This is a genomic window from Flavobacterium sp. CFBP9031 (assembly GCF_034044945.1).
GTDB lineage: Bacteria > Bacteroidota > Bacteroidia > Flavobacteriales > Flavobacteriaceae > Flavobacterium.
The window spans coordinates 1-230,686 of sequence record NZ_JAXCWF010000010.1 but is presented as its reverse complement, the minus strand read 5'-3'; the positions used below and the strand labels follow the sequence as shown (position 1 = coordinate 230,686).

At 34.0% G+C, this 230,686-nt stretch carries 201 protein-coding genes and 3 tRNA genes (1 of these 204 cut by a window edge); 116 read left to right on the top strand and 88 right to left on the bottom strand.

What is annotated here, in order from left to right; all coding sequences use genetic code 11:
• Window positions 1–266, bottom strand: partial view of a tetratricopeptide repeat protein gene (locus SOM12_RS17640; protein WP_320494633.1) — the beginning only. It extends 703 nt beyond the left edge of the window; only the first 266 of its 969 coding nucleotides appear in the window; it begins with the start codon at window positions 264–266; its stop codon lies beyond the left edge, outside the window.
• Between the two features lie 253 nt (window positions 267–519).
• Here SOM12_RS17640 and SOM12_RS17635 point away from each other — a divergent pair, with 253 nt between their 5' ends.
• Window positions 520–957, top strand: coding sequence for a retropepsin-like aspartic protease (locus SOM12_RS17635; protein WP_095929782.1), 438 nt, complete (start codon window positions 520–522; stop codon window positions 955–957).
• Window positions 958–1,012: 55 nt separating this feature from the next.
• On the opposite strand, the gene SOM12_RS17630 is transcribed toward SOM12_RS17635, so the two are convergent.
• From SOM12_RS17630 to SOM12_RS17605, 6 genes are all read right to left on the bottom strand, one after another.
• Window positions 1,013–2,263, bottom strand: coding sequence for a TCR/Tet family MFS transporter (locus SOM12_RS17630; RefSeq protein ID WP_320494632.1), 1,251 nt, complete (start codon window positions 2,261–2,263; stop codon window positions 1,013–1,015).
• A 318-nt stretch (window positions 2,264–2,581) separates the two neighbouring features.
• Window positions 2,582–5,758, bottom strand: coding sequence for an efflux RND transporter permease subunit (locus tag SOM12_RS17625; RefSeq protein ID WP_320494631.1), 3,177 nt, complete (start codon window positions 5,756–5,758; stop codon window positions 2,582–2,584).
• Between the two features lie 92 nt (window positions 5,759–5,850).
• The gene (locus tag SOM12_RS17620; RefSeq protein ID WP_320494630.1) at window positions 5,851–6,918 is read right to left on the bottom strand and encodes an efflux RND transporter periplasmic adaptor subunit; all 1,068 of its coding nucleotides are present in this window, start codon (window positions 6,916–6,918) and stop codon (window positions 5,851–5,853) included.
• A 12-nt stretch (window positions 6,919–6,930) separates the two neighbouring features.
• Window positions 6,931–8,265, bottom strand: a complete 1,335-nt coding sequence (locus tag SOM12_RS17615; RefSeq protein WP_095929671.1) for a TolC family protein — start codon at window positions 8,263–8,265, stop codon at window positions 6,931–6,933.
• A gap of 92 nt (window positions 8,266–8,357) precedes the next feature.
• Complete coding sequence (locus tag SOM12_RS17610) at window positions 8,358–8,957, bottom strand: TetR/AcrR family transcriptional regulator (protein WP_095929670.1); 600 nt, start codon at window positions 8,955–8,957, stop codon at window positions 8,358–8,360.
• Window positions 8,958–9,065: 108 nt separating this feature from the next.
• Window positions 9,066–9,587, bottom strand: a complete 522-nt coding sequence (locus SOM12_RS17605; protein WP_095929669.1) for a YceI family protein — start codon at window positions 9,585–9,587, stop codon at window positions 9,066–9,068.
• Between the two features lie 266 nt (window positions 9,588–9,853).
• Here SOM12_RS17605 and SOM12_RS17600 point away from each other — a divergent pair, with 266 nt between their 5' ends.
• Both SOM12_RS17600 and SOM12_RS17595 read left to right on the top strand, forming a co-directional pair.
• Window positions 9,854–10,828: a polyprenyl synthetase family protein gene (locus tag SOM12_RS17600; protein WP_320494628.1), complete on the top strand. Its 975-nt coding sequence runs from the start codon at window positions 9,854–9,856 to the stop codon at window positions 10,826–10,828.
• Window positions 10,829–10,876: 48 nt separating this feature from the next.
• Entirely contained in the window at window positions 10,877–11,230 is a 354-nt protein-coding gene (locus tag SOM12_RS17595) for a hypothetical protein (RefSeq protein ID WP_111286231.1), read from the top strand.
• A 28-nt stretch (window positions 11,231–11,258) separates the two neighbouring features.
• On the opposite strand, the gene SOM12_RS17590 is transcribed toward SOM12_RS17595, so the two are convergent.
• Both SOM12_RS17590 and SOM12_RS17585 read right to left on the bottom strand, forming a co-directional pair.
• Window positions 11,259–11,594 (bottom strand): hypothetical protein, encoded by a 336-nt coding sequence (locus tag SOM12_RS17590; RefSeq protein ID WP_320494624.1) that lies wholly within the window; start codon window positions 11,592–11,594, stop codon window positions 11,259–11,261.
• 133 nt (window positions 11,595–11,727) lie between these two features.
• On the bottom strand, window positions 11,728–12,279 hold the full coding sequence (locus SOM12_RS17585) for a hypothetical protein (RefSeq protein ID WP_320494622.1): 552 nt from the start codon (window positions 12,277–12,279) through the stop codon (window positions 11,728–11,730).
• Between the two features lie 117 nt (window positions 12,280–12,396).
• On the opposite strand from SOM12_RS17585, the gene SOM12_RS17580 reads away from it, so the two are divergent.
• From SOM12_RS17580 to SOM12_RS17550, 7 genes are all read left to right on the top strand, one after another.
• Complete coding sequence (locus SOM12_RS17580) at window positions 12,397–15,171, top strand: 2-oxoglutarate dehydrogenase E1 component (RefSeq protein ID WP_320494621.1); 2,775 nt, start codon at window positions 12,397–12,399, stop codon at window positions 15,169–15,171.
• A gap of 75 nt (window positions 15,172–15,246) precedes the next feature.
• A complete protein-coding gene (gene odhB / locus SOM12_RS17575) occupies window positions 15,247–16,491 on the top strand; it encodes a 2-oxoglutarate dehydrogenase complex dihydrolipoyllysine-residue succinyltransferase (RefSeq protein WP_320494620.1) in 1,245 nt (414 codons plus the stop codon).
• Window positions 16,492–16,709: 218 nt separating this feature from the next.
• Window positions 16,710–19,190 carry a TonB-dependent receptor gene (locus tag SOM12_RS17570; RefSeq protein ID WP_320494618.1) on the top strand — a complete coding sequence of 827 codons (2,481 nt, stop codon included), beginning with the start codon at window positions 16,710–16,712 and terminating at the stop codon, window positions 19,188–19,190.
• A 60-nt stretch (window positions 19,191–19,250) separates the two neighbouring features.
• Window positions 19,251–19,583, top strand: a complete 333-nt coding sequence (locus SOM12_RS17565) for a hypothetical protein (protein ID WP_250834461.1) — start codon at window positions 19,251–19,253, stop codon at window positions 19,581–19,583.
• A 13-nt stretch (window positions 19,584–19,596) separates the two neighbouring features.
• Window positions 19,597–19,896, top strand: coding sequence for a hypothetical protein (locus SOM12_RS17560; RefSeq protein WP_320494617.1), 300 nt, complete (start codon window positions 19,597–19,599; stop codon window positions 19,894–19,896).
• A gap of 5 nt (window positions 19,897–19,901) precedes the next feature.
• Window positions 19,902–21,452: a PepSY-associated TM helix domain-containing protein gene (locus SOM12_RS17555; protein ID WP_320494616.1), complete on the top strand. Its 1,551-nt coding sequence runs from the start codon at window positions 19,902–19,904 to the stop codon at window positions 21,450–21,452.
• 64 nt (window positions 21,453–21,516) lie between these two features.
• Window positions 21,517–22,629 carry a PepSY-associated TM helix domain-containing protein gene (locus SOM12_RS17550; protein ID WP_320494615.1) on the top strand — a complete coding sequence of 371 codons (1,113 nt, stop codon included), beginning with the start codon at window positions 21,517–21,519 and terminating at the stop codon, window positions 22,627–22,629.
• 58 nt (window positions 22,630–22,687) lie between these two features.
• On the opposite strand, the gene SOM12_RS17545 is transcribed toward SOM12_RS17550, so the two are convergent.
• Complete coding sequence (locus tag SOM12_RS17545; protein ID WP_095929657.1) at window positions 22,688–23,035, bottom strand: toxin-antitoxin system YwqK family antitoxin; 348 nt, start codon at window positions 23,033–23,035, stop codon at window positions 22,688–22,690.
• Between the two features lie 210 nt (window positions 23,036–23,245).
• Window positions 23,246–24,241: a TlpA family protein disulfide reductase gene (locus SOM12_RS17540; protein WP_320494614.1), complete on the bottom strand. Its 996-nt coding sequence runs from the start codon at window positions 24,239–24,241 to the stop codon at window positions 23,246–23,248.
• A 157-nt stretch (window positions 24,242–24,398) separates the two neighbouring features.
• Here SOM12_RS17540 and aspS point away from each other — a divergent pair, with 157 nt between their 5' ends.
• The 18 genes from aspS to SOM12_RS17450 all read left to right on the top strand — a co-directional run bounded on the left by aspS (window position 24,399) and on the right by SOM12_RS17450 (window position 44,585).
• Window positions 24,399–26,150, top strand: a complete 1,752-nt coding sequence (gene aspS, locus SOM12_RS17535) for an aspartate--tRNA ligase (RefSeq protein WP_320494613.1) — start codon at window positions 24,399–24,401, stop codon at window positions 26,148–26,150.
• A gap of 309 nt (window positions 26,151–26,459) precedes the next feature.
• Window positions 26,460–26,654, top strand: coding sequence for a cold-shock protein (locus SOM12_RS17530; RefSeq protein ID WP_007137066.1), 195 nt, complete (start codon window positions 26,460–26,462; stop codon window positions 26,652–26,654).
• 242 nt (window positions 26,655–26,896) lie between these two features.
• A complete protein-coding gene (locus tag SOM12_RS17525) occupies window positions 26,897–27,262 on the top strand; it encodes an NADH-quinone oxidoreductase subunit A (RefSeq protein ID WP_095929654.1) in 366 nt (121 codons plus the stop codon).
• Window positions 27,263–27,412: 150 nt separating this feature from the next.
• Window positions 27,413–27,961, top strand: coding sequence for an NADH-quinone oxidoreductase subunit B (locus SOM12_RS17520; protein WP_320494593.1), 549 nt, complete (start codon window positions 27,413–27,415; stop codon window positions 27,959–27,961).
• A gap of 1 nt (window position 27,962) precedes the next feature.
• A complete protein-coding gene (locus tag SOM12_RS17515; protein WP_095929652.1) occupies window positions 27,963–28,484 on the top strand; it encodes an NADH-quinone oxidoreductase subunit C in 522 nt (173 codons plus the stop codon).
• A gap of 21 nt (window positions 28,485–28,505) precedes the next feature.
• On the top strand, window positions 28,506–29,744 hold the full coding sequence (locus SOM12_RS17510) for an NADH-quinone oxidoreductase subunit D (RefSeq protein WP_095929651.1): 1,239 nt from the start codon (window positions 28,506–28,508) through the stop codon (window positions 29,742–29,744).
• Window positions 29,745–29,948: 204 nt separating this feature from the next.
• A complete protein-coding gene (locus SOM12_RS17505; RefSeq protein WP_095929650.1) occupies window positions 29,949–30,479 on the top strand; it encodes a complex I 24 kDa subunit family protein in 531 nt (176 codons plus the stop codon).
• A 1-nt stretch (window position 30,480) separates the two neighbouring features.
• Complete coding sequence (nuoF, locus tag SOM12_RS17500) at window positions 30,481–31,851, top strand: NADH-quinone oxidoreductase subunit NuoF (RefSeq protein WP_320494589.1); 1,371 nt, start codon at window positions 30,481–30,483, stop codon at window positions 31,849–31,851.
• Window positions 31,852–31,944: 93 nt separating this feature from the next.
• Entirely contained in the window at window positions 31,945–32,973 is a 1,029-nt protein-coding gene (locus SOM12_RS17495) for a 2Fe-2S iron-sulfur cluster-binding protein (protein WP_095929648.1), read from the top strand.
• A gap of 6 nt (window positions 32,974–32,979) precedes the next feature.
• Window positions 32,980–34,032 (top strand): NADH-quinone oxidoreductase subunit NuoH, encoded by a 1,053-nt coding sequence (nuoH, locus tag SOM12_RS17490; protein ID WP_095929647.1) that lies wholly within the window; start codon window positions 32,980–32,982, stop codon window positions 34,030–34,032.
• 86 nt (window positions 34,033–34,118) lie between these two features.
• Entirely contained in the window at window positions 34,119–34,664 is a 546-nt protein-coding gene (locus SOM12_RS17485; protein ID WP_095929646.1) for a NuoI/complex I 23 kDa subunit family protein, read from the top strand.
• The gene (locus tag SOM12_RS17480; RefSeq protein WP_095929645.1) at window positions 34,665–35,204 is read left to right on the top strand and encodes an NADH-quinone oxidoreductase subunit J; all 540 of its coding nucleotides are present in this window, start codon (window positions 34,665–34,667) and stop codon (window positions 35,202–35,204) included. It abuts the gene before it with no gap.
• Window positions 35,204–35,524, top strand: coding sequence for an NADH-quinone oxidoreductase subunit NuoK (nuoK, locus tag SOM12_RS17475; RefSeq protein WP_008466103.1), 321 nt, complete (start codon window positions 35,204–35,206; stop codon window positions 35,522–35,524). Before SOM12_RS17480 ends, nuoK begins: the two co-directional genes overlap by 1 nt.
• Window positions 35,525–35,530: 6 nt before the next feature.
• The gene (nuoL, locus tag SOM12_RS17470) at window positions 35,531–37,414 is read left to right on the top strand and encodes an NADH-quinone oxidoreductase subunit L (protein WP_320494587.1); all 1,884 of its coding nucleotides are present in this window, start codon (window positions 35,531–35,533) and stop codon (window positions 37,412–37,414) included.
• Window positions 37,415–37,424: 10 nt separating this feature from the next.
• Window positions 37,425–38,864 carry a complex I subunit 4 family protein gene (locus tag SOM12_RS17465; RefSeq protein WP_320494586.1) on the top strand — a complete coding sequence of 480 codons (1,440 nt, stop codon included), beginning with the start codon at window positions 37,425–37,427 and terminating at the stop codon, window positions 38,862–38,864.
• Window positions 38,865–38,930: 66 nt separating this feature from the next.
• Window positions 38,931–40,322, top strand: coding sequence for an NADH-quinone oxidoreductase subunit N (locus SOM12_RS17460; RefSeq protein WP_320494584.1), 1,392 nt, complete (start codon window positions 38,931–38,933; stop codon window positions 40,320–40,322).
• 164 nt (window positions 40,323–40,486) lie between these two features.
• Window positions 40,487–41,257 (top strand): Bax inhibitor-1/YccA family protein, encoded by a 771-nt coding sequence (locus tag SOM12_RS17455; RefSeq protein ID WP_095929641.1) that lies wholly within the window; start codon window positions 40,487–40,489, stop codon window positions 41,255–41,257.
• 478 nt (window positions 41,258–41,735) lie between these two features.
• Window positions 41,736–44,585 carry a T9SS type A sorting domain-containing protein gene (locus tag SOM12_RS17450; RefSeq protein ID WP_320494582.1) on the top strand — a complete coding sequence of 950 codons (2,850 nt, stop codon included), beginning with the start codon at window positions 41,736–41,738 and terminating at the stop codon, window positions 44,583–44,585.
• A 58-nt stretch (window positions 44,586–44,643) separates the two neighbouring features.
• Here the strand turns inward: SOM12_RS17450 and SOM12_RS17445 are convergent, their stop codons facing one another.
• From SOM12_RS17445 to SOM12_RS17420, 6 genes are all read right to left on the bottom strand, one after another.
• Window positions 44,644–45,060, bottom strand: a complete 417-nt coding sequence (locus tag SOM12_RS17445) for a hypothetical protein (protein ID WP_320494581.1) — start codon at window positions 45,058–45,060, stop codon at window positions 44,644–44,646.
• Entirely contained in the window at window positions 45,029–45,592 is a 564-nt protein-coding gene (locus SOM12_RS17440; RefSeq protein ID WP_320494580.1) for a LemA family protein, read from the bottom strand. Before SOM12_RS17440 ends, SOM12_RS17445 begins: the two co-directional genes overlap by 32 nt.
• 6 nt (window positions 45,593–45,598) lie before the next feature.
• Window positions 45,599–46,642, bottom strand: coding sequence for a hypothetical protein (locus tag SOM12_RS17435; RefSeq protein WP_320494579.1), 1,044 nt, complete (start codon window positions 46,640–46,642; stop codon window positions 45,599–45,601).
• A 30-nt stretch (window positions 46,643–46,672) separates the two neighbouring features.
• Window positions 46,673–47,485: a leucine-rich repeat domain-containing protein gene (locus tag SOM12_RS17430; protein WP_320494578.1), complete on the bottom strand. Its 813-nt coding sequence runs from the start codon at window positions 47,483–47,485 to the stop codon at window positions 46,673–46,675.
• A 131-nt stretch (window positions 47,486–47,616) separates the two neighbouring features.
• On the bottom strand, window positions 47,617–49,170 hold the full coding sequence (locus SOM12_RS17425; RefSeq protein WP_095929635.1) for an aldehyde dehydrogenase family protein: 1,554 nt from the start codon (window positions 49,168–49,170) through the stop codon (window positions 47,617–47,619).
• A gap of 65 nt (window positions 49,171–49,235) precedes the next feature.
• The gene (locus SOM12_RS17420) at window positions 49,236–49,859 is read right to left on the bottom strand and encodes a hypothetical protein (protein ID WP_095929634.1); all 624 of its coding nucleotides are present in this window, start codon (window positions 49,857–49,859) and stop codon (window positions 49,236–49,238) included.
• A gap of 113 nt (window positions 49,860–49,972) precedes the next feature.
• On the opposite strand from SOM12_RS17420, the gene SOM12_RS17415 reads away from it, so the two are divergent.
• Window positions 49,973–50,929, top strand: a complete 957-nt coding sequence (locus SOM12_RS17415) for a 3',5'-cyclic-nucleotide phosphodiesterase (protein ID WP_320494577.1) — start codon at window positions 49,973–49,975, stop codon at window positions 50,927–50,929.
• Window positions 50,930–51,047: 118 nt separating this feature from the next.
• On the opposite strand, the gene SOM12_RS17410 is transcribed toward SOM12_RS17415, so the two are convergent.
• Both SOM12_RS17410 and SOM12_RS17405 read right to left on the bottom strand, forming a co-directional pair.
• Window positions 51,048–51,587, bottom strand: a complete 540-nt coding sequence (locus tag SOM12_RS17410) for a 3-hydroxyanthranilate 3,4-dioxygenase (protein ID WP_286971470.1) — start codon at window positions 51,585–51,587, stop codon at window positions 51,048–51,050.
• A gap of 104 nt (window positions 51,588–51,691) precedes the next feature.
• On the bottom strand, window positions 51,692–52,789 hold the full coding sequence (locus tag SOM12_RS17405; RefSeq protein WP_320494574.1) for an endonuclease/exonuclease/phosphatase family protein: 1,098 nt from the start codon (window positions 52,787–52,789) through the stop codon (window positions 51,692–51,694).
• Window positions 52,790–52,917: 128 nt separating this feature from the next.
• On the opposite strand from SOM12_RS17405, the gene SOM12_RS17400 reads away from it, so the two are divergent.
• The 12 genes from SOM12_RS17400 (at window position 52,918) to SOM12_RS17345 (ending at window position 72,265) form a co-directional block, all read left to right on the top strand.
• Window positions 52,918–53,994, top strand: a complete 1,077-nt coding sequence (locus SOM12_RS17400; RefSeq protein ID WP_320494573.1) for a serine hydrolase domain-containing protein — start codon at window positions 52,918–52,920, stop codon at window positions 53,992–53,994.
• Window positions 53,995–54,148: 154 nt separating this feature from the next.
• Window positions 54,149–55,048: a S66 peptidase family protein gene (locus SOM12_RS17395; RefSeq protein WP_095929630.1), complete on the top strand. Its 900-nt coding sequence runs from the start codon at window positions 54,149–54,151 to the stop codon at window positions 55,046–55,048.
• 180 nt (window positions 55,049–55,228) lie between these two features.
• On the top strand, window positions 55,229–55,600 hold the full coding sequence (locus SOM12_RS17390; protein ID WP_095929629.1) for a YraN family protein: 372 nt from the start codon (window positions 55,229–55,231) through the stop codon (window positions 55,598–55,600).
• Window positions 55,601–55,721: 121 nt separating this feature from the next.
• The gene (locus SOM12_RS17385; RefSeq protein WP_008466087.1) at window positions 55,722–56,378 is read left to right on the top strand and encodes a hypothetical protein; all 657 of its coding nucleotides are present in this window, start codon (window positions 55,722–55,724) and stop codon (window positions 56,376–56,378) included.
• Window positions 56,379–56,767: 389 nt separating this feature from the next.
• A complete protein-coding gene (locus SOM12_RS17380; RefSeq protein WP_320494569.1) occupies window positions 56,768–57,331 on the top strand; it encodes an RNA polymerase sigma factor in 564 nt (187 codons plus the stop codon).
• Window positions 57,332–57,890: 559 nt separating this feature from the next.
• Window positions 57,891–59,069: a FecR family protein gene (locus SOM12_RS17375; protein ID WP_320494568.1), complete on the top strand. Its 1,179-nt coding sequence runs from the start codon at window positions 57,891–57,893 to the stop codon at window positions 59,067–59,069.
• Between the two features lie 191 nt (window positions 59,070–59,260).
• A complete protein-coding gene (locus tag SOM12_RS17370; protein WP_320494566.1) occupies window positions 59,261–62,482 on the top strand; it encodes a TonB-dependent receptor in 3,222 nt (1,073 codons plus the stop codon).
• A gap of 8 nt (window positions 62,483–62,490) precedes the next feature.
• Window positions 62,491–63,984, top strand: a complete 1,494-nt coding sequence (locus SOM12_RS17365) for a RagB/SusD family nutrient uptake outer membrane protein (protein ID WP_095929624.1) — start codon at window positions 62,491–62,493, stop codon at window positions 63,982–63,984.
• Between the two features lie 95 nt (window positions 63,985–64,079).
• On the top strand, window positions 64,080–65,159 hold the full coding sequence (locus SOM12_RS17360) for a SusE domain-containing protein (RefSeq protein WP_320494564.1): 1,080 nt from the start codon (window positions 64,080–64,082) through the stop codon (window positions 65,157–65,159).
• A 122-nt stretch (window positions 65,160–65,281) separates the two neighbouring features.
• Complete coding sequence (locus tag SOM12_RS17355; protein ID WP_320494562.1) at window positions 65,282–66,679, top strand: alpha-amylase family glycosyl hydrolase; 1,398 nt, start codon at window positions 65,282–65,284, stop codon at window positions 66,677–66,679.
• Between the two features lie 73 nt (window positions 66,680–66,752).
• Complete coding sequence (locus tag SOM12_RS17350; RefSeq protein WP_320494664.1) at window positions 66,753–68,900, top strand: glycoside hydrolase family 97 protein; 2,148 nt, start codon at window positions 66,753–66,755, stop codon at window positions 68,898–68,900.
• A 248-nt stretch (window positions 68,901–69,148) separates the two neighbouring features.
• Window positions 69,149–72,265 carry an Ig-like domain-containing protein gene (locus SOM12_RS17345; RefSeq protein WP_320494560.1) on the top strand — a complete coding sequence of 1,039 codons (3,117 nt, stop codon included), beginning with the start codon at window positions 69,149–69,151 and terminating at the stop codon, window positions 72,263–72,265.
• A gap of 58 nt (window positions 72,266–72,323) precedes the next feature.
• On the opposite strand, the gene SOM12_RS17340 is transcribed toward SOM12_RS17345, so the two are convergent.
• From SOM12_RS17340 to SOM12_RS17330, 3 genes are all read right to left on the bottom strand, one after another.
• Window positions 72,324–72,878 (bottom strand): DUF5683 domain-containing protein, encoded by a 555-nt coding sequence (locus SOM12_RS17340; RefSeq protein WP_320494559.1) that lies wholly within the window; start codon window positions 72,876–72,878, stop codon window positions 72,324–72,326.
• A 163-nt stretch (window positions 72,879–73,041) separates the two neighbouring features.
• Entirely contained in the window at window positions 73,042–76,407 is a 3,366-nt protein-coding gene (gene mfd, locus SOM12_RS17335; protein WP_320494557.1) for a transcription-repair coupling factor, read from the bottom strand.
• Window positions 76,400–77,008 carry a hypothetical protein gene (locus tag SOM12_RS17330; RefSeq protein WP_250834491.1) on the bottom strand — a complete coding sequence of 203 codons (609 nt, stop codon included), beginning with the start codon at window positions 77,006–77,008 and terminating at the stop codon, window positions 76,400–76,402. Before SOM12_RS17330 ends, mfd begins: the two co-directional genes overlap by 8 nt.
• Window positions 77,009–77,329: 321 nt before the next feature.
• Between SOM12_RS17330 and SOM12_RS17325 the strand changes: the two genes are divergently transcribed.
• Window positions 77,330–78,268: an L-threonine 3-dehydrogenase gene (locus SOM12_RS17325; RefSeq protein WP_095929615.1), complete on the top strand. Its 939-nt coding sequence runs from the start codon at window positions 77,330–77,332 to the stop codon at window positions 78,266–78,268.
• Between the two features lie 174 nt (window positions 78,269–78,442).
• The gene (locus SOM12_RS17320; RefSeq protein ID WP_320494555.1) at window positions 78,443–79,639 is read left to right on the top strand and encodes a DUF418 domain-containing protein; all 1,197 of its coding nucleotides are present in this window, start codon (window positions 78,443–78,445) and stop codon (window positions 79,637–79,639) included.
• Window positions 79,640–79,729: 90 nt separating this feature from the next.
• On the opposite strand, the gene SOM12_RS17315 is transcribed toward SOM12_RS17320, so the two are convergent.
• The 5 genes from SOM12_RS17315 to SOM12_RS17295 all read right to left on the bottom strand — a co-directional run bounded on the left by SOM12_RS17315 (window position 79,730) and on the right by SOM12_RS17295 (window position 85,601).
• Complete coding sequence (locus tag SOM12_RS17315) at window positions 79,730–80,788, bottom strand: SDR family oxidoreductase (RefSeq protein WP_320494553.1); 1,059 nt, start codon at window positions 80,786–80,788, stop codon at window positions 79,730–79,732.
• Window positions 80,789–80,882: 94 nt separating this feature from the next.
• Window positions 80,883–81,467: a Crp/Fnr family transcriptional regulator gene (locus tag SOM12_RS17310; protein WP_320494551.1), complete on the bottom strand. Its 585-nt coding sequence runs from the start codon at window positions 81,465–81,467 to the stop codon at window positions 80,883–80,885.
• Between the two features lie 136 nt (window positions 81,468–81,603).
• Entirely contained in the window at window positions 81,604–83,484 is a 1,881-nt protein-coding gene (locus SOM12_RS17305) for a M1 family metallopeptidase (protein WP_320494549.1), read from the bottom strand.
• A gap of 64 nt (window positions 83,485–83,548) precedes the next feature.
• Window positions 83,549–85,186: a S8 family peptidase gene (locus tag SOM12_RS17300; protein WP_320494548.1), complete on the bottom strand. Its 1,638-nt coding sequence runs from the start codon at window positions 85,184–85,186 to the stop codon at window positions 83,549–83,551.
• A 238-nt stretch (window positions 85,187–85,424) separates the two neighbouring features.
• Window positions 85,425–85,601 (bottom strand): hypothetical protein, encoded by a 177-nt coding sequence (locus SOM12_RS17295; protein ID WP_172426692.1) that lies wholly within the window; start codon window positions 85,599–85,601, stop codon window positions 85,425–85,427.
• 259 nt (window positions 85,602–85,860) lie between these two features.
• Here SOM12_RS17295 and SOM12_RS17290 point away from each other — a divergent pair, with 259 nt between their 5' ends.
• Window positions 85,861–87,687: a T9SS type A sorting domain-containing protein gene (locus tag SOM12_RS17290; RefSeq protein WP_320494545.1), complete on the top strand. Its 1,827-nt coding sequence runs from the start codon at window positions 85,861–85,863 to the stop codon at window positions 87,685–87,687.
• Window positions 87,688–87,768: 81 nt separating this feature from the next.
• Here SOM12_RS17290 and SOM12_RS17285 read toward each other — a convergent pair whose 3' ends face one another.
• On the bottom strand, window positions 87,769–88,626 hold the full coding sequence (locus tag SOM12_RS17285) for an MBL fold metallo-hydrolase (RefSeq protein WP_320494544.1): 858 nt from the start codon (window positions 88,624–88,626) through the stop codon (window positions 87,769–87,771).
• 78 nt (window positions 88,627–88,704) lie between these two features.
• Window positions 88,705–89,619 (bottom strand): hypothetical protein, encoded by a 915-nt coding sequence (locus tag SOM12_RS17280; RefSeq protein WP_320494542.1) that lies wholly within the window; start codon window positions 89,617–89,619, stop codon window positions 88,705–88,707.
• A gap of 318 nt (window positions 89,620–89,937) precedes the next feature.
• Here SOM12_RS17280 and SOM12_RS17275 point away from each other — a divergent pair, with 318 nt between their 5' ends.
• The 5 genes from SOM12_RS17275 (at window position 89,938) to sufD (ending at window position 94,509) form a co-directional block, all read left to right on the top strand.
• On the top strand, window positions 89,938–90,267 hold the full coding sequence (locus SOM12_RS17275; RefSeq protein ID WP_068841559.1) for a HesB/IscA family protein: 330 nt from the start codon (window positions 89,938–89,940) through the stop codon (window positions 90,265–90,267).
• Between the two features lie 85 nt (window positions 90,268–90,352).
• Window positions 90,353–91,801 (top strand): Fe-S cluster assembly protein SufB, encoded by a 1,449-nt coding sequence (sufB, locus tag SOM12_RS17270; RefSeq protein WP_320494539.1) that lies wholly within the window; start codon window positions 90,353–90,355, stop codon window positions 91,799–91,801.
• A 120-nt stretch (window positions 91,802–91,921) separates the two neighbouring features.
• Window positions 91,922–92,668, top strand: a complete 747-nt coding sequence (gene sufC, locus SOM12_RS17265) for a Fe-S cluster assembly ATPase SufC (RefSeq protein WP_008466070.1) — start codon at window positions 91,922–91,924, stop codon at window positions 92,666–92,668.
• An 87-nt stretch (window positions 92,669–92,755) separates the two neighbouring features.
• Window positions 92,756–93,145: a four helix bundle protein gene (locus SOM12_RS17260; protein ID WP_229353334.1), complete on the top strand. Its 390-nt coding sequence runs from the start codon at window positions 92,756–92,758 to the stop codon at window positions 93,143–93,145.
• Window positions 93,146–93,192: 47 nt separating this feature from the next.
• On the top strand, window positions 93,193–94,509 hold the full coding sequence (gene sufD / locus SOM12_RS17255) for a Fe-S cluster assembly protein SufD (protein WP_095929604.1): 1,317 nt from the start codon (window positions 93,193–93,195) through the stop codon (window positions 94,507–94,509).
• 62 nt (window positions 94,510–94,571) lie between these two features.
• On the opposite strand, the gene SOM12_RS17250 is transcribed toward sufD, so the two are convergent.
• The 4 genes from SOM12_RS17250 to SOM12_RS17235 form a co-directional block, all read right to left on the bottom strand.
• On the bottom strand, window positions 94,572–94,955 hold the full coding sequence (locus SOM12_RS17250; protein WP_320494534.1) for an ASCH domain-containing protein: 384 nt from the start codon (window positions 94,953–94,955) through the stop codon (window positions 94,572–94,574).
• Between the two features lie 103 nt (window positions 94,956–95,058).
• Window positions 95,059–96,549: a PIN domain-containing protein gene (locus SOM12_RS17245; protein ID WP_320494533.1), complete on the bottom strand. Its 1,491-nt coding sequence runs from the start codon at window positions 96,547–96,549 to the stop codon at window positions 95,059–95,061.
• Window positions 96,549–97,073: an ATP-binding protein gene (locus tag SOM12_RS17240; RefSeq protein ID WP_320494532.1), complete on the bottom strand. Its 525-nt coding sequence runs from the start codon at window positions 97,071–97,073 to the stop codon at window positions 96,549–96,551. Before SOM12_RS17240 ends, SOM12_RS17245 begins: the two co-directional genes overlap by 1 nt.
• Before the next feature lie 48 nt (window positions 97,074–97,121).
• Window positions 97,122–98,471: a serine hydrolase domain-containing protein gene (locus tag SOM12_RS17235; RefSeq protein WP_320494531.1), complete on the bottom strand. Its 1,350-nt coding sequence runs from the start codon at window positions 98,469–98,471 to the stop codon at window positions 97,122–97,124.
• A 221-nt stretch (window positions 98,472–98,692) separates the two neighbouring features.
• Here SOM12_RS17235 and SOM12_RS17230 point away from each other — a divergent pair, with 221 nt between their 5' ends.
• From SOM12_RS17230 to SOM12_RS17205, 6 genes are all read left to right on the top strand, one after another.
• Window positions 98,693–99,907 (top strand): aminotransferase class V-fold PLP-dependent enzyme, encoded by a 1,215-nt coding sequence (locus tag SOM12_RS17230; protein WP_095929601.1) that lies wholly within the window; start codon window positions 98,693–98,695, stop codon window positions 99,905–99,907.
• Between the two features lie 11 nt (window positions 99,908–99,918).
• A complete protein-coding gene (locus tag SOM12_RS17225) occupies window positions 99,919–100,344 on the top strand; it encodes a hypothetical protein (protein ID WP_320494530.1) in 426 nt (141 codons plus the stop codon).
• 2 nt (window positions 100,345–100,346) lie between these two features.
• Window positions 100,347–100,772 (top strand): SufE family protein, encoded by a 426-nt coding sequence (locus SOM12_RS17220; RefSeq protein WP_095929599.1) that lies wholly within the window; start codon window positions 100,347–100,349, stop codon window positions 100,770–100,772.
• Between the two features lie 89 nt (window positions 100,773–100,861).
• On the top strand, window positions 100,862–101,185 hold the full coding sequence (locus tag SOM12_RS17215) for an SUF system Fe-S cluster assembly protein (RefSeq protein WP_012023258.1): 324 nt from the start codon (window positions 100,862–100,864) through the stop codon (window positions 101,183–101,185).
• Window positions 101,186–101,267: 82 nt separating this feature from the next.
• Window positions 101,268–101,777, top strand: a complete 510-nt coding sequence (locus SOM12_RS17210; RefSeq protein WP_095929598.1) for a DUF2480 family protein — start codon at window positions 101,268–101,270, stop codon at window positions 101,775–101,777.
• A gap of 78 nt (window positions 101,778–101,855) precedes the next feature.
• Window positions 101,856–102,806, top strand: a complete 951-nt coding sequence (locus SOM12_RS17205; RefSeq protein ID WP_320494524.1) for a DUF3078 domain-containing protein — start codon at window positions 101,856–101,858, stop codon at window positions 102,804–102,806.
• Window positions 102,807–102,963: 157 nt separating this feature from the next.
• Here the strand turns inward: SOM12_RS17205 and hflX are convergent, their stop codons facing one another.
• The 14 genes from hflX to SOM12_RS17135 all read right to left on the bottom strand — a co-directional run bounded on the left by hflX (window position 102,964) and on the right by SOM12_RS17135 (window position 119,188).
• Window positions 102,964–104,199 (bottom strand): GTPase HflX, encoded by a 1,236-nt coding sequence (gene hflX / locus SOM12_RS17200; RefSeq protein WP_320494522.1) that lies wholly within the window; start codon window positions 104,197–104,199, stop codon window positions 102,964–102,966.
• 166 nt (window positions 104,200–104,365) lie between these two features.
• A complete protein-coding gene (locus tag SOM12_RS17195) occupies window positions 104,366–105,223 on the bottom strand; it encodes a hypothetical protein (protein ID WP_095929595.1) in 858 nt (285 codons plus the stop codon).
• A gap of 136 nt (window positions 105,224–105,359) precedes the next feature.
• Complete coding sequence (locus SOM12_RS17190; protein WP_320494519.1) at window positions 105,360–106,697, bottom strand: DUF5689 domain-containing protein; 1,338 nt, start codon at window positions 106,695–106,697, stop codon at window positions 105,360–105,362.
• A gap of 11 nt (window positions 106,698–106,708) precedes the next feature.
• On the bottom strand, window positions 106,709–109,528 hold the full coding sequence (locus SOM12_RS17185) for a carboxypeptidase-like regulatory domain-containing protein (RefSeq protein ID WP_320494518.1): 2,820 nt from the start codon (window positions 109,526–109,528) through the stop codon (window positions 106,709–106,711).
• A gap of 215 nt (window positions 109,529–109,743) precedes the next feature.
• Complete coding sequence (locus SOM12_RS17180) at window positions 109,744–110,964, bottom strand: MFS transporter (RefSeq protein ID WP_095929588.1); 1,221 nt, start codon at window positions 110,962–110,964, stop codon at window positions 109,744–109,746.
• A 515-nt stretch (window positions 110,965–111,479) separates the two neighbouring features.
• Complete coding sequence (locus tag SOM12_RS17175; RefSeq protein WP_320494517.1) at window positions 111,480–112,523, bottom strand: Gfo/Idh/MocA family oxidoreductase; 1,044 nt, start codon at window positions 112,521–112,523, stop codon at window positions 111,480–111,482.
• 186 nt (window positions 112,524–112,709) lie between these two features.
• Window positions 112,710–113,780: an NADH:flavin oxidoreductase/NADH oxidase gene (locus tag SOM12_RS17170; protein ID WP_320494515.1), complete on the bottom strand. Its 1,071-nt coding sequence runs from the start codon at window positions 113,778–113,780 to the stop codon at window positions 112,710–112,712.
• A gap of 116 nt (window positions 113,781–113,896) precedes the next feature.
• A complete protein-coding gene (locus tag SOM12_RS17165) occupies window positions 113,897–116,047 on the bottom strand; it encodes a peptidase domain-containing ABC transporter (protein ID WP_320494513.1) in 2,151 nt (716 codons plus the stop codon).
• Between the two features lie 6 nt (window positions 116,048–116,053).
• Window positions 116,054–117,112, bottom strand: a complete 1,059-nt coding sequence (locus SOM12_RS17160; RefSeq protein ID WP_320494511.1) for an HlyD family secretion protein — start codon at window positions 117,110–117,112, stop codon at window positions 116,054–116,056.
• Window positions 117,113–117,220: 108 nt separating this feature from the next.
• On the bottom strand, window positions 117,221–117,466 hold the full coding sequence (locus tag SOM12_RS17155) for a putative signal transducing protein (protein ID WP_095929584.1): 246 nt from the start codon (window positions 117,464–117,466) through the stop codon (window positions 117,221–117,223).
• An 11-nt stretch (window positions 117,467–117,477) separates the two neighbouring features.
• Window positions 117,478–118,050 (bottom strand): DUF3267 domain-containing protein, encoded by a 573-nt coding sequence (locus SOM12_RS17150; RefSeq protein WP_095929583.1) that lies wholly within the window; start codon window positions 118,048–118,050, stop codon window positions 117,478–117,480.
• Window positions 118,051–118,524: 474 nt separating this feature from the next.
• Window positions 118,525–118,665: a hypothetical protein gene (locus SOM12_RS17145; RefSeq protein WP_320494506.1), complete on the bottom strand. Its 141-nt coding sequence runs from the start codon at window positions 118,663–118,665 to the stop codon at window positions 118,525–118,527.
• 20 nt (window positions 118,666–118,685) lie between these two features.
• Window positions 118,686–118,838: a class IIb bacteriocin, lactobin A/cerein 7B family gene (locus SOM12_RS17140; protein WP_141248136.1), complete on the bottom strand. Its 153-nt coding sequence runs from the start codon at window positions 118,836–118,838 to the stop codon at window positions 118,686–118,688.
• A 65-nt stretch (window positions 118,839–118,903) separates the two neighbouring features.
• Entirely contained in the window at window positions 118,904–119,188 is a 285-nt protein-coding gene (locus SOM12_RS17135; protein ID WP_320494504.1) for a hypothetical protein, read from the bottom strand.
• Window positions 119,189–119,561: 373 nt separating this feature from the next.
• On the opposite strand from SOM12_RS17135, the gene rseP reads away from it, so the two are divergent.
• The 5 genes from rseP (at window position 119,562) to SOM12_RS17110 (ending at window position 121,907) form a co-directional block, all read left to right on the top strand.
• A complete protein-coding gene (rseP, locus tag SOM12_RS17130) occupies window positions 119,562–120,905 on the top strand; it encodes an RIP metalloprotease RseP (protein WP_320494502.1) in 1,344 nt (447 codons plus the stop codon).
• 83 nt (window positions 120,906–120,988) lie between these two features.
• Window positions 120,989–121,062: transfer RNA gene (locus tag SOM12_RS17125), tRNA-Asn, on the top strand.
• Between the two features lie 39 nt (window positions 121,063–121,101).
• Window positions 121,102–121,175: transfer RNA gene (locus SOM12_RS17120), tRNA-Asn, on the top strand.
• A gap of 53 nt (window positions 121,176–121,228) precedes the next feature.
• Entirely contained in the window at window positions 121,229–121,513 is a 285-nt protein-coding gene (locus SOM12_RS17115) for a GIY-YIG nuclease family protein (protein ID WP_095929580.1), read from the top strand.
• Window positions 121,514–121,622: 109 nt separating this feature from the next.
• Entirely contained in the window at window positions 121,623–121,907 is a 285-nt protein-coding gene (locus tag SOM12_RS17110; RefSeq protein ID WP_320494500.1) for a GIY-YIG nuclease family protein, read from the top strand.
• A 1,152-nt stretch (window positions 121,908–123,059) separates the two neighbouring features.
• Here SOM12_RS17110 and SOM12_RS17105 read toward each other — a convergent pair.
• Window positions 123,060–123,740, bottom strand: coding sequence for a hypothetical protein (locus SOM12_RS17105; RefSeq protein WP_320494499.1), 681 nt, complete (start codon window positions 123,738–123,740; stop codon window positions 123,060–123,062).
• Window positions 123,741–123,860: 120 nt separating this feature from the next.
• Window positions 123,861–124,139, bottom strand: a complete 279-nt coding sequence (locus SOM12_RS17100; RefSeq protein ID WP_320494498.1) for a hypothetical protein — start codon at window positions 124,137–124,139, stop codon at window positions 123,861–123,863.
• 176 nt (window positions 124,140–124,315) lie between these two features.
• Between SOM12_RS17100 and SOM12_RS17095 the strand changes: the two genes are divergently transcribed.
• The 3 genes from SOM12_RS17095 to SOM12_RS17085 all read left to right on the top strand — a co-directional run bounded on the left by SOM12_RS17095 (window position 124,316) and on the right by SOM12_RS17085 (window position 127,979).
• On the top strand, window positions 124,316–124,714 hold the full coding sequence (locus SOM12_RS17095) for a helix-turn-helix domain-containing protein (RefSeq protein ID WP_320494497.1): 399 nt from the start codon (window positions 124,316–124,318) through the stop codon (window positions 124,712–124,714).
• Between the two features lie 221 nt (window positions 124,715–124,935).
• Window positions 124,936–127,089 (top strand): NACHT domain-containing protein, encoded by a 2,154-nt coding sequence (locus SOM12_RS17090; protein WP_320494496.1) that lies wholly within the window; start codon window positions 124,936–124,938, stop codon window positions 127,087–127,089.
• Window positions 127,086–127,979 carry a hypothetical protein gene (locus SOM12_RS17085; RefSeq protein WP_320494495.1) on the top strand — a complete coding sequence of 298 codons (894 nt, stop codon included), beginning with the start codon at window positions 127,086–127,088 and terminating at the stop codon, window positions 127,977–127,979. Before SOM12_RS17090 ends, SOM12_RS17085 begins: the two co-directional genes overlap by 4 nt.
• Before the next feature lie 75 nt (window positions 127,980–128,054).
• Here SOM12_RS17085 and SOM12_RS17080 read toward each other — a convergent pair whose 3' ends face one another.
• From SOM12_RS17080 to SOM12_RS17010, 15 genes are all read right to left on the bottom strand, one after another.
• Window positions 128,055–129,251: an aminopeptidase C gene (locus SOM12_RS17080; protein ID WP_320494494.1), complete on the bottom strand. Its 1,197-nt coding sequence runs from the start codon at window positions 129,249–129,251 to the stop codon at window positions 128,055–128,057.
• A gap of 220 nt (window positions 129,252–129,471) precedes the next feature.
• Window positions 129,472–130,632: a BamA/TamA family outer membrane protein gene (locus tag SOM12_RS17075; RefSeq protein WP_320494493.1), complete on the bottom strand. Its 1,161-nt coding sequence runs from the start codon at window positions 130,630–130,632 to the stop codon at window positions 129,472–129,474.
• Between the two features lie 57 nt (window positions 130,633–130,689).
• Window positions 130,690–131,658 (bottom strand): SphA family protein, encoded by a 969-nt coding sequence (locus tag SOM12_RS17070; RefSeq protein WP_320494492.1) that lies wholly within the window; start codon window positions 131,656–131,658, stop codon window positions 130,690–130,692.
• A gap of 71 nt (window positions 131,659–131,729) precedes the next feature.
• A complete protein-coding gene (locus SOM12_RS17065) occupies window positions 131,730–132,905 on the bottom strand; it encodes a helix-turn-helix domain-containing protein (RefSeq protein WP_320494491.1) in 1,176 nt (391 codons plus the stop codon).
• A 129-nt stretch (window positions 132,906–133,034) separates the two neighbouring features.
• The gene (locus SOM12_RS17060; protein ID WP_320494490.1) at window positions 133,035–133,613 is read right to left on the bottom strand and encodes a DUF4136 domain-containing protein; all 579 of its coding nucleotides are present in this window, start codon (window positions 133,611–133,613) and stop codon (window positions 133,035–133,037) included.
• A gap of 289 nt (window positions 133,614–133,902) precedes the next feature.
• On the bottom strand, window positions 133,903–135,303 hold the full coding sequence (locus SOM12_RS17055) for a DUF2252 domain-containing protein (protein ID WP_320494489.1): 1,401 nt from the start codon (window positions 135,301–135,303) through the stop codon (window positions 133,903–133,905).
• 39 nt (window positions 135,304–135,342) lie between these two features.
• Window positions 135,343–136,155: a hypothetical protein gene (locus tag SOM12_RS17050; protein WP_320494488.1), complete on the bottom strand. Its 813-nt coding sequence runs from the start codon at window positions 136,153–136,155 to the stop codon at window positions 135,343–135,345.
• 103 nt (window positions 136,156–136,258) lie between these two features.
• Window positions 136,259–137,881, bottom strand: a complete 1,623-nt coding sequence (locus SOM12_RS17045) for an arylsulfatase (RefSeq protein ID WP_320494487.1) — start codon at window positions 137,879–137,881, stop codon at window positions 136,259–136,261.
• A 78-nt stretch (window positions 137,882–137,959) separates the two neighbouring features.
• Window positions 137,960–138,982: an HAD family hydrolase gene (locus SOM12_RS17040; RefSeq protein ID WP_320494486.1), complete on the bottom strand. Its 1,023-nt coding sequence runs from the start codon at window positions 138,980–138,982 to the stop codon at window positions 137,960–137,962.
• A gap of 61 nt (window positions 138,983–139,043) precedes the next feature.
• Window positions 139,044–140,723, bottom strand: coding sequence for an arylsulfatase (locus SOM12_RS17035; protein WP_320494484.1), 1,680 nt, complete (start codon window positions 140,721–140,723; stop codon window positions 139,044–139,046).
• A 604-nt stretch (window positions 140,724–141,327) separates the two neighbouring features.
• The gene (gene pyk / locus SOM12_RS17030) at window positions 141,328–142,761 is read right to left on the bottom strand and encodes a pyruvate kinase (RefSeq protein WP_095930693.1); all 1,434 of its coding nucleotides are present in this window, start codon (window positions 142,759–142,761) and stop codon (window positions 141,328–141,330) included.
• A gap of 5 nt (window positions 142,762–142,766) precedes the next feature.
• Window positions 142,767–143,255 carry an IPExxxVDY family protein gene (locus SOM12_RS17025; RefSeq protein ID WP_095930692.1) on the bottom strand — a complete coding sequence of 163 codons (489 nt, stop codon included), beginning with the start codon at window positions 143,253–143,255 and terminating at the stop codon, window positions 142,767–142,769.
• 125 nt (window positions 143,256–143,380) lie between these two features.
• Window positions 143,381–144,121: a ribonuclease III gene (gene rnc, locus SOM12_RS17020; protein ID WP_095930691.1), complete on the bottom strand. Its 741-nt coding sequence runs from the start codon at window positions 144,119–144,121 to the stop codon at window positions 143,381–143,383.
• Between the two features lie 10 nt (window positions 144,122–144,131).
• A complete protein-coding gene (gene fabF, locus SOM12_RS17015; RefSeq protein ID WP_111368511.1) occupies window positions 144,132–145,385 on the bottom strand; it encodes a beta-ketoacyl-ACP synthase II in 1,254 nt (417 codons plus the stop codon).
• A gap of 237 nt (window positions 145,386–145,622) precedes the next feature.
• Window positions 145,623–145,859, bottom strand: coding sequence for an acyl carrier protein (locus tag SOM12_RS17010; RefSeq protein ID WP_007137004.1), 237 nt, complete (start codon window positions 145,857–145,859; stop codon window positions 145,623–145,625).
• A 175-nt stretch (window positions 145,860–146,034) separates the two neighbouring features.
• Here SOM12_RS17010 and purN point away from each other — a divergent pair, with 175 nt between their 5' ends.
• Entirely contained in the window at window positions 146,035–146,598 is a 564-nt protein-coding gene (gene purN, locus SOM12_RS17005; RefSeq protein WP_320494398.1) for a phosphoribosylglycinamide formyltransferase, read from the top strand.
• 66 nt (window positions 146,599–146,664) lie between these two features.
• Window positions 146,665–147,141 (top strand): ribonuclease HI, encoded by a 477-nt coding sequence (gene rnhA / locus SOM12_RS17000; RefSeq protein ID WP_095930688.1) that lies wholly within the window; start codon window positions 146,665–146,667, stop codon window positions 147,139–147,141.
• Between the two features lie 51 nt (window positions 147,142–147,192).
• Here rnhA and SOM12_RS16995 read toward each other — a convergent pair whose 3' ends face one another.
• A complete protein-coding gene (locus SOM12_RS16995; protein ID WP_095930687.1) occupies window positions 147,193–147,540 on the bottom strand; it encodes a DUF6249 domain-containing protein in 348 nt (115 codons plus the stop codon).
• Window positions 147,541–147,857: 317 nt separating this feature from the next.
• Between SOM12_RS16995 and SOM12_RS16990 the strand changes: the two genes are divergently transcribed.
• The 5 genes from SOM12_RS16990 (at window position 147,858) to SOM12_RS16970 (ending at window position 152,949) form a co-directional block, all read left to right on the top strand.
• A complete protein-coding gene (locus tag SOM12_RS16990) occupies window positions 147,858–148,445 on the top strand; it encodes an RNA polymerase sigma factor (protein WP_095930686.1) in 588 nt (195 codons plus the stop codon).
• Window positions 148,429–148,833 (top strand): hypothetical protein, encoded by a 405-nt coding sequence (locus SOM12_RS16985; protein WP_095930685.1) that lies wholly within the window; start codon window positions 148,429–148,431, stop codon window positions 148,831–148,833. The genes SOM12_RS16990 and SOM12_RS16985 overlap by 17 nt, the downstream gene beginning before the upstream one ends.
• A gap of 8 nt (window positions 148,834–148,841) precedes the next feature.
• A complete protein-coding gene (locus SOM12_RS16980) occupies window positions 148,842–149,750 on the top strand; it encodes an alpha/beta hydrolase family protein (RefSeq protein WP_320494396.1) in 909 nt (302 codons plus the stop codon).
• A gap of 293 nt (window positions 149,751–150,043) precedes the next feature.
• A complete protein-coding gene (locus SOM12_RS16975) occupies window positions 150,044–150,967 on the top strand; it encodes a PfkB family carbohydrate kinase (protein ID WP_320494395.1) in 924 nt (307 codons plus the stop codon).
• An 83-nt stretch (window positions 150,968–151,050) separates the two neighbouring features.
• Complete coding sequence (locus tag SOM12_RS16970) at window positions 151,051–152,949, top strand: amidophosphoribosyltransferase (RefSeq protein WP_248728938.1); 1,899 nt, start codon at window positions 151,051–151,053, stop codon at window positions 152,947–152,949.
• An 899-nt stretch (window positions 152,950–153,848) separates the two neighbouring features.
• Here the strand turns inward: SOM12_RS16970 and SOM12_RS16965 are convergent.
• From SOM12_RS16965 to SOM12_RS16950, 4 genes are all read right to left on the bottom strand, one after another.
• A complete protein-coding gene (locus tag SOM12_RS16965) occupies window positions 153,849–154,460 on the bottom strand; it encodes a superoxide dismutase (protein WP_095930681.1) in 612 nt (203 codons plus the stop codon).
• Window positions 154,461–154,600: 140 nt separating this feature from the next.
• Window positions 154,601–155,278, bottom strand: coding sequence for an aminoacyl-tRNA hydrolase (gene pth, locus SOM12_RS16960; RefSeq protein ID WP_095930680.1), 678 nt, complete (start codon window positions 155,276–155,278; stop codon window positions 154,601–154,603).
• A 668-nt stretch (window positions 155,279–155,946) separates the two neighbouring features.
• On the bottom strand, window positions 155,947–156,558 hold the full coding sequence (locus tag SOM12_RS16955) for a 50S ribosomal protein L25/general stress protein Ctc (RefSeq protein WP_026727205.1): 612 nt from the start codon (window positions 156,556–156,558) through the stop codon (window positions 155,947–155,949).
• A gap of 106 nt (window positions 156,559–156,664) precedes the next feature.
• Window positions 156,665–157,606, bottom strand: coding sequence for a ribose-phosphate pyrophosphokinase (locus tag SOM12_RS16950; protein WP_095930679.1), 942 nt, complete (start codon window positions 157,604–157,606; stop codon window positions 156,665–156,667).
• Window positions 157,607–157,892: 286 nt separating this feature from the next.
• On the opposite strand from SOM12_RS16950, the gene SOM12_RS16945 reads away from it, so the two are divergent.
• Window positions 157,893–157,972: transfer RNA gene (locus tag SOM12_RS16945), tRNA-Leu, on the top strand.
• A 36-nt stretch (window positions 157,973–158,008) separates the two neighbouring features.
• Here the strand turns inward: SOM12_RS16945 and SOM12_RS16940 are convergent.
• From SOM12_RS16940 to SOM12_RS16870, 15 genes are all read right to left on the bottom strand, one after another.
• The gene (locus tag SOM12_RS16940) at window positions 158,009–158,479 is read right to left on the bottom strand and encodes an OsmC family protein (protein ID WP_320494391.1); all 471 of its coding nucleotides are present in this window, start codon (window positions 158,477–158,479) and stop codon (window positions 158,009–158,011) included.
• A 76-nt stretch (window positions 158,480–158,555) separates the two neighbouring features.
• Window positions 158,556–159,434 carry an alpha/beta fold hydrolase gene (locus tag SOM12_RS16935; protein WP_320494390.1) on the bottom strand — a complete coding sequence of 293 codons (879 nt, stop codon included), beginning with the start codon at window positions 159,432–159,434 and terminating at the stop codon, window positions 158,556–158,558.
• Between the two features lie 171 nt (window positions 159,435–159,605).
• The gene (locus SOM12_RS16930; RefSeq protein ID WP_320494389.1) at window positions 159,606–160,790 is read right to left on the bottom strand and encodes an aldose epimerase family protein; all 1,185 of its coding nucleotides are present in this window, start codon (window positions 160,788–160,790) and stop codon (window positions 159,606–159,608) included.
• A gap of 140 nt (window positions 160,791–160,930) precedes the next feature.
• Complete coding sequence (araA, locus tag SOM12_RS16925; RefSeq protein WP_320494388.1) at window positions 160,931–162,439, bottom strand: L-arabinose isomerase; 1,509 nt, start codon at window positions 162,437–162,439, stop codon at window positions 160,931–160,933.
• A gap of 136 nt (window positions 162,440–162,575) precedes the next feature.
• On the bottom strand, window positions 162,576–163,277 hold the full coding sequence (locus SOM12_RS16920; RefSeq protein ID WP_320494387.1) for an L-ribulose-5-phosphate 4-epimerase: 702 nt from the start codon (window positions 163,275–163,277) through the stop codon (window positions 162,576–162,578).
• Window positions 163,261–164,952: a ribulokinase gene (locus SOM12_RS16915; RefSeq protein WP_320494386.1), complete on the bottom strand. Its 1,692-nt coding sequence runs from the start codon at window positions 164,950–164,952 to the stop codon at window positions 163,261–163,263. Before SOM12_RS16915 ends, SOM12_RS16920 begins: the two co-directional genes overlap by 17 nt.
• Window positions 164,953–165,266: 314 nt before the next feature.
• Window positions 165,267–166,379, bottom strand: a complete 1,113-nt coding sequence (locus SOM12_RS16910) for a family 43 glycosylhydrolase (protein ID WP_320494385.1) — start codon at window positions 166,377–166,379, stop codon at window positions 165,267–165,269.
• Window positions 166,380–166,420: 41 nt separating this feature from the next.
• Window positions 166,421–168,400 carry a glycoside hydrolase family 127 protein gene (locus SOM12_RS16905; protein WP_095930672.1) on the bottom strand — a complete coding sequence of 660 codons (1,980 nt, stop codon included), beginning with the start codon at window positions 168,398–168,400 and terminating at the stop codon, window positions 166,421–166,423.
• Window positions 168,401–168,412: 12 nt separating this feature from the next.
• Window positions 168,413–169,393 (bottom strand): arabinan endo-1,5-alpha-L-arabinosidase, encoded by a 981-nt coding sequence (locus tag SOM12_RS16900; RefSeq protein ID WP_320494384.1) that lies wholly within the window; start codon window positions 169,391–169,393, stop codon window positions 168,413–168,415.
• Window positions 169,394–169,482: 89 nt separating this feature from the next.
• Window positions 169,483–170,427 carry a glycoside hydrolase family 43 protein gene (locus SOM12_RS16895; protein WP_320494383.1) on the bottom strand — a complete coding sequence of 315 codons (945 nt, stop codon included), beginning with the start codon at window positions 170,425–170,427 and terminating at the stop codon, window positions 169,483–169,485.
• A 172-nt stretch (window positions 170,428–170,599) separates the two neighbouring features.
• Window positions 170,600–172,222, bottom strand: a complete 1,623-nt coding sequence (locus SOM12_RS16890) for an arabinan endo-1,5-alpha-L-arabinosidase (protein WP_320494381.1) — start codon at window positions 172,220–172,222, stop codon at window positions 170,600–170,602.
• An 11-nt stretch (window positions 172,223–172,233) separates the two neighbouring features.
• Window positions 172,234–173,772, bottom strand: coding sequence for an alpha-N-arabinofuranosidase (locus SOM12_RS16885; protein ID WP_320494380.1), 1,539 nt, complete (start codon window positions 173,770–173,772; stop codon window positions 172,234–172,236).
• A gap of 54 nt (window positions 173,773–173,826) precedes the next feature.
• Entirely contained in the window at window positions 173,827–174,834 is a 1,008-nt protein-coding gene (locus tag SOM12_RS16880; protein WP_320494379.1) for an arabinan endo-1,5-alpha-L-arabinosidase, read from the bottom strand.
• Between the two features lie 127 nt (window positions 174,835–174,961).
• Window positions 174,962–176,524 (bottom strand): RagB/SusD family nutrient uptake outer membrane protein, encoded by a 1,563-nt coding sequence (locus SOM12_RS16875; RefSeq protein WP_095930666.1) that lies wholly within the window; start codon window positions 176,522–176,524, stop codon window positions 174,962–174,964.
• A gap of 28 nt (window positions 176,525–176,552) precedes the next feature.
• Entirely contained in the window at window positions 176,553–179,609 is a 3,057-nt protein-coding gene (locus tag SOM12_RS16870) for a SusC/RagA family TonB-linked outer membrane protein (protein ID WP_095930665.1), read from the bottom strand.
• A 573-nt stretch (window positions 179,610–180,182) separates the two neighbouring features.
• Between SOM12_RS16870 and SOM12_RS16865 the strand changes: the two genes are divergently transcribed.
• Window positions 180,183–180,872, top strand: a complete 690-nt coding sequence (locus SOM12_RS16865; RefSeq protein ID WP_095930664.1) for an NUDIX hydrolase — start codon at window positions 180,183–180,185, stop codon at window positions 180,870–180,872.
• An 87-nt stretch (window positions 180,873–180,959) separates the two neighbouring features.
• Here SOM12_RS16865 and SOM12_RS16860 read toward each other — a convergent pair whose 3' ends face one another.
• Complete coding sequence (locus SOM12_RS16860) at window positions 180,960–181,958, bottom strand: GntR family transcriptional regulator (RefSeq protein ID WP_320494376.1); 999 nt, start codon at window positions 181,956–181,958, stop codon at window positions 180,960–180,962.
• A gap of 102 nt (window positions 181,959–182,060) precedes the next feature.
• Between SOM12_RS16860 and SOM12_RS16855 the strand changes: the two genes are divergently transcribed.
• From SOM12_RS16855 to SOM12_RS16835, 5 genes are all read left to right on the top strand, one after another.
• Window positions 182,061–183,113 (top strand): aldose epimerase family protein, encoded by a 1,053-nt coding sequence (locus SOM12_RS16855; protein WP_095930663.1) that lies wholly within the window; start codon window positions 182,061–182,063, stop codon window positions 183,111–183,113.
• Window positions 183,114–183,148: 35 nt separating this feature from the next.
• Window positions 183,149–184,309, top strand: a complete 1,161-nt coding sequence (gene galK, locus SOM12_RS16850; RefSeq protein ID WP_095930662.1) for a galactokinase — start codon at window positions 183,149–183,151, stop codon at window positions 184,307–184,309.
• 15 nt (window positions 184,310–184,324) lie between these two features.
• Window positions 184,325–185,383 carry a UDP-glucose--hexose-1-phosphate uridylyltransferase gene (locus tag SOM12_RS16845; RefSeq protein WP_095930661.1) on the top strand — a complete coding sequence of 353 codons (1,059 nt, stop codon included), beginning with the start codon at window positions 184,325–184,327 and terminating at the stop codon, window positions 185,381–185,383.
• A gap of 250 nt (window positions 185,384–185,633) precedes the next feature.
• Window positions 185,634–187,319 (top strand): sodium/sugar symporter, encoded by a 1,686-nt coding sequence (locus SOM12_RS16840; RefSeq protein ID WP_320494373.1) that lies wholly within the window; start codon window positions 185,634–185,636, stop codon window positions 187,317–187,319.
• 218 nt (window positions 187,320–187,537) lie between these two features.
• Window positions 187,538–188,317, top strand: coding sequence for an SDR family oxidoreductase (locus tag SOM12_RS16835; RefSeq protein ID WP_057115557.1), 780 nt, complete (start codon window positions 187,538–187,540; stop codon window positions 188,315–188,317).
• Window positions 188,318–188,612: 295 nt separating this feature from the next.
• On the opposite strand, the gene SOM12_RS16830 is transcribed toward SOM12_RS16835, so the two are convergent.
• Window positions 188,613–189,503 (bottom strand): AraC family transcriptional regulator, encoded by an 891-nt coding sequence (locus SOM12_RS16830; protein ID WP_320494368.1) that lies wholly within the window; start codon window positions 189,501–189,503, stop codon window positions 188,613–188,615.
• Between the two features lie 172 nt (window positions 189,504–189,675).
• On the opposite strand from SOM12_RS16830, the gene SOM12_RS16825 reads away from it, so the two are divergent.
• The 4 genes from SOM12_RS16825 (at window position 189,676) to SOM12_RS16810 (ending at window position 193,561) form a co-directional block, all read left to right on the top strand.
• Window positions 189,676–191,331 carry a UxaA family hydrolase gene (locus tag SOM12_RS16825; RefSeq protein WP_320494367.1) on the top strand — a complete coding sequence of 552 codons (1,656 nt, stop codon included), beginning with the start codon at window positions 189,676–189,678 and terminating at the stop codon, window positions 191,329–191,331.
• 37 nt (window positions 191,332–191,368) lie between these two features.
• Window positions 191,369–192,133, top strand: coding sequence for an SDR family NAD(P)-dependent oxidoreductase (locus SOM12_RS16820; protein WP_095930657.1), 765 nt, complete (start codon window positions 191,369–191,371; stop codon window positions 192,131–192,133).
• 230 nt (window positions 192,134–192,363) lie between these two features.
• On the top strand, window positions 192,364–193,221 hold the full coding sequence (locus SOM12_RS16815; protein WP_320494365.1) for a fumarylacetoacetate hydrolase family protein: 858 nt from the start codon (window positions 192,364–192,366) through the stop codon (window positions 193,219–193,221).
• Between the two features lie 4 nt (window positions 193,222–193,225).
• A complete protein-coding gene (locus SOM12_RS16810) occupies window positions 193,226–193,561 on the top strand; it encodes an L-rhamnose mutarotase (protein ID WP_320494364.1) in 336 nt (111 codons plus the stop codon).
• Between the two features lie 222 nt (window positions 193,562–193,783).
• Here the strand turns inward: SOM12_RS16810 and SOM12_RS16805 are convergent, their stop codons facing one another.
• Window positions 193,784–195,034 carry an NAD(P)/FAD-dependent oxidoreductase gene (locus SOM12_RS16805; RefSeq protein ID WP_320494362.1) on the bottom strand — a complete coding sequence of 417 codons (1,251 nt, stop codon included), beginning with the start codon at window positions 195,032–195,034 and terminating at the stop codon, window positions 193,784–193,786.
• A gap of 101 nt (window positions 195,035–195,135) precedes the next feature.
• On the opposite strand from SOM12_RS16805, the gene SOM12_RS16800 reads away from it, so the two are divergent.
• From SOM12_RS16800 to SOM12_RS16635, 34 genes are all read left to right on the top strand, one after another.
• Window positions 195,136–196,656 (top strand): HAL/PAL/TAL family ammonia-lyase, encoded by a 1,521-nt coding sequence (locus tag SOM12_RS16800; RefSeq protein ID WP_320494361.1) that lies wholly within the window; start codon window positions 195,136–195,138, stop codon window positions 196,654–196,656.
• Between the two features lie 40 nt (window positions 196,657–196,696).
• Window positions 196,697–197,923 (top strand): WG repeat-containing protein, encoded by a 1,227-nt coding sequence (locus tag SOM12_RS16795; RefSeq protein ID WP_320494360.1) that lies wholly within the window; start codon window positions 196,697–196,699, stop codon window positions 197,921–197,923.
• A 95-nt stretch (window positions 197,924–198,018) separates the two neighbouring features.
• A complete protein-coding gene (fabG, locus tag SOM12_RS16790) occupies window positions 198,019–198,750 on the top strand; it encodes a 3-oxoacyl-ACP reductase FabG (RefSeq protein ID WP_201999149.1) in 732 nt (243 codons plus the stop codon).
• Between the two features lie 166 nt (window positions 198,751–198,916).
• Complete coding sequence (locus SOM12_RS16785) at window positions 198,917–200,152, top strand: beta-ketoacyl-[acyl-carrier-protein] synthase family protein (RefSeq protein ID WP_095930650.1); 1,236 nt, start codon at window positions 198,917–198,919, stop codon at window positions 200,150–200,152.
• On the top strand, window positions 200,145–200,399 hold the full coding sequence (locus tag SOM12_RS16780; protein ID WP_008465907.1) for an acyl carrier protein: 255 nt from the start codon (window positions 200,145–200,147) through the stop codon (window positions 200,397–200,399). Before SOM12_RS16785 ends, SOM12_RS16780 begins: the two co-directional genes overlap by 8 nt.
• Window positions 200,400–201,299, top strand: coding sequence for a lipid A biosynthesis acyltransferase (locus tag SOM12_RS16775; RefSeq protein ID WP_320494358.1), 900 nt, complete (start codon window positions 200,400–200,402; stop codon window positions 201,297–201,299).
• Window positions 201,300–201,437: 138 nt separating this feature from the next.
• Window positions 201,438–202,340 carry a dialkylrecorsinol condensing enzyme DarA gene (locus SOM12_RS16770; RefSeq protein WP_320494357.1) on the top strand — a complete coding sequence of 301 codons (903 nt, stop codon included), beginning with the start codon at window positions 201,438–201,440 and terminating at the stop codon, window positions 202,338–202,340.
• 17 nt (window positions 202,341–202,357) lie between these two features.
• Window positions 202,358–203,491 (top strand): beta-ketoacyl-ACP synthase III, encoded by a 1,134-nt coding sequence (locus SOM12_RS16765; protein ID WP_320494355.1) that lies wholly within the window; start codon window positions 202,358–202,360, stop codon window positions 203,489–203,491.
• Complete coding sequence (locus SOM12_RS16760; protein ID WP_095930646.1) at window positions 203,491–203,919, top strand: hypothetical protein; 429 nt, start codon at window positions 203,491–203,493, stop codon at window positions 203,917–203,919. Before SOM12_RS16765 ends, SOM12_RS16760 begins: the two co-directional genes overlap by 1 nt.
• Before the next feature lie 9 nt (window positions 203,920–203,928).
• Entirely contained in the window at window positions 203,929–204,396 is a 468-nt protein-coding gene (locus SOM12_RS16755; protein WP_095930645.1) for an ABC transporter permease, read from the top strand.
• A 322-nt stretch (window positions 204,397–204,718) separates the two neighbouring features.
• A complete protein-coding gene (locus tag SOM12_RS16750) occupies window positions 204,719–205,123 on the top strand; it encodes a hypothetical protein (RefSeq protein WP_095930643.1) in 405 nt (134 codons plus the stop codon).
• On the top strand, window positions 205,124–206,122 hold the full coding sequence (locus SOM12_RS16745) for a BtrH N-terminal domain-containing protein (RefSeq protein WP_095930642.1): 999 nt from the start codon (window positions 205,124–205,126) through the stop codon (window positions 206,120–206,122). It abuts the gene before it with no gap.
• 63 nt (window positions 206,123–206,185) lie between these two features.
• Window positions 206,186–206,884, top strand: coding sequence for an ABC transporter ATP-binding protein (locus tag SOM12_RS16740; protein WP_008465897.1), 699 nt, complete (start codon window positions 206,186–206,188; stop codon window positions 206,882–206,884).
• On the top strand, window positions 206,874–208,157 hold the full coding sequence (locus SOM12_RS16735) for an ABC transporter permease (RefSeq protein WP_172426930.1): 1,284 nt from the start codon (window positions 206,874–206,876) through the stop codon (window positions 208,155–208,157). The genes SOM12_RS16740 and SOM12_RS16735 overlap by 11 nt, the downstream gene beginning before the upstream one ends.
• Window positions 208,132–208,581 carry an acyl-CoA thioesterase gene (locus tag SOM12_RS16730; protein WP_111423009.1) on the top strand — a complete coding sequence of 150 codons (450 nt, stop codon included), beginning with the start codon at window positions 208,132–208,134 and terminating at the stop codon, window positions 208,579–208,581. The genes SOM12_RS16735 and SOM12_RS16730 overlap by 26 nt, the downstream gene beginning before the upstream one ends.
• A gap of 20 nt (window positions 208,582–208,601) precedes the next feature.
• Window positions 208,602–209,318 (top strand): hypothetical protein, encoded by a 717-nt coding sequence (locus SOM12_RS16725; protein WP_320494348.1) that lies wholly within the window; start codon window positions 208,602–208,604, stop codon window positions 209,316–209,318.
• Window positions 209,315–210,454, top strand: a complete 1,140-nt coding sequence (locus SOM12_RS16720) for a beta-ketoacyl-[acyl-carrier-protein] synthase family protein (RefSeq protein WP_320494347.1) — start codon at window positions 209,315–209,317, stop codon at window positions 210,452–210,454. The genes SOM12_RS16725 and SOM12_RS16720 overlap by 4 nt, the downstream gene beginning before the upstream one ends.
• Before the next feature lies 1 nt (window position 210,455).
• A complete protein-coding gene (locus SOM12_RS16715; protein WP_095930638.1) occupies window positions 210,456–211,139 on the top strand; it encodes a hypothetical protein in 684 nt (227 codons plus the stop codon).
• A gap of 20 nt (window positions 211,140–211,159) precedes the next feature.
• Window positions 211,160–211,777, top strand: a complete 618-nt coding sequence (locus SOM12_RS16710; RefSeq protein WP_320494346.1) for a 3-oxoacyl-ACP synthase — start codon at window positions 211,160–211,162, stop codon at window positions 211,775–211,777.
• 2 nt (window positions 211,778–211,779) lie between these two features.
• Window positions 211,780–212,037 carry a phosphopantetheine-binding protein gene (locus SOM12_RS16705; protein WP_095930636.1) on the top strand — a complete coding sequence of 86 codons (258 nt, stop codon included), beginning with the start codon at window positions 211,780–211,782 and terminating at the stop codon, window positions 212,035–212,037.
• Window positions 212,038–212,175: 138 nt separating this feature from the next.
• On the top strand, window positions 212,176–213,375 hold the full coding sequence (locus SOM12_RS16700; protein WP_320494344.1) for a beta-ketoacyl-[acyl-carrier-protein] synthase family protein: 1,200 nt from the start codon (window positions 212,176–212,178) through the stop codon (window positions 213,373–213,375).
• Window positions 213,375–214,436 (top strand): beta-ketoacyl synthase N-terminal-like domain-containing protein, encoded by a 1,062-nt coding sequence (locus SOM12_RS16695; RefSeq protein ID WP_320494343.1) that lies wholly within the window; start codon window positions 213,375–213,377, stop codon window positions 214,434–214,436. The genes SOM12_RS16700 and SOM12_RS16695 overlap by 1 nt, the downstream gene beginning before the upstream one ends.
• Complete coding sequence (locus SOM12_RS16690; protein ID WP_095930633.1) at window positions 214,433–215,209, top strand: polysaccharide deacetylase family protein; 777 nt, start codon at window positions 214,433–214,435, stop codon at window positions 215,207–215,209. Before SOM12_RS16695 ends, SOM12_RS16690 begins: the two co-directional genes overlap by 4 nt.
• Entirely contained in the window at window positions 215,199–215,831 is a 633-nt protein-coding gene (locus SOM12_RS16685) for an outer membrane lipoprotein carrier protein LolA (RefSeq protein ID WP_320494342.1), read from the top strand. Before SOM12_RS16690 ends, SOM12_RS16685 begins: the two co-directional genes overlap by 11 nt.
• The gene (locus SOM12_RS16680) at window positions 215,797–216,432 is read left to right on the top strand and encodes a hypothetical protein (protein ID WP_250834587.1); all 636 of its coding nucleotides are present in this window, start codon (window positions 215,797–215,799) and stop codon (window positions 216,430–216,432) included. Before SOM12_RS16685 ends, SOM12_RS16680 begins: the two co-directional genes overlap by 35 nt.
• Before the next feature lie 37 nt (window positions 216,433–216,469).
• Window positions 216,470–217,066, top strand: a complete 597-nt coding sequence (locus tag SOM12_RS16675; protein ID WP_095930630.1) for a porin family protein — start codon at window positions 216,470–216,472, stop codon at window positions 217,064–217,066.
• A 2-nt stretch (window positions 217,067–217,068) separates the two neighbouring features.
• On the top strand, window positions 217,069–217,680 hold the full coding sequence (locus SOM12_RS16670) for an outer membrane beta-barrel protein (RefSeq protein ID WP_095930629.1): 612 nt from the start codon (window positions 217,069–217,071) through the stop codon (window positions 217,678–217,680).
• A 5-nt stretch (window positions 217,681–217,685) separates the two neighbouring features.
• Window positions 217,686–218,057 carry a 3-hydroxyacyl-ACP dehydratase gene (locus tag SOM12_RS16665; RefSeq protein ID WP_320494340.1) on the top strand — a complete coding sequence of 124 codons (372 nt, stop codon included), beginning with the start codon at window positions 217,686–217,688 and terminating at the stop codon, window positions 218,055–218,057.
• 2 nt (window positions 218,058–218,059) lie between these two features.
• Window positions 218,060–218,545, top strand: coding sequence for a hypothetical protein (locus tag SOM12_RS16660; RefSeq protein WP_008465871.1), 486 nt, complete (start codon window positions 218,060–218,062; stop codon window positions 218,543–218,545).
• 16 nt (window positions 218,546–218,561) lie between these two features.
• Entirely contained in the window at window positions 218,562–219,737 is a 1,176-nt protein-coding gene (locus SOM12_RS16655; RefSeq protein ID WP_320494337.1) for a DUF2062 domain-containing protein, read from the top strand.
• A gap of 279 nt (window positions 219,738–220,016) precedes the next feature.
• The gene (locus SOM12_RS16650; protein ID WP_320494335.1) at window positions 220,017–223,694 is read left to right on the top strand and encodes a 1-acyl-sn-glycerol-3-phosphate acyltransferase; all 3,678 of its coding nucleotides are present in this window, start codon (window positions 220,017–220,019) and stop codon (window positions 223,692–223,694) included.
• The gene (locus SOM12_RS16645) at window positions 223,691–225,208 is read left to right on the top strand and encodes an NAD(P)/FAD-dependent oxidoreductase (protein ID WP_320494333.1); all 1,518 of its coding nucleotides are present in this window, start codon (window positions 223,691–223,693) and stop codon (window positions 225,206–225,208) included. Before SOM12_RS16650 ends, SOM12_RS16645 begins: the two co-directional genes overlap by 4 nt.
• A gap of 7 nt (window positions 225,209–225,215) precedes the next feature.
• Window positions 225,216–226,880, top strand: a complete 1,665-nt coding sequence (locus SOM12_RS16640) for a C45 family peptidase (protein ID WP_320494332.1) — start codon at window positions 225,216–225,218, stop codon at window positions 226,878–226,880.
• On the top strand, window positions 226,877–228,175 hold the full coding sequence (locus SOM12_RS16635) for a phenylacetate--CoA ligase family protein (protein ID WP_320494331.1): 1,299 nt from the start codon (window positions 226,877–226,879) through the stop codon (window positions 228,173–228,175). Before SOM12_RS16640 ends, SOM12_RS16635 begins: the two co-directional genes overlap by 4 nt.
• Window positions 228,176–228,224: 49 nt before the next feature.
• Here the strand turns inward: SOM12_RS16635 and SOM12_RS16630 are convergent, their stop codons facing one another.
• On the bottom strand, window positions 228,225–229,352 hold the full coding sequence (locus tag SOM12_RS16630) for a hypothetical protein (protein ID WP_320494330.1): 1,128 nt from the start codon (window positions 229,350–229,352) through the stop codon (window positions 228,225–228,227).
• Between the two features lie 197 nt (window positions 229,353–229,549).
• Between SOM12_RS16630 and dusB the strand changes: the two genes are divergently transcribed.
• A complete protein-coding gene (gene dusB, locus SOM12_RS16625; RefSeq protein ID WP_095930621.1) occupies window positions 229,550–230,542 on the top strand; it encodes a tRNA dihydrouridine synthase DusB in 993 nt (330 codons plus the stop codon).
• The last annotated feature ends 144 nt before the right edge of the window (window positions 230,543–230,686 follow it).

Here is a 230,686-nt window from a genome sequence, read left to right as displayed (position 1 = left end):
TTTAGCCAGCGTCTTTTACAGAGCAAGAAAAAATAAGCATCAAATGGACATGTTAGGTGAAGTTTTCCTGCTTTCGCCTGATTAAAAAGCAAAACCATGATTTCGTGAACCACATCCTGCGCTTGATCTTTGTCTCCAGAATTATTGGTTATAAACTGGACCACTTTGGGCGCAAACTTTTTATATATCATTTCAATTACTACCGAGTCATTTGCAGCAAGTCCGTCGATATATTTTTGATCAGGATGAATTGTATTTAGATCCATAAAAAAGCATTTTATAGCTAATTTAAAAAAAAGAATCCTAAAAATCTTAAAAAACAAAAGGTAACCACATTATAATCAACTGCATATAATCAAAAAAACTTCATTAAAAAGCTAAAAAAAAGAAAGGAATAAAATGAGAAACGACCTACCGTATATTTCGGAACTCCTAAAAGGCTTGCAATTATATCTTTTGCATATCATTAGTTTTTTGGGTTTAATTGCTTTATTTTTGAGTTTCAATCAATACGTAGGAATGGAAAATCTTCACGAAATTCTCAAAATAGAGAAGTACAAAAAAATAAAGTTTAAAATAACCAAAACACAGCATTTACTAATTAAAGCTAAAATTAATGGCTATTCTGGAAATTTTATTTTAGATACAGGCGCATCAAATACTTGTGTAGGTTTTGAGTCTATTGAACGTTTTGAACTTGCTGCAAAAAATTCTAAAACAAAAGCTTCTGGAGCTGGCGGGACTGGAATGGCAACACAGATTTCGTCTCAAAATAAACTGCAATTAGGCAGCTGGAAAAGTAAAGATTTTAGCATTGTCATTTTTGATCTTTCGCATGTAAACGAAGCATTAGAATCGTACAAGGCAAAACCGGTTCACGGTATTATTGGTGCCGATGTTTTATTGCAAGGAAAAGCAATTATTGACTATTTTAACCATTATTTGTACCTTAAGTAGAAAAATTCCAAGTTCTAAATAAAAAAGTCTCCATTAAAATGAAGACTTTTTAGATTTATACTGTTTCTCGATTATTAATTTCTATTTTTGGAGTGACATGTTTTTTCAATGAAAAATAAGCAACAACTGTACTTAGCAACATTAAAACTCCTCCTAAAATAAAAGGCGCTCCAGCAAATTTAAACGGTGCATCATCGTGCGTGAAAAAGTAAAATGTATTGGCCATCATGGGCGGACCAATAATAGAAGAAGCACTCATTAAACTGGTTAAAGTTCCTTGAATTTCTCCTTGCTCGTTTGGTTCGACTTTACTTGCTACAACAGACTGTAATGCTGGCCCAGCAATTCCGCCAAGACAATACGGAATTAAAAACACAAACATCATCCAGCTTTCTGTTGCAAAAGCAAATAATAGCATTCCGATTGTATATAAAGCTAAACCGATGTAAATACTTTTCTCGTTTCCAATTTTCGGATTGATGTATCTAACCAATCCGCCTTGCACAACTCCTACCAAGAGACCGATTATTCCTAATGAGATTCCGATCATTCTTTCGTCCCAATTAAATTGATAAATGGTAAAGAAACTCCAATTGCTTTGTACGGCATGCGAACCTACATACAACAAAAATATTGCGGCAATTAAACCAATTAAAGTTGGGTATTTTCTCAAACCTAAAATAGCTCCAATTGGATTGGCACGTTTCCAATCAAAAGGTCTGCGGTTTTCTTTTTTAAGGGATTCTGGTAAAATAAAAAATCCATAAAGAAAGTTTACCATACATAAAATGGCTGCAGCATAAAAAGGAACTCGTGATCCGTATTGTCCTAAAAGCCCTCCAATAACTGGTCCGATGATAAATCCTAATCCGAAAGCAGCACCTACTAATCCAAAATTCTTAGCTCTATTTTCAGCAGTGCTAACATCGGCAATATAAGCCGAAGCGGTTGTAATACTCGCGCCAGTAACTCCAGCAATAATCCTTCCGATAAAAAGCCAGATAATGGTTGGCGAGAACGCCAGTAAAATATAATCTAAAGAAAATCCGAAAAGGGAAATTAAAATGATTGGTCTTCTTCCGAATTTATCACTTAAATTTCCAATTACAGGAGCAAATACAAATTGGGTTATCGCATACGCGAAAGTTAACCAGCCACCAATTTTTGCGGCTTCGCTGATGTCTCCATGAATCAATTCTTCGATTAATTTTGGTATTACAGGAATAATAATTCCCCATCCTGTAATGTCTATTAACATGGTTATGAAAATAAAACCAATAGCTGCTGACTTATCTTTTTGTAGCATAATTATTTTAGTAAGGTGATGCAAATAAACATATTTTTCAATTAACAATAGAAAAATTCCAAATCTCAACGTTCAAATTCCAAAAATCAAATTCCAAATTGCAATGTAAAGTGCTATTTTTTTCACGCAGATTTAATAAAGATTTGAGCAGATACACGCAGATTTCTTTTAATTTAATCTGCCAAAATCTGTACAATCTGCGTGAACTATTTTAAGTCTGAATTAAAAAAATCCCAAATTCCTAATTGAAGGAACTTGGGATTTTAATGGGGAAATTCCAATTTCGGACTTTGGAATTTCTATTGAAAATCAAAACTATTAATGTGTATGTTTCGGATTAAAACCATCTTCGCTTAATTCTGTATGCTCATAATCGGCATGCATTTCAGCTTCGTAATCGATTTTTTCTCCTTTAGAGAACTTACGGATAATTTTCTCCATAATGTCGTAGATAACTGGTACAACAATCAAAGTAAGGAATAATGATGAAATCAAACCTCCAATGATTACCCATGCTAATCCGTTTTTCCATTCAGCTCCTGCTCCAGATGCTAATGCAATTGGGAACATACCAAACACCATCGCAATTGTTGTCATCAAGATCGGACGTAAACGAGCGTGGTTTGCTTGGATTAGGGCATTTCTAATTGATTCTCCCGCTGCTCTTCGCTGATTGGTATAATCGACAAGCATGATCGCATTCTTACACACCAGACCAATCAACATGATTACCCCTAAGATCGTAAAGATATTTAAAGTGTTGTTTGTTAATGCTAAGGCAAATAAAACTCCAATGAACGAAAGCGGAATAGCAAATAATACGACAAACGGGTGAACGAAACTATCATATAATCCAACCATTACAAGGTAAACCAAGATAATAGCTGCTAATAATGCGATTCCTAAAGTACCAAATCCTTCAGATTGGTTCTCTTGGTCACCACCCCAGATGTAGTTAACTCCAGTTGGTTTTTGCAATTTATCCAGTTTTGCTTGCCATTGCTGAACGATTGTTCCTGCTGGAACCCCAACGTTCTGACCTTGTACAGTTACAGAAGCTGTTTTATCTCTACGCTCTAATTTACTTGGTCCAGAACCTTCAGTAATTGTTGCGAATTGATTTAATTTAATTTGCTGACCAGCATTGTTGATGAAAATCAAATTACTAACATCTGTGATGTTTTTTCTATCAAATTCGTTGTATTTAATGTTGATGTCATATTCGTATTCACCAGCTCTAAATTTACCGTCTGTATTACCACTATAAGCTGTTTGCATAGTTAAACCAACCGTTTGAAGTGTTAATCCTAAAGCAGCCATTTTATCTCTGTCAACTTGAACGTTGATCTCAGGGTTTCCGTCCTCAACTGTTAATTTAATCTCAGTTGTTCCAGGAATAGTACGTAATTCAGCTTCAGCCATTTTTGCAAATTTCATCGCGCTTTCTACGTTTGGACCTGTTACAATCAAACCTAAAGTTGCATCCTCAGCAGTTCCTAAAATACCTACCGGAACCGTTTTTACTTTTGCACCAACTAAAACTTTTTCTAATTTACGTTTTACTTTTGCAGCGTATACGTTGGCGTCATCTGTACGATCTTTTTGCTCAATCATTTTAACGTCAATCTCAGCTTTATAAGCAGTTGCCTGAGCAGCTCCTAAACCTTCACTGGTTTGTCCTACAGTTGTAATTTGGCTGAAAACATATTTCTCTCCTTTTAAGAAAGCTTCTGCTTTTTGTGTCATAAAGTTTGTTTGCTCCAACGAAGCATCTTTTGGCATCTCAATTTGAACTAAGAACTCACCACTATCAGATGATGCAAAGAACTCTCCTCCAATATATCCACCTCCCATTAACCAGAAGATCGTACCAAAAAACAATACCAGAATAACTCCCATTGTTTTAATATAGTGATCTAAACACCAGTTTAACAAGTTAGATACCCAGTTAGTAAAACGAGTTAAGTAGCTTTCAAATCCTAAAATGATTTTTCCGAAAATGTTTTTACCTTCTATGTGTTCTAATTTTCCAAAACGAGAAGACAACCACGGAATAATAGTAAACGAAGCCAATAATGAGAACATCGTAGAGATAATTACCGTAACACAGAATTGTGTAATAATGTTCGATACTAATCCTGTACTCATTGCAATTGGCAAGAACACTACCACAATTACTAATGTAATCGAAGTTACCGTTGCACCAATTTCGGCAGTTCCATCATAAGCTGCACGGATTCGGCTTTTACCCATCTCCATGTGTCGATAAATATTCTCCAATACCACAATCGCGTCATCCACAAGAATACCAACAACAAGAGATAAACCAAGTAAAGACATTAAGTTAAGCGTATAACCTAATAAATAAATTCCGATAAATGTTGCAATCAAAGATGCTGGAATAGACACCATTACGATTAAGGAGTTTCTAATACTGTGCAAGAAGAACAACATTACGAAAGCTACCAGAATAACCGCAATTAATAAATCGTGTACAACAGAATCTGCTGCTTCAAGAGTAAAGACTGTACTGTCTTTTGCTACTTCCAATTTCAATTGAGCCGATTTATAATCGTTCTCTAAAGTCTTAATTGTCTTAATCAATTGCTCACTTACCGCAACGGCATTAGCATCTGACTGTTTTACAATTTGAAGTACAATCGCACTTTTTTGATCTACACGCGCAATTTTCTCCGCGATTTTTTGTGTATCCTGAACATCAGCAATATCTCCTAAACGAACTTGGATTCCGTCTTGTGAAGAAACTACTAAGTTTCTTAATTCATCTACGTTTTTATATTTACCCGCTAAACGAATTAATATTTTTTGGTTACGAGTTTGAATGTTACCCGTTGGGAAATCCAGATTCGAAGTTAAAATAGTCTGCTGCACCTGAGGAACTGAAAGTCCGTAACCTTGCATTTTTACTGCGTCAAGGTTTACTTGAATCTCACGCTCTTGACCACCAATAATGTTTACCTGAGCAACCCCTTGTACACGAGATAAAACTGGAGCAATCTTTTTATCGATCAAATCGTAAAACGCTGCTTCGTCCATTTTTCCATTCGCACCAAGCGTCATAATTGGTAAATCACTCAAAGAGAATTTAGTCAATGACGGTGGATCTGCATCGTCTGGAAGATCACTTAAAATGGCATTAATTTTACGCTGCGCATCGTTCATCGAAATATCAACATTTGCATTTGATGTCAATGTAATCGATACTACAGAAAGAGATTCATAAGATTTAGAATCAATTTTCTTGATATTTTCCAGAGACGCAATCGCATCTTCAATTTTCTTTGTTACTGTATTTTCAACCTCACTTGGAGAAGCTCCAGGATATACAGTTGAAACCGTAATAACGTTGGTTTCGAATTTTGGGATCAGCTCGTAGCCTAATTGGCTGTAGCTGAACAATCCACCAAGAGTCAGAATTGTAAACAATACAATTACCAACGACGGACGTTTTATGGATATTTCGGCTAATTTCATATATCTTATTTTTGGCTATAAGCTATATGCTGTAGGCTTTAGGCTTTTATTAAAGGCTTAAAGCTTATGGCTTAAGGCTTAGAGCGGTATAATTATTTAATAATTTCTACTGTATTTCCGTCTTGTAAGTTGATCTGACCTGTAACAATTACTACTTCTCCGTCATTTAAACCATTAATGATTTCAACTTTATCTCCTAAAATTCTTCCAGCTACAACTTTTTTCAATTTAGCAACATTGTTTTCTACAACAAAGATTTCGTTGCTGCTCACACTTCCAACAAAAGCATTTCTAGGAACCACTTTCAAGTTTTGTTTTTGGTTTTTAGCACCAAAGTTTGCCGTTCCATACATACCCGCTTTTAGGTCATTGTTCGCATTGTTTGTAATTTCAATTTCTACAGGGAAATTTAAAGACGCGTCTGCTTTTGCAGCGATGAAAGTAATTTTTCCACTAAACGATTTATCAGGATAAACACTTGCTGTAATGTCTACAGTCTGTCCTAATTTTAAACTAGCAACTTGCGTTTCGTTTACAGTAACAGCCAATTTTAATTTAGAAACATTTACAATATCAAATAAAGCAGTTGCAGGCATTCCAGCTAAAATAGAACCTGGTTCGATATATTTTTTATTGATGTATCCGTTAATTGGAGCTTTTACTCTTGTGTCTCCAACATTAATTTTAGCTTGAGTATAGTTAGATTGTGCATTAGTCAAAGCCAATTTTGCTTGATCTAATTGTTGTTTTGTAACACCGCCTGTTTTGAAAGCATTTTCATATCTAGCATAATCAGATTTTGCGTTTTGATATGCTGCTTCTGCTGCTTGAGCATTTACATTGATAACATCGCCTCTTACTGTTAAAAGAGTTTGTCCCACTCTTACATAGTCACCTTCTTTAACTAAAACACTAATTACTTTTCCAGATTTTTCAGCAGAAAAAGTCAATTCCTGAATCGGTGCGAAGTTTCCGTTTGCAGTAAAACCTAAGTTAACATCTTCTGTTTTAACTGTAGCTACTTTTACAGAAACTGCTGCATTTTTTTCTGCTACAATTGCAGTTTTCGCTTCGTTTTCTGTTTTGTTCTTATTTAGAATGTAGTTAATCCCGACAATAGCCACGACTATGATTACGATTGTTATAATTATTTTCTTCATTGTAATAATTTGTTATTTAGTAAGAGATTTTAGTTCGCCTTTCGATTTGATTAGAGATATTTCGGCAATTTTATAATTTAAAACTGCTCTTGTAAAATTATTTTGAGCTTCAAGTGATGCATTTTCTGCATCTAGCAAATCGGTTAAAGATGCTAAACCTTGAAGGTAATTGTTTTTAGTATTTCCTAAAATTTCTAACGCTAAACGCATGTTTTCTCTCTGATTCTCAATAGTCACAAGATTATTATTAATCTGCGTCATTGCATTTCTATAATCTAAATCAAGAGAAAGTTTAGTGTCTTTGATATCTTCTTGAAGAGATCTGATTTCAACATCAGCTTGTCTTACTCTAGAACGAGTTCCAAAACCTGTAAAAATCGGTACTCTCAAATTTAATCCGATTCCAGAGAAATCTGACCAGTATACTCCAGATGATGGTTTTGCAAACCAAGGAAATTCTGGACCTTGACCTATATAGTTATATCCAGCTGTCAATGAAAGAGTAGGATAATATTCTGCCTGAATTGCCTTTTTATTAAATACTAAAAGCTCTTCTTGTTTCTTTAAAAGCAGGTATTCTGTTCTGTTTTCAACATTTGGCTCTTCTGTTAAAGACGTTGGAACCACTTCAAATTCTTCTTTAGGCATCACAAATTGAGATTCGATAGGCATACCCATGTAGAATTTCAATGCATTTTCCTGCAGTTCAATTTGATTTTTAACTTGCTGACGATCTGTATCAATGTTAGACATTTTTACAATAATACGGTCTAAATCTATTTTTTTAGCCAACCCATTATCAAATTGTCCTTGCACAATATCACGAACCTTTTGAGTATTTACATAGTTACTGTCTAACAATATCAGTCTTTCACGCTGTACATAAACAGAATAGTAGTTATTTGCAACTCTTTCAATAACTTGTTCGTCTGTCAATTGACTATTAATCTGATAAAATTCACGTGTAGACTGTGCTGCTCTTAAACCTGTAAAAACCGCCTGATCAAATATTGCCTGAGTTAAAGAAACCCCAGCTGTTGATGTCCATTTCTGACCAAAAGCAGCTTGAATTGTCGTTCCTGGCTGTCCAAATCCCGCACCATCAATAACTGTTGTTTGAATGATAGGATTATAAGTTAAGTTACCATTTGCAGTTATTTGCGGTAATGCTCTCGAGCGTATTTCTTGAATTTTATATTCGCTGTTTTCGACCTGAAGTTTTGCCTTCTTAGCATCGGCTTTATTTTCAAGTGCATATGTAACAGCCTCTTTCAAGGTTAAGGTTTTGACTTGTGCGCCAGCAGTTATGCCTAGTGTACACAAAACTATAAGAAAGATTCTTTTCATAAGTAGTTACTATTTATTTTAAAAATTTGAGATGGCATCGTCATTTCCTCTTTTACAACTCTCCCAGAATAAAATGACGACAATTTGGATAATTAATTATTTATTTTTTTTAATTGCTTTTCTAATTCCTCTACTCCTTTTTCGGTTGCCATTGCACGAGTATGATACTCCAAGGCCTCCAACTCTATTCTTTGCGCTTCACTTTCAGAAACCGTATTTTCGTTTATATGAAAAACTAGAGTGTAATAAAACTTAACATATACCTCTACATTTAAATCACTTCTATATAGGCCTTCACGAATTCCTTTTTCGATATTTTCTCTAAAAAGTTGCGTACACTGATCAATTTCAAAAGACAAAATGTTTTGATAAATCTCTGGATAGTGTTTTTTCAACTGATAGATTGGCGAAGTGTCAATGTTGTTTTTAAACATATCACGAAACATTTCTCTAATCTCAAAATTCTCATGAATAGCGTTATAATTCTTTGCTATAATCGTGTCCATGATTTCGTGCACTTGGCCATGAACTAATGATGTGCTTTCCTCAATCAAAACTTCTTTGTTGCAGAAATATTTGTAAATCGTTTTTTTCGAAATACACATTTCACCTGCAATATCATCCATTGTAACACTCTTAAAACCAAGCTTTAAAAATAACTCGCTTGCTTTTGCTATAATCTTCTCTTTCATTTTAAATTCTCGAATTGCCTTACAAATATACTTTGGAAACTAAAATCAAAAAAATAGTTTCCGATATTTTTGTAATAATTTTACATTAATTTATTCTTTTAGTAAGATTTATATGCTAAATTCTAAATTTGCTATAAGTTTGATGTCTTTACCCAAAGCGGCGCCAGAAGAATGATTAAAAGAGCTAAAATCTAAACCAAAGTCTTCTCGTTTGATGTTTCCTTTAATTTCAAAAGCTACTTTCTTTTCTCCGTTATAAATATTTTCTCCCAGAAATTCAGCATCCAATTCAACTACTCTTGTAATATCTTTTATGGTTAAATCTCCTTTGAAGAAATTGATATTCTGATTTACTTTTTGAAATGAAGTCGATTTGAAGCTAATAATTGGATGCTCATCTTCTTCAAAAAAGTCTTGAAGCTGTAAATAAGCATCTATAGATTGGAAACTTTCATTTTTGTTATTGATATCCAAAGAGAATTCAACCGAAGCATCTTCAATCTCATTATCTTCAATGTTTACATAACCATCAAATTTATTTGTGCTTCCACCCATATAAGCAGTTCTCGATCTTCTCATTTCTAATAAAACATCTGACTGACTAGAATCTAAGGTCCATTTTGTTTTCATAAATACTTGATTTAATTGAGTTTATAAATCATTCAAACTCTTATGGAAACTTTTACAGTGTTCTTAGTTTCCATTATAACGCTGCAAATATAGACAGGAAACTCTAAATACCAAAAAAGTTTCCAAGTTTTTTAGAAAAAATTTTAACATCTTAGAAATGAGAATGGTTAAGAACCCTTTCTAATTCTTTAAAGAGCTTTTAATCATTTCAATAATTGAAATTCATATTTGAATTGTATCTTTGAGCCTCGAAATCAGAATTTATTATGCACGATATAAGTCAGTACCAAGATTTTTTCATCAATTATCTTCAAAGCCAAAACATACATAAAGAGCCTAAAAATCTTTACGAGCCTATAGAATATATTTTAGGACTTGGCGGAAAACGCATCCGTCCTGTTTTAACTTTAATGGCCGCAGAGGTTTTTGATACTGATTATTCGATTGCGCTTCCGGCAGCAATGGCGGTGGAAGTTTTTCATAACTTTTCGCTGGTTCATGATGACATTATGGATGATGCGCCTTTGAGAAGAGGACAAGTTACCGTGCATGAAAAATGGGATTTAAATACTGGGATTCTTTCTGGAGATGCCATGCTTATTTTGGCTTATCAGTATTTTGAACAATATGAACCGACTGTTTTTAGAAATCTAGCCAAATTATTCAGCAAAACAGCGCTTGAAGTTTGCGAAGGACAGCAGTGGGATGTAGATTTTGAAACTCGTAAAGATGTTACGATTCCGCAATATCTTAAAATGATTGAATACAAAACAGCTGTTTTGGTTGCAGCTGCCATGAAAATGGGCGCAATTGTATCTAAAACTTCTGAAAAAGAAGCCGATTTAATTTATGATTTCGGATTGAATTTAGGATTGGCCTTCCAGCTTCAAGATGATTATTTGGATGCTTTTGGAGATCCTGAAACTTTTGGAAAACAAGTAGGAGGAGATATTATTGAAAATAAAAAAACGTATTTGTATCTAAAAGCATTAGAATTTTCTACTGACGAAAAAGCTTCAGAATTAGAAAAATTATTTACGCTTCAGCTAGAAGATAATGTAGAAAAAATAGAAACTGCCAAAGCAATTTTTAACCAATCTGGAGCATCAAAAGCAACTCAGGAAGCAATTGAAATGTACACTTTTAAAGCTTTTGAAACATTAGAAAAAATGGAAATCGGCGATGAAAAGAAAAACGTTTTGAGGACTTTCGGAGAAAATTTAATGGGACGTAAAGTTTAGTATTCAGAAAAAAAAATCTACAATCAGCAATCTAAAATCTAAAATCACATGTTTGTAGCACCCGTAAATACCGAATCATTATTAGCGCAAGCGCAGGCAGAGACTTTATATTTGAATCTTATTGAGCAGATTAATAAAGACTTCAATCTTGCCAATGAAGGAATCGATTTTCCGTTGAGCATTTCGCCAGACGAATTAAAGATTCAGCTTCACGAAAAAGTTTACCGAATGATTCAGTACAAATTTGCTGAATACTTAAATTTGCTGTACATCATTGACGTTCCCGAAAACGAAATCAAACAACTTGACGGTTCAGATTTGGTGATTCTAGCTGAACAAGTTGCTTTCTTGATTTTAAAAAGAGAATGGCAGAAGGTTTGGTTTAGAAATTATTATAAATAAGATTCTGAGGTTCTGAGATGCTAAGATTCTAAGGTTTTTGCTGATCTATTAAAAACTCTCTCATAAAAACGCTAATTTTAAAATAATCTTCTATATCTTCAGTACCAAAACATGCCCAGTAATAAATTGTATATTCATGAATATGGAAATCTATTTCCAAAAAAATTTTAACTATATTCAAATAGTTTAAGAATAATTTTTCCCCATTCTGCTCTTCTGTCGCCTGGATTATAGTTTCCATAAGAACAAACTTTTCTTCTTCATCTCTTAAATTCTTGTATAATTCAATATACTTTTCAATTTCATTTGGATTTGCAATTTCATAGGACCAATCCTGCATAAAATCATTATACTCTACATCCAATTTCTTAGCTAAGAAAGCTATTGCCTTTCCTGTTCCGCATCTAAATTCTGGCTCAACTACTATTAAAATATATTTTTAAATTATCTTGTTGCTAAAAAACTTAGAATCTTAGCATCTCAGAACCTTAGCAACTTCAAAAATAAACCCTCACAAAAGGCATAAACCCTGAACCGTAAAGACTTTTATTAGGATCGTATAAAACATCGTAACGTGCACCAATTGTCACGTTTCCTGTTCTATAACCTGCTCCTAGATATAATGCGGTATTCCAATAAGAATCGGAAAAACCGGGATGATAATAATTTTCATCGTAGTCGGTATCGACCTTAACTTGTTCCAATTCTGCAGATAATTGAAGTTGCGGAATCGGGTTTACAAGCGTTATAAAACTTCCGCCGTAAACAAATGATTCGTAATAATTCTTTTGATATAAATAACCAAATTGCAATCCAACTCCAAGGGCAACAATTTCGTTGACATTGTAAATGGCGCTTGGCATTACAGAGACATTCGTGTATCCTGAACCAAACCCAAGACCTAAACCGCCTCCAAATTGAACTTTTTCCCAAAAATGGTTACTGTTGTCAATGACATATTTTTGTTGTGCAATACTATAACTTGAAAATAAGACGGCCAAAATCACAAAAAAATATCTGCAATCGATTGAAAATTGAATTTTATTCATAGTTAACGTTTATTTTAACAAATTTTTACGTAAAAGTACGTAAAAAAAAGATTTAAATAAATGTGATTGTTGTACTTTTGCCTTTCTATATAACAAAAAAGTATATTCACTCATATTATGGATAGGTTTTCATTTTTAAACGCAGCGCATACCGAGTTTTTTGCACAATTATACGATCAATATTTAGTTAACCCAGACAGCGTTGAGCCTAGCTGGAGAAGTTTTTTTCAAGGTTTTGACTTTGGACAAACAACTTATAACGACGAAAATCCAGTGCAAACGATCGTTGAGTACGTGACTAGCGATAACGCAGACTGTAGTTTGGTTTCAGAAAAACTGCAAAAAGAATTCAATGTACTAAAATTAATCGACGGATACCGTACGCGCGGGCATTTATTCACGAAAACAAATCCTGTTCGTGACCGTAGAACTTCATCTCCAACTTTGGATATTGAAAACTTCGGATTAACAACAGCTGATCTTTCAACTGTTTTTGATGCTGCTCAAACAATCGGCATGGCGCCTTCTTCTTTACAAGATATCGTAAATCGTCTTAAAGCTATTTACTGCCAGCATATCGGTATTGAATATATGTACATTAGAAATCCTGGTGTTGTAAAATGGATTCAGGACAAATTGGCTGTAAATGTTAATCAGCCAAATTTCTCTACAGAAGAAAAGAAAACAATCTTAAATAAATTAAACGAAGCTGTTTCTTTTGAAAACTTCCTTCATACTAAATATGTTGGACAAAAACGTTTCTCATTAGAAGGAGGAGAATCTATCATCCCAGCTTTAGATGCTTTGATCGAGCAAGCTGCTGAAAAAGGTGTTGAACAATTCGTAATGGGAATGGCTCACCGTGGTCGTTTGAACGTTTTGGCAAACATCTTCGGAAAATCTACTCAAGATATCTTTGGTGAGTTTGACGGTAAAGATTACGATCAAGAATATTTTGACGGTGACGTAAAATACCACTTAGGCCTTACTGCCGACAAAAAAACAAGATCTGGAAAAAGCATCAACATCAATTTAGCACCAAACCCTTCTCACTTAGAAACTGTTGGAGCTGTAATTGAAGGTATCACAAGAGCTAAACAAGATAAATACTATGCTGACGATTTCTCTAAAGTATTGCCAATCGCAGTACACGGAGATGCTGCAATTGCAGGTCAAGGTATTTTATATGAAATCATTCAGATGGCTCAACTTGATGGTTACAAAACTGGAGGAACAATCCACATCGTAATTAACAACCAAGTTGGATTTACAACAAACTACTTAGACGCTCGTTCTTCTACTTATTGTACAGACGTTGCTAAAGTAACCCTTTCTCCAGTATTACACGTAAATGCTGATGATGCAGAAGCTGTTGTACACGCTGTATCTTTTGCATTAGACTACAGAATGCAATTTGGACGTGACGTATTTATTGACTTATTAGGATATAGAAAATACGGACATAATGAAGGTGACGAACCTCGTTTTACACAACCTGTTTTATACAAAATCATTGCTAAACATAAAAACCCAAGAGACATCTACGCAGATAAATTACTTTCTGACGGTGTAATCGATGCATCTTATGTTAATGCTTTAGAAAAACAATACAAATCTGCTTTAGAAGAAAACTTAGAAGCTTCACGTAAAAAAGACTTAACAATCATTACTCCATTCATGAAAAACGAATGGGACGGATTTGTTCAAGTAACAGATACTCAAATGCTTCAAAAAGTTGATACTACTTTTGCTAAAGAAGGATTAGATTCTATCATTAAGACAATCTCAACTTTACCAGAAGACAAAAAGTTTATCAACAAAATAAGTAAAATTGTTACAGACAGAAAAGCTGGTTACGATAACAATACCATCGATTGGGGAACTGCAGAAGCATTAGCTTACGGTTCTCTTTTAACAGAAGGATTTGACGTTCGTATTTCTGGTCAAGACGTTGAGCGTGGTACATTCTCTCACCGTCATGCTGTTGTAAAAGTAGAAGATTCTGAAGAAGAGGTAATCTTATTGAACGCTATTGAAAACAAAAAAGGAAACTTTGGCGTATTCAATTCACTTTTATCAGAATATGGAGTTTTAGGTTTTGATTATGGATATGCATTAGCAAACCCAAAAGCCTTAACAATTTGGGAAGCACAATTTGGAGATTTCTCTAACGGTGCTCAAATCATGATTGACCAATACATTTCTTGTGGCGAAGATAAATGGAACAACCAAAACGGTATTGTTTTATTATTGCCTCACGGATATGAAGGTCAAGGTGCAGAACACTCTTCTGCAAGAATGGAACGTTACTTACAGCTTTGCGCAAGACACAACATGTATGTTGCCGATTGTACAACGCCAGCTAACTTCTTCCACTTATTAAGAAGACAAATGAAAACGAATTTCCGTAAACCATTGGTAGTTTTCTCTCCAAAAAGTTTATTGCGTGATCCAAGATGTGTATCTACAGTTGAAGAAATTGCAAATGGAAGTTTCCAAGAAACAATTGATGACAATACAGTAGACAAAAAAGGTGTAAAAACTTTAGTTTTTGTTACAGGTAAATTCTACTATGATATCGTAGCAGAAAGAGAAAACAACGGAAGAAATGATGTTGCAGTGGTTCGTATCGAACAATTATTCCCTTTCCCTGTAGATCAAATCAAAGAAATTATTGCACAATATCCAAATGCTGACGATTATGTTTGGGCGCAAGAAGAGCCTAAAAACATGGGAGCTTACAGCTTTATGTTAATGAACTTCGATCTTGTAAAATGGAGATTGGCTTCATTAAAAGCATATTCTGCTCCAGCATCTGGAAGCTACACACGTGCAAAACGTCGTCATGCAGATGCAATTAGAATGGTATTCGATAAAAATTTATTCAGATAATAAAAAAATGTTTCAAGTTTCAATCCCGATAGCTATCGGGAATGAAACCATAAAAACCTTAAACAAAGAAATAAGATGATTTTAGAAATGAAAGTCCCATCACCAGGGGAATCAATAAAAGAAGTTGAAATTGCAACTTGGTTAGTAAAAGACGGAGATTATGTAGAAAAAGATCAGGCGATTGCTGAAGTTGATTCAGATAAAGCTACTCTTGAATTACCTGCTGAAATGAGCGGTGTAATTACACTAAAAGCTGAAGAAGGTGATACAGTAGCTGTAGGTGCTGTAGTTTGTTTAATTGATACAGATGCTGCTAAACCAGCAGGTGGCGCAGCTCCAGCGGCTGAAGCTCCAAAAGCAGAGGCGCCGAAAGCGGAAGCTCCAAAGGTAGAAGCACCAAAAGCTGAGACTCCTAAAGCAGCTCCGGCAGCAACAAGTTATGCAGCTGGAACTCCATCTCCGGCAGCAAGAAAAATATTAGACGAGAAAAATATTGCTCCAGCAACAGTTTCTGGAACTGGTAAAGGCGGAAGAATTACTAAAGATGATGCTGTAAATGCAGTGCCTTCAATGGGAACTCCAACTGGTGGAAGCCGTGGAACTGAGCGTACAAAATTATCAATGTTACGTCGTAAAGTAGCAGAAAGACTAGTTTCAGCTAAAAACGAAACGGCTATGCTTACTACTTTCAACGAAGTAAACATGACGCCAATCAACCAAATTCGTAACGAATACAAAGATGCTTTCAAAGCAAAACATGGTGGTCTTGGTTTAGGTTTTATGTCATTCTTTACAAAAGCAGTTACAAGAGCTTTACAATTATATCCAGATGTTAACTCTATGATGGATGGTGATTACAAAATCGCTTATGATTTTGCTGACATCTCAATCGCAGTTTCTGGACCAAAAGGATTAATGGTTCCTGTTGTTCGTAATGCTGAATTATTGACTTTCCGCGGAATTGAAGCTGAAATCAAAAGATTAGCTTTAAGAGCTCGTGATGGTCAAATCACAGTTGACGATATGACTGGAGGAACTTTTACAATTACTAACGGTGGAGTTTTTGGAAGTATGTTATCTACTCCAATCATCAACCCTCCGCAATCAGGAATCTTAGGAATGCACAACATCATTGAGCGTCCGATTGCTGTAAACGGAAAAGTTGAAATTCACCCAATGATGTATGTTGCTCTTTCTTACGACCACAGAATCATCGACGGACGTGAGTCTGTTGGTTTCTTAGTTGCTGTAAAAGAGGCTTTAGAAAACCCAGTAGAATTATTGATGAATGGCGACGCTAAACGTGCTTTAGAGCTGTAATTTTTAAGTAATTTTCGACAATATAAAAGCCTGTTCTTTCATTAGAACAGGCTTTTTTTTGCTTAAAATTAACTTAAGATTAGCTTAAGATGTTAATTTTTTGAATTAATGAAAATTTTAACCTTTAAAAAGTATTTAATTTAGAATAAATAAGAATAACTTGTTTAGTTGCTATCCAACAATTAAATTTGCACTATCAAAATTAATTCTAAATAAAAATGAAATTAAAATTTACAATTTCTTTTTTGAGTTTTTGTTTTGCTTTAATGACCAGCGTATCAGCTTTGGCTCAAGAAAAAGCAACTATTAAAGGTCAAATAAGCTTAACAAATAATCAGGCTGCAGATAATGTATCTGTCACATTGAAAGGAACAAAAATAGGAACTAACACAGACGCAAACGGTTTCTATGAAATTAAAAATATTAAACCAGGTAACTATGTGCTAAAAGTTTCTGGAATTGGCTATTCTTCTAAAGAAAAAAGCGTTAGTCTTAATAGCGGCGATTCAATTATTGAAGATTTTAGAATTAGTGAAAACTCTCAAGAATTAAATGAAATTGTTGTAAACGGAAACAGAAAAAATCCGCTAGCTCGCAAAGAAACACAACAAGTATCAAGATTACCTCTTAAAAATCTTGAAAACCCACAAGTTTATACTACAATTACTGCTGAGTTATTAAAAGAACAAGTAGTTACCAATCTTGATGATGCGCTTAAAAATGCTCCAGGATTAACACCTCTTTGGGCTTCTACAGGTCGTGGAGGTGATGGTGCAGGTTACTTCTCTTTAAGAGGATTTGCTGTACAACCAACAATGACTAATGGATTGCCAGGTTTAACAAACGGAGGTTTAGATCCTGCTAACATAGATAAAATTGAAGTAATTAAAGGCCCTTCTGGTACTTTATTCGGAAGCAGTTTAATCTCTTACGGAGGTTTAATCAACTTAACTACAAAAAAACCTTATGATCGTTTTGGAGGAGAAGTTAGCTACACTGCCGGAAGCAATGGTTTAAACAGAGTAACAGCAGATGTTAATACTCCTGTGGACGAGGAACACAGAATTAATTTCCGCGTAAATACTGCTTATCATACAGAAAACAGTTTCCAAGATGCTGGATTTAAAAAGTCATTCTTTTTTGCTCCATCATTATCTTACCAAGTAAATGACAAACTTTCGTTTTTCATTAATACAGAATTCATGAACAACAAACAGACAAACGCTACTATGTTATTTTTAGACAGAGCTGCTCCGTTGAGAGTTCACAATATGAATGAATTAGGTTATGACAACAAACGTTCTTACACTAGTAATGAATTGGCAATCGAAACTCCTTCATACAATTTACAAGGTCAAATGATGTACAAATTCAATGACCAATGGACTTCACAAACTGTAGTTTCAAGAGGTTCTTCTTCATCTAATGGATACTATAGCTATTTATACGAAGGAACCCAATATGCACCAACTGAAATAAGTGAAGGAATTGTTTTAGGACGTTCTATGAATTATCAAAATTCAACAACTCTAACAACAGATATTCAACAAAACTTTATTGGAGACTTTAAAATAGGAAGTCTAAGAAACCGTCTTGTTGTTGGTTTAGACTACTTCAACAGAGGCATGGTTGACAATAGCTCTAATTATGTAAGAAATGGTAATGTTTACATCGGTAATCTAGATGTTGCAACTGTGAATCAATATCTTTATAATATCACAGATCCTACTAAATACATCACTAATGGAGATAATGGAAACTTAACTAAAGCTGGAACTGATGCTCTTATTGCAAGTGCCGGAATTAGTATGAACAAAACAAAACAAGAAGTTTACAGCGCCTATTTCTCAGATGTAATCAATTTTACACCTGCTTTATCAGCAATGGCAAGTTTACGTGTTGACCGTTTTGTAACTGCTGGTGATTTATCAACAAATGCTGATGATTTCAATCAAACTGCATTTTCTCCTAAATTTGGTATCGTTTATCAGCCAATTATAGATAAAGTTTCGCTTTTTGCAAACTATATGGATGGTTTTGCTAATTCTGCTCCAGTAACAGAAATTTTAGGTGACGGAACTACTCGCCCAAGAACTTTCAAACCAGAACATGCTAACCAATTTGAAATTGGTACAAAATTAAACGTGTTTAAAGACAAACTTTACGCGACATTTAGCTACTATGACATTCAGGTAAAAGACCAAGTTTATGTAGTTTATACGGCAACATCTCAAACGCCTTACCAAGATGGAGCACAAAGAAATAAAGGTTTTGAAGCAGAATTCGTTGCAAGCCCTATTGATGGTTTAAACATCGTAGCAGGTTACAGCTATGTTGATGCTGTCTTAAACGCTGGAGATCCTTCTTTTGTAGGACGTAGACCAGAGAGTTCAGGACCAAGAAACTTAGCAAATCTTTGGGCAAGTTATAAATTCCCAGAAGGAGATTTAAAAGGTTTTGGTTTAGGATTTGGAGGAAACTACGCCGACAAAAACTTAATCATGAACAGAAACGGTGTTGGTCAATTTACAATCCCTTCTTATACTGTTTTAAATTCTTCTATTTTCTACGGAACAGAAAAATACACATTGACATTAAAATTAGACAATATTGCTAATGTTGATACATATGATGGTTGGTCAACAATTCATCCAAGAAATATGAGAACTGTTGCGGCGAACTTCTCGTACAGATTCTAATAAAAAACAGCAAAAACACCTTTCTCATAAAAGAAAGGTGTTTTTTAAATTTTAAAGATTATGATTACAACTGCCAGCGTTATCGTTTTTTTAGCTTTTTACACTCTTTATTATACTTCAAAAAGAGCTGTATTGTCTTATGATTTAGGTTTTGAAAAATGGATGCAGAAAAATCCAAAACAAACTAAAATCATTGGCTTAATGCTTTTGTTATCTGCTTACATGATGTGGCTTTTTACACAATCATTAGGCTGTGGCACTTTGATGTTTTTTATTCAGCTCATGACAGTTGGAAGTTTAATCATTATCCTTACACCATTAAAAAAAATAAACAGTAAGTTACTTTTGGCATTACTGGTTTTTATTGCACTAACAGAATTCTACTACCAGTAATCATTATCAAATTATGCCAGCAAATTCAAAATATCTAAATCCCTCTTTTTGGCCACGCTTTTCCAAAATTACTGCTGCAATTTTAGGAGGATACTTTGTTTCTGTTACTTTTCATTTGGCTTTAGCTTCTTGGTTTAACCGTGCCAATGTATTAATCACAATGGCCTTTAGCGGTTTTATTCTATGGGTCGCTTTAATGATCATCGCATTTTTAGCCAAAAGTGGTTGGAAAATATGGGGAATTTACATCTTGCTTTCTTTACTTTTTTGTCTTTTTATCTATCTGGGTCAAACCTATAATACGGCACAATAATATTTATGAATAACCGTCATTACAATATCTATTTTCACACACATACTGTCAGCGGAATCGTTATCAGTGTAGTTCTTTTTGTAATTTTCTTCGCTGGGTCTTTTTCTTTTTTTAGAGATGAAATCATCAATTGGGAAAGAAGTGAATCTACAGTAATCACAAGAGAAATTCAATTAGATTACAATAACGCACTGCAGCATCTGGACAAAAAATATGTTTTGCACGGAAGAAATATCACTATTTCTAAACCTTCAGTAGAAAATCGAGTAGCTGTTTATATGGAAGGAACCAAAGATACCTTGGCTCCAAAAAAACAGCAAGCAGGAGAGTTTTTTTATTTAGACAACAAAAATTACAAAGGCTATACTTATGAAGAATCGTATTCATTAGGTGAGCTTTTATACCGTCTGCACTTTCTGGCACAAATTCCATATCCTGTGGGATATTATTTATCTGGATTTACAGCTTTGTTTTTTTTATTCGCAATCATAACAGGCGTTTTGTTGCATTGGAATAAAATTGTTTCTAATTTTTACATGTTCCGTCCAAAAGAAAAATTAAAAACACTTTGGACAGATGCACATACAGCTTTAGGAATGATTGGTTTGCCATTTCAATTTGTATATGCAGTTACAGGAGCATTTTTTATGATTAAACTTTTAATTGTAGCACCAGCCGTAATGGCTTTATACAAAGGAGACCAAGATAAACTATACAAGGAACTGGAATATACAGATCCCGATTATAAATTTGAAAATAAAAAACTGGCCAATCCATTTAATATTAATGAGCTGGTTGCCAAAACCAAAAAGAATTGGGCCGATTTTGAAATTACCCGTGTTTTTATCCAAAATTATGGAGACGCAAATATGCATGTTCTGGTAGAAGGCGAACTTTTAAGCCATAAAAAGTTTACTGGAATTGGAAAAGTAGTTTACAGAGTTGCCGACGGAAAAGAAATTGCCAAAAAAGACCCAATTGCACAAACCAGTTATTTGGATGTTGTAAAAAATGTTTTGTATAGAATACATTTTGGCGATTATGGCGGATATGCTTTAAAAATTGTAAGCTTCATTTTAGGAATTATAACCTGTTTTGTCATTATTTCTGGAGTTATGATTTGGCTTGTTGCCCGACAAAAAAACAATATGCCAGAAAAGAAAAGACGTTTCAATAACGCCGTTGTTCGCATTTATCTGGCCATTTGCTTGAGCATGTATCCAATTACAGCACTAGCTTTTATAGGAAGTAAAATTTTCTATCCGTTAAGTCAGTCTAATTTGTATGCACTTTATTTTGGAGGCTGGCTATTGCTAACTATTTTCTTTATTATTAAAAAGAATGATGCTTTTACCAACAAATTCTGTCTGATTTCAGGAAGTATTTTAGGATTCTTAATTCCAATTACCAACGGAATCGTTTCTGGAAATTGGTTTTGGACTTCATTTATGGAAAACAAATTTCAGATTTTCTTTATTGATGTTTTCTGGATTTTCCTAGCTGGAATTTCATTATACACCGCTTATCATTTAAAGCCAAAAAAAGCAGTTTCTTAAAAATTAGCTTAATTTATTTGCCCTCTATTGGTTTTGCGTATACTTTTACGCTTTTAATCAAAATATGGGATTCAAAACCAAAATACGTTTTATACACAAATGGCTCGGATTAATTTCTGGGCTTATTGTTTTTATAGTTTGTATTACGGGCTGCATTTTTTGTTTTCACGACGAAATAAAAGACATCACAAGAAAAGAATGGCGTTTGGTTGAACCTCAAAACAAACCTTTTCTATTACCATCTGAATTACAGAAAAAAGCAAAGAAAGTTCTTCCAGCAAACAAAACTAGTATGGTTGCTTATTACGGAAAAAACAGATCGGCAATTGTTTACACTTATTCAGATACAGAGAATTTATATCTCTATTTTAATCCCTATACAGGCAAATATTTAAAAACAGAAAATCCAAAAACCGATTTCTTTATTATTGTAGAATACATTCATTTGTATCTGCTCCTGCCAGATTACATTGGAAAACATATTATTGGTGGCGTAACCATTATTTTTATTCTATTATTAATTTCGGGAATTATACAATGGTGGCCGAAACGAAAAAGCGACATTAAAAGAAGTTTCACCATTAAATGGAATGCAAAATGGCGAAGAATCAATTACGACTGGCACAATACTACCGGTTTTTATATTTCATTAATTGCCTTAATTCTTGCTATAACTGGACTTACTTTTACTTACGAATGGGTTGGCGACGGAATTTATAAATCTTTCAATTTTGGTGGAGACAAAGCTGCCGAAACCAAAATACCTGTGATTGACACAACCACTTACAAAGCAAATTCAGTTACTGCAATTGACAAAGCATTTACTCAAACCTTAAAATTACAGCCAAAAGCAGAAATGTTCTTTGTAATGATTCCGCAACAAAAAGGCGATATTGTGAGTACAGGTGCCTATCCGCATACCTTACGTTACGATCAGCAAAGCAATTATTATTTTCATCCGTCAAGCGGAAAATTGATTCAGAGCCAGACATTTGATAAAAAGACTTTAGGATTACAGGTTGTAGAAATGAATTACGGAATACATACAGGGCAAGTTCTAGATCTTCCAGGAAAAATTATAGCCTTTACCGTGAGCTTAATTGCCGCCATACTTCCTATCACTGGATTTATAATTTGGTTTGGAAGAAACAAGAAATCTAAAAAAGTAAAAGCATAAAAAAACCGTCTCGTTTTTAACGGGACGGTCTTTTTATAATTGGACTGAAATTATGTGATTAATTTCTGTTTGCTAAAGCATTTTTCTGTAAATTTTTAACCGAACTTACTTTGTTGTCAACATAAGCAACTTCTTTCAAGCTGTCTTCATTAAAGTAAATCCATTTTCCAGTTTTAACTCCGTCTGCGTATTCTCCAACGGCTTTTTTGTTTCCATTTTCGTCATAAGATACCCAAACACCGTCTAATTTACCGTCTTTAAAAAAGCCTTCTTGCTGCACTTTACCACTTTCATAGTAATACGTTGCTTTTACCTTGTTTCCAGCAGCTTCTAATTCAGGCTTTCCTTCTTGTGCAACTACAATTCCAGAGAACAATATTGCAGCTAAAATTACACTCTTTTTCATATCTTTAGGTATTAATGTTAAGAAATCTTTATCAAATATAGTCAATAGTTTACATTAAAAAAACTTTTACTTAACAATTTGGTAACATTGATTAAAAACTTAACATTGGAAAAATAGACCTAATAAAAAAACCAGCGCTCAGGCACTGGTTTTACTGGTATTTTAGAAATATTTAAACTTTACGATAACGTTGTAAATTTCGTAAATAAATTAGTTCAATAATGCTGTAAGCTGCTTATCCAATTCTGGGTCTGAAGGTCTCGCCGCATCATATTTTACAATATTACCACTTGGATCTAGCAGAATAAATCTTGGAATTCCAGTTACATTATAATTAACAATAAACTCAGATTCCCAATCTTTATCGGCTAAAAGTTGTGTACCGCCAAGGCTTTTATCGGCAACAAATTTTCTCCATTTCTCACTGTCTTTCAATTTATCAATAGAGATACTTACAAACTCGATATTTTTTCCATGATACTTTTCTTCTAACTTTTTTAAATACGGAATCTCAGCTCTACAAGGTGCGCACCAAATTGCCCATAAATCAATGTAAACATATTTCCCTTTAAAATCAGAAAGTTTAGTTTTTCCTCCTTTATAATTTTCATAATCAAAACTCGGAGAAGCTTTTCCTATAAATTTATTTGATTTTAAAACTCTCTCGTAATCTTGCGCTACATATTGATGAAAACTTTCAAAACTGCGCTTTAAAGCCGTTTTAAAGTCTGCCGAAAAATCACTCTTCTCTATTTTTTCTGTATCCGATTTCAATTTGCCATCTAGTAAAGCAGCAAATTCATTCGGTTCTTTAGTAAAAGCCTCTTTAGTAAAGTTTTCATCCCTTAAGGCCTGTTGCGCTAAAAAGTTACTTTCCTCTACTCCTTTACCTTTATATACAATCGTTTCATCAAATTCTTGCGCGTTTAATGTTAAATTGACTTCAGAATTTGGTTTTAAATACAAATTAGAAGATTCCTTCCCATCATACAATACATAAAATCCTTGAGGAGCATTAAAAGTGGTTGCAAAAACTCCTTTTTTATCAATTGGGATTATTTTCTCAAAATTATCTCTTCCTTTAATTATTAAAGTATCACTATTTCTATTGGCAATTGTAGCCGTAAACTTAATAGAATTTGTGTCTTGGGCGACTATGTTTAAAGCATTAAAAATTACTAATCCTGCAACAAAGAGTTTTTTCATAGGTATTTCAATTAGTTTTTAGATAATCAAAACTAAAGAAATTAAAGCTTCCACTTTTTGGAATTAACAAAATATTTAAAATTATTCTGCATCAACTTATCACTTTACTATATTATCTTGAATTTTGTATTTACTTTTGCAGTCTAAAATTTTGATTATGTATAGAAGTCATAATTGTGGCGAATTAAACGCTTCAAATATTAATACCGAAGTTACACTTGCGGGCTGGGTTCAAAAATCACGCGATAAAGGATTTATGAATTGGGTCGATCTACGTGACCGCTACGGAATTACACAACTTATTTTTGACGAAAGTCGTACTAATAAAACTGTTTTTGAATTGGCAAAAACACTTGGACGTGAATTTGTAATTCAGGTAAAAGGAACTGTTATTGAACGTGAAGCTAAAAACAAAAACATCCCAACTGGTGAAATTGAAATTTTAGTTTCAGAATTAACGATTTTAAATAATGCACTTACTCCTCCTTTTACAATTGAAGATGAAACTGACGGTGGAGAAGATATCAGAATGAAATATCGTTACTTGGACATCAGAAGAAATCCAGTAAAAAATAGTTTATTATTCCGTCACAAAGTGGCAATGGAAGTTCGTAAATATTTATCTGATTTGGATTTCTGCGAAGTTGAAACACCTTACCTAATCAAATCGACTCCAGAAGGAGCAAGAGATTTTGTTGTGCCAAGCCGTATGAACGAAGGTCAGTTTTACGCTTTACCGCAATCTCCGCAAACTTTCAAACAATTGTTGATGGTAGGTGGAATGGATAAATATTTCCAAATTGTGAAATGTTTCCGTGACGAAGATTTACGTGCAGACCGTCAGCCAGAGTTTACTCAAATTGACTGCGAAATGGCATTTGTAGAGCAAGAAGATATTTTGAATATTTTCGAAGGATTGACAAGACATTTATTAAAAGAAATTAAAGGCATTGAAGTAGATAAATTCCCAAGAATTACTTACGACTACGCCATGAAAACATACGGAAACGACAAACCGGACATTCGTTTCGGAATGAAGTTTGGAGAATTGAACGAATTTGCACAACACAAAGAATTCCCTGTATTTAATGCGGCTGAATTAGTTGTCGGAATTGCGGTTCCTGGAGCAGGAAATTACACTCGTAAAGAAATCGACGGGTTAATTGATTGGGTTAAACGTCCACAAGTTGGAGCGTCAGGAATGGTTTATGTAAAATGTAACGAAGACGGAACTTACAAATCGTCTGTAGACAAATTCTACGATCAAGACGATTTGACAAACTGGGCAAAAGCAACAGAAGCAAATCCTGGAGATATGATTTTTGTTCTTTCTGGTCCAGCAAACAAAACACGTGCTCAGCTTTCTGCTTTACGTATGGAATTAGCAACTCGTTTAGGCTTACGTAATCCAGAAGAATTTGCTCCATTATGGGTTGTTGATTTCCCATTATTGGAACTTGACGAAGAAAGCGGACGTTATCATGCAATGCACCACCCATTTACTTCTCCAAAACCAGAAGACATGGCTTTACTAGAAACAGAACCTGGAAAAGTTCGTGCAAACGCTTATGATATGGTTTTAAACGGAAATGAAATTGGAGGTGGATCTATTCGTATTCACGATAAAGCGACACAACAATTAATGTTTAAATATTTAGGATTTACTGAAGAAGAAGCAAAAGCACAATTCGGCTTCTTAATGGATGCTTTCCAATTTGGAGCACCACCTCACGGAGGACTTGCTTTTGGTCTTGACAGACTTGTGGCAATTCTTGGAGGTCAGGAAACAATTAGAGATTTCATCGCTTTCCCTAAAAACAATTCAGGACGCGATGTAATGATCGATGCTCCTGCTGCAATTGACGACGCACAATTAAAAGAACTTCGAATTAAAGTAAATATTGCTTAATTTGAAGTAAATTATTCATAAAAAAATAAAAAGCCGCTGAAATTTCAGCGGCTTTTTTAATTTAACCAAATACTAAGAAAAATCTTAAAGGCTATTTTTTTTAGAATTATCATATTCCTACAAACGTAATGTTTTTATATTCCTACAATTAATGATTCGCAAATTATGGTATTTTATAAACAAATTGACGCAATAAACCGCGTAAAAACACTGTAAATCAATAATTTTTACAAAAAATTAACACGTATATGTCTTTTGTATGATTTTAAATATTACATTTGTTTATTATAAATTATTATTACATTACAAATGCGTACAGGTACAGTAAAATTTTTCAATGAATCTAAAGGTTATGGATTCATTACAGACGAAGAAACAGGAAAAGACATCTTCGTTCACGCTTCAGGAATTAACGCGGAAGAATTACGCGAAGGTGACCGTGTAAGCTATGAAGAAGAAGAAGGAAGAAAAGGGAAAGTTGCTGCTAAAGTAGCAGTAATCTAAGAAAAATATAGCAATTTATTTTTTTTGCCTCTGAATGGTCTCAGAAGACGTCCCGAAGTATCGGGACGTTTTTTTTTACCCATTTCTTAAAAAAATATTAAAATAACGCAATGTTATTTATAATCAATAAAAATTAGACATAAACGCGGTTTACTACCCTACTTAAATCCTTTTTTAGCTTGTGTTTTACAGAGTTCCAAGTTATCTTTGTGGCTCATTTTTTAAGTAAAAAATCGAAGTTTATGCAATCTGATCAATACAGTTACATTCCTATTTTAATGCAGTTTATTCTAGCTGTTGGTTTTGTGGTAGGAACAATCATTATTTCTGGAAAATTAGGACCAAGAAGAACCTCTGAAGTTAAAGATAAAAACTTCGAGTGCGGTATCGAATCTGTTGGTAATGCCCGTATTCCATTTTCTGTAAAATACTTCTTAGTTGCCATTTTGTTCGTATTATTCGACGTAGAGGTTATTTTCCTTTATCCTTGGGCAGTAAACTTTAAAGACTTAGGAATTGAAGGAATGCTAAAAATGTTAGTTTTCATGTCTTTGCTTTTAGTTGGTTTCTTTTACATCATCAAGAAGAAAGCATTAGAGTGGGAATAATAATTTTAGATTTTAGATCTGAGATTTTAGATTTATCTAATATTGAGATTTAAAATTTGAATTCAAATTTAAAGTACTGATTTAAAAAATTGATTTTACTTTTTACGATTTCAATGAATCTAAAATCTAAAATCAGAAATCTAAAATAAAATGAGCAATTCAAAAGTAAATATGGTTGCGCCGCCAGAAGGAGTTACGGGTGAAGGTTTCTTCGCTACAAAACTTAGTGATGTTGTTGGTTTAGCAAGAGCTAACTCATTATGGCCGCTTCCTTTCGCGACTTCATGCTGTGGTATCGAATTCATGGCAACAATGGCATCTCACTATGACTTAGCTCGATTTGGTTCTGAGCGTGTGAGTTTCTCGCCAAGACAAGCCGATATGTTATTAGTTATGGGAACTATTTCTAAAAAAATGGCCCCAATTTTAAGACAAGTATACGAACAAATGGCCGAGCCTCGCTGGGTTATTGCTGTTGGAGCATGCGCTTCGTCAGGAGGAGTATTTGACACTTACTCTGTTCTTCAAGGAATTGACAAAGTAATTCCTGTTGATGTTTATGTGCCAGGATGCCCGCCAAGACCAGAACAAATTGTTGATGGAGTTATGAGACTTCAAGACCTGGTAAAAAGCGAATCTGTGAGACGAAGAAGCTCACCTGAATACCAAGAATTATTAGCTTCATATAATATCTCATAAGATGGCTTTAGAAAACACCCTGATCCAAGATAAACTTACTGAAACATTTAATAACGATGTTTTCAATTTTCAGCAAGAAAGAGATATTTTTTCTTTAGAAGCTTCGGCTGATAAAATTACGCCCCTGATTCTATTCCTTAAAAATGATCCTGAATTACGCTTTCACTTCTTAACAGATTTGTGTGGTATTCATTATCCAGATAACGAAACAGAACGCCAGTTTGCAGTTGTTTATCATTTACACAACTGGTACGAAAACAAAAGATTGAAAATCAAAGTTTTCTTAAACGGCGAAAAACCAGAAATTAAATCGGTTTCAAACATTTTCTTGTCTTCTAACTGGATGGAAAGAGAAACTTTCGATTTCTATGGGATTGACTTTATAGGACATCCTCAATTGAAACGTATTTTAAATATGGATGAAATGTTGTCTCACCCAATGAGAAAAGAATTCCCATTGGAAGACAGCGGAAGAACAGATAAGGATGACCGATTCTTCGGAAGAACAACAACAAATTGCTAAAAAATAATTCAACATTATAAAATGTCAGAACTATTATTACCACCAGAGCATCGATATGCTAAAATAATTAAGGAGAGACTAAACGAAGACGGAAGCGAACTTTCTGTACTGAATTTAGGTCCGACTCACCCTGCTACACACGGTATTTTTCAAAATATCTTGTTGATGGATGGTGAAAAAATTCTTGAGGCTGAACCAACTATTGGTTACATCCACAGAGCATTCGAAAAAATTGCCGAAAATCGTCCTTTTTATCAAATTACACCTCTTACAGACCGTATGAACTATTGTTCATCTCCTATCAATAATATGGGATGGTGGATGACTGTAGAAAAATTATTAGGCATTGAAGTTCCAAAAAGAGCTCAATACTTAAGAGTTATCGTTATGGAGCTGGCTCGTATTACAGACCACATTATCTGTAACGGAATTCTAGGGGTTGATACTGGTGCGTATACTGGTTTCTTATACGTTTTTCAATTTAGAGAAAAAATCTACGAAATCTACGAAGAAATTTGTGGAGCTCGTTTGACTACAAATATGGGAAGAATTGGTGGTTTTGAAAGAGACTGGTCTCCAGAAGTTTTCAAAAAACTAGATAAATTCCTTGAAGAATTCCCACCAGTTTGGCAAGAATTCCAAAACTTATTCGAGAGAAATAGAATTTTCCTTGATAGAACTGTAAACGTAGGTGGTATCACTGCCGAAAAAGCAATGGCTTACGGATTTACAGGCCCAAACTTACGTGCTGCTGGAGTTGATTATGACGTACGTGTAGCACAACCTTATTCATCTTACGAAGATTTCGATTTTATTGTACCTGTTGGAAAATCAGGAGATACGTACGATCGTTTCTGTGTTCGTAATGCTGAAGTTTGGGAAAGTTTAAGCATTATTCGTCAGGCGTTAGAAAAAATGCCTCCCGGAAACGAATATCACGCTGAAGTTCCAGATTACTACCTTCCTCCAAAAGAAGACGTTTACACTTCTATGGAATCTTTAATTTATCACTTTAAGATCGTAATGGGAGAAGTTCCTGTACCAGTTGCAGAAATTTACCACCCAGTAGAAGGAGGAAATGGAGAGCTAGGTTTTTATTTAGTAACAGACGGAAGCAGAACTCCATATAGATTACATTTCAGAAGACCATGCTTTATTTATTATCAAGCATTCCCAGAAATGATTAAAGGTGCCATGCTTTCTGATGCAATTATCATCTTATCAAGTTTGAACGTAATTGCAGGAGAATTAGACGCCTAAATAATTGTTGATTTTAGATTGTAGATTTTAGATTGCTGATTGAGAATGCAGATTTTAGAATTTAGGTTTAAAATTATAATTGAGAATTGAGAATTGAAAATTCAGATTGAAGAATCTAAAACTTAAAACAAAGATTGCAGAATAAGGATTGTAGATAAAGATTTGAAAAAATCTAAAGTCTAAAATCTAAAATCTAAAATAAAAATGGAACGTAAACATTACAAACAAGAAATAAACATGACTGAAGCATTGATCGCTCGTATCAATGAATTGATCAGTCATTATCCTGAGGGCAAACAAAAATCGGCTTTATTGCCTGTTTTGCACGAAGTTCAGGATGCACACAACAACTGGCTTAGTATTGAACTGCAAGATAAAGTTGCCGAGATTCTTCAGATAAAACCAATTGAGGTTTATGAAGTGGTTACTTTCTATACGATGTTCAACCAGAAGCCAATTGGAAAATACATGTTTGAATTTTGCCAGACCTCTTGTTGTTGTTTAAACGGTGCCGAAAATTTAATGGATTATACATCTGAAAAATTAGGCATTAAAATGGGCGAAACAACTCCAGACGGAATGTTTACCATTGCTGGTGTAGAATGTTTAGGTGCTTGCGGATATGCTCCGATGATGCAATTAGGTGATTTCTACAAAGAGAAATTGACAGAAGAAAAAATCGATCAGATCATTGCTGATTGTAGAGATGATAAAATAATATTACACGATAAATAAGATGTCACAAAAAATATTATTAGATAAAATCAATATTCCTGGAATTAAAACCTACGAAGTGTATCGCCAAAATGGTGGTTATGCTTCTGTAGAAAAAGCTTTAAAAACACTTACTCCAGACGAAGTTACGGAAGAAGTAAAAAAATCAGGATTACGTGGACGTGGTGGAGCAGGTTTCCCTGCGGGAATGAAATGGAGCTTTATTGATAAAAAATCAGGAAAACCAAGACACTTAGTTTGTAACGCCGACGAATCAGAGCCAGGAACGTTCAAAGACCGTTATTTGATGGAATTTATTCCTCACTTATTGATCGAAGGAATGATCACTTCAAGCTATGCTTTGGGCGCTAACCTTTCGTATATCTACATTCGTGGAGAATATATGTGGGTTTTCAAAATTTTAGAAAGAGCAATCGCCGAAGCTAAAGCTGCTGGCTGGTTAGGAAAAAATATATTAGGTTCGGGTTACGATCTTGAACTTCATGTTCACTGTGGAGCTGGAGCTTATATCTGTGGAGAAGAAACTGCATTGATCGAGTCTTTGGAAGGTAAAAGAGGAAATCCTCGTATTAAACCACCTTTTCCAGCGGTTTCTGGTCTTTGGGCAAATCCAACTGTGGTAAACAATGTGGAAACAATTGCGACTGTGCCTTGGATTGTAAACAATTCTGGTGATGATTATGCTAAAATTGGAATTGGACGTTCTACTGGAACTAAATTAATTTCTGCTTCAGGGCACATTAAAAATCCTGGTGTTTACGAAATTGAATTAGGTTTGAGTGTTGACGAATTCATGAATTCTGATGAATATCTAGGAGGAATGTCTTCAAGCAGACCTTTGAAAGCATTTGTACCTGGAGGTTCTTCTGTGCCAATTTTACCAGCTGAATTGATTTTCAAAACAGCAAATGGCGAAGATCGTTTAATGACTTACGAATCTTTAAGTGATGGTGGTTTTGCTACTGGATCTATGTTAGGTTCTGGAGGATTTATTGTGTACAATGACACTGCTTGTGTGGTTAGAAACACTTGGAACTTTGCTCGTTTTTACCACCATGAGTCTTGCGGACAATGTACTCCATGCCGTGAAGGAACTGGATGGTTAGAAAAAATCTTATGGAGAATCGAAAACGGTCAAGGCCGTGAAGAAGATATCGAATTATTGTGGAGCATTCAGAGTAAAATTGAAGGAAACACAATTTGTCCGCTTGGTGACGCTGCTTCTTGGCCAGTAGCTGCAGCGATTCGTCACTTTAGAGATGAATTTGAATATCACGTTCGTTTCCCAGAAAAAATTAAAAATAGAGATCACTTTGTTGCCGAGCCTTTCTCACAAGTTAAGCATTTAATTGGCAGTAAAGTAATCGTTTAAAAAATATATAGCAGAAAGTTATAAAGTTAAAAATATTAAAAGGACAGCAACTCTTTTGAATATTCCGACTTTCAACATTCAAATCATAAAGAGATGAAAGTAACCATAGACGGTCAAAGTATAGACGTAGAACCAGGAACAACGATCCTGCAGGCTGCACGTATGATTGGAGGGGATTTAGTACCACCAGCCATGTGCTATTACTCAAAATTAAAAGGCAGCGGCGGTAAATGTCGTTGTTGTTTAGTTGAAGTTTCTAAAGGAAGTGAAGCTGACCCACGACCAATGCCAAAATTAATGGCATCTTGTGTAACAGGATGTATGGATGGTATGGAAGTAAACAGTAAATCGTCTGCAAGAGTAACTGAAGCCCGTAAATCTGTAACAGAATTTTTATTAATCAATCACCCATTAGATTGCCCTATTTGTGATCAAGCTGGTGAATGTGATTTACAGAATTTAAGTTTTGAGCACGGAAATCCGAAATCACGTTACATTGAAGAGAAAAGAACATTTGAACCAGAAGATATTGGTCCAAATATTCAACTTCACATGAACCGTTGTATTTTATGCCAAAGATGTGTGCAAGTTGCAGATCAATTGACAGACAACAGAGTTCACGGAGTATTGGATCGTGGTGACCACGCTAATATTTCAACTGGAATTTCTAAAGCGATCGACAATGAGTTCTCTGGAAACATGATTGATGTTTGTCCAGTTGGAGCTTTAACAGATAAAACTTTCCGTTTTAAATCAAGAGTTTGGTTTAACAAACCTTATAACGCACACAGAGAATGTACTACTCCAGGATGCTGCGGAAAAACTACAGTTTGGATGTTTGGTGGAGAAATTCAGCGTGTAACTGGTCGTAAAGACGAGTACCATGAAGTGGAAGAATTCATTTGCAACAGCTGTCGTTTTGATCACAAAGATGTGAAAGACTGGATAATTGAAGGACCAAGAGAATTTGAAAAAGATTCTGTTATCAACCAAAACAATTACACTCAAAAATTAGAGAAAGTTACAATCGATACAGAAAAGAATATTCTTTTAGGTAGAGATATTGACCGTAAAAAGATTAGTATGGCTGCAATTCCATTAACTGATAAAGATCAAAAATAGTAAGAAATGGAAAGTGCATTTATTATAGAAAAAAGTGTTGTTATTGTTGTCGTTTTTGCGGTAACAATGATCATGGCGATGTATTCTACTTGGGCAGAACGTAAAGTTGCTGCTTTCTTGCAAGATCGTGTTGGACCAAACCGTGCTGGATGGGGAGGTTTATTACAACCACTTGCAGATGGTATGAAATTGTTCTCTAAGGAAGAGTTTTTCCCAAACACACCAAATAGATTTTTATTTGTAGTTGGACCTGCAATTGCAATGAGTACTGCTTTAATGACTAGTGCTGTAATTCCGTGGGGAGATCGTTTGCATCTTTTCGGAAGAGACATTATTCTTCAAGCTACAGATGTAAATATTGCTTTATTGTACATTTTCGGAGTTCTTTCTGTTGGAGTTTACGGTATCATGATTGGTGGATGGGCATCTAACAATAAGTTCTCTTTGATGGGAGCTATTCGTGCCGCTTCTCAAATGGTTTCTTACGAGGTTGCAATGGGATTATCAATAATTGCTTTATTGATGATGACTGGAACAATGAGTTTAAAAGAAATTTCATTACAGCAACAAGGAATGAATTGGAATGTTTTTTATCAGCCTTTATCATTCTTAATTTTCTTAATCTGTTCATTTGCAGAAACAAACAGAACTCCTTTCGATTTAGCAGAATGTGAAAACGAATTAATTGGAGGTTACCATACCGAATATTCATCTATGAAAATGGGATTCTATTTATTTGCTGAATATGCAAGTATGTTTATCTCTTCTACTATTATTTCTGTATTATTCTTTGGTGGATACAACTACCCAGGAATGCAATGGATGGTAGAAAATGTAGGTGTAAATACAGCAAACTTATTAGGAATTGGAGCATTATTTATAAAAATATGTTTCTTCATTTTCTTCTATATGTGGGTACGTTGGACAATTCCAAGATTTAGATATGACCAATTAATGAACTTAGGTTGGAGAATTTTAATTCCGCTTTCGATTATTAATATCATGATTACAGGTGTTGTTATTTTAAGACACGAAATCTTAGCGGCTTTAGGGTTCTAAGAACTGTAATTAGCTTCAAATAAAAACAAAATAGATTTTGAATTTGATCGATGTCAAATTATAAATCATAAACTATAATAGTAAAAATGTCAATAGAAACTATATCATTATCGGGTAGAAAAAAGGTGGTCTCAAATAAGGAGATGTCTTTTGTTGAGCGATTGTATCTTGTGGCGATTGTAAAAGGTTTGGTTATTACAGTAAAACACCTTTTCAGAAAAAAAGTTACCATTCATTACCCAGAGCAGGTTCGTGAAATGAGTCCAGTTTACCGTGGCCAGCACATGCTGAAACGCGATGAACAAGGTCGTGAAAACTGTACAGCTTGCGGATTATGTGCTTTATCATGTCCTGCAGAAGCGATCACTATGAAAGCTGCAGAACGCAAACCTGATGAAAAACACTTGTATAGAGAAGAGAAATATGCAGAAATCTACGAAATCAATATGCTTCGTTGTATTTTCTGTGGTTTATGTGAAGAAGCTTGTCCAAAAGACGCTATTTACTTAACCGAATCTAAAGTATTAGTTCCTGCTAATTACAATAGAGAAGATTTCATTTTCGGGAAAGATAAATTAGTAATGCCTTTAGAAATGGCTTTGAAAAACGCTCAACTTAAAAACGCTAACTAAATGATACATATTCCTGATTTTGCACACGCAACAACTGTTCAAGTTATCTTTTGCTTTTTAGCGTTCATTACCGTTATTACTGCTTTCTTGACTATTTTCAGCAGAAACCCGATTCATAGTGCCATCTACTTGGTAATTTGTTTCTTTTCTATCGCTGGTCATTATTTACTATTAAATTCTCAGTTTTTAGCTGTTGTTCATATAATAGTCTACTCCGGAGCTATTATGATTCTGTTTCTGTTTACCATCATGTTGATGAACCTGAACGAACAGCGAGAAGTTCACCGACCTAGAATTACACGTTTAGGTGCTATCGTTTCTTTCTGTTTAATATTGATTGTTTTGATTACAATCTTTATTAACTCGAAACCAATTGTTGGTGAATACGATTCTACTGGAGAAGATTTCCAATCAATTAAAGTTTTAGGTAAAATATTATTGAACGAATATATGGTTCCGTTCGAATTTGCTTCGATCCTACTTTTGGTTGCTATGATTGGAGCAGTTCTATTGTCTAAAAAAGAAAAATTAAATAAATAATGGGTAATATATTAAATCAAATAGGTATTGAAAACTACATCTTTTTAAGTGTTGTACTTTTCTGTATTGGTATTTTTGGTGTATTGTACAGACGAAATGCTATTATCGTTTTCATGTCTATCGAAATTATGTTGAATGCGGTGAACCTTTTATTTGTTGCTTTTTCAACTTATCATCAAGATGCACAAGGACAAGTTTTTGTGTTCTTCTCGATGGCGGTTGCTGCAGCCGAAGTTGCGGTAGGATTGGCCATTTTAGTTTCTATCTTTAGAAATATCGGATCAATTAGTATCGATAATTTAAAAAATTTAAAAGGATAATCAGAAATGGATACCAATTTAGCTTTAATTTTAGTTTTAACTCCTTTACTAGGTTTTCTAGTAAATGTCTTTTTTGGAAAAAGCTTAGGCAAAACAGTTTCTGGTGCAATCGGAACTATTGCTGTAGCAATTTCTTTTGTTGTTTCTCTTTTACTTTTTAATCAAATAACTTCAACCGGAAAAGGAATTGAAGTTACTTTATTTGATTGGATTCAAATTAGCAACTTAAAAATCAATCTTGGATTTTTATTAGATCAATTATCTGTTCTATGGTTACTTTTTGTAACTGGAATTGGATCTTTGATTCACTTATACTCTATCAGTTACATGCACGATGATGAGAATATGCACAAGTTTTTTGCGTATTTAAATTTATTCGTATTCTTCATGATTACACTTGTAATTGGAAGTAACTTATTAGTTCTTTTCATCGGATGGGAAGGTGTTGGACTTTGTTCTTACCTATTAATTGGATTCTGGCATAAAAACCAGGATTACAATGATGCTGCAAAAAAAGCTTTCATCATGAACAGAATTGGAGATTTAGGTTTATTAATCGGAATGTTCATCATTGGTTCAATGTTCTCAACATTAGATTATGCAACTTTAAAAACAGCAATTGCTGGAGCTACTAATTTAAATTTACCATTACTTTCTTTAGCTGCTTTATGCTTGTTTATTGGAGCTTGTGGTAAATCTGCTCAAATTCCGTTATACACTTGGTTACCTGATGCGATGGCTGGACCAACTCCAGTTTCTGCATTAATCCACGCGGCTACGATGGTTACTGCTGGTATCTTTATGGTAACTAGATTAAACTTTGTTTTTGACCTTGCAACAGATGTACAAACTGTAATTGCGGTTATTGGAGCTATCACTTCATTAGTTGCGGCTACAATCGGATTGGTTCAAAACGATATTAAAAAAGTATTGGCTTACTCTACAGTTTCACAATTAGGTTTAATGTTTTTAGCATTAGGATTTGGAGCTTACGAAGTAGCTGTTTTCCACGTAATCACACATGCTTTCTTTAAAGCTTGTTTATTCTTAGGATCTGGTTCTGTAATTCACGGATTACACGGAGAACAAGATATGCGTAAAATGGGTGGATTGCGCAAAGCAATGCCAATCACTTTCTGGACTATGTTGATTTCTTCTTTGGCAATCTCAGGAGTTCCATTTTTCTCAGGATTCTTTTCTAAAGATGAAATCTTATTGACAGCTTTCCACCACAGTATTCCATTATACGTTGTTGGATCGATTGCTTCAATCATGACAGCTTTCTATATGTTCCGTTCAATGTTCTTGACTTTCTTCAAAGAATTTAGAGGAACTGAAGAACAAAAACATCACTTACACGAAAGTGGTTCATTAATTACTATTCCACTTATCATCTTAGCTATTTTGGCAACTTTTGGCGGATTAATAAGTTTACCAGGAAACAGCTGGTTAAATGGGTACCTTGCTCCTCTTTTCACAAAAGTAGCAGGTGAAGAACACCATTTAGGCACAACAGAATACACTTTAATGGGTGTTGCAGTTTTAGGTGGATTACTTGGAATTTTAATTGCTTACGTAAAATACTTTAAACAAGATAATGTTCCAGAATCTGATGAAAACATTACTGGTTTAAGCAGACTTTTATATGACAAATATTATGTAGACGAAATCTACGATGCAGTATTTGTGAAGCCAATTAATGTTTTATCTAAATTCTTTAGAGATCATGTTGAAACTGTATTATCTGCCGCTGTTTTTGGATTAGGTAAAATAGCAAGCGAAATTGCTTTCCAAGGAAAAAAATTACAAACCGGAAGTATAGGATTATATCTATTTGTATTTGTTTTAGGACTTTGTGCAATTGTTTCCTATATATTTTTAGCTCAATAATATTATTACTATGAACGTTTCTACTATATTAATTATACTTTTAATTGGTGCATTTGCCACTTACTTTTCTGGTGACAAACTAGCTTCAAAAGTTGCTTTACTTTTTAGTTTAGCTGCTTTAGGATGTTCAATTGTATTATTGAATAATTATAACGCTGGTGAAAATATTAGCGTAATCAACAGCTGGATTAATCAGCCAAAAATTTCTTTCGCTTTAAATGGCGATGGACTTGGACTTGCAATGGTTTTACTAACTGCAGCTTTAACTCCGATTATTATATTTTCTTCTTTCGGAAATGAATATAAAAATGCAAAAGGCTTTTATGCTCTAATCTTGTTTATGGCATTTGCTATGGTCGGGACTTTCTTAGCAGCTGATGGTCTTTTATACTATATTTTCTGGGAATTAGCACTTATTCCAATCTACTTTATTGCTTTAATCTGGGGTAATGGCGACGCTGAAGAACGCAGAAAAGCAGTGGTTAAATTCTTTATTTACACACTTGCTGGTTCGTTATTCATGTTAACTGCATTTATTTATTTATATCAAAAAGCAGGTTCTTTCTTAATCGAAGATTTATATAAAGTAAACTTATCTGCTTGCGAGCAATTCTGGATTTTCTTGGCTTTCTTCTTAGCTTATGCTATCAAAATTCCAATTATTCCTTTCCATACTTGGCAAGCAAATGTATACCAAAAAGCACCAACTGTTGGAACAATGCTTTTATCTGGTATCATGCTAAAAATGGGATTATACAGTGTTATCCGTTGGCAATTGCCAATTGCACCAATTGCGGCTAAAGAATACATGTATATCTTTATTGGTTTAGGAATTGCTGGTGTAATTTATGGTTCAATCGTTGCATTGAGACAAAAAGATTTAAAGAAATTATTAGCTTATTCTTCTCTTGCTCACGTTGGTTTAATTGCTGCGGGATCTTACACCTTAACTCTTGATGGTTTAAGAGGAGCTGTTTTGCAAATGATTGCTCACGGTTTTGTTGTAGTTGGATTATTCTTTGCTGCTGAAGTAATTTTCAGAAGATATGAAACTAGAGAAATTGAAGAAATGGGCGGAATCCGTACTCAGTCTCCAAAATTCACATCAATGTTTTTAATCTTAGTATTGGCTTCTGTTGCATTACCAAGCACATTTAACTTTGTTGGAGAGTTTACCGTATTGTACAGTTTATCTCAAATCAATATTTGGTTTGCTATTCTTGGCGGAACAACTATCATTTTAGGAGCCTACTATATGTTAAGAATGTTCCAACATGTAATGTTGGGTGAAACTAATTCTAAAACTTTTGCAGATGTTACGCTTAACGAAGGAGTTTCATTTGCGGTAATCATTGCAGTTTTATTATTCTTTGGTTTCTATCCAAAACCAATCACAGATTTGATTACACCAAGCTTGGAAACTATTTTACAAGTTATCAATAAGAATTAATATTTTAAACAAAAAATAAATTAGGATTCCACTTAAAAATTGAAATCCTAAATCAAAAAGATAAAAATGAATACATTAATAGCTATAACAGGATTGGGTATTTTCTGCCTATTGTTTGAAATTCTTAATTTAAGAAAGGCCATAATTCCTATTACCATTTTGGGTTTAATAGGTGTATTGGCACTTAATTACTGTGAATTTGGAACAGAACAAAGTTATTACAACAATATGATAGCAGTGAGTAAGTTTTCTACTGCGTTTTCATCATTGTTTATCGTTTTGACGATTTTCCTTGTAGCATTAAGTCACAATTTTTACCAAAATCACCCAACAAAAATTTCAGATTTCGTTGCAATTAAAGTATTCTTACTTGCTGGAGCTGTAGCAATGGTTTCTTTTGGAAACTTAGCGATGTTCTTTTTAGGAATTGAGATCTTGTCTATTGCATTATATGTTTTAGCTGCAAGTGATCGTTTAAATATCAAAAGTAATGAAGCGGGAATGAAATATTTCTTAATGGGATCTTTCGCATCAGGAATTATCTTATTCGGAATCTGTTTGATTTACGGTGCTATGGGAAGCTTTGATATCAGCGAAATTCACGAAAGTGCCTTGTCTGCAGAGTTACCAATCTGGTTTCCAATCGGAATGATTTTAATGGTTGTTGGAATGTTGTTTAAAGTTGCGGCAGTTCCTTTCCATTTCTGGGCTCCAGATGTTTACGAAGGTTCTCCTGCCCTGACCACTGCTTTAATGAGCACATTGGCAAAAGTAGTAGCAATTGCAACTTTATTTAAGCTAATTGCCGGAATGAATTTTATTTCTTCATTAGAAAATCAAGATCTATTACATACTTTTCAAGTTATCGTTGTTATAATCTCAATTGCTTCAATGTCTGTTGGTAATATCATGGCATTGAGACAAGTAAACGTAAAACGTATGCTTGCTTTCTCTGGAATCTCTCATGCAGGTTTCATGTTAATGACATTGTTAACTGTTTCTGCATCAGCTGGAGTTTTATTGTACTACACTGCTGCTTATGCATTAGCGGGAATCGCAGCTTTCAGTGTGATTTTATATGTATGCAGAGATCAAGATAATGAAGATATTACAAACTTCCAAGGTTTAGGAAAAACAAATCCGCTATTGGCTGCAGTTTTAACGGCTTCATTATTATCAATGGCTGGAATTCCTATTTTCTCTGGATTCTTTGCTAAGTTGTTCTTATTCAATCAAACAATTCAAGCAGGATATATTGGTTTAGTAATCGTTGCAATAATCAATTCTATCATTAGTGTTGGATATTATTTCAAACTGGTTATTGCAATGTATTCTAAAGAACCTAATCAAGAAAGAACAGGAAGACCATTCCTTATTTATGCTACAGCTGTAGTATCAATTGTTTTAAATATTGCTTTAGGTTTATTCCCATCGTTAGTTTTAGACTTATTGAAATAAGATAGTTTTTTTAAATTAAAATATTCAAAATCCATTAAATTAGTTTTAATGGATTTTTTTTTATGTCTTAAATAAAGAACAGAAATTCATGTTAAAAAATTCTTCTATGCAAGTGCACATCAAAAAATCTCCATATATTTGAATTCAATTAAATGTATTAAAATATGAACTTTAATTCAAAAAATCCATTTTTAAACAGTAAGCGTTTTTCGTCTAATACTGAATCAAGAACAGAAGTACACCAAGCTCAGATTATTGATTACAATCAAGAAATGACGGTGTCTGGAACAATTAACAAAACAGCAATCTTATTTCTAATTTTATGCGGAGCTGCTATGGTAACATGGTGGATGGCTTTTAATGGAATGAATCCGATGTTACCTACAATTGGAGGTGCAATTATTGGTTTTATTTTAGTTTTAGTTTCTTCATTCAAACCACAGCTATCTCCTTACCTAGCGCCAGGATATGCTTTATTCGAAGGATTGTTCATAGGTGGTATTTCTGCGATATTTGAATTAAAATTTCCAGGAATCGTAATCAATGCAGTTGGTGCAACTCTTGTTACTTTCTTGGTTTGTCTTGGTTTGTACAAATTTAGAATCGTAAAAGTTACAGAACAATTCAAATCTGTTGTGGTTGCTGCAACGTTAGCAATTGCGACTTATTATTTAATTTCTTGGGTTGTATCAATGTTTACAAGCTGGACACCTGTTCATTATGGAAATTCTATGATGAGTATCGGTATCAGTGTTTTTGTTATCATTATAGCAGCACTTAACCTTTTCTTAGATTTTGATTTAATTGAAAAAGGTGCAAGAGAAAAAATGCCAAAATATATGGAATGGTTTGGAGCAATGGGATTAATGATCACATTGGTTTGGTTGTATATTGAATTCTTAAGACTTTTATCAAAACTTTCTAGTAAAGACTAATTGTCCAAAAATATTAATTTAGGCCCTTTTGAGTAAAATCAAAAGGGCTTTTTTTATTTCTAATAGACTAAAATTTGAATGCCAATTCAATATTCTAATTAAATCTTCTAAGAATAATCTCTTATTCAAAACACAAAAAGAATCCATTTCCTACAAAAAATCAAAATGTAATTTATGTAATAAAAAAAAATTACAGATTATCCCCATTCATTTTGTTTAAGGTTTAAAATTACTAAAGGCGAGAAAAATACGGCTTTCCGTACTCAACGACTAATATGTAATAAATTACAATTAATGCAATTTATTACATTTTTAATATTTTAAAAGCTCAATAATTCAAGCATCTTCTTTTTTTTAGCAAAAAAATTATACTATTAAAAATTAATATATAATTTTGTGTAATCGATTACAATTAAACCACTTGAAATCGAAAGTAAAAACCACTTACTTATTTTATTAACTATCTTAAACAAACCTTATGAAAAAAAACCTACTTTTCGTGGCTGTCTTTCTCATGACAGTTCAATTATGGGCCCAAACTATCCAAATTAATGAAGCTTCTGGCTGGTTGGAAACTGCTTTTGTAAAATGGCAGCCAGTCAGTGGTGCTCAGACCTACAATGTGTATTACACGGGCAATGGATTTACAGACCAAAAAATAGACGACCAGCTTATTAGAAGTTATGGTTCTTATTTCCGCGCTGACATTCCGGGACTTAAAGTCGGAACTTACACTGTAAAAGTAAAACCTGTTGTAAATGGCACAGAAGGAACTGGAGCCACAACAGGAAATCTAACCGTAACTGCACACGACAGAAACGGATTTGCTTTTGATGGCGGGCGTGTTCCCGGAGGATACAAAGCAGACGGAACTCCTAAAGACAATGCGGTAATTCTGTACATTACCCAAAATACTAAAAACACTATTTCAATGAATATTACTGGTGCAAGTTCAAACCCTTGTATTGGTTTACAGAATATTCTTTACGCTATCAAGAAAGGAAAAGACACTCGTCCGTTTATTATCCGTTTAATCGGAAATATCACTGATATGACGGTTATGGAAGGTGGCGATGTTGTTATTGAAAACGCAAATAATGCTTCGAGTTATGTTACCATTGAAGGTATTGGAGACGATGCTGTCGCAAATGGATGGGGAGTTAGACTGAAGTCGGCTTCCAACATCGAGGTAAGCAATCTTGGGTTTATGAACTGCAATAGTACTGCAGGCGATAACGTAGGAATGCAGCAGGACAATGACCACGTTTGGGTTCATAACTGTGATTTATTCTACGGAAATGCAGGCAGTGATGCTGACCAAATAAAAGGCGACGGTGCACTTGACAACAAAACTTCAACTTATATCACATTATCATACAACCACTTTTGGGATAATGGAAAAGCAAGTCTTTTAGGTTTAAGCGAAGGAACAACTTCTGGACTTTATATCACGTATCACCACAACTGGTTTGACCATTCCGATTCACGTCATCCTCGTGTGCGTTATTATTCAGCACATATTTATAACAACTATTACGATGGTGTTTCTAAATATGGAGCAGGATCAACTATGGGATCTTCACTTTTTGTTGAAGGAAATTATTTTAGAAATAGTAAGCACCCAATGCTAACTTCACTTCAAGGTTCTGATATTTGGGATGAAGCAAACCAAGTGAATAATGCTGGAACAATGGGAACATTCTCAGGTGAAGCTGGAGGAAGCATTAAAGCTTTCAATAATACTTTTGATGCTTCTAACGGAACAAATAATATGCGTTTTGTAGCTTATAATGATCCAAATCCATTGTACAATATTTCAGGAAAAATAAGCTCTACAACAGATTTTGATGCTTACGTAGCAGCAACAAGAGGAGAAACGGTGAGCAGTGCTGTAAAATCTAAATCGGGCGCTAATGTTTACAATAACTTCGATACAGATGCTAATTTGTATGTAAAAAATTTAGTAATCGATACTCCCGCTGCGGCGAAAACAAAAACTACTCAATATGCTGGACGTGTTTCTGGAGGAGATTTAAAATGGACATTTAATAATGCAACAGATGATACTTCTTCATTAGTAATAACTGCATTAAAAACAGCTCTTACAAACTATACGGGAACTTTAGTAGCTGTACAAGGAGAAGGAAATCCACCTGCTGGAACGCAGACCTTAACTTTGACTTCTGCATCAAACAACAATCAAACAGTTGCAAGTGGCACTGCAATCTCTTCAATCGTATTTACATGGGGTGGAGATGCAACTGATGCAACAGTAACAGGATTGCCTGCTTCTGGATTATCTTTTGTAAAAAATTCTACAGCTAAAACTATAACTATTACGGGTACGCCAACTGCAACAGTTTCGTATTCCATTGCAACTTCTGGAACTAGTGGTTCCCCAGCTACTGGTTCTGGAACTGTAACAGTAACTGCAGCTGGAACACAAACATTAACTTCATCTGGCAACAACAGCCAAACGGTTTCTTCTGGAACTGCTATTGCTTCGATTGTATTTACTTGGGGCGGAAACGCTACAGATGCATCTGTAACTGGATTACCTGCTTCTGGATTGTCTTTTGTAAAAAACACAACAGCAAAAACTATAACTATTACAGGAACACCAACAGCAAATGCATCTTATTCTGTAACAACATCAGGCACTGCAGGAACACCTGTAACGGCATCAGGAACAATAACGGTAACAACAGGCTCAACTGGCGGATCTGAGCTTCATAACTTTACAACGTCTGGAAAAACAAGTACGTTCTACTCTATTACAGGAAACATGAATTCTACTCCTGGATCTGTAACCTATAACGGATTAACATTGACAGAGCGTTTAAAGATAGAATCTAATACATCAATAACGTATACAACAACTAGTGCATCAACTTTAACTTTGGTTTTCGATTCAAGCTTTACTGGAACGATCAAAGTAGACAATGTTTCCTATACAGCATCGGCTGGTATCGTAACGGCTTCAATTGCTGCTGGTTCTCATACTATAACAAAAGGCTCAGTTGCTAATTTATTCTATATCAGTACAGTTTACAGCGGAACGACTTTGAAAATGGCTACAGTTACCGAAACTACAACTGTAGAATCAGCAAAAATAATTTTATATCCTAATCCTGTTTCAAGTACATTATACTTATCAGATCCAGAACAGAAAGTACAAAAAGTACTTATTTACAATATTTCTGGAAACCTTGTAGTTAATTCTGGAAACTCTGAAAGCATTGATACAAGCGGTTTAATTCCTGGAACTTATCTAGCTAAAATCTATACTGTTGATGGAGCATTTAACCAAACATTAATTAAAAAATAAAAACTAACTTAACTTAAAAAGGCTTCCAAATCTGGAAGCCTTTTTTACTTTTTTATCATTATCCTCTTCGATTTCTAAACTCCTCTTGTTCTGTAACTTTTCCAAATTCATTCAAACATTTTTTGATTGTTTCAAGATTCAAACCAACAAAAAACAACATTCCAATAAAAATGGTGATCCAACTGTACATAATTTTTACACCAGAAATATCTGAAGCCACAACATAAAAGACAATTGTTGGCAAAATAGCCACAAGTAATGTTAATCCTAAAGATAACATAAGCGGATTAATAAAATAGCTATTGAAACTTTTAAGTCCCAGTTTTCTAATCAATATTGAAATAAATAACAGCGCAACAATACTAAAAACAATACCTGCAAAACCATAGATTAGAACTTGGTCCCCCAGATTGTTAATCTGGTTTTCATGACCAAAAAAAGTATTAAAATTGAATCCCGTCATACTTCTTTTCATTGAGTGTAACTTCAAATAGACCTTGCGCTCTATAACCAATCATTTTGGCTAATATAAAATTAGGGAATTCCTGAATTCCAACATTATAAAGACTTACACTATCATTAAAAAACTCTCTCCTGTCTGCAATTTTATCTTCCATTTGAGAAACTCTTTTCTGCAATTCTAGAAAATTATTGTTGGATAAAAGAGCTGGATAATTTTCAGAAACTGCAAATAGATTTTTCATGGTTTTTGAAAACTCATTGGCATTTTCTATTTTTTCATCAAATGTTTTTGAATTCAAAAAATCAGTTCTTAATTTGGTCAAACTGGTTAGCATTGCGGTTTCATGTTCCATAAATTTCGAAGCTACTTTCACCAATTCTGGAACTTCATCAGCTCTCTGCATTAAAATAACATCAATGTTTCTAAAAGCTTTCTCATAATTATTCTTTAGCATAACCAACTTATTATAAATTCTGATAAGTACATTAAAAAATATAAGTATGAGAAGTAATCCAACAATTAAGGCAATGTTTTGAGCGGTCATATTTTTTTAATTTAAAATGATATAAATTAGTATAAGGGAAATGAAAAACAAAGTCACCAAAAAAGAGTCTAATAAAGGTTTATATTTATTTCTGAATGAAATACTTCTCGGCATAGCAATGCCAAAAACAGTATCTGGACTTCCTTTTCTAATTATGGTAGTACCATTGTCTGAATCTGCGTAACCTATAAGAAGCATATAATCATTGCTTTTTAAGTAAGTTTCGGTATACCTGGTCTTTCCTCCTGCTTGATTATCTATTCTGTTGAAATAATATTCTAATCCTTCCCCATCTACTGTTACCGAGCCTGTTTCGTCTTTTATCTTAAATTTACCTGTTTTAATTTCTGAAAAAATAGTGCTGTAAGTCGTTCTTCCATCATCATCGCGAGGACTTTCTTTTTCAATTTTATAATAATATCCAATACAAGGTTTATTAAAATAGGGCGAAATAATGGGTTCGATTTCTTCTAAATCTCCTACAATCTCTACCTGACCCATCGCTATTGCATCAATTTTTGAAGTTGGTAAAATAGACTGCAGCCTCATAAATTTGCTTTTATTACTTGGGAAAAATATAGAACTAACTATAATGAAACCTGGAATAATAAGCAAAAGAAGTTTCAAATTTCCATTTTCAGCCAAATAGATAAAAGATAAAATAATACCGATCAAAACAACGATTCCAAGGATTTTTTTACTCAATGGTGTTTTTTGAATATTATGTTTCCGATTGAATTTTTCTCTTTCTATTCTTTCCTCTTTACTGCTTCTAATTCCCGAAACAATCATTCCAATAAAAGCTGATAAAAAAACAGACAAAAACAATAGCAATACAACTGCCAAAGGATACGAAGAATCAATTAGAAAACTTACTCCAACAATTGCAGGAGATAAAACAAAAAACAGCCAGTTTGGAAATTTAAAATTAAAAAGCCCTGAATAAATTACCGTCTGGAACAAAGCAATTCCTAAACTAAAAAGCATCAGAAAAACAACCTCTACGGCATCTGTTTTATTTTGAGTTAAAAATTCGAAAAGATCATTCATAAAATGATAAATAGTAATATGGTTAAAGGTTTAAAATAGGATCTCAACTTCCGTAGAAACTAATTTTCTGATTCTATTTCTTTCTACATCTGAAATTGGATTATTACTTAAATCCAAACCAATCAATTTACTCAATTTATTGATTTCGTTTGGAACTTCGGTAATTTGGTTATGACTTAAAATAAGAAACTTCAAATTTTTAAACTTCAAAATCTCTTCAGGAAATAGTGTTAATTTGTTCTTAGACAAATCCAATTCTAATACTAATTCTGGTTTTAATTTCGCTTGTTCCAGATCATAGAAAGATGTTTTTTCTCTTTTCTTCTCTTCTTTATTTTTACTCAAAAGGCCAAATCCAGCTAAAATAAGTGCTGCTACAAAAAAAATGCACAAGAAAGCAACCCAAACAGGATCTTGATTTTTTTCGTTTGTGAAAAGTCTTTGGTAAATATAAAATGCCATTCCGAAAAACAGAACCAGAAATAAACCTAAAAAAATTAAATACAGAAGGTATTTAAAAAAGGTAAAAATCACTTTTTTAACGCTGGAAGTATTTTTTGCAAATCGGAAATAGACAACTAACGCCAAGATTAAGACCCAAAAAAAAGCAACTCCAATTTTAGCCCATAGGTTTCCATTTTCAATAATCGAAAAGGAAATAAAAGTTGGAAACATCAAAACAAACCAAATAATTATTCCTCCAATTCCAATAGAAACACAGCCAATTTTATCCTCTTTCCCATTTGATTTCAACCAAAAATAGGCTAATAAAAATGATAAAAGAAGAACTCCAAGAAATCCGTATCCAAATGGGGTAAGTCCGGCTAAAAAAAATAGAGTCATTTTTGGTTGCTTATAAATTATAGAAGGTTTAGGCTAATAAAAGTAAAAATACTACAAATTTTTAGCATTAAAAAACCGCCTTTCTCAAATACTGAAAAAAGCGGTTTTTGTTTATTTTTAAACTTCCTGTATTACAAGTCAAATTTAATGCCTTGTGCCAACGGAAGATTTGTAGTATAATTAATGGTATTGGTCTGACGTCTCATATAAATTTTCCACGCATCAGATCCTGACTCACGCCCTCCTCCTGTTTCTTTTTCACCACCAAAAGCACCTCCGATTTCGGCACCAGAAGTCCCTATATTTACGTTTGCTATTCCACAATCAGAACCTGTTGCAGATAAAAATCTTTCTGCTTCGCGTAAATTATTAGTCATAATTGCAGAAGATAATCCTTGCGCAACGCCATTCTGAATTTCGATGGCATTCTCTACTTCTCCAGAATATTTAATTAAATACAAAACCGGAGCAAATGTTTCATGCTGTACAATTTCAAACGAATTTTCAGCTTCTGCAATTGCAGGTTTTACATAACAACCACTCTCGTAACCTTGACCAGAAAGCACTCCTCCTTCAACAAGGATTTTTCCACCTTCGGCTACAACTTTATTCAAAGCTGCTGCATACATTTCTACAGCATGAGTATCAATTAGAGGTCCAACATGATTATTTTCGTCAAGCGGATTTCCGATTCTTAATTGTTTATAAGCCGCAACTAGCGCGTCTTTTACTTTATCATAAATACTTTCATGAATAATCAATCGTCGAGTTGAAGTACAACGTTGTCCAGCAGTTCCAACAGCGCCAAAAACAGCACCAATAACCGTCATTTTAATATCGGCATCTGGAGTAACAATAATAGCATTATTTCCTCCTAATTCTAACAATGATTTTCCTAGTCTTCCTGCAACAGTTTGTGCTACAATTTTCCCCATTCGGGTAGAACCTGTAGCTGAAATAAGCGGAATTCGAGTATCTGCAGTCAATAATTCTCCTATTTTATAATCACCATTTATTAAACACGAAATTCCTTCTGGAAGATTGTTTTCTTTTATAACTTGAGCAATTATATTTTGGCAGGCAATTCCGCAAAGAGGTGTTTTTTCAGAAGGTTTCCAAACGCAGACATCTCCAGAAATCCAAGCTAAAGCTGTGTTCCAAGACCAAACTGCAACTGGGAAATTAAATGCCGAAATAATTCCAACAATTCCAAGCGGATGATATTGCTCGTACATACGGTGTCCAGGTCTTTCAGAATGCATTGTTAACCCGTGAAGCTGACGAGATAACCCTACTGCAAAATCGCAGATATCAATCATTTCCTGTACTTCTCCATATCCTTCTTGTAATGATTTCCCCATTTCGTAAGAAACCAATTTACCAAGCGCTTCTTTATTTTGTCTCAATTTTTCTCCAAACTGACGCACAATTTCACCACGCTGTGGAGCAGGAATTAATCTAAAAGTTTTAAAAGCTTCTGCCGCAGTTTGAATTGCTTTTTCGTAATCAGCTGCCGTTGACATTTTTACCGAAGCAATTAATTTTCCATCAACTGGCGAATAACTTTCTAGGATTTCTCCAGAAGAAAAATTATTAATTCCTGTTGATGTTCCTTCATTTATTGTCTTGATGCCCAATTTATCAAGAGCTTCCTTCATTCCAAATTGCGATGCTATTGTTGTCATTGTAACTTTTTTGGTTAAAATTGTTATATTTTTATGTAAAGATATTGTTTTAGAATTAATTTTAATTATTTGTCGCTTTTAAAAACACGCTTATTTTTAAGAAACAATAAAAGCAGAATAACAAAAAGAATAAAACTCAGACTTGATAAAATACAAATCACTTTATTTTTTCTTTCTAATTTTTCTTCAAATGATTTTTTAACTAAATCTATTTGATATTTAATGTTATTCTGAAATTTAATGATTTGTATACCTCTATTTTTTTTTGATTTATTATACAACTCATCTAACAATTCTAATTCACTATTCTGAATATTTTGTAATAGATTCGTTCTCGAACATATCGAACAGTCTAAAGCATTATAATCTTTTTGGGTATAAATCAAATACTCTTTTCCTTTTTCAAAATAATAATCACAAGATCCCATACTAACTCCTAGAATCGTTCTAAAACTTTGTCCATTAATAATCTCGTCTTTATAAATTTTTGAAATTTTAATAGTATAGGAGTACATTTTTTGACCATATTCAGAATATAAAGAACTATCAACTTTTACTACTTTTCCAATAAAAACCTGATGGGCTAGCTCCCAATTTTCTTTTATCGATGGTTTTTCCGAACAATCACAGCAATATACTTCTGAGCTCATTAAAAACAAAAACAGTACAAATAGCGCCTTTTTAATCATCCTATATATTTTTAGTTAAATGTAAATTTAGGGTTAATTAACATGATTTTTTTCAAAATTGAGTGCTTTATTTCTCTTTATTGATGAAATTTGCAATTCTAATTTTTTTGAATATGAATAATTTCCATCGCTTTTTTCTTTGCATCATTTTAATTTCATCTAATGCTTTTTCCCAAAAGGAAAAAACCTCTTTTTCTGTAGTTCCATTGGGAGTAATGGGCGGTATCGACGAGAAAAATCTTTCGTCTTACTTAATCGCTCCAGCCAATACAACTGATTATATCTGTCTTGATGCTGGAACTGTAAACGCCGGAATCGAAAAAGCTATAGAAAATAAAACTTTTAAAGCTTCTACAAGCGAAGTTTTACGAAAATACGTCAAAGGATATTTGATTTCTCATGCACATTTAGATCATGTGTCAGGTTTGATAATCAATTCTCCAGCCGATTCTTCGAAAACGGTTTATGCTACAAAGAAATGCATGGAAATGATGGAAAACCATTATTTCAACGATCAGACTTGGGCTAATTTTGGAGATGCAGGTCCTGGTTTTCATATCAAAAAATATCATTTTCAGACTTTAGATTTGGCGAAAGAAACTCTTTTGACCAATGCTAAAATGACGGTTAAAGCATTTCCTTTAAGCCATGTTAATCCGTTTGAAAGTACCGCTTTCTTAATTAAAAACGACAATAATTATGCTTTGTATTTAGGTGATACAGGGCCTGACGAAGTAGAAAAAAGCAATAATCTTCGCAATTTATGGACCGCAGTTGCTCCATTGGTTAAAGCCAAGCAATTGAAAGGAATTTTTATTGAAGTTTCGTTTCCAAATGAACAGCCAGATAAATTTTTGTTTGGTCATTTGACTCCGAATTATTTAATGAAGGAACTTCATGTTTTAGAGGAATTAGCAGGAAAAGGTTCTCTGGAAAACTTTAAAATTATTATTACACATTTGAAACCGCCGGCAAAGAATATTGCCAAAATTAAAGAGCAGTTAAAAGCTCAAAACAATTTAGGATTGAAGATTATTTATCCTGAACAAGGAAAGAAATTTGAGTTGTAATTTTATTTTGTTACTGATTCTGAGGATTATTTTTTTATAAATCCTAAACATAAAACATTAATTAAACCCGACAGTTTTTTGAAACCTGTCGGGTTTCGTATTTCTATCAAATAAAATATTACTTCTTAGCCGTAAATCTAGGATCGGTTTCCATAACAGTTCCACAATTATCACAGGTTCTTAATTCTTCTGAGTTGTAGAAATGTTCAAAATGAGGAAGAAAGTCTTTCTCTATATTATGAAGTTCAAAATACACTTCATACAATTTATGATTGCAGTTATCGCAATGCCAAAGCAAACCATCTGTAAAACCTTGCCCAGCACGTTTTCTTTCGATCACGAGTCCGATAGAGCCTTCTGAACGAACAGGAGAATGCGGCACTTTTGCAGGATGCAGATACATATCGCCTGCATTTAATTCCATTTCTTTACGCTGTCCATCTTCCTGAATAACAACCTTAATGCTTCCTTCCAACTGATAAAAAAGCTCTTCTGTTTCGTTATAATGATAATCTTTTCGTGCATTTGGACCTGCAACAATCATTACAATGTAATCTCCAGAATCAACATACAGGTTTTTATTTCCAACAGGCGGTTTTAGTAAATGACGGTTTTCGTCAATCCATTGCGTAAGGTTAAAAGGTTTTGCTATAGCCATTTTTTAATACTAAATTATGAATAGCTAAGGTAGTGAAAAGTATTCAGTCTCAGTCGCAGTTTTCAGTTTTGCTGAGACTGAACACTGCGACTGAGACTGAATACTTATTTAAATTCTTTTATCAAATAAATATAAACCGGAAAATGATCACTAAAACCTGCTTCGCTGAGTGTATTTCGTAAGGGATAACCCTTATAAGCTCCAAAATTTTGAATAAGATAAGATCTATTGAAAATACCTGCTTTCCAAAAATTAAAAGTCGAAAAATCAGCTTTAACTAAGGATTCTGTTAGGATAATTTGATCAAAAATATTCCAAGAATCCCTATAAGCAATAGTTCCTAAGCCATTTTTAGCAAGCTCTTCAAACGGATTAAAAACATCAAATTCAGCGACTTCAGATTTTATTCCCTTAGCACCTAACCCTATTTTTATACTTTTATTAAATGGTCCGTCATTAAAATCTCCCATTGTCAATACTTTTGCCTGCTGATTAATTTGTTGTAATGAATCGATAATTTTTCGGTTCAATTTTCCTGCGGCTTCCCGAAATATCATTGTTGCTTTTTCTCCGCCAGATCTGGACGGCCAGTGATTGACAATAATATGGATTTCTTCATCTTCCAAAAATCCAGAAACCAAAAGCTGGTCCCTTGTAAAAACTCGATTTTTATTTTCTTTTTTAATTTCAATTTCGTCATCCAAAACTTCTGCTTCTTGTTCTTTTTTAATCATTTCTTTTTTATAAATAATTAAAGGAATATTCGAGTAAGAAGTGGGTCGAAAATATTTTTTCTGATATAACAAAGCCACATCGATTCCTCGTTTGTCTGGAGAATCAAAATGAATGATTCCTAAATCTAGGGGCAATAGCTTTGGTTCTTTTATTAAATCTTCTAAAACGTCACGATTTTCTATTTCAGCTCCACCAATTAAGGTTGGCGCATTTGAATTTTCGGACATTCCAATTTCAGAAATAACTCTCGCTAGATTTTTTAATTTCTGCTTATATTTTTCTGTCGTCCAACGTTGTGTGCCATTTGGAGTCCACTCATCATCATTTGTAAATTCATCATTTACAGTGTCGTAAAGATTTTCAAAATTGTAAAAAGCTACGGTATGTATTTTGTATTTCTTAGGTTGGCTAAACAGAACGTTCAACGCAAAAAGAATAATCAAAGAGAATTTATATTTTAACGGCATAGAGAAGATTTTTTAAAAGACAAACTTAATTATTTTGTAAGATTTTTACCTAAATAAAATTTAAAAATATTACATTTGTTTCTAATAAAAGTCTTGTATCTTGCTGAGAAAATCTGATAATTTATAACATGAAAAAAATACTGTTTTTTGCTTTATTCTTAAGCTTTATAAATCCATTTTACGGGCAAAAAAATAGTTCCAGAGCAGAGGAAATCAGAAAACAATATAAAATTCCAGAATTGGCTTATGCAGTCGTTTCATCAGATTCTATTTTTGAAATTGAAGCTTTAGGATTTCAACGTTACAAGTCTTCTCATAAATCAAAAATTAACGATATATTTCGTTTAGGATCCATCACAAAAACGGTCACAAGTTATATTGCGGCGACTTTAGTCAAAGAAGGGAAAATAAAATGGAATACTAATTTTTTTGATTTGTATCCTGAATTAAAAGCAGAAAGTAATCCAGAAATTTATAATGCAACTCTGCAAGATTTCTTAACATTTAGAGCACCAATTCCAACTTGGTCTTACGGAAATGAAACTCCAAATCAACAAGAAATTAAAGGAAATAATCAAGAACAGCGTTATGAGTTTATGAGCTGGTTTTTTAAGCAAAAACAAATTGTTACAGAAAAACAAGAATGGTATGGCTCCAATCCAAGTTTTGTTGCTGCAGGTTTAATGCTCGAAAAAGCAACTGGAAAGAGTTATGAAACTTTAGTGCAAGAATTGGGTAAAAAGCTAAATATTAACTTCGGTTTTGGACAACCAAACGTGACTGATATAAACCAGCCGTGGGGACATGATGAAAATTTGAAGCCTGAAAAACCATTTGTAAATTATAAATTAAATTGGCTTTCATCTGCAGGAAATATCAATGTAAATCTTCCTGATTTTTGCAAATTTACACAGATGCAACTACAAGGTTTGTTAGGAAAATCAAAAGTATTGTCTGAAGAAGAATTTAATAAAATGCATTTTGGTTTTTCTGAATTTTCTTTGGGATGGTATTCTGAAATAAATGAAAAATCGGGCCTAAAATATTCTTTTCACTACGGAAATCCAGGAACATTTTTAACCAAAGTGTATATTTGCAAAAACATCGATAAAGCTTTTATCTTATTTGCCAATGTGCAGTCTGAAGAAGCAGACAAAGGTTTAATGTTACTTTTGGCCGAGCTTCAAAAACAATATGGAGGTTAAATTGTTAAACCTTAAAAATTAATTTTATAATTTTAAGCAAAAGAAAAAAATGAATAAAAACTGCTTTCACTATATAAAGAGACACTTTGTCTTTTGTAAACTCTCATTTCTTATTTTTGCTTTACATTCATTCAACTGTCAATCTCAACAAAACATGATAACACCGCCTTATTTACAAAAAGGAGATACTGTCGCTCTTTTGGCAACAGCAAGAAAAAACATTGATGACAATTTAAAACCAACAATAGATTTATTGCATAGTTGGGGTTTAGAGGCCGTAATTGGTTCTACAATTGGATTAGATTATCATCAATTGGCTGGAACAGATGAACAGAGAGCTGCCGATTTTCAAAAGCAATTGGACAATCCGAATATTAAAGCAATTTGGTGCGTACGAGGCGGATACGGAACTGTTAGAATGTTAGATTTATTAGATTTTACCAAATTCAAACAGCATCCAAAATGGGTTATTGGTTTCAGCGATGTAACGGTTCTTCATAATCATTTGAATACAATGGGTTACAAATCTATTCATGGTATTATGCCCGTAACGGTTCCTAGAGCGACTCCAGATGCTGTGAGCTCGTTAAAAGCCGCTTTATTTAACGAACCTATTTCCTACTCTATCAGCCCAACTCCGATGAATCGTTTGGGAAGTGCTACTGGAGAATTAGTAGGCGGTAATTTATCTATTTTGTATAGTTTATTAGGATCCCCATCGGCAATTGACTGCAAGGATAAAATTTTATTTATAGAAGATTTAGACGAATATCTGTATCATATTGACCGAATGATGATGAATCTAAGACGTAACGGATGTATCGAAAATTTAAAAGGAATTATCATTGGCGGAATGACAAGCATGAAAGACAATGAAGTTCCTTGGGGGAAAAATGCTCTGGAAATTATTGATGATGTAACAAAAAAATACAATATTCCAGTAATTTTTAATTTCCCAGCAGGTCATATTAGAGACAACAGAGCCTTAATTATGGGAAATACTGTTTCTATAGAAGTTACTGCTTCTGGAAGCACGGTTACTTTTAAAAAGTAATATCGCATTGCTTAGGATTTAAGCAAATCTAACAATACCACATAAAATCTCGCAAAGACGCGAAGTCGCAAAGTTTTAATATTCTTTGCAGCTTCGCGTCTTTGCGTGCAAAAAACATAAACCTATTATTCAATTTTCAACAACCTGAAACTTGAAACCTGAAACAAAAAAACAAAACCCATGGCAGAACATAACGATTTAGGAAAATTAGGCGAAGATCTCGCTGCAGCATATCTTGAAGAAAATGGATATTCGATTATAGAACGAAACTTTGTTATCCAAAAAGCAGAAATAGATATAATCGCACAAAAAGATGCTGTTTTGGCAATTGTTGAAGTTAAAACCCGTTCGAGTTTAGATTTTGGTTCTCCGCAAGATTTTGTGAAGTCCAAAAAAATTCAATTACTCATTAAAGCAGTAAATGCCTACATAAACGATAGGGAAAAGGATTTTCAAGAAGATTTAGAAATCCGTTTTGATATCATTGCGGTGCATAAAAACGGCGAATCATTTGCAATTGAACATCTTACTGACGCTTTTTATCACTTTTAACATATTTTTTCATTGTTATAATTGTAACAATTTGTTTTTTTATTTATATTTGCAAAGAATTATAACATCGCAATGTTAAATTAACTACCAACTCAACTGTTACCAAAAAAAAAAAAAGATTATGAAAACTGTTTCTTCTATTGTAGAAAACTACATTAAAACAAAACCATTTTTATTAAATGCCCTGTCGCTCGGAATTATTAACCTAACTTCACTTTCGCGAAATATTATGACCGAATTAGAAAGTGAGTTTGGCAAAGAAGTAAAACAAGGCGCTGTTGTAATGTCTTTAAAACGACTAACGGAAGAACTAGATTTTAAACTAAACCACAAAATCAATAAAGTAATTAAAAATATTGGTGAAATCACAGTTCGTTCGGAACTTACCGATTACACTTTTGCTGCATCTGAAACTGTCTTAAACAAACAAGCAGATTTGATCTCTGATATTAATGCTCTATCTGATATTTTTTATACCTCATCTCGTGGAGTAAACGAAACAAATATCGTGGTGAGCAGCAGTGTAAATCACTTAGTTGAAAAACACTTTATGAGAGAAAAATTAATCCAAAAATTGGATAATTTAGCTTCTATTACGGTAAAATTACCAAAAGAAAATATTGTTGTTCCTGGTATTTATTACTTCATTTTCCAACGTTTGGCTTGGGAAGGAATTATTATCAATGAGGTAATTTCTACTTCGAATGAATTTACAATCTTAGTTGGAGAAGATCAAGTAGATGTGGCTTTTAAAGTAATTAAAGACTTGAAAAACTAATTTGACTCTTCTTTCTTTTTAAAAATAAATTTAGAGTTTATATATAACAAAATCCTTTTGTCTTTTCAGGAAGACAAAAGGATTTTTCTTTTGAAATAAAGCAGAACAAGAGTTTCTGTTATATTTCTCAAATAAGAATATTCTCAAAAGTAAAATTCAAAAATTACTTTTTACTTCAGAAAAGCGTCAAAATGACACTTACTTGTAAAATGCCACTTTACACAACATTTTATGTCTTTCTCTAAAAAAACTAACAAAAAATTTGAATTAAGTTTTTTTATATATGATTTGTTGAGAATAATATTTTTATATATTTGCGAAGAAGTCAGACATCAGACCTCGCATTTTGATAGTTTAATACCACTGGAATTAAATAAACGCAAATTAAATTGTTAGAAGCGGCCAACCATAGTGAAAAATTATTGGCAAGTGAACTCAAAAAAGGAAACGAAAAAGCCTTTCGACAACTTTTTGATATGTACCGCCAAGATATTTATGGATACAGCATTAGTCTTCTTAAATCAAAAGAAGCTGCAGAGGAAAATGTACAGGATGTTTTTATGAAAGTTTGGCTCAATCGCGAAAGTCTAAATGTAGAACAATCTTTTAAAGCCTACATTTTTACCATTGCCAGAAATCAGGCTTTTAATGTTTTGAATAAGGCTGCGAATGAAATTTTATTGAAAGAAGCTGTTTTCTACGAAAGTCAGAAATCACATGAATACGGAGATTATGCGGTTCGGGAAGCCGATTGCAAAAAACTTCGAAAACAAGCTATAAAACAGCTCCCGCCCAAACGACGGCAGATTTTTAAAATGTCGCGAAAAAAAGGAATGAGCTACGAAGAAATAAGCGAGGAACTCGGAATCTCGATAAATACAGTCCGGAACCAAATGAGTAAAGCGCTCGAATCGATGCGCGGTTTTTTTCAACTTCACGATGAAATTATCTAACCAAAACCACAATAATGCCATTAAAATCACTCTTCGGAGTGATTTTTTTTTGAATGCTTTTAAAACTTCAACCGATCTTGTCATCCTGAGGAACGAAGGATCACACACGAAATTCCACAATCGAAATCAATAATTTTTTGTCTGCTCCTATTGATTTTCCCAATTAAAAATGAAAAAAAGAATCGTGAATAAACCTGTTTGCCCGCGAGAGGGATGGGAGCAAGCTACCGAAGTAGCGCGGACAGCCCGACAGCATTAGGAAAAGGGGCGCATAAAGACAAAGATTGTTGGCCCTTTTTTCTAATGCTGGCTCGCCCAAAAAATCATTTTTATATTCAGATTGAGGAATTTTTTGTCTCTTTTCTTGTGTGATCCTTCATTTCTCAGGGTGACAAATGCATTTAATCATTATTTCTTCAAAAAAATAAATTCTCATTTCATTAAAAACCAATGCATTAAATAATTAAAAATGTTAAAATTTAAAAATTTATAACGTTTGAGTAGTACTCGATTGCATCTCGGCTGTATTATAGAAACACAGAACCTAAAAACATTCTTAATGAATTCAAATTCTGAAATAAAAACGCTTTTAGAGAAATTTATTTTAAACCAATGTACTGCCGAAGAAACAGAACAAGTTATTGCCTATTGCCGCAATAATAATCTTACTGATGATTTTCCGACAGTAGAAGAAGTGAAAAATCTGTTGGGCGAAATGCCAAAAATGGAGGAACAGAAAGCTGATTCTATTTTCGATACTATTCTAGCTGCAACAAAAGAACAGGAAACAGTAATTGAAATAGAGCCTAGAAAATCAAATTATAGAAAATATATTTCTATTGCGGCTTCTGTCTTGGTGCTTTTGGGTGTTGGTTTTGCTTACAAACAAGGTTTCTTTACTAAAAGTGCGGAAGTTCCATTCGATTTTAAAAGTTCGGATATTGTCTTGCAGATGGAAGACGGAAGCGTTCAGGTTATTTCTGAAAATGGAAAAGTTCAGGTTCACGATAAAAAAGGAAATATTATTGGAAATCAAAACGGTGATAAATTAGTTTACGAGAATCAAACCAATTCTGATAAACTGGCCTACAACACGCTTAAAATTCCGTTTGGCAAAAAATTTCGTTTGCAATTATCTGACGGAACTATGGTTCATTTAAACTCTGGAACAACTTTAAAATATCCCGTAAAATTTATTTCTGGAGAAAATCGTCAGGTTTATCTGGACGGAGAAGCTTTTTTTGACGTTGCAAAAGATAAAAAACATCCTTTTATTGTAAATGCTGATGCGCTGAATGTACGCGTTTTAGGAACTCATTTTAATGTTTCTAATTATCCAGAAGATGCAGCTACAGATGTTGTTTTGGTTGAAGGTTCTGTTGGAATGTACCGTTCAAACGAAGAATTTGATGCTTCTAAAAACACAGTCTTAAAACCTGGTTATAAAGGAAGTTTCAATAAAGAAAATGCTTCGATTTTCACAAAACCGGTTCTTACTGAAATTTATACTTCTTGGATTGATGGCGGACTGACTTTTAGAAACATGACTTTCAAAAACATTATAACTAAACTAGAAAGACGCTACAACGTAACGATCATTAATAAAAACGAAAAACTGGCCAACGAGAAATTTAATGCCAGCTTTAAAGAAGAATCAATCGAGAATGTGATGAGCTATTTTAATGATGTTCATGGCATTAATTACACGATAAAAAACAATCAAATACTAATTAAATAACCACTAAAACCAATAAAAATATATGATGAGATAACATTACGGGAATAAAAAAATCGGAAAGAGCTGCGAACAATTTCCGATTAACTAAGTGATTGAATATAACGAATTAACTACAATCAATTAACAAAATTATGAAAAAAAAATCTAAGAATAATGGGTTTCTATACTCATTGTTCCAAAATGACCTAAAATTGAAATTAACTACTCTACTTATTTTGGTCGCCATGTTTAATATCAAAGCAAGTACTTATGCTCAAAAAACAAAAGTTACCCTTGAATTAAACAATTCAACAATCGAAAAGGTTATTGAGACCATTGAACAAAAAACAGATTTCAGATTTATTTACAAAATGAATGACGTCGACTTAGATCGAACGGTTTCAATCTCTGTAAAGGAACAATCGATATATGTGGTTTTGGACCGAATTTTTAAAGGAACCCCAACCGAATTTAAAATTCGAGACACACAGATTATTCTTAAAAAACCAGAATTAAAATCGCAAAATATTCAAGGCGAAAAAGAAACTATTTCTGGAATTATTACTGACGAAAATGGTGCTCCGCTTCCTGGAGCTTCTATCATCGAAGAAGGAACCAAAAATAGTGTGGTAACCGATTTTGATGGTAAATTTAAATTTACTGTCGAAAGCAGTTCTTCTATTATCGTAGTAAGTTTTGTGGGTTATAAAACAAAAAAAGTTCCTGCTGGAAATGGCATTTTAAACATTCAATTGGAACCAGACGCCACCAACTTACAAGAGGTTGTTTTGGTGGGTTACGGTTCTTTGTCTAAAAAAGATGTTACTGGAGCTGTATCTACAATTAATGCAAAAGACATGAATCCGGGAGCTCTTGTAAATCCGCTGCAATTGATTTCTGGAAAAGCAGCTGGTGTAAATATCAATCAGATTGGTAGTGAACCAGGTGGTGCTCCAAGTGTGCGTATTAGAGGTGTTTCTTCTCTTATCGGAGGAAACGATCCTTTGGTAGTTGTAGATGGAATTCAGGGAAACTTAGATTTATTGAATCAGATTCCACCAACAGAAATCGAGAATATTGATATCTTAAAAGATGCATCGGCTACTGCAATTTACGGTTCTCGCGGTGCGCCTGGAGTTATCATTGTTACTACTAAAAAGAATAAAGCAGGTAAAACTACAATCGAATATATCGGTTCTGCATCTGTAGATTTTATTCCAAAAAAACTAGATATGTTAAGCGCTGATGAATGGTGGACAGCGGCTCAAAATGTTGGTGTTCCTGCATCTGCAAACCACGGTTCTGATACAGATTGGTACGGAATTTTAACTAAAACTGGAATCACTCAAAACCATACTTTATCATTTGGCGGAGGTGCAGAAAAATTTAATTACAGAGCTTCGATCAGTGCGATTTTGCAAGATGGAGTTGTAATCAATTCAAATAATAAAAAATATATTGCGCGTGTTCAGGCATCGCAAACGGGTTTAGATGGAAAATTAAGATTGACTTATAATTTAAACAACGGAACAGATTATACCACCTCAAGTATTCAATCTATCGGACGTGTAAATTATGTTTCTAACTTAATTACAAATGCTTATTTAATGCGTCCGACTGATCCAGTTTTTAATACTGACGGAACGTATTTTACAGATCCAAACGTTTTTCAATACTTAAATCCTTATGCTGCGCAGCAGGAAATTACAAACGAATCTCAAGCTGATAATTTGTTTGGAAGTTTAAAAGCTGATTTGGATTTATTTGACGGATTAACCGCAAGCTGGTTCGGAAGCTGGAGAAAAACAAACAAAACTATTGGTTTTTATAATCCATCATCATCTACAGATTCTCATGCAATTGATCAAAAAGGTTTTGCTAACATTAAAAATGACAGACAAAACGAAAGATTAATGGACATCAGTCTTAATTACAAAAAGACTTTTGGAGCGCATAGCATAAATGTTTTGGCATTGTATGAGTGGCAGAATCAATTGTATCAAGGAAATTATGCTCAAATAAGAGGTTTTGTTGATGACATGACAACGTACAATAATCTAGAATTGGGAGACGTTTCGAAAGTACTTCCTGGAGATATGAAATCGTACAAAAATGACAGAACTGTTGTTTCTTTCTTAAATCGTATTAATTATTCTTATGCAGATCGTTATTTGTTTACAGGAAGTATTAGAAAAGATGGTGCGTCTGTATTTGGAGCTAACAATAAATGGGGGTATTTCCCATCTGCATCTGTTGCATGGAATATTTCAAAAGAAAATTTCATGGCAAACCAATCTCTAATTAACGATTTAAAATTAAGAGTTGGCTATGGTGAAACAGGTAATCAGCAAGGATTAGAGCCTAATAAAACACAACTTTTGGTTGGTAGTAGTGGAAGCACTTATTTTGGTGGTTCTCAAATTAATAATTTCAATATTGCTCAAAACGCAAATCCTGATTTGAAATGGGAAACTAAAAAACAAACCAATATCGGTCTTGATTTTGCTATGTTAGACAACAGATTAAGAGGAACAATAGATGTTTATACTTCAAAAACAGATAATTTATTATTTGATTATACGGTACCTCAGCCTCCTTATCCTTTCAATAAAATTAAGGCAAACGTAGGAAGTATTTCAAACAAAGGTCTTGAGGTTGCTCTTGGATATGATGTAATTAGAAACGAAAACACCACTTTTACACTTGCTGGAAACGTTTCTTTAATGAAAAACGAAGTACTTAACTTAAGTGGCAGTATTAATGGAGTTCCTTTAAATACAGATTATGTTGCTTGGGGAGGCGCTGGTTCAAGTTCTTACTTAATAAAAGGACAGCCAATTGGTACTTATAATATTTTACATCACACAGGTGTAGATGCCGCTGGAGTTGAAACAGTCGAAGATCGTGACGGAAATGGTACGATTGATCAAGGTGATAGAAGTGCAGACAGAGTAATTAGAGGATCTGCTTTACCAAAATATACATATGCTTTCAATCCAACCTTTACGCACAAAAACTTTGACGCTTCAATGTTATGGAGAGGTTCAGGAGGAAATAAAATCTACAACCAAGTACGTGCTAACATAAGCAAACTGGAAAATATTGGTAAATCTAACATTCTGGCAAGTGCTGTAGATGAAGGTATTTACACTTCTCCTTACGCATCTGATATGTACTTAGAAGATGGTTCATTTTTGCGTCTGGAAAATGTTACTGCTGGATATAATTTTCGTTTTACTGATGTTAAATACATCGAATCTGTTAGAATCTCTCTTACAGGAAACAACCTTTTACTTATCACAAATTACTCTGGTATAGACCCAGAAGTAACTTTGAGCGGAAGTGGAAAAGTTGAAGATAACTTTGGTTCAGATAGAGGGATTTATCCTCGTACCAGAAGTATTGCTATCGGTTTGAATGTAAAATTTAAATAGTAAAAGAAATGAAACTTAAAAATATATTAGTGTTAGGAAGTGTATGTTTCCTGTCTCTTGTTGGCTGTACCAATGTAGATGAAAATATTTATGATAAATATCCTGCCGAAGATTTCTACGGAACCCCAGCCGGTGCAGATGTTGCGCTTGCTAGTGTATATGCTCAAGTAGGCGGAAACTGGGATGGTGTAGGATACGCTGGTGCAGATAACGGCTGGTACGATTTGAACAGTATGGCTGCTGACGAACAAGTAATTCCGCACAGAAATACAGGCGACTGGCAGCTTGACTTTGCACGTGTTTACACGCACAAATGGCTTCCAACAGATTTGATGGTAAACAACACTTGGAATTGGCTTTACAAATCAATTTTCAGTGCCAATTTAGCCGTTTCTCAATTAGAGACTGCCAATGCAGAAAAGTCAAAAATTGCAGAAGCAAAAGTATTACGTGCTTTTTTCTATTACCTGTTAATGGATGATTACGGAAATATTCCGTTCTACACAGACAATAATATTACCGTTGATAAAATTCCGCAAGCAAGCCGCCAGCAAGTTTATGATTTTGTTATAAAAGAATTGACTGAAAATGTAGAATTGCTTTCTGGAGAAAAAGGAGGAAATTATTACGGAAGATTTAACAAATGGGCCGCTTATACTTTATTAGCAAAAGTATATTTGAATGCAGAAGTTTATACAGGACAAGCAAAATGGGCGGAATGTCTTGCGGCTTGCCAAAAAGTTTCTGAAGGAAATTTTAGCCTTCACCCAGCTTCAAACAATGCTGCAAGTCCGCTTGGAAATACGTATTATGAATTGTTCGGAGATGTACTTCCTGCAGATGAAACTATCCTTTCTATCTATACAACTGTAGATGTTGTTTCTAGAAATATTCTTAGCGTAAGAAGTTTATACGGACCACATTGCCAGGCTCTTTTTGGGTATAGCGGATGGAATGGTACAATTGTTCCTAAAGATTTCTATCAAAAATATACAGATAGTGACATTCGTAAAAAACAGTTTTTAATTGGAGAACAGCCAGGCGGAACAAATTATACACTTGACATCAGTTCATTGGACAATCCTGGAGCAGGTGCTCAAGAAGGAGTTCGTAACGTTAAATTCTATCCTGTAACTCCTAGAAATGGCGGAGGTGCATCAAACGACTTCCCTATTTACAGATATGCAGACGTTCTTTTAATGATGGCGGAATGTAATGTTCGTTTAAATAATCCCGCTGCTGCAAAACCATTTATCGACGCAGTTAAGCAACGTGCTGGTTTAGGAGCTTTGGATAACGTACCTACTTTAACTGATATTTATAACGAAAGAGGTCTTGAGCTAAACTGGGAAGGTCACAGAAGACAAGATATGATCCGTTTTGGAACTTTCTTAGCCGCAAAACAATTCATGGAAGGTTCAGAAGAATATAGAAAAATCTATCCTATTCCAACTTCTGCTTTAAATGCAAATCCAGGTCTTAAACAAAATCCAGGTTACTAATTAAAAGTATTTTATATGAAAACGCCGTTCTAAAACAAGTTTAATAATGAAGTACGGCAGTATCATAGTACTTTAAAAACAAATAATAACTACATATGAAACAATATATAAATAGATTATTTGCACTTACAGCCTTACTTATTGTTGGAGCTGCTTGTGAAAATGATGCAGAATTAACCTATCTAAAAGATGTCCAGTTCTCATCAGATATAAAAATTGCTCCAGGTACAACTTTTGTACTTCTGGAAGACAATGCAGATACAGATGCCATTACTATTTCTTGGGATAAAGTCACTTTTCCTATTGAAGCACCTGTAACTTATGCTGTACAATTTGATGTTCCTTCAGATATTACGGGTTCAAATGCTTGGCTACATGCCACACGTATAGAAGTAGGGCAAGATATTTTGACTAAAACTTTTTCAGTAAGAGATTTCAATAAAATTGCGACAGATTTAGGTTTACCAATAGACAAAGCAAGCAAACTTGTAGTGCGTGTTGAAGCTCTAATGGACAGAAAAGTGTTTTCTAAAAACGTAGAATTGACTGTTACTCCTTATGAAAAAGCAGTTGCTTTTGGCGAAATTTATATGCCTGGCGATTATCAAGGTTGGGCGGTTGAAACTGCTGCAACTTTAACCGCAATTGAAAAAGGAGTCTATCAAGGATACATGACTGCTGAAGGAACTGCACTAGCATTCAAATTAAATACTGCCAGAACATGGGCTGAATTTTATGGTGCAGGTGCTACTAATGAAGATTTAGTTAGAATGGATGATGATAATTTATTTCTTCCAAGTGCAGGTTCGTACCAAATTAAAGTAAATTTGAACACGCTAAAATGGTCTGCAACTGCTTATGCATGGGGAATTGTTGGAACTGCTCAAACGGGAGGATGGGACAACAGTACACCAATGAGTTATGACCATCAAACTAAAACATGGAAAGTAACAGCAGACTTAGTTCCTGGAGCATTGAAATTCAGATTGAACAACAAATGGGATGTAAATTATGGCCCTGCTGATGAGTCTAAAAATGTTATTACTAAAGATAATGCAGGTGCTTACACTATTTCTGAAGCGGGAACTTATGAAATTACCTTCACTATTGAAGAAACAGATCCAAACACAAATGGCTATCCTGCAACAGCAACTTGCAGCATAGTTAAAAAATAATCTAACATCATTCATACTGGTTAGATTAGTTTTGAGTGATACCTGCCTTTCTGAGCAAAAGGCAGGTTATCTAAAAAAATAAAAACTGCCGCTCAAAACCTATCCAATTTAATTTTAAAATTATGAAGTCTAACTCCAATATTTTTCTTGCTTTACTGCTTTCAATAGCTTTTGTGTCGTGCAGTTCTTCTGAAGAAAACCCTAAACCAGAGCCAAATCCAGGAACAGAAAATGAATATCAGCAGTATGGATCTCCATTTGATAAAGTGGCAGCCAACGAAGATGCCGTAATTTATCAAGTAAATGTGCGCTCTTTTAGTCCAGAAGGAAACTTAAAAGGTGTTCAGAAACGACTTGGAGACATTCAGAAACTAGGTGCAAATGTCATTTATCTGATGCCGATTTATCCTGTTGGAAAAATAAAAACAGCTGGAAAATTAGGTTCTCCTTATTCTATTAAGGATTATAAAGCCGTTAATTCTGATTACGGAACATTAGAAGACCTTCGAGCATTGGTTACCGAAGCACACAGCAAAAATATGGCGGTGATTTTAGACTGGGTTGCCAATCATACTTCTTGGGATAATCAATGGATTACAGCGCATCCTGATTGGTACCAAAAAGATGCCAGCGGAAACATTACCATTCCGCCTGGAACAAACTGGCAAGATGTAGCGCAGTTAAATTATACCAATGCAGAAATGAAAAAGACGATGATCGATGCCATGTCCTATTGGGTTTACAATGCCAATATTGATGGCTTTAGATGTGATGCAGCCGATTTTGTTCCGATGAATTTCTGGTCAGAAGCGATTTCTAAAATCCGTAAAATCAAAAACCAAAGGATGATATTAATGGCAGAAGGCACTAGAGTCAATCATTTTGATGCCGGATTCGATTATACTTTTGGTTTCGCTTATTTCGGCGCTTTAGAAAAAGTGTTTTCAGAAACGCAGCCTGCAAGTTATCTTCAAACTGAAAGCTCTAAAGAATATGGACAGCTGGACGCTTCAAGAAGAATTGTACGTTACACAACAAATCACGACGTGAATCTTTCTGACGGAACTCCGCTTGAACTTTTTGGAGGAAAAAAAGGTTCTTTAGCCGCATTTGTAATTGCATCAAGCATGAAATCTGTTCCTATGATTTATAACGGTCAGGAAATTGGGTACAACAAACGCATCGATTATTTTGACAATGTTCCTATCGATTGGTCTACTGCAGATAATGAAATGCTTTTAGAATATCAGAAAATAATTGCGTTTAGGAATTCAAGTGAAGCACTCCGAAAAGGGAAACTAACTGGCTACAGCAGTAACGAGGCAAGTGTTTTTACAATGGAAACTACAAATGAAAAAGTCTTAATTGTAGCAAATATTAAAAATAAATCTATTAAATACACAACTCCAATTGCTTTGACTAATACCAACTGGAAAGATGCATTAACTGGAAGTACAATTTCTATTGGTTCAGAAATTAATTTAGAAGCTTACCAATATTTAATACTTAAAAAAGAATAAAAGCTTTTAATAAAGTTAGATTTGCAAAAAACTAAATAAAATGAATTTTCAATCCCAAAAAACATTGCTTCAAATGCATTTGAACAAAAAAACAGCGCTTTTATTTTTTGTTATCCTAAGTGTATTTTCGCTTCAGGCACAAGAAATAACTTCGCCAGACAAAAATCTTTCTCTAAAATTTGAATTAAAAGAAGGCGGCATTCCGTCTTACCAATTATCATACAAACAGAAACCGGTTATTAAACCAAGTTCTTTAGGTTTAGAGCTTAAAAACAACGCTTCGTTTATGGATGGTTTTACCATTACAAATACTGCACAATCTTCTGTTGATGAAAATTGGAATCCGGTTTTAGGAGAAGAAAAAACAATTCGCAATCATTACAACGAATTGGTTGTCACTTTAGCGCAAGCGAAAAACAACAATAGGTTTATCCGTATTCGTTTCCGTTTATTTAACGACGGATTGGGATTTAGATATGAATTTCCGAAACAAAATGACCTGAATTATTTTGTAATTAAAGAAGAGCGCACCGAATTTCAATTGGCTGGAAATCATAAAATTTTCTGGATTCCAGGAGATTATGACACCAACGAATATGCTTATACAACATCAAAGATTTCAGAAATTCCTTCTTTGATGAAAAAAGCTACGATTGAGATTAATGCACAACAACCAATCAAAGAATTGTCAGTACAAACACCATCTATGATGAAGTCGGACGATGGTTTATACATCAACATTCACGAAGCAGGATTAATTAACTATCCCGCAATGTACCTTGAAGTTGATGCCAAAACCAACAAAATGACAAGTCATTTGGCACCAGATGCCGTTGGTGCAAAAGGCTACATGCAGACTGACACTCAAACACCTTGGAGAACTATTGTAGTAAGTGATAAAGCAACTGATATTTTAGCTTCAAAATTAATTTTAAACCTTAACGAACCAACCAGTTACAAAGATGTTTCATGGATTAAACCTGTAAAATACATTGGAATTTGGTGGGAATATTTTGTTGCAGGAAGAAGCACATGGGCTTTCGGGAAAGAAAACAACGTAAAAATGACAGATGATTTTACGAAACTTACGCCAAACGGAAAACACGGAGCCACTACAGAACGTGCAAAAGAATACATTGATTTTGCTTCTAAAAATGGCTTTGATGCAATCCTTATCGAAGGTTGGAACATTGGCTGGGAAGACTGGATTGGCAACTGGAAAGAAGACGTTTTTGATTTCGTTACTGCATATCCTGATTTTGATGTAAAAGCGGTTCATGCTTATGCAGCTTCAAAAGGTGTAAAAATTATCATGCACCATGAAACCTCTGGATCGGCTACAAATTACGAACGTCGTCTAGATCGTGCTTTTCAATTTATGAATGACAACGGTTATGATGCTGTAAAAACAGGTTATGTAGGACAGATTATTCCACGTGGCGAACATCATGACGGACAATGGATGGTCAATCATTACATTAACGTTGCGAAACGTGCTGCCGATTATAAAATTATGATTAACAGCCACGAGGCCGTTCGACCAACGGGATTAAACCGAACTTTTCCAAACTGGATTGCTCAGGAATCAGCGCGCGGTACTGAGTTCGAATCTATGGGAGGATTAGCTCCAGATCACACTACAATTTTACCATTTACCCGTTTAATGGGAGGTCCAATGGATTATACGCCTGGAATTTTCCAGACCGATCTTTCGTATTACGGAACAGGAAGTTCACAACGAGTAAACACGACTTTAGTAAAACAATTGGCTTACTATGTAACTATGTACAGTCCGCTGCAAATGGCCGCTGATATTCCGGGGAATTACGAGCGTTTTCCAGATGCATTTCAGTTCATTAAAGACGTTGCGGTAGATTGGGATAACAGTTATATTCTAGAAGCCGAACCTGGAGATTACATTACCATTGCCCGTAAAGCAAAAGGCAAAAACGAATGGTATATTGGCGGAATTACAGATGAAAATGCCAGAACAGCAAACATTTCATTTGATTATTTACCTGCAGGAAAAAATTTCGTTGCAACGATTTATGCCGATGCTAAAGAGGCCAATTGGAATCAGAATCCACAAAAATATACGGTTACTAAAGTTATCGTAAACTCAAAAACCAAATTGAAGCAGTATTTAGCTCCAGGTGGAGGTGTTGCTATCAGTATCAAAGAAGGAACTGCTTCAGATTTAAAAGGATTGAAAAAATTATAATTTAAGACGCTAAGATTCTGAGATACTCAGTTTCTAAGTTTTTTTTTACCACGAATTTCAGAATTAAGATTTTCTAGATAAATCCTTAATTCGATAATTCGTGGCAGAAAAACCTACGCTCATTTTTGAGCAAAAAAACTTACTATTTTGAAAACTATTAACCACAAATGTTTGTCGAATTTAAAAACAATGCGAGTAAGAATGAATTTTAGTTAGAAATGCCGACAAGCATGCAAAAAACTATTATTATGGAAATCAAAATTACCACTAGATTATTTCATATTACCAAAGCATTAATTTGCTTTCTACTATTATTTGCAAGTTCAGCTTATGCACAAGATCCTCCGCAGTACGGAACACCGTTTGCAGGAGTGCCTGACACGAGAGATATCAATATGTATCAGGTGCATATTCGTCCGTTTAGTGCCAACGGAGATTTAGCCGGAGTAACTGCCCGATTAGATAATATAAAAGCACTAGGAACCAATGTTATTTATTTAATGCCGATTTTTCCGCACGGCACCGATTCCCGAAGTTCACCTTCGCCTTATTGTATCAAAGATTTTAAAGCTGTCGGATCAGAATATGGTTCTTTGGCCGATCTAAGAACTCTGGTTGATGGTGCACACAGCCGCGGAATGGCCGTTATTTTAGACATCGCCATCAACGGAACTTCTTGGGACAATGTCTGGATTGCTTCACACCCTGAATATTATAAACGAACTGGCACAACCATTCAGCAACTAGGAAACTTCTCTGATATTGCAGCGCTAGATCTTAACAGTTCGGCAACACGAGCAGCTATAAAAGACGCCATGCGTTATTGGATTTTTGCTGCCAACATTGATGGTTACCGTTGCGATTATGCTAATAATCCTCCCTTGGATTTTTGGTCAGAAGTGAATTCAAATCTTAGAAGCATATCTTCTCATAACTTATTAATGTTAGCCGAAGGTGACAGACAAGAAAACTTTCAAGTTGGTTTCGATATGAATTATGGCGACAGATGGTTTCATGCAGGTTTGTATGATATTGCTAATGGCGGACCAGTTTCTCAAAGAATCCAAGATCAGACAACTTATGAATATGCAAAAGCAACAGGTAATCAGCAAATCGTTAGATATACGGGTAACCATGATACGTACACCAATGATGATGGCGTAAGAAGGCCAATTATTGTATTCAAGAATCATAACGGAATTGTTGCTAATTTCTTGGTTTCTGCTTACATGAAAGGGGTTCCTTTTTTAATGAGCGGACAAGAGATCGACTACGAACCCAAAACGGATTGGCCGTGGCAGAACTTTAAATTTAACTGGTCTCAAAATCCAACAGCTGCTGCAGATTTTGCAAAAATCTTAAATTTCAGAACAACAAGCGCAGCCATCAGACGCGGTGATTTAACGACATACGCAAATGATGATATTAGCATTTTCACTAAAACATTAGGTACAGAAAAAGTAATCGTAATGTCAAATTTGAGAAATGCAGCTAAATCGTATGTTATTCCAGCAGCTTTGGCAGGAACTTATGTAAATCCGTATAACAATAATGCTTCAGTAACTTTAACAGCAGGGTCTACACGTAATTTTGCTGCTTACGAATATTTGGTTTTAACGAATACCAATGCACCTGTTGTCACAGTAACCGGAGTTTCAGTTAGTCCAACAACGGTAACAGTTGGTTTAGGCACAACACAGCAGTTAAATGCAACGATTGCTCCAGCAAATGCCACAAATCAAAATGTAACTTGGACATCGAGTAATACAGCGGTTGCAACCGTAAATGCGTCTGGATTGGTTACAGCAGTTGCAGCAGGAACTGCAACGATTACAGTTAAAACAGTTGACGGAAATAAAACAGCAACTTCGGCTATAACTGTTGCTACGATTCCAGTTTCTTCTGTGGCAGTTTCTCCAACTTCTGCAAGTCTGTATGCTGGAAATACACAACAGCTTTCGACGACAATTTCGCCAGCAAATGCCACAAACAAAAATGTAACTTGGTCTTCAAGCAATACAGCAATTGCAACTGTTAATAGCGCTGGTTTAGTAACAGCTGTTGCAGCAGGAACAGCAACGATTACAGCAACTACACAAGACGGAAATAAAACAGCTTCGGCAACCATTACGGTTAATCCGAATACGAATTTCACGGTTTATTTCTACAAACCATCAAACTGGGGAACTGGAATTAAAATTTATTATTGGAATGCATTACCAACAGGAGTTTTAGCTACTGTAAACTGGCCAGGAGTAAACATGACTGATAACGGAAATGGATGGTACAGTTATACCTTTACCAATATAACTTCAACCAACTTAATTTTTAATGACGGAACCAACCAAACGGCTGATTTAAGCAGAGATAAAAACGGCTGGTACATGAACAGCGCTTGGTACGATTCTAATCCAGGAACGGGTGTTGCGGTTACAAGCGTAAGTTTGAGTCCTACAACAGCTTCATTAAACGTTGGCGGAACGCAACAACTTACTCCTACTATTCTTCCTGCAAATGCAACGAATAAATCGGTAACGTATAATTCAAATAATACCGCTGTTGCAACTGTAAATGCTTCTGGTTTAATTACCGCTGTAGCGAATGGAACGGCAACAATTACTGTTACAACTGTAGACGGAAACAAAACAAACACTTGTTTAGTATCGGTTACGACAGCACCTAGTGGAGGAAATTATTATACGATTAAAAACAGATGGACAGGTGCTTATTTATCTGATGCAGGAACAAATACAGGATACGGAGCAAGCGTTTCTGGAAACAATTACAAATGGCAGAAAATCGCTATTGATGCCACTTATTTTGTACTTAAAAATGTGGCAACAGGTGAACTAATGAATATCGAAGGACAAACTGGAAATGTACAGTGCAATATAACTGATACTACTTTCTGGAGTGCACAATGGTCAAGCGATTATATCGACGGAACTTGGACTCGTTTAAGAAACAGATGGCAGTCAGGAAATATTATTCATGTTGAAAATCAAACTGGCTCCGCGCAATACGGAAATTCACAAGATGGTTGGTACAGCGCACAATGGCAATTGGAAGCGACAACGGTTGGAACTTCAAAAATGGCTCTAAATGTTGAAGAAGTTTCTACAACTGAACCCGAAATTAGCATTTATCCAAATCCTGCAATTAATAATGAGTTTAATATTGTAATGCCTGAATTAGCAAGCGGAGATTCTGCTCAAATTTTCGTTTCAGATTTAAACGGAAGAACTCTTTTAACAGAAAGACTTTCTGCTTCAGGACAGGTTAATCATCATTTATCTTCAGGAGTTTATGTTGTAAATATTATTTCTAAAGATTTTAAAGCTACTAAAAAACTGATCGTTAAATAAATTCGATTTGGTTGAAATAGAAAAGCGCATGAAATTATCATGCGCTTTTTTTTATTTTTTAAAATGTATAATTCAGAGCAAATCCGAAATTATTCTCCGATGTGATTTCATTTTTATTTAATGCGGGTTTAAAAGCTAAATTCTCATTTACATTAAACTGAGATAAAGCAGCATCAACGTTAGCGTCGATAATATTTAAGACATAAAAACCAACCATAAACAAAGCAGATAAATCTCTATTTCTTTGATAGCCTTTTTGAGCTGTAATCAACTGGCTTTCGCTTAATCCTGCTAAAAATTCCGAATCGCTTTTTTTACCTTCAAGCCTATTTTTATATTCGTTTCTATAAAGATTGTAATTCTTCTGATTGTCGATGTAGAAATAAGCACTCGTGCCAATAGCACCATATACCAAAGGAAGTTTCCAATATTTTTTATTATAAATCTGCCCTAAACCAGGCAAAACTGCAGAATAAAAAGCTGCTTTTGCTGGACGAAGCGGATCGATTGTTTCTGATTTTAAGGAATCATTAGAGATAATTCTATCTTTTCCCTGAGCGAAAATTGAGGTAAATCCAAGAAGTAAAAAAAGAACAAGAAGTTGATTCTGCATATAAAGTGTCTTTGAAAATTTTGGCTCAAAGAAAACTTTTTAATTCTAAGGTTTTTCTTAAATAAAAGATAAAGAAAACTTAATTTTTTTATTTCGTTCGCCACGAATTACACCAATTTTCGCGAAGTAAATTTTAAAATTAGTGGTAATTCGTGGCAAATTTTTACTCCTCAAACAACTCCATCAATTCCAGCGCACGTTTTATCGACTTCACATTTTCAAAAGTCAATAACAAACGTAAGCCGTTTACGGTTTGTTTTTCTTTCATTTTGCAAAGATTACTATGTTTTTGAACAAAATTTAAAACATTTCTAAACTTCACCGATTGGTAATAATCTGATTGCTGATCGGATACGAAATAACCAATCATTTTGCCTTGTTTCAAGACCAATTTCTCGATTCCGACTTTAGTCGCAATCCATTTTATTCGAATGCTGTTTAACAATTCTGTTGCTTGTTTTGGCAAAGGCCCGAAACGGTCAATTAGTTTTTTCTCGAATTCCTGTAAGCCCGCTTCGTCTTTTATTGCTCCTAATTCGTTGTATAAAACCAAACGTTCTGAAACGTTATTGATATATTCATCTGGGAATAATAATTCGAAATCGGCATCGATTTGAATATCTTTTACATACTCTTTGGTATCGATATCATTTTCTTCAGGATACAAATCTTTGAATTCGTTTTCCTTCAATTCTTCAATCGCTTCATTCATGATTTTCTGGTACGTATCAAAACCAATTTCGTTAATGAAACCGCTTTGTTCTCCGCCCAATAAATCTCCAGCACCACGAATCTCCAAATCTTTCATGGCAATATTGAAACCACTTCCCAATTCGCTAAATTGTTCCAATGCTTGAATACGTTTTCTGGCATCTTCGGTCATTGACGAATACGGCGGACAAATGAAATAACAGAATGCTTTTTTGTTGCTTCGCCCTACTCGACCGCGCATTTGATGCAAATCTGATAATCCGAAATTATTAGCATTATTAATGAAAATCGTGTTTGCATTTGGAACATCCAAACCGCTTTCGATAATGGTGGTTGCTACCAAAACATCAAAATCACCGTTCATGAAACCTAACATCAATTCTTCGAGTTTAGCGCCATCCATTTGTCCGTGGCCAATTCCGACTCTCGCATTTGGAACCAAACGCTGAATCATTCCTGCCACTTCTTTTATGTTTTCGATTCGGTTATTAATGAAGAAAACTTGTCCGTTTCTCTGAATTTCATACGAAATCGCATCACGAATAATTTCCTCATTAAAACCAACAACATTCGTTTCAATCGGATATCGGTTTGGCGGAGGCGTTGTAATTACCGATAAATCTCGAGCTGCCATCAAAGAAAACTGAAGCGTTCTCGGAATTGGCGTTGCAGTCAAAGTCAACGTATCAACATTGGCCGCAATGGTTTTCAGTTTATCTTTTACGTTTACACCAAACTTTTGTTCCTCATCGACAATCAATAAACCAAGATCTTTAAAAACTACATTTTTATTGACCAATTGATGTGTTCCAATTACGATATCTAGTTTCCCTTCGGCTAAATCTTTTAAAGTCTGCGTTTTTTGTTTTGCCGTTCTAAATCGGTTTAAGTAACCAATTGTAACCGGCATATCTTTTAATCGTTCCGAAAAAGTTCTATAATGCTGGTACGCTAAAATAGTAGTCGGAACCAAAACAGCAACTTGTTTACTATTATCAACCGCTTTAAAAGCAGCACGAATCGCAACCTCTGTTTTTCCGAAACCAACATCACCACAAACCAAACGATCCATTGGGCGATCGCTTTCCATATCGGCTTTCACTTCTGCCGTCGATTTAGTTTGATCTGGTGTATCTTCGTAAATAAACGAACTTTCTAATTCGTTTTGAAGATAACTGTCAGGCGCAAACTGAAATCCTTTTTCTAAACGGCGTTTTGCATAAAGCTGAATCAAGTTGAATGCAATATGTTTTACACGCGCTTTGGTCTTTTGTTTTAAAACCTTCCAAGCGTTCGATCCCAGTTTATAAATTTTCGGAGGCGTTCCGTCTTTTCCGTTGTATTTCGAAATTTTATGCAGCGAGTGAATGCTCACATACACAATATCATTATCGGCATAAACCAGTTTTATAGCCTCTTGCGTTTTGCCTTCAACCTGAATTTTTTGCAAACCGCCAAACTTTCCAATTCCGTGATCAATGTGTGTTACATAATCGCCTACAGAAAGTGCGGTTAATTCTTTTAAAGTAATATTCTGCTTTTTAGAATATCCGTTTTTAATGTTGAATTTATGATAACGCTCAAAAATCTGGTGATCGGTGTAAGCCGTAATCTGATTTTCTTCGTCAATAAAACCTTGGTATAAAGGCAATACAATGGTATGATATTGCTTTCTGATGTTTTCTGAATTAGCTTCATCTAAGCTTTCAAAAATATCGTGAAAACGTTTTGCCTGCGTATCATTCGAACAAAACAGATAATTGACATATCCGTTAAAATGATTTTCGCTCAGATTATTCAGCAATAAATCAAATTGTTTATTGAAAGATGGCTGAGGCTGAATATGAAATTCGAATTTTTTAGTTGTTTTAAAAATCGGTCTAGAGGCCAATTCTACCACCGAAAAATCTAAAGCGCGTGTAATAAACGAAGCCTGATTTAAGAATAATTGTTCCGGAGTGGCATGTTTTATTTCTTTCGACAATTTCTCAAAAGCTTCTTCTGCTCTTGCAAATTGTTTGTCTAACTGACTAAAAAGTCCGTCAGTATTTTGAATGAAAAGGACTGTTTTTTCGGCAATATAATCTAAGAAACTTTCTCGGTTTTCCTGAAAAAGTTTGTTCTCCACATTTGGGATAATCGTGATTTTTTTATGTGTTTCGACAGACAATTGCGTTTCCACATCAAAAGTTCTGATGCTGTCTACTTCGTTCCCAAAAAACTCAATTCTGTATGGATGATCATTTGAGAAAGAGAATACATCGACAATTCCCCCACGAACTGAAAATTCGCCAGGTTCTGTAATGAAATCTACTCTTTTGAATTCGTATTCAAATAAAACTTCGTTAATAAAATCGATCGAAATTTTATCGTTTAAAGCCACTTTTAACGTGTTTTTATCGAGTTCTTTTCTCGTAACAACTTTTTCAAAAAGTGCTTCAGGATACGTAACAATTACGGCTGGTTTTTTTCTTGAATTAATGCGGTTTAAAACCTCAGCACGAAGCAGCACATTGGCGTTGTCTGTTTCATCAATCTGATATGGACGGCGAAATGATGCTGGATAAAACAATACATCTTGTTCTCCAATCATTTGCTCCAGATCGTTTAAGTAATATGCCGCTTCTTCCTTATTGTCTAAAACAATTAGAAAAGGCAGTTCGGTTTTCCTGAAAACAGAACGTATTATAAAAGAAACAGCAGATCCCAACAATCCGCTGATATTCATTTTTACCTGATTTCCTTCCAGTAAACTTTTAGCAATCTGCTCGGCTTTTGGCAGATTATCGTAGGTTGTATATAAGGCGTTTTTACTCAACTTTTGGTATATTTTTATCTAAAGGCGGTGCCGAACTCGGAATCGCGCGTGTTGTGTCTAACATTCTAAGGAAATCTTCTTCTCCTTGTTCTTTAGGTATTTTGGCTTTTTCGACAATTTTATCCATTTGTCTTTCTAAAGAAATCAGCTCTTTATTGATTTCTTGTATCAAAAACACCACTTTATCATCTGGAATGGTACTCAAATGAATAAATAAATCCAGCATTTTAATTTTAGTAATCAAAATAGAAATACGGCTTTTGATCTGTGGCTGATTAAATTGAGCCGGAATATTATTGTTTAAAGCCATTGCTTTCTTAGAAATCGCAGCCGATTTTTTCTGAAATGCCCCAATTGTCTTTCTAGGCTTTTCTGAAATTTCTTTATTAAATTCACGCCACTCTGTCCATGAATTCAATTGTGATTCTGAAATTTCATTAATGGGTTCGTCTAGAAAAGTCCAACCTTTATTTATGTTGTTAAAAATAGCTTCTTTCTTTTTTGCTTCTTTTGCATTTTCTGCAAGGCGTTTTTCATTTTCATTTTGGCAAGAAAATAACACAGTTGTCAAAAGCAGAAAAAGAGATATTTTGTATTTCATTTATTAAAATGTTAGGCTGCAAAGTTACGAAGTAAATTTACAATTACGAATTCTGTTTTTTGCTAAAGATTCTATAAATCAAGGTTATTTTTTCGTCTTTTTATCCTTATCAGAAAATCAATTTTAAAAAAAATCATTTGATCATTATATCAATAAAATAGCGCTTTTTCATGGGATTCTTAAAAAGGCACAAAGACACACTCTTAAAAGAGAATAATATAACAAACAAACTTTTAAATTATTGAATTTATAATTTATTATTCAAAAAAGTGCAAGTAATTGCGAAAACGTTATATTTGTGTCTCTAAAAATCATCATGAAATGAATCCTAAAATATTGATCATTGGCGCCTGCGGTCAGATTGGAACAGAACTGACGCAAAAACTGCGCAAAATATACGGAACCGAGAATGTTATCGCTTCTGATATTCGAAAATTAAATACTGATGTTGTTAATTCGGGACCTTTTGAAGTGGTCAATGCTTTAGATTTTAATCAGATCGAACATTTGGTAGAAGTGCATAAAATTACTGATGTCTATCTAATGGCGGCACTTTTATCGGCAACTGCTGAAAAAAATCCAGCTTTTGCTTGGGATTTGAATATGAATTCACTTTTTCATGTTTTAAATTTAGCTAAAGCCAAAAAGATTCAGAAAATTTTCTGGCCGTCGAGTATTGCGGTTTTTGGACCAACAACTCCAAAAGAAAATACGCCTCAATATACCGTAATGGAGCCTTCTACAGTTTACGGAATTAGTAAACAGGCAGGCGAAAGATGGTGCGAATACTACCATAATATTTATGGTGTAGATGTTCGCAGTATTCGTTATCCAGGTTTAATTAGCTGGTCTACTCCTCCAGGCGGCGGAACTACAGATTATGCAGTTGATATTTTCTACAAGGCCATTGCCGATAAAAAATACGAATGCTTTTTGTCTTCTGAAACCAAAATGCCAATGATGTATATGGATGATGCAATCGATGCGACAATTAATATTATGAAAGCACCAGCTGAAGAAATTAAAATACATTCTTCATACAATTTGGCTGCTATGAGTTTTACTCCCACTGAAATTGCGGCAGAAATCAAAAAACATATTCCTGAATTTGAAATTACGTATAACCCAGATTTCCGTCAGAAAATTGCAGACAGCTGGCCCGCAAGTATCGACGATGCTGAAGCAAGGAAAGATTGGGGATGGAATCATAAATTTGATTTGGAAACTATGACTAAAGATATGCTGGAGCATTTGGCATAATCTGAAACGATAAAATTTTAAAGCGCGTTATTCTAAAAAATAACGCGTTTTTTTGTACATTTTATTTGTAAGAAAAAATATTGAATCTATAATTTATCTACATTTGATTACGTTAAACATTAATCAAGTTTATTCCAAAATCATCAATCAAATCACAACAAAAACATCAATCAAATGACAAATTCTTATCATCCTGTCGAGCAAGGCAAAAGAACTGCAATTGTCGACATTCTTCGGGGCTGGGCTATATTAGGTGTAGCCATTGGCAATTATCTGGATTTTCTATACATCGGTATAGAAAAAGAGCTTAAGCATAGTGCTTTCTCTGAAACTCTTCAATTTATTAACCGCTATTTATTTGCGGCAAAATCTTGGACATTATTAACTCTTTTATTTGGCTACGGATTTGCAATTTTGATTAACAATGTTGCTTCTAAAGGAAAAAATCCTGTCGCTTTTTTTGCATGGCGAATGTTTTTGCTATTTATTTTAGCCTTTATTAATTCTGCTTTTTGGCTTGGCGACATTTTAAAAGATTATGCCTTTTTAGGACTTGTATTATTGCTTTTTTACAGATGTTCTGCCAAAACCTTAGCCATTATTTCTGCCGTAATTATACTTACAATTCCTTTTGTAATGGCGTATGTAAATGGTTTAAAAATTGAACATCCTGCAATTGCAACAAATCCAGAATATTTAAAACTGTATCATTCTGGAAACTGGATTGACTTTTTCAGATTTAATCTGCTTGCGTCATTCTACGAACAAATTATAATTCCAGGTTATGCGATTACTGCTCATTATGTAATGTTGGGCTGTATGCTTTTTGGATTTATGCTTCAAAAACTAAACTTCTTCAATCGCTTAACAGAATTAAAGACACTTTTAAAATCTGTGTGCATCATTAGTTTGGCTGTTGCTATACTTATCGGAATTGGGTTTAATATTGCTATAATATACAAAGCTCCTTTATTAAAAATCTTTCACCCACTTTACTGGTTAGTGTTAAGTACAATGATTTTTATCTCGACTGGCATCTGTCTTTTATACGTCAATGGCAAATTAAAAATGGTTTTTAGTTATTTTAGCGCAGGAGGAAAAATGACATTGACCAATTATATGAGCCAAAATATATTGGCCGGTATTATTTTCTCTGGAATTGGATTCGGAATTGCAGATTCAATGCCGTATTGGTTTTACTTTTTATTGGCTATTTTCATCTTTATCATTCAATTGTTTATTAGTAAATGGTGGCTTTCAAAATACAATTATGGTCCAATTGAATGGTTATGGAGATCTGCTAGTTATAGAGAATGGGTTCCTTTTAAAAAAGCACAACCAGAGGTTGCTGCTGATATAAAAATGGTCTAAAATTAGAAATTTGGAATAAACTTGAACATAAAAGAAAAGCCCTTAAATTTAGATTTAAGGGCTTTTTTTTAAGTAGTCTAAAGGAAAAATTTATGGTATGATTTTTTTCTGACGCAATTGATCAAAAAGACTAAAAAACATTTCTTCGGTATCTATAAATTCATAAAAACCCAAACGTCTTGCTTTGGTTCCATCAGCAAAAAAATCATAATCCCACGAAAAAACAAAATCTCCAAAGTTCCAACTGGCTAATTTTTCATAATCGTGTTTTTCTAAATTGTATTTTCCCTGAATATTTCCCCATAAAACCTTTTTGTCAGCCATAACTGTTTTTAATTCCATTTGAAGCGGAGGTGCAACAAGAATATCAAAATAAGAAGCAATTTTTGGCCAAAGTTCTGTCCAACGAAACAGATCGCCATTTGTTATATTAAAAGCCTGATTGGCACATTGCGAATTTGTAGCTGCCCAAACAGTTGCTTTAGCTAAGAGCCCTGCATCAGTCATTTCCATAAGTTTATCGTACGCCCCTGCCTTCCCCGGAAATCTAAGCGGAATATTTAATTCTTTAGAAATTGATGCGTAAACAGCTATCAAAAGTGCCAGATTCATTGGATTTCCTATTGCTGTACCGCCAACAACCGATGGACGGATTGCACTCCAATTCCACTTTTTTCCTTCTTTCTTTTTTTCTAAATATTGCTGCTGATCCATGTTAAATTCAGGAGGCATGTGTCCCGCATCTGTTTCTTTGGCTGGAGTTTTAAATGGCCCTAAATGAGCTCCATAAACTTTATAACCTTGCATCAAACTAATATGCTGTAAGTCTTTAGATATTGGTTCAATTATCTCAACTACATTTTTAAGCATGTTTAGATTTGGCTCAACAAGTTCAGACCATGACGGACGATCTTGATAAGCGGTATAAAATATATGGGTAATATTTTTAAGATCAGATAATTGTTTCTTACTGTTTTCAGTATCCAGCAAATCAACTGAAATGTATTTTAGATTAGGCGCATCATTGCCTCCTTTTCGGGATAATCCAATAATATCCCAATTGTTAGTAGATAAAAGATATTCTATAAGATTTGCACCGATAACGCCATTTGCGCCAACAACCAATGCTGTATTTTTATTTGCTGTCATTTTCTTTGTATTTAAAATTGTTTTACAAAGTTCAGACAAGCTAAAGAGCTATAAAATGAAGTGGATTATGAAATAAGGTTGAACTAGTTCAAGTTTATTTTTTCAATTTATTGTTTTTTATTTTTGAAAGAAATTCTGTTGTCATTCCCAAATAAGAAGCCAAAGCATATTGAGGTACCCGATTTGCGATTAAAGGGAATTGATTTATAAATTTCTCATAACGCTCTTCTGCCGAAGAAGTGAGATTTGTAATAATTCTTCGTTGAAAAAATGCAGCCGTACGTTCTGCTGTAATACGAAAAAAAGTTTCAAATTTTGGATTAGCCCCTTTTAATTTCGCTTCCGTTTCGAAATCTATTTGCAGCAAAACAGCATCTTCTAAAGCCATAACAAACATCGTAGCTGGTTGCTGATAAATGTAACTATTATAGTCAGAAATCCACCAATCTTCAATAGCAAAGGCAATCGTATGTTCCTGACCTTCATCATTTACCACATACGCTCTTAAAGCACCTTCGACCACATAGTTTCTATGTTGAGCCACAAAATCTGGCTGCACTATAAACTGCCGTTTCTTTATCTTTTTTATTTTAAAATTAGAAACAAATTGATTGGCCTCTTCGTCAGAAAGTTCTATTCGGTCTTGCAAATGCTTGATTAAAAACTCGTATTCTGTCATCCTTTTTTGATTTAAATATTTCAATCTACAAGATTACTATTGTATCAAAATTACAACTCTTTTAAATTTATAAAGCAAAAAAAAATCCAAAGCCAGAAACTGCTTTGGATTTTTTCTATTTGAAAATATAGAATCTTTACTTCACTTCAAAAACATTATTTGTTTGTTTTACATCAGCCATTAATCCGCTTGGATCGATAGTGATTTTTTTGATTGCCGTTTTGTTTTTGTCAATTGTAAAACTATAGTTTTGCTGTGCCCAAGCCCAGTCTTCTAGAACTGTTCTTTTCTCGTTCGGGTTTGGATTTGGTTTAATGAAATTCATCATTCTTAATGGAATGTAGAATGTTTCAGATGTTCCGTCTGTGTAATCCACTTTCAAGTCAATTGGCATTGGCATTCTTCCAATTCTTTCTAAAGAAACGGTTGTTTTTCCAGCATTGTCAACAACGTCTTTAATTCCGTAGTCGATCGTATTTGTAGTTTGTGTCCAATCAATCAAATACCAATCTAACTCAGCTCCAGAAACTCTTTCAGCTGTTCTTTTGATGTCGTTTGGCGTTGGGTGTTTGAATTTGAAATCGTTGAAATATCTTTTTAAAGTTGCATCAACATTTTCTTTTCCGATTATATATTCTAATTGAGAAAGGAAAAGACTTCCTTTAATATAAGAAGAAATACTATACGGACGGTTTTCATCGTAACGATCTCCGTGCGTAGTTTGTGGCTGTTCTTTACCAGAATTTACTAAACTGTAATATGCTTTATAATTTCCTACAAAAGGATTTACTTCTTTTTTGTCTCCTTTTAATTCATTCAAAGCACTGTCTTCGATGTAAGTTGTAAAACCTTCGTCCATCCAAGGGTGTTTTGACTCGTTTGAAGCCAAAATATGTTGGAACCAAGAGTGCCCTAATTCGTGTGTAGCTGTTCCTAGAATTCCTTCAAGAGTGCCGTTTCCTAGCATTAAAGTACACATTGCGTACTCCATTCCACCGTCTCCACCTTGAATAAATGAGTATTGCTTATATGGATACGCTCCAACTCTCTGGTTGTAATATTCCATTACTTTAACCATTAACGGCTCTAACTGTTTCCAGTTTGCAGTTGTTTTTTCGTTGTTTTTGTAGAAGAAATGCAAATCTACATCGTTTGGTCCTTTTACAATATCGTGCGTATATTCTTTATCGGCAGCCCAAGTAAAATCGTGAACATTTGGCGCAATAAAATGCCAAGTAAGTGTTTTTGCTTTTTTAGGATAAGTAACCGTTACACCAGCATCTTGATAACCATGTCCGATCGAATTTTTGTCTTGCAAATATCCAGAACCACCAATTGTGTACTCTTTATCGATTGTAATTTTTACATCAAAATTACCCCAAACACCGTGAAATTCTCTTGCAATGTAAGGATCTGCATGCCATCCTTCAAAATCAAATTCGGCTAATTTTGGATACCATTGCGACATAGAAAGTTCTACTCCTTCAGAATTGTTTCTTCCAGAACGACGAATCTGAACCGGAACTTGTCCGTCAAAATCTAATGTAAAAGTCGTTTTAGAATTTGGAAGGATTGGTTTCGCCAAAGTTACTTCTAAGATCGTTCCAGAAACTCTTGTTTGAGCAACAGCACCGTCTTGTTTAAAGTTTGTAATTTTTAAATAACCAGCTTCATTTGGTTTTAAAGTTTCAATACGGCTTTGTTTTACTTCTTTTCCGTCAGCTTGTTTTACTTTGTTTACCATTCTTCCGTCTGGATCTTTAATAAAATGAAGACGCGCATCCATTTCGCTTCCTGGTTGAAATGCGTTTGGATATAAATGATAAAATACTTTTTTTAAAGTATCAGAAGAATTATTGGTATAAACCAATTCTTGTTTTCCTTTGTACTGATAGTTTTTTACATCCATAGAAACCTCCATTTTATAGTCAGCGTGCTGCTGCCAATATGGGGCGCTTTGTGCAAAAGCCGAGTTAAAACCTAAGCTTAGGAAAGAAAGTAAAATAATTTTTCGCATGTTTATATGTAATAGAAAATGGAAGAGCGTTAGCCCTTCCATTGGATTAATCGTTTATTCTTGTTTATTTTTTAGACATCTTTTCAGCCATTAATAACGCATTATAAGCATTTACCATCTTTGCTGTTTTTGATGATTCTGCAGAAGAAACCGCAACTGGTTTTTCATCTGGATTCTCACTTTCGCCCAAAACAACCATTGAAGGAAGCGCTACTCCAGAGTCCATTAAAATCTTTTTAACTTGAGCTGCTTTCAATTTTGGATAGTACGAACGAATTAAAGCTGCAACACCCGCCGCATTTGGAGATGCCATTGAAGTTCCTTGCAAGTATTTGTATTTGTTGTTTGGCACTGTTGCATAGATTTCTTCACCTGGAGCAAAAACGTCTACGTTTATTTTTCCGAAGTTTGAAAATGGAGCAACAACATTTTCTCCGTACGATTTATTAATCGCTCCAATTGTAATTACATTATCTGCAAATTCTTTTACGTTGTCTTTAGAATCGTTTGGATAATTGATGTTTTTTGTTTCATCGATATTGTAACCGTCATTACCTGCAGCATGCACAATTAAAACGTCTTTTTTGGCTGCATATTTAATCGCGTCGTAAACCCACTCTTTGTGTGGAGAGAAACTTTTTCCGAAACTTCCATTGATTACTTTAGCGCCATTGTCTACTGCATAACGAATTGCCAAAGCAATATCTTTATCGTATTCGTCTCCATCTGGAACGGCTCTAACCGTCAAAATTTCAACATTTGGAGAAGCAACTCCGTCTCCACCTAAATTATTACCACGAATTTGGGCAATAATTCCAGCTACGTGAGTTCCGTGAAGCGCTTTTTCTTTATCTGGACCAAAAACCACATTATTTCCATAATAAGCATCTTTAATATCTTCTGGATTATCGCCTACGATTTTTCTTCCGTCATAATCTTTGTTAAGATTATATTTTAACTGTTCTTCTACATAATCGCTATACTCTGTAAATTGAGCCTCCGGATCAAAAGTTGGTCCTGCATTTGTAAAAATCATAGTCATAGCCCTTTTACTTTCCAAAACATTTGGATCTGCAGAAGTAATTGTACTTAAATCTTCTAATTTATAATCCGTTTTATTAAGCTCTTTTTTAATCGTATTATGAAAAGCCATTAAACGATCTGCTTGCCCTTTATTTTGAAGAGCTTCTTGATACTTCTCTGTATATTGTGCTAAAGCTGCTTTATATTCTGGAGAACCGTCATCGGCTTTTTTCACGATACGTGTCATCTCTAGATTTTCATGAACAGCATTTCCAAGGAAATTCCATCCGTGAACGTCATCTATAAATCCGTTTTTATCGTCATCGATTCCGTTTCCTGGAATTTCTTTTTTATTCGTCCAAATCATTCCTTGAAGATCTTCGTGCTCGATATCGACACCAGAATCTACAATTCCTACGATTACTTTCTGTCCTTTTTTACCTTGCAGTAATTCAGTCAAAGCTCTGTCTACACTCATTCCCGGAATAGAATCTTTTATCAAATCAAGATGACTCCATCTCTTCAATTCATTTTCGCTAACGGGAGCTTTTTTCACTACTGCTAAAGGAGCCACAATTGGCTGTTTTGGCACTGAAGTTTGTGCTTGTAAAGTGGCATTACAACCTGCTAAAACAAGTAATGCAAACGCAGATAATTTAAGTGGTTTTATATGACTCATATATCTATAAATAATTGTAAAGTTAAAAGATGGGTCTAAATTATGCTTTTTTGTTACAAAATGCTAACTGTTAACAATGTGTTATGAAAATACCGTTGTTTTTAAGTCTTAATTATTTAAATAGTAAAGAAATTTCATCCATAAAAATTTATTTTTTATTAGCCATCAATTTTCTAGTTGAATAAATACAATAAAAAAATCCGCCATTTTATAGCGGATTTTCAATGTTAGAAATTAATCAACATGAGTAACAACCTTCAGAATGTATATTATATTCAATCCAATCTAAAGGATCGACATCATATTTTCTAGGAGCCGGCCCACCTATTCCACCATTAATTTCTTTCAATTGATCAGATTCAAGTGCTACAACACCTAACTCATCAGCATTTTTAATAAAATCGTCTAAATTCATAATTAATAAAATTTTTGTTTGCCTACTCTTTAGCTTTTCGGTATCCGCTATATTTTGCTAAAATATAAAAATTAACTTACAAAAATATATTAATAGAAAATATTTTCTTGTTAAAACAATAAGTGTTTATGGATAAATATACTTTTGGTTTACTATTTACTTAGCAGTGTAAAAAAAATAATATAACGTTTACGGGTTCACGTAAATATTATCAGTTAAAAAGACGTACCATTGCGCGACCTAATTCTAAATATATTCTATGAAGACAAAACTACTTTTATTGCTATTATTGGCAAATTTTTCTTTTTATGCCCAAACAAACTTAGTTCCGAATGGAGATTTCGAAAACTGGACACCTTACTCTCAACCAAATCAATGGGGACGCTATTCTAATGGCCTCCTTTATCAGGATTCTGATGCTCAAAATGGAAATTCAAGTGCAAAGGTGGAAATCACAAGTGGCACGTTTCATTATTTTTATACTGACACCAAATTTCCTGTAGAAACTGGTAAAACTTATCGAGTTACAGCATACCATAAATTAGCCTCTGGTTCTTTTACTTCTATCGAATTAAGGCTTATAGATTCTGATATTTGGCAGACAAAAATTACAGGTACTACAGACAATACCACTTCAAACTCTCAATGGAGAAAAATTGAATTTGACTATGTAGCTACTGCCTCTAGAAATATCGGAGTTATGATTTGGGTTACAGGAACAACTTCTTCACAAATTTTAATTGACAATGTTTCTGTCATAGACAAATACACATCTATTCCAGACATAAATTTCGAAAATAAATTGATTGACCTAGGCATAGATTCTGGTACTGCAGATGGAAAGGTTTTGACTTCAAGCATTTCATCAGTAACTAGTTTGGATGTTTCAAGAAGTTCTATCTCAGACTTGACAGGAATTGAAAACTTTACCTCTTTACAAACTTTAATTGCAAGCCGAAATTCTCTAACAAGTGTCAATCTTTCAAAAAATACAAAATTGACTTATTTAGATCTTGGCACTAATCAACTAACTGCATTAGATTTAAATACAAATACAGCATTAGATAATTTAGATTGTCAGAAAAATAAATTAACGGCATTAGATATTTCTAACAACACTAGTCTTACTCGATTAAATTGTGCCTCAAATGCATTGACTAGTTTAAATGTCACTGCAAATACATTATTAACTGCATTAGCTACTAATACCAACAAAATAACTTCCTTAAATATCGACAGCAATTTAGCATTGCAAAGCATAAACTGTGGAGGCAATCTGTTAACTGCTTTGAATGTAGATAAAAATCTTGCTTTGAAAAGTTTATGGTGTGGAAGCAATAAATTGACAAGTTTAAACATCAATAAAAATCTAGAGTTAAGTGATTTAAATTGCGGAATTAACGAACTAACAAGTTTAGATGTATCAGACAATAAAAAATTAGTTTCTTTAGTTTGTCACCAAAATAAAATTTCAATTTTAAATGTTTCTCAAAACATTCTATTAGAACAGCTGATGTGCCATTACAATGAATTGACAAGCATTGATGTATTACTTAATCCAGAATTGTACATGTTAAACTGTCATTTCAATAAGATTACAGATTTAGATATTTCTAAAAATCCAAAAATTAACGAAATATCGTGTAATGACAATGAACTAAAGTCCCTGAATTTAAAAAACGGAAACAACAATAATTTCGATCTTGTATATACAACCTTTATCAACAACCCTAATTTAACTTGTATTACGGTCGATGATGTGACTTTTTCTAATACAACATGGGCAGATAAAAAAGATGCTTCGACAGTCTATTCTCTAAATTGTTCTGTATTAGGCGTTGAAGATTCAGTATTTTCTAAAGCAGCAATATATCCAAACCCTACAAAAGGAGAATTAAACATAAACAATATTGCCCTAGACAAAGCAACAGTTTACAACTCATTAGGCCAATTAGTAAAATCTTTTACTTTAAACAATGCAAACACAGATTATACAATCAATTTATCTGGACTGCCAAAAGGAATTTATTATATATACTTAATCAATGGAGACACGGCTTCTGCGAAAAAAGTAATAATAGAATAATAGGTTTAGAATTTAATTTGATTTAAAAATCCCGTTTTCAGAATGTTGAAAGCGGGATTTTTTATATCTAATTTATTTCGATTAAAGAATTTCTTCGCAGGTAAAAACATCTTTTAGTCGAACGCCTTTTTCGGTATGTTCCACAGTTATAATCTGATTGTGCGCATCATGTTCTAAAAATAAATAATGATTGTTATCTGCTGCCAAATTCAAGAATTTTGATTTCTCAGGCATTGTCAGCAAAGGTCTTGTATCGTATCCCATAACATACGGAAGCGGAATATGCCCAGCTGTAGCCAATAAATCGGCACAAAAAACAATTGTTTTATCTTGGTATTTAATGTACGGAATCATTTGTTTTTCAGTATGACCGTCAACATAATAAATATCAAAGCCAAGTTCTTTTGAAAAGCCAAAATCAGATTCTGGTCTCTCAATAAAATTCAATTGACCGCTTTCCTGCATTGGCAAAATATTTTCAGACAAGAAAGAGGCTTTTTCTCTAGCGTTGGGTTTTGTCGCCCATTCCCAATGGTTTTCGTTGGTCCAGAATTTAGCATTTTTAAAAGCTGGCTCGTAACCTGTTTTATCGGAATTCCATTGTACACTTCCTCCGCAATGATCAAAATGAAGATGCGTCATAAAAACGTCGGTGATATCATCTCGATTGAAACCATATTTTGCCAGAGATTTATCTAAAGAATGTGATCCCCAAAGTGAATAGTACCCGAAGAATTTTTCTGATTGTTTATCTCCCATTCCTGTGTCGATCAAAATAAGACGATTTCCGTCTTCGATCAATAAACAGCGTGCAGCAATATCGATAAGATTATTGGCATCGGCAGGATTTGTTTTATTCCAAATTGTTTTAGGAACAACGCCAAACATTGCGCCTCCATCTAACTTAAAATTTCCAGATTCTATTGGGTAAAGTTTCATGAGAATGATTTTCTAAAAGAACAAAGCTAGAAAATTCAAACTCCTTTTGCTAAAATTTAAAGCTAAAAAACTTTTAGATTATTCTAATGTAATCGAAGTGCTTCCCATTATTTCCTGCTTATCAAAATAATTCACAAAATAAGTTCCTTTCTTAAACCCATCTGCATTTAAAATTCCATAAGCATTGAGAGATTTACCTTGAAAATCGGTGCTGACAATAAAACTATAAACTAGTGCTTTATCATTTCCAAATTCAATTAATTTGTTATCTCCTAAAACCGTATTTTTTTGATCCAAAACCTGAACATAAAAAACTCTTTTTCCTGTTTTTGCAACCGCATTTCCGTTTACGGTGAAACTAATTTTAAGCTTTTTCGTATTCTTTGCTTTTGTTGTTTCCAATTCGGCTCCAGAACTTTTTTCGCGAAGCGCGATAGCCTTAAAATTGCTTAAATAAAGTTTTGAAGCATCTTTTAAAGTCGATTCCAATTTCACTTGTTTAGAAATCAAAGTGTCATTTTCTGCCTTTTGTTTGTACATGACAACATTCTGACTTTCTATTTCGGTCAGTAAATTTTTATTCTGAGATTTTAATTTTTTAATCTCTATGACCTTACTATCCAATGAAGATTTTAGCCCCGAAAGCTGGTTTCGGTAAATTCTAATTTGATCTGCCGACGGATTTTGAGAAACTTTTATAATTTCCATTAAATTTTCGACATTCTTGCGTTCCAGTTCCAACTCTTTAGATAGAGCCATATTTTCCTGAATGACCAGATCGTATGTCGCTTTTAGTGTACTTAATGAATCTAAAATGTTCTCCTGCTCCGTTCTTTCATTATTAACCACTAAAGCTTTATCGCTTTCCGTTTTAACTTCTTTCTTAATCTTATCAGATTCACTGCTAAAAACCAATACTGCAGCACCTAATCCAAAAACAAAAATTACTGCCAATAAGGGGTTTAGCCACTTATTTTTGTGTTGTTTTTTCATAATTACTCACAATTTTCTGCAAAAGTACCGAATAAATAATGGCTATAATCAGTAGAAATACTTGTTTTTTAACATTTAGGAGCGATATTTGCAGCACGATTCAAAAAACAATTCTTTTCGAATTTTGATTTCGATTTTGTCAAAATAAGTATTATCTATTTTCACATTTGTTATAATAATGTGAACCGTTATGGAAAAAGGTTTTTAAGTCGTATCTTTGCAGATAATTTCTATTTAACATTGAAAATTAGCGTTTTAAATCTGTAATAAATTCATTACAGACAAAAAATGTTCATTAAAAACAAACATCTAAGAACAATGATAAAAGTTTCTGATACTGCCAAAAAGAAAATCATCGACCTGATGACGGATGATGGTTTTGACGCCGCAAGCGACTACGTAAGAGTAGGCGTGAAAAGTGGTGGATGCTCTGGTTTGTCTTACGATTTAAAATTTGACAAAACCAAAGGAGATGACGACAAAATATTCGTTGACAACGACATACAAATTGCTGTAGAAAAAAAATCATTCCTTTATTTAGCTGGGACAATTTTAGAATTCTCTGGCGGATTAAACGGAAAAGGATTTGTTTTCAACAATCCGAACGCAAGCAGAACTTGCGGATGCGGAGAATCATTCTCTCTTTAGTCAAAAGCTGAAAGTTGTAAAGTCATAAAGACTTCTATTGACTTTCAAATTTTAGACTTTAAAACATTAGACAATAACAAAAATAATGAGCAAATACACCGAAGACGATTTAAAGATCGAACTGGAAACTAAAGAATATGAGTACGGATTTTATACCAATATAGAATCTGAGACTTTCCCTATTGGCTTAAACGAAGAAATTGTAAGAGCTATTTCTCTTAAAAAAGAAGAACCTGAATGGATGACCGAATGGCGCATCGAGGCTTTCCGTGCATGGAAAGAAATGATCGAACCAGAATGGGCAAACGTTCGTTACGAAAAGCCAGATTTTCAGGCCATTTCATATTATTCAGCTCCAAAACAAGTAGACCCTAATAAAACGCTGGACGATGTAGATCCAGAATTATTAGAGATGTATAAAAAACTTGGAATTTCTGTTGATGAACAAAAAATGATGAACAATGTCGCTATGGATATTGTTGTCGATTCTGTTTCCGTAGCAACAACTTTCAAGAAAACTTTGGCAGAAAAAGGAATTATTTTCTGTCCGATTTCTGAAGCTATTAAAGAACATCCTGAATTAGTGAAAAAATATTTAGGAACTGTTGTACCTCAAAAAGACAACTTCTACGCAGCATTAAACTCAGCTGTTTTCTCTGACGGAAGTTTCTGTTATATTCCAAAAGGTGTAAAATGCCCAATGGAACTTTCAACTTATTTCAGAATCAACCAAGCAGGAACAGGGCAATTCGAAAGAACTCTTGTTATTGCTGATGCTGGAAGTTACGTTTCTTACCTTGAAGGATGTACTGCTCCTAGCCGTGACGAAAATCAATTACACGCTGCTGTGGTTGAATTAATCGCTTTGGATGATGCTGAAATTAAATATTCTACCGTTCAAAACTGGTTCCCAGGAAATAAAGAAGGAAAAGGTGGAGTTTACAACTTTGTAACCAAAAGAGGTTTATGCGAAACAAACGCTAAAATTTCTTGGACACAAGTTGAAACTGGTTCTGCTGTAACTTGGAAATATCCTTCTTGTGTATTAAAAGGAGATAATTCGGTAGGAGAATTTTATTCTATCGCTGTTACCAATAATTTCCAACAAGCAGATACTGGAACAAAAATGATCCATTTAGGAAAAAATACTAAATCGACTATTATTTCTAAAGGTATCTCGGCTGGAAAATCACAAAACAGTTACCGTGGTTTAGTGCAGATTTCTCCAAGAGCAGAAAACGCAAGAAACTTTTCTCAATGTGATTCATTGTTAATGGGTAACAATTGCGGAGCACATACTTTTCCTTATATCGAAAGTAAAAATCCATCTGCAAAAATAGAACACGAAGCAACAACAAGTAAAATTGGAGAAGATCAGGTATTTTACTGTAACCAAAGAGGTATACCAACTGAAAAAGCGATTGCCTTAATTGTAAACGGTTTCAGTAAAGATGTATTGAATAAACTTCCAATGGAATTTGCTGTTGAAGCTCAAAAATTATTAGAGATTTCTTTAGAAGGATCTGTAGGTTAAGAACCGAGTTTTTAACCATTAAAAAAGAATTTTATATCATATTAAAATAAAAGATTTTTCAAAGTTTCGCTTTTCGGCACAACTGAGAACTTGAAACTTGAAACTTTAAACAAAAAAAAGATGTTATCAATAAAAAACCTTCACGCCGCAATTGGTGATAAAGAAATCCTTAAAGGAATTAATATAGAAGTTAAAGCTGGAGAAGTTCACGCTATCATGGGACCAAACGGTTCTGGAAAAAGTACACTTTCTGCTGTTATTGCAGGAAACGAAAATTATGAAGTTACAGATGGAGAGGTTATCCTTGACGGAGAAGATCTTGCTGATTTAGCTCCTGAAGAGAGAGCACATAAAGGTGTTTTCCTTTCTTTTCAATATCCTGTAGAAATTCCTGGGGTTAGCGTTACTAACTTCATGAAGACTGCAATCAACGAAACTCGTAAAGCAAACGGACAGGAAGAAATGCCTGCAAACGAAATGCTGAAAGTAATTCGTGAGAAATCTGAATTGTTAGAAATTGATCGTAAATTCTTATCTCGTTCTTTAAACGAAGGTTTTTCTGGAGGAGAGAAAAAAAGAAACGAAATTTTCCAAATGGCAATGTTAGAGCCAAAATTAGCTATCCTTGACGAAACCGATTCTGGTCTTGATATCGATGCTTTAAGAATTGTGGCTAATGGTGTAAACAAATTAAAAAGCGACAAAAACGCAATTATTGTTATCACTCACTACCAACGTTTGTTAGATTATATCGTTCCTGATTTCGTTCACGTTCTTTACAACGGAAGAATTGTAAAATCTGGAGGAAAAGAATTAGCATACGAATTAGAAGAAAAAGGATACGACTGGATCAAAGCAGAAAATTAAATTTTTGTTTCAAGTTTCATGTTTTTTTTAGTTTCAAGTTGAATTACGTTTTGTAAGTTTAAACTTAAATTATTTAAAACAGAAATTATGGCAACAATTACTCGATTTGAAGATTTAGAAATCTGGAAAGAGGCTCGACGATTAGCAAAAGAAATTCATCTCATTGCCGTTCAAACAGAATTAAGATCCGATCTCAGGTTTAAAAATCAAATAAAAGATTCTTCGGGTTCAGTAATGGATAACATTGCTGAAGGATTTGAAAGAGATGGAAATTTAGAATTTCGACAATTTTTATCAATTGCAAAAGGTTCTGCCGGAGAAACAAGATCTCAATTGTATCGAGTTTTTGATTTTGAATATATTTCAGAAGAAAAATTCGAAGCTTTAAAAAAAGATTATGAAAATTTAAGCGGTAAAATAAAAAACTTTATCACTTACCTAAATAAAAAAGATTTCAAGGGGAATAAGTTTCAATAGGCAACATGAAACTTGAAACCTGAAACACCGAAGGAAACAAAAGAACAATGGATTTAAAAGAAAAATTAGTATCGTCTTTTATGGCTTTTGAAGAGCGTGTCGATGTACATTCAGATTTACATGACATACGCACAAATGCTTTAAAAAACTTCGAAAATAAAGGTTTCCCAACCAAAAAAGAAGAAGCTTGGAAATATACATCGCTAAATGCCATCTTAAAAAATGACTTTACGGTTTTTCCAAAACAGGAAAATGCAATCGAATTCAATCAAGTTAAAAAATACTTTTTACACGAAATTGATACTTACAAATTGGTATTTATCGATGGCGTTTTCAGTTCGCATTTGTCTTCTACAACGCATGACGGAATCGATGTTTGTTTGATGTCATCGGCATTGACCAAACCAAAATATAAAATGGTTATTGATACGTACTTTAATCAAATTGCAAGTAAAGATGACAGTTTGACTTCATTGAATACAGCTTTTGCAATTGAGGGTGCTTTTATCAATATCCCGAAGAAAAAAGTAGCAGACAAACCAATCGAGATTATGTATTTCTCAACTGGAAATGAAGCCGCTTTAATGGTTCAGCCAAGAAATTTGGTTATTGTAGGTGAAAATTCACATGTGCAAATTATTGAGCGTCACCAAAGTTTGAATGAAAATCCAGTTTTAACAAACTCTGTTACGGAGATTTTTGCTCAAAAACGTGCAATTGTTGATTACTACAAAATTCAGAACGATAATAGCGAAGCGAATTTAATTGACAATACTTATGTTTCACAACAGCAAGAAAGTCACGCTTACGTGCACACTTTCTCATTTGGTGGAAATCTAACCCGTAACAACTTAAACTTTTATCATTTTGGTGAAAGATTGACAAGTACGTTAAACGGAATTTCTATTTTAAATGACAAACAACACGTTGATCATTATACTTTGGTAAACCACGCGCAGCCAAACTGCGAAAGTTTCCAAGATTATAAAGGAATTTTCTCTGATCGTTCGACTGGAGTTTTCAACGGAAAAGTTTTGGTAGAAAAAGAAGCTCAAAAAACAAATGCTTTCCAAAAAAGCAATAATATTTTATTGAGTGACAAAGCTACTATCAACGCAAAACCGCAGTTAGAGATTTTTGCAGATGATGTAAAATGTTCTCATGGATGTACTGTTGGACAGCTTGATGAAACAGCAATGTTCTACATGCAGTCTCGCGGAATTCCGAAAAAAGAAGCTAAAGCTTTATTGATGTACGCATTCTCAAATGCCGTTATCGAAAGCATTAAAATACCAGAATTAAAACAAAGAATTACTAAAATCATTGCCATGAAATTAGGCGTGAATTTAGGATTTGATTTATAAAAAATTCTATTCATAAAAATCAAAAAACCGATAAGCTTTTAAGTTTATCGGTTTTTTGATTTTTATCTTTTTTCATTTGACCAGTATGCAAATGACTGAGGCGGTGTTAAATTATAATCAGCCTTTAAACATTTAGGTTCTTCAAATTTATTTTTATTTTTTATTTGAATAGCAAAACCTTGTTGTCTATTTTCGAAATATTCGTAGAAATAATCTTCAGTTATACCTGAATATTCTTTGGTTTTATCCCAAAGTTCTTTTAAGTCAAGATTAATTATTTTTTCAATTTCAAATTCTCCAATCACTTTTTGTACTGGTGAAGAAGCATAAACTAAAACCGAAGTTACATTTTGGTTTTTGAAAATAGCTTTTCTGAATTCAAACTTTTTAGTCCCGTCAAATATTTTGTTTGCAAACTGGGGTTTTATTGATAGCACTACTTTCATAAGTTAAAATATTTATTGATTTAGGCATCTTAAAAAAGAATAACATCTCTTTTAATAATTGCAAATATCGTGTTTTTAAAAATCTTTTTTTAATCATTTTTCATTAATATGCATATCTTAAAAGTTTATCAAATTGCTCAACAGTTATTTTAGAAAATCCTCTTGGCACATTATCATAACTTGAAATAATTCTATTATTAACCAACCATTCAAGATTGGGCCTTTTTCTAAATGAATATGTGTAAAGAAAATTCACTACAAAAGGTCTATCAGCCTTGTTATAATTCCAATGTTCAGATAATTCTTGATTCGTAAATACACTTCTTTTTCTACATAAAGAAATAAACTCTTTCTCATTCTCAATCTCTAAAATCGAAGATTCAACTATTCCTAATGTTGTTGCAACTCCTTTATATTTTCCACCTGTCATATAAAAAACAATTACATCACCCGATTTTAAATTTTTCAGATAAGATCGAGAAATGTATACTTTACTCAAAGCATTTCTGTGCGGATAATTTTCGATAAAATCTTTTGGTGACTGATTATTTAAAATAGAATCTGGAAATAGCTCAGTATGATATTTTGGATAAATTGGAACTAAAAATATATTTTGTTCTCTTGAAAAAAAAGGAAAAGTTAATTTAGGATTGTCCGTATTAATTAATTCTTTATTAAAAGATCTCACATAAACTTGTTCATCTCCATTTTGAGTTGTTTTAATTCCAAAATAACAAAATCCCCATACTTTTAGAAGTTCAATTAACCTTTCTTGTTCTTCTCTTTTATCAAAAATAGTAACGTAGATTTCATCAACTCTACTTTGTAAAGCATTATCAAAAATTATTTTTAGAAATCTTTCTCCAATTTTATAGCCATTTGCTGTTACCTTAAAAGTTCCAATTTTCAACCTTTTTTTCTTTTCAAAAACTGGATTAATTTCAGCATAATTTTCATTTATTCCCTCTGTTTTTATAAACAGAAAGGCAGTTAAATTATCTTCACTAAAACATACATAACAGATATCGTCAGACTTCTTATTAAACCAATTATCAAATTCAGCATAATCTTCTCTAAAACTATCAAAAAATTCATCTTTAATGTCTACATCAGCAAAATCAACTCTTTTAACAGCTAAAACTTTATAATCAATTAATTCAGGATTTTCAGAAATGACCTTTTCTAAAAAAGTTTGAATTCGAAATACTCTATTTGAAATTCCTAATAAATTTGCTTTAGTATGAATCTTTTTATCTTCAGAAATTAATATATCAACCCTGCCTTCATAAACTTCGTTTAGAATTTGTGTATCATTAATATCATTTTCTTGATTATCTACTCTCTTACTTATTTTTAGAATCTCTTCACCTAAGGGCGCTTGATGTTTAAGTAAATTATAGCTTTCGATTTTAATACTCATAGTATCGAGAGCATTTGGATCTTGATATCTTTTTAATTCTTCAACAGTCAAAGGATGAATGTATTTGGAATATTTGAGATTATCTATCCACTTGAAAAGTTGACCAATTTCTGGTTTGTATATTTTATTTGCTTCTCTATGAATAATAATATTTGTGTCTAGCAAAACTTTCATTACCTAGTGATATTTAATAACTGTTCATAATTATTATCCATAATCTCGATATACGGAACAGAATACTTTTTCGAAAGATATTTTGCATATTCAATTTCCATATTCTGTAATTCATTCAAAACTTTGATGTCATATTTTTTACTATCACGATTTTCCAATCTTTTAATTATTTTTTCTACATCATCTAGAACAATAGAAATCACTCTCGGGTTAACAATATCAAAAGTTTCTTCGTCAATTTTGCAAGGAACATTTAATGAATTCAGCAAACAAAAATGACCATCAAGTAAATATTTTTTATCCTCTTTAATTAAGCTCTTTAATCCAAAAATTAGCTTTTCTTGTGTTGAAGAAATATTTTCAACCAATTTATTATCTGAAGAACTAATTTCGCGCCATTTTAAAACTTCACTTGCCGTTATATGTATCAATTCAGCTTTAGAAGCAATTTCTTTACAAATAGTTCCTTTTCCAACTCCATGAATACCACCAATAAAAAATATGTTATCAAACGATTCCATCATTAATTTTTTTTCAGCAAGTTATAAAAAAGAATGAAATATATTACAAAATTATTTCTTCACACTCGCAATAACTTCTTTCAAAAACCCATTAAAGTCAAAACTTTTATCACCTTCTCTTACTCCCATTCTCACAATTACCATATCCAGAGACGGAATAATTGCTACCATTTGACCTTGATAACCGCTGCAATAAAACATATCCCGAGGAACATCAGGGAATTTTCCTCCAGCGTTTAACCAAAACTGTGCACCATATTTGCCATCAGAAGTATTTGTTGGAGTTACGGTGTATTTTACCCAGCTTTCGTCTAGAATTTGCTCACCATTCCAGTTTCCTTTGCGCAGATATAATAATCCAAATTTTGACCAATCTCTTGGCGTTGCCCATCCGTAAGATGAACCTACGAAAGTTCCTGACATATCTTGTTCAACAATCATCGAGTTCATTCCGATTTTATCAATTACTGCGCTGTACCAAAAATCAAGATATTCTTGTTGTGTTTTGAATTGTCTTCTTAAAATCAGAGATAATAAATTGGTCGTTCCTGACGAATAATTCCAATGTGTATTGGGTTTAAATTGTGCTGGTTTATCCAATTGTACTTTTCCCATATCTTCGGCCTGAAAAAGCATTTTTGTAGCATCACAGATTGTACTGTAATTCTCTTCCCATTCTAAACCAGAATTCATGTGAAGCAAATCATTAAGTGTGATGTTTTTACGCTCATCATTTTTCCATTCTATAACTGGAGCAGGTTTGTAAATATCTATTTTTCCTTGTTTAGCCAAAACTCCAAAAGCCGAACTTGTAATGCTTTTTGTCATTGACCAGCCTAAAATTTTACTGTCTTTATTAAAACCTGTATCGTATTTTTCGGCAATCAATCTATCTTTATACAAAACCACAACAGCACGAGTTCTTTTGATTCTTCCGCCTGTTTTGTCAAAAGCATTATCGACAGCTTTTTTCAATTTCGAATAATCTACATCAGAAAATGCAGTGTCTTTTGGCTCATTATTTCCGTATGGAAAAGGAAGATTGTTTTCTAATTTCGTTCTCTTTGGAAGTAGATATGGTTTTGAAACATCAAAATTATCATTAATCAAAGTTGCTCCAAGGCCTTCACGATAAATTGCTTTTCTTTCTTTCAATCCATAAACAGAAGAAATAGCATATTTTCCTGCATCATCAATGGAGTTTTTCGCCAGATCAATCATATCGATATCATTGTCAGTTTTCTCAATTAGATCCAACGGACGATTATCTATAAAATGTCCAGATGCGACACTTTTGGCCGAGAAGCCTGAAATCAAATCAAGCTTTGGATAAGTTGTAAATCCGAAATATAAAAAAGCAAGAACCACTGCAAGCAAAAGTACTTTGAGAAATTTTTTCATGATGATTTAATTTATTTTTAATGCAATATAAATAATTTATGTTCACGATTTTAAGCATCAAATTAGAAAACTGTTTCAGATAATTCAGAAAATCGAACCGATTTTTAAAAAATCATCATTTAAGCCTTTAATCAATGGCATCATAAAAGGAAATTATAGAATTGCTGTATAAACAAATTTAGTTTTAGTACTTTTGTAAATAGATTTTTTCTAAATAAGACATGCTAGATATTCAAAAAATAAGAGCTGATTTCCCGATACTTTCTCAAACTGTAAACGGAAAGCCATTAGTATATTTCGACAACGGAGCTACTTCGCAAAAACCACAAGTTGTAATTGATGCTGAAGTAAAATATTATAACGAAATCAATGCCAATATTCACCGTGGCGTCCACACTTTGAGCCAGTTAGCAACTGATGCTTACGAGGTTGCTCGCGGAAAAGTAAAAGACCATATCAACGCCAAACACGCACACGAAGTTCTTTTTACTTCGGGAACAACACACGGAATTAATTTGGTTTCAAATGGTTTTGCTTCCATTTTAAAACCTGGTGACGAAGTTGTAGTTTCTTCATTAGAACATCACAGTAATATTGTGCCTTGGCAAATGTTATGCGAAAAAACTGGAGCAATTTTAAAAGTTATCCCAATCAATGACAACGGAGAATTAATTATTGAGGAATTTGACAAATTGCTTTCAGACAAAACAAAAATTGTTACCGTAAATCATATTTCAAATGCATTGGGCGTTATCAATCCAATCAAATATATTATTGACAAAGCACATTCTGTAGGAGCAGCAGTTTTAATTGATGGCGCGCAAGCTGTTCCGCATTTAAAACCAAATGTTCAAGAATTAGATTGTGATTTTTATGCCTTTTCTGGTCATAAAATGTGCGGACCAACGGGAACAGGAATTCTTTACGGAAAAGAAGAATGGCTAAACAAACTTCCTCCTTACCAAGGCGGTGGTGAAATGATCAAAGAAGTTACTTTCGAGAAAACAACTTACGCTGATTTACCTCATAAATTTGAAGCAGGAACGCCAAATATTGCTGGTGGAATTGTTTTAGGAACTGCGATTGATTATTTAAACGAGATTGGTTTTGATAAAATTCATGAATATGAAAATGAATTATTAGAACATGCTACAAAACGTCTTAACGAAATTGAAGGTATCCGAATTTATGGAAACACCAAAAATAAAGCTTCTGTAGTTTCATTTAACATTGATGGAATTCACCCGTATGATGTTGGTTCTATTATAGATAAATTAGGAATTGCCGTTAGAACAGGACATCATTGTGCGCAACCTATCATGAATTTCTTCTGTATTCCAGGAACAATTCGTGCTTCTTTCTCTTTTTACAACACAAAAGAAGAAATTGACGCAATGGTTGATGCTGTAAAAAAAGCACAAACCATGTTAAGCTAAAAAAGAAACATATGAGAATATTATCACTATTGCTTTTAACTCTTTTTATTGCAACTGGATGTTGCAGTCAAAAAAAAACCGATATGAAATCGACACAAATTGAATACTCCGCTCATTCTAGAGGTTATTTTAAAGTGATAACGGTACAAGACAAAACTGTTTCGCTTATTAAGGAACGTAATGCTGAAGCCGTTAGCAGCAATATAGATGATGCAAAATGGAATAAAATTGTTGATGCTTTTTCAAAAGTAAATTTAGAAGGACTTTCTACTTTAAAAGCCCCAACGGATAAACGCACTTATGACGGTGCTGCAATAGGAAATTTAAAAATAGTAAAAGACGGAAAAACGTATGAAACTCCAGGTTTCGATAATGGTTTTCCTCCAAAAGAAATTGAAAAACTAGTTAATTTATTAGTTGATTTTTCTAAAGAATAATTATGACAATAAAAGAAATACAAAACGAAATAATAGACGAATTTTCAATGTTTGATGATTGGATGCAGCGTTATGAATACATCATCGAACTAGGAAAAAGTCTTCCTTTAATAAAAGAAGAATACAAAACCGACGATAATTTAATTAAAGGTTGTCAGTCAAAAGTTTGGTTGCAAGGTGAACAAAACGAAGATAAAATTGTTTTTACAGCAGATAGCGATGCTATTTTGACAAAAGGAATAATCGCAATTTTAATTCGTGCTTTTTCCAATCAAAAACCAAAAGATATCCTAGAAGCCGATACGGATTTTATCGACGAAATTGGACTAAAAGAACATTTATCTGCAACTCGTGCCAACGGTTTGGTTTCGATGATAAAAAACATCAAAATGTACGCTTTGGCTTTTGATGCAAAAAGCAATAATTAAAATTCTTTCTGCCACGAATTTCACAAATTATCACTAATTTTTAAATTCGGGAAATTTGTGAAATTCGTGGCAAAAAAACAAATAACAAAATGGAACAAGAAATAGACACAAACGAATTAGGAGAATCAATTGTAAGAGTTTTAAAAGGCATTTACGATCCTGAGATTCCTGTAGATATTTACGAATTAGGATTAATTTACGATGTAATGGTAAATACAGATTACGAAGTAAAAATCCTTATGACGCTTACTTCTCCAAACTGCCCAGTTGCCGAAAGTTTACCAAGAGAAGTAGAAGAAAAAGTAAAAACAATCGAAAACATTAAAGATGTTGACGTTGAAATTACTTTTGATCCGCCTTGGAGCAAAGATTTAATGAGCGAAGAAGCGAAATTAGAATTAGGAATGCTTTAATATTTGTTTCAGGTTTAAAGTTTCACGTTTCAGGTTACACAACTTGAAACGTGAAACCTCAAACTTGAAACTAACTTTTCATATGGAAGAAATTATCAATAAAGTTGCCAATAGTGCTTTAGAAGTTTTTGATTTGGAGGATTATTATCCAAAAGGAATGCGTGTGCAGATTGACATTTCGCAATGGCTTTTGGAGGGATTTTTATTGAAAGAAAAAGACTTTAGAGAACACCTTAAAAACCACGATTGGTCACAATATCAAGATCAATATGTGGCGGTACACTGCAGTACAGATGCTATAATTCCGGCTTGGGCATTAATTTTGGTAAGTGTTCATTTAGCACCTTTCGCAAAAAAAGTCGTTAACGGAACAATTGAAGATCTTGACGCCAGTCTTTACGAAGAAATTCTAACTAAAATTGATTACTCTGCATACAAAGGCAAACCTGTAATTGTAAAAGGTTGCTCGAGAAAACCCGTTCCTATGAGGGCTTACATTTTGGCAACAACTTATCTTCAGCCATTTGCCAGAAGCATTATGTACGGCGAAGCATGCTCTGCAGTGCCTTTATACAAAGAATCTAAGAAATAACCTGCAATAACAGGATAACATCTCTTAACTTTCCATTGGTTTTTAGTATATTTGATAATACACTCTAAACTAAAAACCATGAGAAAGATTCTATCATTGCTCTTCGTTTTAGCAAATCTTACTTTTGTTCAAGCCCAAAACACCGAAAAAGAACTAGCACAAAACACCGAAAAAGCCGTAAAAAAAATCAATGATACAATTGAAAAAGAAGGCTGGAAAGCAAAAGGAACCGTATCTCTTTTATTAAATCAGTCCAGCTTCAATAACTGGATTGCGGGAGGTGAAGACAGCTTTTCGGGAACACTCGGAATCAATTACGACTTCAATTACAAAAAAGAAGATGTAACCTGGGACAACAAAATACTAGCGTCATACGGTCTATTACAAACTAAAAATACTGATTTCGGAAAAAAAACGGATGACCGTTTAGAATTTAACTCCATTCTTGGTAAAAGAGCCTTTGGTGAATGGTATTACTCTTATTTCTTAAACTTCAGAACTCAATTTACGACAGGTTATATTTATGGGCAGGATGCCAACGGTAAAGAGATCAGAACTGAACAGACGAAATTTATGTCGCCAGGATATCTTACCACTGGACCTGGTATTTATTGGTCTAAAGATGAAAATCTTAAAATTAACTTTGCACCACTGACTTCAAAATTCACTTTTGTAGACAACGCTTATACAAGCGGCATAGATAGGTTTACTGGCCTGCCTTATGTAGATGGAGATTATTTTGGTGTTGATGAAGGCAAAACCATGCGCTATGAACTGGGTTTTTATGCATCAGTTTATTACAAATTAGCCATTATGACGAATGTAACGGCAGAAAACACACTTAATTTATATTCTAATTATCTAGAAGATCCTCAAAATGTAGATATCAATTATTCTTTGAATATCATTATGAAAATTAACAAATTCTTATCTGCAAATTTTGCTTTTCAAGCAATATATGATGACAATGCCTTCAGAGGGCTTCAAACCAGACAAGTATTTGGTTTAGGCGTTAATTTTGGATTTTAATCTGAAAATTGAAACTGCTAATATTTTATCTTAAAAAACGCCAAGGTTTTCATAAGCTACGTTTTTATAAAAATGCAAAGTTCGCAAAGCTAAATCTACATATAGCTTTGCGAACTTTATACTTTCTGAAGATAATTTAAATAATCTTTGCGGTTAATTATTCCTCTTCTTCATCCTTTTCAACTGCATCCTTATAATCTGGATATAAGAAATTGTTATAAGGAAAACGTGTTATATGAATCTGGCGAACAGCTTCATAAACTGTTTCTCTGAATTCTTCGAAATTCTCTTTATTTCTTGCAGAAATAAATAAAGCTTTATTCTGACCAACATTACTCATCCAAGTTTGTTTCCACTCGTCAAGTGTCCAGTATTTTCTGGTTCTTTCCGTAATCAAATCATCTTCTTCGATAGTTAAATGTTTGTAAGCATCGATTTTATTAAAAACCATAATGGTTGGTTTATCGTTGCTTTTGATCTCTTGTAAAGTCTTATTTACAGACTCGATATGATCCTCAAAATCTGGATGAGAAATATCTACCACATGAAGCAACAAATCGGCTTCACGAACCTCATCTAGGGTACTTTTAAAAGAATCAACCAATTGTGTTGGTAATTTTCTAATAAATCCAACTGTATCAGAAAGCAAAAAAGGAAGGTTTTTAATAACCACTTTTCTAACTGTTGTGTCTAAAGTTGCAAATAATTTATTCTCAACAAAAACATCACTTTTACCAATTGCATTCATTAAAGTCGATTTTCCAACATTGGTATATCCAACCAAAGCTACACGAACCATTGCTCCACGATTGCTTCGCTGAATACTCATTTGCTTGTCAATCGTTTTGATTTTATCTTTCAGCAACGAAATTCTATCACGTACAATACGTCTGTCTGTTTCAATCTCCGTTTCTCCAGGTCCACGCATACCGATACCCCCTTTTTGACGCTCAAGGTGTGTCCATAAACCAGAAAGTCTTGGCAACAAATATTGGCATTGCGCCAATTCTACCTGCGTTCTTGCGTATGAAGTTTCGGCTCTCTGTGCAAAAATATCTAGAATCAAGTTCGTTCTGTCTAAGATTTTGCAGTCAATTATTCTTGAGATATTTTTTTGCTGAGATGGCGTTAATTCATCATCAAAAATTACAGTAGATATTTTGTTCTCTTTTACAAAAAGATTGATGTCGTCAATTTTTCCTGTTCCAACAAAAGTTTTCGGATTAGGGCGTTCCATTTTCTGCGAAAAACGTTTAATAACTTCACCTCCAGCGGTAAAAGTTAAAAACTCCAATTCGTCTAAATATTCATTTAGTTTTTCTTCACTTTGATTCTGAGTAACAATACCAACGATAACTGTTCTCTCAAAATTTATAACTTCTTTTTCTAACATAGTCTTGAATAAGGTGCAAATTTAATCATTTGTCAGCTACAATCAATTATACAATTTTGTTTTTACGTTTATATTAAGACATTATAATTCAAAAAAAAATGGAACCCGTCAAGATAAACTCAACTAAAGCTCCACTTTTCAAATGAATGGTCTAAGTTTAAAACCTTTATTCGTAAATAAACGTTTTTTCCGTTTTCACAATTCCGTTTTCTTCTATTTGAGAACAAGAAATTGGGTAATTTAATTTGTTGTATTTGTATTTTCTGCTCACCGCAACTAAAGCTGTAGATGATGGGCTGAAATTCATTTCGTTATTATAAGAAATAGATTCAAACTCAAATTCCTCTTCATGATAAGAAACCATCGGAACAATTACTTTGTAATTATCTCCAAAAAGACTCTGAACGATTAACTGGTCAACCGACTTTTTATCATCGTAAGTGTATGATTTAGAAATTTTATCTCCTACCAATCCTTTATGTCTTGACACATTATCGTTTACATAAACATATTCTAATTTTCCAATAATAGCCTTATTTCTATCTCGTGAAGTACGTCTTACAATAATTCCGTTTTCAACAAGATATTCAATATCGTCTACTAAATTCTGATGGTTGGTACTCTTTTTTGTAGTTACTTTTACCCTTGCTCCTTCATATACAAAAGAAACTACTTTTGTAATATAATTAGGCCCTTCCTGATATTTTTTCACAAATTTGGTAATGTTGTTATCAGCGTTGTAAGTATAGTTGATTACTTCTTTCCAATCGCTTCCAACTTTGTCTTTTACAGTCATATCCAGCAAGCCGTTTTTGTTGTAATAGAAATGCTGTACAACATCTGAAGTGGTTATGGTTTGAAGTTTACCTTCTTTAAAAACTATCGTTTTATTAACAATTTCGCCGTCTTTAGAGTTTTGGTAATTTGTTCTTACAATGTTAATCTGCTTTAGTTTAACGTCGTCTTGACTGTGCATCAAGAAAGGAAACACCATCATTAAGATGGCAATAAAGTAGGTTTTCATGTGGTATTTGTATTGATTTGGGATGACCAAAGTACAAAATTCAATTAGATTTTAACGTTTTGAAATACAAAAACTACAAACTTTTCAATAATACTTTAAAAATCAGTACATTATTTTCATTATTCTAAATTAGTTTTTACTTCTCTCCAAATATCTTTACGTCATCTACCATAAAAGCGCCATTTAATGTTTTGTCTTTTCCAGAACCAATATATTTAAATGCAATATGTATGTTTCCAGAATAAGCAGAAAGATCGATTCCGCCAGAACTTATAAATTCTCGAGCAGGCGTTGAAAGCGTTGGCACTTTTGCTTCCAATTTTGTCCATTTTGCTTTGGTCACACTTGCACCGTCAAAATTGGTTGAAACATAAACTTCTAAAGTATTTAGAGGCGAATCTACTTTCAAATCATGCTGTGCACTTCTAAACGAGAGAACAGCATTTTTATAACCCGTAAGATTTATTTTTGGTGAAACTAACCAAGCTATATTCTCAGCTGCAGTTGTACTTGTGGTATTAAATTCTGCATAACCATTTCCAGAATAGACCATGCTTTTCCACAATTTTGCTGCTTTTTCAACAATATTACTCCAACCTGGAAGTGCAAAATTCACATTGTTTTTAACCGATTGAAAATCTTCAGAAAAAAATGGAGTACTTCTTTTCCCATTCATTACAATATCACTTTCATATCGGACCATAAACTGATAATCAGAACCAAATTTTGTTAGAATACCTCTCACTTTTCCACTTCCCTCTGGCACAAAATGATCTGCAAATTTTGCATAAGCGCTTGTTCTAAAAATAATCTGATTTCCTGTTTTATCCCTCAAATACCAATTCGTTGAACCTCCTACATTATTGGATTCTTCAAAATAATGGCGTCCTAATGCCGCTTCTGTAAATTCAACATCATTTAATTCAATCAAAGTATTTAGTTTAGAATCTGAAAACGCTTCTTCCACAGAAAGTGATTTCACCAATTGATTTTCGTCTATAGTTGTACAGGAAGCATTCAACACATTTCTATATTCGTTTTGAGAAATCCTTCCAATTGTCGGGTCTCCAGCATTGCTCACATACAAACTTCCAATTCTTAAACCACCATAATACAAATCTGTAAATTGATTTTTAAGTTTTACAAACACTTTATTTCCCACTCGATAATCAATGTAAGTATTGGTGGCATCAACTGGAACACTAAAACCAATAGCAGGCGCATTTTCAGTTTCTTTTGTCTGTAATGAAATCGTTTTGAAAAAATTACCGCCTTCATCACTCGATACAACATAAGCTTCTATGATATCATCATATAAATATTGTTTAGCAGTCGTTCCCGAAAGCTCGTATACTTTTGCTACCGTTTTGTTTACAGTAAAATTGGGTTGATTACATTTTAATTCTGGTGTTTCAACCTCGTTACTGCAACCATACAGCAACGATATAACAAAAAATAAAATTAGTTTTTTCATAAGGAATAGGTTTATAAACCGATTGTAAGATTTAGAAAATAAGTTCGGCCATAGCCATAATAATATCTTGGTCCAAAAGATGGCGTTCCACTAGATGCGTCCTGATTTAGTGCTCTAAAATTGGCATTTCTTGCCTGTTCAAAACCACCAGTTTTATACATTAAATCGAAAACATTATTTATACTGGCAAAAAGTCCAACGTATTTTTTATGAATACGCCAAGATTTGCCTCCGCTAAAATTTAGTAATGTAGCAGGATTAAACTTTTCTTGTTTTAATAATTCATTTCCTCTTTCGGAAGTTGCTTCAGGAAAAGGAAAACCATTGGCTGGATTGATATAAAATTGAGAAGTACGAGAAATTGGTGAAACATCAATATAGCTTTCTGCCAAATAATTGATGTTGCCTCCAATCCACCAGAACTTTGGATCACGATATTCTAATCCAAAAGAATAGGCCTGTTGTGGAGTTCCTGGCTGTTTGTAGTTCTTTAAATAAGCGCGTCCAAAATCAAAAGACGTTTGCGCTCCTTCTTTCGCTCTATTGGCATCGTTTACAATGATTACGTTCGGATTGCTATTGTAGATGTAATTCCCGAATGCTGCAGATAAAGTTGTTTTTACTGTTGGCCAAATCTGATATTCAAAACTTAATTCTGCTCCAGTATTTTTCTTATCCAAATTGGTCAAAGTCTGACTTACAAATGCATTGGTTGAATCATAACCCGAACCGTTGTCAAAAATTCCTTCTGCATAGAAATAAGAAGTTTTTGAAGTATTTTTAATCAAAGAATAATATGCTGTTAAACGTAATTTGAGTTTTGCAGAACGGTATACATAATTAGCCTCGGCACTACTGATATTTTCACTTTCGATTCCGTCAACGACATTATTATTTAAGCGTGAATTTGAAAACGTATTTCGAAGCGAAGGCGCTCTGGTAAAATGTGCAGCATTAAAAAACAACAATTGTTTTCCTGAAATTTTATAGGTGAAACCTCCTTTGAAGCCGAAATTCTCAAAATTTACTTTCTCACTTTTTCCTAGCGAATTTGTTGGATACAATCCGTTTTGATATAACCCTTCTCTTTGGTAATCTGACATGGAATAGGATTGCGCCAAAAAGAATTCTGTTTTATTATAGCTAAATTTAAACTGCGCAAAAACATCTAAAGTATTCGCCAGTAAATTATAATTGTATCCGTAAATATCTCCTTTTGCGACTTGGCGATTTGGATGCTGCAAATCGGATTGCGAAAGGCTTCCTTTATAAAACGGATCAATATCATCAAAATAAGCGCCACCAAGAAGATCTAATAAATATTGAAAATTATGCGATTTTAATTTCTTAAAAGTAAATCCGCCATCAAAAGAAATATTGGGAGTTATCTGTGTATTCAGATTTGAATTTACTGCCAAAGTCTGATCATCTGTTCGGTCTTCATAAAGCACATAATGACTTTGAGCAGGCAAATAACCATTTTGCCCTATTTTTTGATTGGCAAAATACATCTCATCCCAATTTATCTGTGACTGGTCCAGAAATGCCACTTTGTTTTTTTCTGCATTTTCATAGTCTGGAATAAACGCACCCGAAAATTCGCCTTGATCTTTCGCGTAAAGCGAACTAAAATAGCTTGGCATTTTTTTGTAATAAACAGGATCGGGACTATCAGCATTTTGATAATCGATATTGCTATTTCCAACTTTTCCAAATTGATACATAATGGCAGAATTCAGGTTGGTTTTATCATCAATTTTAAAATAATGATTCAGCATAAAGAGCGGCTCTTCTACATTTTTTATTCTTGCATTTCTCTTTTTACCATTCTGAAATCCCCAGTACGAATTGTATTTTTCGCCGATTAAATCAGTTACCTCAGCCGTGTTAGCAGAATTTTTTCCGCGAGAATTTGGCGTGTAAAATCCTGTAAAATTGAAAGAATGCCTATGGTTTAGCTTCTTTTCGACACTAAGAAAAAAAGAGTTGGCATCGAAATTGGTTCCTTCAAAATACCCTTCATCTGCCCAGCGTTTTCCAGCCGAAACTACAAAAGCCCAACCAGAAGCATTCATTCCCGAAGCATATGTTCCTATTGCCCGCCATAAATAAGTGGTATTGCTTCCCGAAAATGTTAGTGATGTTCCTTTTCTATACAAAGAAGCACGAGTAAAAATCTGTTGTGTTCCTAAAACGCCTCCAAAAGTATAATTGGAAGCTGCTGTTCCTACTGAGAATTCCTGATTTCGGAGCACATTATTTAAACCGCCCCAATTTCCCCATTGTGGTCTGCCATCGTAAATTTTATTCATTGGCATTCCGTTAAGCATCGTGATGGCGTTTTCGCTATCTAAACCGCGAACACGAAATCTAGCCTGTCCCCAATTGAATGCCGATGCCTGCATAAAAGCATCTCTTGAAGATTGTAAAAGTCCAGATGTCATTTCTGAGGAACTATTATCATCTGAAAAATCATTATCTGAGAGCGTAATCAATGCAGCCGGAACCTCGTCTGAATAAGTGTCTTCTAATTGTAAAATTCCAAGATCAATATCTTGCCCAGAATTAGACTTTACTTTTAAAAGAAAATCTTTGTATCCTTGACTTCTTAGTAAAAGCAGCTGTTCTTTTTTGGGAAATATATGAAGTTCAAATTTCCCTGTTTTTGACGTAAGCTGCATCACGGCTGTGTTCTGTATCGTTACCACTACACTTTCCAACGGATTCTGTGTTCGGGCATCAATAACAATTCCTGTTACCGTAATTTCTTTCTGCGAAAAAGCAAAATTAAAGAACCAAAAAATAAAGAAGACTGCGTATTTTTTTACCATTAAAACCTATTATTAACTTTGAAAATATTCTAGGATTACAATCCTTAATTCAAAAGATAAAATTGGTTTTTGGAAAAAAAAAATTTCAAACTTCAGCGCTTGAAGTTTGAAATTCAAAAATAAACAAAATATTTAATTGTAATTAAATTCTTTCAAATTTATTTTAATATAATGAAAGAATAGTTAAAAGAAGTCAATTTTACAAAGGGAGTTCATTACGCTTCAGTTCTAATTTTAGAAACCATAAAAGCGATTAGAACACCAAAAATTCCGATAAAGGCAAAAGAAAACTGCAGTCCGAAACTTTGTGCAATGTGTCCAATAACTGGTGGCCCCATTAAGAAACCTAAGAAACTTACACTCGAAACAATAGTTAAAGCCTCTCCAGCTGGAACTGTTGGGTTTTTACCTGCAATACTATATACTGTAGGAACGATCGTTGCAACGCCCAAACCTACAAACATAAAGGCAATGGTACACGGAATGATATAAGGAAGAAAAACAGCTGTAAAAAGTCCAGCTGAAATCATAACTCCACTGATCTGCATAACGCGTTCACGTCCAAATTTATTGATTAATCCGTCGCCAAGAAATCTTCCGCTAGCCATCATAATCATAAAAGAAGTGTAGCCTAAAACCACCAATGGTCCAGGTGCTTTTACAATATCTTTAAAGTAAACGCCGCTCCAGTCGAACATAACGCCTTCGCTGGCCATACTGCAGAATCCGATAACACCTAACCAAAGTAAAGCGGTATCTGGTTTTACAAATAGCTTTTTGCCTTCTTCTTTTGGTTTCTTTTTTTCTTTGGCTCTAACCAAAAATTTAAAGTTAAATGCCACCATTAATAAAACAATCCCGGCTACAATAATAAAATGATGCAGCGGACTTAAATTTAAAGCCAGCATTCCCAAACCTACCAATGCACCTGTAAATCCCGCAAAACTCCACATTCCGTGAAAAGAGGACATGATTGTTTTTTTAAACAAAACTTCAGTATAAACCCCTTGCGTGTTTACGGCAATATTGGCAAGATTTCCGAACACGCCAAACAAAAATAATCCTAATGACAATTGTAATGATGTTGTCGCCAAACCTAAATTGATTAAGCACAAAACATACATTATTAAAGAGAAAATTAGAATACGATGGCTGCCGAATTTGGTTACCATTTTTCCTGAAAAAGGCATAACAATTAGCTGTCCAACCGGAAGTGCAAAAAGAATAGAACCTAAATCTCCTTCTGTTAAATGCAAAGCTGTTTTGATATCTGGAATTCTACTAGCCCATGTGGCAAAACTCAAACCCATTCCGAAATAAAACATTCCAACAGCAAAACGAATCCGATTTAAATAGGAAGCTTTGGCTTCTCTAAATACTTTCTTGATTTTGGCTTTAGTCTGAAAAAGCGATAATGGATTAATGTTTAACAGCATATTGAATTTTATTGGAATAGGATCAAAAATACTAAAAACGCTCGTTAAAGTGCATAAAGTCTAAGGTTATACACAATATACAACGTTATTGTTTATAAATTCAAAGGTTTTGAGTTGAATTCTTATTACTAAAATTACAATTTTTCGGCTTTAGTAGAATTATAATTGGTTTGATTTTTTTAAGAAAATAAAAAAGGGATAATCTCAAAAATTAAGACATCCCCTTTTATTTATATTTCTCTGTTCCGTAGGAACATTTCGTTGGTAAAAAAATCGTTGCCAATATTTTACGTTCCGTAGGAACGTTTGAGACATTAGATTATTAAAAAATAATGCGCAAAATCAAACGTTCCTACGGAACGTAAATGCACCTGAATATTATTTTTTTCTACTACCGACGAGACATTCCTACGGAATGTTTTTAGGATATGCCTATTACTTTTTGCTGGGCATTACTCGCAATTGCAGCTTCTATAACCTGCATTACTACCAATGAGACATTCCTACGGAATGTGTTATAATATGCCTATTACCTTTTGCTGGGCATTACTCGCAATTGCGGCTTCTATAACCTGCATTACTTTTACACCTTCGTCTGCGGTAACAGGTTCTGTTTTATTGTTTGCAATAGAATCATAAACGCCATCGAAGAAACTGAAATAATTGCCTTGAAGCGTTGGTATTTTTTCTCGCATAATTTTACCGTCTATTTCGGTGTGTAAAAGTCCCTGTAAACTTTCATCTTCTGTTCCCCAAGAATCTAGGTTCGGTTTTTTACCAATTTTCAATTCGTCTTCCTGAACATCTCCGCGAGGTTTTAAGAAAGAGCCTTTTTTTCCGTGAATGGTATATGCCGGATTGGCTTCTCTCACAAAAAATCCTGCTTTTAAACGGACTCTGAAATTAGAATAAAACAAAGTCAGATCGATCCAATCGTCTACAACAGAATTTTCTCTCGTTACCCGAATATCTCCAAATACAGCTTTTGGACAGCCAAATAAACTTACCGCCTGATCTATAATATGTGGCCCTAAATCTTTTAGAACTCCTGCTCCATCATTGGCAGTTTCTTTATGCGCTTTTGGGCTCAATAACGGATTGTATCGGTCAAAATGAAATTCGGCTTCCACTAAATCTCCCAAAAGACCATCATCGATTACTTTTTTAACAGTTTTAAAATCGCTATCCCATCTTCTGTTCTGGAAAACAGCCAATTTCAATCCTTTTTCTTTCGCGATTTTTGCCAATTCTTTTGCTTCTTCAGCCGTTGTGGTAAATGCTTTTTCTACAACAGCATGTTTTCCTGCCAAAAGCACTTTTTTAGCATATTCGTAATGCGTTCCAACTGGCGTATTCACAATTACCAAATCGACATCATCCTTTAATAATTCGTCCAGCGAAGCATAGCTTTTTACGTATGGATAATCTTCTTGAATTAATTTTTTGCTTCTTTCCCAAGAACCTAAAAGTTCAAATCCTTCGTGAATATCTAAAAACGGAGCGTGGAAAACTTTCCCCGACATTCCGTATGATAATAGTGCTGTCTTTATCTTTTGCATGTTGTTATGTTTTTTTTGCCACAGATTATATGGATTAAAAAGGATTTTCTGTCTGCCACGAATTACACAAATTTTCACTAATTTTTTTAAGTTTCTGAACGCAACGATTTGTGAAAATTTGTGCAATTCGTGGCGAAAAAAAAAAAATTAAAAAAAATCATTTTAATCTGTGGCTAATAAAAATATTTAAAGTTTAGCTCTTTCGTATTGTTTTGGCCATTGAATATCGTCGTTTAGTTCTTTAGCAAAATCCAACGGAAGGTTTGGTTTTCTTAAAGATTCTCTGGCGAACAGAATTAAATCGGCTTGGCTTTTATTTAAAATTTCTTCGGCTTGTTTGGCTTCAGTAATTAAACCCACTGCGCCTGTAGAAATTCCCGCCTCTTGTTTCACTTTTTCTGCAAATGGAACTTGATAACCTGGTCCTAATGTGATTTTCTGATGCGAAACCAATCCGCCTGACGAAACATCAATTAAATCTACTCCTTTTTCTTTTAATATTTTGGAAAGCTGTACAGATTCTTCTGGGTTCCAACCATTTTCTGCCCAGTCGGTTGCTGAAATCCTAACCAATAAAGGTAAATCTGAAGGCCATTCTGACTGTACTGCTTCTACAACTTCTAAAGTGAAGCGAATTCTGTTTTCGAAACTTCCTCCATATTCATCTGTCCTTACGTTTGTTAAAGGCGATAAAAATTGGTGCAATAAATATCCGTGAGCCGCATGGATTTCTACAACTTGATATCCTGCTTCGACTACTCTTTTGGTTGCCGTTTTAAAATCGGAGATCACTTTCTGGATTCCGTTTTTATCTAACGTTTCTGGAAGAAAGGGTTCGTTGTCATGATACGGAATCGCACTTGGTGCAACGGTTTGCCATCCGCCTTGAGCGAAATCTAATTTTTTATTTCCCAACCATGGAGCCGAAACACTTGCTTTTCTTCCTGCATGCGCTAACTGAATTCCTGGAATCGAATTTTGAGAAACAATAAAAGCATTGATTTGTTTTAGTTTTTCGATGTGTTCGTCTTTCCAGATTCCTAAATCGGCTGGAGAAATTCTCGCTTCTGGAGAAACCGCCGTCGCTTCTTGAATAATTAGTCCGGCGCCTCCACTGGCACGGCTTCCTAGATGAACCAGATGCCAATCGTTTGCAAATCCGTCAACTGCAGAATACTGGCACATGGGCGAGATTGCAATTCTATTTTTTAAAGTGATATTTTTTATAGTAAGCGGAGAAAATAATTTCGTTGCCATATACGTGTAACTTTTAATGAGTTTATACTGCCAATTGATTAAGGCAGTGTTCAAAAAGTAAAGTTACAGTATCTTGTTAAAACGAGAAATCGAAATGTTTATTAATTAACAAACATTTAAATCAAATTCTGCTTATTCCACAAATTGAAATACTCCGTTTTTTGTTCTAACAAATCAAAATGATTTCCAGATTCCACAATTGAACCATTTTTCATAACTAATATAGTATCTGCATTGGCTATTGTGCTCAAGCGATGTGCAATGACGATTATAGTTTTTCCTGAGGATTTAAAATTATCAATAACATCTTTCACCATTTTTTCTGAATGAGTATCTAATGATGCAGTCGCTTCATCCATTAATAAGATTTCAGGATTTTTATACAATGCTCTTGCAATGGCAATTCTTTGTTTTTGTCCGCCCGAAAGCATCGCTCCGTTTTCACCAATCTGTGTTTCAAAACCGTTTGGCAATTTTTCGACAAACTCATGAATTCCAAGTTGTTTTGAGAGCTCTAAAATTCTCTGAATATTAGGAAAAGATTCCCCTAAAGCAATGTTTTCTATAATATTTCCAGAAAACAAATTAAGCTGTTGGGGAATAACACCAACAATTTTCCTTAAACTCTTATAATGAACATGTTGAAGATCAAAATCTCCAATATTAATTTTACCTTCTTTTATTGGGTAAAGGTTTTGCAATAACGAAATTAAAGTAGTTTTTCCGCTACCGCTTTCACCTACAATCGCTGTTGTTTGGTTTTTCTTGAATATGGCATTAAAATTTTTAAAAACTTCGACTCGAGATCCATACCGAAAAGAAACATTTTCAAATTTTATATCTCCCAAATTTTCTTTTGATAATTCAATTTTGTTTTCTGTTTCTTCTCTTTCCAAATCCATGATTTCAAAAAGTCTGTCTGCTGCAATTAGTGCATTTTGTGCTGTTTTATTCATATTAATTAAGGATGCAACGGGCGAAGTAAAATAACCGATTAACGCATAAAAGGAAAACAATTCTCCAGGAGTAATTGCTCTGTCGATTACATAACCTGAACCAATCCACATTAAGATTACAGTAAATACAGATGCCAGAAACTGTGTCGATGTTGCGGCAAAAATGCCATTTAGACCAGATTTATAGGTTATGAATAATAGTTTTACAAATTTGTTTTCGGTTTTTAAATTTGAAAACTCTTCAATCCCAAATTCCTTTACAGTTCTAACATGCGTAATGCTTTCAACTAATTGTGTTTGTAATTCTGCCGCATTCTCCATTATGTTTCTTTCAACCTTTTTGTTGAATTTATTTAGCAGAAAATAAACAAAAACATAAAACGGAATAACCAGAATAATGACCAAAGCCAATTTCCAATAATAAGTAAACATTAATGCAAATGAAAAGACAACAATAAAAACATTTACAATCATTTCGATTGCGGTTTCATTTATAAAGGATCTTATTTTTACAGCGTCATTTATTCTTGATGTGATTTCTCCAATCTGCATGGTATCAAAAAATCGTTGAGGCAGATGAAGCAAATGTTTATAATAACCTAAGATTAATTTAGCATCGATTAACTGACCAGTTTTCATCACAAAAACACTCTTCTTTGACCCAATATAAGCTTGAAGCAAAATAATAGCGATCATAGAGACACTTAATAAATTAAGAAGATTTCTATTGCCATCAACCAAAACATAATCTGTTATTTTTTGAATATAGATAGACATAGCCAATCCTAAAACTGTAAATACTATAGCGCCAATTAATGCTTGAATTAATATAGTTTTGTGTGGCTGAATTAAATTCCAAAACCTTTTTATAGGTGACGTTTTTTCATCTACTATTTTAAAATCATCATTTGGTGCAAAAAGAATTAAAACACTTGTCCATATTTTTTGAAATTCTTCAAAAGTGTATGTTCCCATTTTGCCAAAACCTGGATCCATAACCGTGATTGTAGATTTTTCAACTTTGTAAATAACTACATAATGTTGCAATTGCTCTTTTACAATAATATGGGCAATAGCAGGAAGCGGTATTTTATCTAAAGAGTCTAAACCTCCTTTTACTCCTTTTGCTGTAAAACCCATTTTCTCGGCAGCTTCAATTATTCCAAGAACATTCGTGCCTCGCTTATCTGTGTTGGCATACTGACGAATTCTCGCTATTGGAAGATTAACTTTGAAATGGTTTCCAATAGATGCCAAACAAGCAGCGCCACAATCTTTAATATCATGTTGTTTTATTTTTATTGAAGCCATTTAATTTTAAGCTGATAGTTGTTTTGGGTTGAGCCAATTGTCTATTTTGTCAAATAGCAAATCGAATAAACTTCGGCGTGTAATTATATATCTCGTAGTTAAGGTCATTCCTTTTGAAACATCAGTCTTATATCCTGATTTTAGATGTAAAGTTTTAGAATCTAATGCACAGCGAACTTTAAAAAAAGCTTGCTCTCCCTGCATTGTTATATTTTGGTCAATATCAATTACTTTCCCTTCCAATAACCCCCATTGATTATAATTAAAAGCATCTATTTGAAATTTTACTTTTTGATTTTTCTTTATCAAACCAATATCGTTTGGAGAAACATTATTCTCAACAATAAGATGATCTGGAGAAGAAATTGTTGCAATAGATTGCGATACGTTTATAAAAGAACCTTTTTGAATCCCTGAAAAGTTTTCTATAGTTCCAGAAATGGGAGCCAAAACGAAATAATTATTGGCCTCAACGTTTATTTTAGCAACAGTTCCATTAAGATTTTTTAATCGTTCTTCTAAATCTCTTTTCTGATTTTCCCATGTTGATTTTTGCTGACTTATAAAACTTTGCAATGCTTGTTTGGCTAAGCTTAACTCATATTCATATTTTTCAAAATCTGCTTTTGCGATAATATCTTTATCGTACAAAATCTTATTTCGGTCATAATTTATCTGAGCGTGAGAAATTTTGCTTTGCAGTTCATTTTTTCCAGATTGAAATTTAAATAAATCTTCACGCGCTGTGGATGTCTGTAATTGTGATGGCTTATTTTGTAAAAGATTTGAAATATCACTTAACAACAACAAAACAGAGCTTGACAATGTATCTTGGGTTCTTTTATCGCTTTCCAAATTTTCTTTAGAGATCTTTAAAAGTGTATCTCCTTTTTTTACAAAAACATTATTCTTTAAAGCTATCCAATTTATTCTGCCACTTACAATTGTTGTAACAGGAACATTATCTATTTTACTTCGAATTATTCCTCTACTCTGACTGCTTATATCTAATTTAATTACTGGCAATAATCCCCAAAAAGTGATAACAGCAAGAAGAATTATCAAATAAATTGAAAAGCTTTTTGTTTTGTTTTTTGCAATAAGATTTTCGAGAGTGTTTATAGGGTCTGAACTAAACTGCATATCAATTAATTTACGGTGCTTGTCAATAAATTAAATATCGTATTCTCCAGAATTGTAATTATCAATTATTGCCTTTGCTTTTTCATAATCTTCTTCAGCTACTTTTAGTTTTATAGCATTTATATCTCCAACTAAAACTCCCCATGGGTTCAAAACAGACATTAGTGATGCATCTTCAAAAACTTGAATAGAAAAACTTTCCAATAACATTTTCAAAACAGTTGCTTCTTCTTTACTTCCTTGATGAATAGATATTCTTCTTTCTTGCTGGATCACTTTATTTCATTTTAATCTATGATCATAAAACCAACTTTGCTCTTATGATCTAATAATTTATGATTTAAACCTACTTTGAATATTAAATAAGCATAGATAAAGTCTCCGACTGCACCTAAAGTCATGGAAAAGCCAATAAATAAAAAAGTCAAATTATTATAAAGAAATCCATAAATTGAAGGCAATAATCCAAGAATAAAAAATGGTGCAAGTGCAACAACTAACATCTTCTTGGATTCTAACGGTTCTATACAATTTGCAAAAGGCATTAAATATTTCTTAATGAAACCAAATTTTACCGATTGCCATCCTTCTTTTGAAAAAAGCGCCATAAAAATTCCATGTATAATTTCATGCACAAGTATACCTACGCAAATAATTAAATTAGGAACCAATAAAATTAAAAGTACGTTTAGTTTTTTATTATCAAAAAACTGAAATGTTTGCTTTACTACTTTCAAATTCGCTGCAAAAATCTCATTCCATGTCAAATACAAAACAAATAGGAAAAGCAAAACAATCGGAACACTTATTAGCATTCCTAAAATTTGAACTTTTTTAGAATCAATAGAGATTTCTTTCATTTTCTATGATTTTATAATTTCTAGCAACTCCTGTGGAATTTTCAATTTATTTTTTGGAAAGAGATTAGTTTTAAAGAGTTAATGGCATATATAATATGTAAACTTGCCACACACACAACCTGCCCAATACAACAAAAACGATAGTGCAACTATCAATAAAACAATTTTAAGAAAGGGGCCTTCTTTTAAAAATCCTTTAGAAAAATTCATAACTATTTATTTTTTAATTTTTTGTTTTTTATTAACTATATATATAAAAAACAAAACCGTTAACGAACAAGAAATTCCGATTAAAAAAGAGCTAATGTGTTTTTCAGGATATTCTCTTAATATAACAATCGTAATGAAATATATTATTCCTAAAATGAAGATAATTTTTTTTTTCATAAACAAGGGTATTTAAACCTCTTCTGAGGATGTATTTTAAATTTTTATGAAACTGTCCAAGTTAGGGACAGTTTCATTCTTAAAGATTTATAAAACCGAAGCTAAAAATCCGGCAAATGCTAAGCCACAAGCAATGCCTTCAACAAAATCTTTTAAATGAGATCCTCCTTCAATTTGGATTAACTCAATTTCACTTAATTGTTCTAATTCTAAATTCTCTGTTTTCATTGTTACATTTTTCTAATTAATTATTGTGCCATAACATATGCCAAACATGCTCCTGCTGCCCATGGAAAAGCTACTGCTGCTACACCAGCCCAGAAACAAGGTTCATGACCTCCTACTACTTCTTCTAATTCCTGAACATTAAGTTCAACTAAATTCAATTCTTCTAAATTCATAACTTTAAAATTTAAATGGTTAATTAATAAATCCAACAAAATTCATTTTCTCGAGAAGCATTTTGTTAGAGCAAACTTATCAGAGTTCCGTCCAATAAACTTGGACGGAAGTTAGAACCGCCAAAAATTTCTCTTGATTCATCATCTTTTATTGTTTTTAGCGAAAAAATTAATATCAATTCAAAAGGAGTTTCATAATAAAATGTCTCCCTCTTTTTACAATATTTTACTGGCGCATCGAGTTCTTTTATAAGATCTAGCTCGTTATAAAACTGGCTTCGGCTCAAACATAACCTTTTGGCAAATGCTAAAGGAGAGCCTGTTTTTTCTCCGCAAATTAACTTATGCATTTTTTTGATTCTTTCAATTTGTCTAATAAAATTCATATTCTCACTGTAAAAAATTAATAAAACAAAAAAGTCTTTAAGAAATTCAAAATAGTTTTGTTAACTATTTAAGAATAATCTTTTAAGCTTAAAAAATGAAATTAGAATTGAAATTTTAAAAACACCTCCCCAATAAGTTTTAAAAATATCAGAATAGGACATTTTGTAACATTTTCATGCAATGAAGTACTAATGCAATAAGTGAGATTTACTTTTTGTTTAATAAAAACTAATATAATTATTAACAAACATTTAAAACCTTAAACACTATCTTGCACTCTTATATTAAAATAGAAAACGCTACTTTTGTGCGTTAAATACGAATTAAAAACAAAAAATGGATATAGTTATCAAACTCTCTCAATTTCTATTGAGTTTATCTTTACTTATTATTCTTCACGAATTAGGGCATTTTATCCCTGCTAAATTGTTTAAAACCAGAGTCGAAAAATTTTATTTGTTTTTTGATGTTAAATACTCACTTTTCAAAAAGAAAATCGGAGAAACAGAATACGGTATCGGATGGCTTCCGCTTGGTGGTTATGTGAAAATTTCTGGAATGATTGACGAAAGTATGGACAAAGAGCAAATGGCGCTTCCGCCTGAGCCTTGGGAATTTCGTACTAAACCGGCTTGGCAGCGTTTAATTATTATGCTTGGCGGTGTTACTGTAAACTTTATTCTAGCTTTTATTATTTATATCGGAATGGCATTTGCTTACGGAGATACTTACATTGCAAACTCTGACTTAAAAGATGGTGTTGCGATTGAAAATCCTGCTATGCTTAAAGCTGGTTTTAAAACTGGTGATAAAATTATTTCTATTGATGGTAAAGCGGTAGAAAACTTTGACAGTGATATGAACATGAATGTAATCATGGCAAAACACGTTTTGATTGAAAGAAACGGACAACAGCAAACGATTACTATGCCAACTGATTTTGTTGACCAACTTTCTAAAACAGAAAAAGGGCTTCTTGTTGGAATTCGTAGACCTTTTGCAATTAGCCAAATTGCGGAAGATTCTCCAAACCAAAATTTAAAACCAAAAGATTTGATTCTTTCTCTTAATGGACAAAAAATTAAATATTTTGATGAAGCTAAAGCTGTTTTGGATATGAACAAAGGAAAACAAATTCCTGCAGTTGTTTTACGTGATCTAAAAGAAACTCCAATTACTCTAAAAGTTACTAATGATGGTAAATTAGGTGTCGTTTCTGGTGGTTTAGATATGAAATCATTAGAAAAACTAGGATACTATAAAATAAGTACAAAAGAATACGGTTTCTTCGAATCTATTCCGGTTGGTCTTCAAAAAGGAAAAGATCAATTGGTAGGTTACGGAAAACAATTGAAGATGATTTTTAATCCAGAAACTAAAGCTTACAAACAAGTGGGTGGTTTTGCTGCGATTTACAATATTTTCCCTAGTTCTTGGAGCTGGGAAGTTTTCTGGTCAATCACAGCTTTATTGTCAATTATGCTTGGAGTTATGAATTTATTGCCAATTCCGGCACTTGATGGTGGACACGTAATGTTTTTATTGTATGAAATTGTAAGTGGCAAAAAACCGAGCGATAAATTCTTAGAGAATGCGCAAATGGTTGGTTTTGTTTTACTTATTTCACTACTACTATTTGCTAATGGTAACGACATTTACAAAGCAATTGTAGGCAAGTAAAAAAAAGTCAAAAAAAGAGTGAAAATGTTTTTGAGAAACTAAAAATAGTTTTATATTTGCACTCGCTAAAAAGAGCAACACTTTCCTCCTTAGCTCAGTTGGTTAGAGCATCTGACTGTTAATCAGAGGGTCCTTGGTTCGAGCCCAAGAGGGGGAGCAACTTTTTTTAGCAAACATATTAACCTTTTAAGGTGATTCCTCCTTAGCTCAGTTGGTTAGAGCATCTGACTGTTAATCAGAGGGTCCTTGGTTCGAGCCCAAGAGGGGGAGCTTATTAAATACCACTTACAAATTGTAAGTGGTATTTTTTTTATCCCTATATCATGAATCATATTGTATATATTCTACACTCCCTAAAGCTTAATCGCTATTATATTGGTTATACAACTAATTTTGACTTAAGATTAGAATTTCACAAAAATTCACCTTCCAACAAATTTACAGCAAATGCAAATGACTGGACTTTGTTTCTTAGTTTTGACTGTACCAACAAAACCCAAGCACTTTCAATAGAAAAGCATATCAAAAACATGAAGAGCAAAACTTATATTGAAAACTTAATCAAGTATCCCGATATTATTTTAAAACTGAAAGAAAAATACAACTAACCTATTAATCAGAGCCCCGATAGCTATCGGGGTTGGTTCGAGCCCAAGAGGGGGAGCTTAAGAAATACCACTTACAAATGTAAGTGGTATTTTTTTTTATCCCTATACCATGAATCATATTGTATATATTTTACACTCCCTAAAGCTTAATCGCTATTATATTGGTTATACAACTAATTTTGACTTAAGATTGGAATTTCACAAAAATTCACCTTCCAACAAATTTACAGCAAATGCAAATGACTGGACTTTGTTTCTTAGTTTTGACTGTACCAACAAAACCCAAGCACTTTCAATAGAAAAGCATATCAAAAACATGAAGAGCAAAACTTATATTGAAAACTTAATGAAGTATCCCGATATTATTTTAAAATTGAAAGAAAAATACAACTAACCTGTTAATCAGAGCCCCGATAGCTATCGGGGTTGGTTCGAGCCCAAGAGGGGGAGCAAAAAAGACTATCAGAAATGATGGTCTTTTTTTTTTGCCCAAATTCCAATATTATAGGACTGCTTATTTAACCGCAAAGAGCGCAAGGTTTTTACGCAAAGGTCGCAAAGATTTAACGCAGAGGACGCTAAGAGTTTTTTTTTATCCGAGACTTAATAGGAATCTATAAAAGAGATCGCAAAGGTTGCCAATCTGTATCGATATGCGAGTGTGATCCTTCGTTCCTCAGGATGACAAACTGTAGGTAAAACAAAAAAAAATTCGCAAAGCATTATCTACACAAAGCTTTGCGAACTTAATCTTTAGATTTTGACTAAACTCCAAATTAAAATACCTTTGTGCTCTTTGCGTAAATCTTAGCGCACTTTGCGTTAAAAAAATTAACCCAATCTTGTCATCCTGACGAAGGAAGGATCGCACTAGAAACTCTACAAAGCATATTTCCAATCTGTGTCGATATGCGAGTGTGATCCTTCGTTCCTCAGGATGACAAACTGTAGGTAAAACAAAAAAATTCGCAAAGCATTATCTACACAAAGCTTTGCGAACTTAATCTTTAGATTTTGGCTAAACTCCACATTAAAATAGCTTTGTGCTCTTTGCGTAAATCTTAGCGCACTTTGCGTTAAAAAAATTAACTCAATCTTGTCATCCTGACGAAGGAAGGATCGCACTAGAAACTCTACAAAGTATTTCGTCAATCTGTGTCGATATGCGAGTGTGATCCTTCGTTCCTCAGGATGACAAACTGTAGGTAAAACAAAAAATTCGCAAAGCATTATCTACACAAAGCTTTGCGAACTTAATCTTTAGATTTAGCTCAAAATAATCTTAGCGAACTTTGCGTAAATCTTAGCGCACTCTGCGGTAAAAAAACTAACTCAATCTTGTCATCCTGACGAACTGTAGGTAAAACAAAAAATTCGCAAACCCTTATACTCATAAAGCTTTGCGAACTTAATCTTTAGATTTAACTTAAAAAAACCTTTGCGAACTTTGCGTAAACCTTAGCGCTCTCTGCGTTAAAAAAACTTCGCGCCCTTTGCGTAAATCTTAGTGCTCTTTGCGTTAAAAAAACCTACGAAAGGTAAAACTCTATTTCATACTCAAAGTTTCACTCTTAAACCTTTTCATTAAAGTATTTGCTTTTTCATTTTCATTTATTGCTTTTAAGGACTGTGCATATCTGTAATAATAAATAACTTCTAAATCTTTGGCTTCTTCAAATAATTGCGTGTAATAGCCCGCTGCGGCGCTTAGATTCCCTTCAAAATAAAAACGGTCGGCTACTTTTTTAAGCATATCGATAGATTTATACCCTTTATCAATAACTTTTTCGTAGGTATCAACCATATTAACGGTTACATATTTTGAAGTTGTTGGAGCGGGAGCTGTAATTTCGACTTTAACGGGCTCTACAGAGACAGACGAACTTGCAACAAGCGTTTTGGTCTCTATTGCATTTGGAGCTACCTTAGGCTTTCTTTTTACGTAATTAGGAATTACTGTTCTAGTATTGTTTGGTCCAAGATCGTAAGTGTCGACCATGTCCAATTTTGAAACTTGGTAGGTAATAATTCTACCTCCAAAAAGTTTATTTATTCTCTCTTCTACATAATAAGATTGAATGACCAAATCATCATTAGAAAGACTATCCGTCAAAAGTGTCGTTTTTCCTGTTGCTGGAGAAGCGGAGGCATGGTTGGTGCGCTGAGCAAAACAGCCGAGAGAAAATACGAACGCAAGTGTACATAAAATTGCTACATACTTTTTCATGATTTTTGAATAAAATTAGATGCCCCCAATTAAAAAACTCAGGCTAAAGTTACTGATTTTCTTTTAGTTAGCTTTTATTCTGACCACGAATTACTTAGAAAACCGATAAAATACTTCTTTTTACCCATTTATCATTTGAACGCAGGCTTTTTGTATTTCTTCGTCTGAAAATGGTTCTAGCGCTTTTGCTAGCATTTTACTCGTTCTAATGCAGCTTAGCATTTTAATTCGTAAAGAACGGCTGTCTCCCGATTCCGTTTCTAGAAGATGCTCGAAAATCTCGGTTAAGTATTCTGTATGGTTTTTATATTCTCCGTCGAAACAAAGATCTGATACCAATCTAGCTACCGATTCTATTATTTTGTTTTGATTGGCATTGCTTTCGTTTTCTGTTTTCATGGCCTTTATTTATGGTTTTTGATTATAACTAATTATTGTACGAAAAATTGTATTTTTGTTTCGGCTAAATAAACGATAGCATACATTCTAACAAAACATCGGGTTTGGTAATTCACCAAAAAAGATAGTCTTTTACCAATATCTTAATTTTTAAGGATTTTTAATATCTTTGAAGTATGAGCACAACAGCAAAACCAAAACATATCGGGAGAAACATAAGCCGCATTCGTGAGCTTAGAGGAATGAAACAAGAAGCACTTGCCATTGCTATTGGCATGAGCCAACAGACGATTTCTAATATTGAAGGAAGCGAAACAGTTGACGATGAAAAACTAAACGTCATTGCAGAGGCTTTAGGAGTTTCCGCTGATTCGATAAAAAGTTTTTCAGATGAAGGTGTCGTTAATTATTTTAATAATGTATATGACAACGATATAACCGATAGTATTGTTAATGCAAATGCGCTAGAATGCACTTTCAACCCAATTGATAAAATTGTGGAACTTTATGAGCGTTTGGTTCAAGCTGAAAAGGATAAAGTGGAGTATTTGGAGAAGTTGATGAAGATGAAATGATTTCTGGTTTTGAAAATATATAAAAGAAAGAGGTGCTTTATAAGCACCTCTTTTTATTTATAATAACAAATAAAACTTCTCTTAATTCAATAAAAATTATTCATTAATGGAAATAAAAAAATCTATAAAATATTAAAAAATAGGTATTTATACCTAGTCTCATATTTACATTAAACATTTAATTTACAAAACCAAGAACTAACCAATAATTTAACCAAAAAATGACGGAGGATAGAATTCACAAAATTGACGCTTTGTTTAAATCGTATAATTACATTCTCGCTGACAACTCAAACAATAAGGTTCGAGTTTACACATTAAGATATGGAATGTACCATGCCGCTGAAATAATCTCTTTTGACGAAGAGTATGATGTCTCCAAATATAAACATGAGTACTCTGAATTAGGTTATGCTACAGATGTAAAAATTCTCAATTCCGAAGAATCTATTGAAGAATATCTTTTTAATGGTTTTTTTATAAAAACTCCTTTAGGTAATGAACTAAGAAATAGATATAAACATTTTGTAAATAGACAACTTCACAATTTACCAGAAAATAGCCAATACAAATACATCGAAAGTTCTTTTGACTTGATATTTCAAAATGAACATGGGAATGTAATAGAAAATACATCATATAACGGAAGTACTGATATAACTCTAATAGATAAAATTAACAACTATCTGTCAGATGTTTCGGGAGCCTTATTCGTAATCATTGAAGCACCAGCTGGTTTTGGTAAAACTTGTACAGCAAACGAAATTTTAAACACATTTTCAGTTCAAGATTGCAAAAAACTGCCCTTCTTTACTGAGTTATCTAGAAATAGAGAAGCACGAGTTTTTAAACATATTTTACTAAATGAAATTGACGAACAATTTCCAAATGGAATAAAGCAAAATATCGTGCTAGAGCAAATATTTAAGGGCCGAATCCCATTAATTATTGACGGTTTTGATGAGTTAATATCTAAAGAAAGCAATAAAGATGAAGTAGAAAGCATGTTAACTACAATTATAGATCTCTTAAAAGGACAGGCCAAAATAATAATTACATCACGAAAAACAGCAATTTTTAATAGTGATGAATTTCTAAATGCAATTTTTGAATCTCAAAACGAATTTTCATTGGCTAGATTTGAGATAAAAGAACCTACTATTGAAAACTGGTTGGATAATAATAAAATTGAACTAATTGAGAATTCCTCTTTTCCTTTAGAGCAAATTGCTAATCCCGTATTGTTATCATATCTGAGAAACATTTCAATTGAAAAATTATCTGAATATGTTTTAAATTCAGACGGCGCATTAATAAATAAATATTTCGATTATTTACTTAAAAGAGAACAGGTAAGACAAAACCTAAAATTATCTAATGAATCCCAATTAAGGATTTTTAGAAAATTAAATCGATTTATGTCTGAATTTAATATCACAGCCGAATCTAAAGACACTATAAAAGATTTTATTAAAGAATATAATTTAAAAATTTTACAAGATAGCTTAAGAGATTACATAGCAGAGGAAAGACCAACTATTGAAGACTTAGTAGATACTTTATCTAATCATGTTTTTCTAGATCGAAAAAACAATGGCAATGTAGGGTTTGTTAACGATTACATATTTGGCAATTTCATTGGTGAAAATTTAATTTACAAAAAATTTCAAGAACATTATAAAAATTTTACAGAGGTAATACCTCAAGATTTTGCATTAAAATCAATCGAATCATTTAAAATTCAAAATCATGATAATAAAATTCTCCTATGGGAAATTTACAATGAAAATGATTTCAAATTTGACATGAATTTTTACTTTGAACTTGATTATAACTTAATTAAAAAGTTTTCAAGATGCTATACTAATCTATTTCTCATTGACAAAACAATTAGAAATATAAATTTTGATTCCTCTTCTAATTTTATAGAATGCAATTTTTCAAGTGTGAATTTTGAAAATTGCAAATTTAACACTTCGATTTTTGAAAAAACATCTTTTCAAAACTGTGGTTTTTACTCTTGTGAAATTACTAATTCTGACAAGATTGAATTTATCAATTTTGCAATTTATGCCTGTAATACAAACAATTCTTTTTTAGAAGAAATAGAAAATCGGCTTTTAATAGAAGATGGCAAAAAAGCAAATAAGAAATTGACTGAAGAAGATGTTTTAAAACATTTCTTCCAAGTAGATGGTATCAAACCGCGTGCTAGAAAATTTTCTTATATAAAGAAAATATTAACTGATTATACAGATCGTGAAGTAAGTAAGATAATAGATAATCTCAAAAAGAAAGAATACTTACATTTTAAAGATGATGTTGGTTTTATAACAAGAGAAGCTATTAATCACCTAATACACATTAAAGAATGATTGCAGGACTACAAATGATTGAGAAGAATATCGCTGAAAAAATCTCTGATGAATTAGATAAAATTGGATTATTATACAGATTATTCAGTAGAACAAAAGACAATAAATCAATCACCGAAAAAATTCAAAGAAAGGCTGCTGAAGGAACTCCTTACAAAGTTGATGGAAAAAAAATTCAAGATTTAATAGGCGTGAGAATAGTTACATACTTTCAAGATGACATACATTTAGTAAAAAAAATACTTAATGATAAATTTAAATTTGTAGATGAAGAAATAGATGAGTTAGCATTAACTGTTTTTAAGCCTAAAAGAACAAATATAATATATTCTTTTAATAGTGAACAAATTGACACATTTACAGAAATCCAATTTTCTTCTCAAAATGAAGACTTAAAACTTATTGATAAAACTTTTGAATTACAATTAAGGACTATGCTATCAGAAGGATGGCATGAAATCGATCATAATTTAAGATATAAATGTAAGCAAGACTGGGAATCACATAAAGAAAAAGAACGACTTTTAAATGGAATATATGCAAATCTGGAAACTAATGATATTGCTCTCAAAAGTCTTTTTAATGAATTGGCCTATCAACATTTTAAAAATAAAAATTGGGAGGCTCTAATACGCACAAAATTTAGATTGAAATTCCAATTAACCCCTATGAAACCTCAATTAATTGAAATTTTTGAATCTGATCATTCTTTAGCTAAAAGAATCATCAAATTTGATAGAGGCGAATTACTACTAAAAATTGCAATGTCAGACTTCTCTTTACCAGTTAACATAAATAACTTAATTTATATAATTAATTATTTTGAACTTAAAAATCGAGAAATTTATGATGTTAGTCCAGAATTAATAAGAAATTATGGATTTGAATAATTGCAAAAAACCAAAAAAGCGCCACAATCCCAAGATCGTGCCGCTTCTCTATTTTCTGTAAAACTCTAAGGTTAATTAAACCCCTAATTTCTTAGCAATTTCAGCAGGAATTCCTCCTTTGTTTACTAGTAATGCAGTAGTTTTATATTTTACGAAGTTCTTAGTTACAAACAAGAAACCTTTGTAGTCGTTTGTTTCTCCCCAAGAATTTTTTACGATATAGTATTCTTTTCCAGTTTGATCTTTTGCAAGACCAATAATGTGCATTCCGTGGTCGTCTGTTGTAGTGTAGTTATCAAACGCAGCCTGACGCATTTCTGGAGTAATTTCTGGTTCTGCTTTAGGTCCGTTAAACATGTCTGCTTTTTCTTCAGCTGTCATGTCGTCGAATTTTTTAGACGCTACATAAGCTACACCATTTTTCCAGCTAAAACTTTTCTCGCTAACATCTGTTGCCCAAGCTACAGTATATCCTTTTTTAAGTGCATTGTCGATAACGTCTGTCATATCGTTCACTTTTACGTTGTAAACTTGATCCAATGACCAGTTGTCTGGCACCATCATAGTTGTTTTTTGGTAGTACGGAGCGTTTGTAAAAGATGATATTTCTACATACTCGTCTGGGTTAATCCCTACTACTTCTTTAGCAAAAGTTTGTGGCGTATAGTTTTTTCCTTTGTATGTGAAGTTATCTGGCACTTTTCCTAAATAAGAATCAATAACAGCTGCGTATGCTTTTTGCCAGTTTGGAGTCAATTCTCCATTCGGGTTTTTCACCACTGCTGCAAGAACACTTTCCATAAGAGCTCCCATTTCAGCAAATTTGTTTTTGTCTGTTCCGTAGTTTAATCCTGTGTAAACTTCTCTTGGCACAGTTCCGTATTTTTTGTACATATTAATTACATCGTGAAGAGCACCTCCGTCACCAAGCGTAATTGCTCCGTGCATACGAACATAGTTTACCCCTTTTTCTACATACACGTTTCTTGCAGAATAAATTTGAGATAGCTCAACTGGCTGTTTTCCTAAACGAATCATTTCTGACTCTAAGAATGAGTTTGTTGAGTAACTCCAACAAGTTCCAGATGATCCTTGAGATTTTACCGATGTTGTACCTAGGTTAATTACTTCTGTAAATTTGAAGTTCTCTTTACTTTTGTCGCTTGCATTTAGTTTAAGTGAATTTACTAAAATGTCTTGCGCAAAACAGCCTGCAGTTCCAGCCAAAAATACTGAAGCAGCAAACACTGATTTGAATGAAAATGTATTCATAATTTATGTTTAAGATTTAACAAAATTAGTCTCCAATGTTTCCAATTTGTTACAAAACAATTAAATATTATACAATTTGTGCAATGTTTAGTTGTTAATGTTTTCTTAACGGCAATAATTATTAAGGCATTTAACACAAAAAGCCTCAATAACATATCATTGAGACTTTTTGCGGTTATTAATTTATAAATTAACTTCTTACAAGTTTTTACTTCAAAATCTATCGCATCCAGTTGCTTCCAAAAACAATATAGTAGGCCCACTCTTCTGGCCCTCTGGCAACGTCTACTCCCATTCGGAGTTTAAACTTTCTGGCAATAAGGTATCTAAAACCGGTTCCGTAACTGTAAATAACGGGTTTGGCAAAAGCCTGATCCCAATCGTTAAAGGCGCTGGCGAGACCTCCGTAACCCATTAAGCTCCATCGCCTGTAGAGATCCCATCGAAATTCTAACTCGCTCACAATACTGGTGTTTCCCATGTATCTCGCGGCTGGAATTCCGCGCATATTAATTCCTGGTTTTAAATAAAAAGGCGGACTCCCCAACGCCTGCTCCCCTTCAATCCTGAGTCCGCCAATTAAGGTTTTCGCCAACGGATAATATCCAATTGCCGATAAATTGATGCGCCACGCCTGATAATCGCTTCCCAGCGCTTTATCTGACCAGAAAAAATCGGATTGAAGCCGTATTCCTTTATCTGGCGTAAATATATTGTCACGTCCATCAAACTGGAGTGCGGCTCCAAGCTGACTTATGGTGCTTTTTATGTCTTTTGGATCTACAAATGGCGGCGGAAGATTAAAGTCGGGCAGGTTTATTTTTGAGTTTAAAAACAAATACTGAGGTCCTACACTCCATTTGGCATTATTAAACTGTTTGAGCCATTGTGTATAAAAAATAGTAGATTTAAAGTTCAATTTAAATTCCTCATCTTTCTGATTGGGCAAGTTATTGGCATAAAAGGATAAATTCATATCGCCATAAGCCGCAAAAGCCCGGTACAGAATTTTAGGTTTTACCAAGGTTGCAGAACGGAAAGCGCCAGCCATCCAGCTTTTGTTAGCCGTATACATTCCGACTCCTCCTGTAATATCTGGATTTATAAATCGTTTTTTTCCGTCTGCTTCAATAACAGGAGCGCGTTTTTTTAGAAAAATTGGTGCAATTGCAGCCCCAAATCCTCCAACAGCGGGCTCTGTAATTATGGTTGGCACGACTATAAATCCGTTGGCATAAATAAGAAAATCGCTTAAATCAAAAGCTCCGTCTAGCGAATCTTTCATAACGGCATGATGCTTTTGAGCATTTAAAAAATTCAACGATACAATCATGCAAAGCAAAAACAGAACGCTTTTTTTTGTTGTTTTTTTGTTTTCCATACAGTGTTTATCGTTTTAGATTTAAATTTTCACTTCGTCAAAAAAAATCTCTAGCAATTATTTTTTCTTGAAACTGAATACGTGTGCCAGCGTAATAAAGAAAGTATTTCCCTGAAATCTATTTACTGCATTTACTTCGCCAATCCATCTAAAACCTGCCGAGGTCATACAGCCAAGATGCAAGTAATTTACCTCAGCGCCTAGTCCGCCAACTCGATCTTTGTCGGGTTCAACAACCAAAATGCTTCCTACTGGAATTTTATCGTCTGACACTTTATATTGCAGGTAATAGATCAATCCTGCATTGAAAATGCCTTTTGGAGCCGTTTTTTCGGCATTCATACAATAAAACGTTTTTCCCAAACCTCCTTCGATGCTTAAAATATCTCCTGTTTTTATATCGGTGTCTTTCTTTTTTCCGTTGATTTCATAAGAGGCTAAAGCAGAAAAATGAAATGTCTTTTTATCATTAAAGAATAAAGTTGTCCCTGCCGAAAACTCATTCATAAACATTCCTAAACCGCTATTATCGCTAGCTCCAAGTTCATATTTTCCTGTTGGCATATACAATTGGTAACTGAATACAAAATCCGCTCTTTTATTGTGCCAGCCTAACTGAACGGGCTGTATGTACATATCTGTAAAAGCAAAACTGCTTTTAGAATCTACATAACTTCCTTGAATCGTATTAGACGCTCCAGCCAACAGAATTGTAGCACCGTAATTGGCTCCTAGAATTTTAAAATCGGTTACATAATTTGCTCCAACGCCTGTTATAAACATGGTAAGATCTGGATTGCCCATTTTATCTCCGTCAGCATTTCTTAAAGAAGATGCACTATAAATATAACCTGGAATGTAGACGCTCAATGTTTTATCTGGAGCCTGAGTTCCAGATTGAAGCCCCATTGCACCCAAAATATGCCCACCTTTTAATTGAGCATTACTACAAAAAGAAATCAATAAAAGCATTGCTGCATATATTGATCGGAATGTTTGTATTGAAAAATTTTTTTTTACCTTCATGCTGAAATGTTTTAAAATAAATTAAGACTTTACAACCGCTGTCAACAACGCTATTTTGGAAGGAGATAATTTTATTTAAAATAATACGCTCCTTTATGATCCGGATTTATTCGTATGGTTTTAAAATATTCTGAAGGAGATTTTCCAGTATGTTTTATAAAAGCTCTAAAACAAGTTGTTCGGGATTTAAAACCAGACCCCCAAGCCATACCTTCTAAGGATAAGTCTTTCCACTCGGGATCGTTTATTTTATCTTTAAAATATTCAATCCTTTTGAGATTAACATAATCCTGAAAATGAAGACCAAATTCAGAATTAATCAAATTGGATAAATGATGTACCGATATTCCTGTTTCTTCAGCCAAATCTCTTATTACAAAATCTTTTTTTAAGAATAGATTTTTAGAGTTTAACTCATAATCTAATTTTAAAAGGTATTCTTCTCTTTTTTCAAGAGTCAGTTCGTTTGCAATGGGAAGCGTATTCTTTGTTTCTTTTGTTTTTACCATTAATGTATTGTCGACAACAAAATCGAATGACTCTTCTTCGTCATGAAAGATTTGAGGTTTGAAATAAAGCCAGCCAACCGTAAAAAACAATACAGAAGAAATGAGAATGTAACACGAAAGATCTGTTGCCTCTACTTTTTGCAATAAAAAATGATGTACAAAAAGTGCCGAAAACAAAAACAAAATCATGAGATTATATACTCTAATCCAGTTAATTACTTTATTATGATGAAATTGGTTTCCTGTAAATTTTTTCAGATCATAGTTTAAAATCAACATGGTTTGAAAAAAGACATAGAAAAGCCAAATCGTCAGTGTTAAAACAGAAAATGGATTTTTAATTAATCCCGCAATATAATGGACCGCTTTTATATTAGTGTAACTTCCGACATAAACAACGAGCGTTAAAAAGAAATAAATAGCAAATGGCACAAAATGCAGCCAGTCGTATTTTCTGAAACTTTTATTTAATGATAAAATGTTTCTAACGTACAAAAATGAGCAAGGAGCGGTTAAAAATATAAACGCTTTTGTGATGGTAAATAGATCTGGGAAATTTTTAAATAAATTGGCCGACAAATAAAAATTGTAGATACTTACCAACGCAAGACTCAATAAGAACATTCCCAAAAAGAAACTCTTTGAATAGTTTTTTCTGGAAAATAAAACCATAATTGCAGTAGCCAGGCCAGCAATTGTGGCTATAAAAAAGAAAAGGGAAAGTAAAATATCGATCATTTTTTTAAGCTTAAATTAGTAACAATTATTTTTCTTAAAATCTTAAAAATAGAATACGATGGGGGGGCGTATGTAGAAGTATAAACATTGTACTTGCCAGACTTTGGCAAGTACAATATTGGGCTGTAGTTATTTTTTAACTGCTCCCGGAGGAAAACCAGTTAATATTTTTTTGATTGCATCGTTGATGAATTGTTCTGGATTGTCTGGTTTACTGTCAATTTCGGCATTTCCGATTCCTTGCCAAACTAGCTTGTCTGTTTTTGAAGATACGATATCTATAATTAATGATCCATCAACATAATCGTAGGTATTGAATGTTGTGCTACCACCACCCATCATGGCACCGCCGCCCCAATATCCGTATGGACGATACATTCCTCCATAGCCATAAAAATTACTATCGGCTGTTACTTGAGTTTTATTTTTTAAGATAGAAACGGCATTCACTTTTAAATCAGGATTGCTGGATTCTGTAAATCCTTTTGCAAGCATTTCATTTCGGATTGCTTTTGCAACACGATCAACATTTAACTGATTTACTTGACCTTGCTGCGCTTTTAAGTCATAAACCGCAAAAGTTTTGTATTCGCTGAAATTAGCAGAATGATCATAATCAGTTGTAACTTTTACAGTTGGAGAGCAGCTGTAAAACAAACCCAAAAATAAGACTGGGAGTATACGAAGACTTGTTCTTTTAATATTCATGTTGTGGTATTTATTAAATTAATAATTAAATCAGTTTAACTCGAATGTATTAAAATCGTAAAAATCTTGAACGGAGGGCAAAAATGTATTAATAATTGTCAGTACGACACAAACACCTACTAAACAATTACTTAGATCACTCTCAAAGATAAATCATTTTATTTAATTAACAGTATTAAATAAATAAAATCTTACTTTATCATTTTTGAACCTATTTTGTTCAAAATTTTAAGATTGTTTAAAGTTCTATTTACCTTGTACAGCTACATCATTATCTGTATGATGCTTATTAAATTTCTGCAGCTATAGGCAGTTTGCCATGTTTTATTGCTTCCAGCATTTTGTTGTAATCCGATTCGTTTTGATCGGCGTATAAAACTGAAAACTCCGAAATGGCATTGGCAAATTCGTTTGTATCTCCAATATAACCTGAAATCAGCGAAGGATCTCCCGAACGTGCGTGAGCTCTTGCAAGTGCCCATCCGCAGGCTTTGGCGTACTCTGCCATATTTTTAGGTTTCATTACTTCTAGCACCGGTTTTACTTTAGCATCTCTAAGCTGGCGTATGTAGAAGAACTTGTTTTTGCTGTCGTCTGTCCAGCCTAGAAACATATCAGATGCCGATTGCATTAATTTTTGTCCCATTACAATTCGTTCGCCCTGATGGCTGTATTTTCCTTGTGTTTTTACATTGCCTTCTAAGACACTTTTTCGGGCTTCTTTAAACTGTAAAAAAATAGGTTCTCCTGTTGCCGACATCAGCAGACTAATGCCGCACAATGTTCCAACGCTGCCAACCCCAACAACTTTTATGACTATATCATGAAGCTTATATCTGCTTAGCAAAACTTGTTTTTCTTCTGAAAGGGATTCTAAATATCTATTGTGTATAATTTCTCCTTCTTTGGCAACTTGTTTTTCAAGATCTCCGGTTGGATGAAATATCAAAGGCGGATCATCTTTTATACGTGCTCTGGCTCCATCAAAATAGGTCATTTTGGCAAACTCCTTTTCATGGGCAGTATATTCTGATGCTTTTTTTATTCTCTTTTGGTCAAATTCTTTAAAGTCTTTGTCTCGGCCTAATTCAATCAGTTCTGCCAGATCAATATCGGCATACCAAATTTGAAGCGCTGAGAGTTTACTATAATCCAACATGTGCCGTTTATAACTGTCTGCAACATTCCAAGCAAATTCTTTACAATTTTTATTGGAAAATTTTCGCCATCTTCCTGCGATAACAAAACTGGCCGCAAGTCTTTTTACATCCCATTCCCAGGGTCCTGGATAAGTTTCATCAAAATCATTAATATCAAAAACCAGTTTCCGTTCTGGAGTTGCAAATCCGCCAAAATTCATCAAATGGCAATCACCGCAAAGCTGTAGATTTATTCCCGATACCAGAGTGTGAGCCAAGTCGGCAGCCATGATAGCAGCGGCACCTCTGTAAAATGCAAAAGGAGATTCCATCATTCTTCTGTACCGAATAGGCAACAGGCTTTCAACCCTTCCTTCGCTAGTTTGAATTAAAATATCTACTGGATTTTTACGGTTTTTAAAAGAATTCCATTCTCTATGTTTCTCCAAAGGGATTTTCTTTCTAATCGAAGCTCCTTTTTGGTAACGTTCCGCCTTTGATGCTATCGGATTAAATACGGTTTCGGCTGTATGTTTTGAATCTTCTTCCATAATCCGATAATTAAAATTAGATCGTCTTAACTTCTTTTTTTACTGCGGAAATATAAATGCTACCACCGCTCTTAATCCCCAATCTGGTTTTATAGATTGATGCCCGACAACTGGTATTAATGGCATAACCGCAAATTGCATGGTCTGACCGCCTAATTTTGTAATTGCGCCAACATTTGGGCTCACTGTAATAAGAGTCGTTTTTCCTTCCCAGTTTTGGGTTATTTCTGAAGTGATTCCTAAACTTGCACCGCTTTTATAACTATGTGTTAGAAATAATTGCGTGTAAAACTGATTAAAATCTGCTCTGTCGGCATTTCCTGCAACAGACCAAATTTGATTGGCTAGAAAACCAATCGAAAGTCCTTTTCCTTGATGCATGACCAAAACGCTGGGTCCAATTCCAAACTTTTCTGTTCCTAAAAGTTTCTCTGTAGCAGTTGGCACCAAAAAAGCAGGACCAAGACCTAAAATAATTCCTTTAGTTTTAGGAGCAAAAAATGCTGTAACCGTTGCATCGCTTAAACCGAACTCATGTGTGTTTTCTCCTGTAACATCTTGTTGATCTACAACTGGAAGAATATAACGCGTAATTAAATTTAAATTCTCACTTAATTTAAAAGGGACAACGGGCTGAATATTGATCTGATATTTTGATCCATTATAAGGACCAATTCCATAGGTAAGATTATTTTGAAGCGGGACACTAATTAAACTTGCAACCGGATTTGCCATTTTATCGGCAAGTTCCTGAGCACTATTTCCCGGTTTTGGTTCTTCTTGTGCAAAACCCGTAAATGACAGTACAAAAAGACTTATACAGAAAAATAATTTATTGAAAATATAATTCATAAAACTGCCATTTTAAAAGATTAGTAACATTTATATTAATGAACAGCTTCTAGCAACTAGAAACTGTTCATTTTTTTATAACTAACTCAAAACTTAGTTTTTATCATCCGCCTCCGCTTCTTTTTGCAGTTGTTGTGGCTTTCAGTTTTTCCTGAACATTTTTAAACATCAAATAATCATTAATTGTAGTTGGACCAGGATACATTTGGCTCTGCAATGGATTTGGCGGATATTTCTCATACGTTTTAACGAACTCTGCAAGAATGTTTTGAATAGTAGGCAAAAACCATGTTTTCTCTGTAAAATTATTCATAAACAAATCATAACGTTCTTGAGGATCTGCCCATAAATCATATATCTGAGGCACGGTTGCCACATAACTTGCCGCTCCTTTCCATCCTAAATTAGAGTCGACTGACAAACCTCCTGTATGCGCACCATTGTCTCCGCGTAAGTTAAATACCGCTTTAAATTTTCCAATTCGAATTGCTCCAGGAGCCAATTCGTCTTCTGTAAAATAAAGCCACATGTTTCTTTTTGATTTTCCTGTACCAAATAAAACTGGCGACATATCATAGCTATCAAAAATAGTTGGTTTGCCTTCTCTGTCTACTGTTGGCAATTCCTGCCCTGATAAAGCAGCAAAAGTTGCCATAAAATCAAGTGTTCCTAAAATATCGCTGTTTTTGCTATTGGCTTTAATTTTTCCAGGCCACCACGCTAAAGTTGGAATACGGCTTCCGCCTTCGCGATCTGTTCCTTTTGTTCCTCTAAATGGAGTGTATCCACAATCTGGATAAACGTCTTGCCAAGTTCCATTATCAACCGTATAAATGATTAAAGTGTTTTCGGCAATTCCCATGTTACGAACTTCATCCATAATACGGCCAATTCTTGCATCTAATTCAACAATACAATCGGCGTATTTATTTTTACCTGCAGATTTCCCTGCATAATCAGGATGCGGTAAATTTGGCTGGTGATTTTTTGCAAAAGAGATTTCCATAAAAAACGGTTTATCTTTTTTACCATTTTCTTTCAGCCATTTTATAGACTCTTCTTCTGTATATTGATCCAAAAACGGAATTACTTTTCCATCTATTTTTCTAACTTCTCTATATGGTTTTCCAGCCTCTCCTTCTAAAGCACCTTTGGTTCCTTTGACCCATGTTGCTCTAATATCATCTGGCATGTCAGCATTCCAATCTGGATCTGTATAGGTATAAGCATTTAAGTGGTAAAGCGTTACGTTTTTCATCACATCAAAACCTTGTGCAATTGGCATAGAATAGTCTTCTTCGCCCAAATGCCATTTTCCTGCAAAAAAGGTATTGTAATTTTTACGTTTTAATAAAGATGCTAGTGTCCACTCTGCTTTTGGCAAACCTCCACCATCACCCGGAAAAGCAACGGTTGTCATACCACTTCTATTAGGTATTCTTCCAGTAATTAACGCTGCCCTTCCTGGCGTACAGCTTGGCTGTCCGTAAAAAGACCAAAACTGCATACCTTCATTTGCCATTCTATCAATATTTGGAGTTGCGGCTCCTCTAGCTTCACCACCGCCATAAGGACCTAAATCTCCCCATCCGGTATCATCTGATAATAAAATAATAATATTTGGACTTTTTTGCGCATAACCAATACTGGCTATCAAGAAGCAAAAAAGCAAGCCAAAAGTCTTTAAGAGACTGACTGGTTTGATTGATCTAAAATTTGTTTTCATAAGCTGTTCTGGAATAAATTAATACAATCTTTAATTCTAAACTTTTTGGATAGAAAATCTATTTACTTCAAATTCTAATTATTTGTCTGAGAATATTTTTTCCCAATCGTCTTTCATGCTTATTACATGATATTTATATTTTGTTGCCGTATTTAATGAAAGATTATCTTTTTCCTGATAATTGTATTCTCTAATGGAGTCATTATGGTTTACAATTAACTGAAAAGATGGATATTTACTTCCAGAAGAATATCTCAACATGGCAAGGTCGCCAGCTCCACCTTCATTTCCGCAAGCAAAAACAGGTCTTTGACCAATGTGTAGCTGTATGCCAACAGGTTTTCCTTCTTTGTCATTAAAATGATCTAATCCTGGTTCTCTTAAAACTGCATTTTTGGCATCATCAAATTTATATTTGAAAGACGTTCCCACAACCTGATCTTTTGGAATCCCGTAAAAATCCTGAGATATTGCTCTAACAACTTCAACCGTTCCGCCAGTAACAATGAAAGTTTTGAAACCATTTGCACGCAAATAATTCAAAAGTTCCAATTGAGGCTGATATCTAATTTGTTTTACTGGAACATTTTTACCAGGATATTGCGATGTTTTAAAAAAATCATTCACTGATGCTTCAAATTCATCTTCTGTCATTCCAGTATGAGTTGCCGCAACAAGTTCAATAAGTGCTTTATCGCCTCCTTTTTCAAAAAACGTTTTGTCTTTTTCAACCACGGCTTTAAATGGCTGTTTTTGAGCTAAAGCAGGATTAGCTTCTACCATTTTTTTTACTTTATAAAAAGCAAAAAGCTCTTGTACGTATGGTTTTTCTGCCCATAGAGTTCCGTCATTATCAAAGGTTGCAATCCTACTTTCTACCGGAATAAAATCCGGACTTCCTTCTTTGGTTACTTTTTCAACGTAAGCGATAATGTCTTTTTTTAAAGCTCCATCATTCCAGCTTGGTAATGGATCTCCGCTATTTGCGGTAGTTTCTGTTTGTTTATTTTCTGTTGGAGCAGTTAAAGTATCTGATTTTTTACAGGAAAAGAAAAACAAAGACAAAACCACCAAAGACCAAATTGATATATTTTTTTTCATGATGTTTTTATGTTAGTAAAAAAGATTCAGACTTTTCAATCTGAATCTTTTTTTAGATTATTTATTTTTTCTTTTTTGAAGCTGCCTCTTCTTCTTTTAACTTAGGTAAAACATTTTTCTCTACATATTTTTGTGCTTTGATGTCTTTCATTGCTTCTTCCATAATAGTATAAGCAGAGAAACTTGGTGGAATTGATCTTGGAGGATATTCTTTAAATGTCTCTGCAAATGCAACCACATCTTGAATTGCACCGTACATTAACTGTACGTGATTTAACTGCCATTCCCAAAATGAATTAGAAGTTATATCTGCTCTCTCAAAAGGATCTTGATACAAATTGAAAATCTTTTGTAAACGTAGTTTTGTAAACGGTTCTGCCCAAACTCCCATTGTACCTTCTAGTCGCTGTTCTGCAAAAACATACTTATAATCCCCTTCTCTTAAACCAACTAAAAGTCCATCATCATCTGTATAAAAGAATTTTTCTCTGAAACTTTTTTCTGTCTTCCCTTCCAAAAATTTACTTTGATCATAACCATCTAAATGCACCTTATAGGTTTTTCCATTTGCTGAATATCCCTTTAAAAGTTTATTCACAATATCTGGTTCACCTGCGATTGAAGCGAATGTAGGAATCCAATCATTATGGCTCATCAATTCTGTAGTTACAGCTCCTGGCTTAATATGCCCTGGCCAGCGTACAATACATGGTACACGGAAAGCTCCATCCCAGTTCGTATTTTTTTCTGAACGGAAAGGTGTCATCGCACCATCAGGCCAAGTATTCATGTGAGGTCCATTGTCTGTAGAATACACTACAATAGTATTATCAGCAATTCCTAACTCGTCTAGTGCTTTTAAGATACTTCCAATAGTTTCATCATGCTCAATCATACCGTCGATATATTCACTATCTCCGTGAGTATATCTGCCTCTATGCTCAGCTCTTACGTGTGTACGAAGGTGCATACGAGTTGCGTTAAACCAACAGAAAAATGGCTTTCCCGAAGCGCTTTGTCTCTTGATAAAATCAATTGCTGCGGCAGAGGTTTCATCATCTATAGTTTCCATTCTTTTTTTGGTAAGGGCTCCAGTATCTTCAATTTTTTGTTTTCCAACTCTTCCAAAACGAGGATCTGTAGTAGCGTCATCAGCATTTGTTGCAGTACATTTTAAAACTCCACGTGGTCCAAATTTTTTCAAATATTCTGGATCTTTTGGATAATCTGGCAATTCTGGTTCTTCTTCAGCATTTAAGTGATACAAGTTTCCAAAGAATTCATCAAAACCATTAACGGTTGGCAAACTCTCATTTCGGTCTCCAACGTGGTTTTTACCAAATTGACCAGTCACATATCCTAAACTTTTCATGATTCCTCCAACAGAAGGATCTAACTGACTCATTCCCATTGGAGCTCCTGGGAAACCTACTTTTGTAAGCCCAGTTCTTAAACCGTGCTGTCCTGTTAAGAATGCTGCACGCCCAGCTGTACAACTCTGTTCTCCATAATAATGTAAAAAACGTAAACCTTCATTGGCTAAGCGATCAATATTTGGGGTAGTGTATCCCATAAGTCCATCACTATAAGCACTTATATTAGTAGTTCCAATATCATCTCCCCAAAGCACTAGGATATTTGGTTTTTTGCTCTGTGCTGTAACAGAAACTCCCGTAAAAAACAGCAATGCAAATACTCTCAAGGTATCTGCAAATCCGTACTTAAATTTGATTTGTTTCATGATAATAAAAATTCGTTAATGATACTTATTTATATGAGTTTGAAAAGCAAAAAAATAAATAGGAAAAATGATAAACTTTGAAAAGGCATTTCTAATCTGGGTTGCATTTTTTTGAATGTTTCAAATTCATTTTTTATTTTAAAATCTGAAACAAAATATTTTTAACTTTTTCTTAAGTATCTCAAATTTAACTAGTAAAAAAGCGAACTATTGAATTTATTCGGCATAAACTTGTTTCATTTTATAATATGAAACAAGAAAATTGGAGAATTTGCACCAAAATGTTTCATTTTAAAAAATGAAACACGTTAAAACATCAGAAAATTAAGAAGTTATGTTTTAATTTAAAAAAAAGAAAAAAAAGAGGGAAATAATGATTGGAGTTTATTTTTTGAGGAGCTATTTTTTTAAAATGACCTAATGAAACAAAAAAATCTTCTTTTTCAGGTAAAATTTTAACAAATTGTGAGAAATTCGATTTTAGAAATATCCTCTAAAAGACAAAATAGCTAAATCAGGAAAGCAAATGAAGTTTTGCACAAACAGGCTAAAACAAAAAAAGCCACTTACAGAAGCGGCTTTTTTTAAATTATTAAAGAATAAATTATTCGATTTCAGAAACTCTCATCGTATTAACCATTCCTTTATCTTTAATTGGCATTGCAGCAAGATTGATTAAATAATCTCCTTTTTGTGCATAACCTTTTTCGATTGCAATTTGATTTACATCTGTTACAGTATCATCTGTACTTTCTTCATTATCATAGTAGAAAGATTTAACTCCCCATAATAAATTCAATTGTGTTAAGATTCTTCTGTTTGAAGTAAATACTAAAATGTGAGCCGTTGATGGTCTCCAAGCTGAAATTTGGAACGCTGTATAACCACTATTAGTTAGCGTACAAATTGCTTTAGCTTCAATTTCGTTAGCTAATAACGCTGCTTGGTGGCAAACTGTTTTAGTAACAAAACGTTTAGTTTTAATTTGTGGTGTATTTTGAGGCACTTGAATAAGCGGAGAGTTTTCTACAGCCTCGCAAATTTGCGCCATTCTTTGAATTACTTGTACTGGATAGTTTCCTGTAGCAGTTTCTCCAGACAACATTACAGCATCTGCGCCATCCATTACAGAGTTAGCAACGTCATTTACTTCTGCTCTTGTTGGAGTTAAACTTGTAATCATTGTTTCCATCATTTGTGTAGCAACGATAACAGGAATTCTAGCTGTTTTAGCTCTTCTGATTAAATCTTTTTGCACCAATGGAACTTCGTGAGCAGGAAGCTCAACACCAAGATCTCCACGAGCAACCATTAAACCATCGCAATATGCTACAATTTTATCCATGTTCTCAAGAGCTTCTGGCATTTCAATTTTAGCAATAATTGGAATTTTAACTTCTGAATGTTTTGCAATTAACTCTTGCAAATCTTGTAAATCGCGTGGAGTTTTCACGAATGAAAGTGCGATCCAGTCTACTTTTTGTTCGATTGCAAAAATAGCATCTGCAATATCTTTTTCTGTTAAAGCTGGTAAAGAAATTTTTGTGTTTGGAAGATTAACTCCTTTTTTAGATTTTAATTCTCCACCTTGAATAACTTTAGCAACAACCTCGGTTTTTTTATCTGTTGAAACAATTTCAAAAATAAGTTTACCATCGTCAAGCAAAATACGCTCTCCAACATTTACATCATTTGGGAAATTTTGATATTTCATAAATGCTTTTTTTGCATTTCCGATAATATCCTCTGCAGTTGTAAAAGTGATTTCATCACCATCATTTACCACAGTTCCTTCTTCCATTACACCAACTCTAAGTTTTGGTCCTTGCAAATCTCCTAAGATTGCAGTTGTGTAACCAAACTCTTCGTTTAATCCTCTAATAATGTCGATTTTTTCTTTTACTCCTTCGTAATCTGCATGCGAAAAATTGATTCTAAACACATTAACACCTGCATCGATCATATCTTTAATGATCTCTCTTGTACTACAAGCGGGGCCAAGTGTAGCAACAATTTTGGTTTTCTTGTTTGTTAGCATTTTTTTTAAAAAATTAGATTGTTTTTTGATTTTATTTTGTCTGTATCAACGGCATAAATAGCCGCAATACTTTCTATTGTGTTTAATTTTTGTTGAATTTCTGAAAAATTAAGCGCCTCTTCGCTATTATCAATTTTCAGGAAAAAATCGACTTTTTTAAATTCAGGAAGTAAATGAATTGTTGTAGAAACCTCACTTGTTTCATTAGAAAACAAATTCTGAAAATCATTTGTACTCACAGAAATGATTTCATTTTTATTCTGAATTAAATTCCAGGAAACAGCTTTTTCTTCATCATAATAATAGAATCTGGAAAAATTTGCTTCACCTTCCTTAGTTTGAGCATGGATCTCGTTTTTGCTCTTACTTAAGTTGATCGGAAGGATTTTATTGATAAAATAGGCTAATCTATAATCTTCTAATGAAGTATGAATTGCCATTAAATAATAATCAATTTCGTCAAATTCGTCTAAATCCAATTTATGAATAGCCATGTCTTGAAAAATCAAGTTGTAAATATACTATTTCTAAACGGAGCATCAACAGTTATGACATGCTTGTTTTGTTAAATTATAAACGAAAACGTTGTAGCCTTGTGATAGTTACAACATTTTTGCAGCTATTTCTTGTCAATTTTCTCTTGAAATGCAAAATAAGCTCTTTGCGATGCTTTTTCTTCTGCTTTCTTTTTTGATGTTGCGCGCGCTCTTGCGACAACTTTATCATCAATACTCAATTTGACACCAAATAAACGCTGGCCGTCTATACCATTGTCTTCAAAAATGTCATAATGAAAAACTCTTTTTTCCTTCTGACACCATTCGATAACAAGGCTTTTATAACTTATAACTTTTCCTTCTAGTCGAGCAATATCGACATAAGGAGTGACTACTCTTTTCTGGATGAATTTCTCGCAAAAAGAATAGCCTTTATCTAAGTAAATTGCTCCAATTAAAGACTCAAAAATATTACCATGAATGTTTTCTCCAAAGTGTTGAATAGGCACTTTACTTTCTACAAACTGTACTAAATTTAAATCTTTTCCTAATTCGTTCAAATGTTCTCGGCTCACAATTTTCGAACGCATTTTGGTTAAATAACCTTCATCGCCATTTGGAGCTTTATTAAATAAATGTGCAGCAATAACGGCACTTAACATCGCATCTCCTAAAAATTCTAAGCGTTCGTAATTTATAGGGTGCCCATTTTGATCCAATTTATTAGAAGAGCGATGTGTGAAAGCTCTTCGATAAAAATCAACATTTGTAGGCGGAAAACCAAGAATTTTCTGAATAGTGTCAAAAAAAATCCCGTCTTCTAGAGAACGGGATTTAGAAAATATTTTTTTGATAATATTCATATACAGAAAATTAATCAGCTAGTTTTTTAAACAATACACAAGCATTGTGTCCACCAAAACCAAATGTATTACTCATAGCAACATTTACTTCTCTTTTTTGAGGTTTGTTTAGAGTAAGGTTTAAAGATGGGTCAATGTTTTCGTCAACAACTGTATGGTTAATCGTTGGAGGAACAATACCGTGTTGCATTGCCAAGATAGAAGCAATTGCTTCAATAGCTCCGGCAGCACCAAGTAAGTGTCCTGTCATAGATTTTGTAGAGTTGATGTTGATGTTTTTAGCATGATCACCAAAAACTTTACTAATTGCTTTTAACTCTGCAACGTCTCCTAATGGAGTAGAAGTTCCGTGAGTATTGATATGATCAACTTGATCAGGTGTCATACCAGCATCTCTCAATGTGTTTTCCATTACTGCAATAACTCCAATTCCTTCTGGATGTGGTGCAGTTAAGTGGTAAGCATCAGATGACATACCTCCACCGCCAATTTCGCAGTAGATTTTTGCACCTCTTGCTTTAGCATGCTCATAATCTTCAAGAACTAAAGCTCCTGCTCCTTCTCCTAAAACGAAACCATCTCTAGTTGCGTCAAAAGGTCTTGAAGCCGTTTCTGGGCTTTCGTTTCTTGTAGATAAAGCGTGCATTGAGCTAAATCCTCCCATACCAGCAATTGTAACTGCAGCTTCAGAACCACCAGAAACAATAACGTCGCACATTCCTAAACGAATGTAGTTGAAAGCATCGATTAATGCATTTGCAGAAGATGCACAAGCAGAAACCGTTGTATAATTTGGTCCCATATACCCGTTACGCATAGAAATATGCGCAGGAGCAATATCGGCAATCATTTTAGGTATAAAGAAAGGATTGAACTTTGGAGTTCCATCGCCTTTTGCATAATACAATACTTCATCCTGAAAAGTTTCTAAACCTCCAATTCCTGCTCCCCAGATAACACCAACTCTTTGTTTGTTTACGTTATCATTTGTGATTCCAGCATCTTTAATAGCTTCATCACTGGCAGCAATTGCATATTGTGCAAACTTATCTAATCTACGAGATTCCTTGCGATCCATGTAATCTTCAATATTGAAGTTTTTTACTTCGCAGGCAAATTTCGTTTTGTGTTTCTCGGTATCATAATATGTGATCGGAGCGGCTCCGCTAACTCCATTCACAAGTGCATTCCAATATTCCTGGATATTATTCCCAATAGGAGTAAGTGCACCTAATCCTGTTACAACAACTCGCCTTAATGCCATAAATATGTATTTTGTGTCTTAAACAAATAAAACCCATTGCTTTCTTAATCGTATTGCTACTTAAGAGCCATGGGTATTTATATAAATATATCTTGTTTGATTGAAAATCAATCGAAATTTAAAAATTTAAAAAATAATAACACCCGACTCTTAAAAATTTCAAATTTCAAAAATCAAATTCCAATTGGAATTTGGAATTTCAAAAATTGGGATTTTTAGAAATCGGGTGTGGTATTATTATTTTTTTGCTTCTTCGATATAAGAAATAGCTTGACCAACAGTAGCAATGTTTTCTGCTTGATCGTCTGGAATTTGAATATCAAATTCTTTTTCGAATTCCATAATAAGCTCAACAGTGTCTAATGAGTCAGCTCCTAAATCATTAGTGAAGCTTGCTTCTGTTACAACTTCGTTTTCGTCAACACCTAATTTGTCTACGATAATCGCTTTTACTCTTGATGCAATGTCTGACATAATCTTTAATTTTAGAATTTAATTTGTTGGCAAAAATAAAAAACTTTATTTTAAAACAACTATTTAGTTTATAAATGTGACACTAATTTATAAAATTAATTTCAAGAAAGGTCTTTTAAAGCTATTTATTTTCGATTTTTATTCCGTTTTTTGCAGTCTTAAAACACACAACCCTATGAAAAAAATTATCGTTTTCGCCTCAGGATCAGGAACTAACGCAGAGAACATTATGAAATATTTTTCGAACACCGAAATTGCAAGGGTCGTTTCGGTATTTACAAATAATGCTTCGGCAAAAGTGATTGAAAGAGCAAAAAATCATCAAATTCCAGTCGAAATCTTCTCAAAAAACGAACTTTTAGAAAGAAACGTACTACAAAAAGTACAAGAAATCGACCCAGATTTAATAATCTTGGCTGGCTTCTTACTAAAGTTCCCAGAAAACATAATCGAACAATATCCAAACAAAATAATTAATATACATCCTGCACTTTTACCTAATTACGGAGGTAAAGGAATGTACGGAATGCACATTCATAGAGCAATTGTAAATAATAAGGAGAAAGAAACAGGAATCTCGATTCATTACGTTAATGAAAACTATGATGAAGGTGCCATTATCTTTCAAGCAAATGTTGCCTTAACTGATGAAGACACACCTGAAACAGTTGCAGAAAAGATTCATGAACTGGAGCAGAAACATTTTCCAGAGATTATTCATAGAATATTGGAAAAATAAATCAATTCAAAAATCAATTACAAAAATCAATTTTAGATCAATCTGAAATCTAAAATCTAAAATTAAATGAATCACGAAGTACATATATATACAGATGGCGCAGCAAAAGGAAATCCTGGTAATGGAGGTTACGGCGTGGTAATGGAATTGGTTGGCACTCCTCATAAAAAAGAATTTTACGAAGGTTTTCGTCTTACTACCAATAATAGAATGGAACTTCTAGCCGTAATTGTAGGCTTAGAGAAACTCAAAAAACCAAATATGAAAGTCCTTGTAGTTTCCGATTCTAAATACGTTGTAGATTCTGTCGAAAAAAAATGGGTTTTTGGCTGGGAGAAAAAAGGATACAAGGATAAAAAAAATCCAGATCTATGGAAACGTTTTCTAATTGTGTACCGCAAACATCAAGTCGACTTTAAATGGATTAAAGGCCACAACAATCATCCGCAAAATGAGCGTTGCGATCAATTGGCTGTTATGGCATCTATGCAACCAAAACTTTCCGTTGATGTTTATTACGAAACCATCGGATCAAAAGAATAAAAAAAACGCATCAATTACTTGATGCGTTTTTTGTACTAACTTTATTTTTATTTACTCTTTATCCAAATCTTTTGCTGTTTTAAATCCAGTCAAAAGTCCGATTCCCGCCATGATAAAAATGATTGAAGGATAAACCGCTCCATCGTTTAAAGAGGTATAAGTTGTAATTAACAGCGCAAGAAAAATTCCAACACCGCTACCTATTAATAAGAATGCTAGATTTACTACAAAGATTTTCCAAGCTGGAACTCCATTTCCTTTTCCCTGAATAAAAATACTGGCATCTACTCCTTTTTCTATAAGAGCTAGACGCTCTCTGTTTCTTGTTGAATAAATAAGATAAACAATTCCGAAGATCATTAAGAAAAAGCTAATTGGAATTAAAATTTTGTCGTCCATGATATTTTACGTTTTTAATTGATTGATATATCCCATATGACGAGGGTTTTTAAAATCAGGTTACAACTTTTGGTGAAAAATTTCAATTTTTAAATTCCAAGCTCTAAAACTAACTGATAATCAACTAATTTTGACTTGAATTTATTCGTCGCTACAACTTTGTCAAAGTTTAAAACTTTGACAAAGTTCAACTCCTGTACTTTAATTATATATTAAAGAGTGGCAATTGGAATTTGATATTTGCAGTTTTCCTGAAAATTGGAATTTATTTTCAATTTTCTTGTAACCTAAACAAACAACTTGTCGTCCTATATAATATGAGCACAATACCTGATCAACATTATATCGATAAAATTCTGCAAGGCGAGACCAATGCGTTTGCCGTTCTTGTGGATCGTTATAAAGATATGATCTTTACTTTGGCTCTTAAAATGGTTAAAAACCGGGAAGAAGCAGAAGAAGTTGCACAAGACACTTTTATAAAGATTTATAATTCGCTGACTAAATTTAAAGGAGAATCTAAATTTTCGACCTGGATTTATAAAATTGCTTACAATACTTGTCTAGATCGTTTAAAGAAAAATAAAAAAGAAGATTTAAATATTTCTATTGATGATTTTTCGTCTCATTTAATCAAAACAATGGACAATGCTTTGAGCGCCTTGGAAGAAAAAGAACGAAAGCAAACCATTCAAAAATGTTTAAATTTATTACCCAGTGACGAAAACTTCCTTTTAACCTTATTTTATTTTGATGATCAGAATTTAGAGGAAATCGGAAAAATAATGAACATTTCGGCCAATAATGCGAAAGTAAAATTATTTAGGAGCCGACAGAAATTAGCTGTAATTTTGAGACAGCAGTTAGAACCAGAAATAATAGAATGTTATGAAAGAGAGCGATAAAAATATAGAACAACTTATTGAGAAAATGATGGCTGAGGAAAAACTGCAGTCACCATCAATAGATTTCACTTCAAAAATTATGGCAAATGTTCAAATTTTAGAGGAGAAAAAATTGAAAACATACAAACCTTTAATTTCTAAACCAATCTGGATTTCGATCGGCTTGGCGGTAGCGGCATTAGTAATTTATGTATCTCTATTCTCAGTTTCAGAAACTGATTTCAAAATTGACGAAGTTGGGAAATTATATTCTGATAGAATGTCAACAGCCTTTTCAGGAATTCATTTCTCTAAAAACATTTTGTATGCCATTTTAATTGTTCCCATTATGATTTTGATTCAGGTTGGGATTTTGAAAAATTATTTTGATAAGAAGTATCAACTATAGATTTAAAGATGAAAAATAAAACGGCAATATTTAAACACTCTTTAAGAGCAAAAAAAACATATACCTATTCTCTTTTAATATTGTTGTTTTCTATCACTAATTATGCATCAGCAATTTCAACAAGCTTTACTACTAAGGAAATAAAATTTGTTAGTGAAGGAATTTCACTCGCTGGAACTGTTTTTATACCTAACAACATTGAGGCTGCCGTTGTTATTGTTCATGGATCTGGGCAAGAAAAAAGAATGATAGACTTTGCTACAATTCTAGCCAACAATGGAATTGCCGTTTTAACGTATGATAAACGTGGAGTCGGAGAATCAGGCGGTGTATATGCCGGACCTGAAGTAGGAACTAACAATGTCGATTTCTCCAATCTAAACCTTTTGTCTTTAGACGCGAGTGCTGCTGTAAATAATTTATCTAAATCTCTATCCAATAATAAAATACCAATCGGTTTAATTGGAGGCAGTCAAGCGGGATGGATAATTCCATTGGCTGCAGAGAAAAATAAGAAAGTTAAATTTATGACCATCTTTAGCGGAGCTCTTATAACAGTTAAAGAACAATTGAGATTCCAATTTTATACAAATGGAAATAATTCTTTTTGGGATACGCATTCAGAGGAAGAGGCAAGAAAACATGTATTCAATGACCCTGATAAATACGAGTTTGTCGACACAGATCCTAAAGATGTACTTGCTAAAGTATCAATTCCTGGATTTTGGATTTTTGGAGGCAAGGATATTCAAGTTCCTGCGGATCTTTCCATCGAATATCTTGATGCATTAAAATCTAAAGGGAAACCTTATGAGTATAAATTATTTCCAAACTTGGGTCATAATACCGCATTTTCAGACTCTGAAGAGCCTATGAAAGATGCAATCAATTGGATTAAAAATAGAAAAACAAATTAAGAAATCATTCGCAAGAATTTTTCGTGTTTCAATCGAAAAAGAAAATCTTCTTCATTTAAAAAATTAAGATAGAAGAATCGACTGTAAATTATTCGCAATTATTTTCAAAAAACTTGCAATTTAAATCTAAAAAACATATTTTAATCTCGTTAAAAAATCAATTTTAACCAATTCATTTACAATAGTTTTACTCCGAAATCGTTGTCATTTTTTTAAGAAAATTTTGAGAACCTAAACCATTGCAAGATTGTAACTTATGAAGTATCTTTGCACCCTAATTCGAAATTCATAAAATGAATAAACTATTGATTGTTGGAACAGTTGCTTTCGACGCGATTGAAACTCCTTTCGGAAAAACAGATAAAATATTAGGTGGTGCTGCAACGTATATTGGTTTATCAGCTTCATTTTTTAACTTGGAATCGGCCATTGTTTCTGTAGTTGGCGACGATTTCCCTCAAGAACATTTAGATCTTTTAACTTCAAAAAATATTGATATCTCTGGTATCGAAATTGTAAAAGGAGGAAAGACTTTTTTCTGGAGCGGTTTATACCACAACGATTTAAATTCTAGAGACACTCTTGTAACAGAGTTGAACGTTTTAGCTGATTTTCAGCCGAAGGTTCCTCAAAACTACAAAGATGCTGATGTTGTCATGTTAGGAAACTTACATCCATTAGTTCAAAGCAGTGTTTTAGATCAAATGGAGAAAAAACCAAAATTAGTTGTTTTAGATACAATGAACTTTTGGATGGATTGCGCTCTTCCTGAATTATTAGACGTTATTAAACGTGTAGATGTTATTACAATCAATGATGAAGAAGCTAGACAGCTTTCTGGCGAATATTCATTAGTAAAAGCAGCTTCTAAAATCCAAGACATGGGGCCAAAATATGTGGTGATCAAAAAAGGAGAGCACGGAGCACTTTTATTCCACAACAGAGAAGTATTCTTTGCACCAGCTTTACCATTAGAAGATGTTTTTGATCCAACTGGAGCTGGAGATACTTTCGCAGGTGGTTTCTCTGGATTTATTGCGCAAAGCGAAAACATCTCGTTTAACAACATGAAGAATGCAATTATTTATGGTTCAAATTTAGCTTCGTTCTGCGTTGAAAAATTTGGAACTGAAAGGATGGAAACATTAAGCAAAGCCGAAGTAGCGATTCGATTACAACAATTTAAGTCGTTAACTCAGTTTGACATAGAAATATAATGCCTAAGAGCCTCGATAAAACGGGGCTTTTTTTATTACGTTAATACACACAACTTACAACAACACACAAATAACAAAAAACAATGAGCGACGCTTTAAAACACGAATGTGGTATAGCCTTAGTTAGACTACTAAAACCGCTTGAATATTATAAAGAAAAATACGGAACTGCTTTCTACGGAATCCAGAAGATGTATTTAATGATGGAAAAACAGCACAACCGCGGACAAGACGGAGCTGGTTTTGCTAGCATTAAATTTGATGTTGAACCTGGACAGCGCTATATTAGCAGAGTTCGATCAAATCATTCGCAACCTATCCAAGATGTTTTCAAACAAATCAATGAGCGCGTTAGTGAAGAACTAAAAGCGCATCCAGAACTGGGAGACGACATGAAAGAACTAAAAGCAAATATTCCGTACGTTGGAGAATTGTTTTTAGGCCACGTTCGTTACGGAACTTTTGGAAAAAACAGCATCGAAAGCGTTCACCCATTCTTACGTCAAAGTAACTGGATGCACCGTAACTTGATTTTGGCAGGAAACTTCAACATGACCAATGTTAAGGAGCTTTTCGAAAATCTGGTTGAATTAGGACAGCATCCAAAAGAAATGGCTGATACTGTTACGGTAATGGAAAAAATTGGTCACTTCTTAGACAAGGAAGTAATGCAATTGTACCAAGACTGTAAAGCTGAAGGATATTCTAAAAGAGAAGCTTCTCCAGTAATTGCAGAACGTTTGGATATCGCTAAAATATTAGGCCGTTCGGCCAAAAACTTAGATGGAGGTTATGCAATGGCTGGTTTATTAGGTCATGGTGATGCTTTTGTTTTTAGAGATCCAGCAGGAATTCGTCCAGCTTACTTTTATCAAGATGATGAAGTTGTGGTCGTAGCTTCTGAAAGACCTGTTATTCAAACTGTATTCAACGTTCCTTTTGAAAGTGTTCAAGAAATCGATCCGGGCCACGCTTTAATCATTAAGAAAAACGGAAATGTTTCTATGAATCAAATCTTGGAACCAACAATCAAAAAAGCTTGTTCGTTCGAAAGAATTTATTTCTCAAGAGGAAGCGACGCCGAAATTTACCAAGAACGTAAAGATTTAGGAAAATTAATTTTACCAGCTGTTCTTAAAGCTATTGATAGCGATACAGATAACACTGTTTTCTCTTATATTCCAAATACAGCCGAAACTTCTTTTTATGGTTTAGTTGAAGCTGCTCAGGATTTCTTAAACCAGAGAAAAAACAATTATATTCTTGAAAATAGAAATACATTAACGACAGAAACCCTTCAGGAACTTTTAGCTGTAAAAATTCGCACTGAAAAAGTAGCAATTAAAGATGCTAAACTTAGAACTTTTATTACCGAAGACAGCAGCCGTGACGATTTAGTGGCTCACGTTTATGATGTTACTTATGGTGTAATTAAACCAGAAGATAATTTGGTAATTATCGACGACAGTATTGTTCGGGGTACTACATTGAAAATGAGTATCATTAAAATGATGGATCGCTTGAAACCAAAACGTATCGTAATCGTTTCATCTGCACCACAAATTCGTTATCCAGATTGTTACGGAATTGATATGGCAAAACTAGAAGGCCTAGTTGCTTTTAGAGCTGCTCTTGCTTTATTAAAAGAAAGAAATCTTTACCATATTGTAGATGAAGTATATGCAAAATGTAAAGCTCAAGAAAATTTCCTTGATAAAGATGTTGTAAACTACGTAACAGCAATTTACGACCAGTTTACAGACGAGGAGATTTCAGATAAAATAGCAGAAATGTTAAGCTCACCAGAAATAAATGCTGAAGTTAAAATCATCTTCCAAACCGTAGACGATTTACACAAAGCATGTCCTAAAAATTTAGGAGACTGGTACTTTACAGGAGACTACCCAACTCCGGGTGGAAATCGAGTTGTAAATCGTGCTTTCATGAATTTTTACGAAGGAAAAGACGCTAGAGCGTATTAATAAAATACTAATAAAAGGTTAAATTGTGCATTTCATCGGTTTTTTTTGCCGTTCATCCTATTTCTTTGGTGAAGTTGAAAAGCTATGATACTTTTGAAATACCATAACATTAGTAGGTTAAGTTTATGGTAGATTTGGGGCAAAAAGGGTGGAAGCAATTCCACCTTTTTTATTGGAATAAACTCAAACTATTTATAAACAGCCGATTATATCTCTTCATCGGATTTACTTACCTTTTATCTAAAAATTTTTCTTCACAAGAATAACTGCCATACATTTACTAGACCATAACATTAGTAGGTTAGTTTATGGTAGATTTGGGGCAAAAAAGGCGGAGTAACTTCCGCCTTTTTTATTTTTTAATCGTAATTAATTGAAAAACAGTTGCTTAAATACTTTTCATCGAGTATAATTGCTTTTCATCTAAAAATTTTTCTTTATAAAAATTACTGCCATACATTTACTAAACCATAACATTAGTAGGTTAGTTTATGGTAGATTTGGGGCAAAAAAGGTGGAAGAAATTCCGCCTTTTTTATTGAAATAAATCTAGGAAATTTTAAAAACTGGTAATACAGGTCTTTTATCGGATATACTTGCCTTTTATCTGAAATGTTTCATTCAAAAAAATATCTGCTATACCTTTACAGAACCATAACATTAGTAGGTTAAGTTTATGGTAGATTTGGGGCAAAAAAGGCAGAGTAATATCTGCCTTTTTTATTTTTCTTTTTTTTGAGAAGATAGAAAAGAAAATAGAAGAAAGAAAATAGAAGAAAGAAAATAGAAGAAAGAAAATAGAGGAAAGAAAATAGAGGAAAGAGAATAGACGAAATGTATATATAAAAAAAAACGAGCACTTGGGCTCGTCTTTTATCTTTATTCTTTATTCTATTTTCTTATTTGTCTAAAGCAAATCTTCTAGCAACTTCTGTCCAGTTAATTACACTGAAAAAAGCTTCAATATAATCTGGTCTTCTGTTTTGGTAGTTTAAGTAGTAAGCGTGCTCCCAAACGTCCATTCCTAAGATTGGAGTCCCACCGTTACCAGCAACTTCTGGCATTAGTGGATTATCTTGATTTGGAGTACCTACAACTTCTAATTTCCCTCCTTTTTGAACTGTTAACCAAGCCCAACCAGAACCGAATTGTGTAGCTCCAGCTTTAGCAAATTTTGCTTTAAATTCTTCGAATGATCCGAAAGAAGCTTCGATTGCAGCCAATAAATCACCTGTAGGCAATCCTCCTCCGTTTGGAGACATTACAGTCCAGAATAAATTGTGGTTGTAAAAACCTCCACCATTGTTACGAACTGCAGCGTTAGATTTATCTAAGTTGATTAAGATGTTTTCGATTGTTTTTCCTTCTAAATCTGTTCCAGCAATAGCTGCGTTAAGATTTGTAGTGTAGGCGTTGTGGTGCTTTGTATGATGGATTTCCATTGTACGTGCATCAATATGTGGTTCTAATGCATCGTATGCATAAGGTAATTGTGGTAATTCAAAAGCCATGGTATTATGATTTTTATGGTTTATAAATAATTTATCCCAAATTTAGACATTTAACTTTGGAATTGAAAATACTATTTCGTTATAATTGAATTAAATTCTCTGATAATTTACATTTTTACAATATAAACATCTGAAAATCTTTATTTTCCATTAAATGTTGTCATTGTATTTTCTAAACCAGCCGTTCCAAAAGTTCTAATAATTTCTGCTGAAGTTTCTAAACGTTCTGGAAGTTTTGCTTCTTCTTCAGGTGTCCATTCTCCTAAAACATAATCTACCTGCTGCCCTTTTTTAAATTCATCACTAATACCAAATCTATAGCGTGTATAATTTTGTGTATTTAAAACCAAATTAATGTTTTTTAAACCGTTATGACCACCGTCGCTTCCTTTTGGTTTGATTCTAATAGTGCCAAATGACAGATTTAAATCGTCTGTAATGACCAAAATATTCTCTAATGGTATATTTTCTTTATCCATCCAATATTTTACCGCTTTACCGCTTAAGTTCATGTAAGTGTTTGGCTTTAAAAGAAAAAAGGTTCTTCCTTTAAATTTGTATTCAGCCAAAGCGCCTAATTTTACGGTTTCAAATGAAAGTCCTTCTTTTTTTGCTAAAAAGTCTAGGACTTTAAATCCGATATTATGTCTGGTGTTTACGTATTCGGCTCCGATATTTCCTAATCCGACGATTAAATATTTTTTACTCACGCTTTCTATATTGTTTTTTTGGTGTTCGTGAACCTCCGGTTTGCTATTATCTTGTGTGTTCCCTTCTTTTGATGGCGATGAAAACAGTTTTGTTATCCATTTTATCATGATTGCAAAAGTAAGATTAATTAGAGAATGTGGCAATTGGATAATTTGAAAATGTGAAAATTAGAGAATTGTTTACTGGGTGAAATTTAACCGCAAAGTTCGCAAAGGTTTACGCGAAGAACGCAAAGAAATAGTTTCTATAGAGATTGCAAAGCGCACAAAGAAAATGTCTCTGGCAGATTTTATTGCCATCCTAAACGAAATTAAAGAAATGCAAGAAGCTCGATAATCTAAATTCCATATTTTGAGTGGGCTTCGACTCCGCTCAGCCTGGCAATGACGAAAAAAAACTTAACACCTCAGAATCTTGGCAACTTAGAATCTTATGAAAAAGATATTTTCTTGCTAGCCCTGACAGGAGCGGCATCCTTTTTCTGGCTTCTTTAGCCAGGAAAAGATACAGCGGATGGCAGGAATGTTACGTCTTATGAAAACGGAAAGTTGCTGCTTCTAAAAAATAATTAGAGAATTTGAGAATGTGGCAATTAGAGAATTCTTAAAGTAGCTTCGACTCCGCTCAACCTAATACGTATACTATTTGTCAGGCTGAGCGGAGTCGAGGCACTTTTGCAGTAAAAAACTTAGAACCTTAGCAACTCAGCATCTCAGAACCTCAAAAAAAAGCCCCAATCGTAAGATTGAGGCTTTTTGTATAGTTTGAAAAAAAATTATTTTTTCTTTCCTTTTGCAGGAGCTTTTGCAGCTTTTGCAGCCTCTTGAGCAGCTTTCATAGCAGCACGAGAAATTCTTACTTGACAAACAACAGTGTTGTCTGGGTGCATAATTTTGTACTCTGGTTTTCCAACTTTAGTAACGTATAATTTGTTACCCATTTCAAGTGGAGTGATGTCAGCTTCAACGAAATCAGGAAGATTTGCTGGTAAAGCTTTAACTTTTAATTTACGTTGGTTTAAACGTAAAACACCTCCCGCAAGAACACCTTTAGATGTACCAACGATTTTCACAGGAACTTCCATTGTGATTTCTTTATCATCAAATAATTGGAAGAAGTCAATGTGTAAAATTTTGTCAGTTACTGGGTGAACTTGGATATCTTGCAAAATTGCATTGAATGATTTTCCTTTTCCAAGCTCAATCACAACTGTGTGTGCATTTGGAGTGTAAACCAAGTTTTTGAACGCTGCAGCGTCTGCTGAGAAGTGTACTGCTTGATTTCCTCCGTATAACACGCAAGGAACCGCTCCAGCATTACGTAAGGCTTTAGTTGACACTTTGCCCACGCTTTCTCTTTCTGATCCTTTAATTGTAATCGATTTCATTGTAAAAAAAATATAGTTATTAATATAAATATTCTATTTTGTAAGCTTTAAGCACTACACTTTAAGCTTTTTTGTAATTGCGATAGCTTATTATAGCCTATTGCTTTTACATAATGAATTTTCCACTGATGGAATTGTTGTGGTGAACCATCTGCATAACCTCAGCAAATAGAGGCGCACAGCTTACCACTTTTATCTTTTTTGACTCTTTCTTTAACGGAATAGAATCTGTTACGATTAACTCAGTTAATTTTGAGTTTTCGATTTTTTCGTATGCTCCGCCAGATAAAATAGCGTGCGTACAAATTGCCCTTACACTTAGCGCTCCTTTTTCGATCATTAGGTCTGCCGCTTTCGCTAAAGTCCCTCCTGTATCGATCATGTCATCTACTAAGATTACGTTACGTCCTTTTACTTCACCAATAAGCTCCATAGTGTCGATAACGTTGGCTGCTTTTCTTTGTTTGTAACAGATTACTACATCTGATTCTAAAAACTTAGAGTAAGCATATGCTCTTTTTGAACCTCCCATATCTGGAGATGCAATTGTTAGATTATCTAATTTTAAACTTTCTACGTATGGTAAAAAGATGGTAGATGCAAATAAATGATCTACTGGTTTTTCAAAGAATCCTTGAATCTGGTCTGCGTGCAAATCCATAGTCATGATTCTTGTTGCTCCTGCAGCAGTCAATAGGTTTGCCACTAACTTTGCTCCAATTGGAACTCTTGGTTTGTCTTTTCTATCTTGTCTTGCCCAACCAAAATAAGGCATAACAGCTGTAATATGTCTTGCTGATGCACGTTTTGCCGCATCAATCATTAACAACAATTCCATCAGATTATCTGCACTTGGAAAAGTTGAACATACGATGAATACTCGTAAACCTCTTATTGATTCTTCGTAAGACGGCTGAAATTCTCCATCACTATACGTTGACATCGTTACTTTTCCTAACGGAATTCCGTAATCTTTTGCAATTTTTTCTGCAAGATAAACACTTTGTGAACAAGCAAAAATTTTAGCTTCTGGTTCTAGGTGCGACATTGTAATTTGTTGTTTTATCCCGTTACTTTTAAAAAAATTCAGCTTTATATTTCAATAAAGCGGAATGCGTATAAATGTCTCGGATGTAGTTAGTTGTGTGTGCTTCGTTTTAACGAGCTGCAAATTTATAAAATTTATTGAACACTGAAAGCAAAAATTTAAGTATTTTTAGTAGTTCGTTTAAAATTATTTTTTACATTTGCACCGTGTTAAAGGAATGGCGCCATTTATGACTTCATTCTATTGCGTTAAAATAATCGCTTTTGGTTATTTTTTCGTCTGCTAAGCCCGGATGGCGGAATTGGTAGACGCGCTGGTCTCAAACACCTGTGGGAAACCGTGCCGGTTCGACTCCGGCTCCGGGTACGAAAAACCTCTTCTTAACGGAAGAGGTTTTTTCTTTTATACTACTTCACAACTTCCATTATGCAAAACAGGAAAATTGCAAGAATTAGCAATAAAACACAATTGATTTGCTTTATGATGCAAGTCTAAAGCCAATTCTATTTGATCTGGATTTGAGATTTTTACTTTCGGATATAATCTTGCTTCAACAAAACGCCCGCTTCCATCTGGATTTACTTCGAGCGTTGCTTCTGCGTTGTCTGAATATTCGAGAACTTCTATTCCGTTTTGAGAGCAGACATATAAATACGACATCATATGGCAGGAAACTAAACTGCTTAACAATAAATCTTCCGGATTGTATAATTCTGGATCCCCTTTGAAAGCCTTAGCAGCCGAAACGTCTAAAACAGGTTTTCCTTCAATTTTGATTTGATGGCTTTTGCTGTAGAATTTTGAAGCTGAATTTTCTTGTTTTTGACTTGAAGTCCAATTTGCTTCTGCTTTGAATGTGTGTTTGAAAGTCATTTTTTTTGTTTTTTAGCCACGAATTCAATGAAGTTGAAATTCATGGCTAAAATAACACAATTCTGTTGATTCAATTTTATTTACCCCATTTCGTCCAATCTGAATCTGGTCTTTTAAAAGGTTCTGATAAAAATTTATTTGCTAATGCATTAAACAATTCCGGACTTGATGCGGGTGCAAAATGAGTCTCTCCAGGCATAATGCATAACTGTGCTTTAGGTATATTTTCGAAAATTTCAACTGTATGTGCATTTCTGATTACATCTCTATCTCCAGCTATTACAAGTACTTTTGCTTTAATTTTTGATAAATCTTTTACTGCAATACTAGGCTGATCTACTAGAAGCCCTGCAGTTTGTTTCATTAGACTCCAATTTTCGCTAGTATCTTTTTCTTTAATTTTTGAAGCAATCATTTTTTTCAAATTCTGAACATCTTTTGCCGCCCACGAATAAATAGCCGTGGAATCAGGTTGTAAATTGGCACCCATCGCTACAATTTTCTTTATTTTTGATTTTCCTGAAATCCCCATTTGCAACCCAACAATCCCTCCGTCGCTCCAGCCAATAACACTTATCGAATCTAATTTTAAGTGATTAACCAATCCTTCCATATCTTTTGTGATTTGCACATAGGTAAGAGAATCCGTTTTCAGCTCCGACTTGCCTTGTCCCCTACTATCAACAGCAATAACTCTGTATTTACTTTTAAAATAATCAATTTGATTTCCCATTGATTCAATATTTCCTCCATTTCCATGAATCAATAACAAAGGTTCGCCTTTTCCGTATTCTTCATAGTAGATTTTAGCACCATTGAGTTCGGCAAATTTTCCGACAGCGGAATTTTTACCATAAGGCGTATCAAATTTAAAATTCATCTGAACCTGAGCGTTTGCTATTACACATATAGAATAAGCTAATACGGCCATTAGCAATTTGACTGGTTTCTTCATAAGTAAGTTTTTTTTTAGGATAGTTATTTCTCAAATGTAAGAAAGATTCCAAAAAAATTAACAAAACACTTATTGAAAGTATGCGCTCTAACATTTACAAACAAAAAACCTCGAAAGCAATTACTTTCGAGGTTTTTAGAAAATTACTAAATTAATAAACAGATTCTAAAACTATTTTTTTACTGAAAACTTAAAAGTAGTTTTCGTTTTATAATTTTCTCCTGGGTTTAAAACCGTTGTTGGGAAATTTTTCTGGTTTGGAGAATCTGGATAATGTTCTGTTTCTAGACATAATCCTGTTCTGTGTGCAAAAGTTCCTCCATTTGGCATTGGTAAAGTTCCATCAAGGAAATTTCCAGAGTAGAACTGAATTCCAGGTTCGTCTGTTGTCATTTCCATAACTCTTCCACTTGCTGCGTGGTAGACTTTTGCAATAATTGTTTTTCCTTTTTCAGGGTTATTCAACACCCAGCAGTGGTCGTAACCTTTTCCTTTTTCTAACTGCTCATTTTTAGCATTGATATCTTTTCCAATTAATTTTGGAGTTCTGAAATCGAAAGGCGTACCAGCAACATCTTCTAATTTTCCTGTAGGAATCAAATCTGCATCAACTGGAACTAATTTATCAGCATTTAAAGTCAATTCATGATCCAAGATTGTTTTGGTAAAATCTCCTGATAGATTGAAGTATGAATGTTGAGTTAAATTAACAACTGTTTTTTTGTCTGTTGTTGCTTCGTAAAGCACTTCCAACTGATTATCATTTGTCAAGGTATAAGTCACAAAAACCTTTAAGTTTCCTGGATAACCTTCTTCCATATCTTTACTTACATAAGATAATTTTAAAGAAGCTGTATCACCAGATTTAACCTCATCTGCTTTCCAAACTACATTAAAAAACCCTTGTGGACCTCCGTGCAAAGCATTTGGGGCGTTGTTTAAAGCCAATTGATATTCTTTTCCATCTAATGAAAATTTACCTTTGGCAATTCGGTTTCCGTATCTTCCGATCAAAGCTCCGAAGAAAGGGTTTTCTTTTTCGTATTGAGCCAAAGAACTGAATCCAATTACTACATTTTCAGAAACACCTGCTTTATTAGGCACTTTCAAATCTGTAATTCTTCCACCAAAAGTGATGATGTCCACTTCCATCCCGTTTTGGTTTTTCAATTTATAGCTTTCTACTTTTTCTCCTTTAGCAGTAGTTCCATATTCCGATTTGTCAATTGTAACTAAAGCTTTTGCATCGGCTTCCGTTTTTTCTGTATCAGCTTTTTTATCGCCTTTACACTGAACTGAAACTATAGCAATACCAAGCATGCTTAATATGAAAAGAGAGCGTTTTAATACATTCATAAATGATAATTTTGGGTTTGTAAAAAAGTTAAATGTTAGATGTAAATTGTTAGATGTGAAATTTAATCATTTTAAAAATGTAAAAATTACCTTTTTAAGTTTTTTCACATTTTACATCTTACAAATTACATTTTACCGCCTTACAGGCCGTGTTGAAACAAATGGAAATACGCTTCGTTAGCATTGATTTTATCTTTAAACTCTCTTACAGTCGTTTTTTCATCGATTACCAATAATTCGATTCCAGCGATGTCTACAAAATCTTCCATATATTCTGTTGTGATTGACTGGCTGTAAACCGTGTGGTGCGCTCCTCCAGCTAAAATCCAAGCTGTTGCTGCAACTTCTAAATTTGGTTTACAATCCCATAAAACTCTAGCAACTGGAAGTTTTGGTAATTCTGCCATTGGTTTTATAGCTTCAACTTCGTTCACGATTAAACGGAAACGAGTTCCCATATCAACCAAAGAAACATTGATTGCATCTCCTGCAGGCGAATTAAAAACCAAACGAGCAGGATCTTCTTTTCCTCCAATTCCTAATGGATGAACTTCACATGAAGGTTTTCCGTCAGCAATAGATGGACAAATCTCTAACATATGAGATCCTAAAACATATGATTTTTGTGGTGTGAAATGGTATGTATAATCTTCCATGAAAGAAGTTCCGCCTTCTAAACCAATACACATTACTTTTAAAGCTCTAACCATTGCAGCTGTTTTCCAGTCTCCTTCTCCACCAAAACCATAACCATCGGCCATTAATCTTTGTGTGGCAATTCCTGGAAGTTGTTTCCAAGCTCCAAGGTTTTCGAATGTATCTGTAAAAGCACCGAATCCTCCTTCTTCAAGGAAAGCTCTTAATCCTAATTCGATTTTTGCTGCTTCAACCAAAGAACTTCTTTGTGCACCGCCTTCTTTTAATGAATCTGTTAAGTTGTATGATTGCTCGTAAACGGCTAATAAATCATTTAATTCTTTGTCAGTTACTTTTTCGATATGTTTGGTAACATCTGAAGAATCGTAACCGTTTACAGACATTCCGAAACGAATTTGAGCCTCCACTTTATCACCTTCTGTTACGGCAACTTCACGCATATTGTCTCCAATACGAGCAACTTTTAAGTTTTGAAGTTCGTCCCATCCTAAGACAACTCTTGACCAGATTCCTAATTGTTTCTGCACTCTTTGATCTTCCCAATGTCCAACAACAACTTTACGTTTTTTACGTAATCTAGACATGATAAAACCGAATTCACGATCTCCGTGAGCCGATTGGTTCAAGTTCATGAAATCCATGTCGATGCTTCCCCACGGAATTTCAGCATTATATTGTGTGTGTAAATGGCATAATGGTTTTTTAAGGATATTTAAACCGCCAATCCACATTTTTGCTGGAGAGAAAGTATGCATCCAAGCGATAATTCCGATACAGTTTTTAGTAGAATTCGCCGCCAAACATACATCTAAAATCTGCGATGGAGATTTCACCACATCTTTGTAAACCACTTTTACTGGAATTGAAGACGAAGCGTCTAATCCTTTTGCAATTATCTGAGAGTGTTCCGCTACTTTTCTAAGTGTTTCTTCACCGTATAATTCCTGGCTTCCTACTACAAACCATACTTCTTTTTGAGATATATCTATCATTTTGTTTAATCGTTTATTTGTTTAATCGTCAAATCGTTTTTCTTTATCTAAAATTCACGATTAACGAAAATCTTTACTCTTTGTTCTTTATTCTATTTTCTTTAATCTAAAATCTGCACTCTAAAATCTAAAATCACTACTGTCCGTAATACGAATCTTTTCCGTGTTTACGGTTGTAATGTTTCTTTATTAATGAATCTTTTAATCTTGGTGCGTTTGGATTTATTTGTAAAGTCAAGTAAGCCATTTCTGCCACAACTTCTAAGACTTTACTATTATAAACCGCTTTTGCTGCATTTTTTCCCCATGCAAACGGACCGTGATTTCCAATCAGAATCATTTCTACTTCTTCATAAGAAAGATTCTTTTCTTTGAAGCAATCTAGAATCTGAATTCCGGTATTGTGTTCGTAGTTTCCTTCAATTAAATGATCTGCCATCGGCGGCGCGCACGGAATATCTGCTGTTAAATGATCGGCATGCGTTGTTCCGAAAATTGGAATATCTTGTTGCGATTGTGCCCAAGCCACAGAATAAGTAGCGTGCGTATGAGCCACTCCGCCAATATTTGGCCAATGTTTGTATAAATAAGCATGCGTTTTAGTGTCAGATGACGGACGCATTGTACCTTCAATAATATTATTATCAAAATCGACAATTACGATATCTTCAGGTTTTAAATCTTCGTAAGGAACACCGCTTGGCTTAATGGCAAAAACACCATTTTTTCTATCCACGGCACTTACATTTCCAAAAGTATACACCACCAAATTCAATGCATTTAACTGCATATTGGCTTCGTAACATTCTTGTTTTAAATCTTTATATTGAGAGCTCATGTTGCGATATTTTAAGGTTTGGATCTGCAAAAGCACTTAATTTTTCGTATCCCAAAAGCAGTTTATGATACGCTTCAACTTGGTCTGTCTGAGGGAAATATTCACCATCAAAATCACTTCCGATTTTCTGGCTTGCTTCGATTACATTTGGATAAATTCCAGCTGCAACGGCTGCATAAATTGCCGCTCCTAAAGCTGGTGTTTGATCTGAAGCTGCAATTTTAATTGGCTTATTTAAAACATTAGCCAAAGTCTGCATGATGAAAGGAGATTTTCTAGCAACACCGCCAATTCCAATTACGCTGTCGATTTTTACACCTTCTTCTTCAAAACGATCTACAATTTTCTTTGCTCCAAAACAGATTGCGTTTACTAAAGCTTTAAAAATATGAGGTGCTTTTGTTCCTAAAGAAAGATTCGAAATCGCACTTTTTAATTCCTGATTAGCATCTGGAGTTCTGCGTCCGTTAATCCAATCTAAAGCAATTGGAAGACTTTCTGAAACGGGGATTTTCTCTGCTTCTTTCGTTAATTCTACAATTAATTTATCGCTGAATTCCTCTCTTAACTGCTCTTTTTGAGCCTCATTTAAAACAGAAGATGTTCCTAATAAATGTTCAGTTGGCCACATTAATAATTCTTTGTACCAAGCCAATAAATCTCCAAAAGCAGATTGTCCTGCTTCTAAACCAATAAAGCCCGGAATAACAGAACCGTCAACTTGTCCGCAGATTCCGCGAACCGTTTTTGTTCCCACCTCATCATAAGAACCAACAAGGATATCACAAGTTGAAGTTCCCATAACACGAACTAAAGTATTCTCTTCGATTTTAGCTCCAACCGCTCCAGAATGTGCATCAAAAGTTCCAACAGCCACAACAGTTTCTGTCGAAAGCCCTAAACGATCTGCCCATTCTTTGCTTAAATTTCCGGCAACTAAATCAGAGGTATAAGTTTCATCGTATAAATTACCGCGAAGCTGCGCTAAATACGGATGTAATTTTTCTAAGAATTCAACTGGCGGTAATCCGTTCCAGTCTGCGTGCCACATTGCTTTGTGACCTGCGGCGCAACGGCTTCTTTTGAAGGTTTTTAAATCTTTATCTTCAATTAACAAATACGTCATTAAATCGCAATGCTCCATCCAGGTGTGCGCTGCATTTCTAACCGCTTCGTCTTGTCTTGCAATATGAAGGATTTTTGCCCAAAACCATTCAGAAGAATAAATTCCGCCCACATATTTTGTAACATCTTCTCCACCCCAGCTTACTGCCAATTCGTTGATTTCGTTTGCTTCATTTATAGAAGTATGGTCTTTCCATAAAACCATCATCGCATTTGGGTTTTCTTCAAAACCTTTTGTCAAGGCCAAGGGCGTTCCGTCTTTTGTAACCGGCACCGGAGACGATCCAGTTGTATCAATACAAATTCCTTTTACTAACGAAGGATCTACTTTACTTTCTTTTACAACGTTTTGAATCGTCGTTTCCAATCCTTCAATATGATCCAAAGGATGCTGGCGAAATTGGTTTATAGAAGCGTCACAATATTGTTTGTTTTTCCATCTTTTGTAATGAGAAACATTCGATGCTAGCTCCTGCCCATTTTCTGTATCAATTAGCACCGCGCGAACAGAATCTGTTCCGTAGTCCAATCCTATTACATAATTTTTCATTCGTATTTTATTTTTAAAATATTGACAAATATAATTATAAATAATTTATAAGTGTATAAAAAACACTTAACAAAATTCTGTTCTTTAATTTTTACAAAAAATGCATCAAAACAAGGATTTATGATCAAAACAAAAAATAAATGTCAATGTTACATTTATAATGTTGCGATTATTTCATCTTAATTTTCAAAACAGCCACAGAATAAGCTGAAAAATCATACTGAACTTTACATCCGCTTACCAAAAACTGACTTTTTTTGAACTAATTTTGATTGGTACTGCAAATGATTTTTCGCCATTACCATTTGGCCTTTTTAGTTAAATTCGAATATTGGTCTACCGTTTTCATCAAACTTTAATTTCATCATTCTCGCATGACGATTAGGATCATATAATGGATCTGCAATAATTTCTTTCAACGGTCTTTTATCTGTTGCAGGCACCACTTTTGGATCACCAACAGCTTTTTCGTAATCCCTTGCATGATAAATTACTAATGGTTCTCCGTTTTCATCCACAGTGAATGAGTTATGTCCTGGCCCATAAATCTTTTTGGCTTCATTGGTTTTTAATACTGGATATCTAGATTTTTTCCAAGAATTTCTATCTAGTAAATCAGCATTTTCATCTGCTTCCATCATTCCCATACTGTAACAAGAACCAGTAGCACTTGCCGAAAAAGTAATGTAAATTTTCCCTTTGTTTTTAATAACCGCAGGACCTTCATTTACCCAAAAACCTACGCGTTCCCAATCATAATCGGGAGTCGTTAGCATGAATTGAACTGTTTTTAGTTTTACTGGCGATTCCATTTCGGCTAAATACAAATTGGAAGCAGCGAACTGTCCGCCTGTTTTTTCTGCCCAACAGAAATAGCGTTTATTTTTATGCTCAAATACAGTTCCGTCCAGAGAAAAATCGGTAAAGCTTTTCGGATCTGCATCAGCTGCCTGCATTTGCCCAAGTTCAATCCACTTGTCACGTAAAGGATCCTGACCTGTACATTGCAAAACATACGGTCTTAATTTCCAAATATCCTCTTCTTCACTTGCTGCAAAATACACGTACCATTTTCCATCTAAATAATGAATTTCAGGAGCCCACACATGACGACTCATTGGTCCGCTTTTATGTTTTTCCCATACTCTAAAGGTTTCAGCATTTTGAAGCTCAGCAATAGATTTTGCACGTCTTAACTCTATAGCGTCGTAGGTTGGTACCGATCCTGTAAAATAGTAATACCCATCTGTATGCTTATAGATAAAAGGATCTGCTCTTTGCAAGACTATAGGTTTATTAGTTAAAGTTGTTTTTGTAGTAGCCACTTCTTTAGACAGTTCTTTTTCTGCTTTTTTATCTGTACAAGAAGAAACACTTACAAAAACAATGGCCGAAAGTGCCCAATTTTTTAATAGGTTTGTTTGCATGTTATACTGGTTTGTTTGAATTTAATTTATTTGTGAGGAATTCAGTCTTTAAAATCAATCCACACTTTCATTTTTCCAACTCCACGATTTGACCAAGAATAATATGGAATGGCTTTGAATTTTGAATTTTCGATCACATTTACACCTTGCAATAAATTGGCTTCTTTTCTCACTTTGAAAGTATCTGAAGAAGAAATGTCGATTTTATCAAAGTTGTTTTTATTGTCGATTTCTTCAACAGCATATACTATCGGACCATATTCTAAAGACACTTTGTTTTTGTTTGTTTCAACTTTAGAATTAGTCTCTACTTCTTGAACTTCCATCGGGAAATTAAGCGCTATTTTGTCTCCTTTTTTCCAGCTTCTAGTCACATTGAAATAGCCATTTTCAGGCTGAATTGCTACTATTTCTCCGTTTACAGTAATGGTTGGTTTTTGAGTTGAAGCCTTCTTATACGTATACAAATCTCCTGGCAAAACTTCATTTCTTGCCCAGCCTGGAACTCTAAGTTTAATCGTGAATTGGCTTTCTTTTTTAGGATTAACCGAGATTCTAACTTTTCCGTTCCAAGGATAAGAAGTCTGTTGCGAAATCTGTAAATCGGTTTTTCCTAAGGTGAAAGAAGCATCGTTTGAAGCATATAAATTCACATACAAATCGTTCTTTGTTTTCGAATAAATCAATCCTGGAATTGACGGAATAAAACGAATTAAATTAGTTGGACAGCAAGAGCAGTCAAACCAAGCCTGACGCGTGCAAGAGCCTCTGTTTGATTTGTAAACACCATCGGCTTCTAAGGCATTTGGATAGAAAAATTGTTTTCCGTCAAGCGAAATACCCGAAATTAATCCATTATACATCGTTCTTTCTATGACATCAAAATATTGTGATTTCCCGTATAAATTATGCAGTCTATGATTCCAATATACATCGCCAATTGCCGCACAGGTTTCGTTGTAAGCCGTTAGATTTGGTAATTCATAATTGGCTCCAAAAGCTTCACCGTCGTGTCTTGAACCGATTCCGCCTGTGATGTACATTTTTTTATTGACCATATTATCCCATAAATTATTTACGGCATTTTCATAGGCTTTATCTTTGGTCATGGCAACAATATCGGTCATTCCTGCGTACATATAAACGGCACGAACCGCATGCCCCACAGCTTCATTTTGCTGAATTACAGGAATATGATCCTGTGCATATTCTCCGTATAATTTATGATTGTTCGGATTTCCGCGATTGTCCAAATAGTATTTTGCCAATTTCAGATAATCTTCTTTTCCTGTAATCTGGTATAATTTTATCAAGCCCGTTTCTACAATCTGATGCCCCGGAACTCCTTTTACCTGTCCTGGATTATCTCCAAAAGTTCGCACCAGCATATCGGCAGCTTTTATCGCAATGTCAAGAAAATTGGTTTTTCCTGTGGCTTCATAATGCACGATTGCCGCTTCAATTAAATGTCCTGGATTATACAATTCGTGGCTAATCTGCAAAGATTCCCAACGTTTTCCTTCAATTACAGGAACCCAAGGTGCTGGTGGTTTTGCGGGATTTATCGTTCTCCAAGTGGTAATATATCCGTCTGGTTCCTGACCAATTTTTACAATGGCAATCATCGAATCTAAAACTCTTTCCAATTTCGGATTCGGAGCACTGATTAAAGTGTTGGATGCTCCTTCTATGATTTTGTAAACATCGGTATCATCAAAAGGCATATCGCCTCGCACTTTTCCAGTTTTCTGTTTTCCAGCGATTAAAAAGTTCTCAAAACGACCTTCTTCATCACATTTCTTAATCGCATATTCGATTGTTACTTCCTGCACTCTTTTGATAATTGGAAGCCAAAAAGAATCTGTCAGTTTTACATTTTGAATGTTAACCGGTTCGATTTCATAACCTGCTTTTAAGGCCGATGTTTTATTTTGCACCACTTTATTTTTGGTTTCCTTACAAGAAGCCAAAACAAGTAATAACATCAAAATCGTTAAAATTGGTAAGTTATATTTCTTCATTGTATTTGTATTCTATTTTAAAACAGGCCAGAAATCGGCATCCCATTTAATTTCTCTAACCACTAATCTTGGCGTTCCATTGGACTTTTTTTCATAAGCATGATAAAACATATAATCTTTTCCGTCAAAAGTATAAGCACTGTTATGGCCTACGCCAAAGTAATTTTCATCCCCTTCAACTACTAAACTTCCTCCACCTTGATCGAGTTGTTTCCCTTCTTTATCCAAATAAGGTCCTGCTACATTTTTTGATCTTCCAACAACCACTTTGTAAGTGCTTTTTTCTCCGCGACAGCATAAATCCCAAGAAAGAAATTGATAATAGTATCCGTTTTTCTTAAAAATGAAAGGAGCTTCCAGCGCGCCATCTCCCGGATCTGAGTCTGCTAATTCAAAAGATCTTTTGCGTTTTGCAATCGTATGCCATTCCTGAGGTTCTGCAATCGATTTTAAATCGGGATTTAATTTTACCAATTTCAATCCTTCCCAAAAAGAACCGAAAGAAAGCCAAGGCGTGTTGTTTTCATCAAAAATTAGATTCGGATCAATAGCGTTCCACATATCTCTGTTTGGTTGTGATTGAATGACAATTCCGTGATCAACCCATTTGTAATTTTTATCTTTTGGATCTAAAGTTGTATTAGTCGCAACGCCAATCGCCGATGTGTTTTTGGCGAAAGCCGAAACTGAATAATACAGATAATAGGTATTGTTGTGAAATGAAATATCTGGCGCCCAAATATGATTTTTAAAATCGGCCGCAACGCCATCTGCCCAAACTGGTTTTTCTTTGAAAACTTGTGGTTCTTTGTTCCATTTTTTTAAATCTTTCGAGCTAAAAACACTGATTCCGTTCCCTGTACAATACAAATAATAAGTGTCTTTTTGCTTAATAACAACAGGATCGTGTACGACAATTTCCTGCGCCATAATTACCGAAGTTGTCAGCATCAAAAAAATTGAAATTGTATATTTTATATTTTTGTAAACCATATAAGTGATTTAAGTAAGTTTAAGTTTTGGCTAAATGAGAACTGCTTTAGATAATATAAGTCAAACTGTAACTGAACACTGAACATTTATTACTGTATTCCTTCAGACGTCATTACGACACGTTTCATTGTTCCGTCTTTGTTATAAAATAATTTATCTACACAAACAGATCTTCTAAAACTTCCTCCATGTGGTTTTGATGCTCCGTTATGATAAATGAAATACGATTGTCCTTTAAAATCAATTATAGATTGATGATTGGTGTTACTGTTTCCTGCTAATTCATTCAGAATTCCTTTAAACTCCCAAGGTTCTGTAATGGATTTGCTCATGGCATAGGCAATTTTTTCAGGAAACTCATATGCGTATGACAAATAGTACCAGCCGTTATGCTTATGAATCCATGGTGCTTCAGTGAAATTTGGTAATTTTATGTGATAAATTTCTCCGTCTATTTCAGTCATATTTTCTTTTAATTTGGCGTAATGACAGGCTGTGTTTCCCCAAAACAGATAGGCTTGTCCGTCAGTATCAATAAAAACCGTCGGATCGATATCGTCCCATCTTATGTCGCTAAACTTGGTCATATCGTTGGTGATTAGTGCTTTTCCCAATGCATCTTTAAAAGGCCCAAGCGGATTATCTGCAACCGCAACTCCAATCGATTTTCCTGGAACAGTTCCATGTTCAACCGTTACGTACCAATAAAATTTTCCATTTCTTTCTATTACCTGCGAAGCCCATGCATCACTTTTTGCCCATTTAAAATCGGTTACTTTCAATGGCACAGGATGTGATTCCCATTTTTTCATATCAGAAGAAGAATACACCAGCCATTCATTCATTTTATAAAAGTTAAAATCGTTTGGCGCTTCATCATGACCTGCATACAAATACACTTTGTCTTGGTAAACCAATGCTGCAGGATCTCCTGTATATTTATCTGTAATAATGGGGTTGTTGAATTTTACAGATTGTGCTGTTCCCACAATTGATAAAAGCAAAACAGAAAGGTTTATAAATAGGTTTTTCATTTGTTGTTATTTTTTGCCACGAATTGTACCAATTTTCTCGAATTACATTTGCGAATTGCTTCGCCTATTCGCTATCGCTCGGGTCGTGACTTATTTTCTCTCGCAGATTATGCAGATTGAGCAGATTTTTTTAATTCTTTAATCTGTGGCTATTCTTTAAAATTGGAATTTTCTAGTTTATTTTTTTACCCCAAACCGCTATTCCAGCACTATTAATTCCGGTGTAACTTAAAGTCACTTTTCTGGTTGCCGATTCCCAATCCCAGGCATCAATTACGTTGCATTTCACTCCGTTTATGGTAGCAATTTTTTTTGCAGGATCGTAAGACCAAGTGCCTGTTATATCACCACTTACTTTTTTGTCGGCAGTTAAAAAAATCGTAACCGCTTTCTGCATGGTTTTGTACTGATAATTCATCGTAATTTGTTCCCATGTTCCAACCAGATTTCCTTCTGCAAAAGTCGTTGTTGGAACTCCAGCATAACGTTCTGGTTCTATTACAGGCCAGCCGTCTTCTGTCCATTGAATTCCATGCACATGTCCCATCATGACTGCATTTGAAACCGCAATTCCCGAAACTCCTTCTGGCAAACGTGCCTGCGAAGCATAAAACCATTGTTTTGTTTCTGGATTTTGAAAAACAGCGCAGTGCGCAAATCCAACCCAACCTGTATGATTTTTAAACTGATACGGATGCGTTACCAATGGAAAACATTCGGCGCCGTTTGTAATACTCATTCCAGTGTTGGTTACGTAAGGACCAAGAATGTTTTTAGAACGCGCAACTCGTGTGTTATAAGCAACCGATAATTCGTCATAAGCCAGAAACAAATAATAATATTGCGTGTCTGGATTGTAGATAATTTCTGGTCCTTCAAGTGCTTGCCATCGATTTGAATTTACATTTCCACGACCCGCGATTCGAACTCCGTAATCGTCGATTGTTTTTAATTTATCTGGTTTTCCTGTTGTCGGATTTAGTTTTAAAGCTGCAATTCCAGAATGCCAAGAACCGTAAATTAAATATTGTTCACCTTCTGGGGTTTCAATAAAACTCGGATCAATGGCATTGAATTTAAAATAAGCATCCCAATCGTTTCCTCCATTTCTAACATAACTTTTTACGCCGTCAGGTTCTGAGCAGACTACCATTCCTTTATCAACCCAATTATTAGAAGCCAAATCTGTTGTTTCAGCCAAACCAATAAAAGCACGTTCTGTCCAAGAAGTATTGGTGTCTGTTCCAGTAATGGGATTGGTTACGACGATGCTGTAATACATTCTGAAAACATTACCTACTTTTCGAACGCACGGTGCCCAAAATCCGTAATTTGGATTTTCTATCGGAGGAAGAGCTGGACTCATTCTGGCTCTTTTATTATTTAAAGAATCTTTTACCCAAGCTGGAGCCTGAGCCATTGAAGATCCCATAAATTCCCAATTGATTAAATCTTTTGATCTTCTATAGAAAAAATGTCCGTTACCCTCATGTGCATTTCCGTACGAAGCATCGGTTTGGTACATATAATAGTATTCTCCCGATTTTTCAACTGATGGATCATGTACATTTGCCAGATTCCATTGTGATCTAGTGTTCCAACTTGCAAATGCAGTATAATTATCTGCATAAGTTGGCCCTGCAAATGTTGGCGTAACCACTGGCGGTACGACAGGATCTGGCCCACCAACTTCAGGTGCCGCTGGATCATCTTTAGAACAGCTCGCCATTAGAATTGCTGCCACAAAAAATCCGATGGAAGAAATGGTTTTTAAAATGAAATTTTGCTTTTTCATCTGCTTCTATTTTATTTTCCTTCTAAAACAACAACTGAGAAAGGAGGAATAGTGATTTCAAGTTTTCCTTTTTTGTTTTCGAAACCTTTAAAAGCTGTTGGAACAATTTTATTTGGGTTTTCAAATGAATTGTAATCTTGTAATTTAGCCGATGTTATAACCGTTCCTGTGAAGTTTTTCACACCTAAATCTTTTATATCAATTTCGATTTTGTTTTTGTTTTTTGCATCCACATTCACTAATGAAATATGAACTGCGCCATTTTTATCTTTTGATGCTGAAACCGAAACCGCAGGAAGTTTTTCTCCATTAAAAGTGTATGATGGTGATTCGAAATTTACTGGCAATAGCTTCGCATCTTGATGCACGCTGTACATTTTCATTACATGATACGTTGGCGTTACAATCATTTTAGCTTTGTCTGTAAGGATTACAGCTTGTAAAACGTTAACACATTGTGCTAGGTTTGCCATACGAACACGATCTGCATGGTTATTGAAAATGTTAAGAGTTGCTCCAGCTAAAACCGCATCACGCATGGTATTTTGCTGATACAAAAATCCTGGATTTGTTCCTTTTTCTACTTCGTACCAGCCTCCCCATTCGTCAACAATCATGGCTACTTTTTTCTCAGGATCGTACTTATCCATAATAGCAGAATGTTTCGTAACTAATTCTTCCATTTTTAGAGCCGACTGCATCGTTTTAAAATAGCCTTCTTCTGTAAAATTTCTATCATCTCCTTTTTTACCCCAGTCAATTACAGCATAATGATGAACTCCAACTCCGCCTAACATATTTAGCGGAATTCCTTTCATTAAAACTTCTGTCCAATTGTAATCTGCACTGTTTGATCCAGAAGCAATTCTTGTGATTCCTCCCGTATTTTCCCAGTCAGACATGAAAGTCGCATATTTACGGTATTCTCCTGCATAATATTCTGCCGTCATATTTCCTCCACATCCCCAAGCTTCATTTCCAATTCCCCAATACTTTACTTTCCAAGGTTCTTTTCTTCCATTTTTAGCACGTAAATCACTCATCGGACTTTTACCGCTGAAGTTCGTATACTGAACCCAGTCTGCTAATTCTTGAACCGTTCCGCTTCCTACATTTCCAGATAAATAAGGTTCTGCTCCAAGAAGTTCACACATGTTCAAGAAATCGTGTGTTCCAAAACTGTTATCTTCAGTAACTCCGCCCCACCATTTGTTTACAATATTTGGTCTTTGTTCTTGTGGCCCGATTCCATCTTTCCAATGGTAAGTATCAGCGAAACAGCCTCCTGGCCATCTTAAATTTGGGATTTTTAAATCTTTTAAAGCCGCAATAATATCATTTCTTACTCCTTTTGTATTTGGAATTTTCGAAGTATCTCCCACAAAAAATCCTCCGTAAATACAACGCCCTAAATGCTCTGCAAAATGACCGTAAATATTTTTGTCAATTGTTGGCGCATCGGCCGTATTTTTAATGGTGATTGTGGTTTGCGCAAAATTCAGCTGACTGCAAAACGAAATAAGAAATGTGATTAAAAGTGCTTTTTTCATAGTGGTTTTTATTGTAGAGGAAAGCCCGAAAACTTTCCTCTGAATTTTAATTTTTTAATAAGAAAGTGTCGGCCATCCTGATGACCAAGTAAAGTATACAATTTCGAGTTTTGGATTTCCGCTGTCGGCTCCGTCATAATAATGAACCGCTCCCTTTTGCGTTCCTGTAATTCTTGACAAATGCCCTGGACCGATATAATTTCCTTGTGAAGCCAGAACGGTTGTTCCGCCGCCGCTTTTTAGAGATACTCCGTTTTTATCCACAAAAGGCCCAAACGGACTTGTAGAACGCCCAACTACAATATAATAGGTGCTGTTAACTCCATTACAGCAAGTTCCTCGGTTTACAAATAAGTAATAATAGCTTCCTTCTTTAATTAAACAAGGAGCCTCCCAAGATGCACTGTTTCCGCCAGCAACAATGGTTCTGCTTCCTGTTGTTTTTCCTGTCGAAGGATTAATTTGAATTACACCAATACCAGCATGCCATGAACCGTAAGCCATATAGACATTGCTTCCATCTACTAAAATTGACGGATCGATTGCATTAACATCTGATGCTGATGAAGAAGAAACAACAACTCCTCTGTCTGTCCATGTTGTTCCCGCGCTTTGCGAAATGGCTGGTGTTGTAACCAGTCCGATTGCAGAAGTGGCTGAACCAAATGTAGAACAGGAATAGTACATATTCCATCTGTTATTAAACCAAGCAACATCTGGCGCCCAAAAGATCTTAACGAACCCTGGAACATATCCTGTAATCCAACTTGGCGTTGATGAAAACACCGATGTTCCCCAAGCCCAGCTTGTTAGATTTGTTGAATAGGTAACTGGAATATTATCTCCTGTAGTAAAAACATAATAATTAACACCACTTTTTACAATCGTACTTGGATCATGTGATGGCACATTTCCGCTGACTGTTTTTGCTGTTAAATTGGTAACCTTTGAATCCTCTGCATTTACAACTGCTGTTGTTCCTTCTTGTGTTGGGACAATATCTTCATTTTGACAACTCCCAAATAATATCGCTAATAAAATCAAACTTGTAATTGTTTTCATTATTCTAATTTTAGTTACTGTTAAAAATTACTTCTCTTGTATTCCAAATTCTAAGGCATAATATTATAGTCTCAGTTTTCAGTTACAGTATACAGTGAGACTGTGACTGAAAACCGAGAGTGAAAACTTAATAACTGTCGTTTTGAACAGTTCCCGGGTTGTTATCCATTTCTAATTGTGGAATTGGGAAATATTCTCTTCCTGCTGTATAAGAATTAAACTCTGCATCTCTTGCTTTTAACCAAGCTAATTTAGCAGGGTCTTGAAGCCATCCCCAACGGCGGATATCGTCAAAACGGTGTCCTTCTAGAGGAAATTCTAAAAATCTTTCGTGACCAATCTGCTCTCTCATTTGCGCTTGAGACAATCCTGGTTTTGCAGTGGCTAAATCAGGAAGATTTACTCTGTCTCTTACCATTTGAATGTAAGTATAAGCTCCTTGAGTATCGCCTGTTTCATTTAAACATTCAGCATACATTAAAAGAACATCGGCATATCTTAATAAACGCTCATTGATTCCGGAACGCCAATCGTATTCGTCTGCAAATTGTCCGTCAGAGTTTTGGTATTTTCTGCAGAATAAATCATTTAAATCGGCTGGACTTGAAGCATAGAATGTGGCAAAATCTTTTCCGTACAATTGCATTCCGCCTGGTTTATTGTAAAAAATAGTAGCATCTAGACGAGGATCATCTTGTCCTGTTTTTGTTTTTTCTTCTTTAAATTCATTAAACAATGCCCAAGTTGGCTGAACGTCTGTCCATCCAAAAGCACGTGGTGCATAGGTAATGGCTCTTGCAGATGTTTTTCCCCATCCAGAAGCAGGAGCACCTCCCCAACCTAAATCGACACCTCCGGCATCACGGCTAAATTGCACTTCAAAAAGAGATTCTGAATTGTTTTCGTTTGCTGTTGTGAAGTTATCACGGTAATTTGCGACCAAAGAATAAACTCCTAAATCTATTACTTGCTTAAACGTTGTTTTAGCATTTGTAAAATCTTTTGTAAACAAATAGGCTTTTCCTAAATATCCTAACGCTGCCCCTTTAGTTGCACGTCCTTTTTGTCCTCCATCTAATCCTGAAAGGCCAACATAAGAATTTGGAAGTAATTCTGCTGCTGCTTTAAAGTCTGCAATAACTTGTGCCCAGCCTTCGTCTTGTGTTTTTTGAGGATAATAAACCGCTAATTCTGTTGGAAGAGGCACATTCTTAAACATGTTTACTGCATGAAAAAAGTACAATCCTCTTAAGAAATAAGCTTGTCCTATAATTCTGTTTTTTAAAGCTTCGTCTTCAAATTCAATTCCGGGTACATTTGTCAATACTTGATTGGCACGGTAAATACCTTGATAATAAGTTTCGTAAGCCCATCCATAAATCGCTGCATCTGCAACATTTGAATTAAAGTGCCCCACATTATACATTGATGCCCAAGGGCTGTTTGTACGAGAATCATCTGCTTTTGCATCTAACAATAATGGTGTACTTCTCATGTAAGTTCCATCTGTTAATAAACTTCCGTAAGCAGCATTTACACCTTGCAATGCATCTTCATCTGTTTTCCAAAAGTTATCGACTGAATCATTATTTGGATCTAGTTGAGTCAAATCTTCGTTATCCACACAGCTTGTGGTTACCAAGGCTAGTGAAAGGAAAACGGTTATATAGCTAAAAAATTTAGATTTCATTTTAATACGTTTTAATGGTTAGACCTGGTTAGAAGCTTACTTCTACTCCTAAAGAAATTGTTCTTGGATTTGGAAAAGATCCTGCATCATATCCTCTTGAAAGTAATCCGTCACTGTTAAAGTCAGGATCATATCCTTTATATTTAGAGATAATCAACAGATTTTGACCATTTAGGTAAACCTTAGCTTTTTCAATAAATTTATCTTTTATCGGGATGTTATACCCGATTTCCATTGTTTGCAGTTTCACATAATCACCGCTTTCAATAAATCTGTTTGAATCTCTGCTGTTTCCATTTGGATCTCCAATAACTGGAGCCGGAATATTGGTATTGGTATTCGTTGGTGTCCAATAATTTAACTCATCTGTATGATGGTTTGTATATTGTCCGATCATCAAATTGCGGTACATTGCATTAAATACTTTGTTACCTCCCGCTCCTTGCCAAAACATAGAGAAATCAAAGTTAGAATAAGAAGCACTGAAATTGAATCCGAAGCCATATTTAGGAATTGTTACTCCCTGGAAAGTTCTATCTGCATCTGTAATTATTCCGTCGCCATTTACATCTCTAAATTTCACGTCTCCAGGAGCTGCACCCGTTTGAGTTGGAGAAGCCGCAACTTCAGCTGCATTTTGGAAAATTCCAACTGCTTCCCAAGCAAACATTTCTCCAACAGATCTTCCTACTTCAGTTTTAGAAACTGCTCCGTAGATCGGATTTCCGTTTACACCGATTTTAGTAACTTCATTTTTCAGTGTTCCAAAGTTTGCAGAAATATCATATTTAAATTTATGATGATGATTGCTGTAAGCTGCTGTAAACTCAACCCCTGAGTTTTTCATTGATCCTGCATTTGTGGTAACACTTGCTGGAAATGCCCCTGTAGAAAACGGAAGCGGAACGCCTAACAATAAATCATCTGATTTTTTTACAAAGTATTCTGCTGTAAACTGTAAATCATTGTTTAAAAAACCTAATTCGATACCTACGTTTGAGTTTGTAGATTTTTCCCATTTTACATTAGGGTCCAGTGCCGCAACTACAGTTGTTCCTGGAGCGAGCTCATTATTAAAATCATAACCTGCAAAACTGTTTACCGTTGAAGCAAAGAAATATTGCGAAATAGTATTATTTCCTAATGTCCCGTAACCTCCTCTAAGTTTAATATTGCTTATCCATTCTGGCAATGTCCAGAATTTTTCGTTACTAAGTTTCCATCCTCCTGAAAAAGAGTAAAAGTTTGCCGAATTATTTTTTTCACTAAAAAGAGACGTTTTATCTTGTCTAAAGTTAGCCTGCACTAAATATCTATCATCATAAGAATAATTTAATCTACTGATGTATGATATTCCTGTAATCGTAAATTTATATTCAGATGCATTTCTAGCATCAGCATATTGAAGCATCGGAATGTCGTTTGGAGTGTAACCTACACCTCTTGAATTATATCTGTGATAATCTCTTTTTTCCTGAATCCAACCTGCAAGAGCGTCAATTTTATGCTTCCCAAGAGTCACTTCATAAGTTAACAAATTATTCAAAAACGTTCTTAGCTCATTTCCTGTTTCAACATCTAGAGATGCTTCGTCATTTGTAGTAATATAATACCATCCTAAATCACTTGGTGGAATAAATTTTCTATTTTCCCAATCAGTTCTATCGTAACTTACATCCAGTTTGTATTTAAGACCTTTAACGATTTCTACTTCTCCCCAAACATCTCCAATAAAACGGTTTCTTTTTCCATTATTATCAATCAGATTGTTGTATCCAATAGGATTCATAGAAATTGCTCTCTGAGTCAGATTGTCTGTACCTCCATAACCACCAAGTCTGTTTGCATCATAAACGGGCATAGTCGGAATAGCTCCTAAAATATCACTTACAACCGTTTGACCTGCATTGTATTCATTAAAAATTTCCTTATCAGATTGTGTATAAGCTATTTTTGCACCGTATTTAAATTTTCCTTTTTTACCATTTAAATTTAAATTGGTAGACAATCTCTCATAGTCCTGAGGTGTTTTAATGTAACTTGTATTTTTAAAATAGTCAACATTAAAGCTGTAAGCAATACTTTCTGCACCTCCTGTAAATGTCAAGGCTTGATTTTGTACAACACCAGTCTGAAAAGATTCTTTCTGCCAATCTGTATCAACATTTGATATGTACGATGCACTATTTGGGTCATTTCCTGGAGCAATGCTTACTGGAACGCCTGCTCTAATATCTCTGTTTCTTTCGGCCTCGCTAGTAATTTTCTGGTAACCAACGCGATCTGTAACATCCCACTTTTTAGCAACATTTTGAAGACCTACAATAGACTTGAATTTAATGTCCATTTTGCCTTGCTTACCTTTTTTAGTCGTAATAATTACAACACCATTTGCACCGCGAACACCATAAATAGCAGCCGATGATGCATCTTTTAAAACCTGCATAGATTCTATTTCTCCTGGGGCAAAATCATAAGGTGAATCGACCATAATTCCGTCGATTACAAAAAGCGGATTATTGTTGCTAAACGAAGTTATACCTCTAATCTTCACATTAACAAAACCTCCTGGTTCTCCTGAAGATTGTACAGTAACACCTGGCACTTGTCCTTGAAGCATTTTTGCGGCATCATAAGTAACTACTTTTTTAGCCGATTCTAAGTTAACAACACTTACAGAACCTGTTAAATCTGATTTCTTTTGAGTTCCGTAACCAATAACAACTACCTCATTAAGTTTATTAGTGTCTTCGCCCAACGCCACATCAATTTTAGACTGGCTTCCTACGACTATCTCTTTGTTCTGAAATCCTATAAATGAAAAAACTAAAACATCATTTGTGGATGCTTTAATCGAATACTCTCCATCAAATCCAGTTGTAGCAACTGTTTTGGTTCCTTTTATTATAATGTTTACACCCGGCAAAGGAAGATTGTCTTGCGCCGATGTAACAACCCCTGTTATCGTTTTGCCTTGAGCAGACATCTGATTAACAGAAAATAATAGCATTAAAACTGCTAAAATCCAATTTGTTTTTGGCAATAGAAAATTGCAATACAAAAGTAATTTTTGTTTTGTAATCATAATGGTTTAGTTAAGATTGGTTAGTGGTTTAGTTAATAAGTGTTAATCTTACATTTGTAAATTTAACTAAAAAAAAATCATGTAAACAAATTAATATCACAAAAAAAGAGCTCAAAAAAAACACATATCGCAAATTAAGTGTCAAATTAACATTTAAAAATTCAAGGTTTTTTCAAAAAAACTGCTGTTTTAATGATTTTAATTGTGTAAAAAATACACTTTTACTGAAAAAGTCGTTTTTTAATCAAAAAAAGAAGGGAATAAAAAAAAGTATAAATAATCTGTTTTTTAATGTTTTAAATTTAAAAAAAAGATTGTTTTGTAGGTAAAAGATTGTTTATTTTTGAGTCATTTTGACTAAACAGAACCTATTTTTATAAAAAACTATCCTTGACTGTCCTGTTTTTTTCTTAAAAAAATCTTAAAAAGACAATTTGTATGTTATTTTTATGTAAAAAGTAGCTTTTTTAACTATACATTTGAGTAGTTAATTATGTAAGTGTGAAATCTACATTAATAAATTATGATACGTTTTAAGAAGTTCATATATTTACCCATCCAAATTAATAATATATGCTAAATAGTTATAGCTCTGCTGATAAAGTTTTACTGGCAGTAGACTGCATCATTTTCGGATTCGACAATGACGGTCTAAAAATCCTTTTAATTCAAAGAGATTTTGAGCCAGAAAAAGGAAAATGGTCCTTAATTGGAGGTTTTCTAAAACGCGATGAAGTCTTAGATGCTGCCGCAACCAGAATCTTAAATACCTATACAGGTCTTAACGATATTTATATGGAGCAACTTCATGCTTACAGTGAAATTGATCGTGACCCTGTAGAAAGAACCATCTCGGTTTCTTATTTCGCGTTAATTAACATCGAAAACCACAATGCAGAATTGATCCAGAATTACCACGCTGAATGGTTCCCGATTAACGACGCTCCAAACTTAATTTTTGACCATAACGAAATGGTTCAAAATGCGATTAAGAGGCTTCGATATAAAACTTCTGTAAAACCAATTGGTTTTGAATTGCTTCCGGAGAAATTCACAATGCGTCAGCTTTTAGAATTGTACGAAGCTATTTTGAGCAAAGAATTGGACAAAAGAAATTTCATCAGTAAAATAAACTCTCTGGAAATTCTAAATAAACTAGAAGAAAAAGACATGCAGTCTTCTCGAAAAGGTTCTTACTTATATACTTTCAACAAAGAGAAATATGAAGAAAAACTACTCAATAATTTTGTATTGAATTTATAAACTTTATTTATTCTCTCGCAGATTTAGGAGATTTGGCTGATTTAATAAAAAAAAATCCCCTGCATCTGCTAAATCTGCGGGAGAAATTTATAGCGAATTACGCAATATCAGAGCAGATCTATTTTCGATCTGCTCTTTTGTTCCTTTTAAAACCATATCGGCCAGAATTTTTCCCATCAATTCAAAATTGGTTGAAATGGTGGTAATTCCGTTTGCGGCAATTTTCTTCAATGGCGTTTCATTATACGATATAATTCCGAAATCTTCTCCCAACTTTAAATTTCTGCTCATTGCATTTTCTATAACCAAAAGCAAATCACGATCATGCGGTATAATGTACAGATCTCCCAAAGCAATAGATTGATTGCCGAAATCTGAAATAACTTCATAATCAAAACCATAAGTCTGGCAAAACGACTCAAACCCTAATTTCATTCCTGGAGGTTCTCTAAAACCAGGGAAAATTAAAATCAGTTTCTTGTATTTTGATAATCGCGATTTGCCTTTCATCAAACCTTCAAAGATATCTTTTTGGTGATTTTGATAAATTGCGGGAAACATTTTTAAGTCCGGATTGGTCTGATCCAAAATAATTACGTCGCTTACTGGTAGGGTTTTTATAGAATCCACGATATCGTTTAAGTTCGTCGGCATAATAATGTATTTTGTATAATTTCCGTTGCTGTCATTTAACAGCTTTTTGAAAACTTGAACATTAAAATGGTGAAAAAAAATATCGACTTGAACATTTTTTCCAATGTTTTTTAAAAACGAATTATAAATATCTTCTTTAAAAATATTCAACTCATCAAAAAGCAAAAAAACCTTCTGAGTTATAGTGATTTCAACGCTTTTAACGTAATATCCCTTTCCTGGAATAGCATAAATGATTCCTCTTTTCTTCAATTCGTCATACGCCAATAAGACCGTATCGCGAGATAAAGAAAAAGCCAGACAGACTTTATTTACCGACGGAAGCCTATCGCCTTTAATCAAATTTCCTTCTTCAATCGCTTTTTCGATTGAAAGAATAATCTGCTTATATTTTGGCAGACCGATGTTATTGTGAATTGAAATAATGTTCATAATAAAAGTCATTTTGACTATAAATAGCAAAAACTGGTAGGTACTGGTATGCAAAAATAATAAATGTTTCTATTTTTGGATTTCATTTTTGGTAAAATTTTTATGGAAATAAAACACATATCGCATTTAAAAGAGACTCACAATTGCAAATTATTTGGTTTAATGCCCAATAAGGAAGAAATTTATTCTTTTGATTTGGTTAATAAAAATGGAATGAAAGTTCAGATCATCAATTATGGTGCAACTGTAACTTCAATCCAAATTCCGGTAAACGGAAAATTAACAGATGTTGTATTAGGGTTTGATAATTTAGAATCGTATTTAGAATCATACAATTTACCAAGTGCTCCATATTTCGGAACTACTGTGGGTCGTTATGCAGGTCGTATTCATAATGCAACTTTTAGCCTTGACGATAAAAAGTTTCAGCTAGACGGAAACAACAACGGCAACACGCTTCACGGAGGAGTAATGGGATTTGGAAGAAAAGCATGGAGTGTTGTTAATGCAACTTCTGGCGAAAATCCTTCTATTACTTTTGCCCTTTTGAGCGAGCATTTAGACGAAAATTTTCCTGGAGAAATGACGGTTTATTTGACTTATACTTTGACCGAAGAAAATGAATTGAAGTTAGAATACAAAGCAACCTCAACAGAAGATACTATTATCAATTTGACGCATCATAGTTATTTTAATCTGGATGGACATGACGGAAATGTTTTAGAACAGCAAATGTTTATCAAATCGGCTAAAATGCTGGAAACCAATTCTGATAATATTCCAACAGGAAATTTTACTGATTTAACCAATCATGAATTTGATTTTAGAAATCCAAAAAGCTGTCCGTTTCCAATTGACAATTCTTTTGTGGTGAATTCTAAAACTGAAATCGTAGCGCAGTTAATCAGCTTAAAAAATAACCTAAGAATGAATGTTTATACCGATCAGCCAAGTGTACATATATATGTAGGCGGAAATTGTTTCGGAAAACTGAAAGGAAAAGAAAACGTTGATTATAATGCGCAAAGCGGAATTTGTTTTGAAACTCAAAATTTCCCAGATGCGCCAAATCATGCTCATTTTCCAAATGCAGTTTTGAAAAAAGGCGAGGAATACACGCAAAAAACACTTTACAAATTTGAAAGTTTAAATTAATACAATTCCAAAAACCACAATACACTAACTATATAATGAATGATATTTTAATACAGAATACCGTTGCTTTTTTTGAGAAATCTTTCGGATCTTCTCCTCAAAAAACGGTACTTTCTCCAGGCAGAATCAACATCATTGGAGAACATATTGACTACAATGACGGTTATGTTTTGCCTGCTGCAATTGACAAAGTGATTTGCTTTGCTTTTGAAAAAAACAACACCAAAACTTCTAAAATAATTGCCATCGATTTGAATGAAGAATTCGAAATCGATTTGACTCAGGAAGTAAAACTGAGCGATGTGGTTTGGACCAATTACATTCGTGGCGTAATCAAACAATTGCAGGATAACGGATTTTCTTTTGAAGGTTTCAATTGTGTTTTCAGCAGTAATATTCCGGTTGGTTCTGGATTGTCTTCTTCTGCAGCTTTGGAATGCGGAATGATTTTCGGAATCAAATCGCTGTTTGATTTAAAAATTGAGAAAAAAGACATTTCATTATTAGGGCAAAAAGCAGAACATTGGGTTGGTATCAACTGCGGAATTATGGACCAATTTTCAAGCGTTCACGGTCTTGAAAATAAAGTGATCAAACTAGATTGCAACACTTTAGATTTTGAATATCACAATGCCGACTTCAAAGATTATTCTCTGATTTTATTTGATTCTAATGTAAAACATTCGCTTTTTACATCAGAATATAATACCAGAAGAATTGAATGTGAGGAAGGTTTATCTATCATAAAAAATCATTTCCCAGAAGTAAAAAGTTTCAGAGATTCTTCTGTAGAACAAGTTTTGAGCTTAAAGGATAAAATGACTGAAAAAGTTTTTGACCGAGTTCATTTTGTTGTAAAAGAAATCAACCGCGTTATCAAAGCTTGTGAAGCTTTAGACCAAGGAAACATTGAACTTTTAGGAGAACTGCTTTTTGAAACACATTATGGTTTATCTAAAGAATACGAGGTAAGCTGCGAAGAATTAGACATGCTTGTTGATACCGCAAAAGAAGATGATTCCATTATTGGTTCCCGACTTATGGGAGGTGGTTTTGGAGGATGCACTATCAATTTAGTTAAAAAAGGAAATGAAAATGAGGTAAAGCGTAAGTTCTCTAAACTTTATTTAGATACATTTGGAATTGAATTAAAATTCTATGATGTAAAAATCTCTAACGGAACAACGCTACTTTAAAACCACAACTGTACAATGAAAAATTTTGACATTAACGAAGATCCGCACAGACGCTTCAACCCATTAATTAACGAATGGGTCTTGGTTTCACCTCACCGTGCAAAACGCCCTTGGCAAGGACAAAATGAAACTATTTCAACTGAAGAACTTCCTAAATACGACCCAACTTGTTACTTGTGTCCAGGAAATGTTCGTGCCAACGGAATGAATAATCCGCAATACGAAAGCAGTTTTGTTTTTGAAAATGATTTTGCTGCTATGAAACAGGACGAAATCATTTTTGAAGATGATATTAAACATACTTTTTTTAAGGCAAAACCAGAACAAGGAATTTCGAGAGTGGTTTGCTTTTCGCCAAGACACGATCTGACTCTTCCAGAAATGGAAATTGCCGATATTGAAAACATCATTAGAACTTGGCAGAAAGAATATACCGATTTAGGAAACATTAAATTTATCAACCACGTTCAAATTTTTGAAAACAAAGGAAGTGTTATGGGCTGTAGTAACCCACACCCACACGGCCAAATTTGGGCACAATCTTCTCTACCAACTCAGGTTGAAAAAACACAAAACAGCTTAAAATCGTACTACGATAAAAATCAGACAACATTGTTAGAAGATTACGTAAAAGCCGAATTGAAAGCTGGCGATCGCATTGTAATCGAAAATGATCATTTTGTGGCATTGGTTCCGTTTTGGGCAATCTGGCCATACGAAACCATGATTATCAGCAAAAGAGCTGTAAACAAAATCACCAATTTTACTGCTGATGAAAGTACCGCTTTCGCGAAAATCCTAAAGCAACTTACAACGAAGTATGACAATTTATTTAATACTTCATTTCCATATTCGTCAGGAATTCACCAATCGCCAACAGATGGTTTAATACATCCTGAATGGCATTTTCACATGCATTTTTATCCGCCTTTGTTGAGATCTGCAACGGTAAAGAAATTCATGGTCGGATATGAAATGTTGGGCGAATCGCAACGTGATATTACACCTGAAAAAAGTGCTGAAATTTTGAGACAGCTTTCAGATGTACATTACAAAAGCCTAGTAAAAGCGTAACGGTTTGGTGTTGTACTTCATCCAAATCTAAAAATTTAACACAATTCTTGCTGGATAAATGTAAAAAACACATTTACTAATAGTTGATTTCTAAATTTTTATTTTACATTTGGCTTCTGCTTTATTTTCGCAAAAAAATAACAGAAATAAAACACATCTTGCATTTTTAACAAGATTTGACAACACAAAAACAGATTTAAAACCACATAAACAAACAACCCTATAATAATTATTTAAAATACTACTAACAATGAACCAAAACCTCGCTTTCGCAGACTATGCGGTTTTTATTATTTATTTCATCGTAGTCTCGGTCTACGGTTACACCGTTTACCGCAAACGTAAACAAGACGAACAAGACGCTAAAGCTTACTTTTTGGCTGAAGGAAATTTAACTTGGTGGGCAATTGGAGCTTCTCTTATTGCTTCTAATATCTCTGCAGAACAGTTCATCGGAATGAGCGGTGAAGGATTCTTTTTAGGAATCGCTGTTGCTGCGTACGAATGGCTTGCCGCTATTGCACTTATTATTGTTGCTGTGTGGTTTATTCCTGTTTATCTTAAAAACAAGATTTACACCATGCCACAATTCTTAAAAACACGTTACAACGAATCTACTGCTTTGATTATGGCGGTTTTCTGGTTGTTCTTGTACGTTTTTGTAAACTTAACTTCTATTCTTTATTTGGGAGCTGTTGCCATTAACGGTCTTGCTGGAGGTCAATATCTTCACGCGATCATGATCGGATTGGCTGTTTTTGCTCTATTTATTTCTCTTGGAGGAATGAAAGTGGTAGCTTATACAGACGTTATTCAGGTTGCCGTTTTAATTATTGGAGGTTTGGTAACTTCTTATATCGCATTGGTAACTGTTGGAGAAAAGTTAGGAATAAGCAGTAGTGCAATTGAAGGATTCAAAGTATTAATGACTGAGGCGCCTGAGCATTTTAAAATGATTATTCCAAAACCAACTGCAACATCTTCTCAGCTTGAAATCGATAAATATTTAACTTTCCCTGGATTGTTATCTTACGCTGCAGGTATCTGGATCATCAACTTAAATTACTGGGGATGTAACCAATACATTACACAAAGAGCACTTGGAGCAGATTTACAAACCGCTCGTACAGGAATTTTATTCGCTGGTATGTTAAAATTATTAATGCCGCTTATCGTAATGTTACCCGGTATTGCTGCTTACGTTTTATACACAAACGGACATTTACCACAATTAGTTGGAGGAAAAGATGGTGCTTATTCTGCCGTTTTAACATTCTTGCCAACTGGATTAAAAGGACTTTCTGTTGCCGCTTTAACTGCTGCAATCGTAGCTTCTTTAGCTGGAAAAGTAAACAGTATCTCTACAATCTATACATTAGATATTCATAAAAAATACATCCAGAAAGATGCTGGTGAAAAACAACAAGTAAACATTGGTAGACTTGCCGTTTTTGCTGCAATGCTTTTAGCTGTTTTATTTACTTGGAATGACGTTTTAGGAATTGGCGGTGTTGGAGGATTTACCTACATCCAAAAATACACTGGATTCATTAGCCCTGGGGTTTTCGCTATGTTCTTCTTAGGTATGTTTTGGAAAAGAACTACTGGAACAGCTGCAATTGTTGGGGTAATTTTAGGATTCTTATTATCTGTTTTATTCAACGAATATGCTCCAGCTATATTTGGAAACGACACACTTTTATATACCGCTTACAATAACGGAAAAGGAGCTTTTGAAATTCCTTTCCACATCTGTATGGGATTATCATTCTTATTCACAATGATTGCAATGATTTTGATAAGTTTCGCTGGTCCAAAAGTAAACCCAAAAGCATTCGAGACAGAACCTGGAATGTTCAAAGTACAGCCACAAACAACAGTTTTAATCGTAATTACATTACTGATTATCGTGGCTCTTTATGTTAAGTTCTGGTAATAAATTATCAGTTCTATTCTCTCTATCTTTACAGCTGTTGTTTGTCATGAACAACAGCTGTAAATTTTTAAGGTATATTCATTGAATAAAAAATATATCTGATTTTGTCAGGCTGAGCGGAGTCGAAGCCCACGTCCAATTGGAGCGCCCTTCGTCTCCACTCAGGGTGAAAATCTAATTCATAAAACAAGAATTTTAAATTATAATATATAAATACCATGCAGTTATCATTAACCCAAAAAATCATTATCGTTACGGGAGGTGCAAAAGGAATCGGTTTAGGAATCGTTAAAGTTCTAGCCGAAGAAAATGCCATTCCGTTTATCGTTGGACGTAACGAAAATGATAACATCAAAGCCGTAGAAGAATTAAAAGCCATTGGAAAAGAAGCGCATCAAGTTGCCGCCGATTTGACAAAACCTGAAGACTGCAAAAAAGCCGTTGAAGCCGTAATCGCAAAATTCGGAAGAATTGACGGATTGGTAAACAATGCCGGCGTTAATGACGGTGTTGGATTAGAAAACGGAAATTATGAAGATTTCGCTGCTTCTCTTCACAAAAATTTAGTGCATTATTATTTGATGGCGCAGCATGCTCTTCCATATTTAAAAGAATCAAAAGGAGCAATTGTAAACATCGGTTCTAAAACTGCCGAAACAGGTCAAGGCGGAACCTCAGCGTATGCCGCTTCAAACGGTGGAAGAAATGCTTTAACCAGAGAATGGGCTGTTGAATTATTAAAATATAGCATCCGTGTAAACGCTGTAATCGTAGCAGAATGTTACACGCCGCTTTACGAAACGTGGATCAATACTTTTGAAAATAAAGAAGAAAAACTGGCTGCAATTACCAAAAATATTCCGCTAGAAAACAGAATGACAACAGCGGAGGAAATCGCGAATATGGTGGTTTTCTTATTGTCTGAAAAATCAAGTCATACCACTGGACAGATTATTTATGTTGATGGCGGTTATACACATTTAGATCGTTCTATTTAATTTTTTTTGCCACAGATTAAAAGGATTTTTACGTCCAGTTTTGTCAGGCTGAGCGGAGTCGAAGCCCACGTCCAATTGGAGAGCCCTTCGACTCCGCTCAGGGTGACAAACTAAAGCGAATCATTCTAATCCTTTTAATCTGTGGCATTTATTTAAATTCACATAGCACTATTTGTTCAAATCTAGATTTGTTTTTTCACTCTTTTATGGATGACAAATTCTATGTTTCTATGTGTTTATTTTTTTGTTTCACGCAGATTCGGCAGATCAAGCAGATTTAATTCTGAAATCCTTTTTAATCTTTATAATCTGTGGCAAAACTAACCTTCGCATTATTTTTAAAATCGGAAGGTGTAATTCCCTTAACTTTTTTGAAGAGTTTATTGAAGTTTGAAGCCGTTTTATAACCGCATTCATACGCAATTTCAGACATGCTTTTATCCGTTTCCAACAACAATTTACAAGCATTCGAAATTCGGATTTCGTGCAGATAATCTACAAAATTCTTCTTCGTTTTTACCCTGAACATTCTGCAGAACGAAGTCCGCGTCATATTCGCGACAGCGGCAATTTCTTCCAAGGAAATATTCTTTTTATAATTTTTGTTGACGTATTGAAAAACCTCCGAAAGACGATCTACTTTCGAATCCTTCTGCATCAACGAATAAATTTCATCGTTGATGTAAATTGTATCCTGACTTTCGGAAAGAATAGACAAAATCTCGAAAAGCCCAACAATAACTTCGAAGTCTTTTTTAGCAACTAACTTCTCTAGTTTCTTTGCGATCTGTTTATTGGTTTTTCCGATAATCGAAATTCCTTTTCCTGCCTGAAAAAAAAGTTCGTTAATTTTTTGGGTTTCTTTTAATTCATAAAAAGTTGGACCAAAAATATCTTTATGAAAATATACGACAATCGAATTGGCTCTTAAATCTTCAATTCCATGATAGTATTTTTCATCATTTAACCAAACATGCGGAATATCAGAACCTAAAAAAACCATATCTCCCGGTTCAAACGGCATAACCGAATTTCCAATAATCCGCTTGCCGAAACTCTCTTTTACATACACCAATTCCAATTCCGGATGCGAATGAAAAGGCGCTTGAAAAAAAGGTTCAATACGATTCAGCACCGAAACCTTCGTGTTAAGATAAGACGCTATTTTGGTTTGTTCCAATTTCATACTGCAAAGATAATTAAAGATTAGATACGGATAATATTAGACTATTAACCAATGTGTAAAAAAACTAATTTTATTTTTCGTTAACTGCACGAATTCTATACAAAATCAAGGGATTAAATTGTTATAAAACGAAAGCAGTGACATCAAAAAAAAAGAAAAAACAAACAACACAATGTCTGAGAATAACACAAAAAAACTGGTTGTAAAACTGCATCCAGACGATAATGTATTGGTTGCCTTAACCGATCTTCAAAAAGGTGAAACCATTCATTTTGAAAATGAAACTTACGTTTTACAAGACCTCATCAAAGCCAAACATAAATTCTACATACAGGATATGAAGCAAGGAGAAGAAGTAAATATGTACGGTGTTTTGGTTGGAAAAGTGCAAAACGATTTGGTAAAAGGAAGTCTAATGACGACTGAAAACCTTAAACATGCCGCAGATCCTTATGCTTACAGAAATGCTTCTTACGAATGGAATGCACCAGATGTTTCTAAATTTGAAAACAGAACTTTTAAAGGTTATAAAAGAAAAGACGGACGCGTTGGAACGGCAAATTACTGGCTTTTTATCCCGACTGTTTTTTGTGAAAATAGAAATCTTGACGTAATCAAAGAAGCATTACACAAACAATTGGGTTATGCTGTAACAGACAAATACAACCAATTTACGCACGAATTATTAGAAGGTTATTTGAACGGAAATGACATTAACGATATCAATATTGAATTAAATCCGACTCCAAAAAACAAACGTGTTTTTGAAAATGTAGACGGAATCAAATTCTTAAATCACCAAGGCGGTTGCGGCGGAACGCGTCAGGACGCTTCTACTTTGAGCGCTTTATTGGCTTCTTACGCGAATCATCCAAACGTGGGCGGAATCACGCTTTTGAGTTTAGGCTGCCAGCATTTACAAGTTCAAGATTTTGTAAACGATGTAAAAAGACAAAATCCAGAGTTTGACAAACCGTTGTTTATTTTTGAACAGCAACAAACCGAAAGCGAAGAAGTTTTGATTACCAATGCCATCAAAAAAACGTTTGAAGGTTTAATCGAAATCAACCAATACGAAAGAACTGATGCGCCTTTAAGCGATTTGTGCATTGGAGTAAAATGTGGTGGAAGCGATGGTTTCAGCGGTGTTTCTGCAAATCCTGCTGTGGGCTATACTTCAGATTTAGTAGTAGCTTTAGGCGGAAAAATTCTTTTGGCTGAATTCCCAGAATTATGCGGTGCCGAGCAGAATTTAATCGACAGATGTATTACGGAAGATAAGGCTAAAAAATTCATCGATTTAATGGAATCTTATGATGAACTAGCGCATAAAGTGGGTTCTGGTTTCCACATGAATCCTTCTCCAGGAAATATCAAAGATGGTTTAATTACCGATGCTATCAAAAGTGCTGGAGCAGCAAAAAAAGGCGGAACTTCTCCTGTTGTAGATGTTTTAGATTATACAGAACTAGTTACAAAACCTGGTTTAAGTTTGGTTTGCACGCCAGGAAATGACGTTGAAGCAACAACTGGAAAAGCAGCTTCGGGAGCAACTTTAATTTTGTTTACGACTGGATTGGGAACGCCGACAGGAAATCCAGTTTGTCCCGTAATTAAAGTAGCTACAAACTCTGTTCTGGCAACCAGAATGAAAGATATTATTGATATTGACTGCGGACCAATTATCAGTGGTGAAAAATCTATTGAAGAAATGGGCGAGGAAATTTTAGAATATTGCATCAAAGCGGCAAGTGGTGAAATTATTCCGAAAGCGGTACAATTAAACCAAGATGATTTTATTCCGTGGAAACGCGGCGTATCTTTGTAAAAGACTATTAAAAACAACTCATAAAAATTTATATCAAATGTTTTCATTACAAAATAAAAAAGCAATTATCACCGGCGGTGGAAGCGGAATTGGAAGAGCGATTTCGGTTTTATTTGCAAAACAAGGAGCTGAAGTTCACATTTTAGAATTGACTGAAGAAAGCGCAAAAGAAACAGTAGAAGAAATTAAATCCGCTGGCGGAAATGTTTTTGCTCATGCCTGCGACGTTTCAAACCACGAACAAGTAAATTCAACTTTCCAAAAAATCGGAAATATCAATATTCTAGTAAACAATGCTGGAATTGCTCACGTTGGAAAAGTAGACACCACTTCAGAATCTGATTTTGACAGAATTATGAATGTAAACGTAAAAGGAGTTTACAACTGTCTTCATGCTTCAATTCCGGCGCTGAGAAATTCTGGCGGAGGTGTAATTTTGAACTTAGCTTCAATCGCTTGCTGGGTTGGAATTCCAGATCGTTTTGCTTATTCTACAGCAAAAGGAGCGGTTATGGCCATGACTTTATCGGTTGCAAAAGATTATTTGAATGATAAAATCAGATGTAATTCTATATCTCCTGCGAGAGTTCACACGCCTTTTGTAGACGGATTTATTGCTAAAAATTATCCTGGAAAAGAAGAAGAAATTTTCGAAAAACTTTCACAATCACAGCCAATCGGCCGAATGGGAAAACCAGAAGAAATTGCAACTTTAGCGTTATTCTTATGCAGTGACGAGTCATCTTTTATCACAGGTTCAGATTACCCAATTGATGGTGGATTTATTAAATTAAATAACTAAAAATTTATTTAGCCACAGATTAAAAAGATTAAAAGGATTAAAAAAAATCTGCTCGATCTGCAAAATCTGCGTGCAAAAAAATAAGCCACGAATTTCACGAATTTCCACAAATTTTAATTCGAGAAAATTTGTGCAATTCGTGGCAAAAAAAATTAAGCACAGTTTTAAAAATCATTTTAATCCTTTTAATCTGTGGCAAAAAAAATACACATTACTAAAAAAATAAAAATATGAAACTTATTAGATTCGGAGAAGAAGGAAAGGAAAAACCAGGAGTTTTACTGAATGATAAAAGATATGACGTTTCGTCTATCGTAACAGATTACAACGAAACTTTTTTTGAAAATGACGGTTTAGCGAAATTAGAAGAAGCTTTAAAAAATAATCCTGCACTACCAGAAGTAAGCGATTCAGTACGTTTAGGTTCGCCAGTTGCGCGTCCTTCAAAAATTATCTGCATCGGATTAAATTATGTAGATCACTGTGAAGAAACTGGCGCTGCAATTCCAGAAGAACCAATTATTTTCTTTAAATCTACGACTTCTTTATGCGGACCAAATGACAATTTGATCATTCCAAAAAACAGTGAAAAAACAGACTGGGAAGTTGAATTGGCTTTTGTTGTAGGTAAAAAAGCAAGTTACGTTTCTGAAGAAGATGCGCCAAACTACATTGCTGGATATTGCCTTTTGAATGATTACAGCGAAAGAGCATTCCAAATCGAGCGTGGCGGACAATGGGCAAAAGGAAAAGGTTCTGATACCTTCGCTCCTCTTGGACCAATTATGGCAACTCCAGACGAAGTGGGAGATGTAAATAACCTAAAAATGTGGCTTACGGTAAACGGAAAAACATTCCAAAACAGTAATACTTCAAACTTGATTTTTAAAATTCCGTTCTTAGTTCATTATTTAAGCCAGTTTATGACCTTGCTTCCAGGCGATGTTATTAGTACAGGAACGCCTCCAGGAGTTGGATTAGGAATTAAACCAGATCCAATTTACATTAAAGCAGGCGACGTAATCGAATTAGGAATTGAAGGTTTAGGCACAAGCAAGCAAACTGCTGTAGCGTATCAACAAAAATAAAATTATGGCAACTCAAAAATTTTGTCTGGCATTAGACTTAAAAGATGATGCCAATTTAATTGCAGAATACAAACAACTGCACGAAAATATCTGGCCAGAAATTAAAAAAAGTATTCAAGATTCTGGAATTGAAGTTCTAGACATTTATTGCACGGGAAACCGATTGTTCATGATTATCGAGGCAGATGCCGATTTCACTTTCGATAAAAAAGACAAAGCCGATGCCGAAAACGAAAAAGTTCAGGAATGGGAAACTTTAATGTGGAAATTCCAACAAGCTTTACCTTGGGCAAAACCGGGACAAAAATGGATTTTAATGGATAAAATATTCGAATTGTAATTCATCAAATATTCCGTAGGAATATCTCGTCGGTAAAAAAATATTATCGTTTTGCATTATGTCCTGTAGGGACATCTGATTTTTTGGAAATAACCTAAATCAATTAATCAAACGTTCCTCCGGAACGTATTATCGCAATTCAAATTTCATTCTACTACCGACGAAACATTCCTACGGAATGAATACAGAAAATGGATTGTTTTTTCATAAAAAAAGCCCTGATTATTCAGGGCTTTGTTCTTTTTGCATATTCAATAAATACGCCATATTAGCAATTACATGATCGTGTTTCTTGACAAAAGGATTTTCTTCGTTCCAAACATAACCTGCTAAAACGGCACATATTTTTTCTTTTACTTCTGGATTTTCAGGCTGGTGGAAAAATAAAGTCTGAAGATTTCCTGTATACCATTCTTGAACATAAGTGGTGAAAACAGCAATTCCGCGTTTCATGTATTGAGTGAATTCCACTTCCCAATCAACAGGAATTCCTTGCGATTCTTTCAAATATAATTTTGCTGCCAGCATTCCAGACTCGGTTGCAAAAGCAACTCCCGAAGAAAAAACTGGATCTAAGAATTCAGAACTATTTCCCGTTAAGGCAAAACCGTCACCATACATTCTTTTTACGGCTCTTGAGTAGTTTTCTAATTTAACTGGCTCAAATAAAAATTCTGTTCCAGCAAATCTTTTAATATAATAATCCGATTTCTGAATGGCATTTCGCAAAGCCTCAGCATTATCTTTATTTTCAGAAAGCGAATTGATAAAATCTGTCGGACCCACAACGCCTAAACTTGTATTTCCGTTAGAAAACGGAATTACCCAAAGCCAAACTTGAGTTTCCAGAATGTCAAATGAAATCTGGGTTCCCTCTACTCCTTCTTCTCTATTAATATCTTTGACATGGGTAAAAATCGAAGAATGCGGATCTAGTTTTGATGGCGTATCCAAATTTAAAAGTCTTGGTAAAACGCGTCCGTAACCACTAGAGTCGATGATAAATTTAGCGTGAATTTCTTTTAAGTTTCCGTCCTTATCTTTTACAATAGTTTTTGAATTTTTCCCTTCAAAAGAAACTTCCAAAACTTCGGTTTCAAATTCTAAGTCGATTCCTTTTCGTATGATTTCTTGAGCCATTGTATTGTCAAAATCAGCTCTCGGAACTTGCCAAGTCCAATCCCAACCTTCACCAAATTTTACACTAAAATCAAAATTGCAGATTTCTTCTCCTCTGATAAAACGAGCTCCCAATTTCTTTTCGAAGTTCATCGCGTCAAGGGCGTCAAACAATTCTGCCTCAGCAAAATGGTCCATCACTCGCGGAATAAGGCTTTCGCCTACTACAAGTCTCGGGAACTTCATTTTTTCTACAACTTTTACCTTTACGTTGTTTTTAAAAAGATACGATGCCGAAACACATCCAGACGGTCCTGCACCAATCACTAAAACATCAACAAACTCCTTTGTCATATTAGAATTATTATCATTAATTAACCTACATTTGCCATCATCAAAATAACTACATTTATTTTGATAAATAAAATTAAATTAGCGCAACCAAAAACGATTTGATGAATACAATAAATGAATATCTAAGTTTAGCAGAATTTGAAGCCATAATCTTTGGAAAAAACAAAGTTGCCATAAGCGATGTGGTTCAAAATCGAGTAAACGAAAGTTTTAATTTCTTAAAAGAATTCTCAGGAAACAAAGTAATCTACGGAGTAAATACTGGTTTTGGTCCGATGGCTCAATATAGAATTAAGGAGTCAGATCAAATTCAGTTACAATATAATTTAATCAGAAGCCATTCTTCTGGAACTGGAAAACCTTTAAATGCTGAGTGCGCAAAAGCAGCAATTTTAGCAAGATTAAATACCCTTTCTTTAGGAAATTCAGGAGTTCATTCTTCTGTTATTCATTTAATGGCAGAATTAATCAATAGAGATATTACGCCTTTAATTTTTGAGCACGGCGGTGTTGGTGCCAGCGGTGACTTAGTACAATTATCACACTTAGCTTTGGTTTTAATTGGCGAAGGAGAAGTTTTTTATAAAGGAGATAGACGCCCAACGGCAGAAGTTTTCGAAATTGAAGGTTTAAAACCAATTCAAGTAGAAATTAGAGAAGGTCTGGCATTAATCAACGGAACTTCTGTAATGACAGGAATTGGAGTGGTAAATGTTCATTATTCAAAAAAATTATTAGACTGGTCGTTAAAAGCTTCATGCGCAATTAACGAATTAGTTCAAGCTTACGATGATCACTTCTCTGAAGAATTAAATCAAACCAAACGCCATAAAGGACAGCAGGAAGTTGCTGAAAGAATGAGACAAAATCTTTCTGACAGTACTTTAATCCGTAAAAGAGAAGACCATTTATATTCTGGTGAAAACACCGAAGAAATCTTCAAAGAAAAAGTTCAGGAATATTATTCACTAAGATGTGTTCCTCAAATTTTAGGGCCTGTTTTAGAAACTATAAATAATGTCGCTTCTATTCTAGAAGACGAATTTAACTCGGCAAACGACAACCCAATTATAGACGTAAAAAACAAACATGTTTACCATGGCGGAAATTTCCACGGAGATTATATTTCGCTTGAAATGGATAAACTGAAAATCGTTATTACGAAATTAACGATGCTGGCAGAACGTCAATTGAATTATTTATTGAATTCAAAAATCAACGAAATACTTCCTCCATTCGTAAACTTAGGAACATTAGGATTTAATTTCGGAATGCAGGGCGTTCAGTTCGTAGCGACTTCAACAACTGCCGAAAGCCAAATGCTGTCTAACCCAATGTATGTGCACAGTATTCCAAACAACAATGACAATCAAGACATTGTAAGTATGGGAACCAATGCAGCGGTTATTACATCAAAAGTAATTGAGAATTCTTTTGAAGTGTTGGCTATCGAATTAATCACCATTGTGCAGGCAATTGATTATTTGAAACAAAAAGATCAAATTTCGTCTACAACTAAAAAATGGTACGACGATATCAGAAATATAATTCCAGAGTTTAAGGAAGATCAAGTAATGTATCCTTTTGTTCAAAAAGTAAAAGATTATTTGATCAACAGTTAAAAATCTTTATTTTACAGTATTAATATTGAATCTTAAAATCATGAAAAAGTCACTTGTTTTTTTATTGCTAAGCTGCATTCAATTTGTTAATAGTCAAGAATTAGCATTAGTTAAGAAAAATTCTAAAATTGGTTATATCACTAAAGATGGATCTTTTAAAATCGAACCTCAGTATAAATCTGCCAGAAGCTTTTCTGATGGATTAGCTGCCGTAGAAAACGGAGGAAAATGGGGTTTTATTGATTCAAAAGGAAGCTGGGTAATTCCAGCCGATTTTAAAGATGCTAAAGATTTTAACAGCGGAATCGCAGTTGTACAAAAAGACAAAGACTGGGTTTATATTAATACAAAAGGAGAAATTCAAAAAGGACCAACTACGGACAAAGTATTTGATTTTAACGACGGAGTTGCTTTCTTCAGACAAAACAATAAAGTGGGGTTAATCAACAACAAAATGAATGTTGTTTTAGAACCAAAATACGATCAAATCAAACCTTTTGAAAATGGTTACGCGAGAGTTGAACTGAACAAAAACTGGGGAATTATTGATACCAACGGAAAAGAATTGGTTGAACCTGTTTATGCCGAAGTTGGAAATTATTTTAAAGGAACAACTTGGGCTAAAAAAGATAAAACTTTCGGATTGGTAAACGGCGGAAAATTTATTCCGGTTGACGGAGCCGAAAAAATCTGGGATTTTGAAACTCAGGATTTGACTTTTGCTAAGAAAAACGGAAAAATCGGTTACATCGACTTAAAAGGAAACTGGGCCATTCTTCCTATTTATGATAAAGGAAAAGCGTTTTCAAAAAATTTAGCTCCAGTTTTAGTTGGAAAAAAATGGGGATTCATTAATCCAGAAGGAAAATTTGTTATTGAACCAACATACAGCGATGCAGAAGTTTTTAGTACAAACGGTCTGGCTCCTGTAAAAGAAAGTAATTGGGGATTTATAAATGAATCTGGAAAATTGGTTATCCCAACTCAATACGGTATCACTGCAAATGCGATAATTGCAATGTTTGTACAACAGGACAAAGGATTTATTGATGGCGTTGCCCGAGTAAAAAACGAAGGAAAATGGGGATTTCTTAAACCAGACGGAACCGTTTTAGCCAACCAATGGTTTGAAAACGCTGAATTGTTTTCTAAAAGCGCTGAAAAACCTCAGCCAGCTGCAGCTCCTGTTTCTGCCGAAAAACCAAAACAAGAGACTAAGCCAGCAGCGAAACCAGCGGCAAAATCAGCACCGAAAAAAAAGAAATAATATTTATCTCCAAATAAATTAGACATTTGCATAAATGAAATCGCATTCGATAAAGCGGTTTCATTTTATGATGAATAAAAACAAACCCTACATAAATGAAGTGTGTATTAGTAACAGGCGGTTCAAGAGGAATTGGAAGTGCGATTTGTAAAAAACTGGCCGTAGAATCCGATTATCATATTCTGATTAATTATCATTCGAATAAAACAGCTGCCGAAGAGACATTACAAGAAGTACAAAAATTAGGCGCGACAGGAGAAATCTTAGGTTTTGATGTTTCTAATTTTGAAAACGTACAAAATGTTTTAACTGCTTGGCAGGAAGCAAATCCTGAAAAATTGGTTGAAGCAATTGTAAACAATGCCGGAATCACAAAAGATGGTCTTTTTATGTGGATGACACCAGAAGACTGGAATGGCGTTATGAATACAAGCGTAAACGGTTTCTTTAATGTTACACAATTTTTTATTCAAAAAATGCTACGCAATAAATATGGCAGAATTGTAAATATGGTTTCGGTTTCTGGAGTAAAAGGTACTGCAGGACAAACCAATTATTCGGCAGCAAAAGGTGCAATTGTAGCCGCGACTAAAGCTTTGGCTCAAGAAGTTGCAAAACGAAATATTACTGTAAATGCTGTTGCTCCAGGTTTCATTAGAACTGACATGACGAGCGAATTGGACGAAAAAGAATTATTAAAGCTCATTCCAGTAAACCGTTTTGGCGAAGCTGAAGAAGTGGCAGATTTGGTAAGCTTTTTGATTTCTAAAAAAGCAAGCTATATTACAGGAGAAATTATCAATATTAACGGCGGAATATATTCTTAAAGAATACTATGTTTGCGAGATTATTTTAAGATTTTTAAACATAGAAAATTGCTCGCAAAGACGCAGATTCGCAAAGTTTAAGCAAAAAGACTTAAAAAAACTTAGTGCCTTTGCTGCAAGATTAAAAAATTACACTTTAAGGATAAAAAATTACTTTTGAAAGACGATGAATAGACGAGTTGTAATTACTGGAATGGGAATTTATTCTTGTATCGGAACTTCTTTAGACGAAGTAAAAGATTCGTTATACGAAGGAAAATCTGGTATTCAGTTTGATTCTGAACGTAAAGAATTTGGTTTCCAGTCGGCCTTAACAGGAATGGTTCCGAAAGCCGATCTTAAAAATTTATTGACGCGCAGACAACGTATGAGCATCGGTGAAGAAACCGAATATGCTTATATGGCAACTATAGAAGCATTAAAAAATGCAAACATTGATGATGCTTTTTTTGATGAACACGAAGTAGGTATTATGTACGGAAACGACAGCGTTTCTAAAGCAATCATTGACGCAACAGATATTGTTCGCGAGAAAAAAGACACCGCTCTTATTGGTTCTGGTGCTATTTTCAAATCGATGAATTCTACTGTAACGATGAATCTTTCTACGATTTTTAAACTGCGCGGCATCAATCTTACCGTTAGTGCGGCTTGTGCCAGCGGATCTCACTCTATTGGTTTGGCTTATTTTTTAATCAAAAGCGGTTTCCAAGATATTGTTATAACTGGCGGAGCACAGGAAATCAACAAATACGCCATGAGCAGTTTTGACGGTTTAGGTGTTTTTTCTAACCGAGAAGGGGATCCTACAAAAGCTTCAAGACCTTTTGATACTGGCCGCGACGGATTAATCCCAAGTGGTGGTGGCGCAACTTTAATTTTAGAAAGTTACGAATCTGCCATTGCACGTGGTGCCAATATTATTGCTGAAATTGGCGGTTACGGATTTTCATCAAACGGCGGGCATATTTCTACTCCAAACGTAGAAGGACCAGCCACAGCAATGAAGCGCGCTCTTGACGATGCAAAATTAGAAGCTTCAGATATTGAATATATAAATGCTCACGCAACCTCAACACCTGTTGGAGATGCTAATGAAGCCAAAGCCATTTTTGAAGTTTTTGGAGAAAAAAATCCTCCTGTAAGTTCTACAAAATCTATGACTGGCCACGAATGCTGGATGGCAGGAGCCAGCGAAATCATTTATTCTATCCTAATGATGCAGCACGATTTTATCGCGCCAAACATCAATTTGGAAACTCCAGATGAAGATGCGTCAAAATTAAATTTAGTTAAAACTACGTTAAACAAAAAATTTGACATATTTTTGTCCAATTCTTTCGGTTTCGGAGGAACCAACTCTGCGTTGGTGGTTAAAAAGTTTAAATTGAACAATGAATAAAGAAGAGATTATAGCAAAAATTAATGGTTTTTTAGTTGATGAATTTGAAGTAGACAATGACGACATTGAACCAAATGCTAATTTGAAAGATACACTTGGGTTAGACAGTCTGGATTATGTTGATTTAGTCGTTTCAATAGAGGCAAACTTTGGTGTAAAACTAGTAGAAGCAGATTTTGTTGGAATTTCTGATTTTCAAAGTTTTTATGACTTAATCGAAACTAAAATAAAAGCCAAATCAGCTTAAATGAGTCAATGGGATGGTAAATCCAAAGGAACTGTATTAGGTTATAAAATATTCGTTTTTTTAATTCAAAAAGCGGGTGTCAAAGCGGCTTATGTCTTACTTTATTTTGTTGCGTCTTATTATTTTTTATTTCTAAGAAAAAGCAACAAAGCCATTTTCTATTATTTTAAAGAAAGACTGCAATACTCCTATTTCAAATCCAAAAAAATGGTTTTCAAAAGTTACTATACTTTTGGACAGACTATTATTGATAAAGTTTCCATTTCGGCAGGAATGCGAAACAAATTTACTTATGAATTTGACGGAATAGAAACACTAAAAAAATTACTTGCCGAGAAAAAAGGCGGTGTTTTAATTAGTGCCCATGTTGGAAATTTTGAAATTGCCGAACATTTTTTGGGAGATATTGATCTTAATTTCCAAATCAATTTGGTTACAACAGATTTAGAGCATTCTGCCATTAAAAATTATCTCGAAAGCGTTTCTCAAAAACCAACTGTAAAGTTTATTATCATCAAAGAAGATTTATCTCATATATTTGAGATCAATGCCGCTTTGGCCAATAATGAACTAATCTGCTTTACTGGCGATCGTTATTTTGAAGGAACAAAATCGCTTTCTGAAAACCTTTTGGGCAAAGAAGCCAATTTCCCTGCGGGTCCGTTTTTAATTGCTTCACGATTAAAAGTTCCTGTGGTTTTTGTTTATGTAATGAAAGAACCAAATCTTCATTATCATTTGTACGCAAGAGAGGCCGAAGTCAAACACCGAGACGAAAAAGCACTTTTGAAGGAATATGTAAAAAGTGTTGAAAGCATTCTGCACACATATCCTTTGCAATGGTTCAATTATTTTGATTTCTGGAAGCAGTTAGAAAACAAAAATTCATTGCCAAAATAGCATCAAACAAACACTTTTCGGTTTAGTTTTTTTCAATAAATCAAAAAATTGGGAATTCTATGTTATTGGTCGAAATAAGAAAATTCGTTTAAATAAATTTACTTATTTTTGCTGACCACCAAAGCCCAAAAACCTAAAATGAAAAATGTTCTCGTAATTTATTATACGCAATCTGGACAGCTAGAATCTATTGCAAGAAATATTGCAAAACCATTTCTAGATTCAGAAGAAATAAATCTCACATTTCATGAAATACAATTAGAGAAACCGATTCCTTTTCCTTGGAACAAAGAATCGTTTTTTGATGCCTTTCCAGAATCGTTTTTACAGATTCCGACCGCATTAAAACCTGTTCCTGAGGAAATTTTAAACACAAAATTTGATTTAGTATTATTTCATTATCAGGTTTGGTATCTATCTCCTTCTATTCCAATCAATTCATTTTTGAAAAGTGAAGATGCCAAGAAAATTTTAAACAATACTCCTGTTATTACCATCAGCGGTTCAAGAAACATGTGGATTATGGCTCAGGAAAAAATCAAAGTTTTGCTAAGAAAGGCCAATGCCAATTTGGTTGGAAACGTAGCTTTGGTAGACCGTGTTGGAAATTTAATAAGTGTAATCACCATTGTAGAATGGATGTTCTCTGGAGTTAAGAAAAAATATTTAGGTATTTTTCCGCTTCCTGGAGTTTCAGAAAAAGATATACAAGAATCGAGTCAGTTTGGAGAAATCATGCTGGATTCTTTACAGCAAAATAATTTAGCGCAATTACAGCCCAAATTAGTCCATGCTGGTGCTGTAAAAATAAGTTCGTATTTGGTAACGGTTGATAAAACGGCCAACAAAATTTTTAATAAATGGTCAAATATCATTTATAAAAATCAAAAAAACCGAAAACAGCTGCTTAAAGTATTTAATGTTTATTTATTCCTTGCGATATGGTTAATCTCACCAATAGTGTATATATTGCACCTTATTACCTATCCGCTTAAGTTAAAATCTATAAAAAAGGAAACTCAATATTATCAGGGAGTTTAGAAGACGAAATTTAAATTATGTTTGAAGTATATATTACAAAAGCTGCAAAATATTTGCCAAACGAAGCCGTTTCAAATGACGAAATGGAAGCCTACTTGGGCCTTATCAATGATACTGCTTCTAAAGCAAGACGCATTATTTTGCGCAACAATAAAATTACAAGCCGATATTACGCTGTTGACAAAGAAGGAAAAAGCACACACAGCAATGCCGAATTAACCAAAAATGCCATTTTACCGTTATTCGACGAAAATTTTACGCCTCAAGATTTAGAAGTACTTTCATGTGGAACCTCGACTCCAGACATATTTCTGCCTTCGCACGCTGCGATGGTTCATGGTCTGCTAAAAAATAAATCGGTAGAATTAAACTCTTCAACAGGAGTTTGCTGTGCCGGAATGAACTCTCTTAAATTTGGTTTTCTTTCTATTAAATCTGGAAATTCAAAAAACGCAATCTGCACAGGATCAGAAAAAGTTTCTACCTGGCTAAATGCTCAAAAATACAATCACGAGGCCGATAATTTAAAAAACCTTGAAGAACAGCCAATTATTGCATTCAAAAAAGATTTTCTTCGTTGGATGCTGTCAGATGGTGCTGGAGCTTTTCTTTTGGAAAATAAACCAAGAGGACCAATTTCGCTAAAAATCGAATGGATGGAAGCTTTTTCGTATGCGTACGAATTAGAAACCTGCATGTATGCCGGAGGTGATAAATTGGAAAATGGTGAAATTAAAGGCTGGAGCGATTATTCGCCAGAACAATGGCTGAACGAATCTGTTTTTTCAATAAAACAAGACGTTAAATTATTAGACGAATTTATCTTGGCAAAAGGTGCTCAAAGCATGAAAGACGCCATGGATAAAAACAATATTAAATCGGAAGATATTACTTATTTTATTCCTCATGTTTCTTCAAACTTTTTTGTTGAAGGGTTGAAAAAAGGATTAAACGAAAAAGGTATCGGAATGAGCGATGATAAATGGTTCATGAATCTTTCTCGAGTTGGAAATGTTGGCTCTGCCTCTATTTACTTGGCTCTTGAAGAATTGATGAGTTCAGGGAATTTGAAAAAAGGAGATAAAATTTTATTATCTGTTCCAGAAAGCGGAAGATTCTCTTTTGCGTATGCCTATTTAACGGTTTGTTAATGGAAACAATGCTTTTAGAAAAAGAAATGGTCGAAAATTTACTGCCTCAAAAGTTTCCTTTTGTGATGGTAGACGCTATGCATTCTTATTCTGAAACTTCGTTGGTTTCGGGTTTAGAAATTCAGCGCGAAAATATTTTTGTATCAAACGATATTTTTCTTGAAGCTGGATTAATAGAACATATGGCACAGTCTGTAGCATTGCATACGGGATATCAATATTTCTTGAAAAGCGAAATTGCTCCAACGGGCTATATTGGTTCTATTAAAGAAATTGAAATTAAGAAACTTCCAAAGCTGAGCGATACTATTCAATCTGAAGTTACGATTCTGCAGGAATTTGCCGGAATTACTTTAGTGGATATTGTTACGACTTTAAATAATGAAGAGATTGCCAGAGGACAAATGAAAACCGTTTTGGCAAAATAAAAACAATCGATGAAAACTACTTCTGCTGTTGACATACAAAACTATTTACCACACCGAGCACCGATGCTTATGGTGGATTTGATTTTGGATATAGATGCCAACTTTGTAGAAACCATATTTTTGATAAAAGAAGACAATATTTTTATTCAGAATAATGTTTTTATCGAAGCGGGATTAATCGAAAATACGGCACAGACTTGTTCTGCAATCGTTGGAAAAAAATACTTTTTTGACGACAACGGAATCGAGAATGAAAACGTAAATGTAATTGGATTTATCAGCGCTTTAAAAAGTGTCAAAATTCATGCTCTGCCAAAAGTTGGCGACACCATTATAACTAAAGCCGATTTGGTTTCTAAATTTACTGGTGAGGATTATACTTTATGCACAATGAAATGCAAAAGCTTAGTAGAAGACCAGATTCTCTTAGAATGCGAAATTAATTTGTTCATTCAAAAAACAATCTCGGTTGGATAATCCAAAAAAAATCATTTTACATTTAGTTATCAGGATTGTCATTTTAATCTTATTAACAGTATTAGTTTTTTTATTTTGGTATCTAACAACCGATCGTCATAAACACTGTCATGGAGATGATCACAAACATTTTGATACTGGTTTGGGCTTTTTTATTATGCTCTTTATGGTAATACAAATCTTTTATCTCGGATTAGTTGTAGAAATGATTTATTTATTTGTAAAGAGAAAAAGCAATCTGGCTTTCGTAAATTTTGGATTTTTAATAATTAGTATATGTATAGTTTTCTATTATATGTTTCTAATAAATTAAATTAGTAATATGGAAAAAGATCAAGTACCTCAGGATCAAAGCAACTTAACTAAGAACAACGTAAAAGAGCTTTTGTACGCAACTGATGAAAACGGCAATTATACCACAACATTAAGTACGGGCTGGGAACCGAAAACAATTGCCCTTTCAAATTCTATTGATGAAATAAACGAGCGTATTGCCGATGCCAAACAACAGGTTTTAAACGGCGAAGCAAGTCCGATTGTGTATTTTATGGAAGTCAATAAAATGGATCTTAACATATTATCAAGTTATGTGGGATTTTGGAAATGGCGCGTAAAAAGACATTTTAAACCAAGTGTTTTTGCCAAACTAAACGATAAAATCCTGAAAAAATATGCTGATACTTTTGGAGTATCAATCGAAGAATTAAAAAACAGCATTACCAAATAAATGGAATTAACTTTCACACATCATCAGTCTGCTCATTGCGAGAATGGAGTAGCGTCAAATCTGCTAAAAAATAGCGGACTAAACATTAGTGAACCGATGGTTTTTGGTATTGGCTCTGGATTATTCTTTGTTTATCTGCCTTTTATAAAAGTGAATCATGCACCAGCAATTAGTTATAGAACTTTGCCAGGACAGATTTTCAATAAAGTTGCCACTCGTTTAAATTTAAAAATAAAAAGACAAAAATTTTCCTCTATTTCAAGTGCCAATAAAGCTTTAGACGAAAATTTAAAAAATAATATTCCAACAGGATTACAAGTTGGCGTTTACAATTTAAGTTATTTCCCAGACGAATATCGTTTTCATTTCAACGCGCACAATTTAGTTGTTTACGGAAAAACCGAAACCGAATATTTAGTGAGCGATCCAGTAATGGAAACCGTTACGACTTTAACTTACGAAGACATGAATAAAGTCCGTTTTGCCAAAGGAGCTTTTGCACCTCGCGGACAAATGTACTATCCGATTCAGATTCCAAAAGAAGTCGATTTAAAAAGCGCCATTATTAAAGGAATCAAAAATACGTGTCGAGATATGCTAGCGCCAATGCCAATTGTTGGTGTTCGCGGCATCAAAATGGTTTCTCGCCAGATTCGTAAATGGCCTAAAAAACATGGCGTTAGAAAAGCCAATCATTACCTGGCGCAAATGGTTCGTATGCAAGAAGAAATTGGAACCGGCGGCGGTGGTTTCCGTTTTATTTATGCCGCATTTTTGCAGGAAGCTTCAGTTATTTTAGCTAACGAAGAACTGAAAGAACTTTCTAAAGAAATGACACAAATTGGAGATTCATGGCGTGATTTTGCTGTTGAAGCTTCAAGAATTTACAAAAACAGAAGTGCTAAAGAAGACGCCTACAACACTATTGCCGATGAACTTTTGGACATTGCCAATAGAGAAGAAATCTTTTTCAAAAAACTAAAAAAAGCGATCAGCTAAAATCATATTTTGCAATCTATCATTCAAATAGAATCCCTTTCGAAAAAGTACAAAAATGCAGAAATGTATTCTTTGAACAACGTTTCGCTAAATATAAATGAAGGTCAGATTTTTGGTTTACTTGGCCCAAACGGTGCCGGAAAAACAACCTTAATCTCGATGCTCTGCGGATTGGTAAAACCAACTTCTGGACATTTTACAATTGATGGTTTAGACTATCAGCACCACGCTTCAAAAATTAAAAAAATCATAGGCGTTGTTCCACAAGAATATGCTTTGTATCCGACTTTGACCGCCAGAGAAAATCTGCTCTATTTTGGAAGTATGTACGGTTTAAAAGGTTCTGATTTAAAAGATAAAGTAATCGAAACTCTGGATCTTTTAGGTTTATTGAAATTTGCCGATAAACAAGTTCAGACTTTCTCAGGCGGAATGAAACGTCGTGTCAATCTGATTGCAGGAATTCTTCATAATCCGAAAGTTTTGTTTTTGGATGAACCAACAGTTGGTGTCGACGTGCATTCTAAAACTGCCATTATTGATTATTTGAAAGTGTTGAACCAAAACGGAACAACTATTATTTATACCTCGCATCATTTGGCTGAAGCCGAAGATTTCTGTTCGCAAATCGCGATTTTAGATCAAGGACAGATTTACGCACAAGCAACTCCCTCGGCATTAATTGAATCTACAAAAGACGCTCGAAATCTCGAAGATGTTTTTATTTCATTAACTGGTAAAGCGTTGAGAGATGATATATAAAATTTGGATGTCGGTAGTAAAAGAATTCCTTTTGCTAAAAAGAGATTTGGGCGGATTGATTATTTTATTTATCATGCCTTTGGTTCTGGTAATTGCTGTAACCTTAATTCAAGACAGCACTTTTAAAGCCGTAACCGATTCTAAACTTCAGATTCTTTTGGTCGATCAAGACAAAGGATCTGTTTCTAAAACCGTTTTTGAAAATTTAGAAAAAAGCAAATATTTTACCGTTGTAACCCAACTTGACAATAAACCGATTACCGAAGAAATTGCCAAAGAAAATGTGTACAAAGGAAAATTTCAACTGGCAATTGTAATTCCAGAAAACCTAAGTTCTGATTTGCAGGAAAAAGTAAATCAGAATGTAGAAAAAATCGTCAGCAATTTAGGCTTGACTGACAGCACTTCAGCTGCCGAACCTCAGCGCGTTATTAAAGAAAAAGAAGTAAAACTGTATTTCGATCCAGCGGTACAAATGAGTTTCAAAAATGCCGTAATGAGTTCGATAGACAAAATGATTTCGCAGATTGAAACCAAATCGATTTACAGCACTTTTCAAAAACAGTTAGGAGAAGAAACAATCGATTTTGAGCAAAAAAACTTTATTACTTTCAAAGAAATAATTCCGAGAATAAACAACAAAGAAGTTCGTCCGAATTCCGTTCAACACAACGTTCCTGCTTGGACTCTTTTTGCGATCTTTTTTATCGTGATTCCGTTATCTATCAATATTGTAAAAGAAAAATCACAAGGAACTTTTGTTCGATTAAGAACCAATCCGGTTTCTAATCTGGTTGTGATTATCGGGAAAACCATCACCTACTCGATCATTTGTATGATTCAGTTTTATATGATGGTTGCCGTTGCCGTATTCTTATTCCCGTCCATCGGATTGCCTTCTTTAAATATTGAAGGTCATTTCTTGCTGACAAGTGTTGTCGCATTATTTTCAGGTTTTGCAGCAATCGGATTCGGAATTTTATTAGGAACTGTGGCAAGCACTCAAGAACAATCTGCTCCTTTTGGCGCGACAAGTGTGATTATTTTAGCGGCGATTGGCGGTGTTTGGGTTCCTGTTTTTGCAATGCCAAAAATCATGCAATATATCGCAAAATCATCTCCAATGAACTGGGGATTAGAAGCTTTTTATGATGTATTGCTTAGAAACGTTTCTTTCGTTGAAATCATACCAAGAATAAGTTTATTATTTTTGTTTTTCATTATTACCACTTCCATCGCATTATTTTATGATAAAAAGAAAAGAGCAGTTTAAAGAAGCTACAGATCTAACCGTTTCGCACGAAATCAGGATTCGTTTTAACGAAACAGATCCGCTTGGAATTGTTTGGCACGGCAATTATATCACGTATTTTGAAGATGGACGCGAAGCGTTTGGACGCCAGCACGGACTTACATATTTAGATATTGCCAAAACGGGTTACACCACGCCAATTGTAAAATCAACTTGCGAACACAAATTATCTTTGCGTTACGGAGATGTGGTAACGATAGAAACAACAGTTGTTGACACTCCCGCAGCCAAAATGATCTACCGTTTTAAAATTATTGATGACAAAGGAGAAGTGGCCTGTACTGGCGAAACCACTCAGGTTTTTTTAGATGCAGCAGGAAATTTGATGCTGACGAATCCGCCTTTTTATGAAGAATGGAAACGAAAAGTGGGATTATTGAAATAAAATATTTTTACCAAAACATTATGAAACCAGCCTTCAAATTTATTTCCTTAATCTTACTTCTATGTTTTATTAGCTGTAACAAAAACAACGTTGAAGATTCAACATTATATTATGGCAACAACAATTATTACATTCCTGCTTTAATAATAAACACAGACAAAGTTTTAGATAATGCAGAAATAGAAAAACTGATAAAAGGATATTACAAAGATGATCGCAGAATAGAAGGCAAAATTAAGGCCATCTTAAGATACGACGAGAAGCCTTATAAAATTGTATATAGTGATAAAAAAATACTAGAAGGAAATATCGAAATTAATATTTTAAACTTTGATAAAGTCAAAAAAGAATTTGATGAGAAAATTGCAAAATTTAAATCTAAAAAAAGTTCGACTTCTCTAAAGGATCATAATGTTTATGGATATTATTTTAATCTTGGCAGCTGCGCACATTTGTCATATATAGATGATTTATACATTATTTCAAAAGATAAAAAGGAAACTTATTTTTTAACTTCTATATACAAAAATGAAGTATCAAGAAGTGATACCATTATTAGAAAGGGAAATAACTTTGAAAAAAATTATTTAGTTTGGCATGGGTTCGATGAGCCCCAAACAAAATCAAAAGAAATTTTATACGAAACTAAAGATAAAGATATTATCGCGAAAGACCTTAATTATATGAGTGAAAGCGAAGAAAAATATGTTTATTTTTATTTTAAACTTGATAAATGATAAGAGAAATATACATTACAGAAACGAATTGTATCACGCCTTTAGGTTTTAATGTTGAATCTAATATCAGCGCTATTCTTCGTGGTGATTCTGGCATTCAGTCTCATAACGATGTTTCTTTGATGCCGAATCCGTTTTATGCTTCGATTATTTCTGATGAAAAAATAAACAGTGCATTTTCAAAAATTAGTACTGAGACAAAATATTCTCGTTTAGAGAAAATGATGATTTTGGCTTTAGAGCCGATTATCAAAAAATCAAACGTAGAGCTAAATTCAAAAACCGCTTTTATACTTTCTACCACAAAAGGAAATGTAACCGCTCTAGCAAATGATTCTGAAGAAAGTTTTAACAATGCACATTTAGATGTTTTAGCTAAAAACGTTGCCGATTTCTTTGGGTTTCAAACACAACCAATTGTAGTTTCAAATGCTTGCGTTTCTGGAATTTTGGCGGTTTCTGTTGCCAAAAGAATGATTCAATCAGAACTTTATGACAACATTTTTGTGGTCGCTGGCGACGAAGTTTCAGAATTTGTTTTATCTGGTTTTAATGCATTTCAGGCAATGAGCGACCAACCTTGTAAACCGTATTCTAAAAACAGAACCGGCGTAAGTTTAGGCGAAGCGACAGCAGCAGTTTTAATTTCGGCGGAAGCTAAAAAAGCTAAAATAAAAGTTATCGGAGACAGTTCGATAAACGATGCGAATCATATTTCGGGTCCTTCAAGAACGGGTGAAGGTTTGTTCAGAAGTATTCAGAATGCTTTAAAAGAAGCACAAATTGAGGCGAACAAATTAGATTATATCTCAGCCCACGGAACCGCAACGCCTTATAACGACGAAATGGAAGCGATTGCTCTAACTCGTTTAGATTTACAAAATGTTCCCGTTAATAGTTTAAAAGGATTTTACGGTCATACACTTGGCGCTTCGGGATTATTGGAAACGGTAATTGCGATAGAATCTGCTAATCAAAATAAACTTTTTGAATCGAAAGGTTTTGATGAAATTGGAGTTAGTGAAGCTATCAATGTTATTGAGAAAAATGAAGAAAAGAAAATTGAATATTTCCTGAAAACGGCTTCTGGATTTGGAGGTTGTAATACGGCTGTGGTTTTTGAGAAAGTGAAATAATATGAAACTATCAAAACTCATATTTATAACTCTAGTTCTTCTTTCAACTTTTGGATGTAAGAAGAAAGAAGTGCCTGAATCTGAATTTGAAAAAGAGGTTTTAAATAGTGTTTTTGTCGAAATTGTAGATTCTATTTATATGGATCGAAGAATGATGCTTGGACCACCACCTCCATTATTTAGTTCTAAAACAAATAAAATAGATACCACAGGACATGCTGCAGAATTAAAGAAATATTTACAGTATAAAGACAGCATAAAAAACATTAAAAAAAGAATCTTATTAGGCGTATATGATCGTGTTGGAAAGATTAGTTCTTTCGAAACAGAAATGATTTCTAAAGAAGTTAATCTTTCAAACTTTACTTATGACACTTTAAAAGAAGGCGAAGAATTTAAATTTGATTTAAAACCTTTTAAGAATAATAAAAAGTTTCGTTTTGAAAATACTTCCAAATATCTTCATGAAAAAGAATGGAACTTAAATGATAAAAGTAATTCTTTGATACCTGTTGGAACTATTTTTATATCTAGAATTCAATTTGACAAAACAAAAAAATCAGGAATTTTATCAGCTGGTGCTTCATGTGGTGGTGGAAAATGCGGAAGAGGTTTTCTTGTTTTAATTGAAAATAAGGCAGGGAAATGGAAAGTAAATAAAATTATTCATCTTTGGGATTCATAACTTGAATTCGTTATTAAAAAATGACTCAATACAAAACCTACATACAATCCTATATCACCATTCAAAACAACGAAATTGTTTTGAACGGAACTTCTGTATTCAAAATTGAACCAACCGATTTTGCTGATTTCTCGAAACAAGCGTATCGTAATTTTGAAATGCAGTATCCAAAGTTTTTCAAAATGGATGCTTTGAGCAAACTGGCTTTTTTAGGATCAGAATTGCTTTTGAGTCCGATAACTTCGGCTGAGCAAGAAAACAATATTGCTTTGGTTTTAGCCAATAAATCCTCCAGTTTAGATACCGATGTAAAATATCAGGAATCGATTTCAGACAAAGAAAACTATTTTCCAAGTCCGGCGGTTTTTGTTTACACGCTGCCAAATATTTGTCTGGGCGAAATAAGTATCCGCCATCAGCTTAAAAGTGAGAATTCTTTCTTTATATTTGATGCTTTCAATTCAGAGTTTTTGTGGAACTATTCGGAGATTTTGTTAAACACAAATAAAGCTGATTCTGTTTTATGTGGCTGGGTAGAATTTTTTAATGACAATTATAAAGCTTTTCTTTGCCTTATCAACAAGGAAGAAAACGAGAAATATACAAACGAAACTATCAATACATTATATAATAAATAATCATGGAAGCATTAAAAGAAGAATTAAAAAATAAAATCATTACTACTTTAAACCTTGAAGATATCACAATCGCAGACATTGCTGATAACGATCCTTTGTTTGGAGACGGTTTAGGTTTAGACTCGATTGATGCACTTGAATTGATCGTGATTTTAGATAAAGATTACGGAATTAAATTAGTAGATCCGAAAGAAGGGAAATCTATTTTCCAGTCTATCGAAACTATGGCGGCGTATATCAGCGCAAATAGAACTAAATAGATTTCAGATTTTAGACTTTAGATTTTAGATTCCATCCTGAATCTAAAATTTTAAATGTTTAAAAATCCGTCAACGTTGTCAAAGTTTAAAACTTTGACAAAGTTCTAAGAATCTAAAATCATAAATCTAAAATCTAAAATGGCAAGAGGTGTTGCAATAACGGGAATGGGAATTATCTCTGCGATTGGTAATTCGGTTGAGGAAAATTATATTTCGCTGACCGAAAACAAAATCGGTATTTCTCGTATTCAAAATATTTCGACTGTTCACGCAGATGTTATCAAAGTTGGTGAGATCAAAAAAACCAACGAAGATCTTGTTGATGAACTGAAATTAAATGAAAATAATAATTTCTCCAGAACCGCTATGATTGGCACTTTGGCAGCAAAACAAGCTGTTGAAAATGCTGGCATTACCGATATAAATGAATTTAGAACGGGACTTATTTCGGCGACAAGTGTAGGCGGAATGGACATGACGGAAAGACATTATTACGATTATTTCGAAAAACCAGAATTGATCAAGTACATTACTTGCCACGATGGCGGCGATGTTGCCGAAAAAATTGCTGAAGAATTAGGTTTAAAAGGAATGGTAACAACCATAAGTACCGCTTGTTCGTCTGCAGCCAATTCGATTATGTTGGGTGCAAGATTGATCAAAACGGGAAAATTAGATCGCGTAATTGTGGGCGGTGCCGATGCTTTGGCAAAATTCACCATCAACGGATTTAAAACTTTGATGATTTTATCTGACGATTACAACAAACCTTTTGACAACACCAGAAAAGGATTGAATCTTGGAGAAGCCGCCGCATTTTTAGTTTTAGAATCAGATGAAATTGTAGAAAAACAAAACAAAAAAGTGCTAGCAAGAGTTTCAGGTTACGGAAATGCCAATGATGCTTTTCACCAAACTGCTTCTTCAGAAAATGGAGACGGCGCTTATTTGGCCATGAAAAAAGCATTTGACATTTCGGGTTTAAAACCTTCTGAAATTGATTACATCAATGTTCATGGGACAGCAACGCCAAACAACGATTTATCTGAAGGAAGAGCTTTACTTCGAATTTATGAAAACGAAAAAGTTCCAGACTTCAGTTCTACAAAACCTTTCACAGGTCATACATTAGCGGCCGCGGCTGCGATTGAAGCCGTTTACAGTGTTTTGGCAATTCAGAATAATGTGGTTTACCCCAATTTGAATTTTGAAGTTCCGATGGAAGAATTTGATTTGACACCTCAGACATCCTTAAAAAATAAAAATATCGAACACGTTTTATCCAACTCTTTTGGTTTTGGAGGAAATTGTTCAACCCTTATATTTTCAAAAAGCTAATGAAGAAGACCTATATAAATGGAGTAGGCTGTATTTCGACTCAAAAAACATTTGATACTGTTTTTTTGGAAGAAGCTGTTGTGAATCATGACGAAAATGTACTGGCAATTGTTCCGCCAGCATACAAAGAATATATTTCGCCTGCTGCCAGCCGACGTATGGCAAAAGGTGTGAAAAACGGAATCGTAGCTTCGGCTTTGGCCATGAAAGATGCTAATATTGAAAATGTCGATGCGATTATTACTGGAACTGGTTTAGGTTGTATCGAAGATTCTGAAAAATTCCTGAAAAGTATTTTAGATAATAACGAAGAGTTTTTAACTCCGACTTCTTTCATTCAGTCTACTCACAATACAGTTGGAGCGCAGATTGCACTTTTACAGCAATGTAAAGGTTATAATTTTACTTACGTGAATGGCGCAGTCTCTTTTGAGTCGGCTCTTATTGATGCCAAAATGCAGATTGAAGAAGCAGAAGCCAATTCAATTTTAGTGGGCGGTGTTGACGAAAATGGCGATTACACTACTTCTCTTTTTAAACTAAATGGTCGCATTAAAGCAGATGATACTTCTCCGTATGATGTTTTAAATTCTACAACGAGCGGTGCTGTGTATGGTGAAGGCGCCAATTTTTTTGTTTTAGAAAACGAAAGAAAAGAAAACACTTATGCCGAACTTCTAGATGTTTCTATTGTAAATACGCTGGAAGAAAATGAAGTTGAAGCAGCAGTTATTTCGTTCTTAAAATCAAATCATTTACAAATTTCAGATGTAGATGCTCTTGTTTTAGGTTTTGATGGAAATGCTGATTTTGAGAATTATTATAGAAATCTTGCCGAAAATTCGTTTGCTCAAACTCCTATTTTATATTACAAACATTTGAGCGGAGAATACGATACGGCTTCAGCTTTTGCTTTTTGGATGGCTTCTAAAATTTTGAAAACTCAGGAAATCCCTGAAATTACAAAAGTAAATGCTGTTGAAAAATCAGAGTACAAAACGATTTTATTATACAATCAATTAAACGGAAAAAACCATAGTTTTACGCTGCTGTCAAAATGATAACGCACAAAAACATATCGCTGTTTTTTATCTTTTTATTGCTTTTATTGTTTCTCCTGAATCTGTATAACGCAATTCATTTTCTGTGGTTTATTGTTATAATTCTCGTTTGGATCGGAATAAATGCTTTTGGATCTGCACGAATTTCTTCCAATTATCATGTAAAAGCTTTTTGCAGTAATCCGTTAGAAATCGAAAAAAAAATTGCACTCACTTTTGATGATGGTCCAAGTATTTACACTTTGGAAGTTTTGGAACTTTTGAAAAAATACAATGCTAAAGCGACTTTTTTCTGCATTGGAAACAACATCGAAACGCATCCTGAAATTCTCCAGAAAGTAATTGACGATGGTCATTTAGTTGGAAATCATTCTTATTCACATTCTAAGTTTTTTGATTTTTATAATGCTAAAAAAATAACCGAAGAACTTCAGAAAACAGACGCGCTTCTGGAAAAATTCACTTCCAAAAAAATAAACTTCTTTCGTCCGCCCTATGGAGTTACGACACCTTCGATTAGAAGAGCTTTAGAAGTAACCGGACATAAAACAATAGGCTGGAATATTCGTTCGCTTGACGGAGGAACCCAAAATCAGGAATTAATTTTCAATCGGTTAATTCAACATATTTCTCCCGGTGGAATTGTACTTTTGCATGATACAGGCAAACATTCGGTTTTGGTACTGGAACAGTTTTTGCAATTTTTACAGCAAAATAATTATCAAGTCATTTCGATCGAAGAACTTTTGAATCTTAAAGCTTATGCAAACTAAAATATATCTTTTCTTATTTTTAATTATCAGCGGTTTCCATTTATCGGCGCAGGAACAAAAAATGACCGATGCCGAAATTGCTTCTTTTAAACAAGACGTAAATGTGGTGGCCAAAAAAATCAAGACTTTGACTACTGATTTTGTTCAGTATAAACATTTAGATTTTTTATCAAAAGACATTGAAACTTCAGGAAAAATGATTTTTAAAGAACCTGCTTTACTTCAATGGCAATATAAAAAACCGTACAATTATAGCATTACTTTCAAAAACGCAAAAATCCTGATTAACGATGAAGGAAAGAAAAGCGCGGTTGATATTGGAAACAGTAAAATCTTTGCCCGAATCAATAAATTGATTGTGGGAAGCGTAAGTGGCAATATGTTTGACGATAAGGAATTTACAATTTCGTATTTTAAATTGAAAGGTCAGAATCTAGCGAAATTTATTCCGAAAGATGCGACGCTTAAAAAATACATCAAACAAATTGAACTGACTTTTGACAAAGAAGAAGCGACTGTTGTTCAGGTAAAATTGTTAGAATCATCTGAAGATTATACCCGAATTGTACTTAAAAATAAAGTGATCAATGCAAAAATCGACGATTCAGTTTTTACTAATTAATTGCTTTCTGGCAATTGTATTAATTTCTTGTGGCTCGGTCACAAAAAATTATACGTCCAAAAAATTAGACAAAACGTCTTATACGGTTCCGTATTTTTCAGACTCAAAAACCGATTATGTTTATAAAACCAACATTAGTGTTTACGGAAATGAATTGTCTGGAATTTTTATTGCCAAGAAAATAAATGACACCACACACCGAATTGTTTTTACAACCGAATTCGGAAACAAATTAATGGATTTCGAAATTTCAGAAACCGATTTTAAAGTCAATTCTATCGTTTCAGAATTGGATCGAAAAATATTGATCAATACTTTAAAAGAAGATTTCCGATTGCTTTTAAAGAAAGAATATTCGATTCAGGAACAATTCGAAAACGAATCGGATGACATTTACAAATCGGCAGATGGCAAACGCGACAATTACATTTTTATCTCCAAAAAAGATCAGAAATTAGAAAAGATCGTCCATGCTTCTCAAACAAAAGAAAAATTTACACTGCTTTTCAGTTCAGAAAACAATATTTTTGCCGAAAGGATTCAGATAATCCATCAGAATATAAAATTGAAAATCGAACTGAATTATTTCAAATCAGAATAAAAACTTAAACTAATCCTAAACTTAAACCAAGCCCAAAATGAGAAAATTTGTTTTAATTGCATTTGTTTTATTAATCGGAATACAAGCAGAAGCTCAAGTAAAAGTTAGTCCAGGACTAAGAGGTGGTTTGAATGTATCAACATTAACGAATATTGATGATAATAGCTCTAAAACTGATTTCTATGTTGGTGGATTGGTAAATATTAAATTCAATAAATTTTTCTCGGTTCAACCAGAGATAAATTATTCTAGACAAGGTGATGAAGGAAGATATTTTGAAAACGGCCGTTATTATTCTGAAAAGTATGAGTTGAATTATATAACACTGGGAGCGGTTGCAAAATTTAACTTTGGAGGTGGAGGTTTTCATCTATTGGCAGGACCATCATTAGATTTAAAAGTTAGTGATAATTATATAAATACTAACCCTGAAGATTTTGATCTTGCATTTGTTGGAGGTCTTGGTTATACTTTGCCAAATGGTTTAACTTTTGAAGCTCGACTTAAACAAGGATTAATTGATATTTATGGTTATAACGGATATGATTATGACAATAATGGATATTACTATAATGATGTAATCTTAAATCAAGTTTTCCAAATCGGAATTAGTTATACGTTTAAAACAAAATAAAAATGAATAAAAGAATATTCTTCTTTATTGCTGTTTTTTTCTCGCTTTTAAATATACAAGCCCAAGTATCGGTTAAACCAGGTTTAAGAGCTGGATTTAGTTTTTCTACTATTTCTGAAATGCACGCCGATTATAAAACTGATTTTTATGCTGGTGGTTTTACAGAAATTAAGATAACAAGAATTTATTCCCTTCAGCCTGAAATTAATTACAGCAGACAAGGTTCTAATAATGTTGCGCGAAATTATTTTGATGAAAATACACAGACCAATAAAGTAGAACATTTAGATCTGGACATCAACTATTTGTCTCTTTCTATGATAAATAAGTTTACGCTGCCACAAGGAATTCAGTTTCAAGCAGGACCAACATTAGATATTTTATTGAATGATAATCTTGCGGTTAGAAAAGCACAAAATGATCTTGGTTTGGTTTTAGGAGTTGCTTATGCCCTGCCTTCAGGTTTGACATTTGAAGCTCGATTTAAGAAAGGACTGCTGGATGTTTTAAGTAGCGATTATTATCAAAATGATTCCAATAACCATTATTTATTTGGAGATTATAACACAAATATTAATTTTCAGTTAGGAGTTTCCTATTCATTTGGAAAATAAAAAATATGATTTTACAAGATTTTTATAAAATACTATCAGAAGAAAAAGTATCTGATTCAAAATATACGATTACAATTTTAGTCAACGAAAAACACGAGGTTTTTAAAGGACATTTCCCTGGAAATCCAATTATGCCTGGTGTTTGTATGATTCAGATTATCAAAGAACTTACAGAATCTATTACCAAAAGTTCGCTGATGATCCAGTCTTTGGCAAATGTAAAATTCATGGCGCTGATTAATCCAGAGGTTGCTCCGGAACTGCGATTGGAGCTTGATGTTACAACTACTGAAGACGGTTTAGTAAAAGTGAAAAACACGACTTACTTTAACGACACAACAGCTCTTAAATTGAGTAATGTGTACAAAAAAATATAATTATGAAACTATTATTGACATTCCTTTTATGGGTTAGTTTTGCTGGAACGCCAGATTTGGCTTCGATCCGCAAAATGTATGCTGATGTAGCAAAATCAGAAAGCAATGCCAAAGATTTTGTCGCAAAACTTTCTGGAGTTTCAAATAACGATGATAAAATTTTAGTGGCTTACAAAGCAGCTTCAATTTTAGTAGATTCTAAATTTGAAAAGAAATTAAGGCAAAAAATGGACCGTTTTAAAGAAGGTGCAAAATTGCTTGAAGCAACGATAAAAAGTGATCCAAGTAATATTGAAATGCGAATGATCCGATTAAGCGTTCAGCAAGATGTTCCTGCTATTACGGGTTATAAGAAAAATATCAAAGAAGATAAAAAATTCATCACAACGTATTATGCATCACAAGGTGCCGCTTTGAAAGATTATCTTAAAGACTTTGTTTTACAATCTGAAAGTTTCTCTGAAAAAGAGAAGCAATTTGTAAAGTAAGCTCAAAAAACTCTCCATGAAATCACAGCAAGAATTACTCAGTTCGACTAACTTTTGCGTTATTGTACCCACTTACAATAACCAAAAAACGCTGAAAAAAGTATTGGATTCTATTTTAGATTTCACCACAAATGTCATTATTGTCAATGACGGTTCTACCGATTCAACTGCCGAAATTCTAAAATCATATTCGCAACTGACTCAAATTCATCATCCTAAAAATTTAGGAAAGGGACGAGCGCTAAGAAACGGATTTAGAAAAGCGCTTGAATTGGATTTTGAATATGCCATTACAATCGATTCTGACGGACAGCATTTTGCTGCGGATATTCCGGTTTTCTTAGAAGCAATTCAAGATGAGCCAAACGCTCTTTTGATTGGAAGCCGTAATATGACTCAGGAAAATGTTCCGAAGAAAAGCAGTTTTGGAAACAAATTTTCTAATTTCTGGTTCAAGTTTGAAACCGGAATTAAGCTAGACGATACACAATCTGGATTTAGATTGTATCCACTTCGATTACTGCCAAAACGTTTTTATACCAATAAATTCGAATTTGAAATCGAAGTTATCGTGCGTGCGGCTTGGAAAGGAATTGCAGTAAAAAATATTCCGATTCAAGTTTTGTATGATCCTACCGAAAGGGTTTCGCATTTTCGTCCGTTTCAAGATTTTACCCGAATCAGTATTTTAAATACCGTTTTGGTGACCAATGCATTGCTGTATATAAAGCCGAGAGATTTTTTTAGAAGAGCAAAAAAAAAAGGTTTTAAAAAATTCTTTCTCGAAGATATTTTAGAAAGCAACGATTCTAATTTTAAAAAATCGGCAGCCATTGCTTTAGGTATTTTTATCGGACTTTCTCCTTTTTGGGGATTTCAAACCATTCTGCTTTTTACTTTTGCGGCCTTGTTCCGACTCAACAAAGTCATTGCTTATCTTACTTCAAATGTAAGTTTTCCGCCTTTTATTCCGTTTATTATTTATGCTTCGCTTCAAGTTGGAAGTGTTTTCGTGACAAGCGATGCGCCACTGATTTTAGACAGTTCAATTACTCTTGATGATATTCAAAAAAATGCTACACAATATATCGTAGGAAGTCTTATTTTAGCAACCGTTTCAGCACTATCAGTTGGTTTTATAAGTTATTTGCTTTTAACGGCTTTTAGTTCTAAAAACAAACCGAATATTTAAGTTAAGTTTGCCACAGATTAAAAGGATTTACACAGATTTTTACATCCAGTTTGTCAGGCTGAGCGAAGTCGAAGCCCACGTCCAATTGGAACGCCCTTCGACTTCGCTCAGGGTGACAAACTAAAGCTAACCCTTTTAATCGGCAGCAAAAAAACAAAACAAATTTATGCCCATTTTCAAATAAGAATTCGTGAAAATTAGTGAAATTAGTGGCAAACCAACATAGATTAAAATCTTTTTAATCCTTTTAATCTGTGGCAAAAAAAATAATAAATAACCATGCATCAATATTTCTACGCCATTCATTTGTTTGTAAACCGAAGAAAATCTCTTTCGGTGCTATTGGCTATTATGATGCTTCTCGTTTTCGGGTTTTTCGCTTCAAGATTAAAATTTGAAGAAGACATTACCAAACTTATCCCAACAAACGACAAAACCGATGTTACGGCAAAAGTCTTAAAACAATTAAACTTTGCCGATAAAACTACCGTAATTTTCAGTTTGGATAAAAATGGTTCTACGGATGATCTGAAAGAAATGGCAACTGTATTTTCAGACAGCGTTTCTAAATCTTGTAAACCATTTATAACAGGAATTCAAGGAAAAATAGACGAAGAAAACATTCAGGAAACGATTGATTTTGTTTACAATAATCTGCCTCTTTTTCTAGATGACAAAGATTATGATGTTATAGAAAAGAAACTTCAAAAAGACAGTATTGCAACAACAGTTCAGGGAAATTATAAATCGATTATTTCTCCGTCTGGATTTATAACTAAAGATTTTATTCTTCAAGATCCGTTTGGGATTTCTTTTATCGCTTTAAAAAAATTACAGCAATTAAATATTGGCGATGATTTTACGCTCGAAAATGGTTTTGTAATGACAAAAGATAAAAAGAAATTACTGCTTTTTATCACCTCCAATATTCCGTCGAGCGAAACAGAAAAGAATACCATTTTTGCTGAAAAATTGAAATCGATTCAGGAAAATCTAAATACCCAATTTAAAGGAAAAACTTCGATCAGTTATTTTGGTTCTGCTTTAATTGCCGTTGCCAATGCCAATCAGATTAAGGGAGATATTATTCTAACAACATCAATTGCGATGTTCACTTTAATGCTGATTCTGATTTTATTTTATAGAAAAGTATTAATTCCGCTAATTATTTTCCTACCGACTGTTTTTGGCGGTTTGTTTGCTGTGGCATTTTTATATTTCGTTAGAGAACAAATCTCAGCAATTTCATTAGGAATCGGTTCTATTTTATTGGGAATCACGATTGATTATTCTATTCATATTCTTACGCATTACAAACATAATAGCGATGTAAAAACATTGTACAAAGACATTACAATGCCTGTTATTATGAGCAGTTCTACAACTGCGGTTGCTTTTTTATGTCTGCTTTTTGTAAAATCGGATGCGTTAAACGATCTCGGAATTTTCGCTGCTGTTATCGTTATGGCTTCAGCTATTTTCTCTCTTTTGATTATTCCTCATTTATATAAACCAAAAGAAAATCCGGCAGATCATAAAAAGAATGTGATTGATAAAATGGCTCATTTTTCTTTTCACAACAATAAAATCTTAATTGGACTTTGTGTTATCATTACTATTATTTGCTGTTTTACTTATAATGATGTGGGTTTCAATAACGATTTATCGCAGCTGAATTTTATTCCGAAAGAAATCAAAGCTGCCGAAAAACAGTTGGAAGAAAGCACGAGTTTAACTTCCAAAACTATTTATGTTGCTTCTTACGGAAAAACGATGGAAGAAGCTTTACAGCATAATAGCAAACTTTTTGATGATTTATCTAAGGAAAAAAAACAAGATAAAATTTTAAATTTCAGCTCCGTTGGTGGAATTGTACTTTCGCAACAAGCTCAAATTGAAAAAATCAAGAAATGGAATTCGTTTTGGACTTCACAGAAAAAACAATTTGTAAAATCTGAATTAATTGCCGAAGGTTCTAAGCTTGGCTTTAAACCAACAACATACAATCTGTTTTTTGATCATTTAGATTTTAATTTCAAACCTGTTTCTGCAGCTGAATTTCTAAAAATTAAAGCACTTCAATTACAAGAATTTATAACCGAAAAAAATGGTTTTTATACTATTTCAACTTTAGTAAAAGTTGCTCCAGAACAGCGAGATGCTTTTGTAAAATCGGCTTCAGCAAAAGAAAACGTAATTGCGATTGATCGTCAGCAGATGAATGAAACGTTTTTCAGCACTTTAAAAACTGATTTTAATTCTCTTGTAAATTATTCATTTGTAGCGGTAATTTTGATTCTGTTTTTCTTTTTCCGAAGAATCGAATTGGTCATTATCAGCTGTATTCCAATTGCTTTAACCGGAATTGTAACGGCAGGAATTATGGGGCTTTTTGGCATTCAAATGAACATTTTCAGTATGATTGTCTGCACTTTGATTTTTGGTCACGGAGTCGATTTTAGTATTTTCATGACCAGTGCCTTGCAAAAAGAATATACTAATGGAGTTAACGAAATTGCCATTTACAGAACCTCAATTATTCTGGCCGTTATCACGACAATCTTAGGAATTGGTGCCATGATTTTTGCCAAACATCCTGCGCTTACTTCCATTTCACTAGTTTCATTAATCGGGGTTTTTGCAGCACTGATTATAACGTTTATCTTCTATCCGATTTTATTCAAACTGTTTTTATCAAATCGTCCTAAAAAAGGAAATCCACCTTTTCAATTGCGAACTTTTGTTCATGGTGTAATTTCTTTTGCGTATTATGGTTTGGGCGGAATTGTAATGTCGGTTTTCAGTTTTACTATAATGCCAATTTTGCCTTTTAGTAAAAAATCAAAAATGAAAGCTTTCCGATATGTGATTTCAAAATTCATGAAATCGGTATTGTATTCGAATCCGTTTATTCGCAAAAAAGTCGTTAATAATTTCAATGAAACTTTTGAGAAACCAGCCGTGATTATTGCCAATCATTCTTCGTTTCTAGACATTTTAGCAATCGGAATGCTGAGTCCAAAAATCATTTTCTTGGTGAGCGACTGGGTTTACAACTCTCCTATTTTTGGCGGTGTTGTGAGAAAAGCAGGTTTTTATCCCGTTTCCGAAGGTTTGGAAGGCGGTGTTGAACATTTACGCAAAAAAGTAGAACAAGGTTATTCTTTAATGGTTTTTCCAGAAGGAACACGTTCAGAAAATAATGTGGTGAAACGATTCCACAAAGGCGCATTTTTCCTTGCCGAAGAATTTAAAATTGACATTATTCCGGTTGTTATTCATGGTGCTTCAGAGTTGATTCCGAAAGGCGATTTTGTCATTCACCACGGAAAATTGACCGTTACTATTTTAGAAAGAATTGCTCCAGATGATTTTTCTTTTGGAACTAATTATACTGAAAGAACTAAACAAATAAGTACTTTCTTTAAAGCCGAATATCGCAAAATAAGACAAGAACTTGAAGGTCCAGATTATTTCAAAACAATGCTAATCAACAGTTACGGCTATAAAGAAATCGAGGTTGGAAATAGCGTGAAAAAAGATTTGAAACAGAATCTGGAAGTTTATTATAATTTAAACAAACACATTACACCAAAAGCAAAAATCCTTCATTTAGAAAATGATTACGGGCAATTGGATGTTTTGCTCGCTTTGCAAGAACCACAGCGAAAAATAGTTTCTTTTATAAATGATGAAGAAAAATTGCTGGTGGCCAAAACGAATTATATCGTTACAAAGAGAAAAATAGTTTATCTCGACAAACTTGAATCGGCACTTGAAAATCATTTGGATGTACTTTTAATTTCTGATGAAAGTTATAACGTTGAAATCGAAAAAGTAATTTCGAATGTTGCATTTATAATTTTAATCAATTGTTCTCGTTTGAAAAATCAATTTGAGAATTTTGAAATTGTTTCTGAAGAAAATGCTTTGCTAGTTTTAAAGAAAAAAGAATGAAAAAACAGTACGATGTAGTCATAATTGGCAGCGGTTTAGGCGGATTGGTTTCTGCGGTAATTCTGGCGAAAGAAGGCTACAGCGTTTGTGTACTTGAAAAAAACAATCAATATGGTGGAAATCTTCAGACTTTTGTAAGAGATAAAACCATTTTTGATACGGGAATTCATTACATCGGAGGTTTGGGCGAAGGCCAGAATCTTCATCAATATTTCAAATATATTGGAATAATGGATCATTTGAATCTAAAAAAACTAGACGAAAATTGTTTTGATATTATTTCTTTTGATGACGATCAAACCGAATATCCGCATGCGCAAGGTTTCGAAAATTTCATTCAGCAACTGACGACTTACTTTCCTGAAGAAAAAGAAAATCTCGAACAATATTGCCAGAAAATAAAAACGGTCTGCAAAGCATTTCCGCTTTACAATCTCGAATCGGAAGGAAAATACGATGATGAAATTGTAGCGCTTAACGCGAAAGAAACCATCGATTCGTTTACTCAAAATGAAAAACTAAAAGCCGTCTTGGCAGGATCTAATTTTCTATATGCCGGAATTCCCGATAAATCGCCTTTTTACGTTCATGCGCTTGTAGTCAACTCGTATATCGAAAGTTCATGGCGATGTGTAAATGGCGGAAGCCAGATTACCAAACAATTGCTGAAACAATTAAAAAAATATGGCGGTGAGTTTTTCAAACATAAAGAAGTCACCAAAATCGAAGTCGAAAATCAAAAGGTAAATTCGGTACAAATGAAAGACGGAACCGAGGTTTCGGGAACGTATTTTATTTCTAATATAGAACCTAAAACGACTTTGAAAATGGCGGGTCAGGAAAACTTTAGAAAACCGTTTTTCAATAGAATTCAAAATCTTGAAAGTGTACTTTCTGCTTTCAGTTTGTATATCGTTTTTAAACCCAAAACTTTCAAATACATCAATCATAATTATTACCATTTTAAAAGTGCAGATGATGTTTGGACCGCTTATGATTACGACGAAAATTCATGGCCCAAAACTTTTATGGCATCTATGAATCCGTCGAAAAAAGACGAAGAATGGGCAGACGGAATGACGTTTTTAACGTACATGAAATATGATGATCTCAAAGCTTGGGAAAACACTTTCAACACCACTTTTGAAGAAAATGATCGAGGAGAAAGTTATGAGGAATTCAAAACCAAAAAAGCAGCTAAATTTTTAGAAGAAATCGAGAAAAAATTTCCTGGAATAAACGAATGTATTAAATCGGTTCATACTTCTACTCCACTTTCCTATCGCGATTATATTGGCGGAGATTGCGGAAATATGTACGGATATGTTAAAGATTCAAATAATCCGATGAAAACTATGATTCCGACTAAAACTAAGGTAGAAAATCTTTATCTTACAGGCCAAAGTATTAACATGCACGGTGTCTTGGGAGTTACGGTTGGAGCGGTCATAACCTGTTCTGAAATTGTAGGAAAAGAATATCTGCTGGGAAAAATTAAAAAAGCATCTGAATAATTGAATCATGAAAAGCCGAATTTTTTATTTCTTCCTTATCGGTTTTTTAAGCTTGATGACTTCCTGCGGTACTTCAAAATCAAAAAAACATATACCAGATATCACTGCTTTTAATTCGACAAAACCTGTTGTTGAAAAAATATCAGACAGTATTTTTCTCTCTGGAAAAAATTCACTTTTAAAAAACAAACAAGGTCTTTGGGAATTATACGTAGAAGGAGATCCGCTAGAAATTGGGCTTTCGACTGGCGCGCTGACTGATTCTCTTTTGCACAAACAGCAGCGTATTTTTTTCTCGAAAATAACCGATTTAATTCCGTCAAAATTCCAGCAGAAAATGCTTCGTCAGTTTTTAAAATGGTATAATCGAAAATTATACTTAAATGTTCCTGACGAATATCAAACCGAAATTTATGGCGTTTCGCAATATACTTCGAATGACTTTGATAATATCGCACCGCAATATCAGCGCAGTTTGTACTTACATGCCGCTCATGATATTGGACACGCGTTACAAGATTTAGCTTTAGTGGGCTGTTCTTCTTTTGCGGCTTGGAACGAAAAATCGGAAGATGGAAATTTAATTCTGGCGCGAAATTTTGATTTTTATGTCAATGACGCTTTCGCGGAAAATAAAATTGCGGCCTTTATCAAACCAAAAGAAGGATATCCGTTTATGATGGTAACCTGGCCAGGAATGATCGGAGCGGTTTCTGGAATGAATTATGAAGGATTGACTGTAACCATAAATGCTTCCAAATCTAAAATTCCGCTTAGTGCGAAAACTCCGATTTCGATCTTGACCCGCGAAATTTTGCAACATGCGAAAAATCTGGACGAAGCCATTGCTATTGCAAAAAAAAGAAAAGTCTTTGTTTCTGAATCGATTATGGTTGGAAGTGCCAATGATAACAAAGCCATTTTAATTGAAGTTTCGCCAAATAAAATGGATGTTTATGATGTTCCAAACAGCGATCAATTAATTTGTTCAAATCATTTTCAGGGTGACGCTTTTGCAAACGATAAACGAAATCTAGAACAAATTGCCAACAGCCATTCTGAATACCGTTATGAAAGAATGCAGGAATTGCTGTCTGAAAATCCGAAAGTAAATCCTGAGATTGCTTCTGAAATTCTTCGAGACAAAGAAGGCTTAAAAAATATTTCTTTAGGTTATGGAAATGAAAAAGCCTTGAACCAACTGTTGGCACATCACGGAATTATCTTTAAACCAAAAGAAAAATTAGTTTGGGTTTCGGCAAATCCGTTTCAATTGGGTGAATTTGTCTGTTATGATTTAAATCTGATTTTTGGTGAAAACCATAATGCAGCAAAATCTTTTCAAAAAGAAAATCTCAATATTGCCAAAGATCCTTTCTTGGAAACCACCGCTTTTCAGAGTTTTAAAAAATTTAAAATTGAAGATCATAAAATAGATTCTATTTTAGAAAAGAAAAAAAACGTTTCTCCCGAGTTTCTTCAGAATTATCAAGCGTTAAACCCTAATTATTGGGTTGTATATTATAAGGCAGGATTGTACTTTTACCAAAAAAAGGAATTTCTTCAGGCAAAGCTTAATTTTGAAAAAGCTTTAAGTCATGAAATCACTACAGTTCCTCAAAAAGAAGAGATTGAAAAATATTTAAAAAAAGTCAAAAGAAAATTACAATGATTCCAGCAATAGAAAAAGATTCTTTAGAAGAGATTAAAATTTTTCAAGAAAAAAAATTAGCCGAACTTTTATCTTATATCAGTGAGAATTCTCCTTTTTATAAAAGACTTTTTGCAGGACAGAATATTGATATTTCGAAAGTAAAAACGCTGGAAGATTTACAACATTTACCTGTTACAACCAAAGAAGATTTACAGCAATACAATGATGATTTTTTGTGTGTTCCGCAGCATAAAATTATTGATTATGCTTCAACATCAGGAACTTTAGGCGATCCCGTTACTTTCGGTCTAACCGATTCTGACTTAGATCGATTGGCTTATAATGAAGCGATTTCATTTGCCTGCGCTGGAATTGCAGAAGGCGATGTGGTACAGTTAATGACCACCATTGATAGAAAATTTATGGCTGGTTTGGCTTATTTTCTAGGACTTCGAAAACTGAAAGTGGGCGTAATTCGTGTTGGCGCTGGAATTCCAGAAATGCAGTGGGATTCTATTTTAAAATACAATCCGTCTTATTTGATTACGGTTCCTTCTTTCCTTTTAAAATTAATCGAATATGCTGAAATGCACGGAATCGATTATAACAATTCGAGCATAAAAGGTGCCATCTGCATTGGAGAATCTTTGAGAGAACAGGATTTTTCAATGAATATTCTATCGAAAAAAATCACCGATAAATGGAATATCAAGTTGTTTTCGACTTATGCTTCTACGGAAATGAGTACCGCTTTTACAGAATGTGAACACGGAAGAGGCGGACATCATCATCCAGAATTGATCATTGTTGAAGTTTTAGACGAAAACAATCAGCCAGTAAAAAATGGGGAAACCGGCGAATTGACTTTTACTACTTTAGGAATTGAAGCGATGCCTTTACTGCGTTTTAAAACGGGAGACATGGTTCAGTTTCACGACGAGCCTTGCGCTTGCGGAAGAAATACTTTACGTGTTGGTCCCGTTGTTGGCCGTAAAAAACAAATGATTAAATATAAAGGCACAACGCTTTATCCGCCAGCGATGAACGATGTTTTGAGCAGTTTTGACAATATCGAAAATCATTTGATTGAAATTTCAACTAATGATTTAGGTACTGATGAAATCTTGATTAAAATTGCGGTAAAAAATCAAAGCCCAGAATTTTTACAAGAAATAAAAGATCACTTTAGAGCCAAATTGAGAGTGACTCCAAAAATAGAATTTGCTTCAAAAGAAGTTTTAAATCCGTTGGTTTTTAATCCAATGAGCCGAAAACCAATTCGATTTTTTGATTACAGAAAAACTTCTGTTTAAGAAATATAAAAAAAGCCTAGTTTATTCAAACTAGGCTTTTTCTTTTTATTTAATAAGCTTCTTCTAACACACCAGTCGATTGAACTACTTGTGGTGCAGTTGAAAATGACTGGCCGTTGGCATCAACCACTCTTACGTATAAATTATAATAAGTAGATTTAATTGATGTTTTTGTCAATAAATATAACTCTGAACCTGTTCCAATTTGCAAGTAAAATGAATCTGGATCTTGTTGACGTTTAATCCACCAATAATAAGAATAAGGAGCGGTTCCTCCTGAAGCTGTTGCAGACCAAGATCCCATTGATGTTTTTGTTACATAAGTTGAACCTGTAAAACTTGCAGTGGGAATAGGTTCCGGAGTTCCTGTTAAATTAATTGTAACTTTTTTTGTTGCCTCTTTTTCAAATGAAACGCCATTAATTTTACCTCTTTGATGTTTTGCTTTTAATGTAAATGTATATGCCTTACTTGGAGCTTCACCTTTAAATTCAAAACTGCAACTAGATCCATTTCCAATCATTCGCAAATATTTATAATCAGCTGGGTCTGCATCCCAAGCATATTGAACATCTAAAATGCTTGTTGCATTATGTATTGCAGAAATTGTAAATGGCACTTTTCTAGTTGGGTTGGTTTCGTAAGGATTTAAAGCTAGATTTAAAGCATAGGTTCTATAATAGTGTGTACCTGCTAAATAAACATCATTGATACAGTTTTGAAATACTTCATTAGCTCCTTGTTTAGAATATACAATGTTATCGCCTTCTACAATAATTGCAGAATGGTCGACTCCAATAAAATTACGATTTTTATAATCCGTTAAATTATTCCAATAAATAACTTTTGTGGCGTTGCTGCTGCTATCTTCTACAAATATTCCATTTTGAATAAACCTAGTATAAACATCTCCTGGCAAATCTATTTTTTCTTTTGTTTCTAGATATTTTTCACTTAAAACAAATGAAAGTCCATGACAGTTATATAAATTATCTTCTGGTCCAACTTTCACTTTAGCAAAAGAACAGTTTTCTTGTGTTGATGTTTTTCTTGTACTTGCGATATTTGATACTGTGGCTGTTTCTGCAAGATTTTCATTTTTTAAAATATTTTCCTCAGAACAAGAAACAAATGTCAAAACAATGAATGATATTATCAGAAATTTTAATTTTTTCATGGGATTAATGTGGTATTTTGGGTTAATAACATAATCATCAAATATATATAAATTTAAGATAAATCCTATTTTATTAAATTATTTTTTGTGAACCAATACTTACAATATAAACTTTGAACCTTTGTCTCTCTGAACCTTTGAACCTCAATTTGGCACAAATTGAACTAAAAGTTGTAATTTTGCAAAAAATTACGAAGATGGTCAAGATTGGCAACATAGAATTACCTGAATTTCCTTTATTACTAGCTCCGATGGAAGATGTTAGTGATCCGCCGTTTCGCAGGTTATGCAAAACGCATGGAGCGGACATGATGTACTCTGAATTTATTTCGTCGGAAGGATTAATTCGTGACGCTATAAAAAGCCGCATGAAGCTGGATATTTTTGATTACGAACGTCCTGTTGGAATACAGATTTTTGGTGGTGATGAAGAAGCGATGGAAATGTCGTCTAAAATTGTTTCTACTGTAAAACCAGATTTAGTGGATATCAATTTTGGTTGTCCAGTAAAAAAAGTAGTTTGTCGTGGTGCTGGAGCAGGAGTTTTAAAAGATGTTGATTTGATGGTGCGTTTAACGAAAGCGGTTATCAAAGGAACTGATTTACCTGTTACAGTAAAAACGCGTTTAGGCTGGGATGAAAGCTCAATTAATATTGATGAAGTTGCAGAAAGGCTTCAGGATATTGGTGTTCAAGCTTTAACAATCCACGCAAGAACTCGTGCTCAAATGTACAAAGGTCATTCTGACTGGTCGCATATTGCACGAGTAAAAAACAACCCAAGAATTACAATGCCAATTTTCGGAAACGGTGATATCGACAGTCCGGAAAAAGCATTAAAATATAAAAACGAATACGGAATTGACGGAATCATGATTGGCCGTGCAGCAATTGGTTATCCGTGGATTTTTAACGAAATCAAACACTATTTCAAAACTGGCGAGCACTTACCTGCTCCAACGGTTATTGATCGTGTTGAAGCTGCAAGAAACCACTTAAAATGGTCTATGGATTGGAAAGGCGAGCGTTTAGGAATTGTAGAAATGCGTCGTCATTATACAAACTATTTCAAAGGAATTCATTCCTTCAAAGAATTCAAACAAAAATTAGTTACAACTGATGCTCCCGAAGATTTATTCGCGATTATGAAAGAAATTGAAGAGGTTTACGCGGGATATGAGTTTGTTTAAAAATCTCCATTCTCAATCTTTGTCGAGCTTCTCGTGGAGATTTCTCCTTCGTCGAAATTGTAAAGGTTAGATATTTCGGTAACAAAATTTACCTTTAATAAATTTTGTTGCGATGAGAAATAACAGTCATGATTCAACACTAGA

What these genes read in the sequence shown, in the direction of transcription:
- SOM12_RS16645 (WP_320494333.1), top strand. Translation starts at nt 223,691, where the DNA reads ATGAAAAAACAGTACGATGTAGTCATAATTGGCAGCGGTTTAGGCGGA.
- SOM12_RS17550 (WP_320494615.1), top strand. Translation starts at nt 21,517, where the DNA reads ATGGGATTCAAAACCAAAATACGTTTTATACACAAATGGCTCGGATTA.
- SOM12_RS16950 (WP_095930679.1), bottom strand. Translation starts at nt 157,606, where the DNA reads ATGTCGCACCTAGAACCAGAAGCTAAAATTTTTGCTTGTTCACAAAGT.
- SOM12_RS17220 (WP_095929599.1), top strand. Translation starts at nt 100,347, where the DNA reads ATGACAATAAAAGAAATACAAAACGAAATAATAGACGAATTTTCAATG.
- SOM12_RS17425 (WP_095929635.1), bottom strand. Translation starts at nt 49,170, where the DNA reads ATGACAACAATAGCATCGCAATTTGGAATGAAGGAAGCTCTTGATAAA.
- aspS (WP_320494613.1), top strand. Translation starts at nt 24,399, where the DNA reads ATGTATAGAAGTCATAATTGTGGCGAATTAAACGCTTCAAATATTAAT.
- SOM12_RS17510 (WP_095929651.1), top strand. Translation starts at nt 28,506, where the DNA reads ATGTCAGAACTATTATTACCACCAGAGCATCGATATGCTAAAATAATT.
- SOM12_RS16755 (WP_095930645.1), top strand. Translation starts at nt 203,929, where the DNA reads ATGAAAACTACTTCTGCTGTTGACATACAAAACTATTTACCACACCGA.
- SOM12_RS17430 (WP_320494578.1), bottom strand. Translation starts at nt 47,485, where the DNA reads ATGACTCTATTTTTTTTAGCCGGACTTACCCCATTTGGATACGGATTT.
- SOM12_RS16715 (WP_095930638.1), top strand. Translation starts at nt 210,456, where the DNA reads ATGAAACTATCAAAACTCATATTTATAACTCTAGTTCTTCTTTCAACT.
- SOM12_RS17165 (WP_320494513.1), bottom strand. Translation starts at nt 116,047, where the DNA reads ATGGCTTCAATAAAAATAAAACAACATGATATTAAAGATTGTGGCGCT.
- rnc (WP_095930691.1), bottom strand. Translation starts at nt 144,121, where the DNA reads ATGAATATTATCAAAAAAATATTTTCTAAATCCCGTTCTCTAGAAGAC.
- SOM12_RS16635 (WP_320494331.1), top strand. Translation starts at nt 226,877, where the DNA reads ATGATTCCAGCAATAGAAAAAGATTCTTTAGAAGAGATTAAAATTTTT.
- SOM12_RS17600 (WP_320494628.1), top strand. Translation starts at nt 9,854, where the DNA reads ATGCACGATATAAGTCAGTACCAAGATTTTTTCATCAATTATCTTCAA.
- SOM12_RS16700 (WP_320494344.1), top strand. Translation starts at nt 212,176, where the DNA reads ATGGCAAGAGGTGTTGCAATAACGGGAATGGGAATTATCTCTGCGATT.
- SOM12_RS16745 (WP_095930642.1), top strand. Translation starts at nt 205,124, where the DNA reads ATGGAATTAACTTTCACACATCATCAGTCTGCTCATTGCGAGAATGGA.
- SOM12_RS16665 (WP_320494340.1), top strand. Translation starts at nt 217,686, where the DNA reads ATGATTTTACAAGATTTTTATAAAATACTATCAGAAGAAAAAGTATCT.
- SOM12_RS17435 (WP_320494579.1), bottom strand. Translation starts at nt 46,642, where the DNA reads ATGAATGATCTTTTCGAATTTTTAACTCAAAATAAAACAGATGCCGTA.
- nuoF (WP_320494589.1), top strand. Translation starts at nt 30,481, where the DNA reads ATGTCACAAAAAATATTATTAGATAAAATCAATATTCCTGGAATTAAA.
- fabF (WP_111368511.1), bottom strand. Translation starts at nt 145,385, where the DNA reads ATGGCATTAAGGCGAGTTGTTGTAACAGGATTAGGTGCACTTACTCCT.
- sufC (WP_008466070.1), top strand. Translation starts at nt 91,922, where the DNA reads ATGTTATCAATAAAAAACCTTCACGCCGCAATTGGTGATAAAGAAATC.
- SOM12_RS17010 (WP_007137004.1), bottom strand. Translation starts at nt 145,859, where the DNA reads ATGTCAGACATTGCATCAAGAGTAAAAGCGATTATCGTAGACAAATTA.
- SOM12_RS17545 (WP_095929657.1), bottom strand. Translation starts at nt 23,035, where the DNA reads ATGAAAAAGAGTGTAATTTTAGCTGCAATATTGTTCTCTGGAATTGTA.
- sufD (WP_095929604.1), top strand. Translation starts at nt 93,193, where the DNA reads ATGGATTTAAAAGAAAAATTAGTATCGTCTTTTATGGCTTTTGAAGAG.
- SOM12_RS17395 (WP_095929630.1), top strand. Translation starts at nt 54,149, where the DNA reads ATGATAACACCGCCTTATTTACAAAAAGGAGATACTGTCGCTCTTTTG.
- SOM12_RS17025 (WP_095930692.1), bottom strand. Translation starts at nt 143,255, where the DNA reads ATGGCTATTCATAAATTGGATTTAGACGAATTTGACGAAATTGATTAT.
- SOM12_RS16975 (WP_320494395.1), top strand. Translation starts at nt 150,044, where the DNA reads ATGAATAAACTATTGATTGTTGGAACAGTTGCTTTCGACGCGATTGAA.
- SOM12_RS17260 (WP_229353334.1), top strand. Translation starts at nt 92,756, where the DNA reads ATGGCAACAATTACTCGATTTGAAGATTTAGAAATCTGGAAAGAGGCT.
- SOM12_RS16860 (WP_320494376.1), bottom strand. Translation starts at nt 181,958, where the DNA reads ATGAACATTATTTCAATTCACAATAACATCGGTCTGCCAAAATATAAG.
- SOM12_RS17480 (WP_095929645.1), top strand. Translation starts at nt 34,665, where the DNA reads ATGATACATATTCCTGATTTTGCACACGCAACAACTGTTCAAGTTATC.
- SOM12_RS17135 (WP_320494504.1), bottom strand. Translation starts at nt 119,188, where the DNA reads ATGCATAAGTTAATTTGCGGAGAAAAAACAGGCTCTCCTTTAGCATTT.
- SOM12_RS16910 (WP_320494385.1), bottom strand. Translation starts at nt 166,379, where the DNA reads ATGCAAACAAACCTATTAAAAAATTGGGCACTTTCGGCCATTGTTTTT.
- SOM12_RS17360 (WP_320494564.1), top strand. Translation starts at nt 64,080, where the DNA reads ATGAAACAATATATAAATAGATTATTTGCACTTACAGCCTTACTTATT.
- SOM12_RS16990 (WP_095930686.1), top strand. Translation starts at nt 147,858, where the DNA reads ATGAGCACAATACCTGATCAACATTATATCGATAAAATTCTGCAAGGC.
- SOM12_RS17115 (WP_095929580.1), top strand. Translation starts at nt 121,229, where the DNA reads ATGAATCATATTGTATATATTCTACACTCCCTAAAGCTTAATCGCTAT.
- SOM12_RS17460 (WP_320494584.1), top strand. Translation starts at nt 38,931, where the DNA reads ATGAATACATTAATAGCTATAACAGGATTGGGTATTTTCTGCCTATTG.
- SOM12_RS17170 (WP_320494515.1), bottom strand. Translation starts at nt 113,780, where the DNA reads ATGGCAACGAAATTATTTTCTCCGCTTACTATAAAAAATATCACTTTA.
- SOM12_RS16935 (WP_320494390.1), bottom strand. Translation starts at nt 159,434, where the DNA reads ATGAAGAAACCAGTCAAATTGCTAATGGCCGTATTAGCTTATTCTATA.
- SOM12_RS17555 (WP_320494616.1), top strand. Translation starts at nt 19,902, where the DNA reads ATGAATAACCGTCATTACAATATCTATTTTCACACACATACTGTCAGC.
- SOM12_RS16735 (WP_172426930.1), top strand. Translation starts at nt 206,874, where the DNA reads ATGATATATAAAATTTGGATGTCGGTAGTAAAAGAATTCCTTTTGCTA.
- SOM12_RS16815 (WP_320494365.1), top strand. Translation starts at nt 192,364, where the DNA reads ATGAAACTTATTAGATTCGGAGAAGAAGGAAAGGAAAAACCAGGAGTT.
- fabG (WP_201999149.1), top strand. Translation starts at nt 198,019, where the DNA reads ATGAAGTGTGTATTAGTAACAGGCGGTTCAAGAGGAATTGGAAGTGCG.
- SOM12_RS17560 (WP_320494617.1), top strand. Translation starts at nt 19,597, where the DNA reads ATGCCAGCAAATTCAAAATATCTAAATCCCTCTTTTTGGCCACGCTTT.
- SOM12_RS17090 (WP_320494496.1), top strand. Translation starts at nt 124,936, where the DNA reads ATGACGGAGGATAGAATTCACAAAATTGACGCTTTGTTTAAATCGTAT.
- SOM12_RS16985 (WP_095930685.1), top strand. Translation starts at nt 148,429, where the DNA reads ATGAAAGAGAGCGATAAAAATATAGAACAACTTATTGAGAAAATGATG.
- SOM12_RS17290 (WP_320494545.1), top strand. Translation starts at nt 85,861, where the DNA reads ATGAAGACAAAACTACTTTTATTGCTATTATTGGCAAATTTTTCTTTT.
- SOM12_RS17095 (WP_320494497.1), top strand. Translation starts at nt 124,316, where the DNA reads ATGAGCACAACAGCAAAACCAAAACATATCGGGAGAAACATAAGCCGC.
- SOM12_RS16870 (WP_095930665.1), bottom strand. Translation starts at nt 179,609, where the DNA reads ATGATTACAAAACAAAAATTACTTTTGTATTGCAATTTTCTATTGCCA.
- SOM12_RS17180 (WP_095929588.1), bottom strand. Translation starts at nt 110,964, where the DNA reads ATGCTGTTAAACATTAATCCATTATCGCTTTTTCAGACTAAAGCCAAA.
- SOM12_RS17390 (WP_095929629.1), top strand. Translation starts at nt 55,229, where the DNA reads ATGGCAGAACATAACGATTTAGGAAAATTAGGCGAAGATCTCGCTGCA.
- SOM12_RS16760 (WP_095930646.1), top strand. Translation starts at nt 203,491, where the DNA reads ATGGAAACAATGCTTTTAGAAAAAGAAATGGTCGAAAATTTACTGCCT.
- SOM12_RS16965 (WP_095930681.1), bottom strand. Translation starts at nt 154,460, where the DNA reads ATGGCTTTTGAATTACCACAATTACCTTATGCATACGATGCATTAGAA.
- SOM12_RS16750 (WP_095930643.1), top strand. Translation starts at nt 204,719, where the DNA reads ATGGAAAAAGATCAAGTACCTCAGGATCAAAGCAACTTAACTAAGAAC.
- SOM12_RS17035 (WP_320494484.1), bottom strand. Translation starts at nt 140,723, where the DNA reads ATGAAACAAATCAAATTTAAGTACGGATTTGCAGATACCTTGAGAGTA.
- SOM12_RS16725 (WP_320494348.1), top strand. Translation starts at nt 208,602, where the DNA reads ATGAAACCAGCCTTCAAATTTATTTCCTTAATCTTACTTCTATGTTTT.
- SOM12_RS16685 (WP_320494342.1), top strand. Translation starts at nt 215,199, where the DNA reads ATGCAAACTAAAATATATCTTTTCTTATTTTTAATTATCAGCGGTTTC.
- SOM12_RS16740 (WP_008465897.1), top strand. Translation starts at nt 206,186, where the DNA reads ATGTATTCTTTGAACAACGTTTCGCTAAATATAAATGAAGGTCAGATT.
- SOM12_RS16695 (WP_320494343.1), top strand. Translation starts at nt 213,375, where the DNA reads ATGAAGAAGACCTATATAAATGGAGTAGGCTGTATTTCGACTCAAAAA.
- SOM12_RS17285 (WP_320494544.1), bottom strand. Translation starts at nt 88,626, where the DNA reads ATGAAACTTTACCCAATAGAATCTGGAAATTTTAAGTTAGATGGAGGC.
- SOM12_RS17445 (WP_320494581.1), bottom strand. Translation starts at nt 45,060, where the DNA reads ATGAAAAGAAGTATGACGGGATTCAATTTTAATACTTTTTTTGGTCAT.
- SOM12_RS17210 (WP_095929598.1), top strand. Translation starts at nt 101,268, where the DNA reads ATGGAAGAAATTATCAATAAAGTTGCCAATAGTGCTTTAGAAGTTTTT.
- SOM12_RS16840 (WP_320494373.1), top strand. Translation starts at nt 185,634, where the DNA reads ATGAACCAAAACCTCGCTTTCGCAGACTATGCGGTTTTTATTATTTAT.
- SOM12_RS16855 (WP_095930663.1), top strand. Translation starts at nt 182,061, where the DNA reads ATGGAAATAAAACACATATCGCATTTAAAAGAGACTCACAATTGCAAA.
- SOM12_RS16650 (WP_320494335.1), top strand. Translation starts at nt 220,017, where the DNA reads ATGCATCAATATTTCTACGCCATTCATTTGTTTGTAAACCGAAGAAAA.
- SOM12_RS17450 (WP_320494582.1), top strand. Translation starts at nt 41,736, where the DNA reads ATGAAAAAAAACCTACTTTTCGTGGCTGTCTTTCTCATGACAGTTCAA.
- SOM12_RS17595 (WP_111286231.1), top strand. Translation starts at nt 10,877, where the DNA reads ATGTTTGTAGCACCCGTAAATACCGAATCATTATTAGCGCAAGCGCAG.
- SOM12_RS17310 (WP_320494551.1), bottom strand. Translation starts at nt 81,467, where the DNA reads ATGACAGAATACGAGTTTTTAATCAAGCATTTGCAAGACCGAATAGAA.
- SOM12_RS17325 (WP_095929615.1), top strand. Translation starts at nt 77,330, where the DNA reads ATGAATCCTAAAATATTGATCATTGGCGCCTGCGGTCAGATTGGAACA.
- SOM12_RS17195 (WP_095929595.1), bottom strand. Translation starts at nt 105,223, where the DNA reads ATGAAAACCTACTTTATTGCCATCTTAATGATGGTGTTTCCTTTCTTG.
- pth (WP_095930680.1), bottom strand. Translation starts at nt 155,278, where the DNA reads ATGATAAAATGGATAACAAAACTGTTTTCATCGCCATCAAAAGAAGGG.
- SOM12_RS17040 (WP_320494486.1), bottom strand. Translation starts at nt 138,982, where the DNA reads ATGAAAAAAAATATATCAATTTGGTCTTTGGTGGTTTTGTCTTTGTTT.
- SOM12_RS17225 (WP_320494530.1), top strand. Translation starts at nt 99,919, where the DNA reads ATGAGAATATTATCACTATTGCTTTTAACTCTTTTTATTGCAACTGGA.
- SOM12_RS16955 (WP_026727205.1), bottom strand. Translation starts at nt 156,558, where the DNA reads ATGAAATCGATTACAATTAAAGGATCAGAAAGAGAAAGCGTGGGCAAA.
- SOM12_RS16825 (WP_320494367.1), top strand. Translation starts at nt 189,676, where the DNA reads ATGTCTGAGAATAACACAAAAAAACTGGTTGTAAAACTGCATCCAGAC.
- SOM12_RS16780 (WP_008465907.1), top strand. Translation starts at nt 200,145, where the DNA reads ATGAATAAAGAAGAGATTATAGCAAAAATTAATGGTTTTTTAGTTGAT.
- SOM12_RS17050 (WP_320494488.1), bottom strand. Translation starts at nt 136,155, where the DNA reads ATGAATTATATTTTCAATAAATTATTTTTCTGTATAAGTCTTTTTGTA.
- SOM12_RS17185 (WP_320494518.1), bottom strand. Translation starts at nt 109,528, where the DNA reads ATGGTAAAAAAATACGCAGTCTTCTTTATTTTTTGGTTCTTTAATTTT.
- SOM12_RS16905 (WP_095930672.1), bottom strand. Translation starts at nt 168,400, where the DNA reads ATGAAGAAATATAACTTACCAATTTTAACGATTTTGATGTTATTACTT.
- SOM12_RS17330 (WP_250834491.1), bottom strand. Translation starts at nt 77,008, where the DNA reads ATGAAATACAAAATATCTCTTTTTCTGCTTTTGACAACTGTGTTATTT.
- SOM12_RS17465 (WP_320494586.1), top strand. Translation starts at nt 37,425, where the DNA reads ATGAACGTTTCTACTATATTAATTATACTTTTAATTGGTGCATTTGCC.
- SOM12_RS16630 (WP_320494330.1), bottom strand. Translation starts at nt 229,352, where the DNA reads ATGAAAAAATTAAAATTTCTGATAATATCATTCATTGTTTTGACATTT.
- SOM12_RS16930 (WP_320494389.1), bottom strand. Translation starts at nt 160,790, where the DNA reads ATGAATGTATTAAAACGCTCTCTTTTCATATTAAGCATGCTTGGTATT.
- SOM12_RS17440 (WP_320494580.1), bottom strand. Translation starts at nt 45,592, where the DNA reads ATGACCGCTCAAAACATTGCCTTAATTGTTGGATTACTTCTCATACTT.
- SOM12_RS16995 (WP_095930687.1), bottom strand. Translation starts at nt 147,540, where the DNA reads ATGGACGACAAAATTTTAATTCCAATTAGCTTTTTCTTAATGATCTTC.
- SOM12_RS17350 (WP_320494664.1), top strand. Translation starts at nt 66,753, where the DNA reads ATGCATTTGAACAAAAAAACAGCGCTTTTATTTTTTGTTATCCTAAGT.
- rseP (WP_320494502.1), top strand. Translation starts at nt 119,562, where the DNA reads ATGGATATAGTTATCAAACTCTCTCAATTTCTATTGAGTTTATCTTTA.
- SOM12_RS17525 (WP_095929654.1), top strand. Translation starts at nt 26,897, where the DNA reads ATGCAATCTGATCAATACAGTTACATTCCTATTTTAATGCAGTTTATT.
- SOM12_RS17085 (WP_320494495.1), top strand. Translation starts at nt 127,086, where the DNA reads ATGATTGCAGGACTACAAATGATTGAGAAGAATATCGCTGAAAAAATC.
- SOM12_RS17275 (WP_068841559.1), top strand. Translation starts at nt 89,938, where the DNA reads ATGATAAAAGTTTCTGATACTGCCAAAAAGAAAATCATCGACCTGATG.
- SOM12_RS17615 (WP_095929671.1), bottom strand. Translation starts at nt 8,265, where the DNA reads ATGAAAAGAATCTTTCTTATAGTTTTGTGTACACTAGGCATAACTGCT.
- SOM12_RS16770 (WP_320494357.1), top strand. Translation starts at nt 201,438, where the DNA reads ATGAAAAATGTTCTCGTAATTTATTATACGCAATCTGGACAGCTAGAA.
- SOM12_RS17565 (WP_250834461.1), top strand. Translation starts at nt 19,251, where the DNA reads ATGATTACAACTGCCAGCGTTATCGTTTTTTTAGCTTTTTACACTCTT.
- SOM12_RS17625 (WP_320494631.1), bottom strand. Translation starts at nt 5,758, where the DNA reads ATGAAATTAGCCGAAATATCCATAAAACGTCCGTCGTTGGTAATTGTA.
- SOM12_RS17570 (WP_320494618.1), top strand. Translation starts at nt 16,710, where the DNA reads ATGAAATTAAAATTTACAATTTCTTTTTTGAGTTTTTGTTTTGCTTTA.
- SOM12_RS16830 (WP_320494368.1), bottom strand. Translation starts at nt 189,503, where the DNA reads ATGAAATTGGAACAAACCAAAATAGCGTCTTATCTTAACACGAAGGTT.
- SOM12_RS16775 (WP_320494358.1), top strand. Translation starts at nt 200,400, where the DNA reads ATGAGTCAATGGGATGGTAAATCCAAAGGAACTGTATTAGGTTATAAA.
- SOM12_RS17105 (WP_320494499.1), bottom strand. Translation starts at nt 123,740, where the DNA reads ATGAAAAAGTATGTAGCAATTTTATGTACACTTGCGTTCGTATTTTCT.
- SOM12_RS17190 (WP_320494519.1), bottom strand. Translation starts at nt 106,697, where the DNA reads ATGAAAAAACTAATTTTATTTTTTGTTATATCGTTGCTGTATGGTTGC.
- SOM12_RS17320 (WP_320494555.1), top strand. Translation starts at nt 78,443, where the DNA reads ATGACAAATTCTTATCATCCTGTCGAGCAAGGCAAAAGAACTGCAATT.
- SOM12_RS16940 (WP_320494391.1), bottom strand. Translation starts at nt 158,479, where the DNA reads ATGACTTTCAAACACACATTCAAAGCAGAAGCAAATTGGACTTCAAGT.
- SOM12_RS17455 (WP_095929641.1), top strand. Translation starts at nt 40,487, where the DNA reads ATGAACTTTAATTCAAAAAATCCATTTTTAAACAGTAAGCGTTTTTCG.
- SOM12_RS17610 (WP_095929670.1), bottom strand. Translation starts at nt 8,957, where the DNA reads ATGAAAGAGAAGATTATAGCAAAAGCAAGCGAGTTATTTTTAAAGCTT.
- SOM12_RS17505 (WP_095929650.1), top strand. Translation starts at nt 29,949, where the DNA reads ATGGAACGTAAACATTACAAACAAGAAATAAACATGACTGAAGCATTG.
- SOM12_RS16895 (WP_320494383.1), bottom strand. Translation starts at nt 170,427, where the DNA reads ATGAAAAACCTATTTATAAACCTTTCTGTTTTGCTTTTATCAATTGTG.
- SOM12_RS17345 (WP_320494560.1), top strand. Translation starts at nt 69,149, where the DNA reads ATGGAAATCAAAATTACCACTAGATTATTTCATATTACCAAAGCATTA.
- SOM12_RS16795 (WP_320494360.1), top strand. Translation starts at nt 196,697, where the DNA reads ATGAAAAAGTCACTTGTTTTTTTATTGCTAAGCTGCATTCAATTTGTT.
- SOM12_RS17520 (WP_320494593.1), top strand. Translation starts at nt 27,413, where the DNA reads ATGAGCAATTCAAAAGTAAATATGGTTGCGCCGCCAGAAGGAGTTACG.
- SOM12_RS17280 (WP_320494542.1), bottom strand. Translation starts at nt 89,619, where the DNA reads ATGAAAAAACAACACAAAAATAAGTGGCTAAACCCCTTATTGGCAGTA.
- SOM12_RS17630 (WP_320494632.1), bottom strand. Translation starts at nt 2,263, where the DNA reads ATGCTACAAAAAGATAAGTCAGCAGCTATTGGTTTTATTTTCATAACC.
- SOM12_RS16680 (WP_250834587.1), top strand. Translation starts at nt 215,797, where the DNA reads ATGCAAAAATCGACGATTCAGTTTTTACTAATTAATTGCTTTCTGGCA.
- odhB (WP_320494620.1), top strand. Translation starts at nt 15,247, where the DNA reads ATGATTTTAGAAATGAAAGTCCCATCACCAGGGGAATCAATAAAAGAA.
- SOM12_RS17515 (WP_095929652.1), top strand. Translation starts at nt 27,963, where the DNA reads ATGGCTTTAGAAAACACCCTGATCCAAGATAAACTTACTGAAACATTT.
- SOM12_RS16690 (WP_095930633.1), top strand. Translation starts at nt 214,433, where the DNA reads ATGATAACGCACAAAAACATATCGCTGTTTTTTATCTTTTTATTGCTT.
- SOM12_RS17620 (WP_320494630.1), bottom strand. Translation starts at nt 6,918, where the DNA reads ATGAAGAAAATAATTATAACAATCGTAATCATAGTCGTGGCTATTGTC.
- SOM12_RS16805 (WP_320494362.1), bottom strand. Translation starts at nt 195,034, where the DNA reads ATGACAAAGGAGTTTGTTGATGTTTTAGTGATTGGTGCAGGACCGTCT.
- SOM12_RS17295 (WP_172426692.1), bottom strand. Translation starts at nt 85,601, where the DNA reads ATGAATTTAGACGATTTTATTAAAAATGCTGATGAGTTAGGTGTTGTA.
- SOM12_RS17495 (WP_095929648.1), top strand. Translation starts at nt 31,945, where the DNA reads ATGAAAGTAACCATAGACGGTCAAAGTATAGACGTAGAACCAGGAACA.
- SOM12_RS17205 (WP_320494524.1), top strand. Translation starts at nt 101,856, where the DNA reads ATGAGAAAGATTCTATCATTGCTCTTCGTTTTAGCAAATCTTACTTTT.
- SOM12_RS16730 (WP_111423009.1), top strand. Translation starts at nt 208,132, where the DNA reads ATGATAAAAAGAAAAGAGCAGTTTAAAGAAGCTACAGATCTAACCGTT.
- SOM12_RS17355 (WP_320494562.1), top strand. Translation starts at nt 65,282, where the DNA reads ATGAAGTCTAACTCCAATATTTTTCTTGCTTTACTGCTTTCAATAGCT.
- SOM12_RS16875 (WP_095930666.1), bottom strand. Translation starts at nt 176,524, where the DNA reads ATGAAATCTAAATTTTTTAGCTATATAACCGTTTTCCTTTCACTAGCC.
- SOM12_RS16885 (WP_320494380.1), bottom strand. Translation starts at nt 173,772, where the DNA reads ATGAAAAAAGCACTTTTAATCACATTTCTTATTTCGTTTTGCAGTCAG.
- galK (WP_095930662.1), top strand. Translation starts at nt 183,149, where the DNA reads ATGAATGATATTTTAATACAGAATACCGTTGCTTTTTTTGAGAAATCT.
- SOM12_RS16890 (WP_320494381.1), bottom strand. Translation starts at nt 172,222, where the DNA reads ATGAAAAAGCAAAATTTCATTTTAAAAACCATTTCTTCCATCGGATTT.
- SOM12_RS16655 (WP_320494337.1), top strand. Translation starts at nt 218,562, where the DNA reads ATGAAATCACAGCAAGAATTACTCAGTTCGACTAACTTTTGCGTTATT.
- SOM12_RS17415 (WP_320494577.1), top strand. Translation starts at nt 49,973, where the DNA reads ATGAATAATTTCCATCGCTTTTTTCTTTGCATCATTTTAATTTCATCT.
- dusB (WP_095930621.1), top strand. Translation starts at nt 229,550, where the DNA reads ATGGTCAAGATTGGCAACATAGAATTACCTGAATTTCCTTTATTACTA.
- SOM12_RS17060 (WP_320494490.1), bottom strand. Translation starts at nt 133,613, where the DNA reads ATGAATATTAAAAGAACAAGTCTTCGTATACTCCCAGTCTTATTTTTG.
- SOM12_RS16920 (WP_320494387.1), bottom strand. Translation starts at nt 163,277, where the DNA reads ATGAGCTCTCAATATAAAGATTTAAAACAAGAATGTTACGAAGCCAAT.
- SOM12_RS16835 (WP_057115557.1), top strand. Translation starts at nt 187,538, where the DNA reads ATGCAGTTATCATTAACCCAAAAAATCATTATCGTTACGGGAGGTGCA.
- SOM12_RS17405 (WP_320494574.1), bottom strand. Translation starts at nt 52,789, where the DNA reads ATGCCGTTAAAATATAAATTCTCTTTGATTATTCTTTTTGCGTTGAAC.
- purN (WP_320494398.1), top strand. Translation starts at nt 146,035, where the DNA reads ATGAAAAAAATTATCGTTTTCGCCTCAGGATCAGGAACTAACGCAGAG.
- SOM12_RS17365 (WP_095929624.1), top strand. Translation starts at nt 62,491, where the DNA reads ATGAAACTTAAAAATATATTAGTGTTAGGAAGTGTATGTTTCCTGTCT.
- SOM12_RS16810 (WP_320494364.1), top strand. Translation starts at nt 193,226, where the DNA reads ATGGCAACTCAAAAATTTTGTCTGGCATTAGACTTAAAAGATGATGCC.
- sufB (WP_320494539.1), top strand. Translation starts at nt 90,353, where the DNA reads ATGAGCAAATACACCGAAGACGATTTAAAGATCGAACTGGAAACTAAA.
- SOM12_RS17305 (WP_320494549.1), bottom strand. Translation starts at nt 83,484, where the DNA reads ATGCGAAAAATTATTTTACTTTCTTTCCTAAGCTTAGGTTTTAACTCG.
- SOM12_RS17540 (WP_320494614.1), bottom strand. Translation starts at nt 24,241, where the DNA reads ATGAAAAAACTCTTTGTTGCAGGATTAGTAATTTTTAATGCTTTAAAC.
- SOM12_RS17175 (WP_320494517.1), bottom strand. Translation starts at nt 112,523, where the DNA reads ATGCAAAAGATAAAGACAGCACTATTATCATACGGAATGTCGGGGAAA.
- nuoK (WP_008466103.1), top strand. Translation starts at nt 35,204, where the DNA reads ATGGGTAATATATTAAATCAAATAGGTATTGAAAACTACATCTTTTTA.
- SOM12_RS17075 (WP_320494493.1), bottom strand. Translation starts at nt 130,632, where the DNA reads ATGGAAAACAAAAAAACAACAAAAAAAAGCGTTCTGTTTTTGCTTTGC.
- SOM12_RS17150 (WP_095929583.1), bottom strand. Translation starts at nt 118,050, where the DNA reads ATGAAAGAAATCTCTATTGATTCTAAAAAAGTTCAAATTTTAGGAATG.
- pyk (WP_095930693.1), bottom strand. Translation starts at nt 142,761, where the DNA reads ATGCTAACAAACAAGAAAACCAAAATTGTTGCTACACTTGGCCCCGCT.
- SOM12_RS16820 (WP_095930657.1), top strand. Translation starts at nt 191,369, where the DNA reads ATGTTTTCATTACAAAATAAAAAAGCAATTATCACCGGCGGTGGAAGC.
- araA (WP_320494388.1), bottom strand. Translation starts at nt 162,439, where the DNA reads ATGATAGATATATCTCAAAAAGAAGTATGGTTTGTAGTAGGAAGCCAG.
- SOM12_RS17375 (WP_320494568.1), top strand. Translation starts at nt 57,891, where the DNA reads ATGAATTCAAATTCTGAAATAAAAACGCTTTTAGAGAAATTTATTTTA.
- SOM12_RS16720 (WP_320494347.1), top strand. Translation starts at nt 209,315, where the DNA reads ATGATAAGAGAAATATACATTACAGAAACGAATTGTATCACGCCTTTA.
- SOM12_RS16880 (WP_320494379.1), bottom strand. Translation starts at nt 174,834, where the DNA reads ATGAAAACAATTACAAGTTTGATTTTATTAGCGATATTATTTGGGAGT.
- SOM12_RS16660 (WP_008465871.1), top strand. Translation starts at nt 218,060, where the DNA reads ATGAAACTATTATTGACATTCCTTTTATGGGTTAGTTTTGCTGGAACG.
- SOM12_RS17235 (WP_320494531.1), bottom strand. Translation starts at nt 98,471, where the DNA reads ATGAAAAAATTTCTCAAAGTACTTTTGCTTGCAGTGGTTCTTGCTTTT.
- SOM12_RS16765 (WP_320494355.1), top strand. Translation starts at nt 202,358, where the DNA reads ATGTTTGAAGTATATATTACAAAAGCTGCAAAATATTTGCCAAACGAA.
- SOM12_RS17250 (WP_320494534.1), bottom strand. Translation starts at nt 94,955, where the DNA reads ATGAAAGTAGTGCTATCAATAAAACCCCAGTTTGCAAACAAAATATTT.
- SOM12_RS16845 (WP_095930661.1), top strand. Translation starts at nt 184,325, where the DNA reads ATGAAAAATTTTGACATTAACGAAGATCCGCACAGACGCTTCAACCCA.
- SOM12_RS17230 (WP_095929601.1), top strand. Translation starts at nt 98,693, where the DNA reads ATGCTAGATATTCAAAAAATAAGAGCTGATTTCCCGATACTTTCTCAA.
- SOM12_RS16900 (WP_320494384.1), bottom strand. Translation starts at nt 169,393, where the DNA reads ATGGTTTACAAAAATATAAAATATACAATTTCAATTTTTTTGATGCTG.
- SOM12_RS17340 (WP_320494559.1), bottom strand. Translation starts at nt 72,878, where the DNA reads ATGCAGAATCAACTTCTTGTTCTTTTTTTACTTCTTGGATTTACCTCA.
- SOM12_RS17245 (WP_320494533.1), bottom strand. Translation starts at nt 96,549, where the DNA reads ATGAAAGTTTTGCTAGACACAAATATTATTATTCATAGAGAAGCAAAT.
- SOM12_RS16785 (WP_095930650.1), top strand. Translation starts at nt 198,917, where the DNA reads ATGAATAGACGAGTTGTAATTACTGGAATGGGAATTTATTCTTGTATC.
- SOM12_RS16915 (WP_320494386.1), bottom strand. Translation starts at nt 164,952, where the DNA reads ATGAAAAATTATGTAATAGGATTGGACTACGGAACAGATTCTGTTCGC.
- SOM12_RS17045 (WP_320494487.1), bottom strand. Translation starts at nt 137,881, where the DNA reads ATGAAAACAAATTTTAGATCAATCAAACCAGTCAGTCTCTTAAAGACT.
- SOM12_RS17300 (WP_320494548.1), bottom strand. Translation starts at nt 85,186, where the DNA reads ATGAGTCATATAAAACCACTTAAATTATCTGCGTTTGCATTACTTGTT.
- SOM12_RS17530 (WP_007137066.1), top strand. Translation starts at nt 26,460, where the DNA reads ATGCGTACAGGTACAGTAAAATTTTTCAATGAATCTAAAGGTTATGGA.
- nuoH (WP_095929647.1), top strand. Translation starts at nt 32,980, where the DNA reads ATGGAAAGTGCATTTATTATAGAAAAAAGTGTTGTTATTGTTGTCGTT.
- SOM12_RS16980 (WP_320494396.1), top strand. Translation starts at nt 148,842, where the DNA reads ATGAAAAATAAAACGGCAATATTTAAACACTCTTTAAGAGCAAAAAAA.
- SOM12_RS16640 (WP_320494332.1), top strand. Translation starts at nt 225,216, where the DNA reads ATGAAAAGCCGAATTTTTTATTTCTTCCTTATCGGTTTTTTAAGCTTG.
- SOM12_RS16970 (WP_248728938.1), top strand. Translation starts at nt 151,051, where the DNA reads ATGAGCGACGCTTTAAAACACGAATGTGGTATAGCCTTAGTTAGACTA.
- SOM12_RS17140 (WP_141248136.1), bottom strand. Translation starts at nt 118,838, where the DNA reads ATGAATTTAGAAGAATTGAATTTAGTTGAACTTAATGTTCAGGAATTA.
- SOM12_RS16865 (WP_095930664.1), top strand. Translation starts at nt 180,183, where the DNA reads ATGCTAAATAGTTATAGCTCTGCTGATAAAGTTTTACTGGCAGTAGAC.
- SOM12_RS17385 (WP_008466087.1), top strand. Translation starts at nt 55,722, where the DNA reads ATGAAAACTGTTTCTTCTATTGTAGAAAACTACATTAAAACAAAACCA.
- SOM12_RS17110 (WP_320494500.1), top strand. Translation starts at nt 121,623, where the DNA reads ATGAATCATATTGTATATATTTTACACTCCCTAAAGCTTAATCGCTAT.
- SOM12_RS17100 (WP_320494498.1), bottom strand. Translation starts at nt 124,139, where the DNA reads ATGAAAACAGAAAACGAAAGCAATGCCAATCAAAACAAAATAATAGAA.
- SOM12_RS16705 (WP_095930636.1), top strand. Translation starts at nt 211,780, where the DNA reads ATGGAAGCATTAAAAGAAGAATTAAAAAATAAAATCATTACTACTTTA.
- nuoL (WP_320494587.1), top strand. Translation starts at nt 35,531, where the DNA reads ATGGATACCAATTTAGCTTTAATTTTAGTTTTAACTCCTTTACTAGGT.
- SOM12_RS17145 (WP_320494506.1), bottom strand. Translation starts at nt 118,665, where the DNA reads ATGAAAACAGAGAATTTAGAATTAGAACAATTAAGTGAAATTGAGTTA.
- SOM12_RS16675 (WP_095930630.1), top strand. Translation starts at nt 216,470, where the DNA reads ATGAGAAAATTTGTTTTAATTGCATTTGTTTTATTAATCGGAATACAA.
- rnhA (WP_095930688.1), top strand. Translation starts at nt 146,665, where the DNA reads ATGAATCACGAAGTACATATATATACAGATGGCGCAGCAAAAGGAAAT.
- hflX (WP_320494522.1), bottom strand. Translation starts at nt 104,199, where the DNA reads ATGTTAGAAAAAGAAGTTATAAATTTTGAGAGAACAGTTATCGTTGGT.
- SOM12_RS17215 (WP_012023258.1), top strand. Translation starts at nt 100,862, where the DNA reads ATGGAACAAGAAATAGACACAAACGAATTAGGAGAATCAATTGTAAGA.
- SOM12_RS17485 (WP_095929646.1), top strand. Translation starts at nt 34,119, where the DNA reads ATGTCAATAGAAACTATATCATTATCGGGTAGAAAAAAGGTGGTCTCA.
- SOM12_RS17065 (WP_320494491.1), bottom strand. Translation starts at nt 132,905, where the DNA reads ATGATCGATATTTTACTTTCCCTTTTCTTTTTTATAGCCACAATTGCT.
- SOM12_RS17585 (WP_320494622.1), bottom strand. Translation starts at nt 12,279, where the DNA reads ATGAATAAAATTCAATTTTCAATCGATTGCAGATATTTTTTTGTGATT.
- SOM12_RS17635 (WP_095929782.1), top strand. Translation starts at nt 520, where the DNA reads ATGGAAAATCTTCACGAAATTCTCAAAATAGAGAAGTACAAAAAAATA.
- SOM12_RS16670 (WP_095930629.1), top strand. Translation starts at nt 217,069, where the DNA reads ATGAATAAAAGAATATTCTTCTTTATTGCTGTTTTTTTCTCGCTTTTA.
- SOM12_RS16710 (WP_320494346.1), top strand. Translation starts at nt 211,160, where the DNA reads ATGACTCAATACAAAACCTACATACAATCCTATATCACCATTCAAAAC.
- SOM12_RS17605 (WP_095929669.1), bottom strand. Translation starts at nt 9,587, where the DNA reads ATGAAAACAAAATGGACCTTAGATTCTAGTCAGTCAGATGTTTTATTA.
- SOM12_RS17240 (WP_320494532.1), bottom strand. Translation starts at nt 97,073, where the DNA reads ATGATGGAATCGTTTGATAACATATTTTTTATTGGTGGTATTCATGGA.
- SOM12_RS17420 (WP_095929634.1), bottom strand. Translation starts at nt 49,859, where the DNA reads ATGATTAAAAAGGCGCTATTTGTACTGTTTTTGTTTTTAATGAGCTCA.
- SOM12_RS17410 (WP_286971470.1), bottom strand. Translation starts at nt 51,587, where the DNA reads ATGGCTATAGCAAAACCTTTTAACCTTACGCAATGGATTGACGAAAAC.
- SOM12_RS16800 (WP_320494361.1), top strand. Translation starts at nt 195,136, where the DNA reads ATGAATACAATAAATGAATATCTAAGTTTAGCAGAATTTGAAGCCATA.
- SOM12_RS17055 (WP_320494489.1), bottom strand. Translation starts at nt 135,303, where the DNA reads ATGGAAGAAGATTCAAAACATACAGCCGAAACCGTATTTAATCCGATA.
- SOM12_RS17315 (WP_320494553.1), bottom strand. Translation starts at nt 80,788, where the DNA reads ATGACAGCAAATAAAAATACAGCATTGGTTGTTGGCGCAAATGGCGTT.
- SOM12_RS17080 (WP_320494494.1), bottom strand. Translation starts at nt 129,251, where the DNA reads ATGAATACATTTTCATTCAAATCAGTGTTTGCTGCTTCAGTATTTTTG.
- SOM12_RS17580 (WP_320494621.1), top strand. Translation starts at nt 12,397, where the DNA reads ATGGATAGGTTTTCATTTTTAAACGCAGCGCATACCGAGTTTTTTGCA.
- SOM12_RS17400 (WP_320494573.1), top strand. Translation starts at nt 52,918, where the DNA reads ATGAAAAAAATACTGTTTTTTGCTTTATTCTTAAGCTTTATAAATCCA.
- SOM12_RS17070 (WP_320494492.1), bottom strand. Translation starts at nt 131,658, where the DNA reads ATGAAGGTAAAAAAAAATTTTTCAATACAAACATTCCGATCAATATAT.